This is a genomic window from Shimia aestuarii (assembly GCF_022814865.1).
Lineage (GTDB): Bacteria > Pseudomonadota > Alphaproteobacteria > Rhodobacterales > Rhodobacteraceae > Shimia > Shimia aestuarii_A.
Genome location: NZ_JAKVRD010000004.1, coordinates 57,359 through 251,292, shown reverse-complemented (window position 1 = coordinate 251,292; position 193,934 = coordinate 57,359). Strand labels below are relative to the sequence as shown.

Sequence of the window (193,934 nt, the reverse complement as noted above, 5' to 3'; positions counted from 1 at the left end):
TTCAATACGAAACGACCCCACAGTGCTCTGGGCTATCGCCCACCGGCCCCCGAAACCATCATCCAGATGGACCAAAGGCCGATCATGCACTAACAATCAAATTGGACCACTCAAGTGGGGCGGATCAGGCCTCCTCCTCTTCGCGCCTGAAAGCCACTATTGGCTGACCGGATATGACACGTTCGGCTTTGCCATGTTCCAATGTATATTGCTGACGGCCTCGGGCGAGACCCACCTCCTGACTCGCCGCCCCGACCGCCTTCAGGCGCTTCAGACAAGCACGTTGAGCGAGGACCAAATCCATATCTGGACTGATTACGAAGGCACCGATCCGATTGCCGATTTCGCCCGTCTGATTGCCTCTCTTGGGCTGGATGCGTCCCACCTTGGCTACGAGTCGAAAACCGCAGGGCTCAATGATTACTGGGGGTTACGCCTCCATGCCGCCCTTCCGGGCCTGACGGATTGCTCTGATCTGATGCCCGCCCTGCGCCGCCTCAAATCCCCGGCAGAGGTCGAGATGCACCGCCGCGCCGCAGCCCTCTCCGATGACGCGCTCGATGCCGCGCTCGAGACCACCCGCGCCGGCGCCTTCGAAGGCGATATCCTCGCCGCCATGCAGGGCGCGGTGTTCCGGGGCGGCGGCGATTACGCGGGCAACGAGTTCATCCTCGGCTCCGGTGCAGGCGCACTTCTCTGCCGTTCCGCCTCTGGTCGCCGCCACCTCGATCCACAGGACCAGATGACCATCGAATGGTCCGGCGCCTACGCCCGCTACCACGCCGCCATGATGCAGACCCTCATCACCGGCGACGCCTCCCCCGCCCACCGCCGCATGCACGCCGCCGCTTCTGAGGCCCTCACCGCCTGCGAAGCCGCCATCCGCCCCGGCGCCCCCATGGGCGACGTCTATGAGGCCCATGCGCAGACCTTCGACGCGCATGGTCTCTCGCACGCGCGGCTAAGCGCCTGTGGCTATGGCATGGGCGCGGTCTATGCGCCGATCTGGGTCGACTTTCCGATGTTCTACGAAGGCAACCCACTGATCATGCAGGAAAATCAGGTCTTCTTCCTGCATATGATCCTGATGGATGATGAAAGCGGCCATGCCATGTGCCTCGGCCATTCTGTGCTCAATACGGCGCAGGGCGCCGAACGCTTGTCGCGCCACGCACCGGCCCTGTTCGAACTCTGACACACCCCTGTCACGCACCTCGGGCATGACCGCCTCATGTGTGCGAGGACCGACATGTGACAGACCTTCTGGCATCCTATGGCCTGCCGCTTCTGGCCCTCGTGACCTTTGCCGCAAGCCTCGCCCTGCCGATCCCGGCCTTCCTCGCCCTATTGAGCGCCGGGGCGCTTGTGGCCTCCGGGCATCTCGCCCCGATCCCTGCCTTCTGCGCTGCGTTTCTAGGCGCGGCGCTTGGGGATCAATGCGGCTATCATTTCGGCCACCATATCGCTCCCGCCCTGCACCGAGCCATGACCCGCCATCCGCACACAGGCCGACTGCTCGCGCGCGCGGAACGTCTGTTGTCGGATCACGGTGGCCTTGGTGTTTTCCTGAGCCGCTGGCTCCTCGCCCCCCTCGGCCCCTATATCAACCTGCTCTCAGGTACCGCAAAGCTGTCTTGGTTCCGCTTTACCCTATGGGCGATGACCGGCAAGGCGCTTTGGATCGGGCTCTATTGCGGTCTCGGTTACGGCTTTGCCCAAAGCCTGCCCCGCGTCGCCACAGTCGCCCGTCAGACCAGCACCGCGCTCTTGTTCCTCGCCCTGATCGCCCTCGCCGCGCTCCTGCTGCATCGCCAACAGAGCAAACGCCGCCGCTGACCTTGCCGAACCGTCCCGCGCAGGCCATATCAGACCCATGCTACGCCTGACCCCGATCCTCCTCGCCCTGCTTTACGGGTTGCTGCTCTACCGCTTCTCGGTCTGGCGTACCTCGCGCGAGCTTGACGCACGCTCGACCGAGCTTGCAGATCCGACTCTCGTGCCCCTGATCCGGGACATGGCCAAGGCGCTCGACCTGCCCCGCATCCGCGTCCATATCTATGAAATCGAGCCGGTGAACGGCCTTGCCGCCCCGGATGGGCGCATCTTCCTCACGCGCGGCTTTTACAACCGCTACCGCGCGGGCGAGGTCTCGGCAGAGGAACTCGCCTCGGTGATCGCGCACGAACTGGGTCACGTCGCCTTGGGCCATTCCCGCCGCCGGATGATCGACTTCTCCGGCCAGAACGCCATCCGCACCGCGCTCACAATGGTCATCGGGCGCTTCCTGCCCGGCATCGGCCCCTGGCTCGTCAACATGGCGATGTCGCTTCTCGCCGCCCGTCTCTCGCGCGCTGATGAATACGAGGCCGACGCCTATGCCGCGGCCCTCCTTGCCAAATCCGGCATCGGCACCGCGGCGCAGAAGTCCCTGTTTCACAAGCTCGAAGACCTAACCCAATCGCGCGGCGGAGCAACGCCAGCCTGGCTCATGAGCCATCCAAAAACCGAAGAGCGCATCAAGGCCATCGAAGCACTCGAGGCGAAATGGGGCCTCGCCCCGGAATAAGCCATTCCGAAAAGCCTTGTCCCTACGCCGTCAAAGCTTTCGCCAACCTCGGCAAACGCGCCTTCTTGAGCAGGCGTCGCATGTCCCAACGTTCCCCCGAGAGCCGCTCGGCCTCCTGCCGCACGGTTTCTGCAACCTCAGCAACCGCCTCCGGCGCCCGCTCCCACACCCCACGCAAGAGCGTATCGGGATCGACCCGTTCAAGCCCCTCTTCGGCAAGGATATGGCGCGGAAAGTCCTTGGCATTCATCGTGACAATCGCATCCGCCGACCCGGAAATCGCCGCCGCCAAAACATGCGTGTCCGCCGCATCCGGCAGATAGAGCCGATCCTCGAGCGACGGCTTCCACGTCACCTCGGCCTTGGGCCATGCCGCGCGCACAAGGGCGATCTCACCGCGTGCCTGCGCCTCGCCCGTGGGCCCGATCTTACGCGCCGCGCGCGCCCATTCCTCGAGGATGCGCTCGGACCAAAGCGGCTCATACGCGCCGGTTTTCGCCACCCCAAGCAGGATTTCCCGCATCACTGTCGGGTAGATCACGCAGGTATCGAGAAGAAGCCGCTTCACAGCCGGAAAAACAGCGACTTGAGATAGCCGCTCTCGGCGAGTTGCGGCATCAGCGGATGATCCGGCCCGGCATACCCTGTATGAATCAACTGGCCCTGCCGCCCGGCGCGCCCGATACCGCGCACGCAGGCCCCGCGAAACTTCGCCACATCCGCCGCATGGGAACAGGAACACAGGCCAAGATAGCCCCCCTCTGCCACCAACGGCGCCGCAAGCCGCGCCACCCGCTCATAGGCGCGCAGCCCCTTTTCCAACGCGGGTTTCGACGGTGCAAAGGCGGGCGGATCACAGATCACCACGTCGAATTCCGCACCTTCCTCTGCCAAGGCGCTCAACACATCAAAGGCATCGCCCTTGCGGGTCTCGAACCGATCGCCAAAACCCGAGGCCTTGGCCCCCGCCTCGGCCAGTTCAAGCGCCGGTGCCGAGCCATCAACCGAAAGCGCCGAGGCCGCCCCGCCTGCCAGCGCGGCGAGCGCGAAGCCCCCCACATGGGAAAACACGTCGAGCACGCGCGCCCCCGCGCAAAGCCCGGCGGCAAAGCCATGATTGGGCCGTTGATCGTAAAAAAGCCCGGTCTTCTGCCCGCCCATCAGGTCGGCCATATAGGTCGCGCCGTTCATCACAACAGGCACCGGAGCCTCCGGCGCACGGCCAACCATCACCCGGCTGTCCTCATCAAGCCCTTCAAGGCTACGCGCCCGCCCAGACCCGTTCTTGAGCACCGTCGTGACGCCCGTGACCTCGACCAGCGCCGCAACCATTTCATCAAGCAACACCTCGGACCAGGCCGCGTTCGGCTGGATCACGGCAACATCGCCAAAACGATCCACGACGACCCCGGGAAGACCATCGGCCTCGGCATGGATCAGGCGGTAGAACGGCGTCTCATAGAGCCGTTCTCGCAGCGCAAGCGCGCGGGCGAATTTTTCGGCAAGCCACGCCCCGTCAATCTCGCACGTCACATCCCGCTCGAGCATCCGCCCGGCGATCCGCGACTCTGCGTTGAACGCGATCAGGCCAAGCGGGCTGCGCTCGTTGTCTTCGAGACAGGCGATGCTGCCCGGCGCAATTTTCTTGGCGCGGCGGTCAAGCACGAGTTCGTTGTCATAGATCCAAGGAAACCCGTGGCGGATCGCACGGGCATTGGCCTTGGGTTTCAGGCGGACAATAGGAAAAGAGGACGGCGTCATGCCGTCCTCCTAATCCTTTCCTGCGCGTCTGAAAAGCGCCGATTGGCTCAGAGCGGTCTCACCGGGCTCAGCGGCACAACCCGCGCTGTCACGCCGCGCTCGGGCGCAACCCAACCGCTGGCAAGGCTCATCTCGTCGCGCACCACTTTGGCAAGGTGCTGAGTGATGCGGTATTTCTGGGTAAGCCCACGGGCCTCGGCCTGAAGCGCCTTGGAGCCACCATAGCCCACGAGGTCTGCCTTGATCTCACGCGGGCCGCGCACCACGGCGCCGGTCTGCGGGTCACGGATGGTCATGGTGAACTCGATCGAGTGGATACCCCCGACCGAATAGCGGGTCTTCTCGGTGAGCGCGTGGAAGCGGTGCACCTCGATCTCGACAACGACCGGCATCGCACCGTCCAGCGGCTGCGCGCCAAGCTTGATCGCGTCCTCGAAAAGCGCGCCCACCTGCTCATAGCGGTTGCCGTAGGGGTCGCCGCGCCACACGATGTCACCACCGGGATAGTAGCTGTTGGCCTCCGACACTTTGAGCGTCAGCGGCACATTCACATCAAACCCAGCAAGCGCAAAGGACGGGGCCGGTGCGGCCAGTTCTGTCGCGGTCGGATCCAGCGGCGCGTTCCGCGTCGCGGTATCTACCGAGGCACAGGCCGAAAGGCCAAGTCCAAGAGCCATCATCAGGGCGGTCATACGAAGCGTTTTCATCGTCGGTCTCCTTGGGAGCAGAGTCGTTGCTCCTCTTCGAATTCCATCCGAATTTGCTTCTGAAATGCGGCACGATTGGGACAAATTGTGTGCCATTAGAAGGTATTGGCCGGGTTTCTTCGCCCAAATTGTCGCATCTCGGCAAAATGGCCAGCCTCCCTCTCACGCGCCTCAACCCTAAGCTGTGAGTCTGGCACCGGCCCAAGCGTTTTAGTGACGCGGACGGCTACGCCACCCTCCGCGCCGCTTCGGCGCATCCGAGCGCACAAGTCCATCATGCAGGATGGCGGTCATCGGGTGGTCTTCATTGCCGGTCTCGTAATGGTCAAGAAGCGTCCGGATCGCGTCGCGCGGCTTATAACTGCTGTCGAGAGACAAGGCCCAGTCAAGAAAGATCGACCGACATTCCCCTTCGGTGATGCCTTCGATCTTATAGGCCTCGCGAACCAACCCCTTCTTGTCGATCTCTGTCAGATCCATCTTATGCTTCTCCTTCGCCCGCGCCCGTGTCGACGCCAAGCGCCGTGTCGATGATCGCCCCCGCCTCTTCGGCGCGTGCACGCATCGCCTCTGCCAAGGTCTCGAGCGTGTCCTCCCCGGTCTCACGCAACAGGAACGCTGCCCCGCCACGCCCGATATCTTCCGGAGAGATCGGTTTCTCACTCAGAAGCTTCGAGGCGACCTGCACCGTCCAGAACACACCATAGGCCTCTTCGAGGCGCGCGGCCTCAGCGTCCGACAGAAGCCCCACCCGCGCCGCCGATTGCAGCCCATCAAGGACATTCTGCGCCGCGCTCCCCTCAAGCAGCGCGCCCGTTTGCGACACAAGCTCGATCTCTTGCAACCTCCCGCGCCCGATCTTGGCATCCCATGCCCCGCTCGGGGCCTTCGCCGCGGCGATCCGTGCGCGCATGTCCTGCACGTCCTTGCGCACCGCCGCTGCGTCTTTCGCCCGCTTGAGAAGCCCCTCGCGGAACGCCGTGATCTCCTCCATCAACGCCGCCTCTCCCGCCACGGGCCGCGCGCGCGTCAGCGCAAGATGCTCCCATGTCCAGGCCTCGTTCTCCTGATAGCTCTTGAACGAGGTGAGCGAGGTCGCCACTGGCCCCTGTGTCCCCGAGGGGCGCAGACGCATATCGACCTCATAGAGCCGTCCCTGCGCCATTGGCGCCGAAAGCGCGGTCACCATCGCCTGCGTGAGCCGCGCATAATAAACCCGCGCCGCAAGCGGGCGCCGCCCCTCCGACGCTTCAACCCCATCGGCATCATAGATCACGATCAAATCGAGGTCGGACACCGCATTGAGCCGCCGCGCCCCGAGCGAGCCCATGCCAAGCACCATCGCGCCCCGCCCCGGCATCTTGCCGTGTTTCTCGGCGAATTTCTCCGCCACCACCGGCCAGAGCGCCGCGAGGACCACGCCCGCCACATCGGCATATTGCGCCCCGGCCTCGCGGGCACAGATCACGCCGCGCAGGTGATGCACCCCAATGCGGAACCGCCATTCCTTGGCCCATCGACGCGCCGCGTCAAGCTTGCGCTCGTAATCCGCGCCCTCGCGCCCCATCACGTCGCAAAGATCGTCGCGCAGCGCCGCTTCTCCCGGCCAGGCGGCAAAGAAATCCCCGCCGATAACCGCATCGAACACGCCCGAATTGCGCGACAGGTGCCGCGCCAGCGCCGGCGCCGTGCCGACAATATCGACAAGCAGGTCGATCAACTGCGGATTGGCCTCGAAGAGCGAGAAGAGCTGCACCCCCGCAGGTAAGCCACGCAGAAACCCGTCCAGCGCCAGAAGCGCCTGTTCCGGATGCGCGGTCTCGGAAAGCCTCTCAAGCAGGTCCGGCTTCAACCGGTTGAAGATCACCACCGCGCGCTCCGACCGCAGCGCCGGGTAGGCTTTCCAGCGATTGATGATCTCTTCATCCAGCCCGTGATTGACCTCGCCCCGCCCCGCATCCGGCGCAAAGAACCCCTCGGTCAGCTCATGCACCTCTGTCAATCGCGCCTTGAGGTCCTGCCGCAACGCCCCGACATCGCGCCCCATGAGACAAGCGATCCGCTCCATCCCCTCGGGTGACTTCGGCAGGTCATGCGTCTGGGCGTCGTTGATCATCTGCACCCGATGTTCGACCTCGCGATGCGCCCGGTAGTGACGCGCGAGCGTCTGGGCGACGTCCTCCGGCACCCAGCCCTTCTCCGCCAGAAGCCCAAGCGCCGGCACCGTGCGGTTGTCGCGCAGTTCCGGATCGCGCCCGCCCGAAATCAACTGTCGCGTCTGGGTGAAGAACTCGATCTCGCGAATGCCCCCGCGCCCGAGCTTCATGTTGTGCCCCTCAAGCGTGATCTCGCCGCCAAGCCCCTTATGCTCGCGGATACGCAGGCGCATGTCATGCGCGTCTTGGATCGCCGCGAAATCGAGATGCTTGCGCCAGACGAACGGCGTCAGCGCGGTGAGGAACCGCGCCCCCGCCGCAAGATCACCCGCCGAGGGCCGCGCCTTGATATAGGCCGCGCGCTCCCATGTGCGGCCAAGGCTCTCGTAGTAGCGCTCTGCCGCCTCCATCGCGAGGCAAACCGGCGTCACCGACGGATCGGGCCGCAGCCGCAAATCGGTACGAAACACATAGCCCTCGCCCGTGAGATCATTGAGCATCGCCGACATCTTGCGCGTCGCCCGCACGAACGACGCCCGCGCATCATGAAAATCGCCCGGATCAAACCGCGTTTCATCAAACAGGCAGATCAGGTCGATATCCGAGGAATAGTTGAGCTCATAGGCCCCCATTTTCCCCATGGCGAGCGTAACCATGCCGCCCGCCGTGGCCACATCGTCCTCGGTCTGCCCCGGAAGTTTCTTGCGCCGGATCTCGTTGGCAATCGCCGCCTTGAGCGCAAGGTCGCTCGCGAGGTCGGCAAATTCCGTAAGCGTCCCCGTGACCCGCTCCAACTCCCAGACCCCTGCGAGATCGGCCAACGCGGTCAATAGCGCGATGCGTCGCTTGCCCTGCCGCAATGCACTGCCGAGCTGGTCCGCAGCGACCTCTCTCAGATCATCATAGAGCCGAGTCACAGCCGCTTCCGGCGCCTCGAACGCCTCCGGCAGCCAGTCGCGCTCTTTCTCGATCAGGGATTTGAGATAGGGGCTACACCCTGCCGTCCCGTGAAGAAGCTTGGCAAGGTCGCCCTCCATTTCCGGCACGAGGGTCAAGGTATCGTCGCCCCGATCAGGATCGAAGGCGCGCGGCAGGCGGGTGATGCGCGAGAGAAAGTCCATGGCGCGACAATGCGAATCCGCTCCCGCATGGTCAATGACATTGCGCAAGCAAACCCGCTTTACATCTGCTTTTTCCACCGGCCAAATGCCGCAACACTGCCGCCGAAGGAGACAGCCCCATGAGCAAGAGCCTCAAACGTGTCCGCGCCGCGCTCGACGCCGCAGACCTGCCGATCGACATCCACGAGACCGATGGCGCCCGCACCGCCCAGATGGCCGCCGATGCCGTGGGCTGCGCGCTCGACCAGATCGCCAAGTCGATCATCTTCCGGGGCGAAGAGAGTGGCGAGGCGATCCTCTTCCTGACCGCAGGCGGCAATCAGGTCGACGCCGCAAAGGCCAGCGCGCTGGCCGGGGAACCGCTCGGCAAAGCCGACGCCGCACTTGTGCGCGCCCAGACCGGCTTTGCCATTGGCGGTGTCTCACCCATTGGACATCTCAATCCGGTGCGCGCTTTTCTTGATCCTCGCCTCCTCGAATTTGACGTGGTGTGGGCCGCCGCAGGCACGCCAAACCATGTATTCGCCATTGATCCAGCCGCCCTCCCGGCTCTGACCAATGCGCAAAGCGGTGATTTTACCGCCTGAGACATAAGATTTTATTCATATAAAACAATTGCCTGTGCGAAAAATGTAAAAACCTTTCACATTTTCCCTTGCAAAGTGACCATGGCACTCCGATCTATAGTAATGTGAAGACGATTTACATTCCAGTTCACCACCTAGTTCACGGAGATACCGACAATGACACCGACCGCCACCGCCTCTTATTCCTCTCGCCCGATGGGATGGTTCGCGCGGGCCGAAGCTTGGCTTGATGACAAGGGCAAAGGCGCATGGATTGCCGCCATGGTTCTTGGCTTCATCTTCTTCTGGCCCATCGGCCTCGCCCTCGTGTTCTACATCACCTACACCAATCGCTGGAGCAAAAACATGTTTGCAAAGTCCTGCCGCCGTTCCACACACCGTTCGCACATGGGTCACATGGCCCCGACCGGCAACACCGCCTTCGACGCCTACCGCGAGGACACCCTGCGCCGCCTCGAAGAAGAGCAGCAGAACTTCGAATCTTTCCTCGAGCGTCTGCGCGAAGCCAAGGACAAAGCCGAGTTCGACCAGTTCATGGAAGAACGCGCCGCCAAGGCCGCAGCTGAAACCAAGACCGACGCCTGATCTGCGTCCCTCCCTTGCGCCCCGCCCTTCCCTCGGCGGGGCGCAAATGCGACACTCGCACCGATGCAATACCGACGTGATACCGACGCGATACAGATGTGATACGGGACCCAGATATGAGCGACCGCGACTTTACCCTCCCCGACCCTGACATTCAGCCCGAGTTCTATGCCGATGTCCCGACGAAACGCCTCGTCGCTTTCGTCATCGACACCGTGATCTCGATCCTTATTGCCATCGCGGTCCTGCCGTTCACCGCCTTTATCGGCATCTTTTTCTTTGCTTTTCTGGTCTCTAGCGCCGGTTTCGTCTATCGCGTCGTGACCCTCGCCACGGGGTCTGCCACATGGGGTATGCGCCTTGTCTCATTGGAGATGCGCGACCGCGCCGGACAGCGTTTCGACCTCGGCTCGGCCTTCCTGCACACGGTCGGTTTCTACGTCTCCTGCGCCGTCTTCCCGCTGCAACTCATCTCCGTCGTCCTCATGCTCACCACCGCCCGCGCCCAAGGCCTGAGCGATCATGTGATGGGCAGCGTGGCGATCAACCGCCGGGCGCGTTTCTGAAAGGGTTGGCGCGGGCGGGAACGCTTGCTATCGTCGCATAAGACGCCGATCAACGGAGCCCCATGCGCCATACACTTCCCCTCGCGCCCCAGTTCTACGTGACTGCGCCCCAGCCCTGCCCCTATCTCGAGGGGCGTATGGAGCGTAAGCTCTTTACTGCGCTGCAAGGCGATCATGCCGAGACGCTGAACGACTCTCTCTCGCATCAGGGCTTCCGTCGCTCGCAAAACGTCCTCTACCGCCCCTCTTGCAGCGATTGCGCGGCCTGTCTCTCGGCCCGCATCGACGTGTCGAAATTCAGCCCCACCAAAAGCCAGAAGCGCACAATCAAACGCAACGCGCATCTTACGCGCCAAGCGACATCGCCTTGGGCCACGGAAGAACAATTCTCTCTGTTCCGCCGCTATCTCGACACCCGGCACGCCGATGGCGGCATGGCCGATATGGACGTGTTTGAATTTGCTGCAATGATCGAAGAAACCCCGATCCGCAGCCGCGTGATCGAATACACCGACAAGGACGATGACCACCTGATCGGCGTCGCTCTGACGGATGTGCTCAGCGACGGGCTGAGCATGGTCTATTCCTTCTTTGAGCCGAACCTGCCGCGTCAGAGCCTTGGCACCTACCTGATCCTCGACCATATCGAGATCGCGCGCGAAGCGGGCCTGCCGTATGTCTATCTCGGCTACTGGGTGCCCGGCAGTCCGAAGATGGGCTACAAAGCGCGCTTTACCGGGCTTGAGGTCTATTTCGGCGGCCAATGGCAGGCCATCGGAGACCCCGAGCGCTTCGACACCGCGCGCCACCCGCTCTCGACCGATCCGATCGCCGAACAGGTCGCCAATATCTCCCTGCCCGACACGCGCAACCCCGGCAGCTAGCATCACATCAAGCGTCACACAGCCCAAACCACCTCATTCAGCCCCGCCAGCTTGGCCAGCCGGCCCAACTCGGCCTCAAGCTTGGCTGCGCGTTTCGGCGTGTGCAGCCGCTCTGACTCGGTCCAGAAATTGATCAGGGTCAGCGTGCCCTTGGCACGATCCCCCTTGGCCTCGATACGCCCTACGAAACGGTTCCCCTCAAGAAGCGGATAGACGTAATAACCCCATTTGCGCTTCGCGGCGGGCACGAACATCTCGACGGTATATTCAAACCCAAAGAGCCGCGCGAGACGTGCCCGGTCCCGGATCGCCGGATCAAACGGGTTGAGAATGCGCAACCGCGACGTTGGCACCTGGAGCGCCTCGATGCGGGCCTCAATATCCGCGCAGGCCAGCGCCTTGTTCCATGCCCCATCAGCCCCCTGAACCTCGACCTCGACAAGCGCATTCGCAGCGCGCGTGGCCCAGGCTTTGACCTCTGCCGCCGAACACGCCTCCCAAAAACGCTGCACCTCACCGGGCGTGCCAAACCCAATCCGCTCAAGCGCAGCGCCGCACAATTGGTCGATCTGCTCTTCATCGCTGTATATGGGCACGTCCTGCGGAAAGACCCGCTCGGCCAGATCGTAATACTTGGTAAACCCCTCTCGATGCGAGGTCGCCAAATCGCCTGCATACCAGAGGTAGTCGAGCACCATCTTATGCGGTGGGCGTTGCCACATGGCCTTCTCGCCCGCGACCTTGGTCTCGAAGTCACGCGTTGAAAGCGGCCCTTCCTCGGTAATCCGCCGGGTCACTTCCGCAATCAGATCCGCATCCAGATGCTTGCCGAACCAATTCGACCGCCCCACCTCTTCCTTCTTGCGTCGGAACTGGCGTTGCCACATGGGCAGGAACGTCATCGGCAACACCGAGGCATCATGGGTGAAATGCTCAAAAACCTGCCGCTGGTCGCGCAGCAACCTGTCGAGCATCGGTTCACGGTAGTTCTGGTTGCGGCTCCACAAGATATGATGATGCGCGCGAGAAATGACCTGGATCGTGTCGAGCTGCACAAACCCAAGCTGCTCAATCAGGCCCATTGCGTCCAACGGACCCGTGGGCACCTGCGCAAGCCCATGCGACGTCAACCACAAAGCGCGCGCTGTCCGATTGTCGATTCTTAGTCGGGCCAAACCGCAAAACCCCCTCATGTTCCCTATTTGTTTCACATCCCGATGAGAAGGGAAACCCGTTAAAGCGCCTCGCGACACGCCCAACAACCGAAACGCAAAACGGGGGCCGCGTGGCCCCCGTTTCTTGTCTTGCTATGAAGCGCCCCGTTAGTTCGGGATCAGCGCCGGCAGGATCGTCACGATCGAGGGGAAATACCAAAGGATCGCAAGGCCGACGACCTGGATCAGGACGAAGGGAACAATCCCCTTGTAGATATGCCCCGTCGTGACCTCTTTCGGTGCCACACCACGCAAGTAGAACAGCGCAAAGCCAAAGGGCGGTGTCAGGAACGAGGTCTGAAGGTTCACGGCGATCATGATCGTGACCCATTTCGGATCGAAATAGGAACCATAGATCACCGGCCCGACAATCGGGATCACGATGTAGATGATCTCGAGGAAGTCGAGCACAAAGCCAAGCACGAACAGAACCAGCATCACGATGAGGAACGCCGTCGCCGGGTTGTCAAAGGACTTCAGGAACCCTTGGATATAGTGCTCGCCACCAAAGGAGATCACCACAAGGTTCAGAAGCTGCGACCCGATCAGGATGGTAAAGACCATCGACGTAACCTTTGCCGTCTCCCGCACGATGGGCGAAAGAACCTTGCCCCGGAACAGAACCCAGCAGCCATAGATCATGCCGAACATCGCGAAGAGATAGGTGATCTTGGCCACCGCAAAGGCGATCCAGTTCTCGACGGTCACCGTCTCTTGATTGACGCGCAGGTCAAAGTTGACGCCCACGAGGATCATGATGACGATCGCGAAGGTCGACCAGATGATGATCCGGCCCGATTTGTCCTCTTCCTGCAGCTTGCGATAGGCCGCGAGCATGATCGCCCCGCCTGCCCCAAGGGCCGCGGCCGGGGTCGGGTTGGTGATCCCGCCAAGGATCGAGCCAAGCACCGCCACGATCAGGACGAGCGGCGGGAAGACCACCCGCAGAAGCTCGTTCTGTCCCAACAGCCCCGCCGCATAGCGACATCCATAAAGCGTGAGCAGGATTGGCACTGCAAGGAAGACAAGCGTCATCCCCGGTGTCGTCTCCGGCGTGATGATGAGCGCATCCACGATCAGCGCCAGAAGAATGCCCCCGGCCCCGATCATAAGCGGACGGGTGTCTTGCGACGGCCCCACACCACGCGCAGTGGTGAGCACGAAGGCCAGAAGCAGGAAGCCGGTCGCAATACCCGAACCAATCGGTGCGGCATTGTCGAGCTTCGCTTGATACGCCGTGGCGATTTCTTCATCGGAAAGCTGGTGCGATTCCTGCACGCCGCCCGCCGCGTCGATCTCTGCCTGTTCGGCGACGGCCTGATCCCAAGCCGCCTGACCATGCAGTTCGATCATCGCCGCTTTACACTGGTCATCAACCTTGGTGCGCAGGCTCGCGGTCTGACCCGCGTCCGAGTAGCTGTCGACGATAACGTTCTGACTGCCGATCAGATTGACATTGCTCAGCCCGATCATCCCCACCACGAGAAGCGCCGGTACACCAAGGAACCAGACAAGACCGTGATTGCGGCCAATCGGCTCGCTGTTGGAGGCGCCAAGTTCAACCGCCGGAGCGTTCTTGGGGTTCAATAGCGCATAACCGAAGGCATAGAGCGCATAAAGCACGGCAAGCATGATCCCCGGCAAAAGCGCCGCCTGAAAAAGCGTGCCGACCGAGACAACCGCCGGTTCCCCGAGATAGGTCAGAGCGTCGGAACACCCGGCAACCTGTGCGCGCTGTTCCTGTGCTGCGGAATAAAGGTCACCCGCCAGCGTGCCAAGAAGCACGATCACAATCGACGGCGGAATGATCTGCCCAAGCGTCCCCGAGGCCGCGATGACCCCGGTGGCAAGTTTCGGCGAGTAGCCGTTCTTGAGCATGGTCGGCAGGGACAAAAGCCCCATGGTCACCACGGTCGCGCCGACGATCCCCGTCGAGGCCGCAAGGAACGCGCCCACCACGACCACCGAAACGGCAAGACCGCCCGGCAGCGGTCCGAAGACTCGCGCCATCGTCGTCAGAAGTTCGTTGGCGATCTTCGAGCGTTCAAGCGTGATCCCCATCAGGACAAACATCAGAACCGCCAGAAGCGTCTCGATCGACGCGCCTGCGAGAACACGTTCGTTCATCCGGTTGACGATAAACGACAGGTTCCGATCCATCGCCTGTTCCCAGCCACCCGGGAAGACCGGCTCGCCGATGCGTGGCAAATCCGGGTATCGGAAGATCGAAACCGTATCCGGCCGCACGCCTTGCGCGATCAGGTCGGAATACATGGCCGATCCGGTATCGATGGCCTGATGGATCAGGATGCCTGCGCTATCGAGCGCGGCAATGATACCGAAAGAAATGACCCCGGCGCCGCCGATGGCAAAGGCCACCGGAAAGCCCGAGAGAATGCCCCCGAAGAGGCAGAGAAAGACGATAATCAGGCCGATTTCGACCCCATCAAGTCCGAAAAGCATGTGTTCTGCCCCTTACTTAGTGCGTGCCTTCATAGGCTTCTTCACCCTCGCCGAGCGTATCGCGGTCGAGGTATTTGCCTTCGCTGTCCATGCCTTCCTTCCACTCGAGATACGAGCGGTAGAAGAAGGCAATTGCATGCAGGAAGACGAGGCCCGCAAAGGCCACGAGAAGAACCTTGAAGAGGAAATAGGCGTTGAACCCGTTGGGCGAGAAACCGATCGTTTCCACGTTCCACTTGAGAATGCGCGCCTTCTTCATCAAAAGCTCGACCTTATCCGAGGCCGAGACCTTGGGCGTCACGAGGTGGCGCCACATGAAGAACCAACCGTACATCCACGTCAGAACCGCCGCAGGCATCATGAAGATGAGCGAGCCGAACATGTCGATGACCTTCTTGGTGCGGTAGGACACGGCCGAATAGACCAGATCGACCCGCACATGTCCGCCCTGCACAAACGTGTAGGTCGCGCACATCGTCACGATCATCGCGTTATAAAGCTTGAGCTCTTCCGCCCACCAACTGACATCATGGGTCAGGAAATCCACGTTCCAGATGAGCGAGATTTCGGCGACGGTAAAGATCCGTTGCATGAAGACGATGACGATCTGCTGCAGGACCATGATAAGCCCGGCCCAAGCAAAGAAACGTCCGATGGTGTTGGCCATGCCCTCAAGCACGCGCACACAGCCCCACAAGAAGGACCGGCGCCAAAAGCCAACCGCTGTCACGATCAGGAAGATCGTAAAGACAACAAAGAAAAACTCGGTCGAGCCGCCGTAGTAGACAAAGCGCATGAGCGCCTGCTTGTCCTCAACGGTCTCAAGACCCCCCATCCACGAAAGCCATTGTCCCGGATGCGTGAGTGCGTATCCGAAATTCACGAAGGCTTGTGCAATATTGGTGAAGAACCAGACGATTGCGTCCAGCATGATCCCCCCATCCCCTTATGATTTACATGAGGCGCGCTGTCGCGACTTTCTGAAAAGGCCCCCCGAAATCTCGGGGGGCCTCTTCTATTTTCGCGGTTTGGCTTAGCCCAGAACGCGGTCGCGCTGTGCGCGGTAGGCGCTTTCGGACTTCTGAATCCAACCCGAGGAAGACTTCATCGACGCTGCAAAGCTGTCGTAGATCTTCTTGTAGAGCTCGTCGCCCATGTTCTCTTCGTGGACTTCCATCGACGCCTTGCCGAATGCATCCCAAACCGAGTCGGGGAATTCGAGCGTCTTGACGCCAGCCGACTGGAGACGCTGAAGCGCGGCACCGTTGTTGTTGAGGAACTGTGCAAGGTTCCACTGGTGGGTTTCCGAAGCAGCGATCTCAACGATCTTCTGGTGTGCCGGCGAAAGGCTGTTGAAGACTTCGCGGTTGGTGGCAACCGAAAGACCTGCGCCCGGCTCGTGGAAACCAGCGGTGTAGTAGAACTTGGTGATTTCCTGGAAACCGGCTTTTTCGTCTGCCCAGGGGCCGATCCACTCGGTGCCGTCGATGGCGCCGGATGCGAGGGCCTGGTACACTTCTGCGCCCGGAAGGTTCTGAACCGATGCGCCAAGCTTGCCGAGGGCTTTACCGCCGAGACCCGGCATACGGAACTTAAGACCGTTAAAGTCTTCCGGACCGTTGATTTCTTTGGCGTACCAACCACCAGCCTGTGCGCCGGTGTTGCCGCCGAGGAACGATTTCAGGCCAAAGATTTCGCCCAGCTCGTCATGCAGCGCCATACCGTCGCCATGGTAGTACCAGTTGGCAAGTTCTTGTGCGGTCATGCCGAACGGAACTGCGGTAAAGAAGGCATAGCCCGGGTGCTGACCCACAAAGTAGTAGTCTGCGCCGTGGTACATGTCGGCCTGACCTGCGGTCACGGCGTCGAACACTTCGAACGCGCCGACGAGTTCGCCAGCCGCTTTAACTTCAACGGTCAGCTGACCGTCGGACATGGCGGTGATGCTGTCAGCGGTGCGCTGCGCGGCATCGAACACACCTGCGAGGCCGCGGCCCCAGGTGGTGACCATGGTCAGCGTGCGCTTGCCTTGTGCATAGGCCGGTGCCGCCAGAGTGGTGGCTGCAGCAGCTGCGCCGCCCATAGCCGAAGTCTTAAGAAAAGAACGACGATCCATTGAGTGATTCCTCCCAGAATATTGTTACAGCCCGGCACGCCGCGAACGGCCTGCGGACGGATCGTTGCAAGTTCTGCCAGCCTAGCCATGCAACCCGCGTGTTGGAATACCTAGTTCTGCGTAGATACCCATCTTCCCGGTAGAAAAACTGACCAATTTCTCAGCAGCCCCCACATTTCCTCCCTCGCCGACAGCTTTTGATTGCAAAATCTCCTCTATGATTCGGCTCCGCAACATCGTAACGAATCATTCATGCGCCGCCTTTTCACGCCTCCACGCCCGTCTTATGGGCAAAAACTGTTCCTGCTCGCGACTGTGCCGCTGATTCTCGCGGTGGCCGCGATCACCGTTTTGGTCGCGACGCAATCACGGCAACTGGCCGAACGTGAAATCCGCACTCTCGAACAGCGCCTGATCGAAGCCAAGAAGGCGGAACTGAAGAATTATATGTCTATCGCGCGCACCGCCTTCATCAATATCTACGGCCGCGCAGCGCCAGACGATGAACAGGCCAAGGTCGCCGTCACCCAGATCCTAGCCTCCATGCTCTACGGACAAGACGGCTATTTCTTTGTCTTCGACTACGAAGGCACCAATCTCGTCAGCCCGCGCCAGACCTACCTCATCGGCAAGAACTGGACGGGGCTCGAAGACATCAACGGCACCAAGATCACCGACGAACTCATCCGCATCGCACGTCAGGGCGGCGGCTATCACACCTATGACTGGCCCAAACCCTCGACCAGCGAAACCGCGCGGATGGTGACCTACGTGGTCGGGCTACAGGATTGGCGATGGGCGATCGGCACCGGCATCTTCATCGACGACGTGCTCGAAACGGTCGCCGCCTCGCGCGCCGAGGTGCAGACCCGCGTGCGCCGCACCTCACAATACATCCTCGCCATCGCCGTCGGCGCGCTGCTCATGGTGTTCATGTCTGGCCTCGTTATTAACATCCGCGAACGCCGCCTTGCCGACGTCAAGCTCAAGGCTCTGACACAACGGGTCTTTGACGCTCAGGAAGAAGAACGCGGCCGCGTCGCACGCGAGCTTCACGATGGCATCAGTCAGCTTCTCGTCGGCGTCCGTTATGCCCTCGACAGCGCCAAGCGCCGCTTCGCCAAGGGCGATGATCAGGCCGGCGAAACGCTCGACCGCGGCATCAGTCACCTCTCGAGCGCCATTCAGGAAGTGCGCCGCATCTCCCGCGACCTGCGCCCCGGCGTGCTCGATGACCTTGGTCTTGGCCCTGCCCTCAAGACGCTGACCGATGAATTCGCACGGCGCACCGGCATCGAGACCACCTTCAACACCGTGGTGTTCCGGAACCGCCTCGACAACGACGCCAAGAACGCCCTCTACCGCATCGCCCAAGAAGCCCTGACCAATGTCGAGCGCCACTCCGGGGCGACCGAGGTCGATGTCGATCTGCGCGGCCATATCGGCGGCGCCACCCTGCGCATCACAGACAACGGCACAGGCATTCCACAAGACAGTCCGCGCCACCCACAGACCGGCCTTGGCCTGCGCAACATGCAAGAGCGCGTCGAACAGCTTGACGGCACATTGCGCATCTTTTCCTCCCGCTCCGGGACGGTTATTGTCGCCGAAGTTCCGCTCAGCCATATCCTGCCGCCGGAAGAGGCCTCCCCAGACAAAAGAAAGGCCAGTGCATGACCGAGCCCGCGGGCCCTGCCACAATCCGCATTGCCATCGTCGATGATCATCCCATGGTCGCCGAGGGCATCCAATCGATCCTCGAAAGCTACGATGACATCGAGGTCATCGCGACGCTCACCAACGGGCGCGAGGCGGTGGATACGCTGGGAGATATGCATCCCGACATCGTTCTGATGGACCTCAACATGCCGGAAATCGGCGGCCTGACCGCGACGGAAATGCTGCTCGAGGCCAACCCCGACACGCGCATCCTGATCCTGTCGATGCACGACAGTCCGGAATATATCTCCACCGCACTTTCGCACGGGGCGATGGGATACGTGCTAAAGGACGTGCCGACCGAGGAAATCCGTACCGCGATCGAAACCGTGATGCGCGGCGAACGCTATCTCTGCACCGGCGCACAAGGCTCCATTGCCCCCACCGAGGGCAGCGAACGAGAGGCACTGACAAGCCGCGAACAGACCGTGCTGCTGCAACTGGCCCAAGGCAAATCCAACAAGGAGGTCGCAATCGCGCTCGATATCTCCGTGCGCACGGTCGAAACCCACCGCAAGAACATCAAACGCAAGCTGGGGATTTCCTCGACCGCTGGCCTGACGCGCTACGCGATGGAGCATGGCGTTCTGCAAGGCACAGGCGTCAGCCTCTAAAGCCCCGGCCCGTCACATGAAAACGCCGCGCGTCCTGCGCGGCGTTTCCGGTGTCTCACGTATCGTCTGAGCGTTTACTCAACGACGATCCCGCTCGGGCGCGGCGTGCCTGCGGTCTCAGCCGGCAGCACCGGATACTCGACCATCGGCATTTCGCCAGTCAGCGAGCCTAGGAAGGCAACGATCTTATCGGCTTCATCGCTGCTGAGCTCTTCGCCAAGCTGGCTTTCCGCCATGATCTCAACCGCCACTTTCAGATCCCAGACAAGCCCGGAGTGGAAGTAAGGCGCGGTCTGGTCGATATCGCGGAGCGGTGCGGCGCGGAACACATACTCGTCATCCGCGGTTTCGGTCACAGCAAAGCGCCCCTTGTCGCCTTCCGGCAGGATGTCTGCCCCCGGCTTCTCGATAAGACCGAACGGATAGTAGCCGTTGCCGCCAAGGTTCACATCATTGTGGCAAGACGCACAGCCCTTATCCATAAAGAGCGCAAGCCCCTCTTTCTCTTCAGCGCTAAGCGCATCTTCGTTGCCATTGAGATAGGCATCAAACGGCGCAGGTGTGGTCAGGGTCGCCTCATACGCCTCGATGGCCTTGGCAAAGTTGTCAAAGGACACCGGATCCGCTTCTTCCGGGAAGGAGGCTTTGAACCAGTCCTGATACTGCGGCATCGAGTTCAGGGTCGCGACCACGTTTTCCGGCGTGTTGGCCATTTCGACACCGGCCTGCACCGGGCCTTTGGCCTGAGCCTTGAGGTCTTCCGCGCGCCCGTCCCAGAACTGCGCGATATTGAACACGGCGTTGAGCACGGTGGGCGAGTTGCGCGGCCCCTTCTGCCAGCCATGGCCAATCGAGGTCGGCATATTATCGTCCCCGCCGGTGGCGAGGTTGTGGCACGAGTTGCACGAGAACACGCCCGACGCCGACATACGCGGATCAAAGAACAGCGCCTTGCCGAGGTCGATTTTCTCGGGCGTGATCGCGTTGTCCTTCACAGCCGGAACTGTCGAAGGTAGCGGCTTGAAATACTCCAGTGCGTCTTCGCGAAGGTCGCTTGCATTGGCTTGCGCACCCATGACGCAGGCGATGGCGGCCGATGCAGTCAAGAGACGTTTCATTTTCTAGCTCCTAGATCGAGTCTCACGCGTTTGAACGGATCATGCCACCTTTGCAGAACGCAACTTTGATTTAGATCAATTCTAAAGAGCAGAAAAATACTTTATTTTCCATATACTTAATCTGTAAATCACTTGTGAAACCTCGACATTTTCGCTCATGAATCCCACATTTCACGCGGATCGCGCCAGAAATGCGGACGATACTGTGCGCCACCCCGCCACTTCGCGCAACTTTCAGAAAGAAATCACCCCTCCCTGCGACACTTTTTTCGCATTTTCCATGCAAAGGTGGGGTTTTCGCGGTTGACGCCCCTAGACCACGGCCATAATGTCCCGCCCACACGCGAAGGAGACTGAGCAAATGGGCGTACTTATCGTCGTCGTAGGAAAATGGCGCATGGGCCGGTAACGGACACCATAACGGTACCCCATGCGCCCCCGACAACCTCGGGGGCTTTTTTGTGTGTAAGAGACTATTGAAGTGACGTTGTAAACGGAGAGACAGATGACACGTCAGATGACCGGAGCGAGAATGGTGGTTCAGGCCCTCAAGGATCAGGGTGTGGACACGGTATTCGGATATCCCGGCGGGGCAGTCCTACCGATTTATGACGAGATCTTTCAGCAGAACGATATTCGCCACATCCTCGTGCGCCACGAACAAGGCGCCGTGCACGCGGCCGAAGGCTATGCCCGCGCGACCGGTAAGGTCGGCGTGGCGCTGGTGACCTCTGGCCCCGGCGCAACCAACGCTGTGACCGGCCTGACTGATGCGCTGATGGACTCGATCCCGATCGTTGTTCTGTCGGGTCAGGTGCCGACCTTCATGATCGGCTCGGACGCGTTCCAAGAGGCCGACACCGTTGGCATCACCCGCCCCTGCACCAAGCACAACTGGCTCTCGAAAGAAACCGAGACCCTGTCGGATACCATCCACCAGGCCTTTCACGTGGCGCGCTCTGGCCGCCCCGGCCCTGTGCTGATCGACATTCCCAAGGACGTGCAATTCGCATCGGCGGAATACACCCCGCCGCAGTCCATCGACACCAACCGCTATCAGCCACAGCTCAAGGGCGACATCGAGGCGATCACCGAACTGGTCGAGGCGCTGGAAAAAGCGGAACGCCCGATCTTCTACACCGGTGGTGGTGTCATCAACTCCGGTCCGGGCGCGAGCCAACTGCTGCGCGAACTGGTCGATGCCACGAATATCCCGATCACCTCGACGCTGATGGGCCTCGGTGCCTACCCGGCCTCGGGCAAGAACTGGCTCGGGATGCTCGGGATGCATGGTCTCTACGAGGCCAACATGGCGATGCACGATTGCGATCTGATGATCAATATCGGCGCCCGCTTCGACGACCGCATTACCGGTCTCGTCTCGGCCTTCAGCCCCGGCTCGAAGAAAGCCCATATCGATATCGACCCCTCGTCGATCAACAAGGTGATCAAGACCGATATCCCGATCGTCGGTGATGTGGGCCACGTGCTCGAGGACATTCTCAAGATCTGGAAGGCGCGCGGTCGCAAGACCAACAAGGGCGCGATTGCCAAATGGCACGAGCAGATCAAGGACTGGCGCGCCGTCGATTGCCTGAAGTTCACGCAGGAAGGCAAAACCATCAAGCCGCAATATGCGCTGAGCCGCCTTGAAGCGCTGACCAAGGACATGGACCGCTACATCACGACCGAGGTCGGTCAGCACCAGATGTGGGCCGCGCAATACCTTGGCTTCGAGGATCCGAACCGCTGGATGACGTCCGGGGGCCTCGGCACCATGGGCTATGGCGTCCCCGCCTCTATCGGTGTGCAAATGGCTCATCGCGACAGCCTCGTGATCAACGTCGCGGGCGAAGCGTCGTGGCTGATGAACATGCAAGAGATGGGCACCGCGGTGCAATTCCGGCTGCCGGTCAAACAGTTCATCCTCAACAACGAGCGTCTCGGCATGGTGCGCCAATGGCAGGAACTGCTGCACGGCGAACGCTATTCCCATAGCTGGTCCGAAGCCCTGCCCGATTTCGTCAAGCTCGCCGACGCCTTTGGCTGCAAGGGCATCCGCTGTGACAACCCCGACGATCTCGACGAGGCGATCAAGGAAATGCTCGCCTATGACGGCCCGGTGATTTTCGACTGCCTGGTCGAGAAGCACGAAAACTGCTTCCCGATGATCCCGTCGGGCAAACCGCATAGCGAAATGCTTCTGGGCGAAGCCTCGACCGAAGGTGCCATCGAAGCCGGCGGCGCCGTGCTTGTGTAAGGAGAGACAACTATGGCTGCTCTAAAGATCAAGAAAGGCTCGACCAAGCACTCGGCCTATAACCTGCGCCCGAACTTCTCTGATGTGCAGGAAACCCATACGCTCGCGGTGAATGTCGACAACGAGCCCGGCGTCCTTGCCCGCGTCATCGGCCTGTTCTCCGGCCGGGGCTACAACATCGAAAGCCTGACCGTGGCCGAGGTCGATCACCTTGGCCACCAGTCGCGCATCACCATCGTGACCAAAGGCACGCCGCAGGTCATCGAACAGATCAAAGCCCAGCTTGGCCGCATCGTGCCCGTGCACGAAGTGCATGACCTGACCGTCGAAGGCCCCGCCGTCGAACGCGAGCTTGGCCTGTTCAAGGTCACGGGCGATGGTGACAAGCGCATCGAAGCCCTGCGCCTCGCCGAGATCTTCCGCGCCAACGTGGTTGACTCGACCCTCGGTAGTTTCGTCTTCGAGATCACCGGCGCGCCCGAGAAGATCGACGCCTTTGCCGATCTGATGCGCCCGCTCGGCCTTGTCGAAGTGGCACGCACCGGCGTTGCGGCGCTGTCGCGCGGCGCGGTCTGACGCCGCCGCCCCTTCACCGTCTCATGTAAAAAAAGGGGGCCACATGGCCCCCTTTCTTGCCCCTCACCCAAATAATCGGGTCAGGCAGGGAGAAACTCTCCGGCCCGTCGCGCGTTGCGTCGGCGCGTGAATGGAATGATGTTCGCGGCACTGAAACCCGCGCTCCTTTGCTCCTGCGGCTCGGGCTCCGCCTTGGGCGCGCTCGCATCAACAAGACGCTCTGTCAGTCCCTCATAGGCCCCCTGCTGAAGCCGGCGCATGTTCCTTGCAAGGCGGCGCTGATTGTCCTGCTGCATCTCGAATTGCACGAGATCGCCCGCATCAAGCGTGGCGCCGTCGAAAATCGAGCTTCCCGCGCCGTCAAAATAGGCAAGTTCACCGTGGTCTTCGCACCAGATCACGGCCTTCTTGTCGGTGCTATCGCTCCAGAGAACCACGCCAAGCATCTGAGGCCAAACTCCTTTTTCCACTCTCTTCGAGTGTTCCAAAGAACTCGAAATGAAAACACGTAAAATTGCGCGTCGCTTGCTTCGGAATTGTGTCGACTCTGCCCTATATGGATGCGAAACTGCATCACCATGATGTTATTTAGCGTCAATTCGCACAGACAACTCGCGCCAGGCGAGATGCAATGATAATATGACCAACCGGAGGGTGCATTGGTCAAGAACGACAAGATACAGAATCAGGACATGTCCCCAGCCGACCTGCGCAAGATGTTCGGCGAGAACCTCCGCATCCTGGCCAAGACCTACCCGTCCGTCTCACAGCTCTGCCGCGAGCTCGGCATCAACCGGACGCAGTTCAACCGCTATCTATCCGGCGAGAGTTTCCCGCGCCCCGACGTGCTACATCGCATCTGTAGCTTCTTTGGCGTCGATGCCCGCATCCTGCTCGAACCGATCGACACGCTTGAAACAGAGCGCGGCGTCCTGAACCATCCGTTGATCGACGACTATATCGGCGCTGGCATGACGGACATTCCCCAAGATGTCTTTCCGAACGGGTTCTACCGTTTCTCCCGACTGAGTTTTACCGAGGCAGATCTGGTCATTACCGGCCTTGTCTATGTCTTTCGTCGCGACAACCACACCTTCATCCGCGGCTATGAAGCCAAGGAAGGCATGCGCCAGCAGGGCCTGCCCACAGATCCGACAACCCGCGAGTTCCGTGGCGTGATCCTGCCACAGGAAGACGGCGTTGCCGCGCTCGTCTCGCATCGCCGCACCATGGCCACCTCTTTCAACTACCTAAGCCGCGTCGCCTCGTTCCAGAACCACTACTGGACCGGCTACGCGACACGCACCGTCCGGGAAACGGTCACAGGACGCCGCGCCGCGCGGCTCGTTTACGAACATCTCGGCGCCTTCGGCCCCGAGGTTCTACAGGCCGCGCGCAAGGTCGGATTCTGTAGCACCGAAGAGCTGATTCCCTATCACCGCAAGCTGCTTCAACCCGAACGCCCCTTCTCTTGATCCGCATCAGGGCGACGCCCCAACGTGTCGCCCCAAGTCAATTCAAGTCGCAGTTAGGCAAATGAATTGACGCCCCCCCGGCTAATCTCTGTCCACCCTCAGAGGAGTTAGCCATGGAAATCCAAGACCTGTCGGCTGTGCGCCGCCCCGTGGAAGAGGCCCTCGGCCTGCCCAATAGCCATTACACCGATCCGGCCCAATTCGAAGCCGAGAAGAAAGCGGTTCTTTTCGCCTCTTGGTCGGGCCTCGCCGTGGCCGCAGACGTGCCCGAACCCGGCGATGCTGTCCCGTTGAGCTTTCTTGGCATGCCTCTGCTGCTCTTGCGCGACAAACAGGGTCAGGTCCGCGTCTTCTACAACACCTGCCGTCACCGTGGCATGATCCTTGTCGAAGAACCGCGCAAGATCGAGGGCGCGATCCGCTGCCCCTACCATTCCTGGTGCTACGCCACCGATGGCCGCCTCGTCACGACGCCCCATGTCGGTGGCCCCGGCCAAAACACCCATGACGCCGTCAAACGCTCCGAGCTTGGCCTCATCGAGGTCCGTAGCCATATCTGGCGCGATGTGGTCTTTATCAACGTCTCCGGCGACGCCGCCCCCTTCGAAGAGGTCCACGCCGATCTTCTGAAGCGTTGGGAAGAGGTCGAAAAGCCCGTCTATCACGGCGGCACCGATAGCAAGTTCACCCTCGAAGTGAACACAAACTGGAAACTCGCCGTCGAAAACTACTGCGAAAGCTATCACCTGCCTTGGGTGCACCCCGGCCTCAACAGCTACTCGCGCCTCGAGGACCACTACAACATCGCCGAGCCGGGCCAGTATTCCGGTCAAGGCACGCTGGTCTATCGCCAATTGAAAAGCCATAACGGCGACACGTTCCCCGATTTCGACGGCCTTTCAGACAAATGGGACGAGGGTGCGGAATACATCGCCGTCTACCCCAACGTTCTCCTCGGCGCACAGCGCGACCACGCCTTCGCCATTGTGCTCGAACCCGTCGCCATCGACCAGACGATCGAGCACATCCATCTCTACTACGCCGCGCCCGAAATCGAACAAGGCCTGCGTGCGCGCAATACGCAGCTTTGGAAAACCGTCTTCGAAGAAGATGTCTTCGTGGTCGAGGGCATGCAACGCGGCCGCCATGCGGTCGGCTTTGACGGCGGTCGTTTCTCGCCCGCGATGGATGGCCCCACCCACTGCTTCCACGATTGGGTCGCCTCGCGCTACGAGATCGCCAACGCCAATCAATCGACCGCGGCGGAATGACCAGAGAGGCGCTGGACACCCGCCTCCTTGCGGCCCACGAGACCGGCGACAGGCCGTCTCTCGTGGCGCTTTATCGCGAGGCGGCGGAGACCGCCAACGCCGATGAGGCACGTGGCTTCTACCTGACCCATGCCTATGTCTTTGCTCTTGAATCCGGGCACCACATGGCGCCTGACCTGCATGCCATGCTGCGTGCCATGGGGCGGGAAGAGTAAGGCTTATTAGGCCAAGGCATCCTCGGCGTCGGTCTCATAGGCCGATGCCTCCGCCTCTCCCGCTTCCTTCATCAGTGAATAAAGATGCCACGATGCATGCCCCAATAGCGGCAGCACAAGGAACAACCCAAGAAACCCCGGCACCATCGCCGCAAATGTCAGCGCCGCAATAAGCGCGGCCCAGAGGATCATCGGGACAAAATTCTCTGTCACGCTCTGAAAGCTGGTGATCATCGCCGTTACGAAATCCAACTCCCGGTCAAGCAATAGCGGCAGCGACAGCACCGTGATCATATACAGCAAGAGCGCGAACGCCGCCCCCACGACTGAGCCAAAGCCAAGCATCATCAGCCCATTGCCACTGAGGTAGACCTCGTAGGACGAAGACACATTGGTCATGGTCGACAGGCCAAGGAAAAGCGCGAAGATCATGTGGGCGAGGAAGAACCAGAATAGGAATACCACAACGATCACCGCACAGATCGAAGGCAGCTGGCGCTTGCTCTGCCGCCCAACCACGCCAAAGATCGCGTAGAGGTCCATCGCCCGCCCCTGCTCAAGGCGCCGTGACACCTCATAGAGACCAACCGCCGCGAAGGGCCCGAGAAGCGGAAAGCCGATGGCCGCGAAGACAAGCCAATAGCTCTGCCCCGTCGCCAGCGTGATCCAAGAGATGAGCCACCCCGCCAGCACATAGAACACCGAGAACACGATCCCGTAGCCCGGTTTGGCGCGAAAATCCCGCCATCCCCGCACAAGCGCCTCGCGCAGCATCCCGATCGTGACACTGCCGAGGTCCGGCACACCGTGCTCAGGCCGTTGTTCTGCTCTGTCCGGCATCCATCCCTCCCAAAACGCATGTCGTTCTGACGATATGAACGCGTGTCGCTTTACAAATCAACCTTTTCACGCATCGGGAAAGATCTGCGGGCGCTGTTCTGGCCAATGAGTGGCCCGATGATAGGCCTCCGCCACCTCAAGAAGCGCTCGGTCCGCCCCTTTGCGCGCGATAAGCTGCATGCCCATTGGCAAGCCCGCCTCGCCAAAGCCCACCGGAACGCTGATCGCCGGAAGCCCCGCAAGGCTCGCCGGGACCACGACTTCCATCCAGCGATGATAGGTGTCCATCTCGCGCGCGCCAATCGCCTCGGGAAAGCGCCACTCGACCGGAAAGGGCCAGACCTGCGCTGTCGGCAGCGCGAGCACATCATAGCTCTCGAACAGGTCCGCCGCCCGCTCGAACCACCGCGCCCGCGCGGCACCCGCCCGGCTGATCGCCATGGCGTCAAGCTTGAGCCCCGCCTCAATCTCCCAGATCGCCTCTGCCTTGAGCGCCGCGCGCTTGCGCGTATCCGCATGAAGCGGCGCAAGCTCTGTCGCGACGGCCCAATGGCGCAACGTGCACCAACTCTCCCAGAGCCGCTCCGCCGCCATCGGCGCGGGCAAGGTCTCGACCCCGGCCCCAAGATCCTCGAGAACCCCAAGCCCCGCCTCACAAAGCGCGAGGATACCGTCCTCCATCGCATAGGCCCCGCCCCAGTCTCCAAGCCAGCCAACCCGCACCCCCCGAAGCCGCGGCTGCGGGCCAAGTGTCCACTCCTGCACCGGGACGTTATGTGGGACTTTCGGGTTCGGCGCGGCGATCACAGACAACAAAAGCGCAAGGTCGCCCGGGCTGCGCGCCATTGGGCCATTGGTCGAGATCTGCTGCAAAAAGGTTTCGCCGCCCGCATCGCGCGGCACCACGCCCCAACTGGGCCGAAAGCCGTAGATATTACAGAACCCCGCCGGGTTGCGCAGGCTGCCCATCATGTCCGACCCATCGGCCAACGCCACCATCCGCGCCGCCAATGCCGCCGCTGCGCCCCCCGAAGACCCTCCCGCGCTCTTGGCATGGTCATAAGGGTTGTGCGTCGCGCCGAAGACCGGGTTGAACGTATGCGAGCCAAGCCCGAATTCCGGCACGTTGGTTTTGCCGATAAAGATCGCCCCCGCGCCGCGCATCCGCGCCACCATGACATCGTCTTGCGGCGCGGGTGTCTCGGCAAAGAGGCTCGATCCCATCGAAGTCGGCACCCCCTTCACGCTGGCGAAATCCTTGACCGCCATCGGAAGCCCGTGCAACGCGCCCCGCGCCTCGACCGGCACCCGGTCCGCCGCCCGCGCCTCGCTGAGCAAATCCTCGGTCTCCCGACGCGAGATAATCGCGTTGAGACCGGGGTTCAGCCCATCCACGCGGTTAAGCGTCGCCGCCATGACCTCTTCGCACGATAGGCGCCGCTCCCGCATCGCCGCGACAAGCGCCTCCGCCTCCCAATCCAGAAACTCGCCCATACTGAAATCCTTCCCTGACCCACCGAACGCTAAAGGCCCCACGCTTTCGCGCAAGGCCCATCTCTTCCTCTTGCCGAAAATATCCTGGGGTGAATTGGCCTCATTGAGGCCAAGAGGGGCAAAGCCCCTGCGACGTCCCCTGCCTGTTCGCCGTCGTGCCGCTTAATCCTCGGCTTGGGCGTCGGCGCGGCTCTTGCCCGCGACATCCATGGCAAGCGTCGCCGCCATGAACCCGTCGAGATCCCCATCCAACACGCCTTTGGTGTCCGAGGTCTCGAAATTCGTGCGCAGGTCTTTCACCATCTGGTAGGGCTGCAATACGTAAGACCGGATCTGGTTGCCCCAGCCCGCATCCCCCTTGGCCTCATGCGCCTCGTTGATCGCCGCGTTGCGCCGGTCAAGCTCAAGCTGATAGAGCCGTGATTTCAGGGCCTTCATCGCGATATCGCGGTTCTGGTGCTGCGACTTTTCCGAAGAGGTGACAACGATGCCAGTCGGCTCGTGGGTGATCCGCACGGCCGAGTCGGTGGTGTTGACGTGCTGGCCGCCCGCCCCGGACGACCGGTATGTATCAATGCGGATATCGGACGGGTTGACCTCAATCTCGATATTGTCGTCCACCACCGGATAGACCCAGACCGAACTGAACGAGGTATGCCGCTTCGCCGCCGAGTCATAGGGCGAGATCCGCACAAGGCGGTGCACGCCGCTCTCGGATTTGAGCCAGCCATAGGCGTTGTGGCCAGAAATCTTGTAGGCGGCGGACTTGATCCCGGCCTCTTCACCCGCTGTCATCGACTGAAGCTCGACCTTGTAGCCCTTCTTTTCGGCCCAACGCACATACATCCGCGCCAACATCGACGCCCAGTCACAGCTCTCCGTGCCGCCTGCGCCCGAGTTGATCTCGAGGAACGTATCGTTGCTGTCCGCCTCGCCATTGAGAAGCGCCTCAAGCTCTTTCTCCGCGGCCTTCGCCGCAAGCGCCTTGAGCGCCGCCTCGGCGTCGGCGACAACCTCGTCATCCTCTTCCATTTCGCCAAGCTCGATCAATTCGACATTGTCGTTGAGGTCGGTCTCAATGCCGTTCACCGTATCAAAGGCATCGACCAGGTTCTGCCGCTCGCGCATGAGCGTCTGCGCCGCGTCCGGATCATTCCAGAGGTCCGGGTCTTCGACCCGCGCGTTGAATTCCTCAAGCCGATACTTGGCCGTCTCCCAGTCCATGCGCTGGCGCAGCAATTCGAGCGATTTTTCGATCTCTGCAACGATGGTCTGGGTCTCTGCGCGCATCTGGCTGTCCGTTTCTTTGTTTTGGTGTCAGGTCCGCGTGATAAACCAGCGCCTTGACGCGGGCAAGGCGGCGCGTGGTTTTCAGGCGTCTTGGGGCTAGTAGAGGCCGCCGGAACTCAGCGTGCCGAAATCCGCTTTCGGGCCGACCACGGTCTTCTTGCCGGTCGAGGTGGTGACCTCGGTGACGCCCGTGTTGACCTCTTCAAATAGCGGCAGGTTCGACCCCATGGCGAAACCACCATCATACATCACGCCGAACACCGGTTCTTCGCCGTCACGGAAATACTCCGCCACAACATTCGCCCCCGACGCCTCGTTTTCAAGCCGTGCACCGGTGTAGCGATCAATCTTGATGAAATGCCCCCCCGGCGGCACCTGGAACTTGCCGGCGCCGTATTTCTCGATGGCTTCGCTCATGAACTCCTGGAACACCGGGCCACAGGTCGATCCACCATAGGTGCCCCGGCCAAGCGGGCGCGGCCGGTCATGACCGATGTAACAGCCCGCAACGAGCGTGTTGGTGAAGCCAATGAACCAAACGTCCTTGGCCTCGTTCGTGGTCCCGGTCTTGCCCGCAACCGGCACGGGTAGATTGACTGTCCCCGAGGCCGTGCCGCGCTGCACCACGCCCTGCATCATCGAGGTGAGCTGGTAGGCGGTGATCGCGTTCATCACACGCTCGCGGTTGCTGACGATGCGCGGCCCGCGCGTCGGCGCGATGTCGGACCGGTCGCAATCCACACAGTCACGCTTGTCGTGGCGGTAGATCGTCTCGCCATAGCGGTCCTGCACCCGGTCAACGAGGGTCGGCTCCACCCGCTCGCCGCCATTGGCGAACATCGCATAGGCCGCAACCATCTGGAACAGCGTCGTCTCTTCCGAGCCAAGCGAGTTGGCAAGGTAGGTGCCCATATTGTCATAGACGCCAAAGCGTTCGGCATAATCGGCGACGACCTCCATCCCGACCTCTTGCGCAAGGCGAATGGTCATCAGGTTCCGGCTCCGTTCGATGCCCGTGCGAAGCGGCGTCGGGCCGTAGAATTTGTTCGACGAGTTGCGCGGACGCCAGACGCCCTGCGGCGTGTCAATTTCAATCGGCGCGTCGATGACAATCGTCGCAGGGCTATAGCCGCTGTCGAGCGCCGAGGCATACACGAAAGGCTTGAACGACGACCCCGGCTGCCGCTTTGCCTGCGTCGCCCGGTTGAACACCGAATCCTGATAGCTGAACCCGCCCTGCATCGCGATCACGCGGCCGGTGTTGACGTCCATCGCCATGAACCCGCCCTGCACTTCCGGCACCTGCCGGAGCGACCAGCGCACGAAACTGCCATCGTCTTCCTTGGTGATCGCCCGCACGAGCACCACATCGCCCACGTCAAGAAGATCCCCTGCAACCTTCGCCTTGCGCCCAAGCTTGCCCTCTTCGAGCAGTGGCCGCGCCCAAGTTACGTCCTTGGCGGCGATGAAATGGCCATCGGCGTCATCATCAATGCCTTCGATGCCGATCCGCGCATCGTTCTTGCCCACCTCGAGAACAACCGCCGGATGCCAGCGCCCCTCAAGATCAACATCGCGGGGCAGATCCAGATCACCAAGCGCCGCACGCCATTTGCCCTCATCCGACAGAAGCTCAGGGTCGATCGTTTCACCTGTGCCGCGCCAAACCCCGCGTGAGCGGTCGTATTTCTCAAGCGCGTGGCGCAGCGCCCGCGCCGCGATCTCCTGCATCTCCGGGTCGATCGTCGCGCGCACCGTCATGCCGCCAGAAAAGAACTCGTCCTCGCCGAAATCTTCCGATAGCTGGCGGCGGATTTCATCGGTGAAATAGTCCCGCGGCGGCAGTGCCGATTTGAAGCTGTCAAAGTCGCCATTCTGAACCGAGCGCAGCGGCAAGGCCTTTTCCGCCTCATAGGTGGCTTGCGTGATATAGCCGTTCTCCGCCATCTCCTTCAGCACAAAGTTGCGACGGCCAATCGCATCATCGATGTTCCGAACAGGGTGAAGTTCGGCGGGCTTCTTCGGCAAGGCCGCAAGATAGGCGACCTCATGTGGAGACAATTCCGAAAGGGACTTGTTAAAATAAACCTGAGCGGCAGCCGCAACGCCATACGAATTGGCCCCAAGATAAATCTCGTTCAGATAGAGCTCAAGAATGTCATCCTTGGTCAACGTTTCTTCGACTCTTGTCGCAAGAATGATCTCCTTGATCTTGCGCTCCACACGTCTGCTTCCGTCAAGAAGGAAGTTCTTCATCACCTGCTGAGTGATCGTCGAGGCCCCGCGCACATTCTGCCCACGCGACCGCACCGCCTCAAAGGCCGCCGCTGCGATCCCGCGCGCGTCATACCCGCTGTGGGTATAGAAATTCTTGTCCTCTGCCGAGATAAACGCTTCCTTCACCAGATCGGGAATCTCGGCCGACGGCACGAAAAGGCGCCGTTCCTTGGCAAACTCGTCGATGATATGGCCTTCGCCCGAATAAATCCGGCTGATCGTCGGGGGCTTATATTGTGCAAGCGCCTCGTGGCTCGGAAGATCGCGCCCGTACATCCAGAACACCGCACCGATGGAAAGCGCGATCACGGCTGCGCCCATCGTCACGAAGGTGAAGATGGTCCCCATGAAGGAAAGAATGAATCGGATCACGCGCTTACCCCGTTTCGCACTCGGTCATGAGGCTTCTATATAGGCCGTGCGCGAGGGGGTCAAAACACATCCCCTCGCTTGCCTGCCCCTTTTGGGCACCTTTTTGCTTGCATTACTGCCGCAAGAGGGCGCGCATCTCTTCGTCTTCCTGCACCCAAAGCTGAAGCGCATCGCGAATGCCCCCCGCCATAAGCGCGCGCCAATTCGGATCGGTCAGCCGCGCAAGGTCTTCCTCCGACGACAGGAACCCCACCTCGAGAAGCACCGAAGGCACGTCCGCCGCCTTCAAAACCGAGAACCCGGCGTGGCGCAGGGGCTTCTTGTTGGTGGACCCGGTGCTTTCTTCGATCTGTTTGACAAGCATGCGCGCGAAAAGCTCTGTGCGCGGCTGTGTCTCGAGCCGCGCAAGATCGAGAAGCACATTCGCCACCTCGTCATCCGCCTGCGACAGATCAATCCCGGCAAGGATATCGGCCCGGTCATGGCGCTCGGCAAGGATTTCCGAGGCCTTGTCCGAGGCTTCCTCCGAAAGGGTATAAACCGTCGCCCCCGTGGCATGCCCATGGCGCAACGCGTCGGCATGCAAGGAGATAAAGACATCCGCCCCGACCTCATGCGCGATCGACACCCGCCGCTCAAGAGACACGAACACGTCCTCGTCCCGCGTCAGCACAACTTCGAATGCCCCCGTGCGCCGCAAGGTGTCGCGCAATTCCCGCGCAAAGGTCAGCATCAGGGTCTTTTCGTTGACATCGTCGCGCTCGGCCCCCGGATCAATCCCGCCGTGGCCGGGGTCGATCACGATGACCACGGGCGCCCAGTCGGGCCGCGCCTCTCGTGCGCCTGTCATTGGCAAGGCTGGCTCCGGCAAATCCCAACGCGGATCGCGCGGAGCGCCCGCAAGCGCGGCATAGTCTTCTGCGCTCACAGGATCGAGCACCAGCTCGAGCTGCGCCGCACCGCTGATCTCATCGACGGCAAGGGCCGCCGTCTCGACCGCAAGCGCTTCGGTCAGCTCGACCACCATCCGGCTCCAACCGGGGCGGAACTGACCAAACTGCACGGCCCCGATCCCCTCTGCCGCGCCAAATGTCTCGGGCGTCACACCGCGCCAGTCCACCTCGCGGAAATCGAGAACGAGCCGCCGGGGCGCCTCAAGCTGAAACACCCGCCAAGGCACGCCTTGCGACAGTCCAAGTCGAAAGGTCACAGACCCCCGCCAGCCCTCGCTGAACCCGCTCTTGGCGGCCTCGACGCGCGCAAGCCCGCTCAACTCCTGCGCCTGCCCCGGCGCGGCAAACGCCCAGACAAGCGCGCAAATGACGGCAATGATCCTGCTCATGATCCCTCTCGCGGGTGATCTGTTTTCCCGCATCCTATACCGATGTCGTGTTTCTTTAAATGAAATCCGCACCACCGCGATACAGACGCAATACCGACGTAATACCGACGTTGGTTTTTGGGCCTTAGGCGAAGCCGCGTGCCCTCATGAAAGCGCCAAGCCGGGCAAGCCCTTCCTGCATGTCCGCCGTCGAACGCGCATAGGAAAACCGCAAGGTTCCCCCGCCCCGCACCGGATCAAAATCAAGCCCCGGCGTCACTGCAACCCCCGCTTCGTCAAGGATCTCGCGGGCAAAAGCGCGGCTATCATCAGTGTATTGGCTCACGTCCACATAGACATAAAACGCCCCATCGGGCGGCGCGAAACGGTCAAAGCCGATCTTCGGCAAACCCTCGATGAGAAGCTGCCGGTTTTTCCGGTAAACCCCCATATTCGCTTGCAATTCCTCGTGGCACTCCATCGCGCCAAGGGCCGCAACCTGGCTCACATGTGGGGCGCAAATGAACATGTTCTGCGCCAGTCGCTCAACCTTGCGCACATGGTCTTCTGGAACCACCATCCACCCCACGCGCCATCCTGTCATAGAGAAATACTTGGAGAAGGAATTGATGACATAGCAGTCATCCGTGATCTCAAGCGCCGTCACCGCCTTGGCCTCATATTCGATGCCGTGGTAGATCTCATCGCTGATAAACGCCGCCCCCTTGGCCTGCGCCGCCTCCACAAGCGCTCGCATCGCCCCATGGTCAAGCATCGTCCCCGTCGGATTCGCCGGCGACGCCACCATCAACCCCTGCACGTCCATTTCTGCAAAATCATCCGGCACAGGCTGAAGCCGGTTGGCTTCGGACGTTGGCAAATCAACGGGTTGCAGAGACAAGGCTTTGAGAATTTGTCGGTATGACGGATACCCCGGCGCCCCAATGGCAACACGGTCACCAGCGTCAAACAGCGATGTAAACGCCAACAGGAACCCCGCCGACGACCCAGACGTGACCACCACACGCTCGGGATTGAGGTCGACCCCGTACCACTCACCATATAGCTGCGCGATGCGCTTGCGCAGCGCCGGAAGGCCAAGCGCCACGGTGTATCCCATCGCGTCCTCTCCCATCGCCCGCGCCACAGCCTGTCGCGCGCCCTCTGGCGCGGCGGTCCCCGGCTGACCGACCTCCATATGGATAATATGGCGCCCCGCGTCCTCGGCCTGCCGCGCGGCTTCCATCACGTCCATCACAATAAAGGGATCAACGGCGCTTCGGGTTGAGTTTCGCATGGTTTTCCTTCCTATTGGCCCCATGTTTGTTACCCGCTGTTTTCACCGCGAAAAGACCATGGCGTCAATCCATCCGCTCAAGGCAATCGCCATTGTGCTTGCCACGCTTGCCCTGACATTCACGAGCAGCGCCGCCAAGGCTGTTTCTCTGATCCGGGATCCCGATATTGAGCACGCCCTGAACCGCGCCGCTGCGCCGGTACTTGCGGCCGCTGGTCTCGGCGGCAATGTTCAGGTGCTGGTCGTCAACGACCGAAGCCTGAACGCCTTTGTCATCGACAACAACCATATCTTCATCCACCTCGGCATGCTCCTGCGCATGGACACGCCCGAGATGTTTCAGGCGGTGGTTGCACACGAGGCGGCCCACATCACCAACGGTCATATCTCTCGCCGCATCACCAACATGGGCGCTGCGCAAACCGCCGCCGGGCTTGGCCTCGCCCTCGCCGCTGCGGCCGCTGCGGCCACGGGCAATGCCAATGCCGGTGTGGGAATCGCCCTCGGGACAACCGCCACGGCAGAGCGCCGCTTCCTCGCCCATACCCGCGCCGAGGAAGTTGCCGCCGACCAGACCGGCGTGCGCTACATGAGCCGCGCCGGCGTTGATCCGCAAGGCGCGGTTGACGTGCACGAAATCTTTCGCGGCCAGGAAGCCCTCAATACCTCGCGCCAGGATCCCTATATGCGCTCGCACCCGCTGACACGCGACCGCATCCGCACCATGAAAAGTTATGCCGCGGCCCATGCCGACAAAGCCAAGCCCACCGACCCGGACGTCGCCTATTGGTATGCCCGCGCGCGCGCCAAGCTCGCCGCCTTCACGCTCTCGCCCGGCTGGACCCTGAACCGCCTCGGCGAAAGCCCCACCCAAGACATCCGCCTCATGCGCGAGGCCGCCGCACGCCATCGCCTATCGCAATTCAATGCGGCGCTCACCGCGATCAACAGCGCGATCAAACTGCGCCCCGAAGATGCTTTCTACTACGAGCTGAAGGGCCAGATTCTGCTCGAGAACCGTCGTTTCAATGACGCGGTCAGCGCCTATCGCAAATCGGCGGCCCTTGCGCCGCGCAACGCACTTTGCCTCGCAAGCCTCGGTCGCGCCCTCCTCGCCGCCGACCGTCCCCGCGAGGCGCTCGACGCGCTTGAAAAATCGCGAAATCGCGACTTCCGCAATGGGCTCATGCTGCGCGACCTCGGCGCGGCCTATGCGCGCACTGGCAACAATGGCATGGCCGCGCTCTCCGCAGCCGAGCGATACGCCTTGCAAGGCCGTCTCAAAGATGCAGGAGTGCTCGCCAAACGGGCCAGCGGCCTCCTGCCCACCGGTTCGCGCGGTTGGCGCCGCGCCGAAGATATCCTGCGCCAAGCCGAGCGCGCTGAAAAGAAATAGACTGACGGAGTTCGACATGTTCAAGACCCTCACCACCGCCGCTTTCTTCGGTGCTGCTGCGCTGCCCGCGGCGGCGCTTGACCTCAACAACCTGAGCGATGCCGAGCGCGACGCCTTCCGCGCCGAGGTCCGTGCCTACCTGCTCGACAATCCCGGCGTCATCATGGAAGCCGTGGAGATCCTCGAAAAGCAGCAACAGGCCGCAGCCTCTGCGCATGACTTCTCACTGGTCAAATCCAACAGCGATGCGATCTTCAACGACGGCTACAGCTTCGTCGGCGGCAACCCCGAGGGCGACATCACGCTGGTAGAATTCGTCGATTACCGCTGCGGCTATTGCCGCAAGGCCCATGACGAGGTGAAGCAACTGGTCGAGATGGATGGCAATATCCGCCTCATCTACAAAGAGTTCCCCATCCTCGGTGAAGATTCCCTCGCCTCTTCGCGTTTTGCCATCGCCGTGAAACAAGTCGCGGGCGACGAGGCCTATGCCCTGGTCCACGATGCCCTGATTACCTTCAACGGCGACGTCACCGAAACCGCGATGACCCGCCTCTCCGATGCACTCGGCTTTGATACGGATGCCGTGCTCGCCCAGATGCAAAGCGAGAGCGTCACAGCAGAGATCGCCCAGACCCGCGCCCTTGCACAGAAGCTCGCCATTTCGGGCACACCGACCTTCGTCCTCGAAGATCAACTGCTGCGTGGCTACATGCCGCTCGCAGGGATGCAAGCGCTCGTCGATGAGAAACGCAACGACGGCTAATCGGACGCCGCCCGCGTCCATCTTCTCTGTGAAAATACTCGGGGTGAATTGTGCCAAAGGCGCAAGAGGGGCAACGCCCCTCCCCCGCTTTACTCCGCCGCCGCAGCGGTGTCCGCTTCGATCTCGGCAGCGCGGCGTTCGACCTGTTCGACGATATGGTCGACCATCTCCTCGTTGGACATCTTGTGGCTCTGTTTGCCTGCAAGATAGACCATCCCAGACCCGGCGCCACCGCCGGTAAAGCCCACATCCGTCATCAACGCCTCACCCGGCCCGTTCACCACGCAGCCAATGATCGAAAGACTCATCGGCGTGTGAATATGCGCCAACCGCTTTTCCAACTCGTCCACCGTCTTGATCACGTCAAACCCCTGACGCGCACAGGACGGGCACGAAATGATGTTGACCCCGCGATGGCGCAGGCCGAGCGACTTCAGGATCTCAAACCCGACCTTCACCTCCTCGACCGGATCGGCGCTTAGCGAGACTCGCAGCGTATCGCCAATCCCCATCCACAACAGATTGCCAAGCCCGATCGCAGATTTGATCGTCCCGCTCACAAGGCCGCCTGCCTCTGTAACCCCAAGGTGAATCGGCGCATCGGTCGCCTCTGCAAGCTGCTGATAGGCAGCGGCGGTCATGAACACGTCGCTCGCCTTCACGCTAATCTTGTAATCGTGGAAGTCGTTGTCCTCGAGAATGCGGATATGCTCGAGCCCCGACTCCACCATCGCATCCGGGCAGGGTTCGCCATATTTCTCAAGCAGGTGCCGCTCGAGCGAACCGGCATTGACCCCGATCCGGATCGAACAGCCATGGTCCTTGGCGGCCTGGATGACCTCTTTGACCCGCTTTTCATCGCCGATATTGCCGGGATTGATCCGCAGGCAGGCCGCACCGGCCTCTGCCGCCTCAATGGCGCGTTTATAGTGGAAATGGATGTCGGCCACGATCGGCACGGTACTTTCGCGCACGACCTCCTTGAGGGCCTTGGTCGCCGCCGCGTCCGGGGTCGAGACCCGCACGATGTCGGCCCCGGCCTCTGCTGCCGCCTGAACCTGCGCCACGGTCGCCTTGACGTCGGCGCTATCGGTGTTGGTCATGGTCTGCACCGCAATCGGCGCATCCCCCCCGACCGGCACGTTGCCGACCATGATCTGGCGCGATTTACGGCGTTCGATATTCCGCCACGGACGAATGTGGTTCATCGACATGAAAAGGCCCCTCACCTCATACAGGTTCAGGGCCTATGTAAGTTGCATATGCCACGGGGGCAATGCGCGATACAGGGATTTACTCGGCGTTGATCTGCGCCGCGTCCGCCTCGGCAACGATCCGCGCGAGATCCGGGTCCATGTCGAGATCGGCAAGATCGTAGGATTCCAAAAGACGATCCGCATCAAGCGCAAGATCGCCAATCCGGTTCGTGCCTTCGCCCACCGGGCCGAACACCGCACCATTGACCTTAAAATAGATCGCGCCGCTCATGCCGGCGGTGAGGGTTGGGGCGTCTTCCGACTTGGGCAGCAGATATTCCTCGCCAGGGTTGAGGATTTTCTCATGCAACACCGTGCCATCCGCCGAACGCACGCGGACCCAGGCCGGACGCACAGCCATCAACACGAGGTCTTGCGCATCGCTTTCGACAACCTGCGGCATCACCCGGTCAAGTTCTTCCTCGGACACCGCCGCGACAAGCGAGGCATCCGGCGTGAAAACACCGACCGTATCGGGATTGAGCGTCGAGATCGGTGCATCGCGCGCCACCATGACCGGCACGTCAAGCGCTTGCGGTCGATAGAGACGATCAAGGGATTGCGATGGCGGTGTAAAGACACCCGCCTGCGCCGTGACGCGCCCATCAGCCTTCTCCGGCTGCGAGGTTGCCTCTTTCAGAGGGTCCAAATCCGCCAGCACCACCGGCGTTTGATCCACTGGCGCAAGTTGAACGCGTTGAATTTGGTTCAGCACCGACCACCCGCCATAGCCAAGCGCGGCAATCAGCGCGACAAGAACGAGGGACGAGCCAATTGCCTGCGGCTCAATCCGGCTCAGAAGGGATTCCGGAGCCGGGGAAAACGGCATGATGGGTGCTTCGAGCGGATCATTGCCGCGCTCGCGTCGCTCGGCCAGCATATCGCTCTTGCGGATCGTCGAGGCCTCGGCAGCCATGCCATGCGCGGTCGCAAAACCGCTTTCACGGCAGAAATGCGCAAACGCTGTATCCGGGTCCATCCCGAGATAGCGCGCATATGACCGCACATAGCCAGCAATGAAGCCGGGTGTCTCAAAGGCGTCAGGATTACAATCTTCTATGGCGGAAATGTAATTCGCCCGGATGCGCAATTCGCGTTGCACATCGAGGAGCGATTTCCCCATTGTCGCGCGTTCCCCGCGCATCATATCGCCGAGCCGAAGATCATAGTCGTCAAAGCCTTTCGGCCCTAACGTTTCCTCAACGGAGCTGCGCTGTCCCTTGCGCCTGATCATTACATTTGCCTCACTGCAATGCCGATCCGTTACCGTTTCCCGATTCGGATCGGGTTCTTTGTTGAGGCTAAAGTAACACAGCGCAACAGAAATTGCACCTTACTTGCAGGTCACCCGGCAAGCTCGGCACGATTCAGCGCACAGTGCGACCAAAGCTGATCCATCGCGCGGACAAGCTTGTCCATTTCCTTCGGCCCATGCACCGGCGACGGCGTGAAGCGGAGGCGTTCCGTGCCGCGCGGCACGGTGGGGAAGTTGATCGGCTGCACGTAGATGCCGAAATCCTGCAAAAGCATGTCCGAAAGTTTCTTGGTATGCACCGGATCGCCGACGATCACCGGCACGATATGGCTGCCGTGGTCGATGATCGGCAGGCCCATGCCCTTCAGGCGCAGTTTGAGCACCTTGGCCTGTTCCTGATGCTTGTCGCGCAGCTTCTGGCCCTCGCTGGTCTTGAGGAAGGCGACAGATGCTGTCGCGCCTGCGGCCAATGCCGGAGCAAGCGAGGTCGAGAAGATGAACCCCGGCGCATAAGAGCGCACCGCGTCGCACATCTTTGCGCTTGCCGCGATATAGCCGCCCATGACGCCATAGGCCTTGGCCAACGTTCCGTTGATAATGTCGAGACGGTCCATCAGGCCATCGCGTTCACAGATCCCTGCCCCGCGCGCGCCGTACATACCGACCGCGTGCACCTCGTCGATATAGGTCAGAGCGTTGAATTCATCCGCAAGATCGAGAATCGCCTCGATCGGGCCGAAATCGCCGTCCATCGAATAGACGGATTCAAAGGCGATGAGCTTCGGCGCCGCCGGATCATCCGCCTCGAGCAGTTCGCGCAGATGCTGCACGTCGTTGTGGCGGAAGATGCGCTTGGCCCCGCCATTGCGGCGCACACCTTCGATCATCGAGGCGTGGTTCAACTCGTCAGAATAGATAATGAGCCCCGGGAAGAGCTTTGGCAGGGTCGAGAGCGTCGCATCATTGGCGATATAGGCCGAGGTAAACAGCAGCGCCGATTCCTTCTGGTGAAGATCGGCAAGCTCTGCCTCGAGGCGCTTGTGATAAACGGTCGTGCCCGAGATGTTGCGCGTCCCGCCCGACCCGGCGCCCGTCGCATCCACGGCTTCATGCATCGCGGCGAGGACAACGGGATGCTGACCCATGCCGAGATAGTCATTGCCGCACCACACGGTGATCGGCTGTTTTTCCCCGTCCGGACGGGTCCAGACAGCATGCGGGAAGTTACCTTTTTCGCGTTCGATATCGATAAACGTCCGGTACCGGCCCTCTTCATGAAGGCGGTTCAGAGCGTCATCGAGCTTGGCATTATAATCCAAAGGTGTTCTCCCGATCTTAACTGGCATTCGCTTGCGCGGGTCGGAGATGCCACATTTATTCACGTTCATGAATGGATATATCGCGCGCGTCCATCGAGCAATACGTTACATTTCGTAGCACCTTTAACATTGATCTCGGTCAAGCCCGCTGGACAGTCCTGCGATCGCTGTTAGGCTCCCTCCCAAATCACATTCCCACCCGAACGCGCAAGGAGAAATCCGCATGTCTCTCGACACTGTTCTGTCCCGTATTGATTCCGATCTCGACGCCGCTACCGAGCGGCTGCTCGATCTGCTGCGGATTCCCTCGGTTTCGACCGATCCGGCCTATAAAGAGGATTGCGACAAAGCTGCGGATTGGCTTGTGTCAGAACTGCAAGCGCTTGGAATTTCGGCTGAAAAACGCCCCACGCCCGGCCATCCCATGGTCGTTGGCCATGTCGATGGCGACGGGCCACACCTTCTTTTCTATGGCCACTATGATGTGCAACCCGTCGATCCTCTCGAGCTTTGGGATACCCCGCCGTTTGAGCCCGCAATCGAGGACACGCCTAAAGGAAAAGTGATCCGTGGCCGTGGATCCTCCGACGACAAGGGCCAGCTGATGACATTCGTCGAAGCCTGCCGCGCCTGGATCGCGGTGCACGGCAAATTGCCCTGCAAAATTACTTTCTTTTTCGAAGGAGAAGAAGAATCAGGCTCGCCCTCCCTTGTCCCCTTCATGGAGGAAAACGCCAAGGAACTCGGCGCCGATATCGCTCTGATTTGCGATACGGGCCTCTTCGAAAGCTCCGTGCCCGCGATCACGACACAGCTGCGTGGCCTTCTCGGTGAGGACTTTACCATCACTGGCCCCTCCCGCGATCTCCATTCGGGCATGTATGGCGGCATTGCCATGAATCCGATCCGCGTTCTGACGAGAATCCTCGCCGGGCTGCATGATGAGACCGGCGCCATTACCCTGCCCGGCTTCTATGATGACGTACCCGAGCTGGCCGACGAGATTCGCGCCCAGTGGCAGGGCCTCAATTTCGACCACGAGAGTTTTCTCGGCGATGTCGGTCTGAAGTCGCCCGCAGGCGAACAAGATCGTACCCCGCTCGAGATGATCTGGTCGCGCCCAACCTGCGATGTGAACGGGATCTGGGGCGGCTATACTGGCGACGGCTTCAAGACCGTGCTGCCATCAGAAGCCTCGGCCAAGGTCTCTTTCCGCCTCGTTGGCCAACAAGACCCCGATAAGATCCGCAAGGCCTTCCGAAACTACCTCGAAGACAACCTCCCCGAGGGGTTCACCGTCGAATACCGCACCGACAAGGGCGCACCCGCCTCGCAAATGTCCATCGACGATCCCGCCTTCGAGAAGGCGCGCAAGGCGCTTTCCGATGAATGGCCGCGCCCGGCGGCCTATGTCGGCTGTGGCGGCTCGATCCCGATCGCGGGCTATTTCAAAGAAATCCTCGGTATGGACTCGATGCTCATTGGTTTTGGCCGCGACGACGACCAAATCCACTCCCCGAACGAGAAATACGACCTCGAAAGCTTCCACAAAGGCACGCGGTCCTGGGCGCGGATCTTGGACGAACTGAGCAAGGGGTAACCTTATTTGAGCGTCCGCAACCGATTTGCGGGCGCTCAATAGACAGGACGCAATCGCGTAGCGCGCACCAACCGCCGATCTTTAGCCGGACCTACCAGAACGCAGCCCCTTGATCGCAAGAACAAGAACCGGGGCACCATGCATCGCGAGGTCGAACCAATCGAGCGGGCGCACCAATGTGCCGGCCCCGAGCATCTTGAGCTTTTCCCATAGGTGCGGCTCAGGCAGGAACGGCGCCAACCCCAACAACAACGCCACAAGCGTCACGTCGCGCCAACGAAGCCTGTCGATCCATGCCAATATACTTTTCTGACCTTTCAGGGAAGAAGTGGCGCGGTTGACGGGGCTCGAACCCGCGACCCCCGGCGTGACAGGCCGGTACTCTAACCAACTGAGCTACAACCGCGCATACGCTTCGGAAGCTGGACGGACAGTGGTGGCGCGGTTGACGGGGCTCGAACCCGCGACCCCCGGCGTGACAGGCCGGTACTCTAACCAACTGAGCTACAACCGCTCACTGTCCGCCCGGGGCTTGGCCCGAGCGTGAGGCGGTGTTTAGGCTGAGGCAGAGGGCGCGTCAAGCGCATATCCCGCGCGATGCGAAAGTTTTTTGACGGCCCTGTTCCCCCTCTCGCAAACCCAGACACCTTCCCACATAGGACACCGGTTTTCATGCGATCTCCGGGGCCGAAGGCAGTTGGTTTCGACGGCCCAACACATGCGACGCCATGCCCCTCCGAAAGGAGGTAAACCAAAGGTAAACGCGGGTTGACTCGAATCCCTTGGCACAAGATAGAAGACGCATAGCGAGATCGGCATTCCCTCAAAGATTGCACGTAGACGATCTGAACATTTGACCTTGATATTTGCCCGAGTCATTTCCCGCCTCGAGCATACCAGACGGAAAGATCACGAGTATGAGCGGCATTGGTAATAGCACAACCCTCGTCACCCAGAGCGGCGATGATTTCATCGACGGCGTCTTGACCAACCAGCGTTGGAGCGACGCCACGATCGAGTATTCCTTCACGACCGACGGTTCGGTCTACAGCTATTTCAGCTCCGATGGGCTCACCGATCTGCCCGCAAACCATGTCGATGTGACCAACCAGCAGAAACTGGCCGTACAATTCGCCCTCGATGCGGATAACGGCACCAATAGCGCCGCTTCCGCCGGCTTCTCCGTGGAAGGGTTCACAAATCTGGGCATCGACCTGGACACCACTCCGGATTCGTCTTTTTCTTCCCGCGAACATATTCGCATCGCCAACACGACCTCCTACCTTGTCCCGACCGCACGAGTCGGCGACTTCCCGGGCAATGACGAGACGAACGGCTCTGATGACAACGGCGACGTCTGGTTCGGCCCATATAGCAACAACATCTACCAGACCCCGCAAGCGGGCAACTACGCCTGGGCGACCCATATCCACGAGCTTGGCCACGCGCTTGGCCTGAGCCACGGTCACTCCTACTGGGAGTTCACCGACCTTCCCTATGCCTATGACTCGATGGAATACTCGATCATGACCTATGCCTCCTATGTCGGGGCATATACTGGCGGTGGCTACACCAACGAAACTTGGGGCTATGCCCAGACCTGGATGATGGCCGATATCGCCGCGCTGCAATACATGTATGGTGCCGATTTCACGACCAACTCCGGCGATACCGTCTACAAATGGAACCCCGGTTCCGGCGACACGCTGGTGAATGGCCAAGTGGCCATCGACGCGGGCGGCAACGTGATTTTTGCGACGATCTGGGACGGTGGCGGCACCGACACCTACGATCTTTCCGCCTATTCGAGCGACCTCGAAATCGACCTGCGCCCCGGCCAGCACTCGGTCTTCGACCAGACCCAGCTCGCAGAACTGGACAAGTATGACATCGGCTCCGAAACCGCACGCGGCAGCATCTTCAACGCCCTGCAATACGAGGGCGACGCCCGCTCGCTGATTGAGAACGCCATCGGCGGCAGCGGCAATGACGAAATCGTCGGCAACGCCGCCGATAACGAGCTTCAGGGCGGCGCTGGCAACGATACCCTCACCGGTGACGTTGGAGACGATACCCTGCTCGGCAACAACGGCATCGACAGCCTTATCGGCGGAGACGGCTTTGACCGGCTCGAAGGCGGCGAAGGCGACGACACCCTGCGCGGCATGAAAAACGGCGATGTGGCCTATGGTGGCGACGGCAACGACACCATCTATGGCGGCAACGGCCACGATGACCTCTATGGCGAAGGCGACAACGACCGGATCTATGGTCATGGCGGCGCTGACCTGATCGAAGGCGGTATTGGCGGAGATCGCCTGTTCGGCGGTCGTGGCGATGACACGATCCTCGGCGGTAACGGCTATGATAGGCTCTTTGGCAGCAAGGGCCGCGATATTCTCAACGGTGGAATCGGCAACGATACCCTGACGGGCGGCGAAATGGCCGATACCTTCGTCTTTGACGATGGCTTCGGGCACGACATCATTCGCGACTTTGCCGCTGCCAACCTCGAAAAGGTCGACCTGTCCGGCGTGACCGAGATCACCGACTACAATGACCTGATCGCCAACCACCTTGTCGACGAGGGCGGCTTTGCCAAGATCGTGGACGGGGACAACTCGATCCTGCTCGAGGGTGTGGCGTATACCGACGTGCGCGACGGTGTGAACGGCTATACTGAGGACGATTTCCTCTTCGTCTGATCGCCGCGCCTCCCCGAGGCCGCATGAAGCTACCAAAGGCCGATCCCTCCGAGGGGTCGGCCTTTTCTCTAGCCAAAGCGCTAGGCCAATGCCGCGGCGATCGCGTCCAACCCATCGGTCAATGCGGCAGGACCGGGCTGTAGGATCAAGGGCGATTTGATCTCGACAATCCGCCCCTCCCGCACCGCGGGAATGCTGTCCCATCCGGCGCGCGCCGCGATTTTCTCAGGCCGGACTTTCTTGCCGCACCAAGACGCTAGGATCACGTCAGGCGCGGCTGCGATCACCTGTTGAGGGGTTACGAAACGGTCTTTGGCCTTGTCCTTGCCTGCAAGCTCTGGGAATGCCTCGCGCCCGCCCGCAATCTCGATCAACTCGGAAACCCAGCCGATACCGGTGATCATCGGTTCATCCCATTCCTCGAAATAGACCGTCGGACGGGCCCGCCCCTCGGCCTTCGCTTCGAGTTTCGCCAACCTCTGCTCATAGTGATGCACAAGTCGCGCCGCGCGCTTGCTCTGCCCCACCATCGCGCCCAGGTGTCGGATCATCGCAAGGATCCCGGCAACGTCGCGCTGATTATAGCCCATCACCGTGACGCCTTCGCGCAACAAGGCCGCGGCGATATCGGCCTGCAAGTCTGAAAAGGTCAACACAAGGTCAGGCTCAAGCGCGAGAATCTTGGGGATATCCGCCGAGGTAAACGCCGAAACCCGAGGCTTCTCGGCCCGCACCCGCTTGGGGCGCACCGCATAGCCCGACACGCCAACGATCCGATCTTCCGCACCAAGAAGATAAAGCGTCTCGACCGTTTCCTCTGTCAGGCACACGATCCGTTCAGGGGGAAAGCGTCTCATGCCGTCACGTTGCCGCGCGCCGCGCCCGAGCCCCACCGCGCCGAAGCTTGCGCGGCAGCGCCAAGGGCAATGGCTCAATCGGCACCCGCATCGACGCCAGAAGCAGATCGCAAAAAACCGCAATGGCGGGGGATGTGGCAATGAACGGCATTGCCGCGGTATAGGCCTGCATCGCCTCTTCGCGATAATGCGCCATCGGCTTCAGCGCCCCAAGCCACTGCATATATCCAAGCTGGCCAAGCTCGGTCGCCCGATCCGGGCAGACATAGCCAATATCAAGTTGAGAAATCGTCCGTTTCAGAAGCATCGCGCCCTCCGCGCAAGAAGCGAGGGTAAGCGGCGCAGCGGCGATCGCGTGACGTATATAGCGTCCATCCCGGTCTCTCCGGCCCGTGGCACCCCGCCAGGGTTAAAGTGACTGCAGCGCGCGAAGCACGCCGGAGATGGCAGGTCTCCTGACTTGCGGGTCGTTGCTCTCCCGAACCTTCCCGAACCGCCCGCATTGCGGGTCTGGGTTCAGTGGCGTGTCTCGGGGTCGCTCACCGCTCACAGTTGCGGGGGCAGTCGTGGACTTGGGCCAAGGCCCGCACCACATTCCCTTTTCAGCCGGCCACGCAAGGCCGGACACCATCCCTTGCGTCGTCGCAGAAAAACCGCGCTGTGTCCAGCAAAAGCAGAGCCCATGCGACACAGGCGCAGCGCCGCATCAGGCAGCCTCAGACCAGAGGCGTGGGGCGAGGCCATCCAAACGGCCCCGCCCCGGTCTCGCACCGTCATCCATGCAGTGCGGTGGTCTGCCGAAGCGCGGTCGCGCCTCGTGCGATCTGCCGCCATACCACGAGGCACAGCGCCCCGATGAGGACTTCAAGACCAAGAACACTGGCGATCGCATCGCCGGGCCAGCCGTCAAGCACAATGCTGACCAGACGCCCGAAGACAAAAGCAAAATAGACAAGCGTCCCAAGCGCGGCGGACAAATGCGCGAGGCCGGGCCGGATGGCGCCCACGAAGACCAAGGCGCCAAGAGCGGCAAGGTTGGCACCGGGCGCGCGCAACTCGCTAAGAGCGGCCGGATTTTGGCTGATCTCGATCCCGTAGCCGGCATAGAAGGCCTGTGGAACAAAGGTGATGGCAAGGCCGATCCCAAGCCCTGTGAGGCCTGCGACCCCGAGGATGAGTTTCTGAAAGAGTGTCATGTGTTTATCCTTTCAATAGCTGATCTGGTTCAGGCCGCATCGGCCCAGGCGCCGCTCTGTGCGGCGGTTTCTGCAAAGGTGAGGAAGTCACGCGGCGCTCGGCCCAGGGCGCGCTGCACACCGTCGGTCACATAGGCGTTGCGCCCGTCCAACGTTTCCCGCGCGATCCCCGTCAGCACATCGGCGATCATCTCGCCCTGCGCTTCGAGCAAAGCCGCATGGAAATCCTCAAACGAAATCGGCGCATGTGCGACCGACCGGCCGCTGGCCTTTGAAAGCGCTTCGGCCATCTCGGCAAAGGTCATCAGGCGCGGACCGGTCACTTCATAAAGCGCGCCGTCATGGCCCGGTTCGGTCAGCGCCGCGACCGCCACATCGGCGATATCGTCGACATCGACAATCGGTTCCTGCACCTCGCCGCCCGGCATCGGGACCACGCCTGCCATCACCGGCGCATGCAAAGCCCCTTCCGAGAAGTTCTGAGCGAACCAGGCCGCGCGCACGATGGTAAAGCGCAGACCAGAGCCGCGCACCACCTCTTCCGCGCGCTGTGCATGGTGCTCGCCCCGTCCAGTCAGCAGGACAAGCTTTTCAACGCCCGAGGCACGCGCCAGATCAACAAGGGCCGAAACGGCCTCCACCGCGCCGGGCACGGCGATATCAGGGAAATACGAGATATAGACAGAGGACACGCCTTCAAGCGCGGCAGGCCATGTCTCTGGCGCGCTCCAATCGAAAGGCCGCGCCGCGCGACGCGACCCGCGGCGCACCGGCAGGCCAAGCGCTTCGAGGCGGCGCGCAACACGCGATCCGGTCTTACCGGTGGCGCCAAGAACTAGAGTGGTTTTGGTATGCATGGGGTTCTCCTTGGGATGCATAGGTCGTTTGATGCCCCCAAGGTATCGACGCGCTCTGGATGAACAATTCCCGCACGTCCGGATTTATTACCCCATCGTCCAGCACATCTGGACGCAAGGTGATAATCGCGCCACAATACCCCCATGACACAGCCCCACGTCCCAAACCCCGACCTCCTCGCGCAACCCACCGGTGATCCGCTGGGCGAGATCCTGCACCTGCTGAAACTGACCGGCACCTTCTACTGCCAGTCGCGACTTAGCGCGCCATGGGGCATCACCATTCCCGGCTTTCCCGAAGTGATGAGCTTTGCCGTCGTGATCGGCGGTCGGGCTTGGATGAAAGTCGGAGACGACGCCCCTTTCGAGATTCAGAAAGGCGATCTGGTGCTGATGACCCACGGCGCCCCGATCAACCTCTATAGCGACGCCGAAGCCCGACTGATGCAGCTCGAAGACCTGCCGATCCGCAAGGTGACCGAGCTATATGAGACAGTCGAATACGGCGGTGGCGGGGCGGAATGCAGCATCATGTACGGGCTCGTGCGTCTCGATCACGCCTCAAGCCCGATGCTGATGGCGCTTCTGCCGGATGTGCTCAAAATCGACCCGTGGGAGGAAGAGGCCGGAAGCTGGCTCCAGGGCACGTTGCAGTTTATCGCCCGCGAAGCCCGCGAGTTGCGCCCCGGTGGCGAAACCGTCATCACCCGACTGGCCGATGTCCTTGTGATCGAGGCGATCCGCCGTTGGCTCAGCCGATCGCAAGAGGCCGACCGCGGTTGGCTCAAGGCCGCGCGAGATCCCCAGATCGGACGCGCCATCGTCGCCATTCATCGCGATCCGGCCGCCGATTGGACGGTCGAGAGCCTCGCACAGGTGGCGGGCATGTCACGCTCGGCCTTTGCGGCGCGCTTCACCGGTCTCGTTGGCACGCCTGCTATGCAATACTTGGCCCAGTGGCGCATGAACCTTGCACGGCGCTCCTTGCGCGAAACCAGCCACCCCATCGCATCCATCGCCGCCGACCTCGGCTACCAATCCGAACCCGCCTTCAACCGCGCCTTCAAACGCGTCTTCGGCACAACACCCGGTCAGGCACGACGAAACGCTTCATGACCACGCGGCTTCTTTGAAATCAATGAAGTGGGATGGTGGGTCGTGAGAGGCTCGAACTCCCGACATCTTCGGTGTAAACGAAGCGCTCTACCAACTGAGCTAACGACCCGATGCGCGCTTTATTAGCCGCGCCTGCGGGCGGGTTCAACAGGAATTTTCACCGACCTTCCAAACCAGTCCCCGAAAAGAAGAAGGGCGCTCAACCCTTGCGGGGAGCGCCCTTGAAACTGGTGGGTGATAAGAGATTTGAACTCCTGACATCTTCGATGTGAACGAAGCGCTCTACCACTGAGCTAATCACCCGGTGACGCGCTATGTAGCCTCACTCCGCAGCCTCTGCAACCCCTTCTTTCGCGCCCTCGGGCTGCTTTTTTGGCTGGCGCAGGCGGACGTTCATTACCTTGCCGTTCGACACTTCTTTGGCGCGCTGTACCTTCATTTTACCGAATGGCCGCAGGTTGAGCTCGCGCCCTTCGTCCAGTGCTTCGCCGAGCACGGCAAGCATCGCTTCCACGGTCGGCTTGGCAAAGCGCTTCTTGATGCCGGAGCGTTCGACAACCATGTCGATCAGCTCTTTCTTTTTCATCTCGGGGCCGGCAACCACCGGCTTGGCCTCGTTGACGACAACCGGCTTTGCGGCGGCGGCGCTGGCCGTCTTGCGCTTGGTTGTGGTCTTACGGGCGGTGCCCGCGGGTTTGCGCGTCGTGCTCTTGGCGCGGGTTGTGGTCGTCTTGGCCATCTTGGACTCACCTCACTGTTTTCGGTTTGGAAACAGCGTAACAGCCATGCCGCATTGACTCCAGATGACATTTCGAGAACGCTTTGTGACGCGCGCCAAACAAGGGGATTATGTCATGCGACACACCGCCATTGCCACTCTTCTCATCACCTCGCTGACCGCCACGACCGCCTTGGCAGGCCCGCCGGCCACAGCCTTTGGGACACCTACGGTCTCCTCACAATCCGTGGCTGACGACGCCGCCAGTGCCTCGACCCCGGCGATCGCCATTGTCGGCCTCTTGGCACTGACCATGGCGCTTCTTGCAACGTCGAGCAGCCCTGCGCCCCTGCCCGCCCCAAGCGATGAGCGTCTCAAGACGGATATCGACCGCGTCGGCACCGCCGCGAACGGTCTGCCGCTCTATCATTTCCGCTACAAAGGCCACCCTCAGGTCTTCGAAGGCGTCATGGCGCAGGATGTGCTTGCCCATACGCCCGACGCGGTCCTGACCATGCCCGGCGGCTATCTTGCCGTGGATTACGGGATGCTCGGCCTGTCGATGACGCGGGTGGACTGATAGCACCGCCGACCAACGAAAAAGGGCGTGGATTTCTCCACGCCCTTTGTCATTTGCAGGTCTCTGACGGAGATCAATGCGCCGTGGCGCTGGTCCCTTCGTCGCGCGCGAGGGCTGCGGCAACTTCTGCCGCCTCGTCCCATTCGATCGCATCCGGCTCTCGTACCAGCGCGAGCTTGAGCACGTCGCGCACATGGCTCACCGGGATGATCTCGAGGCCTTCCTTGACGTTGTCGGGAATCTCCGCGAGGTCTTTCTCGTTTTCCTCGGGGATCAGCACCGTCTTCACGCCGCCACGCAGCGCCGCAAGAAGCTTCTCCTTGAGACCGCCAATCGCCGAGGCATTGCCGCGCAGCGTGACCTCGCCGGTCATGGCGATATCCTTGCGCACCGGAATCCCCGTGAGCGTCGAGACAATCGCCGTCACCATGGCAAGACCCGCCGACGGCCCGTCCTTGGGCGTCGCCCCGTCCGGCACGTGAACGTGGATGTCCCACTTGTCAAACAGCGGTGGCTTGACCCCGATCTGCGGCGCGATAGAGCGCACATAACTCGAGGCCGCGTCGATGGATTCCTTCATCACATCGCCAAGCTTCCCGGTGGTCTTCATCCGGCCCTTGCCCGGCAGGCGCAGCGCCTCGATAGAGAGAAGATCGCCCCCGACACTGGTATAGGCCAGCCCCGTGACAACCCCGACCTGATCTTCCTTCTCGGCGAGACCATAGCGGAACTTCTTCACGCCAAGGAAATCGTCAAGGTTTTCCGGCGTCACGTCGACCGCTTCGGTCTCGCCCTTGACGATCTTGGTCACCGCCTTGCGCGCCAATTTGCCAAGCTCACGCTCGAGGTTCCGCACCCCCGCCTCGCGGGTATAGGTACGGATCATCTCCATGAGCGCCTCCGGCTCGATCGAGAACTCCTTGGCCTTGAGCCCGTGGTTCTTGACCTGCTTGGGCACAAGGTGCCGCGTCGCGATCTCTGCCTTCTCTTCCTCGGTGTAGCCCGCCAGCGGGATGATCTCCATCCGGTCGAGAAGCGGCCCCGGCATGTTGTAGCTATTGGCCGTGGTCAGGAACATCACGTTGCTGAGGTCGTATTCAACCTCAAGGTAATGGTCCACAAACGTGCCGTTCTGCTCCGGGTCGAGCACTTCGAGCATCGCCGACGCCGGGTCGCCCCGGAAGTCCTGACCCATCTTGTCGATCTCATCGAGCAGGATAAGCGGGTTCGTCGTCTTCGCCTTCTTCAGCGCCTGAATGATCTTGCCCGGCATGGAGCCGATATAGGTCCGACGGTGGCCGCGGATTTCGCTCTCATCGCGCACCCCACCAAGGGAAATGCGGATAAATTCGCGTCCCGTCGCCTTGGCCACGGATTTGCCAAGCGAGGTCTTACCGACGCCCGGAGGCCCGACAAGGCACAGGATCGGCCCCTTGAGCTTGGCAGACCGCTGTTGCACTGCGAGATATTCGACAATGCGCTCCTTGACCTTCGCAAGCCCGTAGTGATCCTCATCAAGGATCGTTTCGGCACGGCCTAGATCTTTCTTCACGCGGGATTTCTTGCCCCACGGGATCGACAGCATCCAATCAAGATAGTTGCGCACGACAGTCGCCTCGGCGCTCATCGGGCTCATGTTCTTGAGCTTCTTGAGTTCCGCCTCGGCCTTTTCCTTGGCCTCTTTCGAAAGCTTGGTTGCGGCGATCTTCTCTTCGAGTTCAGCGATTTCGCCCTCGCCGTCCTCACCGTCGCCAAGCTCCTTCTGAATGGCCTTCATCTGCTCATTCAGGTAATATTCGCGCTGCGTGCGCTCCATTTGGGATTTCACGCGCGTCTTGATCTTCTTCTCGACCTGCAAGACGCTCATTTCGCCCTGCATCAGACCATAGACCTTCTCAAGCCGCTCGCTGACCGAAAGCGTCTCCAGAAGTTCCTGCTTCTGGTCGACCTCGATGCCAAGATGCCCCGCCACGAGATCGGCAAGCTTTTGCGGCTCGACTGTCTCGGAGACCGCCGAAAGCGCCTCTTCGGGGATGTTCTTCTTGACCTTGGCATAGCGCTCGAACTCGTCGGTGACGGTCCGCAAAAGCGCCTCAATGGTGGCTGCGTCGCCCGGAAGCTCCGTCAGGTATTCGGCCTCGGCCTCAAAGAAATCGTCGTTTTCGATGAAATGGGTGATCTGCACACGGCTTACGCCCTCGACCAGCACCTTCACGGTGCCATCGGGCAGTTTCAGAAGCTGTAGCACATTGGCCAACACGCCAGCGCGATAGATACCATCGGCATCCGGGTCATCAATCGCCGGGTCGATCTGGCTCGACAGAAGGATTTGCTTGTCATCTGCCATGACTTCTTCGAGCGCCCGTACAGATTTGTCGCGCCCCACGAAAAGCGGCACGATCATGTGCGGGAACACCACGATATCGCGCAGTGGCAGCACAGGATAAGAAGAATTGAGAGGCTCTTGCATACTCGGTCCTTGTTCTTGGCAAAACGACACGGGCCCCATAAGCGGCAACCCTTTGGCCGTTTCCGTTTCCTCACAGTCTAAGGTGGGGCATACCCCTGCCAGTTTCAACTGTTCCGGCTCGTCGGCACACAATGCCGCCCCCGGACAGGAGCCACAAGCCGCGAATCCGGGCAATGCATGAAAAATTCCCCAGCAAACCGCGCTCCCGGCTTGCTGGACAGCCCCGCGCCCCAAGGCTATCGTCGCCCCGTCCCGCCCCTGATCTCCCGGTTTCAATGATCCAATCCCCCGCCCTCGCGGCCCTCGTCGTCACGATGAACCGCCCAGACCAGATCCGCCAGACCGTTGCGCGGCTACGCAGCGAAGGCGCGGATTATCTGGTGATCGTGGACAATGGATCAGACGCCGACACCCGTGATTGGCTGCGCTCGCTTGAGGATGACCAGACCCGCATTTTGCTCACCGAGCGCAATCTCGGTGGTGCGGGCGGCTTTGCCCGCGCGCTGACCGAAGCGCGCGAGGCATTCGATCCCGATTGGTATCTCCTGATGGATGATGACGCCCGCCCTGACCCCGGCGCGCTTGCCGCTTTCCGGGCGATGGACAAGACCGGCTGGGACGCGCTCGCCGCCGCGGCCTATTACCCGGACGGCACGATCTGCGAAATGAACCGCCCGCTGGTCAACCGCCTTTCCGGCCCCGGTTTCATCCCCGCGCACCTCACCCCCGAGGACTACGCCAGCCCCTATACGCGCCCCGTCGCGGCCTCGTCCTTTGTCGGCCTCTTCCTAACCCGCACGGCGGTGCGCACCATTGGCCTGCCAGACCCTGACCTTTTTCTTTACATGGAAGACGGGCTCTATACCCTCGCCCTGACCCGCGCGGGGCTGCGTCTTGGCTTTGCGCCAAAACTCCGCTTTACCCATGATTGCCAGACACTTGCAACGCGCACCTCAGGCTTTCGCCCGGTGTGGAAAGCCTATTACTACCATCGCAATCTGCTGATCTTCTATCGCCGCGCGATGGGGCCACTTGTCTGGCCAACCCTCGCCTATCTGATCCCGCGCTGGCTCATGAAAACGCGCGATCAAAAGGGCGAGGCCCGCGCCTTCCTGCGCTACCTTGCCCGCGCGATCCGCGACGGACTGCGCGGGCGCACAGGCACCGGCCCGGTCGAGAACGGCGAGGTCTAGACCGGCTCGATATCGCCAAGCGCGCGGGTCGCGTGGAACTCCGCTTCCCATGCCTCGAACGTGCCCGCCGCAATCGCGTCGCGCATCCCCTGCATGATCTCTTGGAAATAGTGCAGGTTGTGCCAGGTGAGCAGCATCCCCGAGATCATCTCGCCCGCACGATAGACATGGTGCAGGTAGGCCCGGCTATAGCTGCGGCACGCCGGACAGGTGCAATGCTCATCCAAGGGGCGCGGATCATCCGCATGGCGCGCGTTCTTGATATTGACCTGTCCCCGCCGGGTCCACGCCTGCCCCGTGCGCCCCGAGCGGCTCGGCAACACGCAATCCATCATGTCGATACCGCGCTTGACCGCGCCGACGATATCATCCGGCTTGCCCACCCCCATAAGGTAGCGCGGCTTGTCCTGTGGTAGGTATCCCGGCGCATAGTCGAGGCAATCGAACATCGCCTCTTGCCCCTCGCCGACGGCCAGCCCGCCAATCGCATAGCCATCGAACCCGATGGCCTTGAGCGCCTGCGCACTTTCCTCGCGCAGATCGGCCTCAAGCCCGCCCTGCATGATCCCGAAAAGCGCGTGCCCCGGTCGATCCCCAAACGCCTCTTTCGAGCGCTCCGCCCACCGCATCGAAAGCCGCATCGACTCGGCGATCCGGTCCCGATCCGCCGGAAGCGCCGGGCATTCGTCGAAACACATAACGATATCCGAGCCGAGCAACCGCTGAATCTCCATCGACCGCTCCGGCGTCAACTCATGGCGCGAGCCGTCGATATGACTTTTGAAGGTCACGCCCTTCTCGGTGAGCTTGCGCAGGTCGGCAAGGCTCATGACCTGAAACCCGCCCGAGTCCGTGAGGATTGGCCGGTCCCAATTCATGAACTTGTGCAAGCCCCCCAACCGATCAATCCGCTCTGCCGTCGGGCGCAGCATCAGATGATAGGTGTTGCCGAGAAGGATATCCGCCCCCGTGTCTCGCACGCTCTCGGGCATCATCGCCTTGACCGTCGCCGCCGTGCCCACCGGCATGAAAGCAGGCGTGCGGATGTCGCCACGCGGGGTCCGGATCACGCCCTTGCGCGCCGCGCCGTCGGTGGCCTCAAGTTCAAAGGAAAAGCTGGATGTCATGCGATACCTTTCGGGTTTTTCTTTCTCCAACCACAAAAGCGCGGCCTTGTAAAATGGCGCAGCCTTGCGCACTCTGTCCGCAATCCGCCAACCGGCGCGTATTTACGGAGCCTCCCATGTCCGAAGACGTTCTTCTCAACTTCGTTGCAAGCAACCTTCTCTACCTTCTGGCGGCGGTCTTCGTCGTCATTGTTATCCTCAAGGGCGTGCGCATCGTACCGCAATCGGAGAAACACGTGGTCGAACGCTTTGGCCGCCTGCAAGCGGTGCTTGGCCCCGGCATCAACCTGATCGTGCCCTTCCTCGACGTGGTCCGCCATCAGGTCTCGATCCTCGAACGCCAACTCCCCAACGCCAACCAGGACGCGATCACCAAGGACAACGTGCTTCTCGAGGTGGAAACCTCCGTCTTCTACCGCATCATCGAGCCGGAAAAGACCGTCTACCGAATCCGCGACGTGGACGCCGCCATCGCCACAACCGTCGCCGGGATCGTGCGCGCCGAGATCGGCATGATGGATCTCGACGATGTGCAGGCCAACCGCGCCCGCCTGATCTCGACCATCAAAAACTCCGTGGAATCCGCCATCGATGACTGGGGCATCGAAGTGACCCGCGCCGAAATTCTCGACGTGAACCTCGACCAAGCCACCCGCGACGCCATGCTGCAACAGCTCAACGCTGAACGCGCCCGCCGCGCCCAGGTGACCGAGGCCGAAGGCACCAAGCGCGCGGTCGAGCTGTCTGCCGACGCCGACCTCTACGCCGCCGAACAGGCCGCAAAGGCCCGCCGCATCTCGGCCGAAGCCGAGGCTTATGCAACCGAAGTCGTGGCCAAGGCGATCCGCGAGAACGGCATCGAAGCGGCACAATATCAGGTCGCCCTGAAACAGGTCGAAGCCCTGAACGCGCTCGGCAATGGCGACGGCAAACAGACCATCGTCCTGCCTGCCGCCGCGCTTGAGGCCTTTGGCGATGCGTTCAAACTCCTGAAAGGCGGCTCCTGATGGAGAGCATCCCCCTCTACGCCACGTGGTGGCTCTGGATCGCCGCCGCGCTTGGCCTTGCGATCCTCGAAACTCTCGCGCCGGGCTTTGTCTTCCTCGGCTTTGCCATCGGTGTCGCCCTCGTCGGCCTCCTGCTGCTGATCCCGTCGGTCACCGGATGGTCATTGCCACTCTTGCTTCTGATCGCAGCGCTTCTGTCTCTCGTCGCATGGTTCATCCTGCGGCGAAGCTTTGCCCTGCGCGGCAGCGCCCCCAAGACATTCGATCACGACATCAACGACTGACGCGGGGCAGCCTGCGGTGTCCTGCCGCTGGCGCGCTTCGGGCTTGCACCGGTTCACAGGCTGCGCTTCATGCTGCATCCTGACCGGTGCGCACCACCGATTCCCCCGACCCCTCTGGAGGCCTAGGCATGACCGATACCCAAACTCCCGCCCCCCTGAATCTCGGCTGGGAGGAATGGATCAGTTTGCCCGATCTCGGCCTGCCCGCGATGCGCGCCAAGGTTGACACCGGCGCCCGCACCTCGTCCCTCCACGCAACCGATATCGAACCCTTCGGCACCAAGGACCGCCCCCGCGTCCGCTTTACGGTGCACCCGATTCCGGGCAATGACGATCTCCTGATCCCCTGCTCGGCCGAGATCAAAGACCGCCGCGAGATCACCTCCTCCAATGGCGAAAGCGAAATGCGCTATGTCATCGAAAGCACGCTCTCCGTCGGCGGCGAGACGTGGCCCATCGAATTGACCCTGACCGACCGGCGCGGCATGGCCCTACACATGCTGCTTGGCCGGCAGGCGCTTGGCGAAAACGTCACCGTGATGCCCTCGGATCGCTTCTGCCAGCCCGAGTTGGACTATTCCGTCTATTCCTCCTCGCACATCCGCAAGACCGCCCCCAACCGCGCCCTGCGCATCGCGGTTCTGTCGCGTGAAGACAACTACTCGACCCGCCGTCTCGTCGAAGAGGGCGAGTCGCGTGGCCATTCGGTCGAGGTCATCGACACCACCCGCTGCTACATGTCGATCAACGCCCTCGCCCCGGAAATTCACTATGACGGCAAACGCCTGCCCCGCTACGACGCCGTGATCCCGCGCATCGGCGCCTCAATTACCCCCTATGGCACCGCCCTCTTGCGTCAGTTCGAAACCATGGGCACCTATTGCGTCAACGGCAGCAGCGGTATTTCCGCCAGCCGAGACAAGCTCCACGCCCACCAAGTTCTCGCAGGCCACAAGATCGGCATGCCCGCCACCGCCTTCGCCGCCTCGCCCAAGGATACCAAGAACCTGATCGACATCGTTGGCGGCGCGCCAATGATCGTAAAACTCCTTGAGAGCACCCAAGGCAAGGGCGTCGTTCTCGCCGAAACCAAGAAGGCCGCCGAATCCGTCATCACCGCCTTCCGCGGTTTGCGTGCCAACTTTCTGGTACAGCATTTCGTCAAGGAAGCGGCGGGTGAAGACATCCGCTGCATGGTGATCGGCGCCAAGGTCGTCGGCGCAATCAAACGCACCGGGGCCGAAGGCGATTTCCGCTCCAACCTGCACCTTGGCGGCTCGGCCCAGAAAGTGCGCATCTCCAAGGACGAACGCGAGACAGCCGTGCGCGCTGCCCGCGCCTTCGGTCTCAACATGGCTGGCGTCGATATGCTACGTTCCGAAACCGGCCCAAAGGTGCTCGAAGTGAACTCCTCGCCGGGCTTCGAAGGCATCGAGAAAGCCACCGACAAGAACCTTGTCGGCGCGCTCTATGATCAGATCGAACAAAGGGTCCGCCCCGCTCCGGTGCGCAAACGTACCATCCGCAAGACATAAGGCGGCGAGTCTCGCACCGACGCGATACCGACGTAATACAGACGTGATACCGACAGGGGGTTTCGACCTCTGGACCTCGCGCCTCACAATCCTTATATGTTTGCTCAAGTAACCCGCAGGACAGGCATCACATGACTGAACTACCCGATCCCGTCGAAGGCACGCCCCTGATTGCTCCGTCAAGCACGGACCATCCCTTGCACGAACAGGCCGTCGAGGCCTGCCGGAGCGTGTTCGACCCCGAGATCCCGGTCAATATCTACGATCTTGGCCTGATCTACACGATTGAAATCTCTGATGAAAATGATGTTCACATCACCATGACCCTGACCGCGCCGGGCTGTCCCGTCGCGGGCGAGATGCCGGGCTGGGTGCAAGAGGCCATTGCCGGTGTCGGCGGCGTGCGTAACGTCACTGTCGATCTCGTCTGGCAGCCGCCCTGGGGCATGGAAATGATGAGCGACGAAGCCCGGCTCGAACTTGGCTTCATGTGACCTTTCAAAGGCTTAAGGAGGAACGCTCATGTTTGGCATTCCCGGAAAATCGCCTGTGACCATCACCCCCGCCGCCGTGACCCAGATCACGCGGCTGATGCAAAAGGACGGCCATGCAGGCCTGCGGATCGGCGTCAAGAAAGGCGGCTGCGCAGGCATGGAATACACCATGGAATACGTCTCCGAACCCGATTCCAACGACGAGGTGGTCGAGGTCGACGGCGCCCGCGTGATGATCGCGCCCATGGCCCAGATGTTCCTGTTTGGAACCGAGATCGACTATGAAACCTCGCTCCTCGAAAGCGGCTTCAAGTTCAACAACCCGAACGTCACCGAAGCCTGCGGCTGCGGTGAATCGATCAAGTTCGAAGGCATGTAAGGCGCGCGTAAGGAACGCCGCCTAACCCCTTCTTATGCCGTCTCTTTCAGGTGTAGATAGGTCTCGTTGAACCGCTTCTCGAGATGATCTCCCGCAAGGATTTCCCGCCCCGATCCGATTGGCGCGACATTGGTGTCGTGGTTGGGGTTAAAGAACATCGGCACGGAAATCCGCTCTTCGTTTGTCCCCTTCACGCGATGCGGCGTTGCACGCACCTTGCCGTCGGTCCACATCTCGAGCATCTCGCCAAAGTTGATGATGAACACCCCCGGCTCCGCCTCGACCGGGATCCACGTCCCATCCCGCTGCTGCGCCTCGAGCCCGCCAACGCCATCCGTCCCCAGAAGCGTGACACAGCCGTAATCCGTATGGGTGCCGATGCCGAAATCCTTCTCCGTCGCCCACTCAGGGCGCGGCGGATAGTAGTTCGCCCGCAAAAGCGCCATGGGCCGCGAAAAGGCCGCATCGAAATAGTCCTCCGGCTGCCCGATCGCCGCCGCGAGTCCCCTCAGCACCCCCATCGACACCTCAAGCGCCCGGCCATAGTAGCCCTGCACCGTGGCGCGAAACGCCTCCGGCACGTCCGGCCAGAGGTTGTCGCCATAAACCGATAGGTTCAACGCCCGAAGCGGATCATCGGCGGCCAATTCAAACCCGCAATCAAAGACCTGCTTGTAGTCCGGGTTCGCCTCTGGATCGACCTGTTCAGACCCCGGCGCGCCCCAGCCCCGGTTGGCCCCGGTGCGCGCCATGTCGACGCCGCGTTTGGCCGCTTCGGGTTGCTTGAAAAAGGCCCGGTAGACCTCGATCACCTCTAGCACATCCGCCTTGGTCAGTGCCGAGTTCTCGACAATAAGAAACCCCGCCTCCTCCACGCCCTGACGCAGCTGCGCCATGGTCTGCGCGTCCCGCGCATCGATCTTGCGGGCATCAAGTCTTGGGATCATCTCACACCTCCGATTTCGCCCCTTCTTTTACGCCCCACGCGCGGCGCGACGCAAGGTGCCCTTGACGCATAGCGGCGAACCCTTGAAAACAGATCAACCAAATCAAGAAGGAGCAGCAGATGCGTCGCAAACTGGCCGCAGGCAATTGGAAGATGAACGGGCTCGGGGCGGACCTCGCCGAACTGGAGCGCCTCGCCGCCGCGCCTGCACCGTCCCAGACCGGTCGTCTGATCTGCCCGCCCGCGACGCTGATCTCCCGCGCCACGCTGGTCGCAGGCGATATCGCCATCGGCGGTCAGGACTGCCACGCCGCGCAATCCGGGGCCCACACCGGCGATATCTCCGCCGAGATGCTTGCCGATTGCGGCGCCTCTGCCGTGATCCTTGGCCATTCCGAGCGTCGCGAAGACCATGGCGAAACCGACGCCACCGTCGCCGCCAAGGTCGCGGCGGCATGGTCCGAGGGCCTGCTCGCGGTCGTCTGTATCGGCGAAAGCCTTGCCCAACGCGACGCCGGTGAAACCCTTGCCCTGATCGGCAGTCAACTCGCAGGCTCCCTCCCCGACACCGCCACCGGCGCCAACACCGTGATCGCCTACGAGCCGATCTGGGCCATCGGCACCGGCCGCATCCCGACGCTCGAGCAGATCAACGAAGTGCATGAGTTCATCCGCACAATCCTGACCGACCGCTTCGGCGGCGAAGGCCATGCCTTCCGCATCCTCTACGGCGGCTCCGTGAAGCCCGAGAACGCCTCTGAAATCTTCTCGGTCGCCAATGTCGACGGCGCGCTGGTCGGCGGCGCGAGCCTCAAGGCCGACGACTTCCAGGCCATCATCGACGCACTCGACGCCGCCTGACCTTCCTCTTGCCAAAAATATCCCCGCCGGAGGCAATCCGCAGGCAGCGGCCCCTGACAAGGGGCCGATGACGAGAAAACCTGCGCGCGGCCCCGCCGCGCCCCTTTCAACATCGCCATGAAAAACGGCGCCCCGAGTGCTCGGGACGCCGCCAAAATCGCATCTGTGACCGCCCTACTGGGTGACGATCTCAGGCCCCATGAAGGTGTTCGGCAATACTGTCGAAAGCCACGGGATATAGGTCACCATGATGAGGAAGACAAAGAGCACCGCGAGGAACGGCAGCGCGGCCCGCACCACCGACATCATCGGCATCCCAGCCACCCCAGAGGTCACGAAGAGGTTGAGCCCCACCGGCGGCGTGATCATCCCAATCTCCATGTTGACCACCATGATGATCCCGAGGTGAATCGGGTCAATGCCAAGCTCGATGGCAATCGGGAACACCAGCGGCGCCACGATCACGAGAAGCCCCGAAGGCTCCATGAACTGCCCGCCGATAAGCAGGATGACGTTCACCACGATCAGGAACATCACCGGCCCGAACCCGGCCGAGAGCATCGCATTGGCGATGGTCTGCGGCACCTGCTCATCGGTCAGCACATGCTTCAGGATAAGCGCGTTGGCGATCACGAAAAGAAGCGTGACGGTAAGCTTGCCCGCCTCGAACAGCGTATGTTTCGTGTCCGGATGCACAAGCGCCGTGACAAGCGCATAAGGTTTCCGCAGCAGGCTCGATTTCTCGCCCGTCTCGCCGCCCGCAAGCGGCCCCATGTCCTTGTAGACAAAACAAGCGATCAAGAAGGCATAGACGGCGGCCACGGCGGCGGCTTCGGTCGGTGTAAAGATACCGCCATAGATGCCCCCAAGGATGATCACGATGAGGAACAGACCCCAGCCCGCCTCGCGCCCCGAGGTAAAGACTTCCCCCCAGCCGAGCCATTCGCCCTTGGGCAGGTTCTTCACCCGCGCCATGACATAGATCGTCACCATGAGCATGAACCCCGCGAGAAGGCCCGGAATGACGCCAGCAAGGAACATCCGCCCCACCGAGACCTCGACCGCGGCGGCATAGACCACCATGACGATCGACGGCGGGATGAGGATGCCGAGCGTGCCCGCGTTACAGATCACACCGGCGGCGAATTCCTTGCTATAGCCGACCTGCCGCATGCCCGCGATCACGATGGACCCGATGGCCACCACGGTCGCCGGGGACGATCCCGAAAGCGCGGCGAAAAGCATACAGGCAAAGACCCCCGCAATCGCAAGCCCGCCCGGCAAATGCCCGACACAGGCGATGGAGAAGCGGATGATCCGCTGCGCCACGCCGCCCGTGGTCATGAAACTCGAGGCGAGAATAAAGAACGGAATGGCCAGAAGCGTGAAATGCCCCTCGAAGGCCTCGAACAAGGTCCCGGCCACCGAGGCCAGCGAGCTCTCCGAGAAGAAGAGAAGGAACAGCGTCGAGCTAAGACCGAGCGAGACCGCAATCGGCACCCCGATCAACAGCAGCCCGATCACCATGGTGAATAGAAGAACAACTTCCATCAGTCATGCTCCCCCTGCAATGCGCGCACTTCGTCGATCTCGTCCTCGACCTCGTGGCTCGCGACAAGACGGTCCGTCTCTCCGCGCCAGATTTGTAGCGCGACCTGGAAGAACCGGAACACGAGAAGCGCCATGGAAACGGGCAGGACGAGATAAGGCACCACTTTGGGCATCTTCTCGTACTCTTCGCCGTAATTGATAAGGTCTTCGAGAAAGCTGAGCGCGCCGACCATCGGCACGTCCTGCACCTCGTAGAAAGATTGCGAGCGGAACCTGTCCTCAAACCCGGTCGGGAACCAGCGCCCCGACGTGGGCGGCAAGTCCGCAAACACAGCCCAGTAGTCATAGGCCCCTTTCAAAAGAAGGAGCGAGAACACAATGCAAACCGTGACCGAGATCAGCCCGAGAATACGCGCCACAGGGGCGGGCACCATGTTGATGATCGCGTCGACGCCAAGATGGCTGTGCTTCTTCACGGCGTAAGAGGCGCCAAGCAGGACAAGCCAGCCGAACAGGAACACCGTCAGTTCCAGCGCCCAGAGAATATTTGAGTTGAATCCGAAACGGGCGATGACATTGGCAAAGGTGATGACCGTCATGAGCCCAAGCAGGAGCGCGATCAGCGTCTCCTCGATCCGGTCCACAAAGCTATGCTTATGCTGCATAAGGCCTGTCCCCGTCTTGCTAGGTGGGTTGTTTGAAAAAGGCGGCCCAGCGCATGGGCCGCCCCAAGATCTTGCGCCTGAAAGCGCAGCGATCAGATTACATGGAGGCGTTGATCGCCTGAGCCGCGTCGATGTTGTCTTGGCCCACGTCGTCCGAGAACTGGTCCCAAACCGGCTTCATCGTGTCGACCCAGTCCTGGCGCTGTTCTGCCGAGAGCTGACGGATGGTGCCGCCCGCGTCGACGATCGCCTGTTTCGCGGCTTCGTTCACCGAGGTCGACTCCGAGTTCCGGGTCGCGGTCACTTCGCCAAGGATGGTGAGGAACTGGTCACGCACATCCGCGTCGAGGCTGTCGAGCCAGTCCACCGAGGTCACGACAAGATAGTCGATCACACCGTGGTTGGTTTCGGTCACGCCGTCCTGCACTTCGAAGAACTTCTTGCCGTAGATGTTCGACCAGGTGTTTTCCTGACCGTCCACAACGCCCTGCTGAAGCGCGCCATAGACTTCCGAGAAGGCCATTTTCTGCGGGCTGCCGCCGATGGCTTCCATCTGCGCCACGAGCACGTCCGAGGACTGCACGCGGAACTTGAGGCCGTTGGCATCCGACGGCGAGACGAGCGGCTTGTTGGCCGACATCTGCTTCATGCCATTGTGCCAGTAGGCGAGACCCTGCAGGCCGCGGCGCTGCATGGAGTCGAGCAGGGCCTGACCGGAGTCCGACGCTTGGAACGCGTCCACGGCGTTGATGTCTTTGAACATGAACGGCAGGTCGAAGATGCGGAATTTCTTGGTGAACTTCTCGAACTTCGAAAGGCTCGGCGCGGCAAGCTGCACGTCGCCCTGAAGCATGGCTTCAAGAACTTTGTTGTCGTTGTAGAGGGTCGAGTTCGGGAAGACTTCCATGCAAGCCTTGCCGTTCATCTCGTCATTGACGCGCTGCTCGAGAAGCGATGCGGCAATGCCTTTCGGGTGTTTGTCGGTGTTGGTCACGTGGCTGAACTTGATGACGATTTCGCCATCGTCACAAGCGGCCATTGCGGTGGTGCCGGCAGTCACGGTAAGCGCGAGAGCGGTCGCTGCGGTGGTCAGGAATTTCATGTGGTCTCCTCCCAGAGGTCAAGAATTCGATATGTCCGATGCCCGAAAACCGGGCGATCCGCGCAAAACACTGACGGTCAGGCAAAAACCGCTCAAGGGTTTGTTACCAAGCTATGACATTTTTGCATTTCCCGTTTGTTTTCAGGGCAATATTGCGCCCGCGCACACCGAACACCCAAGCGCGCGGCACGGACTGTGCGATTTCCCGCACGGGCCAAGCCGCCTTTGTGCGAAAATCCGCACAGTGAATCGCCCTCCCCGAATAGGCCTTTTGTCCCCTCCACGGCCATGGCGCGTCACCTCTGCACATTGACCCGGCCCGCGCCCGCGCCCTACTCTGCCCAAGCCTTACTTCGCAGGAATGCCATGCCCGACTCTGCCGCCCCCCGCGCCACCGGAACCATCTCGCCACAATCGCGCCGCCACAACGATATGCGCCGCGCCGCGCTCAAGGCCCATCCCGAGTTGGCCGATCTTTCTGGTCCCGAGCCGCGCACCGCGCTCGCCCTGCCAATCCTCTTCGCGATCCAATGGGGGATCGCCTGGGCCGTCTCCGATGGCGGGCTGCTGCTGGTCGGCCTCACGGCCTTCCTCATCGGGCAGATCGTCTACCACTCCGCCGCCTCGCTCATCCACGAGACCTGTCACAAGCTGGTCTTTCGCGGCGACCGGGCCAAACTGGCCTTCGACCTTGGCCTCGAGGCGATCCTGACCTCCTATGGCAAGCAACTCACCTACCAGCATCAACACGTCACAAGCCACCACCCCTTTGTCGGTGACTATGAGCGCGACTACGAACACGAGGACATCTGCGCCCTGCAAGCGCGCCAGCACGTGCGCCGCACTCATCCCGTGACCCAGCGCCTCCTGACCCTCCTGACGCTGTTTCTTCACGCGCTGCCGCTCGGCTTCATGCTCGGCGATGCGATCCTGCCCCGGCTCTACGCCTGGGCCTCAGGCCGTCCCGTCGCGGATCCCGTCGACCGTTTTACCGGAACCCGCCCCGATGGCCGCGACATGCGCCCCTTCATCGCGGTGTCCCTGATCTCGAACCTCGCGATGCTCGCCCTCCTCGGGCCTTGGGCGCTGCTTTATCACCTTTGGTCGCTGTCCTTCTTCCTCGGCAAGCTGGGGATTTCCAACCTTGGCCAATCGCTCTCTGAACATCCCGGCACCGATGACGAGAACCCGACCCGCTCGACCTATGGCCCGCTCAACCTGATCCTGTTCAACACCGGCTACCACAACGAGCATCACAGCTTTCCCAACGTCCCCTGGACCCGCCTGCCCGATTTGCACCGCATCGCGCCGGACGTGTTCCATGCCACGTCTGAGAAAAGCTATCTCGGCCACTGGTGGGACCATGTGCGCGCCGATTTCTCGCCCTCGCGGGACCTCAAAATCCACGAGACCGATCAACTCGCCCGCTGCGAAGGCAAGGCGACCCCTGCGGAATAGGCGCCGAAAATCCTAGTCCAAGCCCTTTCCAAAGGGCTTGCCCCTAGCGGAATTCTTCCGGCTTCAGCCCATGCTTGGCGAGCTTGTCATAAAGCGTCTTGCGCGGCAGCTTGAGCGCCTCCGCCGCCGCGCTCGCGCGGCCTCCTGCGCGCCGAAGCGCCTCGGTCAAAAGCGATCGCTCCACTTGCGCCATCTGCTCGGCCAGCCCAAGCCCCCCGTGATCCTGCGCCTCGTCGCCGTCCTGAAGCCCGAGAACAAAGCGCATCGCCACGCTCATCAGCGCCCGCGCATTGCCCGGCCAGTCCCGCGCCATCAGGTCTGCAAGGAGGTCCGGCGTGATCTCCGGCGCGCTAAGCCCCGCCTGCTCAGCGGCCTGCGCGACATAGTGACGAAACAGGACCGGGATATCCTCGGGGCGTTCGGCCAGCGTCGGGATACGTACCTGCATCGCATCAAGCCGGTAATAGAGATCGGCATGAAGCTGCCCGGCCTCCACCGCCCGGCCCAATTCCTGCGTGCTCCCGAATAAGAGCCGCGGATGCCCGCCCTGCTCCATCATCGTCATCAACGCGAACTGCGTCTCCATCGGCAGGACCGCCACCTCGTCGAGAAACAGGCTCCCGCCCGCCGCATCCTTGACCGCGCGGGCAAATCGCTCCGCATCCATGCCGCTCGCGGCGTATTTCCCGAAAGGCCCCTTCGAGAGCGGCGAACACAGATGCACCACCTCGGCCACCTTGGAAACCCCACTGCCCGGCGCGCCGCTGACAAGCACTTCCGCTTGCGTTCGCGCCACGCTGCGCACCCGCTGGCGCAACCCCTCGGCAAGGTCAGAATTGCCAAACAGCATCCGCGCCGCTGGATCGCCTGTCTCGAGCTGCGCCTTCAGACGCCGGTTCTCAAGCACAAGCGCCCGCGTCCGCAACGCACGTTCGATCACGGCAAGCAAATCTTTGGGCGCACAGGGTTTTTCCAGGAAATCAAACGCCCCCTGACCCATCGCCGAAACCGCCATCGGGATATCGCCCTCTCCGGTCAAAAGGATCACCGGCAATTCCGCATCAACGCCGCGCGTATAAGACAAGAGGTGAAACCCATCCCGCCCCGGCATGCGGATATCCGACAGAATGACGCCCTCGAACCCCGGCGCGATATGATCCTTGGCCTCGATGAAACTCCCCGCCGGGATGGCCTCGAGATCGGCCAGCTCGAGCGTCTGCGCCAGCGCCGCACGCACCGCCGCATCGTCATCGACAAGAAGCACTTTCCGCGTCATGCCGCCGCCTCCTCGCTCCACGGATCAAGTTCGACGGTGAACACCGCACCGCGCGCGGAATTGCTCCCCCGGATCGCGCCGCCGAAACTCTGCACAAGCCCGTAAGAAATCGACAGACCAAGCCCCATACCGTCCGAACTGCCCACCGCCTTGGTGGAATAGAACGGCTCAAAAATCCGATCCGGGTCTTCGATACCCGGCCCGGTATCGGCCACATCGACCGCAAGCCGCGCGTCGTGGCGCAGGGAGATGGTGATCTCCTTATCGGCGACACCCGCCATCGCGTCCGCCGCATTGTTGATCAGGTTGACGAAGACCTGCACAAGCCGCACCTCTCCGCCCCAGGCAAGCACCGCCCCCTCCGGCATGTCCCAGGTGAGCCGCACATCTTCGGCCCGAAGCCGCGCCGACGTCAACTCGACCGCCGTCTCGATCACCTGCACGAGGTCCACCTTCCCCATCGGCTCGCTCTCATTGCGGGCGAAGGCGCGCAGGTTCTTGATGATCCGTGCCATTCGCGCCGCCATGGCGCTGATCCGGCCAAGGTTGTCGCCCGCGACCTCCGGCTTTTCCCGCTCAAGGAAAAGCGCCGCATTGTCCGCATATTGCCGGATCGCCATCAGGGGCTGGTTCAACTCGTGACTGATCCCCGCGGACATCTGGCCCAGCGCCGATAGTTTGCCCGCCTGAACAAGATCGGCCTGCGCCTTCTTGAGCGCAGCTTCGGCCTCTTGGCGTTCTGTGATCTCCCGGCGCAACTGCGTGTTGCTGAGCGAAAGCGCCTCGGTCCGCGCCGCGACCCGCTCCTCAAGAACCGCGTTCGCCTGCGCAAGCACTTGCCGCCGTCGCATCGCCTGATCGAGGAAAATACCAAACGCAAGGATGAGCGCCGCCACCACCGCCGCCTGCAACCCTGCAAGCTGTCGTGCCGGGGCCGCGTCGATCACGGCTTCGGCGGTCATCCCAATGACCGGCAAGGGCTTTACAAGGTGCAAGCCAAGGTTCGGCACATACGGCCCCCAGTCCAGCCGCCAGAGCGCATAGCCCGCCCGCGTAATCTCGCGGAATGCGGGCCGCGCTCCCACGGGCGGGACAAGCCCCGCCATGTCGCCGCGCCGCTCCCAGAAAAGAAGCTCAGAGCGATTGGTGATAAACACCCGTTTGTTGTCGTCGACGAAAAATACCGGAGGCCCATCTCCGCGCCAGTTTTCCTCCACCGAGGTCACATCGACGCTGACCACAAGCACCCCCTGCACCCGGCCATCGCTGGCAAAACTTGGGGCGGCGAAATGAAACGCCCGTCGCCCGCTCGCCGGGTCGACATCGTGATAAACCCCAAGCGCCCCGTGCAAGGCGCGCTCGAAATAGGGTCGGCCGCGCAGGATTTCCCCCGCATCGCCAAAGGCCGACGCAAGAACATGCCCCTCGCTATCGGCATAGACCACCGCTCGCGCTGTCGTCTTGTCTGCCGCATCAAGCAATAGTGCCTTCGCCGCACCCTCGCCGCCGCGCCCGTCTGACAGGGCCACAAGCGTCGGATGCGGTGCCATCAGAACCGCAAGCTCTTGATACCGCTGCAACTGCGCCGTGAGCCAATCCGCCGCCAACGCAAGGTCCGACTTGCCGCGTTCCTCAATCTGCGCCAGCGCCTGACCATAGCCGAACCACCACACCCCGCCCGACACGGTGGCAAGCAAGAGCGCGAAGGCAAGGCGGATCGCGTATCTATGGCGAATAATGGCTCTCATGCTGTCGATCTTACCAACGCCCGCGCCCAGATGGCCATATCTCAGGCCCCATCTCCCGCCACAAGCGGCAGGCGCGTGGTCGATTTGATCTCTTCCATCGACAATAGTGCGGTCACGTTATGCACCCGCACCTCCGAGATCAGCACCTGATAGAACGCATCATAAGCGCGCGCATTGGCGACCCGCACTTTCAGGATATAGTCGATATCCCCCGCCAACCTGTGCGCCTCAAGCACCTCCGGGCGATCCCGAAGCGCCTTGAGGAACGCCGCCTGCCAGTCAGCCTCATGCTCGCTTGTGCGGATGAGAACAAAGAAACACGCCTCAAACCCTAGCGCCTCGGGGTCGAGGATCACCGTTTGCTGCCGGATCACCCCGGCCTCACGAAGCTTGCGAATCCGGTTCCAGACCGGGGTCTTGGACGATCCCACGATCTTGGCAATTTCGTCGAGCGAGCGGCCGGAATCCTCTTGCAGGCACTCAAGGATCTTCCGATCCAGCTCATCGATCTTCACAGCCATGCATGCCTCCTCGACAGGCCGGTTTCATGGCAAGAGATTCGGAACAGATGTTCTGGATTCTCCGCCTTCATGGCTTCGATACGGGAGACTCTCCCACTTCTCAAGGCTGCTCAGCCTGTGATCGCCGGTTCAGAGGGCCAAATTTTCGGGATTTCAGTCCGTTTTTGCGCCCTTCCCCGGCATGCTGTTCCGCACAGGCCACGGCAGATGAAAAACTTGCGCCAGATCAAAGCAATCTTTCAGATACATTTTTAAAACCCCAATCAACCTGTTAGGCAAAGCCCAGCTTTCTGCCACCTCTCATTGCAACCAAACGAACGAGCGACCCGACGTGACCGACGCCCAAGCGACCGCTATTCCCAAAGTTCCGACCCTGCCTGACGCCCAGACCGTCACCGAGGTCAAACACTATACCGACCGGCTCTTTGCCTTCAAATGCACCCGCCCCGCCTCGCTCCGCTTCCGCTCGGGCGAGTTCGTGATGATCGGCCTCATGGGTGATCCTGATCCCAAGACCGGCAAGCAGAAACCGCTCCTGCGCGCCTATTCCATCGCGTCGCCCTCTTGGGATGAAGAGCTCGAGTTTTACTCGATCAAGGTGCAAGACGGCCCGCTGACGTCGAAGCTTCAGCATATCAAGCCCGGCGACGAGATCATCCTGCGCCCCAAACCCGTCGGCACCTTGGTGCATGACGCGCTCCTGCCCGGCAAACGCATCTGGTTCTTCGCGACCGGCACCGGCTTTGCCCCCTTTGCCTCGCTTCTCCGCGAGCCGCAGACCTATCAGGACTATGACGAAGTCATCATCACCCACACCTGCCGCGAAGCAGGCGAGCTGACCTATGGCCGCGAGATCATCGAGAGCCTCAAGACCGATGAGCTCCTGAACGAGGTGATCGGCGAAGGGTTCTGGAAAAAGATCAAATATTACCCGACCACCACCCGCGAAGAGAGCGCCAAGATGGGCCGCATCACCGACCTGATGCGCTCGGGCGAGGCCTTTGCCGATCTCGGCGTCGAGCCGCTCTGCCCACAGAACGACCGCGCCATGGTCTGTGGCAACCTTGCCTTCAACCTCGAGATCAAAGAGATGCTCGAAGGCTATGGCCTCGTCGAAGGTGCCAATTCCGACCCGCAAACCTATGTGGTCGAAAAAGCCTTCCTCGACTGATCCGCGCCGCCGCGATCTGCGGACCGCACACCAGACTCTTTCGAGACCCCGGTTCCAAGCCGATCCGCCAACAAGCGGGTCGGCTTTTTCGTCCCGAGACCAAATCGCGCAGGTGACAAATCGGGCCTCCCCGTCCTAAAGTTGCATCAAGCAACCAAGGGATCTTCATGACCAAAGCGCTCGTCGCCCCGATCCGCCACCATTCCCGCCATCTGATGCGCGAGTTGGGCGTGCTCAACAGCGCCCTGCCGGGGATTGGCCTGTCGTCTTCCGCCGTGCACGCGATTGTCGAACTCGGGTTCGAAGACGGGCTGACCGCGCGCGATCTCTCGGCTCGGCTCCTGCTCGAGAAATCGACCATCTCGCGGCTGGTGAAATCGCTCAGCACCAAAGGCTTGGTAAGCGAAACGCCCGACCCTGATGACCGCCGCGCCAAACACCTGTCCCTCACCCAAGAGGGCCGCGCCAGCCTTGATCAGATCAACCGCCTTGCCGTGACCCGCGTCAGCGCCGCCCTCGACCGCGTGACCCCGCGCGATGGCGAAGCGATCCGCGACGGCCTGCGCCTCTATGCCGGGGCGCTTGCCGCTGCACGCACCGACACGACGCCCCCAGCGCCAAACATCCGCACCGGCTATACTCCCGGCCTGCTTGGTCGCATCGTCACGCTACACGCCCGATACTATAGCGCCCTTGTCGGCTTCGGGCAGGCGTTTGAAACCACCGTAGCGGCAGGCATGGCCGACTTCCTGCCCCGCCTCTCCAACCCCGCGAATGGCACCTGGTGGATCGACCGGGACGGAGACATTGTCGGCGGCATCTCCATCGACGGAGAAGACCTCGGCGACGGCGTGGCGCATCTGCGCTGGTTCATCCTCGACCCCGACCTGCAAGGATCGGGCCTTGGCAATACGCTCTTGGAAACCGCGCTCGCCCATTGCCGCACGCAGGGCTTTAAACAGGTCGACCTCTGGACATTCTCTGGCCTCAATACCGCCCGCACGCTCTATGAAAAACACGGGTTTGCCCTCGTCGAGCAAAAGACCGGCGATCAGTGGGGCAAGGCGATGCAGGAGCAGAAGTTCTCGCTTACCTTGTCGACATAGCTCAGATCGTCACGCCTCTGGACGCGGCTCAAGAAGCTCGATCTCGACAAAGGCGCATTCGAAATCATTGGCGCTCTTGACGTTGTGCTTGACCCCAAGGTCGCGATAATACGGCACGCCTGATTGCATCTCGGCAATCACCGTCTCGCCGTTCTCAAGGTCGATTTCCAACGCCCCGTCGAACTGCGGCACCACGACATAGTCGAAACCATGACGATGCCAGCCCGTGTCGTCTCCACGCGCCTTGAATCGCCATTCCGTCACCCGCACACGCGCGTTCTCGACCATAACCGTCGCGATCGCGCTTCCTTGTTCACTGCACATTGTTTTCCCTCGCTGACTTATGTCGCAAGAGTGTTCCCGGCCCTGCCCTCCGCCCTAGGCCCAGTGGCCAGCCGCCGATGACGCCAGATCTGCGGAAAGTCTAAGCGCCCGAAACGAAAACACCCCCACAGAGACCTGCGGGGGTGTTGGTATTCCACGTGGTCGCGGGGATCAGAACCCAAGCGCCTCACGCACTTTTTCCAAAGCGGTTTCAAGAAGTTCGGGGCTTTCCTCGGCCTTCTCAATGGCGGCTTTGAGCGTCATCTTCGTCATCTCGCCAAGCGACGAGTTGTCGATCTGCTCTTTCGCCTTCTCAAGGTCGAACCCGTCCAGCGTCAGCGAGTCCGGCGTCTCCGAAGAGGCCTCGGGTGCTGCGTCGCTGGCGCTTTCCATCGCTTCGGCCGCTGCTTCGCCAGTGGCCTCTGCCGCGTCGCTTGCCATATCCATGGCGTCATCCGCGGCTTCGCTGGTCGCTTCGGCGGCATCGCTCGCGCTGTCCATCGCCGTATCGGCAGCGTCGCTGGCGGCATCGCTCATGTTTTCGACCGCATCGCTCGCGGCATCGCCCGCCGCTTCAGCAGCCTCGCTGGCGCTCTCGACAGCGCCCGACACCGCGTCGCTGACGGCCTCTTCGGCTTGGTCCATCGCGGCGGCGGCATCATCCATCGCCTCGTTGACCGCGTCCTCGACCGTCTCTTGCATCGGCTCCGGCGCTTCAACCTCGGCCGGGGCCGACTCTTCGGTGGCCGCATCGTCGTTCATGTCCGACATGATCGGCGCCGCGCCATCATCCTTCATCAACAAGTACCCAAGGGCCACAACCACGACCGCGAGCACCACCCAGATCAGATTACGCATATCTTTCTCTCCTTTCGCGCAGGGAAGCTTCCCGTGCTTATTTCTCTCCCACAGATGGTCTCCTTCCCCTTGAGAGGCAAGGGGGAAACATGTTGCAGGCGTCCCATGCACGGGCCGATTTCCGCCGACTCCCTGCCCCGTGCGCGGCCCGCAACGGCCACTAGATTTGCCGCTTGAAGTGCGCGGCAACGCCCGATAATTTACGCCGCATCAGATGTATCGATAAAAGGAACGAACCCATAGCCCGCAGACCTCATAACGCGCCCCCGACGCGCGACACCGGCCCCCGCGTCAACGATCGCATCCGTGCGCCCGAAATCCGCCTGATTGGTGCGGATGGCGACAACGTAGGCGTCGTGACCCCGCGCGAGGCCCTTTCCATGGCAGAGGAAGCCGGCCTCGATCTCGTCGAGATTTCGCCCAACGCCAATCCGCCTGTCTGCAAGATCATGGATTACGGCAAGTTCAAGTACGAACAGCAAAAACGCGAATCCGAGGCGCGTAAGAAACAGACCACGATTCAGGTCAAAGAGGTCAAGTTCCGCCCCAACACCGATACGCACGACTATGAGGTCAAGATGCGTAACGTGTTGAAATTCCTCGAGAAGGGCGACAAGGTCAAAGTGACCCTGCGCTTCCGGGGCCGCGAGATGGCGCACCAGAACCTTGGTCGCGAACTGCTCCTGCGTGTTGCCGAAGACACCAAGGAAATCGGCAAGGTCGAGAACATGCCGAAGATGGAAGGCCGCCAGATGATCATGATGATCGGCCCGCTGTCGAAGTAAGTCTTCGCTGAACCCGTTATACCAAAGCGCCCCCGGTTGAGACATCACCGGGGGCGCTTTTCTTTTGTGGGTCACCGCCGGAACCGAACGGGTCGGTTCCCGCGTCTCATCCAGAGCCCGCGATTACTCGGCGGGCATCTCGACCGCATCCTCTCCAACAAGGCTGTTGGGAAGCACGAAGGCCACGAGGATGAAGATCAGGCCAAGCACGATCCCGAGAATATCGCCCGGCAGCGCCGTGATCCCCTCGTATTTCGCCCCCGGCACCGTGCCGAGCGTGACCTTGCCGCCTGCGATCCCGTCAAGAAGCCCCGACGCTTTCCAGCCATCATATGTGACCATATACGCCGCCGCGCCAAGCAAGCCGCCCGCGAAAAAAAAAGTACGCATCCTTGCGCCCCGACGCTGCCGCGCAAACGCCGGTGCCCGGGCAATAACCCGACGCAGCCCAGCCGCCACCAAGCAGCAGCCCGCCAAGGAACACCCCGACATAGGCGGATTTGACCGACATGTGCAGCACATCCACAACGCCAATCACCTGCCCGCCAAACATCAGGATCGAGCCGACCCCGATGGCAAGAAGGATGGTCTTCATCAAATGCAGGTTGCGCAAAGACAACATGCGGATGATCCAGTTCGGATTGGTTGCGCCAATCCGGTCAAGCGTGGCACCGAAAAGCGCGCCGATCACGAGTGCGAGTATGATTTGCATGGGCCTAGGCTCCCTTCTTGTAGACCATCATCGCAACCGGAATGGCTGCGAGGAACGCACCGGCGGCAAAGATGTAGCCCGAAAGCGCGGTCTGCATCATCCCCGACATCATGTGTCCCGAGGTGCACCCGCCCGCGAGCCGCGCGCCATAAAGCACGATGAACCCGCCAACAAAAGCCAGCGCGTACCGCTTGACCGGCGTGTCGCCGTAATTGGCGTACCAGATCGCTGGAAGCCGCGCCTCGTCCTTGCCAATCCCGCCACGCGCCTTGGCCGACACAAACGCCCCGATCATCATCGCAATGACGAAAACAAAGCTATAGTTGAGCGGGTTTGACGCGTTCTTTGCGTATTTTCCGCCCGATTTCGCGAGATACGCGTTGGTCGATGTGTAGGCTCCGTCATCGGTCTGGGTGATCACCTCCGGGTTCACCGCATCCGCGACAATGGCATCTAGTATGACGAACTGCGTCGAAACCCCGATCGGCTTCACAAGCAGCACCGCCAGAAAAAACACGAAGCCAAGAAGCACTCCGCCTGTTTTCCAGTTGAGAACCATGTCCCCTCTTCCCCTCTTTCCAAATCAATCGCGTGATGCTTTTCGCATCACATGCGGTTTTTGTTATATTTTATGTTTGGAATTTATGCAAGATTTCCGCCGTCGGAACACAGCGATGCAATGCCCGCTATCGGGCTGAATTGCCTTATTTTCTTCACGTGGCCCGCCACATTCTTCTAACTTTCGCCGCATTGGCGCACTACATATCCAAGGCGAGAACAGGTAGAGACGCCCGCAACGGCGGCAAGAGGATGTAGGTATGCAGGATTCGCCCAACGGTTTTGAGACGCCCATGCTTGGGCTGGAAACCCCAGAGTGGCTTGCGAAACTCGAGGAGATCGCAGGCGAGGATGGCTATTATCAGCCCCTCGGCCCCCGTCACCACGCGGTGATGGTCGAGGAAAAGCCGATCCTTCTGGTGACCTTCGAATCCATCGACACGATCCAGGCGCGGGGCGACACCGGGCAGCCGCTCGGCTTTGAACTGGTGCGCGAGTTCGGCTGGTCGCATCTCTGCCTTCTGTGCGAAGAAGACACCTGGTTCCGCGACCCCCATGTCTATGCCTATTTCGATCGTATGATCGACGATGGCTTTTTCGAGGATTTCCAACAGGTTGTCTTCTACGGCGCGGGTCCGGGCTGCGCCTATGCCGCGGCGGCCTTTTCCGTCTCTGCCCCCGGTGCAACGGTCATCACCGTGCAGCCGCAAGCGACCCTTGCCCCCCGCCTCGCCGGCTGGGACAAGCGCTTTGCCCAAATGCGCCGCGTCTCCTTTGTGGACCGCTACGGCTATGCGCCTGATATGATCGACGCCGCCGACCGCGCCTTCGTGATCTACGACCCGCGACAGGAAAAAGACGCGATCCACGCCGCCCTCTTCGCCCGCGACAACGTGAGCCTCCTCCCCATGCCGCTCATGGGCAACGATATCGAGGCCGCGCTGCTCAAGATGCAGATTCTCTTCCCGCTTCTGGCCAAGGCCGGGACCGGCAACCTGACAGCGGCGGATTTCTACCGTCTTGCCCGCGCCCGGCGCACCTATCTGCCCTATCTCGATGCGCGCCTGCGCTTCATCGAAAGCCAGAAACGCCCCTTCCTCAAGGCGCTCTTGTGCGCCAACGTCGCACGCCGCCTGAAGGCGCCGCGCTACATGCGCAAGCTCGACCTCCTCGAGAAAGCCGCACGCCAGGGCAAACTGGCAAGCTGAGCCCCCGTCACGGCATCGGAATCACTGGCGCGGCGCGCGCGATTTGTCTAAACCCGCTCGCATGAGCACCTCCCTGACCATCACCCGCCCCGACGATTGGCACCTGCACCTGCGCGATGGCGCGGTGCTGCGCGCCGTCCTGCCCGAAACGGCCCGCGATTTCTCCCGCGCCATTATCATGCCGAACCTCGTGCCCCCGGTTGTGACCGGCGCCGAAGCCGCCTCCTACCGCGACCGCATCCTCTCGGCCCTGCCCGAAGGCATGACTTTCGAACCGCTGATGACGCTCTACCTCACCGAAGACACCGATCCCGCCGATGTGGCGCTCGCCGCCGAAAGCGGACTGGTCAAGGCGGTGAAGCTCTACCCCGCAGGCGCGACCACCAACTCCGCCTCCGGTGTGCGCGATTTCGACCGCGTGCGCCCCGTGCTTGAAAAGATGGCCGAAATTGGCCTGCCCCTTTGCGTCCATGGCGAGGTGACCGACGCCGAGATCGACATTTTCGACCGCGAAGCCATGTTCATCGACCGCGTTCTTGATCCCGTGCGCCGCGCCACCCCAGGCCTGCGCGTGGTGATGGAACACATCACAACGAAAGATGGCATCGACTACGTGAAATCGAACGACGCCGACCTCGGCGGCACGATCACCACGCACCACCTGATCATCAACCGCAACCACATCCTCGTGGGCGGGATCAAACCGCATTACTACTGCCTGCCCGTGGCCAAGCGCGAAGAGCACCGCCTCGCCCTGCGCGCCGCCGCAACCTCGGGGGATGCGCGTTTCTTCCTCGGCACGGATAGTGCGCCGCATACGGATGAAAACAAAGAAAGCTGCTGCGGCTGTGCTGGCTGTTTCACGGCAACCAACACCATGGCGCTTCTGGCACAGGTCTTTGAAGAGGATGAGGCCCTCGACAAGCTCGAGGCCTTCGCCTCCAAGAACGGCCCCGCCTTCTATCGCCTGCCCGAGAACGATGGCACGATCACCCTCGTCAAATCCGACACCCCGACCGACTTCCCCGAGAAGATCGAGACCGGCGAAGGCCCGGTGACCGTGTTCGATCCGGGCTACCCGGTCTATTGGTCCGTTGCCTGACCCTCTGCCGCATATTCCAAGGATATTCTCATGATCCCGACCACCTACCCCGCACAGGACGAAATCGCCCGCCTCACCGCCCGTATGCTGCTTGAGATCGGCGCGGTGAACTTCAACACGGACGAGCCCTATACCCTCGCCTCCGGCCTGCCCTCACCCTCGTATATCGACTGCCGCAAGCTGATCTCCTTCCCGCGCATCCGCTCGACGCTCATGGATTTCCTTTGTGTGACGGTGATGCGCAACGCAGGTCTTGAGGCGTTTGACAATATCGCCGGTGGCGAGACCGCGGGCATCCCCTTTGCCGCGCTGGTCGCTGAACGCATGGCCCTGCCGATGACCTATGTGCGTAAGAAACCCAAAGGCTACGGCCGCAACGCCCGGATCGAAGGCGCGATGAGCGAGGGCGAACGCGTCCTTCTCGTCGAAGACCTGACAACCGATGGCGGCTCCAAGCTCTCCTTCGTCGATGCCATCCGCGACACCGGCGCAACCTGCGGCCACACGGCGGTGATCTTCTACTACGACATCTTCCCTGAGACGACGAAAACGCTCGGCGATCACGGCGTTGACCTGCACTATCTCTGCACCTGGTGGGACGTGCTCGCCGAGGCCCGTGCGCAAGAGGCCTTCTCCGAAGAGACCCTCTCGGAGGTCGAATCCTTCCTCAAGGCGCCCCGCGCCTGGCAAGAGGCGCGCATGAAGGGCTAAGGCCCGGCGATCGGACAAGCGTAAAAACTTGTGGATAAAACAAGGGGGTGCTTTGTGGATAAGCCCCCTCGAGAATCGCCCGTAGCGGGCCGATTTGGACATTTCGCACGGCTGTGACACACTATCTAGGGGTCAAGCCGTCCGAGACCACCAGTCGGCCCCCGCTGCGCGCAGGATATCCCGCAGATATCCACAGACATATGCAGATAGGTCTTGGCAGGGACTCTCTGTATCACCAAGTAGAGCGGAAAACGGGGACAGGTATGAACGAGATTTCGACGATCAATCCGACCGGAGAAAACGGTGACGGCGATCCAATGCCGCATTCGATCGAAGCCGAGCAACAGCTTCTTGGCGCGATCCTGACCAACAACGACATCTTCGACCGCATCGCATCGATCATCAAACCCGAGCATTTCTACGATCCGGTGCACGCCCGCATCTTCGAGATCGCCGCCGCCCGCATCGCCAAGAACGCGCTCGCCTCGCCGGTGACGCTCAAGGCCTTCCTCGAGGATGACGAGGGCCTGAAGGAACTCGGCGGTCCCGCCTATCTCGCCCGCCTCGCCGGGGCTGCGATCTCGGCCTTCGCGGCGCGCGACTATGCCCAGATGATTTATGACATGGCGATCCGCCGGGAACTCATTGGCCTCGGCACGGACATCTCGACCAAGGCCAAGAAGGTCGATGTCGCGCTTGAACCCCGCGAACAGATCGTCGAGGCCGAACAGGCGCTCTACAAGCTCTCCGAACAGGGCCAGACCGAGCGTGGCTTCGTCTCCTTCCTCAAGGCCGTGACCGAGGCCGTGAACTCTGCCAACGCCGCCTATCAACGCGAAGGCGGCCTCGCCGGGATTTCCACTGGCCTCATCGACATGGACAAGAAACTCGGCGGGCTGCACCCTTCGGACCTTCTGATCCTTGCCGGGCGCCCCTCGATGGGCAAGACCTCGCTCGCCACCAACATCGCCTTCAACGTCGCCAAGGCCTACAAGAAAGGCACCCGCCCCGACGGCAGCGAAGGCGCGGTCGAAGGTGGCGTCGTGGGGTTCTACTCCCTCGAGATGAGCGCCGAACAGCTTGCCGCGCGGATTCTCTCCGAGGCCGCCGAGGTGCCCTCGGAACAGATCCGCAAAGGTGACATGACCGAGGCCGAGTTCCGTCGCTTCGTCGATGCCGCCAAATCGCTCGAGGCCTGCCCGCTCTATATCGACGACACGCCCGCGCTTCCCATTGCCCAGCTCGCCGCCCGCGCCCGCCGCCTCAAACGGACCCATGGGCTTGATCTCTTGATCATCGACTACCTGCAACTCTGCCGTGGCACCGCCGAAAACCGCGTCAACGAGATTGCTGAGATCTCCATGGGCATGAAGGCCATCGCCAAGGAACTCAACATCCCCGTGATCGCCCTCTCCCAGCTGTCGCGCCAAGTCGAAAGCCGCGACGACAAACGCCCGCAGCTTTCGGACCTGCGTGAATCCGGCTCGATCGAACAGGACGCCGACGTGGTCATGTTCGTGTTCCGCGAAGAATACTACGTCGAGCGCGAGAAACCCTCCGATGACCGGCTCGACGAAATGGCCTCGTGGCAGGAACGCATGGAACGCCTGCACGGCAAGGCCGAGGTCATCATCGGCAAACAGCGCCACGGCCCCATCGGCACCGTAGAGCTTTCTTTCGAGGGCCGCTTTACCCGCTTCGGCAACCTCGTCAAAGCATGGCAACAGGGCGAAGATCAGGGCTTCTGATGACGCGCCCCCGGCTGATCCTGCATATCGGCTCGCAGAAAACCGGCTCGACGGCGATCCAGTCCGCCCTCGACAATCACCCCGAGAGCCTCGCCGCCTCGGGGCTGCGCCTTGCCCGCGCCGGGCGCAAGCATATCGCCCACCAACGGCTCTATCAGGCGATCCTCTCGGGCCGACCGCGCCCCGCGTTTCTCGAACTGCGCCGCGAGCTGAAGGCCCATCCTGACGCGACCTTGATCCTCTCCTGCGAGATGTTCCTCGCCCCCGGCATCGCCCCGGTCTTTGCGCGCTTCCTCGGCCCCGACCTCTGCGCCCGCACCCAAGTGATCGCTTACCTGCGCCGACAGGATCACTTCCTCGAGGCTCTCTACAAGCAACACCTGAAGAACGGCCGCGTCACCGGCACTATTCAGTCCTATCTCAAGGGCCGCATCGACCGCCTCCTCTATAGCCCGACCCTCGCGCAATATGACGCCGCCTTCGGCCACAAGAACCTCTGCGTGATCCCCTACGAGCGCGCGGATTTCCCAGACGCCAACGGCGTCGCCGATTTTGCCGCCCGCATCGGCTGGCAGGACGTGCCGCCAAAGGCGCTCGGCTCGGGCGAGGTCAATGCCTCGCTCTCCCTGCCCTACTGCCATGCGCTTGGCGCGCGCGCGGATCTCCCGGCCCCGACGCGTCGCGCCCTGATCCGCGCCTTGATCGCCGACCCCACCGGGCACAGCACCGCCAACAACGATGTGCTCTCGGACCGCCCTCGCGCCGATATCCTGCGGCTCTTGGCCCGCGAGAACACCTTGATCCGCGACCGCTGGTGCCCTGACCGCACGGCGCTTTTCGCCCCGATGACCCCTGCCACGACACCGCCCCTCCCCGAAAGCGCGCTCCCCGAGGCCATTGCAGATGCCGCGGCGCACATCGCTCTGCTGCTGGAAAAGATCGAAGCGCCTCCGAAGCCCCCCGCGCGGCCCCTTTCCTCTTGACCTTGCCCCCGACTGCGACAACAACAGGCCCATGGCTACCGCGACCCTGACAATCGACCTCGACGCGCTCGTCTCCAATTGGCAGGCGCTGGATGCCCTCTCCGCCTGCGAAACCGCAGCCGTGGTCAAGGCCAATGGCTATGGGCTCGGCGCTGATCGCGTCGCCAAGGCCCTACAGGCCGCTGGCGTCCGCCGTTTCTTCGTCGCCGTCGCCGAGGAAGGTGCCGCCCTGCGCGCCGCGCTCGGTCCGGGACCAGAGATCAGCGTCTTTTCCGGCCATATGGACGGCGACACCGAAATCCTCGCCGAGATGCAGCTCACCCCGATGCTGAACTCCCTCGACCAGATGCTGCGCCATTTCGAGACCCTGCCCGGCGCGCCTTTCGGGGTACAGCTCGATACCGGCATGAACCGCCTCGGCATGGAACCCGCCGAATGGGACGCCGTGCGCGACATCGCGCTCGAACAGGGGCCTGCCTTGCTCATGTCGCACCTCGCCTGCGCCGATGACCCCGAACACCCGATGAACCCGCACCAACTCGCCACCTTCCGCGAGATGACGGATGGGCTCGACGTGCCGCGCTCGCTCTCTGCGACGGGCGGGATTCTGCTCGGCCCCGACTATCACTTCGACCTCACGCGCCCCGGCGTCGGCCTCTATGGCGGCATGCCCTTCATCGACGCCGCCCCCGTGGCCGGTGTCCATATCCCGGTCATCCAGATCCGCGACGTCGCCCCCGGCGAAACCGTCGGCTATGGCAACACCTGGACCGCCGAGCGCCCCTCACGCATCGCCACCATCGCGGGCGGCTATGCCGACGGCATCCTGCGCGCCATCGGTCCCAAGGCGCATGTCTACGCCGGCGAACACCGCTGCAAGATCGTCGGCCGCGTCTCGATGGACCTGATCGGCATCGACATCACCGATGCCCCCGACATTCCCGAGACCGTGGAACTGCTCGGGCAGCACCAATCCGTCGACACCATCGCCGACGCCGCTGGCACCATCGGCTATGAAGTCCTGACCTCTCTGGGCGGTCGCTACGCGCGCCGCTACCTGCCGTCATGATCCTGACCGCCCCCCTTGCCGCTTTGGGCCGCGCCACGCTCGCCCTTCTGGCCATGATCGGCCAGGTCGCGCTCTTTGCGCTCTCTGCGCTGTCGCATATCCTGCGCCCGCCCTTCTATGGCCGCGAGTTCGCCTCAGCCCTCCTCAACGTCGGCTGGCTCTCGCTCCCTGTTGTCGGCCTCACCGCGATCTTCACAGGTGCCGCGCTGGCGCTTCAGATCTATGACGGCGGCTCGCGCTTCTCGGCCGAGGCCGTGGTGCCCCAGATCGTCGCCATCGGCATGGTGCGCGAACTTGGCCCCGTCCTCGTCGGCCTCATGGTCGCCGCCCGCGTGACCTCTTCGATTGCCGCCGAAATCGCAACGATGAAAGTCACCGAACAGATCGACGCATTGGTGACGCTCTCCACCCACCCGATGAAATACCTGACCGCCCCGCGCGTCCTCGCAGCCCTGCTCGTGGTGCCACTCCTCGTTGGCGTCGGCGATATCATCGGCGTCTATGGCGGCTTCCTCGTCGCCACAGGCACGCTCGGTTTCAACCCGGCGACCTACATCACCAACACTTGGAACTTCCTCGAGAATTCCGACATCATCTCTTCGCTCATCAAGGGCTCGGTCTTCGGCTTTATCGCCGCCACCATGGGCTGCTACTACGGCATGAACTCGGGCCGCGGGGCGCAAGGCGTGGGCCGCGCCACGAAATCCTCCGTTCAGGCCGCCGCCGTCCTTATCCTCGCCGCCAACTTCGCCCTCACATCGCTGTTCTTCGCCTCATGATCACCTTCGACAACGTCCATAAATCCTTTGGCCCCAAGAAGGTCTTGCGCGGAGTGAACCTCGAGATTCCCAAGGGCGAGTCGATGGTCATCATCGGCGGCTCCGGGACCGGCAAGTCCGTGGCGCTGAAATGCGTCCTCGGCCTGATCACCCCCGATAGCGGCACGATCAATGTCGACGGCAAGGACGCCACCCTCGGCGACCGCGACGCCTTCCTCGCCCGCTTCGGCATGCTGTTTCAGGGCGGTGCCCTCTTCGATAGCCTCTCGGTCTGGCAAAATGTTGCCTTCCGCCTGCTGCGCGGCTCGCTCAAACGCCCCAAGGACGAGGCCCGCGAGATCGCCATCGAGAAACTGCGCCGCGTCGGCCTAACGCCGGACGTGGCCGATCTCTTCCCGTCCGAGCTTTCGGGGGGCATGCAAAAACGCGTCGGCCTTGCCCGCGCCATCGCTGCCGAGCCGGAGATTATCTTCTTCGACGAGCCCACCACCGGCCTCGACCCGATCATGTCCGGCGTCATCAACGACCTGATCCGCGAGATCGTCGTCGAGATGGGCGCCACCGCCATGACCATCACCCACGACATGACAAGCGTGCGCGCCATTGCCGACAAGGTCGCCATGCTGCACGACGGCGTCATCCAATGGACAGGCCCGGTCTCCGAGATGGACAATTCCGGCGACCCCTACCTGACCCAGTTCATCTCCGGCAGCGCCGAAGGCCCCATTGAGGCGGTGCGCTAGCCCGTCCCCCACCCACGCCCCCGGCTTCTTCTCTGTCCAAATACCTCCCGCCGGAGGCCTCAAATCTCTTTGCGGAATTTTGCAAGAAGTCCGCCGTCCCCACCTCCGCAATACCGACGCAATACCGACGTGATACCGACGTTGCATTTCCGCCCCTGACGCGCCGCGCCAAAACCTCCCCCTTGCGCGGCTCCCGCGCGCGCCGTAGCTCTATTCCCATGCTCCTACGCCTCGCCAATCTCTCGCTGCTCCTACTCTTTCCCGTGGCATGGTTCGCCCCGCTCCTCCACGCGGGCCTCCTGCCGATCTTCGGCCTGAGCGAGATCTCGATCATCTCCGGCCTGCAAAGCCTCTGGGAGACCGATCCGGCCCTTGCCCTCCTCGTCACCTTCTTGGCGATCTTCGCGCCCTACCTGAAAACCATCGGCCTCGCCCTGATCCAATTCGGCTACTTGCGCCGCAAGACGCTTCCGGCCCTTGAAATCCTTGGCAAACTGGCGATGGCCGACGTCTTCCTCATCGCGCTCTACGTGGTCATCGTCAAAGGCGCGGGCCATGTGACGGTGCAAACCGGCTGGGGCCTCTACCTCTTTACCGCCTGCGTTCTGGCCTCCATCGCGATTAGCCATTTGACCCGCCGCCGTTAGTGGTCCAAAACAAGAACATGGCCAAATCGAAACCCCAGTTCACCTGCTCCGCCTGCGGCAACACCACGACCAAATGGTCCGGCCGCTGCGAAGCCTGCGGCGAATGGAACACCATCGTCGAGGAAACGCCCCTCTCTGCCGGTCCCTCCGCCGCCGGTCTCGGCACCGCCAAGGGCCGCACCATCCCCCTGACGGATTTGCGCACCGAGGAAACGCCGCCCCCCCGCACCCTGTCGGGACTGGGCGAGTTGGACCGCGTGCTGGGCGGCGGCCTCGTGCCCGCCTCGGCGATCCTCGTCGGCGGCGACCCCGGCATCGGCAAATCGACACTCCTTTTACAGGCCGCTGCTCAATTCGCCGCCAAGGGCATGAAAACGCTCTATATTTCCGGCGAAGAAGCCTCCGCACAAGTGCGCATGCGCGCCCAGCGCCTTGGGTTGACGAACGCCCCGGTACAGCTTGCGGCAGAAACCAACCTGCGCGATATCCTGACCACGCTCGACGCCGAGCGCCCCGCGCTCGCCATTATCGACTCGATTCAAACCATGTGGTCCGACAGTGTCGGCTCCGCCCCCGGCTCCGTGAGCCAGGTGCGCGCCGCCGCGCATGAATTGACCGCCTTCGCCAAACGGCGCGGCATGGCCGTGGTTCTTGTCGGCCACGTCACCAAAGAGGGCCAGATCGCCGGCCCCCGCGTCGTCGAACACATGGTCGACACCGTGCTCTATTTCGAAGGCGAGCGCGGCCATCAATTCCGCATCCTGCGCGCCGTGAAGAACCGCTTTGGCCCGGCGGATGAAATCGGCGTCTTCGAGATGACGGGCGGCGGCCTCGCCGAAGTCCTGAACCCCTCCGCGCTGTTCCTGTCGGATCGCGGCGAACCCTCGCCCGGCTCGGTGGTCTTTGCCGGGATCGAAGGCACCCGCCCGGTGCTGATCGAACTCCAAGCCCTCGTCGCGCCCTCGCCGCATTCGCAACCCCGGCGCACGGTGGTCGGCTGGGATGGCGGGCGGCTGGCGATGATCCTCGCCGTGCTCGAGGCCCGCTGCGGCATCCCCTTTGCCGGTCTCGATGTCTATCTCAACGTCGCGGGCGGCATGAAGATCAACGAACCCGCCGCCGACCTCGCCGTCGCCGCCGCCCTCCTATCGGCCCGCGAAGACGCCGCATTGCCCGCTGATACGGTGGTTTTCGGGGAAATCTCCCTCTCAGGAGCCCTAAGACCCGTCGGTCAGGCCGAAAACAGGTTGAAAGAAGCGCAAAAACTTGGTTTCTCATCCGCAATCGCCCCGAAAGGCGGGAAGGCCCCGAAGGTGGACGGCATGACGCTGAACGGCATCGGGGATCTCGCCAGCTTCGTCGGAGAAGTGTTCGGGGCCGGATGATCGCCGCGTGCGGCCTATTGAAAGACGGATTTGAGCATGGACGGATTCACCATCATCGACGGCGTGGTCGCAGGCGTCATCATCATCTCGGCGCTTCTCGCCTATAGCCGCGGACTGGTGCGCGAAGGCATGGCCATCGTCGGCTGGGTCGCTGCTGCGGTGCTCGCCTTCATGTTCGCCCCGCAGGTCGAGCCGCTGGTGACGGAAATCCCTGTGGTGGGCGAATACCTCGCCGATAGCTGCGAATTGTCGATTATCGCCGCCTTCGCCGCCGTCTTTGCCACCGCGCTCGTCGTGGTGTCGCTCTTTACCCCACTGTTTTCTTCGCTGGTCCAACGCTCCGCGCTCGGCGGCATCGACCAAGGCCTCGGCTTCCTCTTCGGCGTGCTGCGCGGCATCCTTCTCGTCGCGATCGCCTTCTTCGTCTATGAGACCATCGCCGCGACGCAATCCATTCCGATGGTCGACGAAAGCCGCTCCGCCTCGGTCTTCTCGCGCATGACGCAACAAATCGAAGAGCGCGACCCGGCACAGGCGCTCGGCTGGATCACCCGCCAATACGAAGAACTCGTCGGCGTCTGCGACAAGTAACGTCCCCGCCGACCTGAAAAGCAAAGCCCCCGCGCCTCTGGCCGGGGGCTTTTTCATGTCTCAAAGAAGGGCAAGGCTCAGAGCTTGCAGCGCTTCTTCTTGGCCAGATCGACAAGCACTTTCTGGCGCGCGTTCGCCGCCTCGATCGCTTCGGACGCATTGGCGTAATTGCCGATTGCCGCAGGCCAGAACAAAAGCACCGCCGCCACGTTCTTGCCCGAGGCCGTCTTGCCCTTGCGCGCTTCCTCGCGGATCTCATCGAGCTGGGCGCGCTGCGTGCGGATTTCTTCGCAGGTCATGCTCTCATCAGACACATCCGTCGAGGCAACAACTTCCGGCGACACACAGCCCGCAACGAGCGAGAGGCCAACCAACAGGGCTGGCACGGTTTTTTGAAACATCATGTATTGGAACTCCAGTATTCAGGTAATCGCCCGACCGCGGCCGGGCGTGCCGCTTCTTTGCAAGCGCCCGCGATTCCCACAAGCCCAAAGCCGCCCAATCGACGCTCTTTCGCATCACACGGGTCCACACCCCCAAAGCCCTGTGCCCCATAAAGAACACTGCGTCATAGCGCCTTGCCTGAACTGTGATCCTTTCGTGACATACCGCGCGGGACGGCTTAAGAGAGGCCAAGAAGCGCGCCCTAATGGATTCGGAGCCCCATCTTGTCCCGTGCCCTGATGTCTGCCCCCGTTTGCACCGCCCCCGTGGCGGTGACCGGCCCCGGCACATGTAGCGATACGGCTCTAGCTGTCAAAACACGGCTCCCGATCCATCCGACTGCGCATCCGACAGCCTTTCATCGACAGACCTAACGGGATACGGGAGCCACCTCATGTGCGGGATTTTGGGGATCGCCAACCGGAACGACGACGTTTTCGCCGAGATTTATGATGGCCTCCTGATGCTACAGCATCGCGGACAGGACGCCTCAGGTATGGTGACCTACACCGGTGAGTTCTTCCGCGAACGCAAGGAAAACGGCCTCGTGAAGGATGTGTTCCATCCCGAAGACGCCGAGAAACTCACCGGTCGCATCGGCATGGGCCATGTCCGCTACCCGACCGCCGGGTCGCTTTCGGCCTCCGAGGCCCAGCCGTTCTTCGTCAACGCGCCCTATGGCATCTACCTCGTCCATAACGGCAACATCACCAACACCGAAGAACAGCGCCAGAAGGTCACCGCCAAGTATTCCCGCCACCTGCGCACGACCTCCGATTCCGAAATCCTCTTGAACGTGCTGGCTGACAAGGTCTCCGATGCGATCAAGGTCAACGGCACCGCCGATCCGATCCGCAACATCTTTGCTGGCGTGAAGATGACAATGGAACGGGTGCAGGGCGCCTATTCCGTGATCTGCCTCATCGCCGGGGTCGGCATGCTCGCCTTCCGCGATCCCAACGGCATCCGCCCCCTCTCTGTCGCCAAACGCAACGAGCGCGGCGACGGCGACGATTACGCCTTTGCTTCCGAAGATGTGGCGTTTGGCATCAACGGGTTTAAGAAGCTGCGCGACCTGCACCCCGGTGAGGCGATCCTGATCGACCTTGACGGCAACATGCACGAGTTTCAGGCCGTCGAAGGCAAGCTCACGCCCTGCATCTTCGAATATGTCTACCTCGCGCGCCCCGATTCCATGCTCGACGGCATCTCCGTCTATAAGACCCAGATGCGTATGGGCACGACCCTTGCCGAGCAGATCAAGGAAAGCGGGCTCGAAATCGACCGCATCATCCCCGTCCCCGATAGCGCCCGCCCTGTCGCCCTCGAAGTCGCGAAATCGACGGGCATCTCCTATCGCGAAGGCCTCGTGAAGAACCGCTATGTGGGCCGGACTTTCATCATGCCGGGCCAGGGCGAGCGCAAGAAATCCGTCCGCCGCAAGCTCAACGCCATCCCGCTCGAGTTCAAGGGTCTGAACGTCCTTCTGATCGACGACTCCATCGTGCGCGGCAATACCATCAAGAAGATCGTCGAGATGTGCCGCGAGGCCGGGGCCAAGAAGGTCTATATCGCCTCCGCCTCGCCGCCGGTGAAATACCCCAATGTCTACGGCATCGACATGCCGACCAAGCACGAATTGATCGCCAACGGCCTCTCGATCGAGGAAATCCGCGAGGAGCTTGGCGCCGACGCCCTGTTCTACCAGAAGCTCGAAGACCTGATTTGGGCCGCGCAGGAAGGCAACCCTGACATCGCACAGTTCGATTGCTCCTGCTTCGATGGCAACTACGTCACCGGCTCCATTTCCGATGATTATCTCGGCGCGCTGGAGAACTCCTCCCGCGTGAGCCAGAAGATCAAGGACATGCCCGAGCCGGGTTCATCTTGGAACGCCGATCAATCCGCGGCAAGCTAGGTGTCCCTTCTCGCCCTCGACGCGCGCTGGCGCCGCCTTCATGACGAGACGCGCACCTGCCCCTGTTGCGGGCGGCAGTTCTCCGGATTGATCGACTTCGCCTTCGCGCAGCCCGATGCCTGGCCCCACGCCGAGCCGACGCCCGGGATGCCCGAGATCGTCGCGGGCGAGGATCGCCTTTCGCCCGACCTCTGCCGCATTGGCGAAGACCGGTTTCTTTCCGCCCTCCTGTCACTAAACGTGCGCGGCAGCGACGAAGAGGTGCATTTCGCCCTCTGGGTCGCTGTCGCGCCCAAGACGTTCTACGCCTATCTCGACGCGGCAACCGGCGATGGCCCGGCGTTTGAAGGCGGCGCAGGATGGCTGATGAACGATCTCCCCGGCTTTGAGAGCGACGAGCCCCTGCCCTGCACCCTCCTGCCCGGTGCCGAGGGCGAGCGCCCCCGCATCCGCCTCGCCGACGGCCCGCTCGCCGCGCTTCAGGCGGACGGCATCGGCTTCGATCCGCTCCTCGATCTCTACGCCGCGCTTGGTGACGACATCCGGCCCCACCTTGCCACCGACTGATCACTGGTGTCTCGGCGGCCTTTTGCTGCGATGCAGCGAAAACCCGCCGATCCGCGCCATATCCCCTCTTTTCTTTGCCTCTCGCCCCTGTTAGAGGCCCGCGCTTGGCCCATATCAGGCCGAGACGCGAACAGAAGAGATGGCCAGATGAGCACTCAACAGATGGAAACCACGCCCGACAACGTCGCCGAGATCGCGACGGAACGCGGCACGCTCGGGCAGCGTGGCGTGTTCACACTGCTCGGCATCATGGGAAGCGAGGACGCCCTGCGCGCGCTGATCCTGCTGCCTTCGGGCAAGACGGTGATGACCGAGGCAGACGGCACCTCCGCGCTTGGTCCGGTACGTGCCATCGACGCCACCTCCGTAACCCTTCTGCGCGGCGGGCGCCTGATGCGGCTCGACCTGCCCGCCTGATCCCGCGCGCGCCCGGTCTTCTTCTCTGGAAAAATACTCGGGGTGAATTGCCTGCCCTGGCAGGCAAGAGGGGCAAAGCCCCTGACCTAAAGCGTCACGCCTTAAACCTGAGCTATCAGGTTGAAGGTGAGTCGCACGCCACACTCATATGGTGCGCGGCGCTCTGCCAAAAGCTGTGTCTCAGGTGTTTGGCGGAATGCTTTATCCCGCACCGACGCAATACCGACGTGATACCGACGTGTTACAGATGTGCCGTTTCGCCCCTTGACCTCTCGGCCCCGAGGGCGCACATCCCTCCCATGACCGATAGCACTTCTCCCAAGATCGCGCTTGTGACCGGCGCGTCCCGAGGCCTCGGCGCCGCCTTTGCCGAGGCGCTCGCCGACCAGTATCACGTCGTCGCCGTCGCCCGCACCACCGGTGCGCTTGAAGAACTCGACGACCGCATTCAAGCCAAGGGCGGCGCAGCCACGCTCGCCCCGATGGACATCACCAACACCGATGCCATGGCCCAGCTCTGCCGCTCGATCCATGATCGCTGGGGCAAGGTCGACCTCTGGGTCCACGCCGCGATCCATGCCGCGCCGCTGACGCCGGCGGGCCATATCGACCAGAAAGACTGGGACAAATCCATCGCCACCAACCTGACCGCGACAGGCCAGCTCATCCCCTTCCTAAGCCCGCTTCTCGGCCAGGAAGGTCAAGCGGTGTTCTTCGACGATCCGCATGGCGGCGACAAGTTTTTTGGTGCCTACGGCGCAACCAAGACCGGTCAGATCGCGCTGGCCCAAAGCTGGCAAGCCGAGAGCGTGCGCACCGGTCCCCGCGTCTCGATCCTCGCCCCGAAAGCGATGGCAACCGCGACCCGCGCCCGCTTCTTTCCCGGCGAAGACCGCGCGCCGCTGCACGACATCCGCGAAGAGGCCGCCCGCCTGATCGCCGAACTGTCGCTCTAGGCCGCAAACCCCTCCGCGTGGGGCCGCTCCGGCCCCCGCAAGCGCCTTCTGGACAAGGCGCCACTTGCCCCACGCCTGCCCCTCCTCTAGACAGTGGACAACAGGCAGATCACGGGCAAAAGGCGGCACTCCATGCGCATTCTCATCACCAATGACGACGGTATCAATGCGCCGGGCCTCGAAGTCCTGCTCGAGATCGCGACAGAGCTTGCCGGCCCCAAGGGCGAGGTCTGGACCGTGGCGCCCGCCTTTGAACAATCCGGCGTCGCCCACTGCATCAGCTATACCCACCCCACGATGATCGCCAAGATGGGCGCGCGCCGCTTCGCCGCCGAAGGCAGCCCTGCCGACTGTGTTCTTGCGGGCGTGCATGACGTGATGGAAGGCAACCTGCCCGATCTCGTCCTTTCCGGCGTCAACCGAGGCAACAACTCGGCCGAGAACGCGCTCTATTCCGGCACGCTCGGCGGCGCTATGGAAGCCGCGCTTCAGGGCATCCCGGCGATTGCCCTCTCGCAGTATCTCGGCCCCGAGAACTACGACATCGACACCCCCTTCGAGGCCGCGGCCCAGCATGGCGTCTCGGTCATTCGCAAAATCCTCGACGCCACCCCCGAGGAAACCCACGACTACCGCCTGTTCTATAACGTCAATTTTCCGCCCGTGCGCGCCGAGAACGTCAAGGGCATCCGCGTCACCGAACAGGGCTTTCGTCAGGGAACAAGCTTTTCCGTCGCGCCGCACAATTCGCCTTCGGGACGGCGCTTCCTCTGGGTGCGCGGTGGCAACCAGCAAATCCCGACCGCCCCCGGCTCGGACGCGGCGGCCAATCTCGACGGCTACATTTCCGTCACCCCAATGCGCGCCGACCTGACCGCACATGAAGTGCTCGACACGCTGAAAGTGCTCGAAGAATGAGTGACGCCCCCGTCTCCGACGCCGAACGCAAGATGCAGTTCCTTTTCGCCCTGCGCTCCAAGGGCGTGACGGATGCGCGCGTGTTGTCGGCGATGGAACGGATCGACCGCGCGCGGTTTCTACGCGGGCTGTTTGCGGGGCGCGCCTACGAGGACACCCCCCTCCCCATCGCCTGCGGCCAGACCATCTCGCAGCCCTCCGTGGTCGGCCTGATGACCCAGGCGCTTGGGGTGCAACCGCGCGACAAGGTCTTGGAGGTCGGCACCGGTTCGGGCTATCAGGCGGCGATCCTGAGCCTGCTGGCGCGGCGCGTCTACACCACTGATCGCCACAAACGTCTCGTGCAGGAAGCGCGCGGCGTCTTCGATGCGCTCGACCTTACCAATATCACTGCCCTGACCGGCGATGGCAGCTTCGGCCTGCCCGATCAGGCCCCCTTTGACCGCATCATCGTCACCGCCGCCGCCGAAGACCCGCCCGGCCCCCTCTTGGCGCAATTGAAACCCGGCGGTATCATGGTCCTGCCCGTGGGCCAGTCCGACACGGTCCAGAGCCTCATCCGCGTGCGCCGCACCGAAGAGGGGTTCGACTATGACGAATTGCGGCCCGTGCGTTTCGTCCCCCTCGTGGAAGGGGTTGCCCCCGAGAACTGATCTGGGGCAGAAGCGAAGAAAGACCCAAGACCAACAAGGCGTGGTAAAGCGCCGGGTATGACTGATCATTGAGCACCGCCCGCCGCGTTTCTTGCGCGGTTTCAGGGGCAAATTGAGGACCAGAGCAGAGATGACACGCCACAGCAAAGCCCCGCCCGCACGGCTCATGATGATGGGCCTGACCCTTGTTCTCGTCGGCGCCTGCAATGACGGGTTCGACTTCGACCTACGTGGCGGGATCGGGGCCGGTCTCGACACCACCACCGCCGCCAAGGCCGCGACCGCTGATCGTCCGCGCCCGGACAAGCGCGGCATCATCTCCTATCCGAATTATCAGGTCGCCGTGGCGCGCCGGGGCGACACGCTCGACGATGTGGCCACCCGCATCGACATGCCCGCCGCCGACCTTGCCCGCTACAATGGCCTGCGCCCCGAAGACCAACTGCGCGCCGGCGAGATCATCGCCCTGCCCTACCGCGTCGCCGAACCGTCGCCTGCAACTGGCGGGCGCGGTGTCGTGACGCCGCCCTCTGGCGTCGACATCACCGCCATGGCCGACAGCGCCCTGAGCGACGCCGAAACGCGCCGCGTTGCCACCGAGCCGCTGCAACCGGCCCCGAGCAACGCGCCCAAAGGCGAAACCGGCCTTGAACCGATCCGCCACAAGGTCCGCCGTGGCGAGACCGCCTTCACCATCGCGCGTCTCTATGACGTGACGCCCCGCGCTTTGGCCGAATGGAACGGGCTTGGGAGCGACTTCATGATCCGCGAAAACCAAATCCTGCTGATTCCGCCCGCAGCCATTGGTGCGCCGGACCGTAGCACGGCCCAAGAGGCCGCAGCAGCCCCGGCGGTGACGGCCCCCGGCGGCAACACCCCGACGCCGACCCCGCCGAGCGCGCGACAACCGCTGCCCGACCCCGACAAGGCCGTGGAAGCGCCCGAAGCGCCGGACCTCGGCAAGACCCAGACCGCGCGCAGCTCGCGCATGGGCTACCCGGTCGATGGCAAGATCATTCGCCCCTACGCACGCGGCAAGAACAACGGTATCGACATCGCCGCCGCCGCAGGCACCCCGGTGCAGGCGGCGCGCGACGGCAAGGTCGCGGCGATCACCACGGACGCCGACAATGTCCGCATCGTCGTGCTGCGCCATGACAGCAACCTGATGACCGTCTATTACAACGTCGATGACGTGACGGTCTCCAAGGGGGCGAACGTCAAGCGCGGCCAGTCCATCGCGGCGATCCCTGCCAAGGACAGCTTCGTGCATTTCGAAGTGCGCAAGGGGTTCGACTCCGTCGACCCGATGCCCTACCTGAAATAATGAGGGTCAGGGGCTTTGCCCCTCTTGCCCGCGGCGCGGCATGTCGCTCAAAAGTGGGAACCGGTTTTGAGCTCCTCGGACATGCGCTTGAATACGGGCAATTCACCCCAGGATATTTCTCGCAAGAGGAAGAACAGGCCCGCGCTTAGCTGATCGCCACGCCACGGCGCCCGGCAAGGTCGGTGAAATACTGCCACGCCACGCGCCCCGAACGTGCGCCCCGCGTCGCCTGCCATTCGATGGCCTCGGCGCGCAGCGTCTCGTCATCGATCTCGACCCCGTGGGCATCGCAATAGCCCCGGATCATCGCGAGGTAGTCATCCTGACTACAGGGATGGAAGCCGAGCCAGAGCCCGAAACGATCCGAGAGAGAGACTTTCTCCTCGACCGCTTCCGCCGGGTTGATGGCGCTTGATCGCTCGTTCTCGATCATGTCGCGCGGCATCAGGTGGCGACGATTGGACGTGGCATAGAAAATCACGTTGTCGGGCCGCCCCTCAATGCCACCATCAAGCACCGCCTTGAGGCTCTTGTAATGTTGGTCATCATGGCTGAACGACAGGTCATCGCAAAAGAGCAGGAACCGCGCGTCGCTCTCGCGCAGAAGGTTTAGAAGCCGCGAAACGCTCGGCAGGTCCTCGCGCTGCAACTCCACGATCTTGAGCGGCAACCCCTGCCCAAGCACCTCCGCGTGGATCGCCTTCACCAACGAAGATTTCCCCATCCCCCGCGCGCCCCAAAGAAGCGCGTTGTTGGCCGGAAGGCCCTTGGCAAACTGTAGCGTGTTCTCAAGCAGCGTGTCCCGCGTCCGCCCAAGCCCGATCAAGAGCGAAAGATCGACCCGGTTCACCTTCTGCACTGGCTCGAGACGGTCCGGCGCCACATGCCACACGAAAGCCTCCGCCGCATCGAAATCCGGCGCCGCCACGGGTGCAGGCGCCATTCGCTCAAGCGCCTCGGCAATACGGGTCAGGGTGTCTTGGTCCATCGGGGTCTCCATCTCGGCTCCCCGGTTTGAACCACGAAGCCGCGCCCCCGACAAGAGGCGCCAGAAACGAAAAAGGCGCGCCTAAGCAGGACGCGCCTTTCCTAAGTCATAGGGAGAGGGTCAGTTGGTCTTGTCGACCATCCCGTCATCCTCGTCATCGTCGTCCTCGTCGAACTCCTTCAGGAGCGGATCGTCTTCGGGATCTTCCTCATCCTCAAAGGGGCGCTTTGCAGCGGGTGCCTCATCGGCGGGTTCGTCCTCGTCGTCGTAATACCCTTCCGCCCGAAGCTGCGCCTCGCGCTTGGCCTCAACCCGGCGCACAAGGAAGATCGACACCTCGTAAAGCCCGTAGACCACCGTGAACAGGATCAACTGCGTGACGACATCCGGCGGCGTCACCAGCGCGGCAAGCACCAAAATGCCCACCATCGCGTATTTGCGCACCGAGCCGAGCCCGTCCGCCGACACAAGCCCGGCCTTGCCCATCAGGGTCAAAAGCACCGGAAGCTGGAAGCAGAGACCGAAGGCGATGATGAACTTGAGCGTGATATCAAGGCTTTCGTTGACCTTCCCGAAGAAGGTGACCTTGATCCCCTCCTGCGTCTCCGGCACCACAACGGCATCCGCAGGCAATTCCGGCGTATTGCCAAGCAGGTTGGCAAAGATCGAACTCACATCGGCAAAGCCAAGGAAAAACGACATGGCAAGCGGCGTCACGACGAAATGCGCGAATGTCGCCCCGAGCAGGAACATGAAGGGCGAGGCGACCATGAACGGCAGGAACGCGCCCTTCTCGTTCTTGTAGAGCCCCGGCGCCACGAAACGCCACATCTGGAAGGCGATGACCGGAAAGGCCATGGCAAAGCCGAACACCATCGAGATACGGAACAGCGTGAACAGGTATTCCTGCGGCGAGGTATATTGCAACGTCGGCGACGGATCCCCAAGCGCGCGCAGCGACGCCTCGATCGGTGACAAGAGGAAATTGAGGATATGCACCGCAATGAAATCCCCGCCAATGGGGATAAAGCAGATCGAAATCCCCACAAGCAAGGCAAGCACCGACCGGATCAATCGCGTGCGCAGCTCCGCCAGATGCTCGATCAGCGGCGCGGCGCTTTCCTCCATCTCATCGGTGCGGCTCATGCTTTGTCGTCCTTCTCGGCGCCCGCATCAGAGGGCGCATCGCCTGCCTCTGCGGCCTTGGCCGCGGCAGCGGCCTCTTCGGCGGCCTTCTTCTCCTTGGCGATGCGGGCTTCGGCCTTGGCCGCGCTCGCTTCGCGGATCTTCTTCGCCGCCTCAGCGCGTTCCGCCGAAAGCTTGCCGGTCTCGCTCTCGGGGTCGAAATCCGTCATCGACTTGGCCTGATCCCGGATCGCGTCCGACGCCGTTTTCATCGGGTTGGACACTTTGCCGATCCCGTCCGTCGCGCTCCGAAGAGAGTCGCTCACGTCCTTCACGCCCGCCTGGTCCGCGGCCTGGTTCATCGCGCTCGAGAACTCCCGCGCCATGCCCTTCGCCTTGCCGACAAACTGGCCCACCTTGCGGAACAGAACCGGCAGGTCTTTTGGCCCCACGACGATCAGCGCAACAACGCCGATCACCAGTAGTTCGGGCATTCCAAGATCAAACATGGCTTACAAGCCCCCGTATCAGACTTTGTCTTTTTCGTCTTCGGGGGTGACGTCCTTGGCGGCGTCCGCCTTCTCGTCTTCAAGCTCTGCCTGGCCCTCGTTGATACCCTTCTTGAACGAGGTGATGCCTTTGCCCACTTCGCCCATCAGGCCCGAAATCTTGCCACGCCCGAACAGGACCAGCACGACAATCGCGATCAGAAGGATGCCCGGAAGGCCGATGTTACCAATACCCATAGTCTTTCTCCTATGTCTCGACGGCTCACCCGCAAGCCGTTCAAAAATCCAGACCTACAAATAAGGAGTCTGACGGATCAGGAAAAGCGACAATCACGATCAGATTGGCCCTTTTTGAGCAGATTCTCGCACCGCATTTGTCAACAGCTTGTCAGTTGACAGGTTTTTGTCAGTATACCCCCGAACAGCACGAGAGAATCACCTGCGATGAAACGTTCTGACAGGCTCTATAGCTTGATCGAAATCCTCAAAGACGGTGGCCAACACCGGGCCGAGGATCTGGCCCAGAAGCTCGGTGTATCGATGCGCACGATCTACCGCGATATGGACACGCTCGCCGCTTCTGGGGTTCCGGTAGAAGGAGAGCGCGGCATCGGCTATTCCGCCCGTGCCGCGATTACCCTGCCGCCCCTGAACCTGACCGAGAGCGAGCTGGAGGCACTGCACCTTGGCCTTGCGGCGGTTGGCAATGGCCTAGACGGTGAATTGCGTGACGCGGCCCAAAGCCTTTCCGCCAAGATCGACGCCGTGCTGCCCGAAGACCGCCACGGTGCGCCAAAGTCCTTTGGCTTCGCCGTCTACCCCTTTGCCGATGCCGCCGAGGGCTTCCGCCACCTCACGACGCTCCGCGCCGCGATCCGGGGCCGTCAAAAGCTTCGCCTCGCCATGCAGGACGGCACCACGCGCGAGGTGCGCCCGCTCAAGCTCGACTACTGGGGCCGCGTCTGGACCTGTCTCGTCTGGTGCGACACCACTGGCGATTTCGCCAACCTACGCGCCGATCAGATCACTCAGGCGACCGTATTGCCCGGCCTCTTCGTCGATGAACCCGGAAAACGCCTTGAGGACTATCGCAAGGCGCTCGAATAGCCCCGCGCCCCTTGAGCGCAGCGCGCCCGCCCTGTACCAAGCGGTCCAAGCAAGACAGGACCGATACCGCCATGTCATCCGCCCTCAAACTCGCCACGACAAGCCTATTCGTTGGCGCGCTTGTCCTCGGCCTCAAGATGTTGGCGTGGTGGTTGACCGGTTCCGTCGCGTTGCTCTCAGATGCGCTCGAGAGCATCGTCAATCTCGCAACCGCTCTGGCCGCACTGATCGCCATCCGCGTTGCCGCCCGCCCCGCCGACGACACCCATCCCTTCGGCCACCACAAAGCCGAGTTCTTCAGCGCCACACTCGAAGGGCTGCTGATCGTCCTCGCCGCCCTCCTGATCCTACGCGAAGCGTTCTACGGATTCCTCGCGCCCCATGCCCTCACGACTCCGCTCAAAGGGCTTCTGGTCAATGGCGGCGCAACCGTTCTCAACGGGGTCTGGGCCTGGGTTCTGATCCGACAGGGGCGCAGGCTGAAATCCCCGGCGCTGGTGGCGGATGGCCAACACCTGTGGACCGACGTGCTTACGTCCTTTGGTGTCGCCATTGGCCTGATCCTGACGGTGCTGACCGGCTGGTGGGCGCTTGATCCGCTGATGGCGTCTCTGGTCGCGCTCCATATTCTGAGGACTGGCGGCAAGATCGTACTTTCCTCCCTGAGTAGCCTGATGGACGAGGCCGTGCCCGACGAAACCCTCGCTCTGATCCGCACTGTGATCGCTGCCGAGTCGCAAGGCGCGGTCGAAGCGCACGATCTCAAGACACGCCACGCCGGGCGCGCCACTTTTGTAGAGTTTCACCTTGTCGTGCCCGGTGAGATGAACGTGTTCGATGCCCATGAAATCTGTGACCGGCTCGAGGCCGCACTGCACAAGGCCGTGCCGGGCGCACAGGTGACGATCCACCTCGAACCGGATCACAAGAGCGAAGAAACCGGGATCATCCTGCCGGACTAGACGCGCCTCCTAGACTTCGGCGCGGAACACGAAACAGCGATCTCGCCGCAGCATGAGCCAAAGCGGCGTGCCGGGTTTGGGAAGAAACACATTCGGCACCGTCGCCTTGAGGACCGATCCGTCGTGCTCCATGCGAAACTCGACAAGGCTCTCCGTCCCCATGAACCGCGCCCGCTCTACAACACCCCGCGCCGCAACCCCGTCTCCCGGAGTCGGCAGCGGCCCCTTGCCGCCTCGGTCGAAATCAAGCTTGAGATGCTGAGGCCGGATCACGACCTCCACATCCTCGCCATCCCTGAACCCAGGTGTCAGGAACTGACCAAAGGGCGTCTCCGTGAGCGCGCCTTTGCTTTTGCTCCGTATCACGTTGATATCACTAAAGAACGCGACCGCCGCCTTATCAACCGGCGCGTTATAGATATTGTAGGGCGCGCCTTGCTGCACGATCTTGCCGTCCCGCATAAGCGCGATCTCATCGGCCATGCGCAACGCCTCTTCCGGCTCATGCGTCACCAAAAGAACCGCCGTGTCCTCATCCTTGAGGATCGCCAGCGTTTCATCACGGATGCCATCCCGCAGCCGGTTGTCCAGCCCCGAGAACGGCTCGTCCATGAGCATGATCCGCGGCCTCGGCGCCAAAGCGCGCGCCAGCGCGACCCGCTGCTGCTCGCCGCCCGAAAGGCTATGCGGATACTCGTCAATGGTCCACTCAAGGCCCACCTTCGCCAAAAGCGCCTCGACCCGCGCCCGCTTTTCCGCCTTGCTGCCCTTAAGGCCAAAGGCGACGTTATCGGCGACCGTCAAATGCGGGAAAAGTGCGAAGTCCTGAAACATCAGGCCGATCTGCCGCCGCTCGGGTGGCACCCGGAACACCGTGTCACAGATCAGGTTGCCGTCGACATAAATCTCGCCGGAATCCTGCATATCGACGCCCGCGATGATGCGCAGCGTCGTCGACTTGCCGCAACCCGACGGCCCAAGAAGACACGTCACATGCCCCGGCTGAATCGTGAGCGACACGCCGTCCACGACGTTGCGATCCCCGAAACGGCGGCGCAGGTTGCGGATTTCAAGTCTGGGAGGGGGCTGCGTCACGTCCGTCTCTCATGGCGTCTGTGGTCCCGTCTGAGCGATTTGCTCGGGATTTCGTGACCCTTACCAGCCCCCTTTGCCTCTCGCAAGCCTGCCGCCCCTACATGGTCGAATTGACCGCACCCCCATCAAGCAGGACGTTCTGCCCGACGATAAAGCCCGCATGCTGCGAACACAGGAAGGCGCAGGTCGCGCCGAATTCCTGCGAGGTGCCATAACGCCCGGCCGGGATCGTCTTACAGCGGTTGGCTTTGGCCTCTTCAATGCTGATCCCCTGCTGGTTGGCAACGCCCGTGTCGAGCGAGATCGCGCGATCCGTGGCGTGGATGCCGGGCTGCAGGTTGTTGATCGTGACACCGCTCCCCGCCACCTGGCGCGCAGTGCCCGCAACATAGCCGGTCAGCCCCGCACGCGCCGAATTCGACAGACCCAAAACCGCGATCGGTGCTTTCACCGACTGCGAGGTGATGTTGACCACCCGGCCCCAACCTTTTTCCATCATCCCCGGCAATAGCGCCTTCATGAGAGCAATGGGGGCAAGCATGTTGGCATCAAGCGCCTTGATGAAATCGTCGCGATCCCAATCGCTCCACATGCCCGGAGGCGGTCCGCCTGCATTGGTCACGAGGATATCCACACCCTCTGCCGCTTTGAGCACCTGCGCCTGCCCCTCAGGCGTCGTGACATCCGCCGCGACGGTTTCAATCGCCACGCCAAACCGCGCGCGCAGATCCGCCGCTGCCGCCTCGAGCGCCTCTGCGCCGCGTGCGTTCATCACGAGGTCGACCCCCGCTTCGGCCAACGCTTCGGCACAGCCAAAGCCGAGGCCCTTGGAGGATGCGCAAACCAGCGCCCTTTTGCCTTTGATTCCAAGATCCATGTCATGTCTCCCCTGTTCGTTCCGCCTCAAGTAACGCGATATTTATGGCGACTGCCAGCAAATTGCCGATAGCATGGCCACAAAGCGCCATATTCCAAAGTCACAACTTGAACACCCCGGCGCAATCGGAGAGAACCCCAAGATGTCATCGCCCCGCCCGAAATCCGCGCTCCCTGCGCAGCAGTTGCCCGTCTATCTGGCGGACGATTTCTGTGTCATCAACGGCGCGAACCTGGGCGACCCTGTGTCCTTCGCGGACGAGCTTGTGCCCGATGACATCTACGAACTGGCGACCGATGCCGATATCCATCGCCTTTCTTTTACCATTGCCGAAGACGATACCTATCGCGTCGCCGAAGAAAGCGCCTGCGGCACACCGGGCGCGCCGCTCTATGCCGATTGCGTCCTGACAATGATGCCGCCGACCGGCGAAACCGTCGAAATCGTGGTGCTCGTCGAGGTCGACGCCGATGGCCACGTGTCACAAGTCTTTGCCGCCCCCCTCGCCCCGCTTTCGGGCAAGACGCCCTATACGCTCGTGGGCATGGATCGCACTGCTGCACGCCTGCGCATGGCCCAACTCGCCTGTGTGAGCTTCACCCGTGGCACCCGTATCACCATGGCCACCGGCGAACAGAAACCCGTTGAGGACATTCAACCGGGAGACCGCGTCCTGACCCGAGATGACGGCCCGCAAGAGGTGCGATGGATCGGCACCCTGACCATGCGTGCACACGGCGAGTTTGCCCCGATCGTCATCACCGAAGGCACGCTCAACAACGCCGCCGACCTCAAAGTCAGCCCCGACCACCGTCTCTTCATCTATCAGCGCCACGATCATATCGGCGCCGGCCGCTCGGAACTGCTCGTCCGGGCGCGCCACCTTGTGAACGGCGAAACCGTCTTCGTTCAGGAAGGCGGTTTCGTCGACTATTTCCAAATCCTTTTCGACAGCCACCAGATCATCTTTGCCGAAGGCATCAGCGCCGAAACCATGCAGGCCGATCAGCGGACCCGCCCCGTTCTGCCGAGCGAGATCGAGAAGCGCCTCAAGGCCCTCTCCAATAGCGCCCCCGGAAGCGCCACCGCCCGTGCCTTCGAGCTGCAGGAAAAGCTCCTCAAGCGCCCTGACGCTGTCGACCTCTTGCGCCGCGCCTCGTCCAAGTAAACCTGTTCGCAGTCCACCTTTCGGTAATCTTTCGGTAACCGTCCTGAACCCACGCCCTGCGAAACCCGCACCGACGCAATACCGACGTTATACCGACGCGATACAGAACCCTTGTATTGCGCCGCCGCCTCGCCCCTTCTATATGCGAACGCATGCTTGACGTTTCGACCAATCGCCCCGCCCTTCCGCCGGAAATCGGCCGCCGCCGCACCTTTGCGATCATCTCGCACCCGGATGCGGGCAAGACGACTCTGACCGAGAAGTTCCTCCTCTACGGGGGTGCCATCCAAATGGCCGGTCAGGTGCGCGCCAAGGGCGAAGCACGGCGCACCCGCTCGGACTTCATGCAGATGGAAAAGGACCGTGGCATCTCTGTGTCGGCCTCGGCCATGTCCTTTGATTTTCACAAGTTCCGCTTCAATCTTGTCGACACGCCCGGCCACTCGGATTTCTCCGAAGACACCTACCGCACCCTGACCGCCGTGGACGCCGCCGTGATGGTGATCGACGGGGCCAAGGGCGTCGAGAGCCAGACCCAAAAGCTCTTTGAAGTGTGCCGCCTGCGCGACCTGCCGATCCTGACCTTCTGTAACAAGATGGACCGCGAAAGCCGGGATACCTTTGACATTATTGACGAAATTCAAGAGAACCTCGCCATCGACGTGACCCCGGCCTCTTGGCCCATCGGGGTCGGCCGTGACTTCATGGGGTGCTATGACATCCTGAATGACCGTCTTGAACTGATGGATCGGGCCGACCGCAATGTCGTGGCAGAAAGTGTTTCCATTCAAGGGCTTGATGATCCGAAACTCGCCGAACACATCCCCGCCCACCTTCTCGAACAGCTCCGCGAAGAAGTCGAGATGGCGCGCGAACTGCTGCCCACGCTCGACCCGCAGGCCGTGCTCGAAGGGCACATGACCCCGATCTGGTTCGGCTCTGCGATCAACTCCTTTGGGGTGCAGGAACTGATGGACGGGATTGCCAAATACGGTCCCGAACCGCAGCCCCAAGCCGCAGAACCGCGCCAGATTTCGCCTGAGGAAACCAAGGTCGCAGGCTTTGTTTTCAAGGTTCAGGCCAACATGGACCCGAAGCACCGCGACCGCGTGGCTTTCGTCCGCCTCGCCTCCGGCCATTTCAAGCGCGGCATGAAACTGACCCATGTCCGCTCCAAGAAACCGATGGCGATTTCAAACCCGGTTCTCTTCCTCGCCTCCGACCGTGAGCTTGCCGAAGAGGCTTGGGCGGGTGACATCATCGGCATCCCCAACCACGGCCAGTTGCGTATCGGCGACACGCTGACCGAGGGCGAGATGATCCGCGCCACCGGCATCCCCTCCTTTGCCCCGGAACTGCTTCAGGGCATCCGCGCAGGCGATCCGATGAAGGCCAAGCACCTTGAAAAGGCGCTGATGCAATTCGCCGAGGAAGGCGCGGCCAAGGTGTTCAAACCCAACATCGGTTCGGGCTTTATCGTCGGCGTCGTCGGCGCGCTTCAGTTCGAGGTTCTGGCAAGCCGCATCGAGATGGAATACGGCCTGCCCGTGCGCTTTGAACAGTCGCAATTCACCTCCGCCCGCTGGGTCTCTGGAAGCCGCGAGGCTGTCGACAAATTCGTTAACGCCAACAAGCAACATATCTCCTACGACCACGATGGCGACGTCGTCTACCTGACCCGCCTGCAATGGGACATCGACCGCGTAGACCGCGACTACCCAGACATCAAACTGACCGCGACCAAGGAAATGATGGTCTAGGTCATTGGGGAATTGCGCGGGGCTTTGCCCCATGCAATCATACGCCATGAGCAGTGAAAACATGACCTATTCCGGTGGACTGGACGCCCTACTTGGGCGCTACAACTCCCGCCGTGAACCGTTTGATTTCACTGGAGAAGATTTCCCGCCCAAGGACATAGATCTGGTGGCGCTCGCGGCCACGAAAGTGACCGAAGACGCCACCCACAAGCCCAAGGGCGCCGCCGACCCGCGTTCGGCCTGGAACAACAAACGTCGCGCCATTGCGGGCGAGTTCATTGGCCGCTCCGAACTCGCTTATCTCAACGCGTTGCTGATCTCGACCCTGCGCAAATCCTCCGCCCCCGATGGCGCTGCCGCGCTGTTCTTGCGGCTTTGGGCGGACCACCACGCCCACCTGATCGACGAACTCGACATCCGCTGGAAGGTTTCTTCCATCATGACCTTCGCCGATCACGGCGCGACCGACGTGCAGCGTCAGGTCGGTCAGGCGCTGCGGATGCTCTTCGGGATGATGAAGCTCTATGAATTCGAGCGCCTCTATAGCGGGTTTGACCCGCAAACGCCCTTCGGATTTAGCCGCAAGAAACGGGTCGCCCTACCGCTCAACATGGATCAATACTCCTTGCGCGCAGGCGGGCTCGACTCCAACCTTCTCGCTCCGGTGTGGGAACTGGCCATGACCGATCCTGGCATCGCACCTTTGGCCAATCACCTTATGGAAGAACTCAACCGCGATCCCGGCACGATCTTCCGCCGCCTCCGCCGTATGCGCGAGGTCTATACCCGTCTCAAGGAGGATCGCTGATGCGCTGGGGTATTGTTGCGACGATCAAGGCGTCCGCCCGCGAGGTGCTTGATTTTGTTGCCTACCATCTGGACCTCGGTGCGGATCATATCTTCATCTGCCTAGATGCCCCGACACCGCGCGCGCGCGTCGTGCTCGACGCACACCCCAAGGTGACCGTGCGCTTCACCAATGACGCCTATTGGCAAGAGATCAACAACGGGCGCAGACCCAAAAAGCACCAGGGTCGGCAAGTGTCCAACGCGACCCACGCTTACAAGCTCGCGGGGGAAATGGGGCTCGACTGGCTTGGCCATATCGACGTTGACGAATTCATCTGCCCGACAGGAGATTTTGGCGCAGCTCTCGCGGCAATGCCCGCAAATGTGAACGTTGCCCGCATCGCTCCGGCCGAGGCGATGGCGTCCGAAGGCCTTCCCGACCTTGATCCGAACGCGGTCTATTGCAAAGCGTGGGAGCGCAACGTGGATCGCCGCGCCGCGCTCGAGGACGAGCTTTACCCGACCTTCGGCCACTACCTCCGCGGTGGTTTCGTGAGCCACATCCGCGGCAAGTGTTTCCTGCGCACTGGCCTTGGCCCGCTAAGTTTTAAGATCCACCGCGTGATGCGCGGCGAGGAAGAGGTCGGGCCGCGCCAGTTCATGGAAGATGTCGATCTCTGTCATCGTCACATCATGAGCTGGGAAAGCTGGCGCAAGAGCTTTGACTACCGCCACGACAAAGGGTCTTACCGGGCCGAGCTCAAGCCGACACGCCCACGCGAGGAAGGCGGACTTTCGGCACATGAGCTTTTTGCTGCCATCCTCGAGGAGAACGGTGAGCAGGCCCTGCGCACCTTCTTCGAGGATGTTTGCCTTGCCCGGCCCGAGCTTCTCGAGGGCCTGCGGGAACGCGGGCTTTTACGCGTGTTTCACCTTGATCTCGATGAAAAGCGCGAACGCCTCTTTCCCGACTGGCGCAAATAAGCGGCGTGAACTGGCCGAAAACCCTTTGTTTCCCGAGCTTTGATTGACCCGAAGGCGGCATTGAGCTACAACCCCGCTCGTGGGTCATATACGTGACAAACCGCGGGACCGCACGGGTCCGATCCGCATTTTCGCTACGGGCCGCAAGTGTCCGTAAACCACGGATACGCATGACAAAATTCTCTGATCTCAACCTCAACACCAAGGTTCTCAAAGCGATCGACGAGGCCGGCTACGAGTCGCCGACCCCGATCCAGGCAGGGGCGATTCCCCCCGCGCTGGAAGGCCGGGACGTTCTCGGCATCGCACAAACGGGCACCGGCAAGACGGCGAGTTTCACATTGCCGATGCTGTCGCTTCTCGCCCGAGGCCGCGCCCGCGCTCGGATGCCGCGAAGCCTCGTGCTCTGCCCGACACGGGAACTCGCGGCTCAGGTGGCTGAGAACTTCGACACCTATTCCAAGCATCTCAAACTGACCAAGGCGCTGCTGATCGGCGGCGTGTCGTTCAAAGAGCAAGACGCCCTGATCGACCGTGGCGTTGACGTGCTGATCGCAACGCCGGGCCGCCTGCTTGACCATTTCGAGCGCGGCAAGCTCCTGCTCACCGGCGTACAGATCATGGTCGTGGACGAAGCCGACCGGATGCTCGACATGGGCTTTATCCCGGATATCGAGCGCATCTTCTCGCTCACGCCCTTTACCCGCCAGACGCTTTTCTTCTCGGCCACCATGGCGCCCGAGATCGAGCGCATCACCAACACTTTCCTCTCCGCCCCCGCGCGGATCGAGGTCGCCCGCCAGGCCACCGCCTCCGAAACGATCGAACAAGGCGTCGTGATGTTCAAAGCCTCGCGCCGTGACCGCGAAGCCAGCGAGAAACGCCGCGTCCTGCGCGAGCTGATTGCCAAGGAAGGCGACGCCTGCACCAACGCGATCATCTTCTGCAACCGCAAGACGGATGTGGATATCTGCGCGAAATCGCTCAAGAAATACGGCCTCGATGCCGCGCCCATCCACGGCGACCTCGACCAGAGCCAGCGCACGCGGACCCTCGAGTCTTTCCGCAATGGTGAACTGCGCTTCCTCGTGGCCTCTGATGTCGCCGCACGCGGCCTTGACGTTCCGTCGGTGAGCCACGTGTTCAACTTCGACGTTCCGGGCCATGCCGAGGACTATGTGCACCGTATCGGCCGCACCGGCCGCGCTGGCCGCGAAGGCAAGGCCTTTACCATCTGCATCCCGCGCGACGAAAAGGCCTTTGCCGCCGTGGAAGCCCTGATCCAGAAGGAAATCCCGCGCGTCGAGGTCGAAATCAAGTCGACCCGCAAGCGCAAATCCGACGATCAGCCCAAGGCAGAAGAAAAAACCGAGGCGCCCAAGACCGAAGCCAAGGCGACCGACGCGAAACCCGAGGAAACCCCCAAGAGCGAGAAATCCTCCTCCAAGAGCCGCAGCCGCTCGCGCGGTGGTCGCTCCTCGGATCGCAATGATCGCAACAACAACGACCGCGGCGGCAAGGACAACAAGGTCGTCGGCATGGGCGACCATATGCCGAGCTTCATCGCACTAAGCTTTGACGAGCGCCGCGCGAGCTAAGCGGCCACACCAAGATGAAGAAAGGGCCGGAGAGCATCTGCTCCCCGGCCCTTTTTCTGTCCGATGTCCGTGCCTTAGCTCAGACGGCTTACAATCACCGTGACTTCCGGCTTGCGGCCGATCTCGTCATTGCAAGTGTTGCGCGCGATCCGGCGCAGCTCTTCCTCGAGCTTGTCGTCATTGGCCAACGTCTTGTCCGCCGCGCGCCCAAGGAACTGCGTCAGGTCTTCCTCGAGCACGTCGAGAAGCGGCGCAAAGCTGCGGCCTTGCTCCGGCAGGCCCTTGATCTCGCACCAGGCTTCGCCGAGCGGCTCATCGTCTTCATCGAGGATCACGTTCACCACAAGATGCCCGTTGAGCGCCATGCGGATACGATCCCGCACCACACCGTCCAGCGCGCCGATCTTCACCGCACCATCAAGATAGGTGCGTCCGGTCTCGACAAACCCCGCAACTTTCGGCGCATTGCCCGAAAGGTCCACCATCGTGCCATTTACGGCGACGATGCTCTGCCGTCCGCGTGCCTCGGAAATCTTGGCGTGCTGGCGCAGGTGGCGGTGTTCGCCATGGTTCGGAATGACCATCTGCGGATTGACGATATCCTGAAGCGCCTCGAGATCGGGGCGGTTGGCGTGGCCCGAGACGTGATAGCGCCCCTCATGATCGTCGACGACCTCAACACCCATTTCCGAGAACTGGTTCATGATGCGGATCACACCGCGCTCATTGCCCGGAATGGTCTTTGAGGAGAAGAGGAACATGTCGCCCTCTTTGAGAGTCATGCCGTTATACTTGCCACGGGCCAACTGGGCCGACGCCGCGCGTCGCTCGCCCTGCGAGCCAGTCACGAGAAGCATCAGGTCCTGACGCGGGATCGCGCGGGCGTCTTCGATGCTGACGACCTTGGGAAAGCTGTCGAGCACGCCGGTTTCCACCGCCGTCTCGATCATCCGACGCATCGCACGTCCCATGAGACAGATCGACCGCCCTGCCCGTTCGCCCGCTTCCGCCAGCGTTTTGACCCGCGCCACGTTAGAGGCAAACGTCGTCGCGACGACCATATGCGGCGCCTCGCTCACAAGCGCCTCGATCTCGCGCCCGACGCTCGCCTCGGAGCGTCCCGGATGAAGCGAGAAGACATTGGTCGAGTCACAGACCAGCGCCTTGACGCCGTCCTTGCTCACCTCTTTCCAAAGATCCTTGTCGAAGGGCTCGCCCACAACAGGCGTCTCGTCGAGCTTGAAGTCGCCCGAATGAATAACCCGGCCCGCCGGGCTGTCGATGACGAGCGCGGCGCTTTCGGGGATCGAATGGCTCACCGGCAGGAAACCGACGTTGAACGGACCCGCCTTGGTCATGTCAGGCCACGCGTCCACGGTGATGACTTCCGCCTCCGGGGCGCCCCGGTCCTTCATCTTGTGCCGGGCAAGCGCCGCGGTGAACACCCGCGCATAGACCGGCACGCCAAGGTCTTCCCAGAAATGGCCGACCGCGCCGACATGGTCCTCGTGGCCATGGGTGATGAACACCGCTTCAAGGCGGTCCTTGTTCTCAACAAGCCATGTCATGTCCGGGAAGATCAGGTCGACACCGGGGCTCGTCTCCATATCCGAGAAGGTCACGCCCAGATCGACTAGGATAAGGCGCTCTTCGCCCTCCTTGCCATAGCCATAGACATAGGCATTCATGCCGATTTCACCCGCTCCACCGAGCGGGAGGTAGATTAATTTTTCGCTGCTCAAGCTGCGTTTTCCTTATTGTATTTGTGAATCACGGTCAGGCCGTGCATCGTCAGGTCGTCTTCGAAACAATCGAAAAGTTCGACCGATTGCTGGAACAGAGGCGCCAGCCCGCCCGTCGCGATAATTTGCATCGACCGATCGCGCTCGGCCTTAATTCTCTCACAGATCTCGCGCACGAGACCCACATAGCCCCAGAACACCCCCGACTGGATACAGGCGACGGTGTTGGTGCCGACAACATTCTGCGGCTTGGCAATATCCACATGCGGCAACGCGGCCGCAGAATTGTGGAGCGCCTCGAGGCTGAGGTTCACCCCCGGCGCGATGACCCCGCCGACATAGGCGCCGTCCTTGGCGACCACATCAAAGGTCGTCGCTGTGCCGAAATCAACAACGATGATATCGCCACCATGGCGGTCAAACGCGCCCGCTGCATTTACGAGACGGTCCGGACCAACCTGTGTGCCGATATCGACACGCGGCTGGGTCGGCAAGAGGCATTCCGGCTTGCCAACCACAATCGGACGGCACCCAAAGAAGCGATCCGCGAACACCCGAAGGTTAAAGACAACGCGCGGCACGGTCGAGGAGATGATGACGTCGGTGATGTCGGCGTCAATTCCATAGTGTTTGACGAGCGTCGAATACCACGTGAAATAAGCGTCCGCCGTCCGCGCATGATGTGTCGATGTCCGGAGCGTGCAGAGAAATTTCTCCCCGTCCCAGATCGAGAAAACCGTATTGGTGTTGCCGCAATCAATGGCCAGGAGCATGATCTGCCTCCTTAGAAAAACACCTCCGCCGCCGGAATGGCCACGGACCCTTTCGCCGTCTTCAACACCAGATTACCGGCGCTGTCCACCGTTTCAAAAACGCCAACCGTCTCGTCACGTGACGTTCGGGCCGTGATCGTCTCGCCAATACGCGCCGCCCGCGCAAGCCACGCGGTCCGGATCGGCTCGAACCCGTAGGTCCGGAACTGCGTCTCATACCGCGCATAGGCAGGGGCCAAGAGGTCGAGAAACTCTTCTGGTGTGACCTCTGCACCGGTCTCTGACAAGAGGCTCTTGGGCGCGACCGCCCCCGGCTCAACCTCTCCCGCGCTCGGCGCGTGGCGTAGATTGACGCCGATCCCGATGGCGATATGGCTCACTGCGCCGCCTGCAAAGCCTGCGCTTTCAAGCAGGATTCCGGCGACCTTGCCACCATTCAAGAGCACGTCGTTCGGCCATTTGAGCGCAAAGGGCGTGGCCTGTCCCGTGGCCGCCACGAAGGCATCGAACAAGGCGAGCGAGGCCACGAAAGACCGAAGCGCAATCCGGTCCGGTGTCTCAGCCGGCTGCATCACGAGGGTTGCGGCGAAGTTCCCGCTTGGATCGGTCCAGGGACGTCCTCGCCGGCCCCGGCCCTTGGTCTGGCGCAGCCCCAGTATCCATTCCGGGCGCACAAGCTCAGGCGCGATACGAGCCGCCTCGGCATTGGTGCTATCGACCTCTGCGAGAACCCGCTTGCCATACCCTTCGGGCCAGCCTGCCATGCCCTATCCTTCCCTCACAAACAGCAACGCGCCCCAAAAGGGCGCGCCGCAAACCGATTGTCCTGCGTTTAACGCAGCAGGGCCTCTGCCGCGATCAGCGCCGGGGTCTCAATACCGAAGAGGTTCACGACACCGACCAGCATGATCGCCGCCGAGCCCATCAACATGACCCAGAGCACCGGAGACTTGCCCTTGTCGAGCGCCTCACCCTCTTCTCCGAAGTACATGTAGTAGACGATGCGCAGGTAGTAGAAAGCGCCGATCACCGACGCGATCACGCCAAGCACCGCGAGCCAGATCAGCCCGGCCTCATAGGCTGCGCGGAGCACATATAGCTTGCCAAAGAAGCCCACGAGCGGCGGCACACCAGCCAGCGAGAACATCAGGATCAGCACGGCAAGCGCCTTGCCCGGCTCACGCTTGGCATACATGTTGAGCGCTGTGATATCCGTGACCGGCTGGCCGTCCTTCTCCATCGTGAGGATAAAGGCAAAGCTGCCGACGCTCATCGTGACATAGATCGCCATGTAGATCAGAAGCGCCTGCACGCCAAAGGCCGTCCCGGCGGCCAGTCCCATAAGCGCATACCCCATATGCGCGATCGACGAATAGGCCATAAGGCGTTTGATATTGGTCTGTCCAATCGCGGCCACCGCGCCAAGGAACATCGACAGCACCGACAGGAGCGCGATGATCTGCTGCCAGTCGCTGACCACACCGCCGAACGCATCATGCAGGACACGGGCAAAAAGACCCATCGCCGCCATTTTCGGAGCCGTGGCAAAGAAAGCCGTGACCGGGGTCGGCGAGCCTTCATACACATCCGGCGTCCACATGTGGAACGGCACGGCCGACACCTTGAAGGCAAGCCCAGACGCCACCAGCGTCAGACCAATCAGAAGGCCGATCGGCGCATGGCCCTCGCCTGCGGCGGCGATGATACCGCTAAAGAGCGTTGTGCCCGCGAACCCGTAGACCAGCGAAGACCCGAACAGGAGAAGGCCAGAAGACAGCGCACCAAGGACGAAATACTTGAGGCCCGCTTCGGTCGATTTGACACTGTCGCGGCGGATCGAAGCCACCACGTAGAGCGCAAGCGATTGCAGCTCGAGTCCCATGTAGAGCGCCATCAAGTCCCCCGCGGAGACCATCACCATCATCCCTACCACGGAAAGCGTGACGAGGATCGGGTATTCAAAGCGGAGCATACCGCGCCGGCTCATGTAGTCCTGCCCCATGACAAGCACCGCCGCCGCCGACAGCAGCATCGTGATCTTGGCAAAACGGGCAAAAGGATCATCGTTGAACATACCGCCGAACGCGGTCCGAGTGCCTTCACCATTGATGCCGATCCACACCGCCACAAGCACGAGCACCACCGCCGTCACCCATGTGAGCATCGGGGCAAGCTTGTCCTTGCTGGTATAGACCGCGCCAATCAGCGCCAGCATCGCAAACAGTGCCAGAACGATTTCCGGCACGATAATGTTGAGATCAGCCTGGATCATTTCTCAAGCTCTCCTTAATGCGACGCCATCTGGTGCGCCCCGTCCGCGGCGCTGCCCAGTGCGGCATGGTAGTTGGAAATCAGGGCTTCAACCGAAGGCCCGATGATATCGGTGATCAGTGCCGGATAGACACCAAGGATCAGCGTCATCGCCACGAGCGGCGCAAAGATCCATCTCTCGCGCGCGCTCATATCCGAAATCGTGCGCAGGCTCTCCTTGATGAGATCGCCAAACACGACCCGGCGATAGAGCCAAAGCGCATAAGCCGCCGAGAAGATCACGCCCGAGGTCGCCACAAGCGCGACCCAGGTGTTGACCTGGAAGATGCCCATGAGGGTCAGGAATTCACCAATGAACCCCGAGGTGCCCGGCAGGCCAACGTTCGCCATGGTGAAGAACATGAAGATCAACGCATAGGCCGGCATCCGCGTCACAAGCCCGCCATAGGCGTCGATATCGCGGGTGTGCATCCGGTCATAGATCACGCCCACACAGAGGAAGAGCGCGCCCGAGATGAACCCGTGGCTCAGCATCTGGAAGATCGCCCCGTCGATCCCCTGTTGGTTGGCAGCGAAAATACCCATCGTGACATAGCCCATATGCGCGACCGAGGAATACGCGATGAGCTTTTTCATATCCTCCTGCACCAGCGCGACCAGCGAGGTATAGACAATGGCGATCGCCGACATCCAAAGCACGAGGTCGGTCATAACCTCCGCCCCCACAGGGAACATCGGCAAACTGAAGCGCAGGAAGCCATAGCCGCCCATTTTTAGCAGGATCGCTGCAAGCACGACCGAACCCGCCGTCGGCGCCTGCACGTGCGCGTCTGGAAGCCAGGTATGCACTGGCCACATCGGCATCTTGACCGCAAAGCTCGCAAAGAAGGCGAGGAACAGGAGCGTCTGCATCCCGCCAAGCACATGTATGCCAAGGACCGAGAAGCTCTCGGAGGCGAATTCATGGCTCATGAGCGTCGGGATATCCGTCGTGCCCGCATCGGTGAACATCGCCACCATCGCAACCAGCATCAGCACCGAGCCGAGGAAGGTATAGAGGAAGAACTTAAAGCTCGCATAGATGCGGTTCGCCCCGCCCCAGATGCCGATGATGAGGAACATCGGAATGAGGCCCGCCTCGAAGAAGAGGTAGAAGAGCACAAGGTCCAGCGCCATGAACACGCCAAGCATGAGCGTCTCCAGCAGGAGGAAGGCGATCATGTATTCCTTGACCCGCGTCTCGACCTGCCAGGAGGCGGCGATGACGAGCGGCATCATGAAGGTGGTGAGCATCACGAACAGAACAGAGATCCCATCGACCCCCATCTTGTATTTCATGCCCAAAAGCCATTCGCGCTCCTCGACGAACTGGAACCCGGTGTTGGAGGGGTCGAATTCGACAAGGATAAAGAGCGAGACGAGGAAGGTGATGACCGTGGCCACCATCGCAACCCATTTCGCATTGCGCTGCGCTGCGGCCTCCTCCCCACGCAGGAAGATGGCCAGAATGGCCGCCGCCAGCGCCGGGATGAAGGTAACGAGAGAGAGCAGGCTGTCGTTCATTAGTGCGCTCCTCCGCTGAGCGTCATCCAGGTGATAAGCACGACGATGCCGATCACCATGGCAAATGCGTAAGTGAAGATGTAGCCGGATTGGGCGCGACCTGCGAGGCGGGTAAAGAAGGGGATGATCCCCATCGCCACGCCGTTGATCGACCCGTCAATGACATTGCCGTCGCCACGCTTCCAGAGAAAGCGGCCAAGGGCCTGTGCCGGACGGACGAAGATCGCGTCGTAGATCTCGTCAAAATACCACTTGTTGAGCAGGAAAAGGTAGAGCGGGCGCTGCACCTCTGCGAGCCGCTTGGGCAACGCCGGGTTCAGGATATAGAACCACACAGCCGTCAGGAAACCGATCACCATGGCAACGAACGGGCTCACCTTGACCCATTTCGGGGCGTGGTGGGCCTCGTCGATGACGTGATTGTCCGGTGCCATGAAGATCGCACCCTGCGGTGCCATACCATGACCTTCGGCCATTGCGTGATCGTCACCGTGATCGTCCGCCTTTGCATGACCATCGTCGCCATGACTTGCATCCTCCCCGTGGCCCGCATCGGCCTCGGCCGCGTGGTGTGCCTCGATGCCGAAGAAGGCGTTGACCTTGTGGTGGTCGCCAAAGAACACCCCGTACCAGATCATCCCCGAGAACACCGCGCCAAGCGCCAGAACGCCAAGCGGCACGAGCATCACAGTCGGGCTTTCATGGGCGTGGTCGTGGGTATGCTTGTTGCCCCGCGCCTCGCCATAGAAGGTGAGGAAGATCAGGCGCCAGCTATAGAACGCCGTGAACAGCGCCGCGATGACCAGCATCCAGAAGGCATACCCGCCGCCCGTTCCGGCCCATGCGCTCTCGATGATCGCATCCTTGGACAGGAACCCGGCAAAGCCGATGGTCGTCATCGGAATACCCACCCCGGTAATGGCCAGCGTGCCGATCATCATCGCCCAGAAAGTATAGGGGATTTTCTTCCGCAGCGCGCCATAGTTGCGCATGTCCTGCTCGTGATGCATCGCATGAATGACCGAGCCAGCGCCAAGGAAGAGCATCGCTTTGAAGAACGCATGCGTCAGCAGATGGAACATCGCCGCCGAGTAGACGCCAACGCCCGCCGCCACGAACATATAGCCAAGCTGCGACATGGTCGAATAGGCGATCACGCGCTTGATGTCGTTCTGCACGAGGCCGATCGTTGCCGCGACAAAGGCTGTGCTCGCGCCGAGGAAGGTCACAAAGGCCATCGCCTCGGGCGCATATTCCATAAGGGGCGACATGCGGCAGACGAGGAAGACGCCCGCCGTCACCATGGTCGCCGCGTGGATCAGCGCCGACACCGGTGTCGGGCCTTCCATCGCGTCCGGAAGCCATGTGTGCAGGAAGAGCTGTGCCGACTTGCCCATCGCGCCGACGAACAGCAGGAAGGCCAGAAGGTTCGCCGCGTTCCACTCGGTCCACAGGAAATGCAACTGCGTCTCGGCCAGCGCGGGCGCGGCTGCGAACACGTCGTCGAACTTGATCGAGTCCGTCAGGTAGAACAGCCCGAAAATCCCAAGCGCAAAGCCGAAATCGCCGACCCGGTTGACCACGAAGGCCTTGATCGCCGCCGCGTTGGCGCTCGGTTTCTTGTAGTAGAACCCGATGAGCAGGTAGGACGCGACCCCCACGCCTTCCCAACCAAAAAACATCTGCACCAGGTTGTCGGCAGTCACCAGCGCCAGCATGGCAAAGGTGAAGAAGCTGAGGTAAGCAAAGAAGCGCGCCTTGTAGGCCTCGCCCTCTTTCCAATTCTCATCATGCGCCATGTAGCCAAAGCTATAGAGGTGGACCAGCGCCGACACCGTGGTCACCACAATGAGCATGATCGAGGTCAGCCGGTCGAGGCGGATCGACCACGAGGTATCGAGCGTGCCCGACTGGATGAAGTCGAGGATATGGATATGTTGGGTTTCCGGCCCATGGGTCAGGAACACGACCCAGGAAAGCACGCAAGACAGGAACAGAAGCCCCGTCGTCACATATTGCGCGCCCTTTTCGCCGATCAACCGCCAGCCAAAGCCGCCAATGAGGCTGCCGACAAGCGGGGCGAAGAGAATGATCTTTTCCATCTGCCCTTAGCCTTTCATCACGTTGACGTCTTCGACCGCGATCGTGCCACGGTTGCGGTTGAAGGCGACGAGGATCGCGAGGCCAATCGCCGCTTCTGCCGCCGCAACGGTCAGCACGAAGAGCGTAAAGACCTGCCCGACGAGATCGCCAAGGAAGCTCGAGAAAGCCACGAGGTTGATATTGACCGAAAGCAGCATGAGTTCGATCGACATCAAAAGGATGATGACGTTCTTCCTGTTCAGGAAGAGGCCGAAGATGCCGATGACAAAAAGCGTCGCCGCCACTGTCAGGTAATGTTCAAGCCCAATCATTTTGGTCCCTCGTTCTCTTTTTTTGTTCGCCGGGTTCTGGCCCCGGCCCAGACCGCAGTTGCGACTGCGATCCCGATTGCCAACCAGCTTGCAAAGCCCATCAAAGCCCCTGCCCCGGTTTCACGTCCTTGAGTTCCATCGCCTTCGCCGGATCGCGCCACATCTGTTCGAGCACGTTCTGACGCTTGATGTCTTTGCGATGGCGCAGCGTGAGCACGATGGCCCCGATCATCGCCACAAGCAGGATCAGACCGGCAAGCTGGAACAGAAGGAAATATTTGTCATAGATGAGGTGCCCAAGCGCGGCCGTGTTCTCGACCCCGTCCGGCGTCACGGCGGCACGTTGTGCCTCGGCAACGTCCGACGCTTGCCAGACGCCCACCGCCATGCCGAGCTGCATCAGGAGGATCACCCCGATCAAGAGCGCGACCGGCAGATATTGCGCCATGCCCGCTTTCAACTCCGCAAAATCCACGTCGAGCATCATCACCACGAACAGGAACAGCACCGCGACCGCGCCGACGTAGACGATGATGAGAAGCATCGCGACGAATTCCGCCCCAAGCAGGACGAAAAGCCCCGCCGAGGACAGGAACGCCAGGATGAGCCAGAGCACGGAATGCACCGGGTTACGGCTGATGACGGTGAAAAGCCCGCCTGCGATCACGCAGAGCGCGAAAAGATAAAAGGCCAGTGCTGCGATACTCATGTGTCACTTTCCTCGTTTGCGTCCAGCACTTCCTGGACGAGTTCCATCGCCTTGGTCATGGCGGGAATGCCGGCGAACATCGACATCTGGCCGATGGTCTCGACGATTTCTTGTTTCGTGGCGCCCGCCTCGAGAAGGTGGCGCACAGTCATGCGGATTTGGCTCTCGGCCTGCGCGCCAAGCACGGTCAGCGCGCCGAGCGTCAGGAGAAGCCGGGTCTTGGCATCAAGCCCGTCTTTGTTGAGCGTCTTGCCAAAGAACATCTCCATCACGTCCTTGGGCATGGTCGGCCACAGGGATTCAAACCCCTTCGGGGTAAACGACTCCATCGCAGGATTGAGGGTCTTCGCCATCTCCTGATACTGCGCGATCATCGCTTCAAAGGGGTTCGTCTTGTCGTTCATCGGTACGGCGCGTCCAGTTCGATATTGCGGGCGATCTCGGCTTCCCAACGTTCGCCGTTCTCCAGAAGCTTCGCCTTGTCATAGAAAAGCTCTTCGCGGGTCTCGGTGGCGAATTCGAAATTCGGCCCCTCTACAATCGCATCCACCGGGCAGGCCTCTTGGCAGAAGCCGCAATAGATGCACTTGGTCATGTCGATGTCATAGCGCGTGGTGCGGCGGCTGCCGTCTTCGCGCGGTTCTGCATCAATCGTGATCGCCTGCGCCGGACAGATCGCCTCGCAGAGTTTGCAGGCAATGCAGCGCTCTTCCCCATTGGGATAGCGGCGCAGTGCGTGCTCGCCGCGGAAACGCGGGCTGAGCGGGCCCTTTTCATGCGGATAGTTGAGCGTCGCCTTGGGCTTGAAGAAATACTTCAGACCAAGCTTGAAGCCCCCGATGAAGTCACTGAGCAGGAAGTAGCCTGCGGCGCGTCGATAATCGATATTCGCCATGGGTTTAGCCTCCAATCGCCCAGCGGGCATAGGCACCGCCGAACGCTTCGAATTTTGCAAGGAACGCCACGATCACAACCCAGACGAGCGACATGGGCAGGAACACTTTCCAGCCAATACGCATCAGTTGGTCATAGCGATAGCGCGGCGTGATCGCCTTCACCATCGAGAAGATGAAGAAGACAAAGAGCATCTTGGAGAACATCCAAAGGATGCCATCCGGCAGCCCCGGAATGGGCGAGAGCCAGCCACCAAGGAACAGAAGCGAGGTGAGCGCACACATCAGCACGATCGCCACATATTCGCCGATCATGAAGAGAAGGAACGGCGTCGAGGAATATTCCACCTGATAGCCCGCGACGAGTTCGGATTCCGCTTCCGGAAGGTCGAACGGCGGACGGTTCGTCTCCGCCATGGCCGAGATCAGAAACAGAAACAGCATCGGGAAATGCGGCAGCCAGTACCACGAGAAGATGCCGTAATCGCCCTTCTGCGCATTGACGATATCGCCAAAGTTCATCGACCCGGTCGAGATGATGACGCCGATGATGATGAGGCCGATGGAAACCTCGTAGGAAATCATCTGCGCGGCGGAACGCAGTGAGCCGAGGAACGGATATTTCGAGTTCGAGGCCCAACCGCCCATGATGACGCCGTAAACCTCAAGCGAGGAGACCGCGAACACATAGAGGATTGCCACGTTGATATCCGAAAGCACCCAGCCATCGTTGAACGGGATCACGGCCCATGCGATGAGCGCCATCACGAGGCTCACCAGCGGCGCCATGAGGAACACGACCTTGTCGGCCCCTGCCGGAAAGACGATCTCCTTGACCGCATATTTCACGAAGTCCGCAAAACTCTGCAAAAGGCCAAAGGTGCCGACAACGTTCGGCCCCCGGCGCATCTGCACCGCGGCCCAGATCTTGCGGTCGCCATAGAGCAAGAACGCGAGCGCCACGAGAAGCGGCACAACAATCAGCAGAACCTGCCCGACAATGAGCAGGAAGATACCGAGATTGGTGGTGGTAAAGAATTCAATCATGGGTCCTCACACCGTGGGTATGCCGTTTTCCGCGCAGTTCGCGACGGTGACTTCTGCGTCAATCGTCTTGAGCCCGCGTGGAAGCGCCGGGGAAATCGTGTAGACGGCGTCGCCCTGCCACGTCCCCTTGTTTTCATTGACCTGCGTGCGCACATGGCGCGCGAAACCGAAACCGCGGATCAGCGCATATTGCGCCGCCGCACACTCTGCATATGCCTGCACGTCGGCCTCGGTCGCGAGGCCTGCCATGCGGACACGGAAATTCACCAGATCGCCCTCGAGTAGCCGCGTCTCGACTCCGAGATACTCGGCCTCGGGCAGATCCGCACCCGAGCCACACGCCCCACCGGAACAAACCGGCTGGCACGCCGAAAGCCCCAGCGCGAGCGCGGGAACAATCGGGGATATGTGGGCGTTAAGCTGCATTTTCCTCACTCGGCCGCCATCTTGGCACTGTTGCGCGCGCGGGCATTGGCCGAAAGCTCGGCCATCAATTCGCTGGCCCGTGCAATCGGGTTGGTGAGGTAGAAATCCTTGACCGCGAGACCAAACGCCCCCTTGCCAAGTTCCTTGGCTTCAAGCGGCTCCCAGCCATTGTCGATCACCTGATCGATCTTGGCGAGATGCGGCACTTCGGCCACGAGCGCCTGACGCAGCTGCGCCAGCGTATCGAACGGCAGCGTCGCGCCAAGCTCCGCAGACAGCGCCCGCAGGATGGCCCAGTTCTCCTTGGCTTCGCCCGGTGCGAAACCTGCGCGCATGGCAAGCTGTGGCCGCCCCTCGGTATTGACGAATAGACCGTTTTCTTCCGTATAGGCCGCCGCCGGCAGGATCACGTCGGCACGATGCGCGCCGCGGTCGCCATGGCTGCCCTGGTAGATCACGAAAGGCCCATCGCCGACTTCGATCTCGTCCGCGCCGAGGTTAAAGACGACCTCCGCGCCTTCCATCGCCACGTCGAGACCGCCTTCGGTCACCGCGCCAAGGTCCATCGCCCCCACGCGGCTCGCCGCCGTATGCAGAACGAGCATCTTGCCACCAAGCTTTTCAGCCAGCGCCATCGCCTGACCAAGAACGGCCACGCCGTCGCCTTCGGTAATGGCGCCCTGACCAACAATGACAATCGCACCCTCGGTCGGTTTTGCCTCGCTGACCAGACGGTTCAGCGGCAAACGCCCCGGCCCGACAGAGGTATAGTCGTAGGTAAGGTCCATATCTTTCGGCCCGACCACCGTCACATTCGCGCCCTTGATCCACGCTTTGCGGATACGGGCGTTCAGAACCGGCGCTTCGTCGCTCGGGTTCGAGCCGATGAGGTAAACTCCCTTGGCGCTATCGATATCTTCGATTGCCGCGTTGCCGACATAGGCCGACCGATTGCCCGCAGGAAGCACTGCGCCGTTGGTGCGGCATTCAATCGTGCCGCCAAGCCCATCAACGATCTGCTTGAGTGCATAAACCGCTTCGACCGGGGCCAGATCGCCCACAAGTGCGGCAACCTTCTTGCCGCTCATCGCCTCTGCCGACTTGGCGAGCGCCTCGCCCCAGCTTGCCGGGCGCAGCTTGCCGTTTTCGCGCACATAAGGCCGATCAAGCCTCTGACGACGCAGCCCGTCCCAGACAAAGCGCGTCTTGTCGGAAATCCATTCTTCGTTCACGCCGTCATGGTTGCGCGGCAGGATACGCATGACTTCGCGCCCCTTGGTATCGACGCGGATGCTCGAACCAAGTGCGTCCATCACGTCGATGGTCTCGGTCTTGGTAAGCTCCCACGGACGCGCGGTAAACGCATAGGGCTTCGACGTGAGCGCGCCGACCGGGCACAGGTCGATGATGTTACCCTGAAGATTGCTGTCGAGCGTCTGGTTGAGGTAGCTGGTGATCTCCGCATCCTCCCCCCGGCCCGTCTGGCCCATCTGGGTGATCCCCGCGACTTCGGTCGTGAAACGCACACAACGGGTGCACGAGATACAGCGCGTCATCGTCGTCGCGACAAGCGGGCCAAGATCAAGATCATCGACCGCACGCTTGGCTTCGCGGAACCGCGTGTCCGAGATACCATAGGCCATGGCCTGATCCTGAAGATCGCATTCACCGCCTTGGTCGCAGATCGGGCAATCGAGCGGGTGATTGATGAGCATGAACTCCATCACCCCTTCGCGCGCCTTCTTGACCATCGGCGAGTTGGTCTTGACGACCGGCGGTTGGCCTTCCGGTCCGGGACGCAGATCACGCACCTGCATCGCACAGGACGCCGCCGGTTTCGGCGGTCCGCCGACGACTTCGACAAGGCACATACGGCAGTTGCCCGCGATGGACAGCCGCTCATGGTAACAGAAGCGCGGAATCTCGACCCCAGCCTGCTCGCAGGCCTGGATCAGGGTCATCGCGCCCTCAACCTCGACTTCCGTGTCGTCAATGATGATCTTGCGTAGGTCAGACATGGTTATTTCGCTCTCAGCAGCACGCCGATCTGGCTTGATTTCTGAATTTCTTCGCGCCCCAGCGCGCAAAAGCTCTGCGGGTCGTCATAGGAGACGCCCTTTGCGGCGAGATAGGCCTCGCCACGTGCCCGCAACCGGGCCTTTTCCTCGTCGTTGTCGACATAGGCTTCGATCTCGGCATCCGAATACCCCATGTCCCGCGCCTTGCGTTTGAGCGACGACAGAAAGTTGAACGCCCGAAAGTACCGCGCATTGATGGTTGGGCAGTAATCCTTGATCTCGCGCGCAATCGCGACGGCGAACAACCCGTTGTTGATCTCCGTAGCCTCGCGCAGGTGTGGGCGTGCCGCCGCCGAAGACACCGGCGCCGCGAGACAGGCCGCGAACACGGCCCCCGCGAGCGCAAAACGCGCCGTCGTCGTCAGGGATATGACGCCACAGGATCTCACGGCTTACAGACCCCTTCGAACATCAACCGGCCATTGTCATAAACAAGCGCACCGTCTTCCACATCCGGGCCGCTGACCCAGTCGATCTGCGAGGTGCCGAATTCCTTGATGCAGTATTTCACCGCCTCGTAGCGCCCCGCTTCGCGCGCGGCGTCGAGCGATTGCTGCGGTTGGCGCACGAAGACTTTGAACTTCTCGCGCTCCTTGCGATCTTGCCGGTCCACCGTGGTCACGAAATAGAGCCCATCAAAGGTCACTTTCTCGTTGTTGCTCAGCTTGTCGCGCATGTTCGCGCAGCCCGCCAAAAGAGCGACCGCACCAACAAGCGCAATTGTGAACCGCACCCGGCGTGCCATATGTGTCTGCGTATCGTTCATCACGAACCCCGAACCTTTATTCCGCCGCCATCGCGCCCATGCGCCCGGTCTTGTTGGCCTTGATGCGATCTTCGATCTCTTCGCGGAAGTTGCGGATGAGGCCTTGGATCGGCCAGGCCGCCGCATCGCCAAGCGCACAGATCGTGTGCCCCTCGACTTGCTTGGTCACGTCCCAAAGCATGTCGATTTCCTCGATATCGGCCTCGCCCTTCACAAGGCGATCCATCACCCGCATCATCCAGCCGGTGCCTTCACGGCACGGCGTGCACTGGCCACAGCTCTCGTGCTTGTAGAACTTCGAAAGCCGCCAGATCGCCTTGATGATGTCGGTCGACTTGTCCATCACGATGACCGCCGCCGTGCCAAGACCCGAGCCAAGCTCACCGCGCAGGTAGTCGAAATCCATCACCGCATCGCGCATGTTCTCGCCACGCACGCAGGGCACGGACGAACCGCCCGGGATCACCGCAAGGAGGTTGTCCCAGCCGCCACGAATACCGCCACAGTGCTTTTCGATCAGTTCCTCAAAGGAGATCGACATCGCCTCTTCGACGACACACGGGTTGTTCACATGGCCCGAGACCGCGAATAGCTTGGTGCCCGCGTTGTTGGCGCGACCAAAGCCCGCGAACCACTCCGGCCCCCGGCGCAGGATCGTCGGCACAACGGCAATCGACTCCACGTTGTTGACCGTGGTCGGACAGCCATAAAGGCCCGCCCCCGCCGGGAACGGCGGCTTCATGCGCGGCATGCCCTTCTTACCCTCAAGGCTCTCAAGAAGCGCGGTTTCCTCGCCACAGATATAAGCACCTGCACCATGATGCAGGAACAGATCAAAGTCCCAGCCCGATCCGGCCGCATTGCGCCCCAGAAGGCCCGCTTCATAGGCTTCGTCGATTGCCGCCTGAAGCGCCTCGCGCTCGCGGATATACTCGCCGCGGATATAGATGTAGCAGGTGTTCGCATTCATCGCGAAAGATGCGATCAGGCAGCCCTCGATCAAAGTGTGCGGATCATGGCGCATAATCTCGCGGTCTTTACAGGTGCCCGGCTCGGATTCATCTGCGTTCACTACGAGATAAGCCGGACGCCCGTCGCTTTCCTTGGGCATGAAGGACCATTTGAGGCCGGTCGGGAACCCTGCCCCGCCTCGCCCGCGCAGACCGGAGGCTTTCATCTGGTCGATGATCCAATCGCGGCCGTTCTGGATGATCTTTGCCGTGCCATCCCAATGGCCACGCTGTTTCGCGCCTGCAAGGCTGCGGTCATGCATGCCGTAGAGATTGGTAAAGATACGGTCCTGGTCCTTGAGCATCCCGTTACCCTTCGTTCTTCTGGCGCTGACGCCAGATCTGATAAATCATCGCCAGTGCGAACACGAAGCCCCCTAGCGCAATGAGGTCGAACAGCGCCCGAACCCGTTGGCTCAGGCCCATCTCGGCCCCGATAAAGGTGGCGGCGATCCAGAACAGCGCCGTGCCTGCAATCACAATGGCGACGATCCGCCCCTTGCGTGCCTGTTCGCTGTTCCGGTCGTGTTCCGCCATCCCTTGTTCCATCCTCAATACACGTCGCCGTCTTCAACGCGCTTGGCAAAGTCGGTCGAGCCGCCCGAGGCGAGCGTCTTGGCCTGCTCGACCCAGCCATCGCGTGCGATACGGCCCTTGAAGGCAAGCAGATCGTCCATCTTGGCAATATCATCGGCATCCCATGCCGCGATCTGCGCAAAGCTGGTCACGCCTGCCGCATTGAGCTTCTCTTCGATCTTCGGACCCACGCCCTTGAGCTTCTTGAGGTCGTCCGGACCTGTCGACGCCGCTGCCACGGGTGTTTCCACCGGCGCTGCTGCCGGGGCCGGCTCGGCGGCCGGCGCGGGCGCGGCTTCTGGTGCGGGTGCAGGTTCGGCTTTCGGTGCGGCTGGCGTGCTCGCCGGGGCTGCCTTCGGCGCGGCAGGCGCGCTCACTGCGGCGGCCACGTCCTTGGCACAGAATGCTTTGATAAGGATAAACCCAAGGCAAACCGCCACGACCACAGCCAAAATGAGCGCCAACAACGTCGCCATCGCACCTTTCAATAGGAAAAACGCGATTACGCCGCCGATGATTCCGACGATCCAGCAGACATTTCTGCACTTCGATGTGTCATTCTGAGCCATGGTACTATCCCCTGTTAAGCTATTCTTTGTCCTTTGGTCTTCTTAGTATACGTTGCCCTTGTCGACTTTCTTGGAGAACGCGGTCTCGCCGCCTTCCGCAAGGGTTCTTGCTTGATCGATCCAGCCATCACGCTCGATACGACCCTTGAATTTCAAACGGTTATCGACCCAAGCGATTTCTGCCTCGGTCCATTTCGCGATCTGATCATAGTGATAGAAGCCAAGCGCATTGAGCGTCTCTTCGAGCTTCGGACCCACGCCCTTGATCTTCTTGAGATCGTCCGCACCGCCGTCGCGCGCCGCGCCAAGCGTTTCCGGGGCTTTCTCTTCGACCTCTGCCACCGCAGCTGCCGGTTTGGCCGCGGGTTTTGCGGCTTTCTTCGCCGGGGCTTTCGAGGCTTTCTTGGCCTCTTCGGCCTGTTTCGCCGCCGGTTTCGGGGTCTCGGGGGCTTTCGGCGGTTGGGCCTTGCCGGGCGAGCGCCCCGCAACCGTGCCATCCGCGCCAACCCACGGCGTCGTCAAAGGCACCTCGGTGCCGTCGATCCGTTTCACCGTGTCGCCGATATCCGTCGCAAGCTGCGCCGAGGCGTTGTATTTCGTGTGGCCCGAGTCATATTCCTTAAGGCTGGTCAGCCCGGAAAGCGGCTCGGAGGCGAAACGGCCATTCATCGGACCAGGCGCAGGCACCTTGCCCGCCGCGAGATCGTCGAGAAGCTGGGCAAAACCCTCTGCCGTCATGTCCTCGTAGTAGTCCTTGCCGATCTGCGCCATCGGTGCGTTGGCACAGGCCCCAAGACATTCGACCTCTTCCCACGAAAACTTGCCATCCGCCGAAAGCGTGTGCGGCGTCGGCGCGATCTTTTCCTTGCAGACCTCCATCAGATCTTCCGCGCCACAGATCATACAGCTCAGCGTGCCGCAAATCTGAATATGGGCGACCGATCCAACCGGCTGAAGCTGGAACATGAAGTAGAAGGACGCGACCTCAAGCACACGAATATAGGCCATGTCGAGCATCTCCGCGATGGACTCGATGGCCGGTTTCGTGACCCAGCCCTCCTGCTCCTGTGCCCGCCACAAAAGCGGGATCACAGCGCTGGCTTGCCGCCCTTCGGGATACTTGGTGATCTGCGCCTCAGCCCAGGCCTGATTGGCGGGCGTAAAGGCAAAGCTCTCGGGTTGTTCAGAATGAAGACGACGAAGCATTAGCGGTCAATATCCCCAAAAACGATGTCCATCGTGCCGATGATCGCGGCCACATCGGCGAGCTGATGGCCCGTCGCGATGTAATCCATCGCCTGCAAGTGGCGATATCCGGCACAGCTGATCTTGGCGCGGTAGGGTTTGTTGGTGCCATCGGCGACAAGGTAAACGCCGAACTCGCCCTTGGGCGCTTCCACGGCGCAATAGACCTCGCCCGCAGGCACGTGGAACCCTTCGGTGTAAAGCTTGAAGTGATGGATCAGGCTCTCCATCGAGGTTTTCATCTCGGTGCGCTTCGGCGGCGTGTATTTGCCACGTGCCAGCACATCCCCGGTCGCCTCGCGCAGCTTGACGATGCACTGGCGAATGATGCTCGTGGATTGGCGCATCTCTTCCATGCGCATCAGGTAGCGATCATAGCAATCGCCGTTCTTGCCAACCGGGATCTGGAATTCGAACTCGTCGTAGCATTCATAGGGCTGCGCGCGGCGCAAATCCCAAGCAAGCCCCGCCGAGCGCGCCATGACGCCGGTCATGCCATAGGCCTCGACCGAGTCGCGATCCACCACGCCGATATCGACGTTGCGCTGTTTGAAAATGCGGTTCTCGGTCAGAAGCCCGTCAATATCGTCGATCATCGACGGGAACTCGATCGCCCATTCCTCGATATCATCAAGAAGCTTGTCCGGCACATCCTGATGAACCCCACCGGGGCGGAAATAGTTGGCGTGCATCCGCGCACCACAGGCGCGCTCGTAGAACACCATGAGCTTCTCGCGCTCTTCAAAGCCCCAAAGCGGCGGGGTAAGCGCGCCGACGTCCATCGCCTGCGTGGTGATGTTGAGAAGGTGGCTCAGGATACGGCCAATCTCTGAGAACAGAACCCGCAAAAGCTGACCACGCCGCGGCACCTCAATGCCTACAAGCTTCTCGATAACCAGGCACCAGGAATGTTCCTGATTCATCGGTGCCACGTAATCGAGACGGTCGAAATACGGCAGGTTTTGCAGGTAGGTCCGGCTCTCCATGAGCTTTTCCGTCCCGCGATGCAGCAAGCCAATATGCGGATCGCAGCGTTCCACGATCTCGCCGTCAAGCTCGAGCACAAGCCGCAAAACCCCGTGCGCCGCCGGGTGTTGCGGGCCGAAGTTGAGGTTGAAGTTGCGGATTTTCTGCTCGCCCGTCAGGGCGTCTTCGAAACCTTTGGAGCCGTCCATCATTTCGCCCCCTCTTTCTCGTCGCCCGGAAGGATATATTGCGCCCCTTCCCATGGGCTCATGAAGTCGAACTGGCGGTATTCCTGCGGCAGTTTCACCGGCTCATACACAACGCGCTTCTGCACCTCGTCATAGCGCACCTCGGTATAGCCCGTGGTCGGGAAATCCTTGCGCAGCGGATGGCCACGGAACCCGTAATCCGTCAGCAGACGGCGCAGATCCGGGTGATCGCTGAAGATGATGCCATACATATCGAAGGTCTCACGCTCGTACCAATCGGCCGAGGGGAAGACGCCGGTGATCGACGGCACGACCTCGTCCTCGCGCACCGAGACCCGAAGGCGGATGCGTTGGTTCTGCGCCATCGACAGCATGTGATAAACCACGTCGAACCGCTTGGCGCGTTCTGGGTAATCCACGCCCGTGATGTCGAGCATCTGGGTGAAGCGGCAGGAAGCATCGGTCTTGAGGAACTCCACGAAACCCGCAATGCCGCCGGGCACCACATCCACGTTCAGCTCGCCATGACTCACGTCCCAGCCAAGCACGCAATCCGGACGCTTCAATTCGATATGCGTCCCAAGTTCGTTCAGTGCCTCGTCGCTCATCTTTCGATCGTCCCCGTGCGGCGGATCTTGCGTTGCAACTGCATGATGCCATAAAGCAGCGCCTCCGCCGTGGGCGGACAGCCGGGCACGTAGACATCGACCGGCACAATCCGGTCACAGCCCCGCACGACGCTATAGGAATAGTGGTAATAGCCCCCGCCATTGGCACAAGAGCCCATGGACAGAACATAACGCGGCTCCGGCATCTGGTCATAAACCTTGCGCAGCGCCGGGGCCATCTTGTTGGTAAGCGTCCCGGCCACGATCATCAGGTCCGACTGGCGCGGGCTGGCGCGCGGCGCGGTGCCAAAGCGCTCGAGGTCATACCGCGGCATGGAAAGCTGCATCATCTCGACCGCGCAACAGGCAAGCCCGAAGGTCATCCAGTGCAGCGAGCCGGTGCGCGCCCAATTGATGATGTCTTCGGTCGAGGTCAGGATAAAGCCCTTATCCTGCAATTCGGTGTTGAGCGCCTGCGTGGCGACCTCGCGGTCGGCCCCGGCAGTGTTGGCTCCTGTCATCACTCCCATTCCAAGGCTCCCTTCTTCCATTCATAGGCAAAGCCGATGGTCAGAACCCCGAGGAACACCATCATCGACCAGAAGCCGACCATGCTGATGTCCTTGAAGCCCACGGCCCACGGAAACAGCATCGCGATCTCGAGATCGAAAATGATGAACAGGATCGACACAAGGTAGAACCGAACGTCGAATTTCATCCGCGCGTCGTCAAAAGCGTTAAAGCCGCATTCATAGGCGCTGACCTTCTCGGGGTCGGGCCGACGAACGGCAAGAACAACAGCGGCGAGGATCAGGACGAGGCCTAGTGCGACAGCGACGGCCAGAAAGACGAGAATGGGAAGATATTCCCGCAGCATCTCTTCCAAGTGTGGCTCCTTTCATGCGCGTGCCCGAGGGTGCGCAGTCAAATGGCTGATGTGACTAAGGAAGGGTTTAATCCTGCCCCCCTTGGGGGTCAACTCGCACAGGACATATTCACATTCATGAAATCGTTGCGATTTTTCAACATATACAACGGTATGCGCAGCGTTTTGCGCGCCGCAAGAAAATGTGGCAGGAAATATTTTCTTTCCCTTTCCGGCCCTTGCCGCGCTTGCAAAGGGAAAATTCCGCAGATGCGAAAACATGCATCTGTCACCTTGGATTCGTCTCGAATCGCGTGAACTGCGCCAAAAGCGCGCTGGCGGTATTGTCTGCCGATCAAAAAGAAAACCCGCCCGGCAAAAACTGCAGGGCGGGCGAAACGATGTTTGCGCTAGCAAGAATCTCAGTGCGTCTGACCTGCGCCCTAGCTGCGGACCCAAGACGCTTTGCGTTTTTCAAAGAAGGCCGAAATGCCCTCCGGCGCCTCGTCGCCTTCCCACGCATTGACCAGCGCCTGGATGGTCATGTCGATGATCTCGTCATCAATCCGCGGTCCAAGCGCACGGGTCAGCGCCTTGGCCGAGGCCACCGCGCCGGGGGCACAGTTCATATAAGGGGCCACTTCCGCCTCGACCGCCGCATCGAGCTCTTCTGCCGGAACCGCCTTGGCGAGAAGGCCAAGTGTCACCGCCTCCTCCGCCTTGAAGAGGCGCGCTGACATAAACACCCGCCGCGCCATCGCTTCGCCCATGCGTGAGACGACATAGGGCCCAATCGTGGCCGGGATCAGGCCCAGCTTGGTCTCGGTCAGCCCCATGAGAACCGTGTCCGCCCCAATGGTCACGTCGCAAACGCTTGCCATCCCGACACCGCCGCCAAAGGCATTGCCCTGCACCTTGCCGATCAACGGTTTGGGCAACGTGTTCAGCGCCTGAAGCATCTCAGCGAGCTTGCGCGCCTCACGGCCCCGCGTCTCTGGGTCCATATCCATCTGCGCCCGCATCCACGCAAGATCACCACCCGCACAGAAACTCTTGCCCGCACCGGTCAGGATCACCACCCGCACCGCGTCATCCGCCGCAAGCTGTTCTGCCGCGGCTTTCAGATCGTCGAGCATCTGCCCCGACATCGCATTGTGCTTTTCCGGGCGGTTGAGCGTCAGCGTCGCGACGCCCCGCGCATCCGTCTCGATCGTCACTGTCTCAAACATGTTCAGTCTCCCTTCCGCATCTCGCGCGCCATCCCCGCCGCTTCGGCAAGGACCGTCGCATCAAGGCCTGTCTCATAGCCAAGCGCCGTCAGCCGCTCATGAACCGCTTCCGTCGCCACGTTGCCCTTGGCGCCCGGCGCATAGGGGCATCCCCCCAGACCGCCGACCGCCGCATCAAAGACGCGCAAGCCCTTTTCAAGCGAGGCCTCGATATTGAGGAGCGCCCGGCCGCTCGTGTCGTGATAGTGTCCGGCAAGCTTCTCGGCTGGCACCTCCGCAATCACCGCATCAAGCATCGCTCCAATGCTCTCCGGCGTGCCCTGTCCGATCGTGTCGCCAAGGGAAACCTCGTAACACCCAAGATCAAAAAGCATCTTCGCCACCCGCGCCGCGCTCTCCGGCGCAACCTTGCCGTCATAGGGACAGTCCGTGACGCAAGACACATAGCCCCGCACCGGCAGCCCAATCGCCTTGGCAGCCTCGATCACTGGCACAAAGCGTTCGATCGATTCCGCGATGCTGGCGTTGATATTGGCCTTGGAAAACCCTTCCGAGGCCGACCCGAACACCGCGATTTCATCCGCCTTGGCCGCCACCGCGCCCTCAAAGCCGCGCATATTCGGCGTCAGCGCCGCATAAGAAACGCCCTCGGCCCGCGTGATCCCGGCAAGCACATCCGCACTATCGGCCATCTGCGGCACCCATTTCGGGCTCACGAAACTCGCAATCTCGATCCGGCGAAACCCGGCCCGGCTGAGGCAATCGACCAAGGCGATTTTTTCATCCGTCGGGATCAGCCGCTTTTCATTCTGCAGGCCATCGCGCGGCCCCATCTCGAAAATCTCAACCGTCTCAGCCATTGGGCACCTCATAGAAATCCTTGCGGTAAAAACTCTGCTCGCCATCAAGCGCGCGCGCCTCGCGATAAGCAGGCCGTGCCGCGATCCGTTCTACATAGGCCGCAACATTCGGGTATTTGTCGAACCGCACATAATAAGGCGCAGCAAAGAGATTGAACCCCATCATTGTATCCGCGGCTGAGAACCCTGACGGCAAGAGCCAGTCGCGCGCCTCAAGCACCCGGTCCATCGCCTTGATCGTCGAGGCAAGCCGCGCGGTCTCAAGCTGGATCGTCTCCGGTGCTGCGGGCGTCGGATCCCCCATGAAGAGCTGTTGCATATTGAGCGAGCCGATGATGCTCGCCTGCGTCTCGGCAAAGCCCAGCCACTCAAGATAGGGCACGCGCTCCGCATCCCCCGGCAGCCGCCCCAACCCATGTTCGGGCCGCGTCTCGGTCAGGTATTCAACAATCGCCCCGCTCTCATAGATCGTCTGCCCGTCAATCTCGAGCGCAGGCACCCGCCCCACGGGCGAGATCGCCTTGAACTCGGCGGCGCGCAACGAGCCATCGGTAATCGCATAGCTCTTGAGCTCGGCCCGAAGCCCCATCTCTTCGAGAAGCCAGAGAATCCGGAAAGAGCGAGAGAACGGGATATGATGCAGGCGGATCATGCCGCCGCGTCCTCTTCTTCCTCCACAAGCTGGATCAGCGCCGCACCTTCCTGCACCTGATCGCCGGCATGGGCCAGAACCTCGGCCACCACCCCGTCGCGCACCGCAAGAAGCGAGTGTTCCATCTTCATCGCTTCGAGGATCGCAAGGCGGTCGCCCTCTTTGACCTCTTGGCCGGCTTCCGCGAAAATCGCCTTCACAAGGCCCGGCATCGGCGCGGCGATCACATTGCCTCCCGCCCCGGCTTCCGTCGCGACCTGAAGCGGATCCACCACGTCAAACTCGATCCCGTAGTTGGCAAAAAGGCTGACCTTGCCCCCCTTGACCACGACCGGCGCCGCGCGCTTGCCGTCGAAATGCCAACCGCCACCGATCCGCTCTGCCTTGACTGTCGTCTCACCGACCAGAACCTCGGCCCGGTGCGCGCCGTCCATCATGACCTTCACGTCGAACACCTCTTCGCCATGGGACATCTTGACCGCGCGGGCGAGCGGCGCCCAAAGGGTGAACCCCCCTTCGACCGGTGCCAGCGTATCAAGCCCAAGCGCAGCCATTCCGGCCCAGGCCACCTGCGCCGCGTTCGGGGTGATATCCTGCACAAGACTGTCGAGATCACGCGCGATGAGGCCGGTATCGACCTCCCCGGCAGCAAAGCCCTCATGGCCGCAAAGCGCCCCGAGGAACGCAAGGTTCGTCACCGTACCGCCGACCTGCGTCTCCGAAAGCGCGGTCTTCATCCGCGACAGCGCCACGGCACGGGTCGGCCCGTGGGTGATGATCTTGGCGATCATCGGATCGTAGAAGGGGCTGATCGTGTCACCCGAGCGCACGCCGCTGTCCGAACGCGCCCCGTCCGGGAATTGCAGATGCGAGAGCGTCCCGGTCGCCGGAAGGAAGCCCTTCGGCACATCCTCGGCATAAAGACGGACCTCGAAACTATGGCCATAAATGGCAAGCTCATCCTGCGCTGCCGGAAGGCTCTCGCCTGCCGCCACACGGAGCTGCCACTCCACGAGGTCCACGCCCGTGATCGCCTCGGTCACCGGATGCTCCACCTGTAGTCGCGTGTTCATCTCCATGAACCAGAACCCATCCGTGCGCAGCCCGTCCGAGCCGTCCACGATGAATTCGACCGTGCCCGCGCCCTTGTAGCCGATGGCCTCGGCCGCGCGCACGCCCGCTTGCCCCATCGCCTCACGCACCTCAAGGCTCATGCCCGGTGCGGGCGCTTCTTCGATGACCTTTTGGTGACGCCGCTGAAGCGAGCAATCTCGCTCAAAAAGATGCACCGCGTGGGTGCCATCGCCAAAGACCTGCACCTCGATATGACGCGGCTGGGTCACATATTTCTCGATGAGCACGTCCGGATTGCCAAAGGCCGTCGTCGCCTCTCCCTGTGCGCTGGCCAGTGCATCGGCAAAGTCCTTCGCGTCCTCGACAAGGCGCATCCCCTTGCCGCCGCCGCCCGCCACGGCTTTGATGAGCACCGGATAGCCGATCTTGCCCGCCTGCTCGGCAAGGAACGCCGCATCCTGATTGTCCCCGTGATAGCCCGGTACGACCGGCACACCGGCTTCTTCCATCAACGCCTTGGCCGCATCCTTGAGACCCATCTTGCGGATCGCCTCCGCCGATGGGCCGATAAAGACCAAACCGGCTTTCTCGACCGCATCCACGAAATCCGGGTTCTCCGACAGGAAGCCATAGCCCGGATGGATCGCCTCGGCCCCCGTTTCCTTGGCCGCCGCAATGATCACATCGCCCTTGAGGTAGCTTTCCGCCGGCGCCGCGCCGCCGATGTGCACCGCTTCGTCCGCCATTGCCACATGCTTGGCCTCGGCATCCGCATCGGAATAAACCGCCACGGTCTTAACGCCCATGCTCCGGGCCGTTTCCATCACCCGGCAGGCGATCTCGCCCCGGTTCGCAATCAGGATCTTGTTGAACATGATTTCAACTCCCTATCTGGTTTGGCCTTGTCCGGGCCTTGAGGCGCACCGACGCAATACCGACGTGATACCGACGCGATGCAGACCCCGGTTTTACATCCGGAACACGCCGAATTTCGTCTCTTCCACGGGCGCGCAGAGCGAGGCCGACAGGCTCAGCGCAAGCACGTCGCGGGTCTTGCGCGGGTCGACAATCCCGTCATCCCAAAGCCGTGCCGAAGCATAGAGAGGATGGCTCTGATGCTCGAACATATCGAGCGTCGGCTTCTTGAAATCCGCCTCTTCCTCGGCCGACCATTCCCCGCCTTGGCGCTCGATCGCGTCGCGTTTCACGGTGGCCAAGACCCCCGCCGCCTGCTCTCCGCCCATCACCGAGATGCGGCTGTTGGGCCATGTCCACAGGAACCGCGGGCTATAGGCGCGCCCGGCCATGCCATAGTTCCCTGCCCCAAAGGAGCCGCCGACAAGCATGGTGATTTTCGGCACTTTCGTGGTCGCCACAGCGGTGACCATCTTGGCCCCATGCCGCGCGATCCCTTCCGCCTCGTATTTCTGCCCGACCATGAAGCCAGTGATATTTTGCAGAAATACCAGAGGAATACCGCGTTGCGAGCAAAGCTCTACGAAATGCGCGCCCTTTGCTGCGCTTTCGGAATAGAGCACGCCATTGTTGGCCACGATCCCCACCGGACAACCCTTCACATGGGCAAAGCCGGTGACCAGCGTCTCGCCAAAGCGCGGCTTGAATTCATCGAACCGCGACCCATCGACCACACGCGCAATCACCTCGCGAATGTCATAGGGCGTGCGCAGCCCTGCAGGCACCACGCCAAGGATTTCTTCCGGGTCATAGGCCGGCTCTTCTGGGCTCTGCCAAGTCACGGTGCTCGGCTTGGACCGGTTGAGATGCCCCACCGCACGCCGCGCCAGCGCCAGCGCATGCGCGTCGTCCTCGGCAAGGTAATCCGCCACACCCGAAAGCCGCGTATGCACATCGCCGCCCCCAAGGTCTTCGGCAGAGACGACCTCCCCCGTCGCCGCCTTTACAAGCGGCGGCCCGGCAAGGAAGATAGTGCCTTGTTCTTTCACGATAATCGTCACATCCGACATCGCCGGAACATAGGCGCCACCCGCCGTACAAGACCCCATCACCACGGCAATCTGCGGAATGCCCTTGGCGCTCATATTGGCCTGATTAAAGAAGATACGGCCGAAGTGATCGCGGTCCGGAAAAACCTCATCCTGCTGCGGCAGGTTCGCCCCGCCCGAGTCCACGAGATAGATACAAGGCAATTGACACTGCTCTGCGATCTCCTGCGCGCGCAGGTGTTTCTTGACGGTCATCGGGAAATAGGTGCCGCCCTTCACGGTCGCGTCGTTGCACACCACCATGACTTCCTGCCCCTGCACCCGGCCAATCCCGGCAATGACCCCTGCGCCCGGCGCAGCGTTGTCATACATATCATGCGCAGCCGTCGCCCCGATCTCGAGAAACGGCGCACCCGGATCGAGCAGGTTCGCCACCCGTTCACGCGGCAACATCTTGCCCCGGCTCACATGGCGTTCGCGCGCACGCTCCCCGCCACCCGCCGTCGCTGCCGCAGCCGCCTCGGCCGCCACGCCCAGCGCCTCGAGATGCGCCTCCCGGTTCTGGCGCGCATCGTCGCTGGTCGGGATGAATTTGGACTCTAGTTTCATTGCCGCGTCTCCTATGTGTCCGCAAGACGCCGTCGCGCGCCCCATCGAACATGTCTCCCACGGCGCCCTAGATAGGCGCCCATCTTGTCGATTTGGCCCGCGAGCTGCGAGCCAAACAGATCAGCTCATCTTGTTCATCATCTCGCGACCGACGAGCATGCGGCGGATTTCCGAGGTGCCCGCGCCGATCTCCATCAACTTGGCATCGCGGAAAATCCGACCCACAGGGTTGTCGCTCAAATATCCCGCACCGCCAAAGGCTTGCACCGCCTGGTGCGCCACGACCATCGCTTCTTCAGACGCGTAAAGACAGCAAGCCGCCGCGTCCTGACGCGTGATCTCGCCGCGATCACAGGCCTTGGCCGCTTCGTAGACATAGGCGCGTGCCGAGTTCATCTTGGTGTACATATCGGCAATCTTGCCCTGCATGAGCTGGAAGTTCCCGATCGGCTGGCCGAACTGCTTGCGCTCGACCATGTAGGGCATGACCTCATCGAGACAGGCCGCCATGATGCCGGTACCAATGCCTGCCAACACCACGCGCTCATAATCGAGGCCAGACATCAAGACGCGCACGCCCTTGCCTTCTTCGCCAAGCACGTTCTCGAAAGGCACTTCCACATCTTCAAAGACGAGCTCTGCCGTGTTCGACCCACGCATCCCGAGCTTGTCGAAATGGTTCGAGGTCGAGAAGCCCTTCATCTCTTTCTCAATGATGAAAGCGGTGATGCCTTTGGGCCCTGCGTCCGGATCGGTCTTGGCATAAACGACAAGCGTATCGGCATCCGGGCCATTGGTGATCCAATACTTATTCCCGTTGAGCACATAGCGGTCGTTCTTCTTCTCAGCGCGCAGCTTCATGCTGACCACGTCGGACCCGGCGGACGGCTCGGACATGGCAAGCGCCCCGACCTTCTCGCCCGAGATCAGGCCGGGAAGGTATTTCTGCTTCTGCTCATGCGTCGCGTTGAGCTTGATCTGATTGACGCAAAGGTTCGAATGCGCGCCATAGCTGAGCGACACTGACGCCGAAGCCCGCGCGATCTCTTCGACCGCAATCACATGCGCAAGGTAGGACATGCCCGCCCCGCCATATTCCTCTGGCGTGGTGATGCCGAGAAGACCAAGATCGCCAAACTCTTTCCAAAGCTCGTTCGGAAACTCGTTCTTCTGATCAATCTCTGCCGCCATCGGCTTGATCCGCTCTTGTGCAAAACGGTGCACCATCTCGCGCATCGCGTTGACGTCTTCTCCGAGGTCGAAACTCATCGTGTGCATGAACATCGTTCAAACTCTCCCATTAAAGCGTTTCACGAAAACCCGCCGATTGGACTTGCGAAAACCGCCATCTCTCCCAAAGCGCCTTAAGGGCCTCCCGCCCGGCACTTTATTGAACACTTGTTCATATAACTACGCCGCACACCGATTCCGGTCAATAGTTTTCCACCCACCCCGCATTTCTACAGGTCTGCGTACACGCGCTTGCCCCGCCGGACCCTTCATGCCAAACCTCTTGCAACGGCCCTGAGAAATGCGATGCCATGCGCCCTGACCGCCCGATTGACGCCCCACCTCTCCGCCTGACGGAACTGATCGCGATCGCCTTGGGCGGCATGGTCGGGGGCGGAATCTTCACGGTGCTTGGCCTTGGTGTGGCGACAATCGGTGTCTGGACACCCCTTGCCATCGCCCTCGGTGGCGCAGTGGCGGCACTCGCGGCCTATTCCTATGTCAAGCTGGCGCTCTATTTTCGCGACGAGGGCGCCACCTACGCGTTCTTCAAGCTGAGCTTCCCCGGACATGATTTTGCTGCCGCACTAATCGGTTGGTGGGTGGTGTTCGGCTATATCGCGACCATTGCGCTTTATGCCTTTACCTTTGCCTCCTACGCCATCGCCCCTTTTTCCGACGACGACACTCTCCGCCGCGTTGTGGCAATTGCCGTCATCGCCGCATTCGCCGGGATCAACATCTGGTCGACCCGTGGCATGGGCCGCATCGAAGATCTCATGGTTTATTCCAAGATCGTGATCCTCCTGATCGTCGCGGGCGTGCTTTGGGGCAATGCCCGCGCCTCACTCCCCGACCTCGCGGGACCGGACCCTGCCCTGCCGCTCTTCGGAATCGTCACCATCGCTGCCGTGACCTTTGTCGCCTATGAGGGGTTTCAGCTTGTGATCCACGCCATGGGCGAGATGACCGCGCCCGAGAAAAACATTCCCCGCGCGATCTATACCGCCGTGGCGCTGGCAACTCTGGTCTATGTGGTGATCGCCATCGGCGCAGTGCTCGCCATCCCGTTCGCTGACATCATCGCCAATCAGGAACACGCCCTCGCCGCAGGGGCCGGGGACATCCTCGGCCCGATCGGCACACAGCTTGTCATCGCGGGCGCCCTTCTCGCCACCATGAGCGCCATCTCCGGCACACTCTTTGGCGCCTCACGCCTCATGTCGGTGATCGCACGCGACGGTTTCTTTCCCGCCCGCCTTGAGAAACGGCGCTCTGGCATCCCCCGCACGGCCGTCTTGACGATGGCGGGCTTTGCCGCGCTCCTGATCCTCATTGGCGATCTGCGCCTGATCCTCGAGTTCGGCTCGATTACCTTCCTCTTGGTGTCGATCCTCATGGCTTGGGCAAACCACGTCCATCGCGGCAAGACGGGCGCACATCCCGCCATGACGCTCCTGTCGATCTTCGGTCTCTCTACAGGCGCCGTCCTGATCCTGATTTTCGAAGCCCGCCACGCCCCGGCACAGCTCGCCTTCGTACTGGCGCTCTACGCAGCCCTGAGCTTCGGCGCACGCCTCTACACGCGCCTACGCTAGGGCTTCTTCTCTGGAAAATACTCTGGGGTGAGGCCGCAGGCCGAGGGGCAACGCCCCTACCCCCCTTGATAAACCGTGCCAACCTCGGACCGAATGATCCGCGCAATCAGAGCACAATCTGCTTCCGTGAAAGTCAAAGGCAAGCGCATATCGACAATGCCCGCCAAGACACGGTCGCTCTCCGGCATCCGCTCTGCCGCCGCATAGCGCCACGAGTCATAGCGCGAGGTGAACGCCACAGGTTCGGCACCACCAAACCATTTGAGTTCCACGCCCCGCGCCGCACAGCGCCGCAAGACCTCTTCGACCTGTCCCTCGCCCCAATCCAGAAGAAGAAACTGGATCGACGAGCCGACATAGCTCTCCGCCTCGGGCCGCTCCACGACGGTCAATCCCGGCGTGCCCCGCAAGCCGTCTTCCACGACCCAGTAAAGCGCATTCCACCGTGCAACCTGCTGGTCAAGATCGCGCAATTGCGGCCGCAGGATCGCGGCGCGCAAATGATCCATCCGCCCCGAAATGTTGGGGGTGACGTATTTCACCGCCTCAAAGGCCTCCACCGGAGGCCGCGCAAGGTGGCGTTCATAGAGCATATAGGACCCCGACAGCATGATCGCCCGCGCCATCAAAGCATCATCATCACTTATGAGCAGCCCGCCCTCGCCGGAATTCGCGTGCTTATAGGTCTGCGTCGAATAGCACGCCATGACACCATGCCGCCCTGACCACGTGCCGCGCCACTTCGCGCCCATCGTATGCGCGCAATCCTCAATCACACGAATGCCCGCCGCGTCACAGATCTCCATAAGCCGATCCATGTCACAGATATGCCCCCGCATATGGGAAAGCATCAGCACATCCGCGCGGTCGGCCTTGGCCGCGAGATCTTCGAGGTCGATCACAAGGTCCTCGGTCACCCCAACAAAGACAGGCTCGGCCCCGACGCTGGCAATCGCCCCCGGCACCGGCGCCAGGGTGAAGGCATTGGTCAGAACTCTATCCCCCGGCCCAACCCCGAACGCACGCAAAGCACAGGCAAGCGCATATCCCCCCGAAGCGACGGCAAGGCAATACTTTGCCCCCATTTGCGCCGCGAACTCCTGTTCAAGAAGGGAAACCTCGCCTGGCGCATCCCCGACCAAATTGTAGCGATGCAATCGCCCGCTTTGCAGCACCTCGAGCGCCGCCGCGATCCCTTCGTCGGGGATCGGCTCTTGTTGGGTGAAATTACCAGTGAAATGTTCTGGGAAACGCTCTGTCATGGGCTGATCCTTGACCTGCCCCCGCGCGCCCGTCAACGCCGGAATGCGCCCCCCGATCCCCTAAAGGCGGCCCGGCACCCGTGCAAAATGTCGCGAACGGACGATTTACAGAGACCACGCCGTGCCACGCTAACACGCAAAGGGAGGACAAGATGCACGACCCGATCGCCTTTCTACATGACCTGACGTGGGAGACCCTGCCCGAAACCGTGCGCGCGCAAGTGCCGCTGCACCTGCTTGATCTATTCGGTATCGGCGCGGCAGGGATGCGCACCAACATGTCCCGCATCATTCGCGATCACGCGTATGAGGATTTCGGCGGTGAGATGCCCCTCCTCTATGATGGCCGCGGAGCAAGCCCCCTTGGCGCAGCCCTCGCCGCCGGGATCACCATCGACTCCATAGACGGCCATGACGGGTTCAACCCCTCCAAGGGCCATATCGGAGCGCCGATGATCCCGGCCGCGCTCTATGCCGCGCATGAGGCAGGCGCGACAGGCCGTGATTTCCTAACCGCCGTTGTCGTGGGCTACGAAATTGGCGCCCGCGCCGCCATCGCCCAACACGCCACGGCACCGGATTATCATACGTCGGGAAGCTGGGGCGCCGTGGCCGCCGCAGCCGTAGCCTCCCGGATCATGCAGCTTTCCCCGCACCAAACTCGCCACGCCCTTGGCATCGCCGAATACCACGGCCCTCGAAGCCAGATGATGCGCTGCATCGACCACCCGACCATGGTCAAGGACGGCGCGGGCTGGGGCGCGATGGCAGGCATCTCCGCCGCCCGCCTCGCCGCCAAGGGCTTTACCGGCGCACCAGCGCTCATCGTCGAAGAGGTGACTGAGCCTTGGGCCGATCTTGGCACGCGCTGGTATATGCTCGAGCAATACTTCAAGCCCTATCCTGTTTGCCGCTGGGCCCAACCCCCGATAGAGGCCGCCCTGTCCCTGCAACGCAGCCATAGGATTGCCGCCGCCGACATCGCCCGAATCGAGGTCGAGACGTTCCACGAATCCATCCGCCTCGCGACGTCACACCCAAAGCGCGGCGACGAAGCGCAATATTCCACGAGCTTCCCAACCGCCGTTGCCCTCGTCCATGGCGATGTGCGCCCCGAACACCTTGTTGATGCCGCGCTTTCGGATCCCGAAGTGCTCCGTCTTTCCGCCGCCATGATCATGCGCGAGAGCGACCACGCCAACGATGCCTTCCCGTTGCGCCGTTTTGCGCGCGCAACGCTGACCCTCGCCGATGGCACAACACATCAAAGCGACTGGCACGAGCCGCGCTGGGACGCGACCGCCCCACCCTCGCCTGGTGAGATCCGCTCGAAGTTCCACGCCTACGCCGATCCCGTCCTCGGACGGGACCGCGCCACCGCGCTCGAAACCGCCATCGACGCGCTGCCCGAAACCGGGCTCGCGCCGCTCACGGATCAGCTATTCCGCCCGATCAACTCCTGAACAAGGTCCGGCAGATCGGCATAGTCTTCAAGTAGCGCCTCCGGCTCCAACGCCGCCATATCCGCACCACTCGGCCCGAAGGTCACAAGGACAGACGGCACACCAGCGGCGCGCGCTGTGTTGCGGTCGGTGTCGCTATCCCCAATGAGGATCGTTTTGGCCGGATCCCCCCCAAGACGGCGCGCCGTTTCGCGCAGCGGTTCCGGATCAGGCTTGCGCACCGGAAGCGTGTCCGCTCCGACAAGCGCCCCGAACGCGTCTCGCGCTCCAAGCGCCTGCATGAGTTGTTCAGCCAATGCCTCAGGCTTGTTCGTACAGATCCCCACGCCATAGCCACGCGACGCCAGCACCTCGACCGCCTCAAGCGCGCCGGGATACAGCACCGTGTGATCGGCAATTGCGCGACCGTAGGCCTCAAGCAACATAGGGTAATACCGATCGACAACGACAGCATCCATGCGCCCGAGCCTCTCGAGCCCTGCGGTGAGCATCGCCCGTCCTCCGCGTAGCGCGATCGCCTCGTCTCGTCCTACCCCGAGAACATCGCCAAACCCCATGTCCCGAAAACAGGCATTCGCCGCCGCGAGCAAGTCTCCGCTCGTATCTGCCAACGTCCCATCGAGATCGAAAACCACTGTTCGCATACCGTTCCTTTCACCTTGGCAATGAATCGCCCACCGCTGTTACACCCGGTAACGCGAATTGATAGATATCGCCCTTGCACCAATACCGCGAACCGATAAAACGGCCGCAACGTCATTTCAAAGGGAAACCCGATGAATATTGCACTCGTCATCCTCGCGGCTGGCAAAGGCACCCGGATGAAGTCCGATCTTCCGAAAGTGCTACACGAGATCGCCGGTGCGCCGATGCTGGTCCATGCCATGCAATCTGGGGCCGCTCTCGATCCAGCACGCGTGGTGATCGTCGCCGGACACGGGTTTGACACTGTGAAGGCCACCGTCGCCGACCACGATCCCGACGCCACGGTTGTGCTTCAGGAAGAACAGAAAGGCACGGCCCACGCCGTCGATGCCGCCCGCGAAGCACTCGCCGATTTCGAAGGCGACGTGATCGTCCTCTTCGGAGATACGCCCTTTGTGCGCCCTGAAACACTCGCCCGCATGGCCGACGCGCGGGGCGAAAACGCAGTTGTAGTGCTCGGGTTCGAGGCCGCTGACCCGGGCAAGTATGGCCGGCTTGTGATGCAAGGAAACAGCCTCGAAGCCATCGTGGAATATGCTGACGCAACAGATGAGCAACGCGCGATAACCTTCTGTAATAGCGGCGTAATGCTAGCAGATAGCAAATCTCTTTTCTCGATGATCGCCGAAATCGAATCCGACAACGCGCAAGAGGAATACTACCTCACCGACGTCGTCGGCATTGCCCGCGATCGTGGCCTGTCCGTGACCGCCGTTGCCTGCGACGAAGAAGAAACCCTCGGCATCAATTCTCGTCTCCACCTTGCTGACGCGGAAGAGATCTTCCAGACCCGCGCCCGTCGCGCTCTGATGGAACTCGGCGTGACCATGCAGCAACCCGCAACCGTCATGCTTTCGCATGATACGGTCATTGGGCGCGACACGATCATCGAGCCGAACGTCTATTTTGGCCCCGGCGTGACGATTGAAAGCGGCGCGCACATTCGCGCCTTCTCGCACCTTGAAGGCTGCCACGTTTCGCGCGGCGCCATCGTCGGCCCCTATGCCCGCCTGCGTCCGGGCGCGGAACTGGCCGAAGATGTGCGGATCGGGAATTTCGTCGAGATCAAGAACGCAACCCTCGATGAGGGGGCCAAGGTCAATCACCTGTCTTATATCGGCGATGCCTCCGTCGGAGCCGCGTCCAACATCGGCGCGGGCACCGTGACCTGCAACTATGATGGGGTGATGAAGCACAAGACGACCATCGGCAAGTCGGCCTTCATCGGATCCGACACAATGCTCGTCGCCCCCGTTACGGTTGGTGATGGCGCCATGACAGCAAGCGGTTCGGTGATCACACAAGATGTCCCGGCGGAAGCCTTGGCTCTGGCACGCGCGAAACAGGTCAACAAAGCCGGCATGGCGCGGAAATTGTTCGAATTGTTAAAATCCAAGAAGGTTAAACGCGATAAGGAGAGCGCATAATGTGCGGAATTGTTGGTGTACTTGGTAAACACGAGGCCGCTCCGATCCTCGTCGAGGCGCTGAAACGCCTTGAATATCGTGGGTATGACAGCGCCGGGATCGCAACAGTGAACGACGGTGCTTTGGATCGCCGTCGCGCAGTTGGCAAGCTGGTGAACCTCTCTGATCTTCTCGTCCATGAACCGCTGCGGGGCCGTGCCGGGATTGGTCATACACGCTGGGCCACCCACGGCGCCCCCTCGGTCGGCAACGCTCACCCGCACAAGGCTGGCCCTGTCGCCGTGGTGCATAACGGTATTATCGAAAATTTCCGCGACCTACGCCAAGAACTCGCCGAAGCGGGTTTTGAATGCTGCACGGAAACCGACACCGAGACCGTCGCACTTCTGACCCAGCGCTATCTCGACGAAGGCCTTCCACCCGTCGAGGCCGCCCGCAAGACGCTCTCGCGCCTTGATGGGGCGTTCGCCCTGGCCTTCCTGTTCGAGGGCGAGGACGATCTGATCGTCGCCGCCCGCAAAGGGTCTCCCCTCGCGATTGGCCACGGTGACAACGAGATGTATGTCGGCTCGGACGCCATCGCGCTTGCACCGATGACCCACCGGATCACCTATCTCGAAGAAGGCGATAGCGCCGTTCTGACGCGCAACTCGCTTGAGATCCAAGACGTTGACGGAACCCGCGTGACCCGCGAACTGCGCGAGATCGCCATTGATCAGGCGCATGTCGACAAAGGCGGCCACAAACACTTTATGGCCAAGGAAATCGCGGAGCAGCCGAGCGTCCTTGCCAACGCGATCCGTCATTACCTCGGCGGCGGCGAAAGCGATATCGTGCTCCCTGATGCCGGCCTCGATTTTACCAAGATCGAACGCCTGACCATGGTGGCTTGCGGCACGGCCTTCTATGCCTGCCTGACGGCCAAGTACTGGTTCGAACAGATCGCGCGTATTCCGGTCGAAGTCGATATCGCCTCAGAATTTCGCTACCGCGAACCGCCGATGAGCAAAGGCACTGTCGCCCTTTTCGTAAGCCAATCCGGCGAGACCGCCGATACACTCGCGGCGCTGCGCTACTGCGCCGGCAAGGCCGACAAGATCGTCTCAGTCGTAAATGTCCCCGAGAGCTCGATCGCACGCGAAAGCGATCTTGCCCTTCCGATCTATGCCGGCGTGGAGATCGGCGTTGCCTCGACCAAGGCCTTTACCTGTCAGTTGACCGTGCTTCTCCTGCTCGCGCTCAAAGCCGGGCATGAACGCGGCACGCTGAGCACGGAAGACCTGCAAGAAAAACTCGCATCGCTGCAAACCTTGCCGGGCATCCTCAACAACGCGCTTGAGATTGAGACCAAGCTGACCCGTGCTGCCCGCAAACTTTCCGAGGCGCGCGATATCCTGTTCCTAGGCCGCGGCCTTATGTATCCACTCGCACTCGAGGGCGCGCTGAAACTCAAAGAAATCAGCTACATCCACGCCGAGGCTTATGCGTCCGGTGAACTCAAACACGGCCCCATCGCGTTGATCGACAAGCATGTGCCCGTGGTGGTGCTCGCCCCGCGCGATGCACTCTTCGACAAGACCGTGAGCAACATGCAGGAAGTCATGGCGCGCGGCGGAAAGGTGCTTCTCGTGACCGATAGCAAGGGCGCAGAAGAAGGCGGCCATGGTGTCTGGGACACCATCATCCTGCCCGAGATCGACCCGATCCTGACGCCGGTCCTCTATGCCGTCCCGGCCCAGCTCCTCGCCTACCACACGGCCGAGGCCAAGGGCACTGACGTGGACCAGCCGCGCAACCTCGCGAAATCCGTGACTGTAGAGTAGCATGACGCTAGATGACGCACTGGCCGCCCTGCGCGCCCGGATCGAACCGGGCCGCGCCGAAGGACAGGCGAAGTATCACAAACAGACGCGCGAGGTTCTGGGCATCCCAAACCCCGCGCTCAATGACCTGACCAAGGACTGGCGTCAAAGCCTAACGGTCGAGGAACGTGTCCTCCTCGCGGACGCGCTCTGGCAGACCGATATCTTCGAGGCGCGTATCGCGGCGGCCAAGCTCCTGACACAGGCGCGCATCCGCCCCGACACCGCCGCATGGGACCTTATCGTCTCATGGGTGCCCGACTTCGATAGCTGGGCCATCGCAGATCATGTCTGCATGGCTGGGCAGAAACGCCTGCTCGCCGATCCGTCCCGCCTCGACACGGTCGAAACATGGACCAACTCCGCAGATATGTGGACACGTCGAGCCGCCTTGGTCATCACGTTGCCCTGGACGAAACAGAACAATCCCAAACCCGCCGACCTCGTGATCCGCGACCGCGTCCTCGGCTGGGCGGCGTCTTACATAGACGATCCTGAGTGGTTTATCCAAAAGGCCATCGCTTGGTGGCTACGCGATCTCTCCAAGCACGATCCCGCGCGCAGCCGAGCATTCCTTGACGCGTATCAGAACCGCATGAAGCCCTTTGCCGTCAAGGAAGCCTCAAAATACCTCGCCTAGCGCCTTCGCGAGACGCAGTGCCTTAGATGGATTTCGTATGGCTTTAGTTTGCGGTCACCCGCACTTCGCTCAACTCAGTCAGCGGCATCTCCAAGGCACGCATCGCTGCAAGCGACATCCGCGATCCCGCCGTGGATGCACCTTCGATCGGGATCAACGTCACCGCGAGCCATAGCCCGTTATAATACACACGCCCCTTGCCCTCTCGGGTGACGAGCGGCGTCTTGAGCCACATCCCCGGTTCGCTCGCCGCACCAAGCGATACAACCGTGGTGCCAAGCTCGCCACGAAGCGGTGGCGGTGTCTCTTCGACCTCGGGAGTTATCTCTTCGACTTCGGGTGCATCAGGTGTCGGGTTGTCTGGCGCCCGCTCTGATCGGTTGAAAAGATCCCAGTCCGGCATTTTCACGCGCGGCACCTCATCGCACCCCGCCAGAAACGCCAATGCGACCGCCCCGAAGACCCATTTCCGACCTTGCAACACAAGCATCCGCCCTTGCCCCCTCTTGTTTCTAAGACTACCTAAGAGATATGACCGATGCCCCATTGATCGACCCCTTCCAACGCGCTGTCAATTACCTGCGCGTGTCCGTGACTGACCGTTGCGACTTCCGCTGTGTCTATTGCATGGCGGAAAACATGACATTTCTGCCCAAGAAAGAGCTGCTTACACTGGAAGAACTGGACCGGGTCTGCACGAATTTCGTCGAACTCGGGGTCGAGAAACTGCGCATCACCGGCGGAGAACCGCTGGTGCGGCGCGGGATCATGACCTTCTTCGATTCCATGTCCCGACACCTCGAAAGCGGCGCTCTGCGCGAATTGACGCTGACAACCAACGGGTCGCAGCTCGAGCGCTTTGCCGATGATCTCTGGGCGGCAGGTGTGCGCCGGGTCAATATCTCGCTCGACACGATCAATGAGGCCAAATTTGCCGAGGTGACCCGGTGGGGCCGTCTGCCGCAAGTGTTGCGCGGCATTGACGCGGCCCAGCGTGTTGGCATGCGCGTCAAGATCAATGCCGTCGCTCTCAAGGGGTTTAACGAGTCCGAGCTCTTTGACCTCACCGAATGGTGCGCCTCCCGCGACATGGACCTCACTTGGATCGAAGTCATGCCGATGGGTGACCTCGGCAACGAGGACCGGCTGGATCAATACTGGTCGCTGAAAGACCTGCGCGCCCGCCTCGCAGAACGCTACACAGTCACCGATCTTTCCGAACGCTCCGGGGGGCCGGCCCGCTATGTCCGGCTTGAAGAAACCGGCCAAAAGATCGGCTTCATCACGCCGCTGACGCATAACTTTTGCGAAAGTTGCAACCGCGTGCGCCTGACGTGCACCGGGGAACTCTTCATGTGCCTTGGACAGGAAGACATGTATGATCTGCGTCCCGCCCTGCGCGGCAGCAGTGACGACACCGCCCTCAAGGACGCCATCCGCGCCGCCATCGCACTCAAGCCCAAAGGGCATGATTTCGATTATTCGCGCCAACGCCCCGACGGCCAGATGACCCGCCACATGAGCCATACGGGCGGCTGATCCGGAGATGGCCGCGCCCGCGCTGACCTTGACCTACCGCCTGTATCAGGCGCTGACAGCCCTTGGCGCACCATTGGCGATGCGCGAAGCACGCAAGCGCTTTGTCGAAACCAATGGCCCTCTCGACCGCCTGAGCGAACGCGCCGGACGCACTAGCGTGGCACGCCCAGAAGGACGTCTGGTCTGGATACACGCGGTCAGCGTCGGCGAGTTTCGCTCGATCCTCGGCCTTGTCGACCGGCTTGTCGCCGATGGCGTCCACGTCCTCGTGACCACGACCACCGCCACCTCCGCCACCCTCGCGGCCGAACGCTTGCCCGACGGGGCCTTGCATCAGTTCTCGCCGCTCGACACACCGCAGGCGACCCGGCGTTTCCTCGATCACTGGCGCCCCGACCTTGTCGCCTTTGTCGAAAGCGAAATCTGGCCCAACCAGATCGTCGCCGCTCACCGTCGCGGCCTGCCGCTCGTGCTCTTGAATGCCCGCCTCTCGGCGCGCTCCCTCAAACGCTGGCAGAAACTCTCTGCCACGGCTGAAAGCCTCTTTGCCCGTTTCTCCCTGATCCTGTGCCAGGTAAAGGGCACGGAACAGGCCTTGGCCCTGCTCGGCGCGGATGCCATGGTGACCTCGACAACCGGCGATCTCAAGGCCGATGCCGACGCCTTGCCTATCGACCCGGACGAGGCCGCGCGCTTATCTGCATTGATCGGGGACCGCCCGCTCTGGGTCGCCGCCTCGACCCACGAGGGCGAAGAAGAACAGGTGTCCGCCGCTCATCGCATCGTCACTGGCACCTCCCGCGAAAGCCTCCTCATTCTCGTGCCGCGCCACCCCGAGCGCGCCAATGCCATCGCGCACCAACTGGCCGAGGAAGGTTGGCAAATCGCCCGCCGCAGCGCGGGTCAGGACCCCGGTCCAGACACCCAGATCTACCTCGCCGACACGCTCGGAGAGACCGGTCTCTGGTATCACCTCGCGCCTGTGGTCTTCGTCGCAGGCTCCTTCGCCCCTGTCGGTGGCCATAACCCCTACGAGCCCGCGCATTTCGGCTGCGCGATCCTGCACGGCCCCCTCTACGCCAATTTCGCGCTGGCCTATGGCGAAATGACCCGCCGCGACGCCTGCCTCGAAGTCGAAGACGCGACAGCGCTCGGGCTCACGGTTGCGGGCCTCTTTCAGACCCCGCGCCTCGCTCCGCTACAGGACAACGCCCGCGCCTATGTCACCTCTGCCAAGAACCTTCAGGACGACATCGCCGCCCGCCTGCGCGCCCTGATCGAGGCATGAAAAAGGGCGCCCAAGAGCGCCCCTTTCTTCTTCTCTGTGACAAATACTCTGGGGTGAATTGGCCGTGTGCGGCCAAGAGGGGCAACGCCCCTCCGCCCCGTCACGTCACGCCGCGGGCATCCGCTGTTCGACGATCTCCGCCCACCAGCTACAACCCGCCGGGATGGCCTCGTCGTTAAAGTTGTATTCCGGGTGGTGCACCATCGCCGTGTCGCCATTGCCGACAAGGATATAGGCACCGGGCCGCTCTTCGAGCATGAAGGCGAAATCCTCGCCGCCCATGACAAGCGGCGCCTCTTCGCAATCGCCGCTCACAGCCTTCGCCACGTCCACGGCAAAATCGGTCTGCTCGTCCGAGTTGACCATGACCGGGTAGCCGCGGTGATAGATGACCTCGACCGTGCCGCCAAAAGTCGCTGCGATACCGTCGCAAATCCCCTTGATCCGTCCTTCCGCCAAATCGCGCATCTCAGGGCTGAGCGTGCGCACCGTGCCCTTGAGATGGACTTTCTGCGGAATAACGTTGAACGCCTTCGAGGAGGTCTCGAACGAAGTCACCGAGACAACCACCTGATCGATCGGATCGGCATTGCGGCTGGCGATGGTCTGAAGCGCGGTCACCGCCTGCGCCCCCATCACCGTGGTGTCGATGGTCTCATGCGGTTTCGCAGCGTGCCCCCCCTTGCCCTCGAAATGAATGTCGAACTGGTCCGTTGCGGCAAAGAACGGCCCCGAGCGGATCGCGAAGGAGCCAACCGGTTTGCCCGGCCAATTGTGCATCCCATAGACTTCCTGAATGCCCCAGCGCTCCATCATACCATCGTCGCACATTTCCTTGCCGCCGCCGCCGCCTTCTTCGGCGGGCTGGAAAATGACAACCACGGTGCCGTCGAAATTGCGCGTCTCGGACAGGTATTTCGCCGCGCCCAAAAGCATCGCCGTATGGCCGTCATGGCCGCAGGCGTGCATCGCGCCATCGGTCTTGGAAGCATAGTCGAGCCCGGTCTGTTCATGGATCGGCAACGCGTCCATATCCGCGCGCAAGCCAATGACCTTGCCTGATCCTGTCGTCTTGCCCTTGATGACACCTACGACACCGGTGCGGCCAATCCCGGTCACGACCTCATCACAGCCGAATGCTTCGAGCTTTTCCGCCACGATCGCGCTGGTGCGGTGGGTCTCAAAGAGGATCTCCGGGTTCTCATGAAGATCGCGCCGCCATGCGGTGATCTCGTCCTGCAATTCTGCAAATCTGTTCTTAACGGGCATGTCTCTCGCTCCTGTTCTTGCACGTTGTCTCTAGTTGTTGGTCAGCGGCATCCGCCGCTCGACCAGTTCCGCGAACCAGCTACACCCAAACGGGATCGCGTCATCTTCGAAGATATAGGCCGGGTGGTGGCACATCGGCCCATCCCCATTGCCCAGAAAGATATAGGCTCCGGGCCGCTCCTGCAGCATGAAAGAGAAATCTTCCGCCGGCATGATCGGGTCCGTCACCTCGTCCACATTGTCCGAGACCGCCCGCGCCGCATCAACCGCATAGGCGGTTTCCGCCTCGGTGTTGATGGTGACCGGATAGCCCTCATCCCACGTGACCTCGGCCTCTGCGCCATAGGCCTGTGCCGTGTGCTCTGCGATTTGCCGGATACGCATCTCGGCAAGCCCCCGCCCCTCAGGGTCAAGCGTGCGCACTGTCCCCTTCATCCGCACCCGGTGCGCAATGACGTTAGAGGCGTTGCTGTCGCTCTCGAATGTGCCCACGGTGAGCACCACACGATGGATCGGGTTGACGCTGCGCGACACGATGGATTGAAGCGCCACAACGATCTGTGCCGCGACCAAGGTCGTGTCGACTGCCTCATGCGGGGCCGCCGCATGGCCGCCCTTGCCTGTCACCACGATCTCGAACTCGTCCGCCGAGGCAAGAAGCGGACCGGGCCGCGTCGCAAAAGATCCGACAGGCAGGCCCGGCATATTGTGCAGCCCATAGACCTCCTGAATCCCCCAACGCTCCATAAGCCCATCGTCACACATCGCCTTGCCACCCGCGCCGCCCTCTTCGGCGGGCTGGAAGATCAACACCACCGTGCCGTCGAAATTGCGCGTCTCCGAAAGGTATTGTGCCGTCCCGAGAAGGATCGCCGTATGCCCATCATGGCCACAGGCGTGCATCTTACCCGGCACCGTGCTGGCATAGTCCACACCCGAAGCCTCCTCGATCGGCAGCGCGTCCATATCCGCGCGCAACCCGATCACGCGGCCTTTTGTGTCGCTCTTGCCCTTGATGACGGCAACAACCCCGGTCTGCCCGATCCCCGGCGTGATTTCGTCCACGCCAAAGCCTTCAAGGCGCTCGACAACAAAGCCCGCCGTCTTGTGCACATCATAGAGAAGCTCTGGATGCTGGTGCAGGTGGCGCCGCCACTCCGTGATATTTTCCTGCATTTCTGCAATACGATTGCGTATCGGCATGACGCCACCCCTCTGTCTCGCAAAACTCGTCAGATATCCGGCCCAAGCTCAAGCTTCGACCCGTCTGAAAACCGTGTGACCCGGAAGCGGTTCAGAGCGTGGCCAAGCTCACCGCCCGACACCAAATCCGCCATAATCCGCCCAAACGCCGGACCAATCCCAAACCCATGCCCACACATCCCCGTGCAGATCGAAAGCCCTTCGAGCGGCGCGCGATCCACCACCGGCACAATATCGGGAAGCGAGTCGATCATCCCGGCCCAGCTCGTCCTGATCTCGACCTTGCCGAGCGCCGGGAAAAGCGCCTCGAAATCCGCTCGGATCTTCTCGACAATCGCCGTGTTCGGCAATGGGTCCAATATCCGCATCGCCTCAAACGGCGTTGGCGCATCCGCGCCGAACCGCCGTTTCGTCCCCCAACCGTCCGGGTAGCCCTTAGGCGCGCGCGGCCTGTAGGTCCGTCCGAACGGATCGCGGATCAGCTCTGGGATATAGGCCGGGAAATGGCGAAACGCATCCGGCCCGATATAAAGTTCATGATACCCCGCCGAGGCGAGCGTATAGCCCCCGTCCTGCCGCCGCCGAAACGCAAGACCGTCGCCATTCGCGCCGCCCTGATGCACATCCGGAAGGGCATTTGTCGCCGCCACGGTTGCGCGCACCGAAAGCTGCGGGATCTTGATCCCCTCATTGCGCAGGAAAAGCGACGACCACGCGCCGCCCGCGACAATCACCTCCGGCGCGCGAATACGGCCTTTCTCGGTGACGACGCCCGCGACCTTGCCGCCCTCGCGATCCAAGACCCGCGCCGCGCAGCCCTCGAGGATCACCGCGCCCTCGCGCACCGCCGCCCGCGCCAGTGCCGGCACCGCGATGAACGGTTCGGCCCTCATGTCCGATGCCGTATGAAGCGCACCCCGGAACGTCTTTGCTATGCCGGGAAACATCTCGCCGACGTCGGCCCCGGAGAGCATCCGGCTATCGACCCCGATCTCGCGCGCCCCTTTCAGCCACGCCTCGTAGCGCGCCTCATCAGCTTCATCTTTCGCCAGATAGGTCAGCCCACAGGTTGTAAGCCCAAGATCCTCGCCAACCTCCGCCGCGAGGTCTTTCCAGAGACGGTTCGCCTCCATCATGATCGGCAATTCCGCGAGGTCGCGCCCCTGCTGCCGAATCCAGCCCCAGTTGCGCGAGGATTGTTCGCCCGCGATCCGCCCTTTCTCGAGGACGACCGGGCGAAGCCCCTTCTTGGCAAGATAATATGCCGCCGTGATCCCGATGATCCCTCCGCCGATGATAACCACGTCCGCCTCTTTCGGAAGCGGCCCGGTATGTTCGGCGGCAAGGCCCATATGGATCACAAACGCCATATGCCTCAGCCCCGCAGCATGTCGACCAATCGTCGCATAAAGGCTTCGCCAGCTTCGAACTGTGCCACGGTCAGGAACTCATCCGGCTGATGCGCCTGTTCGATATTCCCGGGGCCACAAACCACACCGGAATACCCGCCATTCTGGAAGTGCCCGGCTTCGGTGCCATAGCTGACAACACGCGGCGCATTATCCCCGGTGAGGCGGCGCACAATCTGTTCGGCCTCGCCGTCTTTCTCAGGTACAAGGCCCGGCACGTCGAACATTTCCTCAAGCACGATATGCGCCTCCGGGCGCACCGCCTGCATCTCGGCCTCGACCTCGGCCACCTTCTCGCGGAATCGGTTGGCCCACCCCTCGGCGCTTTCCCCCGGCACGACCCGGAAGGTGAGCGCGAACCGGCAGTCGAGCGCCGTGATATTATGCGCCGTGCCGCCTTCGATCTTGCCAACATGCACCGTCGTCCAGGGGGGCTCGAACATCGCATCGATCTCGCTCGGCACCTTGGCGCGGTTTTCCTCATTCATCTCGTTGGCCCACTCGATGAGCTTGGCCCCGTACATGATCGCGTTGACGCCGGTGTGCATGATCGAGCTATGCACCTCGAAACCGCGCACATGCACCTCGAACCCCGTGCCGCCCTTGTGGCCCGTCACCGCCTGCATCATCGACGGCTCGCCCACGATCACCGAACTGGCTTTCGGCACCTTGCCATCCATCGCCGCGATAAGCGGCGGCGCACCGGTGCAGCCGATTTCCTCGTCATAGCTTAGCGCGATCTGCAGCGGACGCTGCACCTCTGCGGAATGAGCCTCCACTAAGGCCCAGATCGCCAGCGCGTCGAAACTCTTCATGTCGCAGACACCGCGCCCGTAGAGCTTGCCATCGCGCTCGACGACTTCGAACGGGTCCGATGACCATGGCTGTCCCTCAACCGGCACGACATCCGTATGTCCCGACAACACGATCCCGCCCTCAATCTCTGGCCCGACATGGGCAAAGACCGCGGCTTTCTCGTTGGTCTCGTTGTAGTGGCGATGCACGGTGATGCCATGCCCACTGAGATAGTCATCAACCCACTCGATCAGGGGCAGGTTGCTGACATCGCTGACCGAGGGAAAGCTCACAAGCTTCTCCATGATCTCGCGTGCGGAAAGTGTCTCGCTCATCGGTTCGGCCTTTCGATACGTGTTGCCGCGCTCCTATCGCGTTCGCCCGACGAGGCCAACGCGCTCCGCTGCGGCACAACCCGCATCCCTTGTAAAATCGTCATGAGGTTCAGTATCCGCTATCCGTCGTCAGGATCTTGTGTCCCGGCGAAACCTCTCGGTATTCGCTCGGCGCGGCCTCATAGCCAACCGGATGGATGGGCGACGGGATCGGCTTGAAATTGAGATCTCTCTCGCTCTTGCGCTGACGCGGATCGGCCACTGGCACAGCCTTCATAAGCGCCCGCGTGTACGGGTGTTGCGGGTCTTCGAACACGGCCCGGCGCGGTCCGATCTCCACGATCCGGCCAAGATACATCACCCCGACATAATGGCTCACCCGTTCGACCACCGCCATGTCATGGCTGATGAACAAGTAGCTCAGGCCCAGTTCCGCCTGCAATTCCATCATCAGGTTCAACACCTGCGCCTGCACAGACACATCAAGCGCCGAGACCGCTTCATCCGCCACGATCAACTTGGGGTTAAGAGCAAGCGCGCGGGCAATCGCGATCCGCTGCCGCTGCCCTCCCGAAAGCTCATGCGGGAATCTCTTCATGAAACTGCGCGGCAATTCCACCCGGTCGAACAAATGCGCGACTCGATCCTGCATCTCGCTGCCCTTGTGGGTGCCGTAGTTGCGCATCGGTTCCGCGACCTGCTCCATGAGCTGCATCTGCGGATTGAGCGAGGCGAACGGATCCTGAAAGATCATCTGTAAATCGCGGCGCACCTTGTGCATTTCTTTCTGCGACAAGGAAAGAACATCGCAGCAGTCAAACTCGACATGCCCCGATTCCGGTTCCACGAGCCGCATCAAGGACCGCCCTACTGTCGACTTGCCGCAGCCCGACTCGCCCACGAGCGACAGGGTCTGCCCCTTATTCACCGTAAAGGACACGTCCTCGACGGCATGGACCCGTGCCACCGTGCGGCGCAATAGGCCGCCCTGCACCGGAAAGCGCGTCACAAGGTTTCTCACCTCAAGGATTGGGGTCTCTTCACCTGGAATCGGATCAAGCGTCTGCCCCTCCACCCCAAAGAGCTTCATCGGGCGCGGCAGGTCGGTGCCGGTCATCTCGCCAAGTTTCGGCACCGCCGCCAAAAGCGCCTTGGTGTAGTCATGCTTGGGGTTCTCGAAGATCTCCTCGACCGGACCTTCCTCGACCTTATTGCCGCGGAACATCACGACAACCCGGTCCGCCATTTGCGCCACCACTGCCATATCATGGGTGATGAACATCACCGCGGTGCCCGTCTCGCGCTTGAGGCGGTCCATCAGCGCAAGAATTTCCGCCTGAATCGTCACGTCGAGCGCCGTCGTCGGCTCATCTGCAATCAACAGGCGCGGCTCACAGGCCATGGCCATCGCGATCACCACGCGCTGCCGCATCCCGCCCGAGAGTTCATGCGGATATTGCTTGAGGCGCCGCTCCGGCTCGGGGATCCGCACCTGCTGCAACAATTCGAGTGCCCGAGCCTCGGCTTGCTCGCGTGACAGTTTTTTGTGCAGACGAAGCCCTTCTGTAAGCTGTCTGCCCACCGTGAACACCGGATTGAGCGCCGTCATCGGCTCTTGGAAGATCATCCCGATCTCATTTCCGCGAATCGTTCGCATGAGACCTTGGTCGGTTTTGGCAAGATCGACCTCGCCGCCTTCCTTGCGATCAAAAAGCAGGCGCCCGCCCGAAATCTCGCCACCGCCATACTCGATCAGCCGCATCAGAGACAGGCTCGACACCGATTTCCCAGAACCGGATTCGCCAACGATACAAACGGTTTCCCCCGGCTTCACGGCAAAGGAAACATCCTCCACCCCGACAACTTTACCGTTCTTGGTTTCGAACTCGACTCGCAGATTTTCGACCGAGGCGATCGTGTTGTCCAACATCTGGCGGCTTCCCTGCTGATTTTTCTATTTGGTCAATAGCTTGACGCTAACGACAGCTTTGCCCGCATGTCAAACACCCGCAAGAGGCGACGACACTGGCGTTGGGTAAACTTGTCGGAGAGACTTGCATTTTGCAAATCCTTAGATTGATAGTGGGACCAGTCGAGAGGGGATGTCAGGTCTGCGCCGCATGTGGGGCGTGTGCCAATTGCCGTTTTCTCAACAAGACACTCAACCGCGAACGGCAGGCAATGCCGTCGCATCGAAGCGCAAATTGCGCACCAACAAGGAGTGAGACATGAAGGTTAAAACCCTTATGCTTGGGGCTGCGGCCGCCTTTGCAATGGCCCCTGCGGCCATGGCCGAGCGCGGATCGGATGGCCACGTAAACATCATCTACTGGCAGGCGCCGTCGATCCTGAACCCGTATCTGTCGAGCGGGACCAAGGACATCGAATCGTCGTCGCTGGTGATCGAACCGCTTGCGCGCTTCGCCCCGGACGGCGCTCTGGTGCCTTACCTCGCCGAAGAGATTCCGACCGTCGCCAACGGTGGCGTGTCCGAAGACCTGACCTCGATCACTTGGAAGCTCAAAGAAGGGCTGAAGTGGTCTGACGGCACCGACGTGACCGCGCGCGACGTGCAGTTCACTGCCGAATACTGCATGCACCCGGAAGGTGGCTGTGCGCAGTTCGCCAAGTTCGAAGGCGTGGACACCGTTGAGGTGATTGACGACCTGACCGTCAAGGTGAACTTCTCTGAACCCAAGCCGAACCCCTATTCGGCCTTCATGGGTGGCCAGTCGCCGATCATCCAAGCGGCCCAGTTTGCCGATTGCCTTGGCGCCAAGGCTCCGGAATGTACCTCGGCAAACTTCATGCCGATCGGCACCGGCCCCTTCAAGGTGGATGAATTCAAGCCGAACGACGTGATTTCCATGTCGGCCAACCCGAACTACCGCGACCCGGCCAGACCGGCCTTCGCCACGCTGACCTTCAAAGGCGGCGGTGACGCGACTGCAGCAGGCCGCGCGGTTCTCGAGACCGGCGAATTTGACTACGCTTGGAACCTCCAGCTCGCCCCCGACGTCCTCGCCAAGATGGCAGAAGGCGGCAAGGGCAAGACCGTGGCAGCCTTCGGTTCGCTCGTGGAACGTCTTGAAATGAACATGACTGACCCGAGCCCGGATCTCGCGCCTGACGTGCGCGCAACGCGCAAGGCTCCGCACCCGTTCCTGACCGACCTCAACGTGCGTAAGGCTCTGTCGATGGCGATCGACCGTGAACTCCTCGTCGAGATCGGCTACGGCCAGGCAGGTCGCCCGACCTGTAACCTCGTGCCGGGTCCGGCAGTCTATGCCTCCGACAACACCGAGTGCTTCACGCAGGACATCGAAGGCGCCAAAGCGCTTCTCGACGAAGCCGGTTGGGTGGATAGCGATGGCAACGGCATCCGCGACAAGGACGGCGTTGAACTCTCGATCCTCTACCAGACCTCGACCAACGCCGTGCGTCAGGACTTCCAGGCCCTCATCAAACAGTGGTGGTCGGAAATCGGTGTTGAAACCGAACTGCGCAACCTGAACGCTTCGGTGTTCTTCGGTGGCGACCCCGGCTCGCCGGACACGTTCCAGAAGTTCTACGCAGACGTGGAAATGTATGCCAACAACTTCGACGGCACCGATCCGCAGGCCTACCTTGCGATGTATCGCTGTGGCAACGAGCCGAAGCCGGAATCGCAGTGGCAGGGTGAGAACATCAACCGCTTCTGTGACCCCGAGTATGACAAACTCGTCGCCGAACTGTCCAAAACCTCGGAACTTGAAAAGCGCTATGAGCTTGCCAAGAAGATGAACGAGATCCTGACCAAGGAAACCTACACCATCGTTCCGCTGGTGGACCGTGGTCGCGTGTCGGCCCACTCCAATACCCTTGGCGGTGTGGTTCTGAACACTTGGGACTCCGAGCTTTGGAACGCAGCTGACTGGTATCGCATCAAGTAACCGCTGCACCATCAACCCGTCCCGAGGCTTGACCCGGGGCCTCCCGCCCGTCACGGTGGAAGGCCCCGGTTATCGCACTGGGGCGGGTTGCACCAATAATAAGCCCTCATAAAGGCGACGCCCATGCTGACATTCACGATCCGCAGGCTGATCCTCGCAGTGCCGACACTGCTGTTCATCAGCCTTGTGATCTTCCTGCTGCTCGAACTCGCCCCCGGCGACCCTATGGCGCAGGTCCCCCTCACCGTCCCCCCTGACGTCAAGATGAAGATGCGCGAGGCGCTTGGTCTCGGGGAGCCCCTCCATATCCGCTACTGGAAATGGCTGGTGCAATTCTTCTGGATTGAACCCCAAGTTCTCATCGACTCGATCTTCGACACCTCTTTCGCCGAAGGCAAACAACGCATCCTGTCCTGGCAGACCCGCTCGCCGGTCATGGATATGGTCGTGCAGCGCCTGCCCCAGACCCTCTGGGTTGTCGGCATGTCCTATATCGTCGGTATCCTGATCGCGCTGCCGATCGGCATCTACTCGGCCTACCGCCAGTATTCGATGTTCGATCAGGCCGGGACATTCGTGACAATGATCGGCTTCTCGATCCCGCCCTTCTTCACCGGCCCACTTCTGGTGATGATCTTCGCGGTGCAACTCGGCTGGTTCCCATCGGTCTATGACACCACCCACGTGGTCAACGACTGGGATAGCTTCATGGTCCAGCTGCGCCAGATGATCATGCCGGTCATGGTGCTCGCCCTGCAAACCACGGCGCAGATCAGCCGCTTCATGCGCGCCTCCATGCTCGACAACCTCAATCAGGACTACGTGCGTACCGCGCGCGCCAAGGGCCTACCGGAAAAGATCGTTGTGCTTGTCCACGTGCTGCGCAACTCCATGATTCCGGTGATCACCGCGATTGCGCTTGGCATCCCCGGCATCTTTGGTGGCGCGATCATTACCGAGGTGGTGTTCAAGGTGAACGGCATCGGCGATCAGCTCCTCAACGCGCTCTTTGCCAATGACCTGCCATCGGTGCAGACACTCGCCTTCATGATTGCGGTGCTCATCGTCCTCTTCAACCTCATCGCCGATGTGCTCTACGGCGTGCTCGACCCGAGGATTCGTTATGACTGAGACGCTTGAAAAGAAAATCGAGCCGCTTCAGGATCTCGAACCCTCCGAGCCGCCCCATTCGCAATGGAAGGACGTCTGGGACCAGTTCAAAAAGCATAAGGGCGCCCTCATGGGCGGGTCATTCCTCCTCCTGATTACCCTTGGTGTGCTGTTTGGCGAATATATCTGGACCCTCGATCCGCAAAAGCTCGACATCCGCAACAAGGACATCCGACCGATCTACACGATCCTCTGGGATAGTGGTGCCAAGGTCCAATGGGGCCACCCGCTCGGCACCGACAACCTTGGGCGCGATGCACTCGCCAACATGATCGTCGGCGGACGCACCTCCATGGCTGTCGGCTGGGTGGCGATGCTTCTGGCGCTGTCCATCGGAACAACCATCGGCGTGCTCGCGGGCTTCTTCCGCAAGCTCGATGGCCCACTGATGCGCTTCACGGATCTCGTCCTGTCGCTTCCGATCCTGCCCCTGCTGCTTGTCGCCGTGACCCTGTTTCGCGATGCACTCAGGGCTCAGCTCGGCCCGGAGACCGGTATGTTCCTCCTGATCGTCGGCGTGGTCGGCGTGACCTCTTGGATGCAGACCGCGCGCATCGTGCGCTCCGAGGTGCTCGCCCTCAAGGAACGAGAGTTCATCCTCGCCGCCCGCTCCATCGGCACCACGCCCGGTGCGATCATCCGTCGGCATCTGCTCCCGAACGTGATCTCGCCGATCATGGTCTCGGCCACACTTGGCCTTGCCACGGCGATCATCACCGAAAGCGCCCTGTCCTTCCTCGGGGTCGGCTTCCCGCCGGACTTCCCGACATGGGGCAAGATGCTTGCAGACGCCGTGCCACGCATGGATCAATTCCCCGAGCGCGTCATGTTGCCCGGTCTCGCGATCTCGCTCACTGTGCTCTCGGTGAACTACCTCGGTGACGGTCTGCGCGACGCGCTCGACCCGCGCATCCGCGGACGCTGAAACACACCCGCCAAGGGCCTGCTCAAAGGCCCTTGGCACCTCGCGCCTGTGCGAAAATAAGAACATCCCTCACCGCCATCATTGGTCTCCACACCGCCCGTTTCCCGCATCAACTCAAATCGGGACAAGCGTTCTGCCCGAACAGAACAGCAGGGAAAATGTCCCGCAAAGCACCGCATTCCTCAAGGAAACCTCACTTGATTCTGCGCCTCCCCTGCGCCATCTGGAACGATGTTCTAATCCCGCGCGAGGAAGACCCATGTTTGAATCCCTTGGCTTTGAAAATTACACCGCCCCGCAGGTCGCTGTTGGCTTTGCCCTCCTGATCGGCCTTGTCTATGGCGTGCTCGCTGAACGCACGGGCTTCTGCCTGCGTCGCTCGCTGATTGGTGAAGATCGTCGCGCTGCTGCTGGTGTCTGGCTCTCGGCGCTCGTCGTCGCCCTTCTTGGCACCCAAGCCATTGCCCAAGCCGGGCTGATTGACTTTGGCGAACACCGCTTCTTTGCCGCCGATCTGCCGCTCCTCGCCATCGTGGTGGGCGGGTTGCTGTTCGGGGCCGGCATGGTGCTCGCGCGTGGCTGTGCCTCGCGTCTGACCGTCCTGACCGGGACGGGCAACCTGCGCGCTCTGACCGTGATCCTCGTTTTCGCGCTGACCGCACATGCCACCCTCAAAGGCGTGCTCTCGTCGCTGCGCACCGGCCTCGGCTCGGTCACGTTGCCACTCGAGTCCGCGACCCTGCCGGGCACCCCGCTGCTGTGGACCGCGCTCATCGCCGTGGCCGCCATCGCCGTGATCCTGCGTTCGGGCAACCGCCCCCGCGCATTGCTCGGCGGCGCCCTCATCGGCGCGCTCGTGCCGCTCGCATGGGTTGGCACCGGCTATGTGCTCTATGATGATTTCGACCCGATCGCGCTACAGGGCCTGTCGTTCACTGCGCCTGCCGCAGACACGCTCTTCTTCACCGCGGCCTCGACCGCCGTCTCCGCCAACTTCGGTATCGGCCTCATCGGTGGTGTGGTCGTAGGGTCGCTCATCGCCTCCCTCGCCTTCGGCTCCTTCCGCTGGCAGAGCTTCACCGCCCCTGCCGAGACCGGCCGCTACCTCTTCGGTGCCGTGCTGATGGGCTTCGGGGGTGTGCTGGCCGGTGGCTGCACCGTCGGCGCGGGTCTCTCGGGTATCCCGACACTCTCGCTCTCCGCGCTTGCCGCCATTGCGTCGATCGTCGTCGGCACGCTGGCAACCCAGCGCCTGCTCAACGCCGCCCCGCGTGGCGCAGCCGTCCCGGCGGAATAATCCCACCGCGCGGCGTTTGCCGCCATAGACGTCGCGCACGCGCCGGATCGTCCCCACGGTCCGGCGCATTTCGTTTCAGCGCCTCAATGCATCTTCTTCTTGATCCGGCGCACCATCGCCCACACGGCAAGCACCACCGGAAGCACAAGGATCGCCGTTAGCTCTCCCTTGCTGATCCCGATCCACCCTGCCACCGGATAGGCCAGATAGGCCGCCAGCGAGAGCGCGTAATAGCTGATCGCCACGACCGAAAGCCCCTCGACTGTCTCTTGCAAGCGAAGCGCAAGATCGGCCCGCCGATCCATGCTCTCAAGAAGCGCCTGGTTCTGCGCCGAGCGCGCCACATCGACCTTGGTCCGGAGCAGATCGCCTGCCCGCGCCGCGCGTTCCGACAACTCGTGCAACCGTTTTTGCGTCGAGGTCACGGTGCGCATTGCCGGATCATAGCGCCGCATCATGAACTCGCGGAAGGTCTGCCGCCCGTCCACGCGCTCCTCGCGCAATACCTCAATCCGTTGGTGCACAATCGCCTCATACGCCCCCGTCGCGCCAAACCGGAACGCGCTTTCCGCAATCATATTCTCAAGCTCTGCAGAGACCTGTAGAAGCCTGTCCAAAGTTCTTTCCGGCGCTTCATCTTCCTTGCGAATATTGCCCATGAGCTGCGTCAGGCTGGTGTCCTGAGCTCCAAGGCTCGCAGAAAGGCCACGCGCCCGGCTAAAGCCGAGCATCGACATGCTCTTGTAGGTTTCGATCTCACAAAGCCGCTGCACGATCCGTCCGACGCGCCGCGCCCCTGTGCCCGGCTGCACGAAACATGCCATACGCATATGCCCTGCCGGGTTGATGCGGAAATCAGTCGCAATGACCGCCGCCCCATCAAGGACCGCCGAGGCCGCAAGGCTCTCCGGCACGAACCAGTCCCTGAGGTTCTCGCGCAAAACCTCCTTGGCCGGTGTCTCACCAATCCGGATAAGCGCCGAGGTGATCCGCACGCCCGGCACTTCGGCAAGCCAGTCTTCAGGAAAGACTTCGAACTCCGCCGGATCAAACGCCCGTGCCCCAAGCCCATGGGTGAACACCGTATAGGTGACGAACTCGGTATGCTGTTCCCATTTGAGAAGATGCCGCCCGATTTTGCCCGAGTAATGCGTTGCCCCAGGTTGCGGATGCGTCCCCCCGTGCCGGTCGAGCAGCTTGCACAGATGCGCCAAATCCTGCGACCGGTCCCGCGCCACGGCATCATGCGGCTGCTTGATGGCAAGAAACACCGCGGTGCAAGGCACTTCAAGCGAGGGAAACGGACGGGCATGAAGCTCATTGGTGAGCTTATAGCGCAGCGGATGGTCTTCGATTGGCGGCATGGCGCGGCTCCTGAACTTCAGGCCAACCTACGCCTTTTTCCCCAAAAGTAAAGAAGTGAGTTATTTCAATGTGTTAGCGGAATACAATGGTATACAAACCCCTCTAGCCCCGCGTCTCCACCGTCAGGATCGTGCCCTGCGCCGCTGCACAGAGAAGCTCCTCCCCCTCTCGCAATGCAAAGACATCACAACGACACACCGCTTGGCGTTTCCCGTAGGAAACGACCTCGGCCCGCGCAATCAACACCTCGCCAATCGCCGGGCGGGTGTAATTGATCTTCATCTCCTGCGTGAGCACATTGCCAAGCACCGATCCCCCCGCATAGGTAATCGCATTGTCCGCAAGGTAGCTCAGCACGCCGCCATGCGCGAAACCGTGCTGCTGTTTGTGCTCCTCGCTCAGCACAAGGCGCAATTCCGCCCGCCCCGGCTCGAACTCTGTGAGCTCTGCGCCCAACAACGCACTGAAAGGTTGTGCGGCCAGAACCGCCTTTCCCATTTCCATCATATCGGTCATGCGCTTTCCTCCTGCGCTGATCCGACCACGCCGCGCGCGGCCCTGTCAAAACCGACGTGACGGCAAGGCGTGCATTAAAAAAAAGGCGCCCCGAAGGGCGCCTTTCAAACTCTCACGTGACTGGGATCAGTTGACCATGGTCAGAAGGGTGTCGAGCGACTGTTTCGCATCGCCATAGAACATGCGCGTGTTCTCCTTGAAGAACAGCGGATTCTCGATCCCCGAGTAACCGGTGCCTTGGCCCCGCTTGGAGACAAAGACCTGCTTCGCCTTCCAGCACTCAAGAACCGGCATCCCCGCGATGGGCGAGTTCGGGTCTTCCTGTGCGGCCGGGTTCACGATGTCGTTGGAGCCGATCACGATGGCCACGTCCGTTTCCGGGAAGTCGTCGTTGATCTCGTCCATCTCCATCACGATGTCATAGGGCACCTTGGCTTCGGCCAGAAGCACGTTCATGTGCCCCGGCAGACGGCCTGCGACCGGGTGGATCGCAAAACGCACGGTCTTACCCTTGGCGCGCAGACGCTTGGTCAGCTCGGCCACGTTCTGCTGTGCCTGTGCCACAGCCATACCGTAGCCCGGGATGATGATGACCGAGTCGGCCTCGTCGAGCGCCTGGGCCACGCCCTCGGCGTCGATCGCGACTTGCTCGCCCTCGACTTCCATCGCCGGACCCGTCGTGCCACCAAAGCCACCGAGGATCACGCTGATGAACGAGCGGTTCATCGCCTTACACATGATGTAAGACAGGATCGCACCCGAGGAACCGACAAGCGCGCCGACCACGATCAGGAGGTCGTTGCCAAGCGAGAAACCAATCGCCGCCGCGGCCCAACCCGAGTAGGAGTTGAGCATCGAGACAACCACGGGCATGTCCGCGCCACCGATCCCCATGATGAGGTGATAGCCAATGAACAGCGCCGCGATGGTGAGGATCGCAAGCGGCAGCATCGCGCTCGTGTTGAGGTACCAGATCAGACAGACCAGCGACAGGAGCGCCGCGCCCGCGTTGAGCGCATGACCACCCGGCAGTTTCGTCGCCGCCGAAGTGACCTTGCCCGACAGCTTGCCATAGGCAATGACCGAGCCGGTAAAGGTCACGGCACCGATCCAGACGCCGAGCGACAGTTCGACCAGAAGGATATTGATCTCGATCGGCTCTTTCTTCGCGATCAGCTTGCCAAAGGCGCCAAGCTCTTTCACCGCGTCACCGCCCGCCACAAGGGCTGCGGCTGCGTTGCCGATCTCGAAATGCGCGTTAAAGCCGACGAAGACCGCCGCCAGACCGACAAGCGCGTGCATCCCCGCGACAAGCTCGGGCATCTGCGTCATCTCGACCTTGGAGGCGAGTTGATAGCCAATGAGACCCCCCGCAAGGATAAGCGGGATCGAGAGCCACCAAAGCCCAACGCCGGGGCCGATCAGGGTCGCGAAGACCGCCAGCGCCATACCGACGATGCCGTACCATACGGCGCGCTTTGCGCTTTCCTGGCCCGAAAGCCCGCCGAGCGACAGGATGAAGAGGACAGCCGCAACCACATAGGCTGCCGTAGTAAATCCGTATTCCATTTGCCTCTACTCCTTACGATTTCTGGAACATGGCGAGCATGCGCCGTGTTACGAGGAAGCCGCCGAAGATGTTGATCCCGGCCATAAAGACCGAGGCGGCAGCGAGGAGGATCACCAGGAAGGAGCCCGATCCGATTTGCATCAGGGCGCCAAGAATGATGATCGACGAGATGGCGTTGGTCACGGCCATGAGCGGCGTGTGCAGCGAGTGCGACACATTCCAGATCACCTGGAAACCGACGAACACGGCGAGGACGAACACGATAAAGTGCTGCATGAAGCTCGCAGGCGCCACAAGACCGACACCAAGAAGAATAGCAGCCCCAACCGCAAGCAGGGTCACCTGCTGTTTGGTCTGTGCCTTGAACGCGGCCACTTCCTGCGCGCGCTTCTCTTCGGCGGTAAGCTCTTTGGGCTCTTCCTTCTTCGGCTGCGCCGCGATGGCCTGAACCTTCGGCGGCGGCGGCGGGAAGGTGATCTCGCCCTGATGGGTCACGGTCGCGCCGCGGATCACGTCGTCTTCCATGTCATGCACGATCTGACCGTCTTTCTCGGGGGTCAGGTCGGTCATCATGTGACGGATGTTCGTCGCGTAAAGCGTCGAGGCCTGCGTCGCCATGCGGCTCGGGAAATCGGTGTAGCCGATGATGGTCACGCCATTGTCGGTCACGATCTTCTCGTCTGCCACGGTCAGCTTACAGTTGCCGCCCTTCTCCGCCGCGAGGTCAACAATGACCGAGCCCGGCTTCATCGCTTCGACCATGTCCTTGGTCCAAAGCTCAGGCGCTTCGCGGTTGGGGATGAGGGCCGTGGTGATCACGATGTCGACTTCCGGCGCCAACTCACGGAACTTGGCAAGCTGGGCATTGCGGAATTCTTCCGACTGCACCGAGGCATAACCGCCCGTCGCTGCACCGTCCTGCGTTTCCTCTTCAAAGTCGAGATAGACGAACTCGGCACCCATCGATTCGACCTGTTCGGCCACTTCCGGACGCACATCAAAGGCGAGCGTGATCGCGCCAAGGCTGGTCGAGGTGCCGATCGCCGCAAGACCGGCCACACCGGCGCCCACGACAAGAACCTTCGCCGGCGGAACCTTGCCCGCGGCGGTGATCTGACCCGTGAAGAAGCGACCAAAGTTGTTGCCTGCCTCAATCACGGCACGGTAGCCCGCGATATTGGCCATGGACGACAGCGCGTCCATTTTCTGCGCGCGGCTGATACGTGGCACCATTTCCATGGCGATCACATTGCCGCCCTTGGACTTGGCAAGCTCGAGGCCTTCCTCGTTGCCGCCCGGATTAAAGAACGAAATCAATGTCTTGTTCTTATTCAGACGCTTGAGTTCCGTCTCATTGGGCTGACGCACCTTGGCGATAATGTCGGCGTCTTTCCAGAGCGCCGCCGCCGTTTTGACGATCTCTACGCCCGCAGCCTCATAATCTGCGTCCGAGAAACCAGCCTTCTCACCCGCGCCGCTTTCGATGGCGCAGTCATAGCCCAGTTTTTGAAGTTGCTTGGCGGAATCCGGCGTCATCGCGACACGGTTCTCTCCGTCAAACACCTCTTTTGGTGTTCCGATCTTCACGTTTTCAGTCCCCCTTCGTTCAAAGAGCTCGAAATTTTATTTCGCGCAAACCCTGTTGCGGTTGCGGAAAGTTCTAACGTCACCGCGAATGCTGCACAAGCAAAGTAAGCCATTCGGGGCGTCTTTGTTCGTAACGTCATCAGACCCAGCGCCTCGTTTTCTGCGTGTAGCGGAAAAAGTCGGCGCGGAACTTGCGCCGAAGCCGGTTCTCCTCCGGGATGACGAAACGCCGCTCGATGATCCAGACGAAGATCGGCACGAGCGGCAGCGAAAGAACCGCGTCCATGTTCAGGATAAGCCCCGCAAGGAAAAGCGTGTCCCCGACATAGATCGGGTTGCGGGTGCGGCTATAGATCCCGCTCGTGACAAGCCGTTCGGCGTCGCGGTGCGGGATAAGCGTCGTTTTCATCCGACGCATCTCGTAAAAGGCCAGAAGCATGAGGACGACCCCGCCCCCGGCAAGGATGCCCCCAAGGAAATCCGCCCAAACCCCGCCAAAGCTGAGGCCGAGCGGATAGAATGTCGCTTGCGCCCAGGCGAGGCCAAGCGCCGCAAGAAGCCACATTGGCGGAATATCAATCCAGTTCTTCATTCCGGTTTATACGCCGCTGTTTCCTGCCACCCGATGATCCCAGACTGGAGCACCACCACATTCTCGCGCCCCATCAGGCGCGCCGAAAAGGCGGCCTGCGCCGAAAGCGATCCCGTGTTGCAATATAGGATGACAAGGCCGCTCTCAGGCAATTCATCAATCCGCCCCGGCACCTCGCGCCATTCGATATGCGTCGCACCCGGAATATGCCCGGCCTCGAACTGGTCCGCGCTGCGTGTATCGACAAAGGTCGCCGCCTCGAACACGTCCCTATCGAGTTGCTGCGGCAGAATGATCCCCGCCTCGTAGGTTGCGAAATCCATGTAGTCGGTGATCGCTTCGGCCACGGCCTCTTCATCCGCGAAGGCGGGCAAGGCAAGCGTCGCCGCAACCAACATGGCAATAAGTTGTTTCATGGACATTTCTTTACAGTAGCCGATCCCGTTCGCAACGCGTCATGTCGCAAAAGGCCGAAAAAAGGACGATTTGTCACAAACTCCCGGCCCCTTGGAACAATCCCCTAGGAAATCATTCCCATTCCATCTCTTCGAACACGCGCCCGGCGTTCTTTGTTGCCAGTTCTTCAAATGTATCGAGGTATTTCCATTTCTCCTGATCGACGTAATAGGCCCCGGCAAGGTCGCCGCCCTCGTCGATATGCGCGCCGATCTTCTCGCGCAGGTCGCTGAGATAGCCAGTGGTCTCCTCACGCACCATTGCCATGTTCGTAGGATGCCCATGGCCCGGTATGACATAAGTCGCGGCAAGATCCGTGAACGGTCCCTCGAAGGTCTCGATCCAACAAGAGGTGCAGATCCCCTCAAAAATCGGCGGCATCCGTTCATGGAAGGCAATATCGCCCGCGATCACGATGTCCCATTCGGGAATCCAGACCTGCACGTCACCCGGATCATGCGCAGGGCCAAGATGCAGCGCCTCGATTTTGACGCCGCCCATCTCGATCTCATACGTGTCCTCAAAGCTGAGGTTCGGGGTGACGGTGCGCGTCCCTTCCGCCTTGTCGCGGTTGTAGCGCTGCATGCCCTGAAGGATGAAATCCGCCTCTTCGGTGAACGCGTCGATCGCGTCCACATGGGCAAGGACATCCACCCCCTGATCGACCCAATAGGAATTGCCAAGCATGGCATGGCCCTGCCCGTTCTCGTTGATGACGAGTTTCACAGGCTGATCCGTGACCGCCTTGATCTCATCATGAAGCGCCTTGGCAAGGCGCGCCGACGCACCGCCATTGACGACCACGACGCCATCGCCGGTGACGATAAAGCTCAGGTTGTTGTTATGGCCCGAGTTCTCATAGGTCGGCGGCGCGGTCGCTCCAATCGCTGAATAGACCCCCGGAATGACCTCGTAAGGCTTCGCATAAAGCTCCGACTGCGGGTACTGGTCTGCAATGTCCTCAAAGCCCATCGCGGCTCCGGCCCCAAGCACCAGCGCGGCGGCAGAGGCAATACTGATAAAACGAGTCATGAACGCTCCTCCCTGCGGTTCAACACATCTGCCCAACAGCCATACAGAACAAATTCATAAATGTGAATTGTTTTAGATGTCCTCTCTGATCCCAAAGTGACGGTACGACCTTCTTGCCCCATGGCCATGCCTTGATACGGTCGGGGCAAAGGGAGGAATGAACATGGATCATCTCAAAGGAAAACACGCGCTCATCACGGGCGGCGGAACGGGAATCGGTCTCGCCATTGCCCGCGCGCTCGCCGCCGAAGGCGCCAACGTGACCATAACGGGCCGCCGCCGCGACGTGCTCGAGGAACAGGCAGGCGACGGTCTTTTTGCAGTGCAAATGGACGTGGCTGACGAGGAGTCGGTGGTGAACGGTGTCGCCGCCGCCGTCGAGGCCCGTGGCCCGGTGCAGATCTGCGTCGCCAATGCCGGGGTGGCCGAGGGCCGTGCCCTGCACAAATCGTCCCTCGCCGAATGGCGGCACATGATGTCGATCAACGTGGACGGCGCCTTCCTGACCATCCGCGAAAGCCTCAAGTCTATGGTCACGACGGATTGGGGCCGCGTCATCGGCATCTCCTCCATCGCGGGCCTGCGTGGCCTCAAAGGCGCGCCTTGCTATTCGACCTCGAAACACGCGCTCAACGGTATGATCAAGGCGCTCTCTGCCGACTACGCGACCAAACCCTATACCTTCAATTCGCTCTGCCCGGCCTATGTCGACACCGACATCATCGCCCGTAATGTCGAAAGCATCTCTGCCCGCGCCGGCGTGAGCAAGGAAGAAGCCCGGCACATGATGGTTGGCGTGAACCCCCATGGCCGCCTGATTACTGCCGAAGAAGTGGCCGAGGCGGCGATGTTCCTCTGCGGCGCCCACTCCGGCAGCATGAACGGCCAGACCATCCAAATCTCCGGCGGCGAGATGTAGGCCCTCACCACCGATAAGAAATCAAACGCCCGCCCGACCCCGGCGGGCGTTCTTCTTTGCTGAAATCACAAAACTTGATGGCTGAAATCACAAGAATTGCTGGTGCGCGGAAAAATTCGATCCGCTAAAGCGTTTTGAAACACCTGCCCCACAGGAGACGCGCCATGACCGATTTCACCGCCACCAAAGCCATGTTCGACCTGCCCGAGGGCGTCATTTACCTCGATGGCAACTCTCTCGGTCCCCTCCCCTCCGCCGCACCTGCCGCGATGGAGCAGGTCATGCGCAGCGAATGGGGCGAGATGCTCATCACAGGCTGGAACAAGGCCGGCTGGATGGCCCAGCCCGCCCGCGTCGGCAACCGCATCGCCCGCCTGATCGGGGCCGAGCCGGGCCATGTCGTCATGGGTGACACGCTCTCGATCAAGGTCTATCAGGCCCTCGCCTCCGCCCTTGAGATGCGCCCCGACCGCCACGTGGTCCTGTCGGATTCTGGCAACTTCCCCTCCGATCTCTACATGGCCCAGGGGCTCCTGAAATCCCTCGGTGACGACTACGAACTCCGCGTCGTCGCCCCTGAAGATGTGTCCGACAACATTACCGACGAGATCGCCGTTCTGATGATTACCGAGGTCGACTATCGCACCGGTCGCCTTCACGACATGAAGGCCCTGACCGAGAAGGCCCACGCCCACGGCGCGCTGACAGTCTGGGATCTCGCCCATACCGCGGGCGCAACAGATGTGCACCTCGCCGAGTGCAACGCCGATTTCGCTGTCGGCTGCACCTACAAATACCTCAATGGCGGCCCCGGCTCCCCTGCCTTCATCTACGTCGCCCCTCGCCACGCCGACGCAGCGCGCCCCGCGCTCTCCGGCTGGCTCGGCCACGAGGCGCCCTTCGCCTTCGACCTCGACTACCGCCCCGGTGCAGGCATCGAACGTATGCGCGTTGGCACGCCCCCGGTTCTCGCCCTCGCTGCCCTCGAACAGGCGCTCGACATCTGGGACATGACCACGATGACCGAAATCCGCGCCGCCTCGCAGGATCTGACCACTCTCTTCATCGAAGAGGTCGAGCGCCGTTGCCCCGACCTCGCGCTCGCCACGCCTCGCGACCCCGCCCAGCGCGGCTCGCAGGTCTCTTTCCGTTTCGAACACGGCTACGCCGCCATGCAGGCCCTGATCGCGCGCGGCGTGATCGGCGATTTCCGCGCCCCCGATATCATGCGCTTCGGCTTCACGCCGCTCTATATCGACGCCGACGACGTGCGCGCCGCCGCCGAAATCCTCGAAGACGTGATGACAAACCGCCTCTGGGACGATCCCGCCTATCAAACCCGCGCCGCCGTCACCTAATGCACCCGCGCACCCCGCATATCCCTCTTTGTCGCCCCGCAGGCTGGGTCGCCCTTTGGCGGCGGCTGGCGGCGTTCGGCACGCTCAACCACCGGAGTCTCCTTGTCCCTGTGATACGCTCATCCCAAGACAAAGGAGACCTCCATGACCACCCCCACTTCCGCAAACCCCGAAGACCACGGCGCCCAGATGTCCTTTGACGGGCGCATGTCCTATGGCGACTACCTGTCTCTCGACAAGATCCTGACCGCACAAGCCCCACTCTCCGATGCCCATGACGAGATGCTCTTCATCGTACAGCATCAGACCTCCGAGCTTTGGATGCGTCTCGCCATTCACGAACTAACCGCCGCCCGCACCCTTCTGGCCAAAGGCGAAACCCGCCCCGCCTTCAAGATGCTCGCCCGCGTCGCCCGCATCTTCGAGCAACTGAACTCGGCTTGGGACGTGCTGCGCACCATGACCCCCTCGGACTACACGCGCTTCCGCGACGCGCTCGGGCAAAGCTCGGGCTTTCAATCGCATCAATACCGCCTGATCGAATTCATCCTCGGCAACCGCAACCGCGCCATGCTCAAACCCCATGCCCACCGCGCCGATCTCGTCGCGCTACTGGAGGAAGAACTGACCCAGCCCTCGCTCTACGATGTAGCACTCACGGCCCTGAACGAGAGCATCGCCCTTCCACCCGAGGTTCTGAACCGCCCGCGCGACAAAGCGCACGCCGCCACCCCCGCCGTCGCCGCGGCATGGGCGCAGGTCTACCGCGACCCGGAACACCATTGGGAACTCTACGAGTTGGCCGAGAAATTGGTCGATTTCGAGGATTACTTCCGCCGCTGGCGCTTCAACCACGTGACCACGGTGGAACGCGTCATCGGCTTCAAACGCGGCACAGGCGGCACCGGCGGCATCTCCTACCTCAAGCGCATGCTCGAGGTCGAGCTGTTCCCCGAACTCTGGCACCTGCGCACCGATCTCTAATCCCGGCGTGGATCAGGCCGATTTCAACGCCGCGCCCTGCCGCCCCTCGGCCCAGGCGCGCACCGCATCGCCAAACGCCTCGAACAGAGGACGCGAGACCGGATCATTGGCCGCGTCCCATTCCGGGTGCCACTGCACCGACAGGGTAAAGCCCGGCGCGTCCTTGATATAGATCGCCTCGGGCGTGCCATCGGGGGCATAGCCGTCGATGACCACCCGTGCGCCCGCGCGCTTGATGCCTTGACCGTGAAGCGTGTTGGTCATGACCTTCTCTGACCCCATCAGCCGGTGGAACACCCCACCCTCGCTGAAGGTCACGCAATGGCGCAGGGCGAATTTCTCTTCCAACGTGCCATCTGGCGGCATCCGGTGATTGTCGCGCCCCGGCAGGTCGCGGATCTCCGGGTAGAGCGAGCCCCCCATCGCCACATTGACCTCTTGAAAGCCGCGGCAAATGCCAAGGAATGGCTGCCCCCGTTCGACACATTCCCGCACCAGCGGCAGCGCGATCGCATCGCGCGCCCGGTCGAAATCGCCATGCGCCGCCGTGGCCTCCTCGCCATAATGCTCGGGATGCACGTTGGGGCGGCCACCGGTGAGAAGGAAGCCATCACAGCGCTCCATCAATTCCGCGACTGAGACGAATCTCGGATCCGCCGGCACCAGAAGCGGCATACAGCCCGACACCGACGCCACCGCCTCGGAATTCATCGTGCCCCCGGCATGGGCCGGGTATTGATCGTTGATGAGATACTGGTTGCCGATAATGCCAACGACGGGCCGTGCCATGCTGTCCTCGCGCTTGTCCTTGGCGGTAACATAGGCGCGCGCCCGACGAATGGCAAAGGGTTCCCTTAGGGACGTGACGCCCCCTCTTCTTCTCTGTGAAAATACTTCTCGGGGGAGTGTGAGGGGGCAGACAGCCCCCTCACCCCTGCCACTTATTTCAGCGCTTTCAATTCAAGGCGCCGCGCGTGCAACACAGGCTCGGTATAGCCCGAGGGCTGCACCCGCCCCTTAAAGACAAGATCACAGGCCGCCTGAAACGCGACGCCCGCGAAATCCGGCGCCATCGGGCGATAGTCCGGATCGCCTGCGTTCTGACGGTCGACCACGGCGGCCATCTTTTGCATCGCGGCCATGACCTGCGCCTCACTCACCACGCCGTGATGGAGCCAGTTCGCCAACGCCTGGCTCGAGATCCGGCAGGTCGCCCGATCTTCCATAAGGCCCACGTCATGGATATCCGGCACCTTGGAACAGCCCACGCCCTGATCGACCCAACGCACCACATAGCCAAGGATGCCCTGCGCGTTGTTCTCGATCTCCTGCTGGATGGCCTCGTCCGACAAGTTCTCGCCCGCCATCACCGGGATGGTGAGCAGATCGTCCAGCGTGCCGCGTGCCCCGCCCGCCTTGATCTCGCCCTGCCGCGCCAGAACGTCGACCTTGTGATAATGCGTCGCGTGCAGCGTCGCCGCCGTCGGACTCGGCACCCAGGCACAGTTCGCGCCCGACATCGGATGGCCGATCTTCTGGTCGAGCATATCCGCCATCCGGTCCGGCATGGCCCACATCCCCTTGCCGATCTGCGCCTTGCCCTGAAGGCCACAAGCCAGACCGATATCGACATTGCGATCCTCATAAGAGGCAATCCACGGCGTCGCCTTCATCTCGCCCTTGCGCAGGAACGGCCCCGCCTCCATCGAGGTGTGAATTTCGTCGCCCGTGCGATCAAGGAACCCGGTGTTGATAAAGGCCACACGATGCTTGGCGGCGCGGATACATGCCTTGAGGTTCGCGCTGGTACGCCGTTCCTCATCCATAATCCCGATTTTCACCGTATGGCGTGGCAGGCCGAGGATATCCTCCACCGTGTCAAAAATCCGATCGGTGAACTGGACCTCCTCCGGCCCGTGCATCTTCGGCTTCACCACATAGACCGATCCATGAAGCGAATTGCCGCCCTCGGCCTGCAAGTCATGCATCGCGATCATCACCGTGATCAGCGCATCCATCAGCCCCTCGCCGATCTCGGCGCCGTCGCGATCAAGGATCGCAGGGTTGGTCATCAGATGTCCCACATTGCGCACAAGCATGAGCGACCGCCCCTTGAGCACCGCCGCACTGCCGTCCGGCGCGCAGTAGGAGATATCCGCGTTGAGGGTCCGGGTGAAACGCTTGCCGCCCTTGCTGACCGCCTCAGCCAAATCGCGCCGCATCAGGCCGAGCCAGTTGCCATAGGCGACAACCTTGTCCTCGGCATCCACGCAAGCGACCGAATCCTCACAATCCATGATCGTTGAAAGCGCGCTTTCGAGCGTCACATCGTTGATCCCCGCCGGATCGGAGGCACCGATCTGGCCCTCCGTGTCGATCTCAAGGATCACGTGCAGACCGTTGTGCTTCAGGAGGACACGCGACGGCGCATCTTCCGCGCCGACATAGCCTGCGAATTGCGCCGGATTTGCCAGCGCGGGCACAAGGTCCCCGCCCGTCACGGAAAGCGCGCCTGCCTCGGCCCAAGACCCGCCCGCAAGCGGCACCGCCTCATCAAGAAATGCTTTCGCCCAGGCAATCACCCGCGCGCCGCGCGCGACGTCATAACCTTTGCCCTCTGGCAGGTCGCCCAAGGCATCCGTGCCATAGAGCGCATCATACAAAGACCCCCACCGCGCATTCGCTGCGTTGAGCGCAAAACGCGCATTGGTGATCGGCACGACAAGCTGCGGCCCCGGCACGTTTGCAATCTCGGGATCGACATTGGCGGTCTCAACCTCGAAATCCGCGCCTTCCGGCAAGAGATAGCCGATCTCGCGCAGGAACGCGGTATAGGCCTCCGCATCATGCGCCTGCCCCTTGCGCGCCATGTGCCAGCCGTCGATCTTCTGCTGCATCTCCTCGCGCACGGCAAGCAGGCGGCGGTTCTCCGGCCCCAACTCATGTGCAAGCTGGCTCATCCCCTCCCAGAACGCCGCGGCGGGCACCCCGGTGCCGGGCAACGCCTGCGCCTCGATGAACTCCACGAGTCGCGCATCGACCTGCAACCCCGATTTTTCGATCCGTTCCGCCATTTGCCGTTCCCCGCTTTGCGTTTTGTATACCAAGGCACACCAACGAATTAGAACGGAAGTTTCCTATAGGCAACAAGCCCGCGCCCCCGCCCGGACAAAAACACTTGCACGGAAAGCCGAATAATCACCTGCCTGCTTTCTTGTTCCGCCTGCAACGCTCAGAGCAGAACCGCACCTCGTCCCACACCGCACGCCACTTGCGCCGCCATGTGAACGGCCGCCCACAGGTCGCACAGGTCTTTTGCGGCAAGCTTGGTTTCTTATGCGCCATGCTCTGGGTCTCCGTCTCTCCTCTCCCAAGAGCTAGCAAGCCCCCCCTGAAAGGAAAGCCTGCTTGCAGCGCCGCCACGATTGTCTACATCTGTTCAGAACGACAATGCAGGAGACTTCCATGCGCGACGCCGCCCCGACCACGATCTACCTCAAGGATTACACCCCCTTCGCCTACCTGATCGACGAGGTGTCGCTGACCTTCCGCCTTGATCCCGGCAAGACCCGCGTCCTCTCCCGCATCGCCTTCCGCCCGAACCCCGACGCTCCCGACCGCCGCTTCTTTCTACATGGCGAAAACCTGACCCTGATCTCGGCGCGTATCGACGGCAAGGATATCGAGACCCACGCCGTAGACGGCGGGATCGAGGCCGATGCCCCCGACGCCCCCTTCATCTGGGAGGCCGAGGTCGAAATCGCCCCCGCCTCCAATACCGCGCTCGAGGGCCTCTACATGTCAAACGGCATGTATTGCACCCAATGCGAGGCCGAGGGTTTCCGCAAGATCACCTATTACCCCGACCGCCCCGATGTCATGGCGCCCTTCCATGTGCGTATCGAAGGCACCGAGCCGGTCCTCTTGTCCAACGGCAACCCCGGCACCTCCGGCGCAGGCTTTGCCGAATGGCATGATCCGTGGAAGAAACCCGCCTATCTCTTTGCCCTCGTCGCGGGCGATCTCGTCAATCACCCCGACACATTCACCACCAAATCGGGTCGCAAAGTCGATCTCAACATCTGGGTCCGCCCCGGCGACGAGGGCAAATGCGCCTTCGGGATGCAGGCGCTCAAGGATTCGATGAAATGGGACGAAGACGTCTATGGCCGTGAATATGACCTCGACCTCTTCAACATCGTCGCCGTGGACGATTTCAATATGGGCGCGATGGAGAACAAAGGCCTCAACATCTTCAACTCCTCCTGCGTGCTGGCCAGCCCCGAAACCAGCACAGACGCCAATTTCGAACGTGTCGAGGCGATCATCGCGCATGAGTATTTTCACAACTGGACCGGAAACCGCATCACCTGCCGCGACTGGTTCCAACTGTGCCTCAAGGAAGGCCTGACCGTCTTCCGCGATAGCCAGTTCACCGCCGACATGCGCTCGGCCGAGGTCAAGCGCATCACCGACGTGATCGACCTGCGCGCCCGTCAGTTCCCCGAGGACCAAGGCCCGCTCTCGCACCCGGTCCGCCCGGAGAGCTTTCAGGAAATCAACAACTTCTATACCGCGACGGTCTATGAGAAAGGGGCCGAGCTGATCCGCATGCTCAAGACCCTCGTGGGCGATGACGCCTACAAACGCGCGCTCGACCTCTATTTCGACCGCCATGATGGCGACGCCGCCACCATCGAAGACTGGCTCAAGGTGTTCGAGGACGCCACGGGCCGTGACCTGACGCAATTCGCGCGCTGGTATTCGCAATCCGGCACGCCTCGCGTCACGGTGCGCGAGGCATTCGAGGGCGACACGCTGACCCTGCACATCTCGCAAATGACGCCGCCCACCCCGGGTCAGGACGAGAAAGACCCGCGCGTCATCCCGATCGCCGTCGGTCTCCTCAACCCCAATGGCGACGAGGTGATGGAGACACAAATCTTGGAGCTGACAGAGGCGGAACAGAGCTTTTCCTTCCCCGGCCATGCCACGCGCCCGATCCCCTCGGTCCTGCGCGGTTTCTCGGCTCCCGTGGTCCTTGAACAGGACATCGACAACGCCCGCCGCGCCTTCCTCCTCGCCCATGACACAGACGCCTTCAACCGCTGGGAATCCGGCCGGATGCTGGCGCGTGATGCGCTCCTACGCATGATCCTCGAAGATGCCGCGCCGGATGCGGCCTATCTCGAGGCGCTCACCACGCTCATGCGCGACGAAACGCTTGATCCCGCCTACCGCGCCCTGATGCTCGGCCAGCCGACGCAATCGGAACTCGTCGGTCTGCTGCACGAACAAGGTCATACCCCCGATCCGCAAGCGATCCACGACGCCTCGGAAGCCTTGCGCGATGCCAAGGCACAGGCGCTCGCCGACCTCCTGCCCGGCCTTTACGCCAACAATCAGGTCGACGGCCCCTTCTCGCCCGATGCCGACGCTGCCGGCAAGCGCACGCTCGCCAATGCCGCGCTCTCGCTCCTGACCCGTCTCGATGGCGGCACGGCGGCGGCGAACCAATACGCCGTGGCCGACAACATGACCCTGCAACTTGCCGCGCTCTCGGCGCTATTGGATGCGGGCAAAGGCGAAGAGCAATTGGCGGCATTTGAAAAACAATGGTCCCATGATCGCCTCGTCATGGACAAATGGTTCGGCCTTCAGATCATGCAGGCTGCGCCCAAGGACACCGCCGCCACCGCCGCGCGCCTGACGGACCATCCCGATTTCAGCATGAAGAACCCCAACCGCTTCCGCGCCGTCTTTGGCGCGCTCGCCATGAGCCACGCGGGCTTCCATCACGAAAGCGGCGCGGCGTATACCCTTCTCGCCGATTGGCTTATCCGCCTCGATCCGCTCAACCCGCAAACCACGGCACGCATGTGCTCCGCGTTCCAGACATGGCGGCGCTACGATGCAGACCGGCAGGCCGCGATCAAGACGGAACTTGAACGCATCCTCGCCACCCCGAACCTGAGCCGCGACACAAATGAAATGGTCTCGCGCATCCTCGGCGCATGAGCCTGCCGTTCCGCCATCAAACCCGGGGGCGGTCCCTGCGCACCGCCCTCGCCGTTGCTGCCGCGCTTGTGGTGCTGATCGGGCTATACCTCGTCGGCACGCTCCTGTGGCTTCTGGCGGTGTTCTCGCTCTTCTTGCTCCCGGCGCTGCTTGACCTCCTGCGCGATCCAAAAGGGCATTTCGAACTGACCGAGACGGACCTCAAATGGGACACCCCGCGCCTCTCCGCAGCCCTGCCGGTCGCGCGCATTGCCAAGGCGCGCTTCGACACGCGCTGGGATTTCTCGGTCCGCGTGACCTTGATCCTCCATGACGGCAAGAAACTGCGCATCCCTCAAGATGTCCTGCCGCCGCATCAAGCCCTTGAAAACGCTTTTAAATCCCTCAACATCCCCGTCGAACGGCACCACTTCAGGGTGATCTGACCCGGCACCTTTCTGCCGCTTCGCAAAACCGTCCGCTTCTTTCCCAAAGGGTGCCTTCTTTCGGCCCGAATGCCTCTGCACATTTGCTCTCAATCAAGGAGTGAATGTCGCGAATGTCTGTTTTCCCGCCCAAGCCACCGTCTTTCAAGAGCATGATTCCCCCGTCCTTGAAGGCGCTGACAAAATCTTTCGAAACCAAGCGCCGCCCCCCCGAGGTTCAGCGTCTGGGCGGCGAAACCTATCGCAATTTGCTCGACCGTCTGCACATCGCCGTCAATGTCATGCCCCCTGACCAGACCGAGGCCGATGACGCACGTGAACACGGCACCTTTCTCGCTCGTCAGGATCGCTGGGACGAACTTGCCGATCTCATCCGCGAGGCGGACCGCGCCCGCCGCACCACCGACGCAGGCCAACCCATCGCCGACCTCCTGTCCTACGGTGGCCGGGCCGACGTGGTGCAGGCCGCCGAGCACGCCCTCTTGCATGGACGCGCGGCAAAAGGGTCGAACTTCTTCTCCGGCGTCGAGGCACTCGAGTTCGTGCTCGACGAAGCGCCCGACAACTACCCGCTCGCGCTGATCGTCGCCAATATGCATATCGACATCGGCTGGGCTTGGCGCGGGGCGTCCGCCACCGAGGAGCTGCGGGCGACCAACCGCGAGGCCTTCCACGCCCATTTCGACCGCGCCAGCGATATTCTCGACGCATTTTGCCCGGTTGACCTCGACTCGCCGGCGCTTGCGGCAGCGCGCTGTGCCCTGCTGCCCGGTCGCCATAGCCCCGAGCTGCATATCATCCGCGAGTTCGAGCAACTCGTTTCCCTCGACCCGATGAACCCGCGCCATATGCGGGCGCTCGGCAACTACCTCCTGCCGCGCTGGTATGGCGACTTTCAGGCCCTCGACCTCGAAGCCCGCCGCACCGCCGCGCGCACCTACGAGGACTGGGGCGCCGCGGGCTATACTTGGGTCTGGTTCGATGCGCTGCTCGTCGATCCCGAAGGCCTCTCCATCTTCGAGCCCGAGTATTTCCTCGAAGGCATCTACGACATCCTCGACGCATGCCGCGATCAACACACAGCCAACCTCACCGCCGCACATCTCTACCAATGCTGGCAGACCGCGCGCGAACGCTACAACGAGACAGGCTATCGCCCCGACCTGCCCCCGGCCCTGCGGCGCGGCTTTGAAACCGTGGTCGAACACCACCTCCGCGAGGTTCACCCAATGATCTGGGGCCATGCCGAGATCGGCTTTGAAAACACCGCCCGCATCATTTCGCACTCCCGCCTAGCCGAAAAGGGCCGCGAGACCGCGCTCTCCGCCATCGCCATGCCGTTCCTCAAACGCCTACAAGATGGCCAGACCGTGACCTTCGGCCCCGACGGCATCCATCACGGGCCCTCCTGACTCCCTGCCCCCTTGCTCCTTTTCGGCCTCTGGCCTAGAACGCGTCCCAATACGCGTTCAAAGGAGTCCGGCAGATGCTCGACCTGACATATGATGCCCCCAAGCCCAAGGTGATCGCGGGCGCCAAGCATGACTGGGAACTGGTCATCGGCATGGAGGTCCATGCCCAGGTTGCGACCCGTGCCAAGCTCTTCTCCGGCGCCTCGACGCAATTCGGTGCCGAGCCGAACTCCAACGTCGCCTTCGTCGATGCGGGCATGCCCGGCATGCTGCCGGTGATCAACGAGGAATGCATCGCTCAGGCCGTGCGCACCGGTCTTGGCCTCAAGGCCGATATCAACCTGTTCTCGGCCTTCGACCGCAAGAACTACTTCTATCCCGACCTGCCGCAAGGCTACCAGATTTCCCAGCTCTACCACCCCATCGTCGGTGAAGGCGAAGTGCTGGTGGAAATGGGCGACGGCACCGCGCGCAACGTGCGCATCGAACGCATCCACCTCGAACAGGATGCCGGGAAATCCATCCACGACATGGACCCGCACATGTCTTTCGTGGACCTCAACCGCACGGGCGTCGCGCTGATGGAAATCGTCTCGCGCCCCGATATCCGTGGCCCCGAAGAGGCCGCCGCCTATATCGCCAAGCTGCGCCAGATCATGCGCTATCTCGGGACATGCGACGGCAACATGCAAAACGGCAACCTGCGTGCCGACGTGAACGTCTCGATCTGCCGCCCCGGCGCTTACGAGAAATACATGGAAACGCAGGATTTCTCGCATCTCGGCACCCGCTGCGAGATCAAGAATATGAACTCCATGCGCTTTATTCAGGCCGCGATCATGATCGAGGCCGAACGCCAGATCAAAATCGTCGAGGCCGGCGGCTCCGTCGATCAGGAAACCCGCCTCTACGATCCGGACAAGAACGAAACCCGGTCGATGCGCTCCAAGGAAGAAGCCCACGATTACCGCTACTTCCCCGACCCCGACCTCCTGCCGCTCGAGATCGAACAGGACTGGGTGGATGACATCGCCAAAGGCCTGCCGGAACTCCCGGATCAGAAAAAGGCCCGCTTCATCGGTGATTTCGGCCTGTCGGACTATGACGCCTCCGTCCTGACCGCCGAAGCCGAGAACGCCGCCTTCTTCGAAGCAGTGGCCGCCGAGGCGGGCGACGGCAAGCTTGCCGCGAACTGGGTCATCAACGAGCTTTTCGGCCGTCTCAACAAGGACGACCTTGGCATCAAATCCTCGCCCGTCTCGCCTGCGCAACTCGCGGGCATCATCAAGCTCATCAAGTCCGACGCCATCTCCGGCAAGATCGCCAAGGACCTGTTCGAGATCGTCTACACCGAAGGCGGCGACCCCGAGGCGATCGTCGAAGAGCGCGGCATGAAACAGGTGACCGACACCGGCGCCATCGAGACCGCCCTTGACGAAATCATCGCCGCCAACCCGGCCCAGGTCGAAAAGGCCAAGGTGAACCCCAAGCTCGCTGGCTGGTTCGTCGGTCAGGTGATGAAAGCCACCGGCGGCAAGGCCAACCCCAAGGCCGTCAACGAGCTTGTTCAGAAAAAACTCGGCTGATACACCTCAAGAAGGGCGGGCATTGCCCCGCCTTTTTTCTTATTGGGGTTGTGCCGTGAAATCTGTTCTAACTTTTCTATCGCTTGCACTTTTTCTGCTGCTGCTCCCGATGGCCAGCGCCGAAAATGCTTATAGTGAAGATTGTAGAGTAGAGGACTACGACTCTTGTGGATCGTTGAGCCTTTACTACGCTCAGGGCACCCCGCCATTCCCCAAAGATGAGGCGCGCGCCAACAAACTTGAAGCGATCTATCTGAAAGGTCTGAGAGCGGCTTGCGAACAAGGCCCGATCGGGAACTGCACACAATATTTCGCGCATTTCCGTATTTGGCAAAAATACTCAGAAGCAGAGAAAATAGAGGCAGCAGTCAAAGCCAAGACTATGTTGGAAAAACGATGTGCGGGGAATGAACCGAAAGCTTGCTCTAAGCGCGCGATCCTCTGGTTGGAATACCTCGGCTCCGACTACCCACAGTATCTCAGGAAAGCCCTTTCTCCAGAGGACATCCCCACCGATCCCGATGCAGACGCCGCATACTGGGATGAGCAGACCAACCGCGCGGTTGCTGCCTCTCTTAAATCCCTGAAAGCCACCTGCGACGCGGGGAATGATCTCTCATGTATCGACTACCATGAAACCCGCGCTTTCTATTCCGATGACACCGACGAAGAAGCTGCCTCCCAGAAGGCGATTGTCACATATTGCGCGAACGGTAACGCGCACGCCTGTTCCCGGATCAGCTGGCTATCCCGCTTTCCCAGTAAAGGGGCTGCCTACGAGGAAATGATGGATCACCTTTCCAACGGCTGCAATGCGGGCTTCGGCCCCTCTTGCATGGCCTACCTAGGGCAACTCTCGTTGGGAGAGAGAGAAGAGAGGCGCACCCCCATTCTCGAAAAGGCCTGCGCCCACGACCACGCAGAGGCTTGCGACGATATCGCCACGGCCGCCTACCGCGCCTATGGCAAGTCGCAAGACGCCGAAACCCTCTTGCGGGCCACGGAATACTTCACCAAGGCCTGCGACCTCGGCGAGATCATGTCCTGCCATTACCTCGAGCATCTGTCGAAAAGCTAACCTGCCTCTCCCCGCGCGGAATTTTCAAAAAATTCCGCCCCGATTTCTTCAAAAGAAATCGTGACCCGCCCGTTAACCCGTGCGCTCCGTTCATCATGCGATCTGCGCGATCCAGACCGACGCAATACCGACGTCATACCGACGTGATACAGATCGCCCTTTTGCCGCGTTAATTCTTCCCGTCACGATCTGGCACATCCCCTTTTTCGGCGCTAGGCTGCGGCCAAATCGAACCGCGAAAGGATCCCTCATGGATTGGGTCAAGATCATCCATCTTCTCTGCGTCATGGGCTGGATGACCTCCGTCTTCGCCGTCCCCCGCGCCATCATCTACTGGAAGAAAGAGCATGACCGCCTTGGCGAGTTCGGCCCCACCGGCGACCTCACCGTGCGCCTCTACCGCTTCTCCGCCATGCTCGCTGTCATTGGTGTCATCACCGGCCTCTGGCTCGCTTGGTCCGTGTGGGATTTCGCCACGTGGACCCACGTGAAGATCACCGCCGTCGCGATCCTCGCCGCGCACTATATCTGGACCGGCCGCATCGTGCTGCGCGCCCGCCGTGGCGAATTCCGCGAGAGCGAGGTTTTCCTTCGTATTTTCAACGAAGTATCCGTCTTCATCACCATCGCGATCCTGTGGGTCGTGGTCGTCAAACCGTTCTGAGGCACCCCCAATGACCGGACCTTTTCTCTCTGCCCCTATGGAGCTTGATCCGTCCTGGATCGACTATAACGGCCATCTCAACATGGCGTTCTACAACGTGCTTTTCGACCGTGGCGTCGATGAGATCTGGACCGCGCTTGGCTTTGGCCCGGAGTACCGCGAGGCGCGCAACCTTTCGACCTTCTCGGCCGAGTTCCATCTCTGTTACCTGCGAGAATTGCATCTCGGCGCCAAGGTGCGGGTGTCGTTTCAACTTCTGGCCCATGACGAGAAGCGCTTTCACTTCTATCAGGAACTGATCCACGAGGACGGCTGGATCTCGGCGACAGGCGAAGGTCTGGCGCTGCATATCGACATGTCTGGACCCCGAGTCGCCCCCATGCCCCCCGACATCCTCGCCAACGTCGACAAACTCGCCGCCGCCCACGCCACCCTGCCGCTTCCCGAACGGGTCGGGCGCAAGATGGGGATACCCGGCAAATCCCCTTGAAAATATGGCAAAATCCAATGCTGACGCAGCGCAGATTGCCTGCTAATGTCAGAGTATTGGAAACAAAGCTGTATTAGTTTGATGGTCGAGTATGAATACAAGGTCGTGCCGGCCCCAAGCCGGGGAAAACGGGCACGTGGCGTCAAGGGTCCGGATGGACGTTTCGCACATGCCTTGCAAGAGGTGATGAACGCGCTCGCCGCCGAGGGCTGGGAATACCTGCGCTCTGACACCCTGCCCAATGACGAGCGAACCGGCCTGACATCGGTGCAGACGACTTTTCGCTCCATCCTCGTGTTCCGCCGCCCGACAGCGACCGCCGAGGCCAAGCCCGCGCCACCAGTGCAGCAATTGCCGCCCCCCGGCGAGACACCCTTCATGCCGCAAGTGGTCGCCACCGCCGACCAGGCCGCTGACGAGATCGACGAGCCGGAATTGGACAACGTGCTGCCGATGGCTCTTTTGCAACGCGCCCGTCAGATCGCGGACGATAAACCCGAAGACGACAAGAAATCGGACGTGGCGGCAGAATAGCGCTTAGTTACCGAACCGGAGCTCAAGCGCGTGAATGCGTGCCAAGAGCGGCTTGCCAATCGCATCATGCACAGCGCGGTGGCGCGCGATCCGGCTCATCCCATCGAATTTATCCGATTGGATTTCCACGATAAAATGGCTTTCCCCGCCTTCTTGATAGCCCGCATGCCCGCGGTGGCGTTCGCTGTCGTCGATCACCTGCAAGGTTGCTGGCTGAAACGCCGCTTCGATCTGATCATGAATTTCCTGTGTCACGGACATTTTTTTCTCTGAGCCTCTTCAATCTGCCGATGGTTAGACTAAACTCTCCGCCTCGAGTCGAAAAGGTGAGTTCATGCGCAAACCAGATCCCTTCGGTTTTGATATGTCAGTATCGACCGCGAAGAAGAAAAACCCGCGTGGCCGTCGTGGCATGTCCGGGGCAAGCGAAACCTCGACCCGCGAATGCGAGCATCCGGGCTGTACAGAGGCGGGCAAATACCGCGCACCGCGTGCCCCCGACGTCCTTGATGAGTTCAAATGGTTCTGCAAGGAACACGTGCGGGAGTATAATCTTAAGTGGAATTTCTTCGACGGTCAGACCGAAGCAGAAATGAACGCCCAGAAATCCAAGGACAAGGTCTGGGAGCGGGAAACCAAGTCCTTCTCCGATCCCGAGGCCCGCGCCTGGGCACGACTTGGCATCGAAGATCCGCATCAAGTCTTGGGCGCCAACGCGACCCAGAACCCCGGCAAAGGCGCTGCCGCCGGACGACGCCTCCCCCCCACAGAACGCCGTGCCATCGAGATTCTCGAGGCGAAGGACAGCTGGAGCAAGGCCGAGGTGCGCAAGGCCTATAAGAAGCTCATCAAGGTTCTGCACCCGGACATGAATGGCGGCGATCGGAGCCAGGAAGAACAATTGCAAGAGGTGGTCTGGGCCTGGGATCAGATCAAGGAAAGCCGCAACTTCAAATAACCAAAAAGAAAAGGCCCCTTCCGGGGCCTTTTGCTTTCTCTATCCTCGCTGTGGGCGAAACCGTCAGGCGGCGCGGAACACGAGGCTCACGCCGTTCAGGCAATGGCGTTTGCCGGTAGGCTTCGGTCCGTCATCAAAGATATGCCCAAGGTGGCTCCCGCAACGGCGGCAATGGCATTCGGTGCGCACGGCAAAGAGTTTGCGGTCGGGCTTCGTTTCAATCGCATTGGGCAGCGCTTTCCAGAAGCTCGGCCAGCCTGTGCCGCTGTCATACTTGTGGCGCGACGAATAAAGTCGCAGATCACACCCGCGGCAATGATACGTGCCCTTGTCATAAAGCTTGTCGAGCGGCGATGTCCCGGCCCGTTCGGTGCCTTCGTTGCGCATCACCTCATATTGCAACGGCGTCAGCATTTCGCGCCATTCCGCCTCGGTGCGCGTGACCTCGAAAACCTCGTCCGAGGCCGCCGCCGGGCGCAGGCCAAACATCGCAGCCCCGAGCGCGGTGCCTCCTGTCAAAAGAACCTGTCGTCTTAGCATGGTCGTCCTCCTTTTCTTCTTCACTTTGGAGGGAATCCCCCCGCGTCTCAAATCAAACCTACCCACAGTGTTGCGAGCTTTGTGTCGAAACGCATGAGGCCGCCCCGATGGGACGGCCTCTGTTCGCGCGTCTCACACGGGCTTACATGGCCGGCAGGAGCACCGTGTCGATCACGTGGATCACACCGTTCGACTGTTTCACGTCAGCGATGGTCACGGTCGCATCACGGCCGCGCTCGTCGGTGAGGGTGATCTCGCCGTTGTCATAGCTTGCCTTGAGGGTACAGCCACCGACGGTCGGCACATCATGCACGCCGCCATCGTCGTCGATCATGCCCATGATCGCATCCGACATCGCGTTGGCCGACACAACGTGACAGGTCAGAACCTTGGTCAGTGCGTCTTTGTTCTCGGGCTTCAGAAGCGTTTCAACTGTGCCGGGCTTCAGCATGGCAAAGGCATCATCGGTCGGCGCAAAGACGGTGAACGGACCTTCGCTTTGCAGGGTCTCGACGAGACCAGCGGCCTGGACGGCAGCAACCAGCGTCTCGTGGTCAGCCGAATTCACGGCGTTCTCAACGATGTTCTTGTTTTCATACATCGGAGCACCACCAACCATCGGGTTCGCAGCAAGTGCTGCACCGGCGGTCAGGGTCAGGGCGGCGATGATATTCAGCTTCGAGAGTTTCATGTTATCCTCCATGTTCAGGTTTTCAGGACCGGCCTGATCGCCGGAACTGTGGGGGTTACGCCCCGTTTCCCGCCGCGGATCAAGGTTCGTCGATCACAAGCGTTCACCTCATCGTCAGACTTCCTGACTTGCCGCCGAGCAGGGGCGCGCTACGCGCCCGCGCGCAGCGGTGCCAACGAAACCGTCAACAAACCGCAGCACACCTGTCACAAAAAATCTGTAGCCGAGGCCAAGCACATCGCTGGAGTTGCCGTTATGATCCTCACGCTCGCCTCGCTACACGCTCTTTCCTTTGCTCTGACCGGCCTTTCCGGCCTTGCGCTGGCCGCGCATCTTGCGCTGAGCCTCGCGCGTCCGGATCTCGGACTCTGGCCCGCCTCCTCCGGCTGGCGGCACCATCTGGCCTTTGGGCTGTTTCGATTGTTTTGTGGTGGTACTGTGGTTTTTGCGCTTTGCGCGCTGGCGGTGCATGGTGTGACGCACTGGGGCCAGTTCGCCCTTGGCCTGCCGATCATGATCTTCGCCTTCGGCCTGACCCTGCGCGGCTATCGCTTCCTCGGCCTCGACAATACCTATTGCGAAAGCGGGGGCCTCGTGACCGGCGGCATGTATGCCTATTCCCGCAACCCGCAATATGTCACCTCGGTCATCGCCACGATCGGCCTCGCCATCACCTGCGGCTCTCCCCTGACCGGCCTCTTCGCACTGGCGCTCTTTGCGCTCTACTTCCTGTTCGTCCTCAACGAAGAACGCTGGCTCATCTCCGGCTATGGCCAAGCCTTCCGCGACTACATGAAGAGCACACCGCGCTTTGTCGACGCCCGTAGCCTCCTGCGCGCCAAGGCCACACTGCGCGAAGCCTTCTGATCCCGAACGCCTGTTCGACATGCAAGCCGAGGCCGGTTCAACCCTTGTCGTTGTGACGAGGCGATATTCCGGCCAGAGCCTCTTGCCCTTGCGCGCAAGATAAGGCACCAAGTGCGGGTTTGGTGCCCGGCGGGGCGCAGAGAAGAAGGACGAATTCCATGGACGATGGCTTGCTCGACATCAACGCGAAACCAACCGAAGCGATTTCGGTGCGTGACGTCTTTGGGATCGACACCGATATGGTGGTCCACGGCTTCGAAGAAAAAAGCGCCCGCGTCCCCGAGATCGATCCCACCTACAAATTCGATCCCGACACCACCATGGCCATTCTCGCGGGTTTTGCCCGCAACCGCCGCGTCATGATCCAAGGCTATCACGGCACCGGCAAGTCGACCCACATCGAACAGGTCGCTGCACGCCTCAATTGGCCCGCTGTGCGCGTCAATCTCGACAGCCACATCTCCCGGATCGACCTGATCGGCAAGGACGCGATCAAGCTGCGCGATGGCAAGCAGGTCACCGAGTTCCATGAAGGCATCCTGCCTTGGGCACTGCGCAACCCCGTCGCGATCGTTTTTGACGAATACGACGCAGGCCGCGCCGACGTGATGTTCGTGATCCAGCGTGTTCTGGAAACTGACGGCAAGCTGACGCTGCTCGACCAGAACGAGATCATCACCCCGCACAAGCACTTCCGCCTCTTCGCCACGGCCAACACGGTCGGCCTTGGTGACACCACCGGCCTCTACCACGGCGTGCAACAGATCAACCAGGCACAGATGGACCGCTGGTCCCTCGTCGCGACGCTGAACTATCTCTCGATCGACGCCGAGACCAATATCGTGCTCGCCAAGAACCCGCATTTCAACACCGAGGCAGGCCGCAAGACGGTCAAGCAAATGGTGACCGTCGCCGACCTCACCCGCACCGCCTTTATGAATGGTGATCTCTCGACCGTGATGTCGCCGCGCACGGTAATTACATGGGCCGAGAACGCCGAGGTGTTCCGCGACGTGGGCTATGCCTTCCGCCTGACCTTCCTCAACAAATGTGACGAGCTCGAACGTCAGACCGTGGCCGAGTTCTACCAACGCCTGTTTGACGAGGAACTGCCGGAAAGCGCCGCAAGCGTGAGCCTTGGTTAAACCGCTTCATATCGGCCTGATCGGCGGGATCGGCGTTGCCGCGACCGTCGTCTACTATCAACGTTTGACCAAGGCGGTCGAGGCGCGTGGCGGCAAGCTCGAGCTGACGATTGTTCATGCCGATGTGCAGGACCTGATCCGCAACAACCTCGCCGACAATCGCACCGCACAGGCCGCTCTCTATGCGCCGCTGATCGACCGCCTCAAGGCCGCGGGCTGTGACTGCGCGGCCATTACCTCGCTGGGCGGGCATTTCTGTTTCGAGGAAACTAAGGCCATTTCCGCCCTGCCGCTCATTTCCGCCGTGACACCGCTTGATTCCTATTTCGCCGCCGAAGGGCTCGGCACGGTCGGTCTATTGGGCACACGGGTTGTGATGCGGACCGGCCTCTACGGGCAGCTGACGAAGACACGCGCCGTCGCGCTTGAGGACGACATCGAAACACTCGGCCAAAGCTATCAGGACATGGCCGTTGCCGGGATGTGTAGCGAAGCGCAACGCGCCCTCTTCCTTGATGCCGGGGCGCGGATGGTGCGAGACAAGGGCGCAGATGCGGTCGTCCTAGCCGGAACAGACCTCAACCTTGCCTTTGATGGTCAATCCCCCGGCTACCGTGTCATCGACGCGCTCGACGTGCATGTCGCGCTCCTCGCCGACCTCGCCACAGGCCAGTGCAACCTCTCGGATCTCACGTCCTAGACAGCAAACACCCGAGAAAGTTTTCAAACCGCACACTTGATATGCGGTTATTTCTGCTCAAAGATGATTTCATGAGCGGTTTGAGAACATATTTTCGCCGACTACCCCTCTCCTTGGCGCTATGCGCGGCACCGATCTGCGCACAGGCCGAAACCATGCCTCCCTCCGATCCCCTACGCACCTTTGCAACCTGCGCAGGCCGCCTTTCGGCACAGATGGAATTCGAATGGATGTTCGATGGCGCCGCTTCCGAGGTCACACAAGATCGGCGTGGCGAGGTGCTCGACATCCTCGACGCAATGACGCCGCCGACGCAGGTCCGCGACGTGCTCAACTGGCGGATCGAGGCCAAGATGGCTCATAGCTCCCTGCTCCAGCGCACGACCTTCTCCGACGATTCCCGCATTCAGATGCAAGCCCGTCGCCTCTCCGTGCAGAAGCTCAAAAGCTGCACCGCATTGCTCTTGGGCTAAAGCCTGATCCTTGGGTGCGCGACGCGCCGTTCCGACACATTCCCACCTTGCCTTTTCCGGCTGATGCGTGATTTATCGTTGCCATGACCAAGAAGTCCGACAACCCCGCCGATCCGTTCAAAAAGGCTCTTGCCGAGGCCACCAAGGTAATGGCCCATGATCCGGAGCTATCGGTCAGCTATAGCGCTGATCCATCCGGCGTGTCGGGCGAACAAATGCGCCTACCGCAAGTTAGCCGCCGGATGAGCCGCGACGAAGTGCTCTTGGCGCGCGGCACGGCGGATGCGCTCGCCATGAAACGTCGCTACCATGACGATGGCACCCACGCGAAATACGCCCCGGCCCAAGGCATCGCCCGCGATCTCTACGAAGCCATGGAGACCGCCCGCTGCGAGGCCATGGGCGCCCGCGACATGCCCGGCACCGCAACAAACATCGACGCCAAGATCGAGAACGAAGCCCTGAGCCGCGGCTACGACCAGATCACCAACTCCGCCGAGGCGCCGCTCGCAACCGCGGCGGGCTATCTCGTCCGCCACCTTGCCACCGGTCGTGACCTTCCCCCGGCCGCGCGCAACGTGATGAATCTCTGGCAGGGCTACATCGAACAACAAGCCGCCGACACGCTTGGCGATATCAACGCGCTGCTGTCCGACCAACAGAGCTTTGCCAAACTTGCCCGCAAGGTCATCGAAGACCTTGGCTATGGCGATCAGCTTGGCGAAGACCCCGATGCCGAGGACGACGACCAAGAAGACGAAGCCGAAGAGCAGGAAGACAACGAAGATCCCGACAGCTCCGGCCAAGACGACAGCCAGGACGACGAGAACGAGGCCAACCCCGAACAGTCCCAAGAAGAACAACAGGACATGTCCGAGGCCCAAGTCTCGATGGACGAGATGGCCGAGGACGAGATGGGCGATGACGTGGAAATGCCCGACGGCGAAGCGCCGCTCGAGCCGCCCGCCCCACAGCCGATCTCGGATGCCGACCCGAATTACTCGGTCTTCGCGACTGATTTCGACGAGGAAATCGCCGCTGAAGATCTCGCAGAACATGTAGAGCTTGAACGCCTGCGCGCCTATCTCGACCAGCAGCTCGAACCGCTCAAGGGCGCCGTGGGCCGTCTTGCCAACAAGCTCCAGCGCCGCCTTCAGGCACAACAGAACCGCTCGTGGGAATTCGACCTCGAGGAAGGCATCCTCGATGCGGGCCGTCTTGCCCGCGTGGTCGCCAACCCGACGACGCCGCTTTCCTTTAAGGTCGAGAAAGACACCGAGTTCCGCGACACGGTGGTGACGCTGCTGCTCGACAACTCCGGTTCCATGCGCGGCCGCCCAATCTCCATCGCGGCCATCTGCGCCGACGTTCTGGCCCGCACGCTTGAACGCTGCAACGTCAAGGTCGAGATCCTCGGCTTCACCACACGCGCGTGGAAAGGCGGCCAGAGCCGTGAGAAATGGCTTAACGAAGGCCGTCCGCAACAACCGGGCCGCCTCAACGACCTGCGCCACATCATCTACAAATCCGCCGACGCCCCTTGGCGGCGCAGCCATGTGAACCTCGGTCTGATGATGAAAGAGGGGCTTCTGAAGGAAAACATCGACGGCGAGGCGCTTGAATGGGCGCACCGCCGCATGGTCGCCCGCCGCGAGGCGCGTAAGATCCTCATGGTGATTTCGGACGGGGCGCCGGTCGACGACTCGACGCTTTCGGTCAACCCGGCCAACTACCTCGAAAAACACCTGCGCGATGTCATCGCCATGGTTGAGAAACGCAAGGCGGTTGAGCTTCTCGCCATCGGCATCGGACATGACGTGACGCGCTATTATGAACGCGCGGTCACCATCACGGATGTCGAACAACTTGCCGGGGCGATGACCGAACAGCTTGCCAGCCTGTTTGACAGCGATCCGCGCAAACGCGCCCGCGTGCTCGGGATGCGCAAGGCGGGGTAGAAGGGGCCAGCCCCTCTGGCCGCAGAAGCGGCCATTCACCCCGGGATATTTTGGGCAAGAGGAAGAGCAAACCGGCTCTGGAGAAAGACAGATGTTCCAGGATTTCACCGCAACCACCCGCCCGGATCAAGGCCCGCCCCGTCTCGCCCGCCTGCGCGAGACGCTGACCCAAGAAGGGCTTGACGGGTTCATCGTACCACGCGCCGACGCCCATCAGGGGGAATACGTCGCCGCCCATGACGAACGCCTTGCCTGGCTCACAGGGTTTACCGGCTCGGCGGGGTTTGCCGTGATCCTTGCCGACAAGGCCGGTGTCTTTGTCGATGGGCGCTACCGAGAACAGGTCAAGGCACAGGTCGCTGACTGCTTTACACCGCTCGATTGGCCCGAACTGACTCTGGGCGATTGGCTCCTGCGCGAAGTGCAAGGCAGCGCCCGTATCGGCTTTGACCCGTGGCTACATACCGTGGGCCAGATCGAGTCTCTCGAAAAAACGCTCCGAGATAGTGGGATCGCGCTCGTTGGAAGCGCCAACATGGTCGACCGTATCTGGGAGGACCAGCCTGATCCGCCCACCGCCCCTGCCATCGCGCAACCGCTCGAGTTCGCAGGCGAGCCGCATTCCGAAAAGCGCGCCCGCCTCGCGGCGCAGTTGGCCGACGCCGGGCAGGCCTGCACCCTCCTGACCCAACCGGATTCCATCGCCTGGCTTCTTAACATTCGCGGCCAGGATATTCCCCGCAACCCGATCGCGCATAGTTTCGCGCTCCTGCACAGCGACAGCTCAGTCGACCTCTTTATGGACCCGGTCAAGCTCGAGACGCTCGAGGATCATCTCGGCGACGCGGTACGCGTGCACGCACCCGACGTGCTACGCCCGACACTGCGAAGCCTCGACGGGCCTGTCCGCCTCGACAAGGTGACAACACCCGTGCTGCTGGCCGAAACATTGGTTGAGGCCGGGATCACGCTCCAGTGGGGCAGCGATCTTTGCGCCCTGCCCAAGGCGCGCAAGAACGCCACCGAGATCGCCGGCACAACCGAGGCGCATTTGCGCGACGGTGCGGCCATGTGCGATTTCCTCGCTTGGTTTGACGACGCGGCCGAAACCGGCATCACCGAGATCGACGTGGTGCGCAAACTTGAAGAGAGCCGCCGCGCCACCAATGCGCTACTCGACATCAGTTTTGACACCATTGCCGGAACTGGCCCGCATGGCGCCGTCATCCACTACCGCGTAACGGAAGAAACCAACCGCACCCTGGCCAAGGGCGATCTTCTTGTCCTCGACAGTGGCGGACAGTATCGCGACGGCACCACCGACATTACCCGCACCCTCCCCATCGGCACGCCCGGCGACGCCGAACGCGAAGCCTTCACCCGGGTCCTCAAGGGCATGATCGGAATTTCCCGCCTGCGCTTTCCACGCGGCCTTGCGGGTCAAAACCTTGATGCGATCGGACGCATCCCGCTCTGGGAAGCCGGGCTCGATTTCGATCATGGTGTCGGCCATGGCGTCGGGGTCTATCTTTGTGTCCACGAAGGCCCGCAGCGTTTCTCGCGCCTCTCGGATGTGCCTCTTGAGCCGGGCATGATCCTGTCGAATGAACCGGGCTATTATCGCCCCGGTGCGTTCGGTATCCGCATCGAAAACCTTGTCGTTGTCGAAGAGGCCCCGGCCCTTCCAGGGGGGGACGCCCATCGCAAGATGCTGCAACTGCGCACCCTGACCTATTGCCCTATCGACCGTCGCCTGATCGACCCCGGCATGCTTTCGAGCGTCGAGGTAAAATGGCTCGATTCCTACCATGAGACGTGTCGTCGCGTGCTGCGCGGCAGGGTGGCGTCTTCCACGGAAATGTGGTTGGATCGCGCGACCGCGCCGCTCTGATCCGAACCGTTGGCAATACCGCCCGGGATCATGGGCTGTGACACGTTCCTGTCACGTCGCACCGCGAAAATGGCGCTACCTTGAACCGAGGGGATAAGATGCATGGGTAAGAAGATCACGATCCGCAAAGCGGAAGGCAATTGGAGCGTTCGCGCTGGTGGCGCTGTCTTGGGCGAGAGCGCCAACGCACTCGAACTGAGCGAGGGCGATCTGGCACCCGTGATCTATTTCCCGCGCGAAGATATCGCGATGGCATTCCTCGACGAGAGCGATCATACGACCCATTGCCCCCACAAGGGCGATGCAAGCTACTTCTCCATCGTCACCAAAAGCACGACGATCCAAAACGCCGCCTGGAGCTATGAGAATCCGATCGAGGACGCCGACCGGATCAAAGGCCTTCTCGCTTTTGCCCAAAGTGACCTCGTGACCGTCGAGCGGATCTAACCCACAACGCTAGGGCCGAAATCCGCACAGTCGCAATACCGACGTAATACCGACGTGATACAGACCCCCGATTTCGGGGGTCTTTTTGCTCTAGCTGTGTTCCTCAGCCGCCGTCGCGGCAAGGGCCCGGTTGTAGGCACGCAGGGCATCCACCTGATAAAGCGCGCCCCAAAGTTCCGGCGCTTGATCCTCTCCCGAGAGCGTCACCACAGGGATGAACAGCACCCCCGCCTTGTCGAAGATCGGCATCGCCGCCTCGAGCGTCGCGTTGCCATCGACATAGACCCCTTCGCCGATCATATCCCAGCAGGCATCTTCCGACGCTGCACGCGGATCGTCCTTGGCCCGCATAACGCTGGCGACCCGGAACATCGACAGGAGATAGGCCTGCGGCCCGGCTGCAACATGGACATTGCGGCGCTCCAATTGGCTGAGAAAGAAGGACCGATCGACAAGCCGCGACCCAAGCGCGGTCGAGATCGACACACACACCATGACCGCAATCCCAGTCTGCCAGTCGCCGGTCAACTCGAAGACGATCAGCGTTGTCGAGATCGGCGCACCTAACACCGCCGCAGCGACGGCGCCCATACCTGCAAGGGCATAAAGTGTCACGCTTCCAGACACTTCCGGGAAAACGCTCGTCGCGATGAGGCCAAATGCAAGGCCGGTCAAAGCGCCAACCATGAGCGCCGGAGAAAAGACCCCGCCCCCCATCCGCCCGGCCATCGTGATCGATACGGCGATGACTTTCAGCACGGCAAAGATCACCGCATTGTGCAGGACAAGCTCCCCCGTGAGAGCAAGCGAGGTTGTCTCATACCCGACCCCGATAATATGCGGAAACCAGATCGCCAGCCCTCCAAGAAGCGCACCAGAGAGTGCCGGGCGAAGCCAGCGCGGCAACCCAGTCCGGTCGCGCAACTGGTTGCCAATATCCTCGGCCCAGAAGATCGTCCACATGAGCGCGACCGCCACAAAGCCACAGACCGCCCCCAACAAAAGAAAGGCTGGAAGCTCTTGGTAGAACTGAAGCGTGGTCGTGTCCGGCAGGTGAAACTCGGTGACGCCGCCAAATTCGATCCGGTTGATAACGGTGCCTGCGACCGAAGCAATGACAATCGGCGCAAAGGCATGCACCGCGAAATGCCGTAACACCACCTCCAACGCGAACAAGGCCCCCGCAATCGGCGCATTGAAAGACGCCGACACCGCCGCCGCAACCGCGCAGCCCAGTAGGTCGCGCCCTGTGACCCCATCTGCTGAAATGCGGTTACTCACCCAAGACGAAATGACAGCTGCCATATGCACCACTGGGCCTTCGCGTCCGGAGGAACCACCGGAACTAAGCGTTATGAGAGACGCCAGTGCTGAGGCGATTCCTTCTTTCTTCTCGACGCGCCCCTCATTCAGCGCGGCCCCTTCGATCACGTCAGCAACGGACCGGACGCGCGCATCATCTGTGAACCTGTCAAGGATCACTCCCACCGCAAGTCCGCCACAAATTGGGATCAGTAAAAGCAGATACCACGGCAGATCTCCTGCATAGCTGTGCAAAAGATTGACGTCTTCCACCCCGTAGAGCGCGGATTGCAAGGCCTCGATCCCCTTGCGAAAGAACAGAGCAGCAAACCCGGCGGCTATTCCGATGACGAGACTGATAAGCCAGAACTGAAACTGGCTTGGCCCCTTATCGATCAGGACGCTCCAGCCGTCGCGCGCCCGCGCCACAGCCTTCTTGCCACTGTCCATCAGGAAAGATCGGATGGAATTGGACATGTCCCTGCGGCCTCGTTCTAACTCTCACCAGCTTACGGTGCTCTGCCACGAAGGCAACGCCTGTACGTCTGCTACACCAACAACGCCCGCGCTGCGGCGCGCGCTTCATCAGTGATCGTGTCACCGGCCAACATCCGCGCCACCTCATCGACCCGAGCATCCCCCATGAGAGGCACCACGGTGGACATGGTTTGATCCGCGACTACCTGCTTCTCGACGCGCCAATGGTGTGCTCCGAGGGCCGCCACCTGCGGGGAATGGGTCACCACGAGGATTTGTCCACCTTCGGCAAGCGCGGAAAGCCGACGACCCACGGCATCCGCCGTCGCCCCACCGACGCCACGGTCGATTTCGTCAAAGATCATCGTCAGCCCGGCATCATCGCGGCTCAGACAGACCTTGAGTGCGAGGAGAAAACGGCTCAGTTCACCACCCGACGCGATCTTGCCGATCGGTCCTGCCGGCGCACCGGGGTTCGTGGCAACGGTAAAGGCCACTGCTTCCTTGCCGTCTGGGCCGGGGGTGGCCTCGCTGAAATCGGTTTGAAAGACTGCACGCTCCATCTTGAGCGGAGCAAGCTCTGTCATGACTGCCGTATCAAGCCGGTCTGCTGCACCGCGACGCGCGGCTCCAAGCGCATCCGCCGCATTATCGTAGCGCCGCTCTGCGTCCGTCACCGCTTTGGAGAGGCTCTCTAACCGCTCCGCCCCGGCGTCCACGGCGTCGAGCCGCGTGCGCAGGTCTTCTGCAAAAGCACCAAGCTCGTCCGGCACCACATTGTGCTTGCGCGCCAATGCTCGGATGGCAAAGAGACGCTCTTCTGTCTCTTCCAGTTCGTGCGGATTGAATGTGAGCACATCAAGACAGCGCTCCACCCCTTCAACCGCCTCCCCAAGTTCTGTTAGGGTCCGTTCAAGTGCCGCCAAGGGGGCATCAAGATGCCCTTCTGCCCCGCCTTGCGCGCCTTCGAGCCAGCGGAGCGCGTCTCCGATCGCCCCTTCGGCGCCGTCGCCGCCAAGGGCAGCATGTGCACGGGTGACGTCTTCACGCAAGCGCTCAGCGCCCTGCATCATGCGCCGGCGCGAGTCGAGATCTGCCTCTTCTCCCGGTTGCGGATCGAGATCCCCCAACTCGGCCACGGCATGGCGGAGGAAATCTTCTTCGGCCTTGGCCTCGTCTATCTCGACCTGAGCTGCTGACAACGCTTTGCGCGCTTTACTTAGTGTGGCCCAAGCCTCACGCGTGGCGCGTTTCTCGGCATCAACACCGGCAAACGCATCGAGGAGTTCCCGGTGACCGCGCGGGTTCAGAAGGCCGCGATCATCATGTTGACCATGCAGTTCAACCAACGTCTCAGATAAGCGGCGCAACACCTCGCCAGAACAGCGCCGATCGTTGACCCAAGCTGTCTTGCGCCCATCGCGACTGTTCACGCGCCGCAAGATCAGGGTTTCGTTGATCGGAAGACCCGCTTCTTCAAGCACTCCATGTGCGGGATGATCCGGTGTAAGCTCGAACTCGGCGGTCACTTCTCCCTGTTCTGCTCCCTGCCGGACCAGCTCGGCACGTCCTCGCCAGCCCAGAACGAAACCGAGCGAGTCGAGCAGAATCGATTTGCCCGCGCCAGTTTCACCAGTCAGAACGTTCAGGCCCGGTTGGAACAGAAGTTCCAACCGGTCGATGATGA

General features: G+C 61.6%; 185 protein-coding genes, 4 tRNA genes and 1 riboswitch (1 of these 190 cut by a window edge). Of the genes, 86 read left to right on the top strand and 103 right to left on the bottom strand.

Annotation, left to right across the window (positions count from 1 at the left end; genetic code table 11):
- Window positions 1–100 precede the first annotated feature (100 nt).
- From MK745_RS06495 to MK745_RS06485, 3 genes are read left to right on the top strand one after another with little or no spacing between them, the layout of a single operon-like run.
- Window positions 101–1,195 carry a M24 family metallopeptidase gene (locus tag MK745_RS06495; protein ID WP_243612471.1) on the top strand — a complete coding sequence of 365 codons (1,095 nt, stop codon included), beginning with the start codon at window positions 101–103 and terminating at the stop codon, window positions 1,193–1,195.
- Between the two features lie 56 nt (window positions 1,196–1,251).
- Window positions 1,252–1,836: a DedA family protein gene (locus MK745_RS06490; RefSeq protein WP_243612463.1), complete on the top strand. Its 585-nt coding sequence runs from the start codon at window positions 1,252–1,254 to the stop codon at window positions 1,834–1,836.
- 37 nt (window positions 1,837–1,873) lie between these two features.
- Complete coding sequence (locus MK745_RS06485; RefSeq protein ID WP_243612462.1) at window positions 1,874–2,566, top strand: M48 family metalloprotease; 693 nt, start codon at window positions 1,874–1,876, stop codon at window positions 2,564–2,566.
- Between the two features lie 22 nt (window positions 2,567–2,588).
- Here the strand turns inward: MK745_RS06485 and MK745_RS06480 are convergent, their stop codons facing one another.
- The 5 genes from MK745_RS06480 to MK745_RS06460 form a co-directional block, all read right to left on the bottom strand.
- On the bottom strand, window positions 2,589–3,134 hold the full coding sequence (locus tag MK745_RS06480; protein WP_347813645.1) for an RSP_2648 family PIN domain-containing protein: 546 nt from the start codon (window positions 3,132–3,134) through the stop codon (window positions 2,589–2,591).
- Window positions 3,131–4,327 (bottom strand): RSP_2647 family RNA methyltransferase, encoded by a 1,197-nt coding sequence (locus tag MK745_RS06475; RefSeq protein ID WP_243612461.1) that lies wholly within the window; start codon window positions 4,325–4,327, stop codon window positions 3,131–3,133. The genes MK745_RS06480 and MK745_RS06475 overlap by 4 nt, the downstream gene beginning before the upstream one ends.
- Window positions 4,328–4,374: 47 nt before the next feature.
- Window positions 4,375–5,034, bottom strand: coding sequence for a DUF6778 family protein (locus tag MK745_RS06470; protein WP_243612460.1), 660 nt, complete (start codon window positions 5,032–5,034; stop codon window positions 4,375–4,377).
- Window positions 5,035–5,244: 210 nt separating this feature from the next.
- Window positions 5,245–5,514, bottom strand: coding sequence for a hypothetical protein (locus tag MK745_RS06465; protein ID WP_243612459.1), 270 nt, complete (start codon window positions 5,512–5,514; stop codon window positions 5,245–5,247).
- A 1-nt stretch (window position 5,515) separates the two neighbouring features.
- On the bottom strand, window positions 5,516–8,311 hold the full coding sequence (locus tag MK745_RS06460; RefSeq protein ID WP_243612458.1) for a glutamine-synthetase adenylyltransferase: 2,796 nt from the start codon (window positions 8,309–8,311) through the stop codon (window positions 5,516–5,518).
- Between the two features lie 119 nt (window positions 8,312–8,430).
- Here MK745_RS06460 and MK745_RS06455 point away from each other — a divergent pair, with 119 nt between their 5' ends.
- From MK745_RS06455 to MK745_RS06440, 4 genes are all read left to right on the top strand, one after another.
- Window positions 8,431–8,898 (top strand): YbaK/EbsC family protein, encoded by a 468-nt coding sequence (locus tag MK745_RS06455; RefSeq protein WP_243612457.1) that lies wholly within the window; start codon window positions 8,431–8,433, stop codon window positions 8,896–8,898.
- 156 nt (window positions 8,899–9,054) lie between these two features.
- Complete coding sequence (locus MK745_RS06450; protein ID WP_243612456.1) at window positions 9,055–9,483, top strand: DUF2852 domain-containing protein; 429 nt, start codon at window positions 9,055–9,057, stop codon at window positions 9,481–9,483.
- A gap of 116 nt (window positions 9,484–9,599) precedes the next feature.
- Window positions 9,600–10,049 carry an RDD family protein gene (locus MK745_RS06445; RefSeq protein ID WP_243612455.1) on the top strand — a complete coding sequence of 150 codons (450 nt, stop codon included), beginning with the start codon at window positions 9,600–9,602 and terminating at the stop codon, window positions 10,047–10,049.
- 62 nt (window positions 10,050–10,111) lie between these two features.
- Complete coding sequence (locus MK745_RS06440; RefSeq protein ID WP_243612454.1) at window positions 10,112–10,933, top strand: arginyltransferase; 822 nt, start codon at window positions 10,112–10,114, stop codon at window positions 10,931–10,933.
- A gap of 14 nt (window positions 10,934–10,947) precedes the next feature.
- Here MK745_RS06440 and MK745_RS06435 read toward each other — a convergent pair whose 3' ends face one another.
- From MK745_RS06435 to MK745_RS06420, 4 genes are all read right to left on the bottom strand, one after another.
- A complete protein-coding gene (locus MK745_RS06435) occupies window positions 10,948–12,108 on the bottom strand; it encodes a winged helix-turn-helix domain-containing protein (protein ID WP_243612453.1) in 1,161 nt (386 codons plus the stop codon).
- Between the two features lie 147 nt (window positions 12,109–12,255).
- Window positions 12,256–14,610, bottom strand: a complete 2,355-nt coding sequence (locus tag MK745_RS06430; protein WP_243612452.1) for a TRAP transporter large permease — start codon at window positions 14,608–14,610, stop codon at window positions 12,256–12,258.
- 16 nt (window positions 14,611–14,626) lie between these two features.
- Window positions 14,627–15,541 (bottom strand): TRAP transporter small permease subunit, encoded by a 915-nt coding sequence (locus MK745_RS06425; protein WP_243612451.1) that lies wholly within the window; start codon window positions 15,539–15,541, stop codon window positions 14,627–14,629.
- 102 nt (window positions 15,542–15,643) lie between these two features.
- On the bottom strand, window positions 15,644–16,726 hold the full coding sequence (locus MK745_RS06420; protein WP_243612450.1) for a TRAP transporter substrate-binding protein: 1,083 nt from the start codon (window positions 16,724–16,726) through the stop codon (window positions 15,644–15,646).
- A gap of 252 nt (window positions 16,727–16,978) precedes the next feature.
- On the opposite strand from MK745_RS06420, the gene MK745_RS06415 reads away from it, so the two are divergent.
- Window positions 16,979–18,403 (top strand): cache domain-containing protein, encoded by a 1,425-nt coding sequence (locus MK745_RS06415; protein WP_243612449.1) that lies wholly within the window; start codon window positions 16,979–16,981, stop codon window positions 18,401–18,403.
- Entirely contained in the window at window positions 18,400–19,059 is a 660-nt protein-coding gene (locus MK745_RS06410) for a response regulator transcription factor (protein WP_243612448.1), read from the top strand. The genes MK745_RS06415 and MK745_RS06410 overlap by 4 nt, the downstream gene beginning before the upstream one ends.
- Window positions 19,060–19,133: 74 nt before the next feature.
- Here the strand turns inward: MK745_RS06410 and MK745_RS06405 are convergent, their stop codons facing one another.
- Window positions 19,134–20,177 (bottom strand): cytochrome-c peroxidase, encoded by a 1,044-nt coding sequence (locus tag MK745_RS06405; RefSeq protein WP_431978963.1) that lies wholly within the window; start codon window positions 20,175–20,177, stop codon window positions 19,134–19,136.
- A gap of 505 nt (window positions 20,178–20,682) precedes the next feature.
- On the opposite strand from MK745_RS06405, the gene MK745_RS06400 reads away from it, so the two are divergent.
- Both MK745_RS06400 and ilvN read left to right on the top strand, forming a co-directional pair.
- Entirely contained in the window at window positions 20,683–22,437 is a 1,755-nt protein-coding gene (locus MK745_RS06400) for an acetolactate synthase 3 large subunit (protein ID WP_243612447.1), read from the top strand.
- 12 nt (window positions 22,438–22,449) lie between these two features.
- Window positions 22,450–23,013, top strand: a complete 564-nt coding sequence (gene ilvN / locus MK745_RS06395; protein ID WP_243612446.1) for an acetolactate synthase small subunit — start codon at window positions 22,450–22,452, stop codon at window positions 23,011–23,013.
- Window positions 23,014–23,093: 80 nt separating this feature from the next.
- Here ilvN and MK745_RS06390 read toward each other — a convergent pair whose 3' ends face one another.
- Window positions 23,094–23,459 carry a hypothetical protein gene (locus MK745_RS06390; RefSeq protein WP_243612445.1) on the bottom strand — a complete coding sequence of 122 codons (366 nt, stop codon included), beginning with the start codon at window positions 23,457–23,459 and terminating at the stop codon, window positions 23,094–23,096.
- A 246-nt stretch (window positions 23,460–23,705) separates the two neighbouring features.
- On the opposite strand from MK745_RS06390, the gene MK745_RS06385 reads away from it, so the two are divergent.
- The 3 genes from MK745_RS06385 to MK745_RS06375 all read left to right on the top strand — a co-directional run bounded on the left by MK745_RS06385 (window position 23,706) and on the right by MK745_RS06375 (window position 25,974).
- Complete coding sequence (locus MK745_RS06385) at window positions 23,706–24,488, top strand: helix-turn-helix domain-containing protein (protein WP_243612444.1); 783 nt, start codon at window positions 23,706–23,708, stop codon at window positions 24,486–24,488.
- 113 nt (window positions 24,489–24,601) lie between these two features.
- Complete coding sequence (locus MK745_RS06380; RefSeq protein ID WP_243612443.1) at window positions 24,602–25,759, top strand: aromatic ring-hydroxylating oxygenase subunit alpha; 1,158 nt, start codon at window positions 24,602–24,604, stop codon at window positions 25,757–25,759.
- Window positions 25,756–25,974 (top strand): hypothetical protein, encoded by a 219-nt coding sequence (locus tag MK745_RS06375; protein ID WP_243612442.1) that lies wholly within the window; start codon window positions 25,756–25,758, stop codon window positions 25,972–25,974. Before MK745_RS06380 ends, MK745_RS06375 begins: the two co-directional genes overlap by 4 nt.
- A gap of 6 nt (window positions 25,975–25,980) precedes the next feature.
- Here the strand turns inward: MK745_RS06375 and MK745_RS06370 are convergent, their stop codons facing one another.
- The 6 genes from MK745_RS06370 to MK745_RS06345 all read right to left on the bottom strand — a co-directional run bounded on the left by MK745_RS06370 (window position 25,981) and on the right by MK745_RS06345 (window position 34,865).
- Window positions 25,981–26,814, bottom strand: coding sequence for a DUF2189 domain-containing protein (locus MK745_RS06370; protein ID WP_243612441.1), 834 nt, complete (start codon window positions 26,812–26,814; stop codon window positions 25,981–25,983).
- 66 nt (window positions 26,815–26,880) lie between these two features.
- Complete coding sequence (locus MK745_RS06365; protein WP_243612440.1) at window positions 26,881–28,308, bottom strand: amidase; 1,428 nt, start codon at window positions 28,306–28,308, stop codon at window positions 26,881–26,883.
- A gap of 162 nt (window positions 28,309–28,470) precedes the next feature.
- Entirely contained in the window at window positions 28,471–29,598 is a 1,128-nt protein-coding gene (prfB, locus tag MK745_RS06360) for a peptide chain release factor 2 (RefSeq protein ID WP_243612439.1), read from the bottom strand.
- 96 nt (window positions 29,599–29,694) lie between these two features.
- A complete protein-coding gene (locus MK745_RS06355) occupies window positions 29,695–32,247 on the bottom strand; it encodes a penicillin-binding protein 1A (protein WP_243612438.1) in 2,553 nt (850 codons plus the stop codon).
- Window positions 32,248–32,359: 112 nt separating this feature from the next.
- Entirely contained in the window at window positions 32,360–33,589 is a 1,230-nt protein-coding gene (locus MK745_RS06350) for an N-acetylmuramoyl-L-alanine amidase (protein ID WP_243612437.1), read from the bottom strand.
- 124 nt (window positions 33,590–33,713) lie between these two features.
- Window positions 33,714–34,865, bottom strand: a complete 1,152-nt coding sequence (locus MK745_RS06345) for a pyridoxal phosphate-dependent aminotransferase (RefSeq protein ID WP_243612436.1) — start codon at window positions 34,863–34,865, stop codon at window positions 33,714–33,716.
- 58 nt (window positions 34,866–34,923) lie between these two features.
- Here MK745_RS06345 and MK745_RS06340 point away from each other — a divergent pair, with 58 nt between their 5' ends.
- Both MK745_RS06340 and MK745_RS06335 read left to right on the top strand, forming a co-directional pair.
- Window positions 34,924–36,261 carry a M48 family metalloprotease gene (locus MK745_RS06340; RefSeq protein WP_243612435.1) on the top strand — a complete coding sequence of 446 codons (1,338 nt, stop codon included), beginning with the start codon at window positions 34,924–34,926 and terminating at the stop codon, window positions 36,259–36,261.
- 16 nt (window positions 36,262–36,277) lie between these two features.
- Complete coding sequence (locus MK745_RS06335) at window positions 36,278–37,027, top strand: DsbA family protein (protein WP_243612434.1); 750 nt, start codon at window positions 36,278–36,280, stop codon at window positions 37,025–37,027.
- Between the two features lie 89 nt (window positions 37,028–37,116).
- Here MK745_RS06335 and ispG read toward each other — a convergent pair whose 3' ends face one another.
- From ispG to hemA, 3 genes are all read right to left on the bottom strand, one after another.
- Window positions 37,117–38,241, bottom strand: coding sequence for a flavodoxin-dependent (E)-4-hydroxy-3-methylbut-2-enyl-diphosphate synthase (gene ispG, locus MK745_RS06330; RefSeq protein ID WP_243612433.1), 1,125 nt, complete (start codon window positions 38,239–38,241; stop codon window positions 37,117–37,119).
- A 79-nt stretch (window positions 38,242–38,320) separates the two neighbouring features.
- Window positions 38,321–39,517 (bottom strand): helix-turn-helix domain-containing protein, encoded by a 1,197-nt coding sequence (locus MK745_RS06325; protein WP_243612432.1) that lies wholly within the window; start codon window positions 39,515–39,517, stop codon window positions 38,321–38,323.
- Window positions 39,518–39,627: 110 nt separating this feature from the next.
- Entirely contained in the window at window positions 39,628–40,857 is a 1,230-nt protein-coding gene (gene hemA / locus MK745_RS06320; protein WP_243612431.1) for a 5-aminolevulinate synthase, read from the bottom strand.
- A gap of 223 nt (window positions 40,858–41,080) precedes the next feature.
- Between hemA and MK745_RS06315 the strand changes: the two genes are divergently transcribed.
- Window positions 41,081–42,457, top strand: coding sequence for a M20/M25/M40 family metallo-hydrolase (locus MK745_RS06315; protein WP_243612430.1), 1,377 nt, complete (start codon window positions 41,081–41,083; stop codon window positions 42,455–42,457).
- A gap of 81 nt (window positions 42,458–42,538) precedes the next feature.
- Here MK745_RS06315 and MK745_RS06310 read toward each other — a convergent pair whose 3' ends face one another.
- From MK745_RS06310 to MK745_RS06300, 3 genes are all read right to left on the bottom strand, one after another.
- Window positions 42,539–42,757 (bottom strand): RND transporter, encoded by a 219-nt coding sequence (locus MK745_RS06310; RefSeq protein WP_243612429.1) that lies wholly within the window; start codon window positions 42,755–42,757, stop codon window positions 42,539–42,541.
- Window positions 42,758–42,786: 29 nt separating this feature from the next.
- A tRNA-Asp gene (locus tag MK745_RS06305) sits at window positions 42,787–42,863 on the bottom strand.
- A gap of 31 nt (window positions 42,864–42,894) precedes the next feature.
- Window positions 42,895–42,971: transfer RNA gene (locus MK745_RS06300), tRNA-Asp, on the bottom strand.
- Between the two features lie 403 nt (window positions 42,972–43,374).
- Here MK745_RS06300 and MK745_RS06295 point away from each other — a divergent pair.
- Window positions 43,375–45,162: a M10 family metallopeptidase gene (locus tag MK745_RS06295; protein ID WP_243612428.1), complete on the top strand. Its 1,788-nt coding sequence runs from the start codon at window positions 43,375–43,377 to the stop codon at window positions 45,160–45,162.
- A gap of 80 nt (window positions 45,163–45,242) precedes the next feature.
- On the opposite strand, the gene MK745_RS06290 is transcribed toward MK745_RS06295, so the two are convergent.
- From MK745_RS06290 to MK745_RS06275, 4 genes are all read right to left on the bottom strand, one after another.
- The gene (locus MK745_RS06290) at window positions 45,243–46,019 is read right to left on the bottom strand and encodes a cobalamin-binding protein (protein WP_243612427.1); all 777 of its coding nucleotides are present in this window, start codon (window positions 46,017–46,019) and stop codon (window positions 45,243–45,245) included.
- 4 nt (window positions 46,020–46,023) lie between these two features.
- Window positions 46,024–46,326 (bottom strand): hypothetical protein, encoded by a 303-nt coding sequence (locus MK745_RS06285; RefSeq protein ID WP_243612426.1) that lies wholly within the window; start codon window positions 46,324–46,326, stop codon window positions 46,024–46,026.
- Window positions 46,327–46,447: 121 nt separating this feature from the next.
- A riboswitch (cobalamin riboswitch) is annotated at window positions 46,448–46,666 on the bottom strand.
- Window positions 46,667–46,792: 126 nt separating this feature from the next.
- On the bottom strand, window positions 46,793–47,215 hold the full coding sequence (locus MK745_RS06280) for a DUF4345 domain-containing protein (protein WP_243612425.1): 423 nt from the start codon (window positions 47,213–47,215) through the stop codon (window positions 46,793–46,795).
- 29 nt (window positions 47,216–47,244) lie between these two features.
- Window positions 47,245–48,072, bottom strand: a complete 828-nt coding sequence (locus MK745_RS06275; RefSeq protein ID WP_243612424.1) for an NAD(P)H-binding protein — start codon at window positions 48,070–48,072, stop codon at window positions 47,245–47,247.
- A gap of 144 nt (window positions 48,073–48,216) precedes the next feature.
- On the opposite strand from MK745_RS06275, the gene MK745_RS06270 reads away from it, so the two are divergent.
- The gene (locus tag MK745_RS06270) at window positions 48,217–49,188 is read left to right on the top strand and encodes an AraC family transcriptional regulator (RefSeq protein WP_243612423.1); all 972 of its coding nucleotides are present in this window, start codon (window positions 48,217–48,219) and stop codon (window positions 49,186–49,188) included.
- Window positions 49,189–49,221: 33 nt separating this feature from the next.
- Here MK745_RS06270 and MK745_RS06265 read toward each other — a convergent pair.
- The 3 genes from MK745_RS06265 to MK745_RS06255 all read right to left on the bottom strand — a co-directional run bounded on the left by MK745_RS06265 (window position 49,222) and on the right by MK745_RS06255 (window position 49,927).
- A tRNA-Val gene (locus tag MK745_RS06265) sits at window positions 49,222–49,297 on the bottom strand.
- A 119-nt stretch (window positions 49,298–49,416) separates the two neighbouring features.
- A tRNA-Val gene (locus tag MK745_RS06260) sits at window positions 49,417–49,491 on the bottom strand.
- A gap of 19 nt (window positions 49,492–49,510) precedes the next feature.
- Window positions 49,511–49,927 carry an HU family DNA-binding protein gene (locus MK745_RS06255; protein WP_243612422.1) on the bottom strand — a complete coding sequence of 139 codons (417 nt, stop codon included), beginning with the start codon at window positions 49,925–49,927 and terminating at the stop codon, window positions 49,511–49,513.
- Between the two features lie 115 nt (window positions 49,928–50,042).
- On the opposite strand from MK745_RS06255, the gene MK745_RS06250 reads away from it, so the two are divergent.
- On the top strand, window positions 50,043–50,486 hold the full coding sequence (locus tag MK745_RS06250) for a tail fiber domain-containing protein (RefSeq protein WP_243612421.1): 444 nt from the start codon (window positions 50,043–50,045) through the stop codon (window positions 50,484–50,486).
- A gap of 73 nt (window positions 50,487–50,559) precedes the next feature.
- On the opposite strand, the gene lon is transcribed toward MK745_RS06250, so the two are convergent.
- Window positions 50,560–52,956 (bottom strand): endopeptidase La, encoded by a 2,397-nt coding sequence (gene lon, locus MK745_RS06245; RefSeq protein WP_243612420.1) that lies wholly within the window; start codon window positions 52,954–52,956, stop codon window positions 50,560–50,562.
- Between the two features lie 275 nt (window positions 52,957–53,231).
- Here lon and MK745_RS06240 point away from each other — a divergent pair, with 275 nt between their 5' ends.
- Window positions 53,232–54,149: a glycosyltransferase gene (locus MK745_RS06240; RefSeq protein ID WP_243612419.1), complete on the top strand. Its 918-nt coding sequence runs from the start codon at window positions 53,232–53,234 to the stop codon at window positions 54,147–54,149.
- Here the strand turns inward: MK745_RS06240 and tgt are convergent.
- Complete coding sequence (gene tgt, locus MK745_RS06235) at window positions 54,146–55,276, bottom strand: tRNA guanosine(34) transglycosylase Tgt (RefSeq protein WP_243612418.1); 1,131 nt, start codon at window positions 55,274–55,276, stop codon at window positions 54,146–54,148. The genes MK745_RS06240 and tgt overlap by 4 nt on opposite strands.
- Before the next feature lie 116 nt (window positions 55,277–55,392).
- Between tgt and MK745_RS06230 the strand changes: the two genes are divergently transcribed.
- From MK745_RS06230 to MK745_RS06210, 5 genes are all read left to right on the top strand, one after another.
- A complete protein-coding gene (locus MK745_RS06230) occupies window positions 55,393–56,283 on the top strand; it encodes an SPFH domain-containing protein (protein ID WP_243612417.1) in 891 nt (296 codons plus the stop codon).
- Window positions 56,283–56,567, top strand: a complete 285-nt coding sequence (locus tag MK745_RS06225) for an NfeD family protein (protein ID WP_243612416.1) — start codon at window positions 56,283–56,285, stop codon at window positions 56,565–56,567. Before MK745_RS06230 ends, MK745_RS06225 begins: the two co-directional genes overlap by 1 nt.
- Window positions 56,568–56,695: 128 nt before the next feature.
- Entirely contained in the window at window positions 56,696–58,102 is a 1,407-nt protein-coding gene (rimK, locus tag MK745_RS06220) for a 30S ribosomal protein S6--L-glutamate ligase (protein ID WP_243612415.1), read from the top strand.
- Between the two features lie 131 nt (window positions 58,103–58,233).
- Window positions 58,234–58,596: an SUF system Fe-S cluster assembly protein gene (locus MK745_RS06215; protein ID WP_243612414.1), complete on the top strand. Its 363-nt coding sequence runs from the start codon at window positions 58,234–58,236 to the stop codon at window positions 58,594–58,596.
- A gap of 28 nt (window positions 58,597–58,624) precedes the next feature.
- On the top strand, window positions 58,625–58,975 hold the full coding sequence (locus MK745_RS06210; protein ID WP_243612413.1) for a HesB/IscA family protein: 351 nt from the start codon (window positions 58,625–58,627) through the stop codon (window positions 58,973–58,975).
- 32 nt (window positions 58,976–59,007) lie between these two features.
- On the opposite strand, the gene MK745_RS06205 is transcribed toward MK745_RS06210, so the two are convergent.
- Window positions 59,008–59,922, bottom strand: coding sequence for an isopenicillin N synthase family dioxygenase (locus MK745_RS06205; protein ID WP_243612412.1), 915 nt, complete (start codon window positions 59,920–59,922; stop codon window positions 59,008–59,010).
- A 119-nt stretch (window positions 59,923–60,041) separates the two neighbouring features.
- On the opposite strand from MK745_RS06205, the gene tpiA reads away from it, so the two are divergent.
- Window positions 60,042–60,782, top strand: a complete 741-nt coding sequence (gene tpiA / locus MK745_RS06200) for a triose-phosphate isomerase (protein WP_243612411.1) — start codon at window positions 60,042–60,044, stop codon at window positions 60,780–60,782.
- Between the two features lie 174 nt (window positions 60,783–60,956).
- On the opposite strand, the gene MK745_RS06195 is transcribed toward tpiA, so the two are convergent.
- From MK745_RS06195 to MK745_RS06185, 3 genes are all read right to left on the bottom strand, one after another.
- Window positions 60,957–62,333, bottom strand: a complete 1,377-nt coding sequence (locus MK745_RS06195) for a TRAP transporter large permease (protein ID WP_243612410.1) — start codon at window positions 62,331–62,333, stop codon at window positions 60,957–60,959.
- Entirely contained in the window at window positions 62,333–62,998 is a 666-nt protein-coding gene (locus tag MK745_RS06190) for a TRAP transporter small permease (protein WP_243612409.1), read from the bottom strand. Before MK745_RS06190 ends, MK745_RS06195 begins: the two co-directional genes overlap by 1 nt.
- 97 nt (window positions 62,999–63,095) lie before the next feature.
- The gene (locus MK745_RS06185; RefSeq protein WP_243612408.1) at window positions 63,096–64,100 is read right to left on the bottom strand and encodes a DctP family TRAP transporter solute-binding subunit; all 1,005 of its coding nucleotides are present in this window, start codon (window positions 64,098–64,100) and stop codon (window positions 63,096–63,098) included.
- 366 nt (window positions 64,101–64,466) lie between these two features.
- Between MK745_RS06185 and MK745_RS06180 the strand changes: the two genes are divergently transcribed.
- Window positions 64,467–65,558 carry a fatty acid desaturase gene (locus MK745_RS06180; protein WP_243612407.1) on the top strand — a complete coding sequence of 364 codons (1,092 nt, stop codon included), beginning with the start codon at window positions 64,467–64,469 and terminating at the stop codon, window positions 65,556–65,558.
- 43 nt (window positions 65,559–65,601) lie between these two features.
- Here the strand turns inward: MK745_RS06180 and MK745_RS06175 are convergent, their stop codons facing one another.
- From MK745_RS06175 to MK745_RS06165, 3 genes are read right to left on the bottom strand one after another with little or no spacing between them, the layout of a single operon-like run.
- A complete protein-coding gene (locus MK745_RS06175) occupies window positions 65,602–66,834 on the bottom strand; it encodes a sigma-54-dependent transcriptional regulator (RefSeq protein WP_243612406.1) in 1,233 nt (410 codons plus the stop codon).
- Window positions 66,831–68,582 (bottom strand): sensor histidine kinase, encoded by a 1,752-nt coding sequence (locus MK745_RS06170; protein WP_243612405.1) that lies wholly within the window; start codon window positions 68,580–68,582, stop codon window positions 66,831–66,833. The genes MK745_RS06175 and MK745_RS06170 overlap by 4 nt, the downstream gene beginning before the upstream one ends.
- Before the next feature lie 41 nt (window positions 68,583–68,623).
- A complete protein-coding gene (locus MK745_RS06165) occupies window positions 68,624–69,103 on the bottom strand; it encodes an Lrp/AsnC family transcriptional regulator (protein ID WP_243612404.1) in 480 nt (159 codons plus the stop codon).
- Window positions 69,104–69,434: 331 nt separating this feature from the next.
- Between MK745_RS06165 and MK745_RS06160 the strand changes: the two genes are divergently transcribed.
- Window positions 69,435–70,274: a ferredoxin--NADP reductase gene (locus MK745_RS06160; RefSeq protein WP_297756220.1), complete on the top strand. Its 840-nt coding sequence runs from the start codon at window positions 69,435–69,437 to the stop codon at window positions 70,272–70,274.
- Window positions 70,275–70,441: 167 nt separating this feature from the next.
- Complete coding sequence (locus tag MK745_RS06155) at window positions 70,442–71,380, top strand: bifunctional helix-turn-helix transcriptional regulator/GNAT family N-acetyltransferase (RefSeq protein ID WP_243612403.1); 939 nt, start codon at window positions 70,442–70,444, stop codon at window positions 71,378–71,380.
- Window positions 71,381–71,389: 9 nt separating this feature from the next.
- Here the strand turns inward: MK745_RS06155 and MK745_RS06150 are convergent, their stop codons facing one another.
- Together MK745_RS06150 and MK745_RS06145 are read right to left on the bottom strand one after the other, a co-directional pair.
- On the bottom strand, window positions 71,390–71,704 hold the full coding sequence (locus MK745_RS06150; RefSeq protein WP_243612402.1) for a cupin domain-containing protein: 315 nt from the start codon (window positions 71,702–71,704) through the stop codon (window positions 71,390–71,392).
- 171 nt (window positions 71,705–71,875) lie between these two features.
- A complete protein-coding gene (locus MK745_RS06145; protein WP_243612401.1) occupies window positions 71,876–72,562 on the bottom strand; it encodes a hypothetical protein in 687 nt (228 codons plus the stop codon).
- A gap of 173 nt (window positions 72,563–72,735) precedes the next feature.
- Between MK745_RS06145 and infC the strand changes: the two genes are divergently transcribed.
- Complete coding sequence (infC, locus tag MK745_RS06140) at window positions 72,736–73,347, top strand: translation initiation factor IF-3 (RefSeq protein WP_317275033.1); 612 nt, start codon at window positions 72,736–72,738, stop codon at window positions 73,345–73,347.
- A gap of 123 nt (window positions 73,348–73,470) precedes the next feature.
- Here the strand turns inward: infC and MK745_RS06135 are convergent, their stop codons facing one another.
- The 3 genes from MK745_RS06135 to MK745_RS06125 are packed head-to-tail and all read right to left on the bottom strand — an operon-like array spanning window position 73,471 to window position 74,618.
- Window positions 73,471–73,689 (bottom strand): hypothetical protein, encoded by a 219-nt coding sequence (locus MK745_RS06135; protein ID WP_243612400.1) that lies wholly within the window; start codon window positions 73,687–73,689, stop codon window positions 73,471–73,473.
- A complete protein-coding gene (locus MK745_RS06130; protein ID WP_243612399.1) occupies window positions 73,676–74,059 on the bottom strand; it encodes a DUF6691 family protein in 384 nt (127 codons plus the stop codon). The genes MK745_RS06135 and MK745_RS06130 overlap by 14 nt, the downstream gene beginning before the upstream one ends.
- 4 nt (window positions 74,060–74,063) lie before the next feature.
- A complete protein-coding gene (locus tag MK745_RS06125) occupies window positions 74,064–74,618 on the bottom strand; it encodes a YeeE/YedE thiosulfate transporter family protein (protein ID WP_243612398.1) in 555 nt (184 codons plus the stop codon).
- Between the two features lie 259 nt (window positions 74,619–74,877).
- Here MK745_RS06125 and MK745_RS06120 point away from each other — a divergent pair, with 259 nt between their 5' ends.
- The 11 genes from MK745_RS06120 to MK745_RS06070 all read left to right on the top strand — a co-directional run bounded on the left by MK745_RS06120 (window position 74,878) and on the right by MK745_RS06070 (window position 85,583).
- Complete coding sequence (locus tag MK745_RS06120) at window positions 74,878–75,825, top strand: phosphoadenosine phosphosulfate reductase (RefSeq protein WP_243612397.1); 948 nt, start codon at window positions 74,878–74,880, stop codon at window positions 75,823–75,825.
- A gap of 61 nt (window positions 75,826–75,886) precedes the next feature.
- A complete protein-coding gene (gene pyrC, locus MK745_RS06115) occupies window positions 75,887–76,927 on the top strand; it encodes a dihydroorotase (protein ID WP_243612396.1) in 1,041 nt (346 codons plus the stop codon).
- 30 nt (window positions 76,928–76,957) lie between these two features.
- Window positions 76,958–77,638, top strand: coding sequence for an orotate phosphoribosyltransferase (locus MK745_RS06110; RefSeq protein WP_243612395.1), 681 nt, complete (start codon window positions 76,958–76,960; stop codon window positions 77,636–77,638).
- Window positions 77,639–77,901: 263 nt separating this feature from the next.
- Window positions 77,902–79,386 carry a replicative DNA helicase gene (locus MK745_RS06105; RefSeq protein ID WP_243612394.1) on the top strand — a complete coding sequence of 495 codons (1,485 nt, stop codon included), beginning with the start codon at window positions 77,902–77,904 and terminating at the stop codon, window positions 79,384–79,386.
- Window positions 79,386–80,369: a hypothetical protein gene (locus MK745_RS06100; RefSeq protein ID WP_243612393.1), complete on the top strand. Its 984-nt coding sequence runs from the start codon at window positions 79,386–79,388 to the stop codon at window positions 80,367–80,369. The genes MK745_RS06105 and MK745_RS06100 overlap by 1 nt, the downstream gene beginning before the upstream one ends.
- A gap of 31 nt (window positions 80,370–80,400) precedes the next feature.
- Window positions 80,401–81,438 (top strand): alanine racemase, encoded by a 1,038-nt coding sequence (alr, locus tag MK745_RS06095; RefSeq protein ID WP_243612392.1) that lies wholly within the window; start codon window positions 80,401–80,403, stop codon window positions 81,436–81,438.
- The gene (locus MK745_RS06090) at window positions 81,435–82,217 is read left to right on the top strand and encodes an MlaE family ABC transporter permease (RefSeq protein WP_243612391.1); all 783 of its coding nucleotides are present in this window, start codon (window positions 81,435–81,437) and stop codon (window positions 82,215–82,217) included. Before alr ends, MK745_RS06090 begins: the two co-directional genes overlap by 4 nt.
- Window positions 82,214–82,960 carry an ABC transporter ATP-binding protein gene (locus MK745_RS06085; protein WP_243612390.1) on the top strand — a complete coding sequence of 249 codons (747 nt, stop codon included), beginning with the start codon at window positions 82,214–82,216 and terminating at the stop codon, window positions 82,958–82,960. Before MK745_RS06090 ends, MK745_RS06085 begins: the two co-directional genes overlap by 4 nt.
- A 218-nt stretch (window positions 82,961–83,178) precedes the next feature.
- Window positions 83,179–83,607: a paraquat-inducible protein A gene (locus MK745_RS06080; RefSeq protein ID WP_243612389.1), complete on the top strand. Its 429-nt coding sequence runs from the start codon at window positions 83,179–83,181 to the stop codon at window positions 83,605–83,607.
- Between the two features lie 17 nt (window positions 83,608–83,624).
- Complete coding sequence (gene radA, locus MK745_RS06075; protein ID WP_243612388.1) at window positions 83,625–84,992, top strand: DNA repair protein RadA; 1,368 nt, start codon at window positions 83,625–83,627, stop codon at window positions 84,990–84,992.
- A 36-nt stretch (window positions 84,993–85,028) separates the two neighbouring features.
- Complete coding sequence (locus tag MK745_RS06070; protein ID WP_243612387.1) at window positions 85,029–85,583, top strand: CvpA family protein; 555 nt, start codon at window positions 85,029–85,031, stop codon at window positions 85,581–85,583.
- Between the two features lie 77 nt (window positions 85,584–85,660).
- Here the strand turns inward: MK745_RS06070 and MK745_RS06065 are convergent, their stop codons facing one another.
- On the bottom strand, window positions 85,661–85,987 hold the full coding sequence (locus MK745_RS06065) for a hypothetical protein (RefSeq protein ID WP_243612386.1): 327 nt from the start codon (window positions 85,985–85,987) through the stop codon (window positions 85,661–85,663).
- A 434-nt stretch (window positions 85,988–86,421) separates the two neighbouring features.
- Between MK745_RS06065 and purF the strand changes: the two genes are divergently transcribed.
- From purF to MK745_RS06030, 7 genes are all read left to right on the top strand, one after another.
- Window positions 86,422–87,945 (top strand): amidophosphoribosyltransferase, encoded by a 1,524-nt coding sequence (gene purF, locus MK745_RS06060; RefSeq protein ID WP_243612385.1) that lies wholly within the window; start codon window positions 86,422–86,424, stop codon window positions 87,943–87,945.
- The gene (locus MK745_RS06055) at window positions 87,946–88,512 is read left to right on the top strand and encodes a DUF2199 domain-containing protein (RefSeq protein ID WP_243612384.1); all 567 of its coding nucleotides are present in this window, start codon (window positions 87,946–87,948) and stop codon (window positions 88,510–88,512) included.
- A gap of 147 nt (window positions 88,513–88,659) precedes the next feature.
- Complete coding sequence (locus tag MK745_RS06050) at window positions 88,660–88,929, top strand: hypothetical protein (RefSeq protein WP_243612383.1); 270 nt, start codon at window positions 88,660–88,662, stop codon at window positions 88,927–88,929.
- Window positions 88,930–89,228: 299 nt separating this feature from the next.
- Complete coding sequence (locus MK745_RS06045) at window positions 89,229–89,885, top strand: SDR family NAD(P)-dependent oxidoreductase (RefSeq protein WP_243612382.1); 657 nt, start codon at window positions 89,229–89,231, stop codon at window positions 89,883–89,885.
- A gap of 132 nt (window positions 89,886–90,017) precedes the next feature.
- The gene (gene surE, locus MK745_RS06040; RefSeq protein ID WP_243612381.1) at window positions 90,018–90,803 is read left to right on the top strand and encodes a 5'/3'-nucleotidase SurE; all 786 of its coding nucleotides are present in this window, start codon (window positions 90,018–90,020) and stop codon (window positions 90,801–90,803) included.
- Window positions 90,800–91,456 carry a protein-L-isoaspartate(D-aspartate) O-methyltransferase gene (locus MK745_RS06035; RefSeq protein WP_243612380.1) on the top strand — a complete coding sequence of 219 codons (657 nt, stop codon included), beginning with the start codon at window positions 90,800–90,802 and terminating at the stop codon, window positions 91,454–91,456. The genes surE and MK745_RS06035 overlap by 4 nt, the downstream gene beginning before the upstream one ends.
- Window positions 91,457–91,586: 130 nt before the next feature.
- Window positions 91,587–92,783 carry a peptidoglycan DD-metalloendopeptidase family protein gene (locus MK745_RS06030; RefSeq protein ID WP_243612379.1) on the top strand — a complete coding sequence of 399 codons (1,197 nt, stop codon included), beginning with the start codon at window positions 91,587–91,589 and terminating at the stop codon, window positions 92,781–92,783.
- Window positions 92,784–92,928: 145 nt separating this feature from the next.
- Here MK745_RS06030 and MK745_RS06025 read toward each other — a convergent pair whose 3' ends face one another.
- The 4 genes from MK745_RS06025 to MK745_RS06010 all read right to left on the bottom strand — a co-directional run bounded on the left by MK745_RS06025 (window position 92,929) and on the right by MK745_RS06010 (window position 95,642).
- Entirely contained in the window at window positions 92,929–93,771 is an 843-nt protein-coding gene (locus MK745_RS06025) for an ATP-binding protein (protein WP_243612378.1), read from the bottom strand.
- Window positions 93,772–93,891: 120 nt separating this feature from the next.
- Complete coding sequence (tatC, locus tag MK745_RS06020; RefSeq protein WP_243612377.1) at window positions 93,892–94,917, bottom strand: twin-arginine translocase subunit TatC; 1,026 nt, start codon at window positions 94,915–94,917, stop codon at window positions 93,892–93,894.
- On the bottom strand, window positions 94,914–95,405 hold the full coding sequence (gene tatB, locus MK745_RS06015) for a Sec-independent protein translocase protein TatB (protein WP_243612376.1): 492 nt from the start codon (window positions 95,403–95,405) through the stop codon (window positions 94,914–94,916). Before tatB ends, tatC begins: the two co-directional genes overlap by 4 nt.
- 18 nt (window positions 95,406–95,423) lie before the next feature.
- Window positions 95,424–95,642, bottom strand: coding sequence for a twin-arginine translocase TatA/TatE family subunit (locus tag MK745_RS06010; RefSeq protein WP_243612375.1), 219 nt, complete (start codon window positions 95,640–95,642; stop codon window positions 95,424–95,426).
- Between the two features lie 207 nt (window positions 95,643–95,849).
- Between MK745_RS06010 and MK745_RS06005 the strand changes: the two genes are divergently transcribed.
- On the top strand, window positions 95,850–96,512 hold the full coding sequence (locus MK745_RS06005) for a helix-turn-helix transcriptional regulator (protein WP_243612374.1): 663 nt from the start codon (window positions 95,850–95,852) through the stop codon (window positions 96,510–96,512).
- Between the two features lie 71 nt (window positions 96,513–96,583).
- Window positions 96,584–97,474 carry a cation diffusion facilitator family transporter gene (locus MK745_RS06000; protein ID WP_243612373.1) on the top strand — a complete coding sequence of 297 codons (891 nt, stop codon included), beginning with the start codon at window positions 96,584–96,586 and terminating at the stop codon, window positions 97,472–97,474.
- Window positions 97,475–97,483: 9 nt separating this feature from the next.
- On the opposite strand, the gene MK745_RS05995 is transcribed toward MK745_RS06000, so the two are convergent.
- Window positions 97,484–98,569, bottom strand: coding sequence for an ABC transporter ATP-binding protein (locus tag MK745_RS05995; RefSeq protein ID WP_243612372.1), 1,086 nt, complete (start codon window positions 98,567–98,569; stop codon window positions 97,484–97,486).
- Window positions 98,570–98,666: 97 nt separating this feature from the next.
- Window positions 98,667–99,446, bottom strand: a complete 780-nt coding sequence (locus tag MK745_RS05990) for an SDR family oxidoreductase (protein ID WP_243612371.1) — start codon at window positions 99,444–99,446, stop codon at window positions 98,667–98,669.
- A 142-nt stretch (window positions 99,447–99,588) separates the two neighbouring features.
- Between MK745_RS05990 and MK745_RS05985 the strand changes: the two genes are divergently transcribed.
- The 5 genes from MK745_RS05985 to MK745_RS05965 all read left to right on the top strand — a co-directional run bounded on the left by MK745_RS05985 (window position 99,589) and on the right by MK745_RS05965 (window position 105,745).
- A complete protein-coding gene (locus MK745_RS05985) occupies window positions 99,589–100,614 on the top strand; it encodes a Hint domain-containing protein (RefSeq protein ID WP_243612370.1) in 1,026 nt (341 codons plus the stop codon).
- Between the two features lie 152 nt (window positions 100,615–100,766).
- Window positions 100,767–102,374 carry a peptide chain release factor 3 gene (locus MK745_RS05980; RefSeq protein ID WP_243612369.1) on the top strand — a complete coding sequence of 536 codons (1,608 nt, stop codon included), beginning with the start codon at window positions 100,767–100,769 and terminating at the stop codon, window positions 102,372–102,374.
- A 31-nt stretch (window positions 102,375–102,405) separates the two neighbouring features.
- Window positions 102,406–103,182, top strand: a complete 777-nt coding sequence (locus tag MK745_RS05975; protein ID WP_243612368.1) for a hypothetical protein — start codon at window positions 102,406–102,408, stop codon at window positions 103,180–103,182.
- Window positions 103,182–104,147 (top strand): glycosyltransferase family 2 protein, encoded by a 966-nt coding sequence (locus MK745_RS05970; protein WP_243612367.1) that lies wholly within the window; start codon window positions 103,182–103,184, stop codon window positions 104,145–104,147. Before MK745_RS05975 ends, MK745_RS05970 begins: the two co-directional genes overlap by 1 nt.
- Window positions 104,148–104,317: 170 nt before the next feature.
- The gene (locus tag MK745_RS05965) at window positions 104,318–105,745 is read left to right on the top strand and encodes a DEAD/DEAH box helicase (RefSeq protein ID WP_243612366.1); all 1,428 of its coding nucleotides are present in this window, start codon (window positions 104,318–104,320) and stop codon (window positions 105,743–105,745) included.
- Window positions 105,746–105,819: 74 nt separating this feature from the next.
- On the opposite strand, the gene MK745_RS05960 is transcribed toward MK745_RS05965, so the two are convergent.
- From MK745_RS05960 to MK745_RS05820, 29 genes are all read right to left on the bottom strand, one after another.
- The gene (locus MK745_RS05960; RefSeq protein ID WP_243612365.1) at window positions 105,820–107,487 is read right to left on the bottom strand and encodes a ribonuclease J; all 1,668 of its coding nucleotides are present in this window, start codon (window positions 107,485–107,487) and stop codon (window positions 105,820–105,822) included.
- Complete coding sequence (locus MK745_RS05955) at window positions 107,484–108,260, bottom strand: type III pantothenate kinase (protein WP_243612364.1); 777 nt, start codon at window positions 108,258–108,260, stop codon at window positions 107,484–107,486. The genes MK745_RS05960 and MK745_RS05955 overlap by 4 nt, the downstream gene beginning before the upstream one ends.
- Before the next feature lie 11 nt (window positions 108,261–108,271).
- On the bottom strand, window positions 108,272–109,024 hold the full coding sequence (locus tag MK745_RS05950; protein WP_243612363.1) for a biotin--[acetyl-CoA-carboxylase] ligase: 753 nt from the start codon (window positions 109,022–109,024) through the stop codon (window positions 108,272–108,274).
- A 68-nt stretch (window positions 109,025–109,092) separates the two neighbouring features.
- Complete coding sequence (gene nuoN / locus MK745_RS05945) at window positions 109,093–110,532, bottom strand: NADH-quinone oxidoreductase subunit NuoN (RefSeq protein WP_243612362.1); 1,440 nt, start codon at window positions 110,530–110,532, stop codon at window positions 109,093–109,095.
- 14 nt (window positions 110,533–110,546) lie between these two features.
- Entirely contained in the window at window positions 110,547–112,094 is a 1,548-nt protein-coding gene (locus tag MK745_RS05940; RefSeq protein WP_243612361.1) for an NADH-quinone oxidoreductase subunit M, read from the bottom strand.
- Complete coding sequence (gene nuoL, locus MK745_RS05935; protein ID WP_243612360.1) at window positions 112,094–114,196, bottom strand: NADH-quinone oxidoreductase subunit L; 2,103 nt, start codon at window positions 114,194–114,196, stop codon at window positions 112,094–112,096. Before nuoL ends, MK745_RS05940 begins: the two co-directional genes overlap by 1 nt.
- A 6-nt stretch (window positions 114,197–114,202) precedes the next feature.
- Window positions 114,203–114,508 (bottom strand): NADH-quinone oxidoreductase subunit NuoK, encoded by a 306-nt coding sequence (gene nuoK, locus MK745_RS05930; protein ID WP_243612359.1) that lies wholly within the window; start codon window positions 114,506–114,508, stop codon window positions 114,203–114,205.
- 100 nt (window positions 114,509–114,608) lie between these two features.
- Window positions 114,609–115,217: an NADH-quinone oxidoreductase subunit J gene (locus MK745_RS05925; RefSeq protein ID WP_243612358.1), complete on the bottom strand. Its 609-nt coding sequence runs from the start codon at window positions 115,215–115,217 to the stop codon at window positions 114,609–114,611.
- On the bottom strand, window positions 115,214–115,621 hold the full coding sequence (locus MK745_RS05920) for a carboxymuconolactone decarboxylase family protein (protein WP_243612357.1): 408 nt from the start codon (window positions 115,619–115,621) through the stop codon (window positions 115,214–115,216). Before MK745_RS05920 ends, MK745_RS05925 begins: the two co-directional genes overlap by 4 nt.
- Window positions 115,618–116,112, bottom strand: coding sequence for an NADH-quinone oxidoreductase subunit NuoI (nuoI, locus tag MK745_RS05915; protein WP_243612356.1), 495 nt, complete (start codon window positions 116,110–116,112; stop codon window positions 115,618–115,620). Before nuoI ends, MK745_RS05920 begins: the two co-directional genes overlap by 4 nt.
- A gap of 4 nt (window positions 116,113–116,116) precedes the next feature.
- Entirely contained in the window at window positions 116,117–117,157 is a 1,041-nt protein-coding gene (gene nuoH / locus MK745_RS05910) for an NADH-quinone oxidoreductase subunit NuoH (protein WP_243612355.1), read from the bottom strand.
- A gap of 6 nt (window positions 117,158–117,163) precedes the next feature.
- On the bottom strand, window positions 117,164–117,583 hold the full coding sequence (locus MK745_RS05905; RefSeq protein ID WP_243612354.1) for a hypothetical protein: 420 nt from the start codon (window positions 117,581–117,583) through the stop codon (window positions 117,164–117,166).
- 5 nt (window positions 117,584–117,588) lie between these two features.
- Window positions 117,589–119,601: an NADH-quinone oxidoreductase subunit NuoG gene (gene nuoG, locus MK745_RS05900; protein ID WP_243612353.1), complete on the bottom strand. Its 2,013-nt coding sequence runs from the start codon at window positions 119,599–119,601 to the stop codon at window positions 117,589–117,591.
- Between the two features lie 2 nt (window positions 119,602–119,603).
- Window positions 119,604–120,050: a DUF5333 domain-containing protein gene (locus tag MK745_RS05895; protein WP_243612352.1), complete on the bottom strand. Its 447-nt coding sequence runs from the start codon at window positions 120,048–120,050 to the stop codon at window positions 119,604–119,606.
- Window positions 120,047–120,427: a hypothetical protein gene (locus MK745_RS05890; protein WP_243612351.1), complete on the bottom strand. Its 381-nt coding sequence runs from the start codon at window positions 120,425–120,427 to the stop codon at window positions 120,047–120,049. The genes MK745_RS05895 and MK745_RS05890 overlap by 4 nt, the downstream gene beginning before the upstream one ends.
- A gap of 16 nt (window positions 120,428–120,443) precedes the next feature.
- Window positions 120,444–121,742, bottom strand: coding sequence for an NADH-quinone oxidoreductase subunit NuoF (nuoF, locus tag MK745_RS05885; RefSeq protein ID WP_243612350.1), 1,299 nt, complete (start codon window positions 121,740–121,742; stop codon window positions 120,444–120,446).
- A 4-nt stretch (window positions 121,743–121,746) separates the two neighbouring features.
- Complete coding sequence (locus MK745_RS05880) at window positions 121,747–121,974, bottom strand: DUF5337 domain-containing protein (RefSeq protein ID WP_243612349.1); 228 nt, start codon at window positions 121,972–121,974, stop codon at window positions 121,747–121,749.
- Between the two features lie 14 nt (window positions 121,975–121,988).
- Window positions 121,989–122,582, bottom strand: a complete 594-nt coding sequence (locus MK745_RS05875) for a helix-hairpin-helix domain-containing protein (protein WP_243612348.1) — start codon at window positions 122,580–122,582, stop codon at window positions 121,989–121,991.
- A gap of 42 nt (window positions 122,583–122,624) precedes the next feature.
- Window positions 122,625–123,788: an NADH-quinone oxidoreductase subunit E gene (locus MK745_RS05870; protein WP_243612347.1), complete on the bottom strand. Its 1,164-nt coding sequence runs from the start codon at window positions 123,786–123,788 to the stop codon at window positions 122,625–122,627.
- The gene (locus MK745_RS05865) at window positions 123,788–125,002 is read right to left on the bottom strand and encodes an NADH-quinone oxidoreductase subunit D (protein ID WP_243612346.1); all 1,215 of its coding nucleotides are present in this window, start codon (window positions 125,000–125,002) and stop codon (window positions 123,788–123,790) included. The genes MK745_RS05870 and MK745_RS05865 overlap by 1 nt, the downstream gene beginning before the upstream one ends.
- Window positions 125,002–125,610 carry an NADH-quinone oxidoreductase subunit C gene (locus MK745_RS05860; protein WP_243612345.1) on the bottom strand — a complete coding sequence of 203 codons (609 nt, stop codon included), beginning with the start codon at window positions 125,608–125,610 and terminating at the stop codon, window positions 125,002–125,004. Before MK745_RS05860 ends, MK745_RS05865 begins: the two co-directional genes overlap by 1 nt.
- Complete coding sequence (locus MK745_RS05855; protein ID WP_243612344.1) at window positions 125,607–126,140, bottom strand: NuoB/complex I 20 kDa subunit family protein; 534 nt, start codon at window positions 126,138–126,140, stop codon at window positions 125,607–125,609. The genes MK745_RS05860 and MK745_RS05855 overlap by 4 nt, the downstream gene beginning before the upstream one ends.
- On the bottom strand, window positions 126,131–126,496 hold the full coding sequence (locus tag MK745_RS05850) for an NADH-quinone oxidoreductase subunit A (RefSeq protein ID WP_243612343.1): 366 nt from the start codon (window positions 126,494–126,496) through the stop codon (window positions 126,131–126,133). The genes MK745_RS05855 and MK745_RS05850 overlap by 10 nt, the downstream gene beginning before the upstream one ends.
- Window positions 126,497–126,918: 422 nt before the next feature.
- Window positions 126,919–127,704, bottom strand: coding sequence for a crotonase/enoyl-CoA hydratase family protein (locus MK745_RS05845; RefSeq protein WP_243612342.1), 786 nt, complete (start codon window positions 127,702–127,704; stop codon window positions 126,919–126,921).
- 2 nt (window positions 127,705–127,706) lie between these two features.
- On the bottom strand, window positions 127,707–128,564 hold the full coding sequence (locus tag MK745_RS05840; protein ID WP_279391745.1) for a hydroxymethylglutaryl-CoA lyase: 858 nt from the start codon (window positions 128,562–128,564) through the stop codon (window positions 127,707–127,709).
- Window positions 128,557–129,216 carry a glutathione S-transferase family protein gene (locus MK745_RS05835; protein WP_243612340.1) on the bottom strand — a complete coding sequence of 220 codons (660 nt, stop codon included), beginning with the start codon at window positions 129,214–129,216 and terminating at the stop codon, window positions 128,557–128,559. Before MK745_RS05835 ends, MK745_RS05840 begins: the two co-directional genes overlap by 8 nt.
- Complete coding sequence (locus tag MK745_RS05830; protein ID WP_243612339.1) at window positions 129,213–131,165, bottom strand: acetyl/propionyl/methylcrotonyl-CoA carboxylase subunit alpha; 1,953 nt, start codon at window positions 131,163–131,165, stop codon at window positions 129,213–129,215. Before MK745_RS05830 ends, MK745_RS05835 begins: the two co-directional genes overlap by 4 nt.
- 93 nt (window positions 131,166–131,258) lie before the next feature.
- A complete protein-coding gene (locus MK745_RS05825) occupies window positions 131,259–132,863 on the bottom strand; it encodes a carboxyl transferase domain-containing protein (protein WP_243612338.1) in 1,605 nt (534 codons plus the stop codon).
- A gap of 120 nt (window positions 132,864–132,983) precedes the next feature.
- Entirely contained in the window at window positions 132,984–134,147 is a 1,164-nt protein-coding gene (locus MK745_RS05820) for an isovaleryl-CoA dehydrogenase (RefSeq protein ID WP_243612337.1), read from the bottom strand.
- Between the two features lie 257 nt (window positions 134,148–134,404).
- Here MK745_RS05820 and MK745_RS05815 point away from each other — a divergent pair, with 257 nt between their 5' ends.
- Window positions 134,405–135,691: an APC family permease gene (locus MK745_RS05815; protein ID WP_243612336.1), complete on the top strand. Its 1,287-nt coding sequence runs from the start codon at window positions 134,405–134,407 to the stop codon at window positions 135,689–135,691.
- Between the two features lie 56 nt (window positions 135,692–135,747).
- On the opposite strand, the gene MK745_RS05810 is transcribed toward MK745_RS05815, so the two are convergent.
- On the bottom strand, window positions 135,748–136,953 hold the full coding sequence (locus MK745_RS05810; protein ID WP_243612335.1) for a DegT/DnrJ/EryC1/StrS family aminotransferase: 1,206 nt from the start codon (window positions 136,951–136,953) through the stop codon (window positions 135,748–135,750).
- A 152-nt stretch (window positions 136,954–137,105) separates the two neighbouring features.
- On the opposite strand from MK745_RS05810, the gene MK745_RS05805 reads away from it, so the two are divergent.
- Entirely contained in the window at window positions 137,106–138,416 is a 1,311-nt protein-coding gene (locus MK745_RS05805) for an MmgE/PrpD family protein (protein WP_243612334.1), read from the top strand.
- On the opposite strand, the gene MK745_RS05800 is transcribed toward MK745_RS05805, so the two are convergent.
- Complete coding sequence (locus tag MK745_RS05800) at window positions 138,389–139,060, bottom strand: HAD-IA family hydrolase (RefSeq protein WP_243612333.1); 672 nt, start codon at window positions 139,058–139,060, stop codon at window positions 138,389–138,391. The genes MK745_RS05805 and MK745_RS05800 overlap by 28 nt on opposite strands.
- 132 nt (window positions 139,061–139,192) lie before the next feature.
- Between MK745_RS05800 and glmU the strand changes: the two genes are divergently transcribed.
- The 3 genes from glmU to MK745_RS05785 are packed head-to-tail and all read left to right on the top strand — an operon-like array spanning window position 139,193 to window position 143,050.
- The gene (gene glmU / locus MK745_RS05795) at window positions 139,193–140,548 is read left to right on the top strand and encodes a bifunctional UDP-N-acetylglucosamine diphosphorylase/glucosamine-1-phosphate N-acetyltransferase GlmU (RefSeq protein ID WP_243612332.1); all 1,356 of its coding nucleotides are present in this window, start codon (window positions 139,193–139,195) and stop codon (window positions 140,546–140,548) included.
- Window positions 140,548–142,371, top strand: a complete 1,824-nt coding sequence (glmS, locus tag MK745_RS05790; RefSeq protein ID WP_243612331.1) for a glutamine--fructose-6-phosphate transaminase (isomerizing) — start codon at window positions 140,548–140,550, stop codon at window positions 142,369–142,371. Before glmU ends, glmS begins: the two co-directional genes overlap by 1 nt.
- 1 nt (window position 142,372) lies before the next feature.
- Window positions 142,373–143,050 (top strand): DNA alkylation repair protein, encoded by a 678-nt coding sequence (locus tag MK745_RS05785; RefSeq protein ID WP_243612330.1) that lies wholly within the window; start codon window positions 142,373–142,375, stop codon window positions 143,048–143,050.
- 43 nt (window positions 143,051–143,093) lie between these two features.
- On the opposite strand, the gene MK745_RS05780 is transcribed toward MK745_RS05785, so the two are convergent.
- Complete coding sequence (locus tag MK745_RS05780; RefSeq protein ID WP_243612329.1) at window positions 143,094–143,540, bottom strand: hypothetical protein; 447 nt, start codon at window positions 143,538–143,540, stop codon at window positions 143,094–143,096.
- Window positions 143,541–143,581: 41 nt separating this feature from the next.
- On the opposite strand from MK745_RS05780, the gene moaA reads away from it, so the two are divergent.
- Window positions 143,582–144,589 carry a GTP 3',8-cyclase MoaA gene (gene moaA, locus MK745_RS05775; RefSeq protein WP_243612328.1) on the top strand — a complete coding sequence of 336 codons (1,008 nt, stop codon included), beginning with the start codon at window positions 143,582–143,584 and terminating at the stop codon, window positions 144,587–144,589.
- Window positions 144,590–144,596: 7 nt separating this feature from the next.
- Entirely contained in the window at window positions 144,597–145,877 is a 1,281-nt protein-coding gene (locus MK745_RS05770; RefSeq protein WP_243612327.1) for a 3-deoxy-D-manno-octulosonic acid transferase, read from the top strand.
- A 105-nt stretch (window positions 145,878–145,982) separates the two neighbouring features.
- Here MK745_RS05770 and MK745_RS05765 read toward each other — a convergent pair whose 3' ends face one another.
- The 5 genes from MK745_RS05765 to MK745_RS05745 all read right to left on the bottom strand — a co-directional run bounded on the left by MK745_RS05765 (window position 145,983) and on the right by MK745_RS05745 (window position 152,818).
- A complete protein-coding gene (locus tag MK745_RS05765; RefSeq protein WP_243612326.1) occupies window positions 145,983–147,146 on the bottom strand; it encodes a M20 aminoacylase family protein in 1,164 nt (387 codons plus the stop codon).
- Window positions 147,147–147,176: 30 nt separating this feature from the next.
- Window positions 147,177–148,349, bottom strand: coding sequence for a M20 aminoacylase family protein (locus MK745_RS05760; protein WP_243612325.1), 1,173 nt, complete (start codon window positions 148,347–148,349; stop codon window positions 147,177–147,179).
- Between the two features lie 29 nt (window positions 148,350–148,378).
- Window positions 148,379–149,719, bottom strand: coding sequence for an NAD(P)/FAD-dependent oxidoreductase (locus MK745_RS05755; RefSeq protein WP_243612324.1), 1,341 nt, complete (start codon window positions 149,717–149,719; stop codon window positions 148,379–148,381).
- A 5-nt stretch (window positions 149,720–149,724) separates the two neighbouring features.
- Window positions 149,725–150,888: an acetylornithine deacetylase gene (argE, locus tag MK745_RS05750; protein WP_243612323.1), complete on the bottom strand. Its 1,164-nt coding sequence runs from the start codon at window positions 150,886–150,888 to the stop codon at window positions 149,725–149,727.
- A 109-nt stretch (window positions 150,889–150,997) separates the two neighbouring features.
- Window positions 150,998–152,818, bottom strand: a complete 1,821-nt coding sequence (locus MK745_RS05745; RefSeq protein ID WP_243612322.1) for an ABC transporter ATP-binding protein — start codon at window positions 152,816–152,818, stop codon at window positions 150,998–151,000.
- 298 nt (window positions 152,819–153,116) lie between these two features.
- Between MK745_RS05745 and MK745_RS05740 the strand changes: the two genes are divergently transcribed.
- The 4 genes from MK745_RS05740 (at window position 153,117) to MK745_RS05725 (ending at window position 158,212) form a co-directional block, all read left to right on the top strand.
- Window positions 153,117–154,820 carry a peptide ABC transporter substrate-binding protein gene (locus MK745_RS05740; RefSeq protein ID WP_243612321.1) on the top strand — a complete coding sequence of 568 codons (1,704 nt, stop codon included), beginning with the start codon at window positions 153,117–153,119 and terminating at the stop codon, window positions 154,818–154,820.
- A 123-nt stretch (window positions 154,821–154,943) separates the two neighbouring features.
- Window positions 154,944–155,951 (top strand): ABC transporter permease, encoded by a 1,008-nt coding sequence (locus MK745_RS05735; RefSeq protein WP_243612320.1) that lies wholly within the window; start codon window positions 154,944–154,946, stop codon window positions 155,949–155,951.
- The gene (locus tag MK745_RS05730; RefSeq protein WP_243612319.1) at window positions 155,944–156,915 is read left to right on the top strand and encodes an ABC transporter permease; all 972 of its coding nucleotides are present in this window, start codon (window positions 155,944–155,946) and stop codon (window positions 156,913–156,915) included. Before MK745_RS05735 ends, MK745_RS05730 begins: the two co-directional genes overlap by 8 nt.
- A gap of 259 nt (window positions 156,916–157,174) precedes the next feature.
- Window positions 157,175–158,212, top strand: a complete 1,038-nt coding sequence (locus MK745_RS05725; protein WP_243612318.1) for a YeeE/YedE family protein — start codon at window positions 157,175–157,177, stop codon at window positions 158,210–158,212.
- Between the two features lie 83 nt (window positions 158,213–158,295).
- Here the strand turns inward: MK745_RS05725 and MK745_RS05720 are convergent, their stop codons facing one another.
- From MK745_RS05720 to MK745_RS05690, 7 genes are all read right to left on the bottom strand, one after another.
- Window positions 158,296–159,576 carry a DUF3422 family protein gene (locus tag MK745_RS05720; protein ID WP_243612317.1) on the bottom strand — a complete coding sequence of 427 codons (1,281 nt, stop codon included), beginning with the start codon at window positions 159,574–159,576 and terminating at the stop codon, window positions 158,296–158,298.
- Window positions 159,577–159,679: 103 nt separating this feature from the next.
- Complete coding sequence (locus MK745_RS05715; RefSeq protein WP_243612316.1) at window positions 159,680–160,093, bottom strand: PaaI family thioesterase; 414 nt, start codon at window positions 160,091–160,093, stop codon at window positions 159,680–159,682.
- Window positions 160,094–160,219: 126 nt separating this feature from the next.
- On the bottom strand, window positions 160,220–161,662 hold the full coding sequence (locus MK745_RS05710) for an NAD(P)(+) transhydrogenase (Re/Si-specific) subunit beta (protein ID WP_243612315.1): 1,443 nt from the start codon (window positions 161,660–161,662) through the stop codon (window positions 160,220–160,222).
- Window positions 161,663–161,675: 13 nt separating this feature from the next.
- Window positions 161,676–163,250, bottom strand: a complete 1,575-nt coding sequence (locus MK745_RS05705) for a Re/Si-specific NAD(P)(+) transhydrogenase subunit alpha (RefSeq protein ID WP_243612314.1) — start codon at window positions 163,248–163,250, stop codon at window positions 161,676–161,678.
- Window positions 163,251–163,389: 139 nt separating this feature from the next.
- On the bottom strand, window positions 163,390–163,842 hold the full coding sequence (locus MK745_RS05700) for a methyltransferase family protein (protein WP_243612313.1): 453 nt from the start codon (window positions 163,840–163,842) through the stop codon (window positions 163,390–163,392).
- On the bottom strand, window positions 163,839–164,258 hold the full coding sequence (locus tag MK745_RS05695) for a rhodanese-like domain-containing protein (protein WP_243612312.1): 420 nt from the start codon (window positions 164,256–164,258) through the stop codon (window positions 163,839–163,841). Before MK745_RS05695 ends, MK745_RS05700 begins: the two co-directional genes overlap by 4 nt.
- A 112-nt stretch (window positions 164,259–164,370) precedes the next feature.
- Window positions 164,371–165,330 (bottom strand): MBL fold metallo-hydrolase, encoded by a 960-nt coding sequence (locus tag MK745_RS05690; RefSeq protein ID WP_243612311.1) that lies wholly within the window; start codon window positions 165,328–165,330, stop codon window positions 164,371–164,373.
- Between the two features lie 163 nt (window positions 165,331–165,493).
- Between MK745_RS05690 and MK745_RS05685 the strand changes: the two genes are divergently transcribed.
- From MK745_RS05685 to kynA, 3 genes are all read left to right on the top strand, one after another.
- Window positions 165,494–166,249 (top strand): SDR family NAD(P)-dependent oxidoreductase, encoded by a 756-nt coding sequence (locus MK745_RS05685; protein WP_243612310.1) that lies wholly within the window; start codon window positions 165,494–165,496, stop codon window positions 166,247–166,249.
- Between the two features lie 164 nt (window positions 166,250–166,413).
- A complete protein-coding gene (gene kynU / locus MK745_RS05680) occupies window positions 166,414–167,607 on the top strand; it encodes a kynureninase (RefSeq protein WP_243612309.1) in 1,194 nt (397 codons plus the stop codon).
- 144 nt (window positions 167,608–167,751) lie between these two features.
- Complete coding sequence (gene kynA / locus MK745_RS05675; protein WP_243612308.1) at window positions 167,752–168,591, top strand: tryptophan 2,3-dioxygenase; 840 nt, start codon at window positions 167,752–167,754, stop codon at window positions 168,589–168,591.
- 12 nt (window positions 168,592–168,603) lie between these two features.
- Here kynA and MK745_RS05670 read toward each other — a convergent pair whose 3' ends face one another.
- The 3 genes from MK745_RS05670 to MK745_RS05660 form a co-directional block, all read right to left on the bottom strand.
- Window positions 168,604–169,380, bottom strand: coding sequence for a gamma-glutamyl-gamma-aminobutyrate hydrolase family protein (locus tag MK745_RS05670; protein ID WP_243612307.1), 777 nt, complete (start codon window positions 169,378–169,380; stop codon window positions 168,604–168,606).
- A gap of 152 nt (window positions 169,381–169,532) precedes the next feature.
- On the bottom strand, window positions 169,533–171,665 hold the full coding sequence (locus tag MK745_RS05665) for a malate synthase G (protein WP_243612306.1): 2,133 nt from the start codon (window positions 171,663–171,665) through the stop codon (window positions 169,533–169,535).
- A gap of 124 nt (window positions 171,666–171,789) precedes the next feature.
- Window positions 171,790–171,936, bottom strand: coding sequence for a DUF2256 domain-containing protein (locus MK745_RS05660; RefSeq protein ID WP_243612305.1), 147 nt, complete (start codon window positions 171,934–171,936; stop codon window positions 171,790–171,792).
- A 120-nt stretch (window positions 171,937–172,056) separates the two neighbouring features.
- Here MK745_RS05660 and pepN point away from each other — a divergent pair, with 120 nt between their 5' ends.
- From pepN to MK745_RS05620, 8 genes are all read left to right on the top strand, one after another.
- Entirely contained in the window at window positions 172,057–174,609 is a 2,553-nt protein-coding gene (gene pepN / locus MK745_RS05655) for an aminopeptidase N (protein ID WP_243612304.1), read from the top strand.
- Window positions 174,606–175,034, top strand: a complete 429-nt coding sequence (locus MK745_RS05650; protein ID WP_243612303.1) for a hypothetical protein — start codon at window positions 174,606–174,608, stop codon at window positions 175,032–175,034. Before pepN ends, MK745_RS05650 begins: the two co-directional genes overlap by 4 nt.
- Window positions 175,035–175,147: 113 nt before the next feature.
- Entirely contained in the window at window positions 175,148–176,446 is a 1,299-nt protein-coding gene (locus tag MK745_RS05645; RefSeq protein WP_243612302.1) for a hypothetical protein, read from the top strand.
- A 74-nt stretch (window positions 176,447–176,520) separates the two neighbouring features.
- Window positions 176,521–178,032, top strand: a complete 1,512-nt coding sequence (gatB, locus tag MK745_RS05640; protein WP_243612301.1) for an Asp-tRNA(Asn)/Glu-tRNA(Gln) amidotransferase subunit GatB — start codon at window positions 176,521–176,523, stop codon at window positions 178,030–178,032.
- A 55-nt stretch (window positions 178,033–178,087) separates the two neighbouring features.
- The gene (locus tag MK745_RS05635) at window positions 178,088–179,110 is read left to right on the top strand and encodes a hypothetical protein (protein ID WP_243612300.1); all 1,023 of its coding nucleotides are present in this window, start codon (window positions 178,088–178,090) and stop codon (window positions 179,108–179,110) included.
- Between the two features lie 250 nt (window positions 179,111–179,360).
- Entirely contained in the window at window positions 179,361–179,774 is a 414-nt protein-coding gene (locus tag MK745_RS05630; RefSeq protein WP_243612299.1) for a CopD family protein, read from the top strand.
- 10 nt (window positions 179,775–179,784) lie between these two features.
- Window positions 179,785–180,264 carry a thioesterase family protein gene (locus MK745_RS05625; protein WP_243612298.1) on the top strand — a complete coding sequence of 160 codons (480 nt, stop codon included), beginning with the start codon at window positions 179,785–179,787 and terminating at the stop codon, window positions 180,262–180,264.
- Window positions 180,265–180,345: 81 nt separating this feature from the next.
- Window positions 180,346–180,798, top strand: coding sequence for a DUF4177 domain-containing protein (locus tag MK745_RS05620; protein WP_243612297.1), 453 nt, complete (start codon window positions 180,346–180,348; stop codon window positions 180,796–180,798).
- A gap of 3 nt (window positions 180,799–180,801) precedes the next feature.
- Here MK745_RS05620 and MK745_RS05615 read toward each other — a convergent pair whose 3' ends face one another.
- The gene (locus tag MK745_RS05615; RefSeq protein WP_243612296.1) at window positions 180,802–181,059 is read right to left on the bottom strand and encodes a BolA family protein; all 258 of its coding nucleotides are present in this window, start codon (window positions 181,057–181,059) and stop codon (window positions 180,802–180,804) included.
- 73 nt (window positions 181,060–181,132) lie between these two features.
- Here MK745_RS05615 and MK745_RS05610 point away from each other — a divergent pair, with 73 nt between their 5' ends.
- On the top strand, window positions 181,133–181,756 hold the full coding sequence (locus MK745_RS05610; protein WP_243612295.1) for a DnaJ domain-containing protein: 624 nt from the start codon (window positions 181,133–181,135) through the stop codon (window positions 181,754–181,756).
- A 63-nt stretch (window positions 181,757–181,819) separates the two neighbouring features.
- Here the strand turns inward: MK745_RS05610 and msrB are convergent, their stop codons facing one another.
- Together msrB and MK745_RS05600 are read right to left on the bottom strand one after the other, a co-directional pair.
- Window positions 181,820–182,296: a peptide-methionine (R)-S-oxide reductase MsrB gene (msrB, locus tag MK745_RS05605; RefSeq protein ID WP_279391744.1), complete on the bottom strand. Its 477-nt coding sequence runs from the start codon at window positions 182,294–182,296 to the stop codon at window positions 181,820–181,822.
- Between the two features lie 142 nt (window positions 182,297–182,438).
- A complete protein-coding gene (locus MK745_RS05600; protein ID WP_243612294.1) occupies window positions 182,439–182,987 on the bottom strand; it encodes a fasciclin domain-containing protein in 549 nt (182 codons plus the stop codon).
- Window positions 182,988–183,242: 255 nt separating this feature from the next.
- Here MK745_RS05600 and MK745_RS05595 point away from each other — a divergent pair, with 255 nt between their 5' ends.
- The 7 genes from MK745_RS05595 to MK745_RS05565 all read left to right on the top strand — a co-directional run bounded on the left by MK745_RS05595 (window position 183,243) and on the right by MK745_RS05565 (window position 190,468).
- Window positions 183,243–183,854 (top strand): methyltransferase family protein, encoded by a 612-nt coding sequence (locus MK745_RS05595; RefSeq protein ID WP_243612293.1) that lies wholly within the window; start codon window positions 183,243–183,245, stop codon window positions 183,852–183,854.
- Between the two features lie 158 nt (window positions 183,855–184,012).
- Window positions 184,013–184,999 (top strand): cobaltochelatase subunit CobS, encoded by a 987-nt coding sequence (cobS, locus tag MK745_RS05590; protein ID WP_243612292.1) that lies wholly within the window; start codon window positions 184,013–184,015, stop codon window positions 184,997–184,999.
- Window positions 184,992–185,699, top strand: a complete 708-nt coding sequence (locus tag MK745_RS05585) for an aspartate/glutamate racemase family protein (protein ID WP_243612291.1) — start codon at window positions 184,992–184,994, stop codon at window positions 185,697–185,699. The genes cobS and MK745_RS05585 overlap by 8 nt, the downstream gene beginning before the upstream one ends.
- 71 nt (window positions 185,700–185,770) lie before the next feature.
- Entirely contained in the window at window positions 185,771–186,172 is a 402-nt protein-coding gene (locus tag MK745_RS05580; protein WP_243612290.1) for a hypothetical protein, read from the top strand.
- A gap of 83 nt (window positions 186,173–186,255) precedes the next feature.
- Window positions 186,256–188,130, top strand: a complete 1,875-nt coding sequence (gene cobT / locus MK745_RS05575) for a cobaltochelatase subunit CobT (RefSeq protein ID WP_243612289.1) — start codon at window positions 186,256–186,258, stop codon at window positions 188,128–188,130.
- 91 nt (window positions 188,131–188,221) lie between these two features.
- A complete protein-coding gene (locus MK745_RS05570) occupies window positions 188,222–190,021 on the top strand; it encodes an aminopeptidase P family protein (RefSeq protein ID WP_243612288.1) in 1,800 nt (599 codons plus the stop codon).
- A 102-nt stretch (window positions 190,022–190,123) separates the two neighbouring features.
- Entirely contained in the window at window positions 190,124–190,468 is a 345-nt protein-coding gene (locus MK745_RS05565; protein ID WP_243612287.1) for a DUF427 domain-containing protein, read from the top strand.
- A 90-nt stretch (window positions 190,469–190,558) separates the two neighbouring features.
- On the opposite strand, the gene MK745_RS05560 is transcribed toward MK745_RS05565, so the two are convergent.
- Both MK745_RS05560 and recN read right to left on the bottom strand, forming a co-directional pair.
- Window positions 190,559–192,247 carry a chloride channel protein gene (locus MK745_RS05560; protein WP_243612286.1) on the bottom strand — a complete coding sequence of 563 codons (1,689 nt, stop codon included), beginning with the start codon at window positions 192,245–192,247 and terminating at the stop codon, window positions 190,559–190,561.
- A 71-nt stretch (window positions 192,248–192,318) separates the two neighbouring features.
- On the bottom strand, window positions 192,319–193,934 hold the 3' portion of the coding sequence (recN, locus tag MK745_RS05555) for a DNA repair protein RecN (protein ID WP_243612285.1). It continues 31 nt past the right edge of the window; the window shows 1,616 of its 1,647 coding nt (coding positions 32–1,647); its start codon lies off the right edge, out of view; it ends in the stop codon at window positions 192,319–192,321.

What these genes read in the sequence shown, in the direction of transcription:
- MK745_RS06485 (WP_243612462.1), top strand. Translation starts at nt 1,874, where the DNA reads ATGCTACGCCTGACCCCGATCCTCCTCGCCCTGCTTTACGGGTTGCTG.
- MK745_RS06475 (WP_243612461.1), bottom strand. Translation starts at nt 4,327, where the DNA reads ATGACGCCGTCCTCTTTTCCTATTGTCCGCCTGAAACCCAAGGCCAAT.
- MK745_RS06470 (WP_243612460.1), bottom strand. Translation starts at nt 5,034, where the DNA reads ATGAAAACGCTTCGTATGACCGCCCTGATGATGGCTCTTGGACTTGGC.
- MK745_RS06465 (WP_243612459.1), bottom strand. Translation starts at nt 5,514, where the DNA reads ATGGATCTGACAGAGATCGACAAGAAGGGGTTGGTTCGCGAGGCCTAT.
- MK745_RS06460 (WP_243612458.1), bottom strand. Translation starts at nt 8,311, where the DNA reads ATGGACTTTCTCTCGCGCATCACCCGCCTGCCGCGCGCCTTCGATCCT.
- MK745_RS06455 (WP_243612457.1), top strand. Translation starts at nt 8,431, where the DNA reads ATGAGCAAGAGCCTCAAACGTGTCCGCGCCGCGCTCGACGCCGCAGAC.
- MK745_RS06450 (WP_243612456.1), top strand. Translation starts at nt 9,055, where the DNA reads ATGACACCGACCGCCACCGCCTCTTATTCCTCTCGCCCGATGGGATGG.
- MK745_RS06445 (WP_243612455.1), top strand. Translation starts at nt 9,600, where the DNA reads ATGAGCGACCGCGACTTTACCCTCCCCGACCCTGACATTCAGCCCGAG.
- MK745_RS06440 (WP_243612454.1), top strand. Translation starts at nt 10,112, where the DNA reads ATGCGCCATACACTTCCCCTCGCGCCCCAGTTCTACGTGACTGCGCCC.
- MK745_RS06430 (WP_243612452.1), bottom strand. Translation starts at nt 14,610, where the DNA reads ATGCTTTTCGGACTTGATGGGGTCGAAATCGGCCTGATTATCGTCTTT.
- MK745_RS06425 (WP_243612451.1), bottom strand. Translation starts at nt 15,541, where the DNA reads ATGCTGGACGCAATCGTCTGGTTCTTCACCAATATTGCACAAGCCTTC.
- MK745_RS06420 (WP_243612450.1), bottom strand. Translation starts at nt 16,726, where the DNA reads ATGGATCGTCGTTCTTTTCTTAAGACTTCGGCTATGGGCGGCGCAGCT.
- MK745_RS06415 (WP_243612449.1), top strand. Translation starts at nt 16,979, where the DNA reads ATGCGCCGCCTTTTCACGCCTCCACGCCCGTCTTATGGGCAAAAACTG.
- MK745_RS06410 (WP_243612448.1), top strand. Translation starts at nt 18,400, where the DNA reads ATGACCGAGCCCGCGGGCCCTGCCACAATCCGCATTGCCATCGTCGAT.
- MK745_RS06405 (WP_431978963.1), bottom strand. Translation starts at nt 20,177, where the DNA reads ATGAAACGTCTCTTGACTGCATCGGCCGCCATCGCCTGCGTCATGGGT.
- MK745_RS06400 (WP_243612447.1), top strand. Translation starts at nt 20,683, where the DNA reads ATGACACGTCAGATGACCGGAGCGAGAATGGTGGTTCAGGCCCTCAAG.
- ilvN (WP_243612446.1), top strand. Translation starts at nt 22,450, where the DNA reads ATGGCTGCTCTAAAGATCAAGAAAGGCTCGACCAAGCACTCGGCCTAT.
- MK745_RS06390 (WP_243612445.1), bottom strand. Translation starts at nt 23,459, where the DNA reads ATGCTTGGCGTGGTTCTCTGGAGCGATAGCACCGACAAGAAGGCCGTG.
- MK745_RS06385 (WP_243612444.1), top strand. Translation starts at nt 23,706, where the DNA reads ATGTCCCCAGCCGACCTGCGCAAGATGTTCGGCGAGAACCTCCGCATC.
- MK745_RS06380 (WP_243612443.1), top strand. Translation starts at nt 24,602, where the DNA reads ATGGAAATCCAAGACCTGTCGGCTGTGCGCCGCCCCGTGGAAGAGGCC.
- MK745_RS06375 (WP_243612442.1), top strand. Translation starts at nt 25,756, where the DNA reads ATGACCAGAGAGGCGCTGGACACCCGCCTCCTTGCGGCCCACGAGACC.
- MK745_RS06370 (WP_243612441.1), bottom strand. Translation starts at nt 26,814, where the DNA reads ATGCCGGACAGAGCAGAACAACGGCCTGAGCACGGTGTGCCGGACCTC.
- MK745_RS06365 (WP_243612440.1), bottom strand. Translation starts at nt 28,308, where the DNA reads ATGGGCGAGTTTCTGGATTGGGAGGCGGAGGCGCTTGTCGCGGCGATG.
- prfB (WP_243612439.1), bottom strand. Translation starts at nt 29,598, where the DNA reads ATGCGCGCAGAGACCCAGACCATCGTTGCAGAGATCGAAAAATCGCTC.
- MK745_RS06350 (WP_243612437.1), bottom strand. Translation starts at nt 33,589, where the DNA reads ATGAGCAGGATCATTGCCGTCATTTGCGCGCTTGTCTGGGCGTTTGCC.
- MK745_RS06345 (WP_243612436.1), bottom strand. Translation starts at nt 34,865, where the DNA reads ATGCGAAACTCAACCCGAAGCGCCGTTGATCCCTTTATTGTGATGGAC.
- MK745_RS06340 (WP_243612435.1), top strand. Translation starts at nt 34,924, where the DNA reads ATGGCGTCAATCCATCCGCTCAAGGCAATCGCCATTGTGCTTGCCACG.
- MK745_RS06335 (WP_243612434.1), top strand. Translation starts at nt 36,278, where the DNA reads ATGTTCAAGACCCTCACCACCGCCGCTTTCTTCGGTGCTGCTGCGCTG.
- ispG (WP_243612433.1), bottom strand. Translation starts at nt 38,241, where the DNA reads ATGTCGATGAACCACATTCGTCCGTGGCGGAATATCGAACGCCGTAAA.
- MK745_RS06325 (WP_243612432.1), bottom strand. Translation starts at nt 39,517, where the DNA reads ATGATCAGGCGCAAGGGACAGCGCAGCTCCGTTGAGGAAACGTTAGGG.
- MK745_RS06315 (WP_243612430.1), top strand. Translation starts at nt 41,081, where the DNA reads ATGTCTCTCGACACTGTTCTGTCCCGTATTGATTCCGATCTCGACGCC.
- MK745_RS06295 (WP_243612428.1), top strand. Translation starts at nt 43,375, where the DNA reads ATGAGCGGCATTGGTAATAGCACAACCCTCGTCACCCAGAGCGGCGAT.
- MK745_RS06290 (WP_243612427.1), bottom strand. Translation starts at nt 46,019, where the DNA reads ATGAGACGCTTTCCCCCTGAACGGATCGTGTGCCTGACAGAGGAAACG.
- MK745_RS06285 (WP_243612426.1), bottom strand. Translation starts at nt 46,326, where the DNA reads ATGCTTCTGAAACGGACGATTTCTCAACTTGATATTGGCTATGTCTGC.
- MK745_RS06280 (WP_243612425.1), bottom strand. Translation starts at nt 47,215, where the DNA reads ATGACACTCTTTCAGAAACTCATCCTCGGGGTCGCAGGCCTCACAGGG.
- MK745_RS06275 (WP_243612424.1), bottom strand. Translation starts at nt 48,072, where the DNA reads ATGCATACCAAAACCACTCTAGTTCTTGGCGCCACCGGTAAGACCGGA.
- MK745_RS06270 (WP_243612423.1), top strand. Translation starts at nt 48,217, where the DNA reads ATGACACAGCCCCACGTCCCAAACCCCGACCTCCTCGCGCAACCCACC.
- MK745_RS06255 (WP_243612422.1), bottom strand. Translation starts at nt 49,927, where the DNA reads ATGGCCAAGACGACCACAACCCGCGCCAAGAGCACGACGCGCAAACCC.
- MK745_RS06250 (WP_243612421.1), top strand. Translation starts at nt 50,043, where the DNA reads ATGCGACACACCGCCATTGCCACTCTTCTCATCACCTCGCTGACCGCC.
- lon (WP_243612420.1), bottom strand. Translation starts at nt 52,956, where the DNA reads ATGCAAGAGCCTCTCAATTCTTCTTATCCTGTGCTGCCACTGCGCGAT.
- MK745_RS06240 (WP_243612419.1), top strand. Translation starts at nt 53,232, where the DNA reads ATGATCCAATCCCCCGCCCTCGCGGCCCTCGTCGTCACGATGAACCGC.
- tgt (WP_243612418.1), bottom strand. Translation starts at nt 55,276, where the DNA reads ATGACATCCAGCTTTTCCTTTGAACTTGAGGCCACCGACGGCGCGGCG.
- MK745_RS06230 (WP_243612417.1), top strand. Translation starts at nt 55,393, where the DNA reads ATGTCCGAAGACGTTCTTCTCAACTTCGTTGCAAGCAACCTTCTCTAC.
- MK745_RS06225 (WP_243612416.1), top strand. Translation starts at nt 56,283, where the DNA reads ATGGAGAGCATCCCCCTCTACGCCACGTGGTGGCTCTGGATCGCCGCC.
- rimK (WP_243612415.1), top strand. Translation starts at nt 56,696, where the DNA reads ATGACCGATACCCAAACTCCCGCCCCCCTGAATCTCGGCTGGGAGGAA.
- MK745_RS06215 (WP_243612414.1), top strand. Translation starts at nt 58,234, where the DNA reads ATGACTGAACTACCCGATCCCGTCGAAGGCACGCCCCTGATTGCTCCG.
- MK745_RS06210 (WP_243612413.1), top strand. Translation starts at nt 58,625, where the DNA reads ATGTTTGGCATTCCCGGAAAATCGCCTGTGACCATCACCCCCGCCGCC.
- MK745_RS06205 (WP_243612412.1), bottom strand. Translation starts at nt 59,922, where the DNA reads ATGATCCCAAGACTTGATGCCCGCAAGATCGATGCGCGGGACGCGCAG.
- tpiA (WP_243612411.1), top strand. Translation starts at nt 60,042, where the DNA reads ATGCGTCGCAAACTGGCCGCAGGCAATTGGAAGATGAACGGGCTCGGG.
- MK745_RS06195 (WP_243612410.1), bottom strand. Translation starts at nt 62,333, where the DNA reads ATGGAAGTTGTTCTTCTATTCACCATGGTGATCGGGCTGCTGTTGATC.
- MK745_RS06190 (WP_243612409.1), bottom strand. Translation starts at nt 62,998, where the DNA reads ATGCAGCATAAGCATAGCTTTGTGGACCGGATCGAGGAGACGCTGATC.
- MK745_RS06185 (WP_243612408.1), bottom strand. Translation starts at nt 64,100, where the DNA reads ATGAAATTCCTGACCACCGCAGCGACCGCTCTCGCGCTTACCGTGACT.
- MK745_RS06180 (WP_243612407.1), top strand. Translation starts at nt 64,467, where the DNA reads ATGCCCGACTCTGCCGCCCCCCGCGCCACCGGAACCATCTCGCCACAA.
- MK745_RS06175 (WP_243612406.1), bottom strand. Translation starts at nt 66,834, where the DNA reads ATGACGCGGAAAGTGCTTCTTGTCGATGACGATGCGGCGGTGCGTGCG.
- MK745_RS06170 (WP_243612405.1), bottom strand. Translation starts at nt 68,582, where the DNA reads ATGAGAGCCATTATTCGCCATAGATACGCGATCCGCCTTGCCTTCGCG.
- MK745_RS06165 (WP_243612404.1), bottom strand. Translation starts at nt 69,103, where the DNA reads ATGGCTGTGAAGATCGATGAGCTGGATCGGAAGATCCTTGAGTGCCTG.
- MK745_RS06155 (WP_243612403.1), top strand. Translation starts at nt 70,442, where the DNA reads ATGACCAAAGCGCTCGTCGCCCCGATCCGCCACCATTCCCGCCATCTG.
- MK745_RS06150 (WP_243612402.1), bottom strand. Translation starts at nt 71,704, where the DNA reads ATGTGCAGTGAACAAGGAAGCGCGATCGCGACGGTTATGGTCGAGAAC.
- MK745_RS06145 (WP_243612401.1), bottom strand. Translation starts at nt 72,562, where the DNA reads ATGCGTAATCTGATCTGGGTGGTGCTCGCGGTCGTGGTTGTGGCCCTT.
- MK745_RS06135 (WP_243612400.1), bottom strand. Translation starts at nt 73,689, where the DNA reads ATGGTCACATATGATGGCTGGAAAGCGTCGGGGCTTCTTGACGGGATC.
- MK745_RS06130 (WP_243612399.1), bottom strand. Translation starts at nt 74,059, where the DNA reads ATGCAAATCATACTCGCACTCGTGATCGGCGCGCTTTTCGGTGCCACG.
- MK745_RS06125 (WP_243612398.1), bottom strand. Translation starts at nt 74,618, where the DNA reads ATGGTTCTCAACTGGAAAACAGGCGGAGTGCTTCTTGGCTTCGTGTTT.
- MK745_RS06120 (WP_243612397.1), top strand. Translation starts at nt 74,878, where the DNA reads ATGCAGGATTCGCCCAACGGTTTTGAGACGCCCATGCTTGGGCTGGAA.
- pyrC (WP_243612396.1), top strand. Translation starts at nt 75,887, where the DNA reads ATGAGCACCTCCCTGACCATCACCCGCCCCGACGATTGGCACCTGCAC.
- MK745_RS06110 (WP_243612395.1), top strand. Translation starts at nt 76,958, where the DNA reads ATGATCCCGACCACCTACCCCGCACAGGACGAAATCGCCCGCCTCACC.
- MK745_RS06105 (WP_243612394.1), top strand. Translation starts at nt 77,902, where the DNA reads ATGAACGAGATTTCGACGATCAATCCGACCGGAGAAAACGGTGACGGC.
- MK745_RS06100 (WP_243612393.1), top strand. Translation starts at nt 79,386, where the DNA reads ATGACGCGCCCCCGGCTGATCCTGCATATCGGCTCGCAGAAAACCGGC.
- alr (WP_243612392.1), top strand. Translation starts at nt 80,401, where the DNA reads ATGGCTACCGCGACCCTGACAATCGACCTCGACGCGCTCGTCTCCAAT.
- MK745_RS06090 (WP_243612391.1), top strand. Translation starts at nt 81,435, where the DNA reads ATGATCCTGACCGCCCCCCTTGCCGCTTTGGGCCGCGCCACGCTCGCC.
- MK745_RS06085 (WP_243612390.1), top strand. Translation starts at nt 82,214, where the DNA reads ATGATCACCTTCGACAACGTCCATAAATCCTTTGGCCCCAAGAAGGTC.
- MK745_RS06080 (WP_243612389.1), top strand. Translation starts at nt 83,179, where the DNA reads ATGCTCCTACGCCTCGCCAATCTCTCGCTGCTCCTACTCTTTCCCGTG.
- radA (WP_243612388.1), top strand. Translation starts at nt 83,625, where the DNA reads ATGGCCAAATCGAAACCCCAGTTCACCTGCTCCGCCTGCGGCAACACC.
- MK745_RS06070 (WP_243612387.1), top strand. Translation starts at nt 85,029, where the DNA reads ATGGACGGATTCACCATCATCGACGGCGTGGTCGCAGGCGTCATCATC.
- MK745_RS06065 (WP_243612386.1), bottom strand. Translation starts at nt 85,987, where the DNA reads ATGATGTTTCAAAAAACCGTGCCAGCCCTGTTGGTTGGCCTCTCGCTC.
- purF (WP_243612385.1), top strand. Translation starts at nt 86,422, where the DNA reads ATGTGCGGGATTTTGGGGATCGCCAACCGGAACGACGACGTTTTCGCC.
- MK745_RS06050 (WP_243612383.1), top strand. Translation starts at nt 88,660, where the DNA reads ATGAGCACTCAACAGATGGAAACCACGCCCGACAACGTCGCCGAGATC.
- MK745_RS06045 (WP_243612382.1), top strand. Translation starts at nt 89,229, where the DNA reads ATGACCGATAGCACTTCTCCCAAGATCGCGCTTGTGACCGGCGCGTCC.
- surE (WP_243612381.1), top strand. Translation starts at nt 90,018, where the DNA reads ATGCGCATTCTCATCACCAATGACGACGGTATCAATGCGCCGGGCCTC.
- MK745_RS06035 (WP_243612380.1), top strand. Translation starts at nt 90,800, where the DNA reads ATGAGTGACGCCCCCGTCTCCGACGCCGAACGCAAGATGCAGTTCCTT.
- MK745_RS06030 (WP_243612379.1), top strand. Translation starts at nt 91,587, where the DNA reads ATGACACGCCACAGCAAAGCCCCGCCCGCACGGCTCATGATGATGGGC.
- MK745_RS06025 (WP_243612378.1), bottom strand. Translation starts at nt 93,771, where the DNA reads ATGGACCAAGACACCCTGACCCGTATTGCCGAGGCGCTTGAGCGAATG.
- tatC (WP_243612377.1), bottom strand. Translation starts at nt 94,917, where the DNA reads ATGAGCCGCACCGATGAGATGGAGGAAAGCGCCGCGCCGCTGATCGAG.
- tatB (WP_243612376.1), bottom strand. Translation starts at nt 95,405, where the DNA reads ATGTTTGATCTTGGAATGCCCGAACTACTGGTGATCGGCGTTGTTGCG.
- MK745_RS06010 (WP_243612375.1), bottom strand. Translation starts at nt 95,642, where the DNA reads ATGGGTATTGGTAACATCGGCCTTCCGGGCATCCTTCTGATCGCGATT.
- MK745_RS06005 (WP_243612374.1), top strand. Translation starts at nt 95,850, where the DNA reads ATGAAACGTTCTGACAGGCTCTATAGCTTGATCGAAATCCTCAAAGAC.
- MK745_RS06000 (WP_243612373.1), top strand. Translation starts at nt 96,584, where the DNA reads ATGTCATCCGCCCTCAAACTCGCCACGACAAGCCTATTCGTTGGCGCG.
- MK745_RS05990 (WP_243612371.1), bottom strand. Translation starts at nt 99,446, where the DNA reads ATGGATCTTGGAATCAAAGGCAAAAGGGCGCTGGTTTGCGCATCCTCC.
- MK745_RS05985 (WP_243612370.1), top strand. Translation starts at nt 99,589, where the DNA reads ATGTCATCGCCCCGCCCGAAATCCGCGCTCCCTGCGCAGCAGTTGCCC.
- MK745_RS05980 (WP_243612369.1), top strand. Translation starts at nt 100,767, where the DNA reads ATGCTTGACGTTTCGACCAATCGCCCCGCCCTTCCGCCGGAAATCGGC.
- MK745_RS05975 (WP_243612368.1), top strand. Translation starts at nt 102,406, where the DNA reads ATGCAATCATACGCCATGAGCAGTGAAAACATGACCTATTCCGGTGGA.
- MK745_RS05970 (WP_243612367.1), top strand. Translation starts at nt 103,182, where the DNA reads ATGCGCTGGGGTATTGTTGCGACGATCAAGGCGTCCGCCCGCGAGGTG.
- MK745_RS05965 (WP_243612366.1), top strand. Translation starts at nt 104,318, where the DNA reads ATGACAAAATTCTCTGATCTCAACCTCAACACCAAGGTTCTCAAAGCG.
- MK745_RS05955 (WP_243612364.1), bottom strand. Translation starts at nt 108,260, where the DNA reads ATGCTCCTGGCCATTGATTGCGGCAACACCAATACGGTTTTCTCGATC.
- MK745_RS05950 (WP_243612363.1), bottom strand. Translation starts at nt 109,024, where the DNA reads ATGGCAGGCTGGCCCGAAGGGTATGGCAAGCGGGTTCTCGCAGAGGTC.
- nuoN (WP_243612362.1), bottom strand. Translation starts at nt 110,532, where the DNA reads ATGATCCAGGCTGATCTCAACATTATCGTGCCGGAAATCGTTCTGGCA.
- MK745_RS05940 (WP_243612361.1), bottom strand. Translation starts at nt 112,094, where the DNA reads ATGAACGACAGCCTGCTCTCTCTCGTTACCTTCATCCCGGCGCTGGCG.
- nuoL (WP_243612360.1), bottom strand. Translation starts at nt 114,196, where the DNA reads ATGGAAAAGATCATTCTCTTCGCCCCGCTTGTCGGCAGCCTCATTGGC.
- nuoK (WP_243612359.1), bottom strand. Translation starts at nt 114,508, where the DNA reads ATGATTGGGCTTGAACATTACCTGACAGTGGCGGCGACGCTTTTTGTC.
- MK745_RS05925 (WP_243612358.1), bottom strand. Translation starts at nt 115,217, where the DNA reads ATGAGTATCGCAGCACTGGCCTTTTATCTTTTCGCGCTCTGCGTGATC.
- MK745_RS05920 (WP_243612357.1), bottom strand. Translation starts at nt 115,621, where the DNA reads ATGAACGACAAGACGAACCCCTTTGAAGCGATGATCGCGCAGTATCAG.
- nuoI (WP_243612356.1), bottom strand. Translation starts at nt 116,112, where the DNA reads ATGGCGAATATCGATTATCGACGCGCCGCAGGCTACTTCCTGCTCAGT.
- nuoH (WP_243612355.1), bottom strand. Translation starts at nt 117,157, where the DNA reads ATGATTGAATTCTTTACCACCACCAATCTCGGTATCTTCCTGCTCATT.
- MK745_RS05905 (WP_243612354.1), bottom strand. Translation starts at nt 117,583, where the DNA reads ATGCAGCTTAACGCCCACATATCCCCGATTGTTCCCGCGCTCGCGCTG.
- nuoG (WP_243612353.1), bottom strand. Translation starts at nt 119,601, where the DNA reads ATGTCTGACCTACGCAAGATCATCATTGACGACACGGAAGTCGAGGTT.
- MK745_RS05890 (WP_243612351.1), bottom strand. Translation starts at nt 120,427, where the DNA reads ATGAACGATACGCAGACACATATGGCACGCCGGGTGCGGTTCACAATT.
- nuoF (WP_243612350.1), bottom strand. Translation starts at nt 121,742, where the DNA reads ATGCTCAAGGACCAGGACCGTATCTTTACCAATCTCTACGGCATGCAT.
- MK745_RS05880 (WP_243612349.1), bottom strand. Translation starts at nt 121,974, where the DNA reads ATGGCGGAACACGACCGGAACAGCGAACAGGCACGCAAGGGGCGGATC.
- MK745_RS05875 (WP_243612348.1), bottom strand. Translation starts at nt 122,582, where the DNA reads ATGGCTCAGAATGACACATCGAAGTGCAGAAATGTCTGCTGGATCGTC.
- MK745_RS05870 (WP_243612347.1), bottom strand. Translation starts at nt 123,788, where the DNA reads ATGCTTCGTCGTCTTCATTCTGAACAACCCGAGAGCTTTGCCTTTACG.
- MK745_RS05865 (WP_243612346.1), bottom strand. Translation starts at nt 125,002, where the DNA reads ATGGACGGCTCCAAAGGTTTCGAAGACGCCCTGACGGGCGAGCAGAAA.
- MK745_RS05860 (WP_243612345.1), bottom strand. Translation starts at nt 125,610, where the DNA reads ATGAGCGACGAGGCACTGAACGAACTTGGGACGCATATCGAATTGAAG.
- MK745_RS05855 (WP_243612344.1), bottom strand. Translation starts at nt 126,140, where the DNA reads ATGGGAGTGATGACAGGAGCCAACACTGCCGGGGCCGACCGCGAGGTC.
- MK745_RS05845 (WP_243612342.1), bottom strand. Translation starts at nt 127,704, where the DNA reads ATGTTTGAGACAGTGACGATCGAGACGGATGCGCGGGGCGTCGCGACG.
- MK745_RS05840 (WP_279391745.1), bottom strand. Translation starts at nt 128,564, where the DNA reads ATGGCTGAGACGGTTGAGATTTTCGAGATGGGGCCGCGCGATGGCCTG.
- MK745_RS05835 (WP_243612340.1), bottom strand. Translation starts at nt 129,216, where the DNA reads ATGATCCGCCTGCATCATATCCCGTTCTCTCGCTCTTTCCGGATTCTC.
- MK745_RS05830 (WP_243612339.1), bottom strand. Translation starts at nt 131,165, where the DNA reads ATGTTCAACAAGATCCTGATTGCGAACCGGGGCGAGATCGCCTGCCGG.
- MK745_RS05825 (WP_243612338.1), bottom strand. Translation starts at nt 132,863, where the DNA reads ATGAAACTAGAGTCCAAATTCATCCCGACCAGCGACGATGCGCGCCAG.
- MK745_RS05820 (WP_243612337.1), bottom strand. Translation starts at nt 134,147, where the DNA reads ATGTTCATGCACACGATGAGTTTCGACCTCGGAGAAGACGTCAACGCG.
- MK745_RS05815 (WP_243612336.1), top strand. Translation starts at nt 134,405, where the DNA reads ATGCGCCCTGACCGCCCGATTGACGCCCCACCTCTCCGCCTGACGGAA.
- MK745_RS05810 (WP_243612335.1), bottom strand. Translation starts at nt 136,953, where the DNA reads ATGACAGAGCGTTTCCCAGAACATTTCACTGGTAATTTCACCCAACAA.
- MK745_RS05805 (WP_243612334.1), top strand. Translation starts at nt 137,106, where the DNA reads ATGCACGACCCGATCGCCTTTCTACATGACCTGACGTGGGAGACCCTG.
- MK745_RS05800 (WP_243612333.1), bottom strand. Translation starts at nt 139,060, where the DNA reads ATGCGAACAGTGGTTTTCGATCTCGATGGGACGTTGGCAGATACGAGC.
- glmU (WP_243612332.1), top strand. Translation starts at nt 139,193, where the DNA reads ATGAATATTGCACTCGTCATCCTCGCGGCTGGCAAAGGCACCCGGATG.
- glmS (WP_243612331.1), top strand. Translation starts at nt 140,548, where the DNA reads ATGTGCGGAATTGTTGGTGTACTTGGTAAACACGAGGCCGCTCCGATC.
- MK745_RS05785 (WP_243612330.1), top strand. Translation starts at nt 142,373, where the DNA reads ATGACGCTAGATGACGCACTGGCCGCCCTGCGCGCCCGGATCGAACCG.
- MK745_RS05780 (WP_243612329.1), bottom strand. Translation starts at nt 143,540, where the DNA reads ATGCTTGTGTTGCAAGGTCGGAAATGGGTCTTCGGGGCGGTCGCATTG.
- moaA (WP_243612328.1), top strand. Translation starts at nt 143,582, where the DNA reads ATGACCGATGCCCCATTGATCGACCCCTTCCAACGCGCTGTCAATTAC.
- MK745_RS05770 (WP_243612327.1), top strand. Translation starts at nt 144,597, where the DNA reads ATGGCCGCGCCCGCGCTGACCTTGACCTACCGCCTGTATCAGGCGCTG.
- MK745_RS05765 (WP_243612326.1), bottom strand. Translation starts at nt 147,146, where the DNA reads ATGCCCGTTAAGAACAGATTTGCAGAATTGCAGGACGAGATCACCGCA.
- MK745_RS05760 (WP_243612325.1), bottom strand. Translation starts at nt 148,349, where the DNA reads ATGCCGATACGCAATCGTATTGCAGAAATGCAGGAAAATATCACGGAG.
- MK745_RS05755 (WP_243612324.1), bottom strand. Translation starts at nt 149,719, where the DNA reads ATGGCGTTTGTGATCCATATGGGCCTTGCCGCCGAACATACCGGGCCG.
- argE (WP_243612323.1), bottom strand. Translation starts at nt 150,888, where the DNA reads ATGAGCGAGACACTTTCCGCACGCGAGATCATGGAGAAGCTTGTGAGC.
- MK745_RS05745 (WP_243612322.1), bottom strand. Translation starts at nt 152,818, where the DNA reads ATGTTGGACAACACGATCGCCTCGGTCGAAAATCTGCGAGTCGAGTTC.
- MK745_RS05740 (WP_243612321.1), top strand. Translation starts at nt 153,117, where the DNA reads ATGAAGGTTAAAACCCTTATGCTTGGGGCTGCGGCCGCCTTTGCAATG.
- MK745_RS05735 (WP_243612320.1), top strand. Translation starts at nt 154,944, where the DNA reads ATGCTGACATTCACGATCCGCAGGCTGATCCTCGCAGTGCCGACACTG.
- MK745_RS05730 (WP_243612319.1), top strand. Translation starts at nt 155,944, where the DNA reads ATGACTGAGACGCTTGAAAAGAAAATCGAGCCGCTTCAGGATCTCGAA.
- MK745_RS05725 (WP_243612318.1), top strand. Translation starts at nt 157,175, where the DNA reads ATGTTTGAATCCCTTGGCTTTGAAAATTACACCGCCCCGCAGGTCGCT.
- MK745_RS05720 (WP_243612317.1), bottom strand. Translation starts at nt 159,576, where the DNA reads ATGCCGCCAATCGAAGACCATCCGCTGCGCTATAAGCTCACCAATGAG.
- MK745_RS05715 (WP_243612316.1), bottom strand. Translation starts at nt 160,093, where the DNA reads ATGACCGATATGATGGAAATGGGAAAGGCGGTTCTGGCCGCACAACCT.
- MK745_RS05710 (WP_243612315.1), bottom strand. Translation starts at nt 161,662, where the DNA reads ATGGAATACGGATTTACTACGGCAGCCTATGTGGTTGCGGCTGTCCTC.
- MK745_RS05700 (WP_243612313.1), bottom strand. Translation starts at nt 163,842, where the DNA reads ATGAAGAACTGGATTGATATTCCGCCAATGTGGCTTCTTGCGGCGCTT.
- MK745_RS05695 (WP_243612312.1), bottom strand. Translation starts at nt 164,258, where the DNA reads ATGAAACAACTTATTGCCATGTTGGTTGCGGCGACGCTTGCCTTGCCC.
- MK745_RS05690 (WP_243612311.1), bottom strand. Translation starts at nt 165,330, where the DNA reads ATGACTCGTTTTATCAGTATTGCCTCTGCCGCCGCGCTGGTGCTTGGG.
- MK745_RS05685 (WP_243612310.1), top strand. Translation starts at nt 165,494, where the DNA reads ATGGATCATCTCAAAGGAAAACACGCGCTCATCACGGGCGGCGGAACG.
- kynU (WP_243612309.1), top strand. Translation starts at nt 166,414, where the DNA reads ATGACCGATTTCACCGCCACCAAAGCCATGTTCGACCTGCCCGAGGGC.
- kynA (WP_243612308.1), top strand. Translation starts at nt 167,752, where the DNA reads ATGACCACCCCCACTTCCGCAAACCCCGAAGACCACGGCGCCCAGATG.
- MK745_RS05670 (WP_243612307.1), bottom strand. Translation starts at nt 169,380, where the DNA reads ATGGCACGGCCCGTCGTTGGCATTATCGGCAACCAGTATCTCATCAAC.
- MK745_RS05665 (WP_243612306.1), bottom strand. Translation starts at nt 171,665, where the DNA reads ATGGCGGAACGGATCGAAAAATCGGGGTTGCAGGTCGATGCGCGACTC.
- MK745_RS05660 (WP_243612305.1), bottom strand. Translation starts at nt 171,936, where the DNA reads ATGGCGCATAAGAAACCAAGCTTGCCGCAAAAGACCTGTGCGACCTGT.
- pepN (WP_243612304.1), top strand. Translation starts at nt 172,057, where the DNA reads ATGCGCGACGCCGCCCCGACCACGATCTACCTCAAGGATTACACCCCC.
- MK745_RS05650 (WP_243612303.1), top strand. Translation starts at nt 174,606, where the DNA reads ATGAGCCTGCCGTTCCGCCATCAAACCCGGGGGCGGTCCCTGCGCACC.
- MK745_RS05645 (WP_243612302.1), top strand. Translation starts at nt 175,148, where the DNA reads ATGTCTGTTTTCCCGCCCAAGCCACCGTCTTTCAAGAGCATGATTCCC.
- gatB (WP_243612301.1), top strand. Translation starts at nt 176,521, where the DNA reads ATGCTCGACCTGACATATGATGCCCCCAAGCCCAAGGTGATCGCGGGC.
- MK745_RS05630 (WP_243612299.1), top strand. Translation starts at nt 179,361, where the DNA reads ATGGATTGGGTCAAGATCATCCATCTTCTCTGCGTCATGGGCTGGATG.
- MK745_RS05625 (WP_243612298.1), top strand. Translation starts at nt 179,785, where the DNA reads ATGACCGGACCTTTTCTCTCTGCCCCTATGGAGCTTGATCCGTCCTGG.
- MK745_RS05620 (WP_243612297.1), top strand. Translation starts at nt 180,346, where the DNA reads ATGGTCGAGTATGAATACAAGGTCGTGCCGGCCCCAAGCCGGGGAAAA.
- MK745_RS05615 (WP_243612296.1), bottom strand. Translation starts at nt 181,059, where the DNA reads ATGTCCGTGACACAGGAAATTCATGATCAGATCGAAGCGGCGTTTCAG.
- MK745_RS05610 (WP_243612295.1), top strand. Translation starts at nt 181,133, where the DNA reads ATGCGCAAACCAGATCCCTTCGGTTTTGATATGTCAGTATCGACCGCG.
- msrB (WP_279391744.1), bottom strand. Translation starts at nt 182,296, where the DNA reads ATGCTAAGACGACAGGTTCTTTTGACAGGAGGCACCGCGCTCGGGGCT.
- MK745_RS05600 (WP_243612294.1), bottom strand. Translation starts at nt 182,987, where the DNA reads ATGAAACTCTCGAAGCTGAATATCATCGCCGCCCTGACCCTGACCGCC.
- MK745_RS05595 (WP_243612293.1), top strand. Translation starts at nt 183,243, where the DNA reads ATGATCCTCACGCTCGCCTCGCTACACGCTCTTTCCTTTGCTCTGACC.
- cobS (WP_243612292.1), top strand. Translation starts at nt 184,013, where the DNA reads ATGGACGATGGCTTGCTCGACATCAACGCGAAACCAACCGAAGCGATT.
- MK745_RS05580 (WP_243612290.1), top strand. Translation starts at nt 185,771, where the DNA reads ATGAGCGGTTTGAGAACATATTTTCGCCGACTACCCCTCTCCTTGGCG.
- cobT (WP_243612289.1), top strand. Translation starts at nt 186,256, where the DNA reads ATGACCAAGAAGTCCGACAACCCCGCCGATCCGTTCAAAAAGGCTCTT.
- MK745_RS05570 (WP_243612288.1), top strand. Translation starts at nt 188,222, where the DNA reads ATGTTCCAGGATTTCACCGCAACCACCCGCCCGGATCAAGGCCCGCCC.
- MK745_RS05565 (WP_243612287.1), top strand. Translation starts at nt 190,124, where the DNA reads ATGGGTAAGAAGATCACGATCCGCAAAGCGGAAGGCAATTGGAGCGTT.
- MK745_RS05560 (WP_243612286.1), bottom strand. Translation starts at nt 192,247, where the DNA reads ATGTCCAATTCCATCCGATCTTTCCTGATGGACAGTGGCAAGAAGGCT.